Source organism: Lactobacillus sp. WILCCON 0149 (genome assembly GCF_057197965.1).
The window spans coordinates 1,265,336-1,496,021 of the sequence record NZ_JBUBHO010000001.1 but is presented as its reverse complement, the minus strand read 5'-3'; the positions used below and the strand labels follow the sequence as shown (position 1 = coordinate 1,496,021).

The following is a 230,686-nucleotide window of genomic DNA, read 5'->3' as shown; positions in this document are numbered from 1 at the left end:
CTTTGATGTCTTTTATCCACTGGAGTACGAGGCTGACCTCTCCAAGCCGGTTGGCCAGCGCTTGACCAAGCTGAAGCTCAAGGGCCAGGATATTCAAGATGACCAGGTCTACCACCTGGCCGTCAACAACTACCGGGCTAACGGGGGCGGCTTCTACCCTGAATACAGCTTGGACAAGATCGAATTTTCCTTGGATAAGGACTATGTCCAGATGTTCAGCGAATACTTGACTCAAGGGGATGTCAAGGTCGACACGAAGAAGTACTACCGCTTCTATTAGTAACGAATAGCGAAGAAAAAGGCCGCCAGGCCTTTTTTTCATGGCCTTGTGGCATAATTAAATAATAGCAGCTAAGGAGGTGGAGTATGCCAGGAGAAAACGTGCGCGTCCAAGGAAAAGTGGTCAAGAGCCACTTGACATCATTTGTTTCGGCCGAAGAATTGCGGCAGGTGCAGGCAGCAGAAGAATTAGCCGGCCTGCCGGTTCACCAGAAGCCCTATGCTTTCGTGACCTTGAAAGATTGGCAGCTGGTCTGCGGCCATTTAGAAGCGAATTTACCTGGAGCAGTCGCTTCTTTTGAGGCGGCCGAAGGGGTCCTGCCCTGGCTGGCCAAAGAAGAAAGCGGCAAGCTCAAGCAGATTTTTGGCCAGGAAGTCCCGGCCGAGCAAGTGGTGACCTTGACTCTCAGCCAGGTCGAGAAAAAAGGCAATTGGCAATTGCAGCTGGACGGGGTCATCATGGCTGCGAAAAAGCCAAATGAGGAAAAAACAGATAATACAGAAGAAAAAGAAGTTAAAGAAGTAATAGTAGCAAAAGAAAAGACTAAGTCTTTTTCTGGTCAAATGGTCGATGCCCAAGTCAAATTAGGCGGGCAGACTTTGCCCCTGCATGACTACCAGCTCTACAGCATGAACTTTATTATGGAGCATCCTTACTGCGGGATTTTCTTGGATATCGGCCTGGGCAAGACTTTGACTACTCTGGCTGCCCTGGCCAAATTACGCGAAGAGGGGATGAAGGGGCACATCTTGGTGATCGCGCCAAAGACCGTGGCCAAGTCAACCTGGCAAGATGAGATTGACAAGTGGGACTTGCCTTTTAAGACCCAGTCTTTTTTAACTGATAAAAAAGGCCGCCAGCTGACCCCAGCCGACCGGCAGGCCCTCTACGAAGACGCCGCGGCTAAAGCCGCCAAGGGCGACTGGCAGCTGTATTTTGCCAGCCGGGACCTGGTCAGCAAGTTGGTTGACCTGGGCCCTTGGCTTTTTAAAAATGTAGTCATCGACGAGTCCCAGTCTTTCAAGTCGCCGGCTTCCCAGCGCTTCAAGGCCTTAAAGAGCGTGCGGAGGCGGATTCAGCGCTTGATTGAGCTGACCGGGACTCCGGCGCCTAATTCCCTCCAGGACTTGTGGTCGCAAATTTATCTCTTGGACCAAGGAAAAAGGCTGGGCAAAAGCATCACGGCCTACCGGCAGCAGTACTTTGAGCCGACCCTGCTGGTCAACAATCATCCGGTCAAGTGGCGGCTTTTGCCAGGCAGTGAGGAAAAAATCTACCAGGCCATCGACGATATCGTCATCTCCATGAAAAATACCAGGCTGAAATTGCCAGAACTGACAGAGAGCCTGGATTGGGTGGAAATGCCCCCAAAGGCCAAAAAGAGCTACCAGCAGCTGAAGAAAGAACAGGTCCTGGACTTGCCTGGCCAGGAGATTACCGCCGATAACGCGGCCGTTTTGGCTGGCCGCTTGCGGCAATTAGCCAGCGGGGCCATCTATGAAGAAGACGGGGTGCATTACCAGGAGATTTTTGCCGGGAAACTGGAAAGGTGTTTCTACTTAACGGCAAATACGGCCACGCCCAGCCTGGTGGCCTATTATTTCAAGTCTGATGCTGCCCGCCTTTTAGCCTTTTACCAGAAAAACGGGGTCAAGGCAGAAATTTTTGACGGCTCTGCCGGCATGATCCGCCGCTGGAACAAGGGCAAGATCCCGGTCATGCTGGTCCAGCCGGCCAGTGCCGGAGCGGGCCTTAACCTGCAAGAGGGGGGCCACACCTTGATTTGGTTTACCCTGCCCTGGAGCCTGGAGCAGTACCAGCAGATGAACGGCCGTCTTTACCGGCAGGGACAGAAAAAGCCGGTCATCATTCACCATCTTTTGACGAAGGGAACGATTGACCGGCATGTTTTAGCCAGTTTGAAAAAGAAGGACCTCTCTCAGCAGGCCTTGCTGGCCGCGGTCCGGCGGACGGTTAACTAGTCGTCCGGGCTGTATTTTTTGAAAAAGAAGCTCTCAATCCAGGCCGGATCCTGCTTCAGCCGGAGGTAGCTGCCCAGACTGAAGATGAGGCTGCCGGCAAGGTCGGCGATCAAGTCACCCATGGTATCCATCAAGGCTGCCCGGCCGGCCAAGTCCCGGCCCGCTGACATGTAGCGCTGCAGGTTCATGTTAAAAAGGCCGTCACAGGTGAATTCATAGCATTCCCAAAGGACCCCGCACAAGACGGCGAAGGCTACCCCATACAGGCATAAAAAGCCGGCAGGCAGCTTTTCCTTGAACTTGAAGCAGCCCAGGATGGCCCAGGCTAATCCAAAGAGCAGGGCCCCGCTGATTAAGTGGAGGAACTTGTCCCAGTAAGGGATGTAGTAGAAGTGGTAGGCATCCCCCAGGTAAATGGCGCAATAGATGAAGGCCAGGAAGAAAAAGTACAAAAAAGAGGGCAGGTAAAAGCGCAGCCACTTGCTTAACAGGGCCGGCAGGAGTACCAAAACCAGGCCAGCCCCGGTCTCAAGGACCAGGAGCAGACTGCCGGACTTGCCTTCTGCTAATTGCCAGGCAGCGGTAAGCAGGGAAATGGCCATTGAGAGGGCAACGAAGACAAAAGAAAACTTGAGCGGCAAACTTTGCTTGTGCATTGGAAGCGACACCTCACTAAACATGAACAGGAATTTTTATTATTTTGCCTATATTTTAGCAGATATGCTTATGCCTGCGGCAGAATCTGCTGACTGAGTTACAATAAAAGCAGCAGGCAAAGCAAGAAATAAGATTGGAGGAAAAAAGATGGATTTAGCAGAAATTCAAAGACAGGCCAAGCAGGCCGTCAGTGAAATCGTCGAGGCATCCGGAATCAAGGCCGGCCAGTTTTTCGTGGTTGGCTGCTCTTCAAGCGAGGTTTTAGGCGAAGCAATCGGCACCAATACCAGCACTGACGTTGCTGAAGCCCTTTACCAGGGGATTAATGAAGTTTTGGCGGAAAAGGGGATCTACATGGCAGCCCAGTGCTGCGAGCACTTAAACCGGGCCCTGGTCGTCAGCCGGGAAGCAATGGAAAAGTATGACTTGGAGCAGGTTAACGCTATTCCCCAGCCAAACCATGCCGGCGGGGCCTTCGCGACCGTCGCCTATCAAAAGTTGCCCAACGCGGTACTGGTAGAAGACATTGACGCCCGGGGGGAAGCCGGGATCGATATCGGTGGTACCTTGATCGGGATGCACCTGCACCCGGTGGTAGTTCCCTTGAGGATCTCCCTAGATAAGATCGGGGAGGCCAACATCATCTGTGCTCGCCGCCGGCCAAAGTATGTCGGCGGCCAGCGGGCCATCTATGATGAGTCTTTGATGTAAAAAGTATGTTTAAGTTTTTGTAAAAATAATAGATGATTTGCTATTGGTACTTAACTTTTGATAGCAAAAACTTGCGGATGTTGATAAAATAAAATTACGTTGTTATTAATTAACGCATTAAGAAGCAAGGTGGCAGTTCATGAAGAAGTATCAACTAATCGCAGACACAATTAAGCAGCGGATTATCGACGGTGTTTATCCCCAGCAAAGTTTTTTGCCTAAGCAGGAAGAACTGGCTGAGGAGTTTTCGGTTAGCAAGATCACGATCAAGAGTGCTTTGGACTTGCTTGAGCGGGAAGGCTTCGTTTATAAGGAATCAGGCTTGGGGACTCTGGTCTTGTCCAACTTGACCTTGCTGGGTCAACACGACTCACCGGTCAATTCCTTTGCCGGCCTGTCATCTGAAGTTGGCAATGACCGGATCAGCAGCAAGATCTTGAAGTTCGAAGTCTGCTTCCCCTCGGCTGACTTATGTGAGAAATTGAATCTGGACGAGAATGATCCGGTTTATGACATTGTTCGTCTGCGCCTTTTGGATGGGGAACCGCTGGTGATTGAGCATACCAACATGCCGGTCAGCCAAGTGCCGGCCTTGTCCAAAAAAATTCTGGAGGGGTCGATCTACTCTTACCTGCACAAGAAGCTGCATATCAAATTCGGCGGGGTCTTCCGCCGGGTCCGGGCTGATTTGCCGGATGAATATGACCTGCAGTACCTTGGCGCCAGCGAAAACACGCCGATTTTGGAAATTGAGCAGATCATTTGGACTAATACAGGGGTCAACATCGAATATTCCCGGTCAAGAAACCTCTACAACAAGCGGTCTTACATCATGGTTGAAACCAATCATTAATAATCTGGACATAAAGCCAGGTGGAATTTTCCACCTGGCTTTTCTTTTTGCTTATTAATGGGTAAGTAAAGTCTAACAAAAAATAAAACATATTTTTTAAATAGACTAGACATAATCTATCTTTGGCACTATACTATTCTTTGTAAGCGATAACACATGTCCGTAAAGAGAAGTTCTAGGAGGTAATTAGAATGGCTGAAAAAACGATTATGCTGTGCTGCTCAGCAGGGATGAGTACCAGTATGCTGGTTAAGAAGATGCAAGAAGCTGCCAAGAAGGACGGCTTGGACTACGAAATCTTTGCTTGTCCAGCAGCTGAAGCTGATTCAAACTTGGAAAACAAGAACATCTCCTGCATCTTGCTTGGGCCGCAAGTCCGCTACATGCTGGCTGACTTCCAAAAGAAGGTTGAAGGCACCGATGTTCCGGTCGATGTCATTGACATGGCTGCTTACGGCATGATGGACGGAGAAAAGGTTGTTCAACAAGCTACTAAGGTAATGAGCAAGTAATGAGCTTTTGCGTTTGTAAATCGAGGAAAAAGTGATGAGTACAGAAACTACAAAGCAGGGTGGATTCAGTGCTTTTGTCAATCAAAAGATTCTGCCACCAATCATGAAGTTTGTTAACACGAAGGCTGTTAAGGCCATCCAAGACGGGATGGTCTACTCGCTGCCATTTATCATTATTGGGTCGATCTTCTTGATCATGTCCAACTTCCCAATTCCGGCAGTTTCCCAGGCCTTGTCAGACAGCGGCTGGTCAGCCTTCTTTAGCCAGGCTTACACGGCCAGTTTCGGGATGATTTCCGTTTGGTCAGTTGTCGGGATTGCCTATGTCTATGTCAAGAATGAAAAAGTTGAGCCTCTTCCGGCTGCTTTGACTGCCCTGTCAGCCTTCCTGCTTTTGCAATTCATGCAGGTTGACAGCCCACTGAAGGCCGCTGAAGCCAGCGGCATCAGCAACGCGGCCGGCAAGGTCGTAATGTCCGGCTCAGCCGTTACGCAAAACATCGACAAATTGCCGCATGCTTTGCAGACTTTCCTGGCTTCACCAGTCACCAATGTTTTGAACATTACCTGGTTTGGCGGCCAAGGGATGGTTGCTGCTATCATCATCGGCCTTTTGGTCGGCTGGAGCTACAGTGCCATGATGAAGAAGGGCTGGAAGATCAAGCTGCCAGAACAAGTGCCATCCAGCGTTTCCAAGCAGTTCTCAGCCATGATTCCAGCCGGTGTTGACTTGACTGCCTGCATGCTGCTGTTTGCCGCCTTCAAGACTTTTGGCAACACTGACATGCTGCAATGGATCTACCAAGTTCTGGAAATGCCGATGCAGGGTCTGTCTGACTCATGGGGCGGGGCCATCGTTATCGGCCTGGCCGTACCATTCTTCTGGTTCTTCGGCGTCCACGGCGGTTTGATCGTCGGTTCAGTCGCCGGCGCCTTCCTTCTGCCAAACACGGCAGCCAACGCTGCTTTGTACCACGCCGGGAAATTGTCAGTTGCCCAAGGGGCTCACGTTATTACTAACGAATTCTACAACAACTTCATCAACTTGACTGGTTCAGGTATTACGATCGGTTTGGTTGTCTTCACGGTTTGGTTCGCCAAGTCCCAGCAGATGAAGGCAATTGGTAAGATCGAACTCGTACCGTCAATCTTCAACATCAACGAACCATTCCTGTTCGGTTTGCCACTGGTTATGAACCCATTCCTGGCCGTGCCATTCTTCTGCGTGCCGCTGATCGTCAGCCTGTCAACTTATGGCTTGATCCGTTACGGCATCCTGCCACCGCTTAACGGTGTTGCGGCTCCATGGACCACGCCAGCCGTTCTGTCTGGTTTCTTCATTGGTGGCTGGAAGATCGCCATCTGGCAGTTCTGTGTTCTGGTAATCTCAACTTTGGTTTACTTCCCATTTGCCAAGCGTTACGACCAAGTTTTGCTGAAGCGGGAACAAGAAAACGCGGCTGCTGAAGCTGCTGGCAAAAACTAATGACAAAGCTTTTTAGGGGGAATTGTTTTGACTGCGCGTACGATGCCAAAGGGCTTTTTCTGGGGAAATTCCGTCTCAAGCATGCAGACGGAAGGGGCCTGGAATATTGATGGAAAAAGTTTATCGGTCTATGACCTCCGGCCTGCTACTGACAAGACGGCAGACTGGCATGATGCGATTGATGAATATCACCGCTATGACGAAGACCTGGACCTGCTTAGGGAAATGAACATGAACATGTACCGGATCCAGATTTCCTGGTCACGGGTGATCAAAGATGGTGACGGAGAGGTCAATCCTGCAGGTTTGGCGTACTATGACCGCCTGGTGGACGGGATGCGCCAGCGGGGCATTGAGCCAATGATCTGTCTGTACCACTTTGACATGCCAGCCAAGCTGGCCAAAGAAGAAAACGGCTTTATGTCCAGAAAGGTGACTGACGCCTTTGTCTCATACGGGCAAAAGATGCTGGACCACTTTGCCGACCGGGTCAAGTACTGGATCGTCTTTAACGAGCACAATCTCTACTTTACTGATGAAGTCTTCAACATTGCCGGCTACGACCATGGTGAAAAGAGCCTGGACGACATGTATCAGATTTTCCATCACACCATGCTGGCTCATGCCCGCTTGAGCAAGTACGCCCATGACAAGTACCCAGAGATTAAGTTCGGTGGTATGATTGCCTATACGCCGGTTTATCCGGCAACGTCCAAGCCAATTGACGTTTATCTGGCGCGCAAGTCAAATGAGTTCTTGAACGAGAACTTGAACAAGCTTTATACGACTGGCAAGTACTCTACTGAAGTTCTGGCCTGGATTGAAAATCACGGGATTCAAGCTGATTTTCAAGCAGGGGACGCGGAAGTGTTAGCCGGAATTCATACCGACTTCTTGTCCTTCAGCTACTACCGGTCCACTACCTTGGACGGCGACAAGGTTCCGGCGGCTGAAGCGCCAAACCGCTACCTAAACTGGGGCTTTGAACACAACCGTTTTTTGCCGGAAACTGATTTTGGCTGGGATATCGACCCCTTGGGCTTCCGCAATATCATCACCCATACTTACAATGCTTATCATTTGCCGGTCTTCCCGATCGAAAACGGAATCGGCTGCCGGGAAGAATGGGATGGCAAAGGGGAGATCCAGGATGACTACCGGATCGCCTACCACCGCTCCCACATCAAGGCCATGGAAGAGGCCATGTTTGAAGACGGGGCCAAGGTCTTGGGCTATCTGGGCTGGGGCTTGATCGACATTCCAAGCTCCCATGCCGACATGGAAAAACGCTACGGGGCGGTTTACGTCAACCGCGGCAACCACGACCTGCGCGACATGAAGCGGGTGCCGAAGAAGTCCTTCTACTGGTTCAAAAAAGTTTTCGCAAGCAATGGGGGTGATCTCTCCTAAAGCATAATTTGCAGAAGCACAGTTTATTTTTTCCTACTACAAGACTTTTACTAAAAACTTTTACTAAATATATTTCTACTTCTCAAAAACAAATACCCACTGAAGAATTCTCCATCTTCAGTGGGTATTTCTTTGTTTATCAGCTTAATTTGCTTTTTAGCCTAATTCCTGGTTCCGCTTAAGAGCCGCGTTAACTGCGCTGATAGCCGCGTAGCGGAAGCCGTTTTTTTCCAGTTCAACGACGCCGGCGATGGTTGAGCCGCCTGGTGAAGTTACGGCGTCTCTGAGCTGGGCCGGGTGCTGGCCACTTTCCAGGACCATCTGGGCTGAGCCCAAAACAGTCTGGGCGGCCATTTCGATGGCTTGGGACCGGGAGAGGCCGTTTTGCACGCCAGCGTCGCCTAAGGCTTCAATAAACTGGTAGACGAAGGCCGGGCCGCAGCCCGCCACTGCCGTAGCAGCATCCATCAAATTTTCTGAAATTTCCACGACCTTGCCGGAGTAAGTCATTAAGTCTTTGAAGACTTCTTTGGCCTTGCTGCTCTGGCTGCTGTAGCTGGTCATACCCTGGCCAATGGCTACTGGGGTGTTAGGCATCATTCTGACCAGGTCGTGACCGGGCAGAAGCTTGGTCAAAGTTTCCAGGCTGACCCCGGTTGCCATGGAGATCCAGATGTTGCCGTTATTGCTGCCTTCGCCGATTTCCTTGATGGTGCTTGCCACTTGGTATGGCTTAACGCCTAAAAAGACCACGTCGCTTTCAGCAGCAACAGCCGCATTGTCCAGCAACTGGCCGCCGATTTCCGCCTGCAGCTTGCCGGCTTTTTCCGGATTGTGATTGCTCAAAAGCAGGCTGACGTCATCACACTTGGCAACTGCTCTGGCGATCGCGCTCCCCATGTTGCCTAAACCGATAAATCCAACTTTCATGTGTTTTTCTCCTTGCTATTCTCTGACTTGTCCCTGGCCGCGGATAATGTACTTGTAGCTGTTAAGCTCGTTTAAGCCCATTGGCCCGCGGGCATGCATCTTCTGAGTTGAAATGCCCAGTTCGCAGCCCAGGCCGAATTCGCCCCCGTCAGTAAAGCGGGTTGAAGCGTTGACATAAACGGCAGCTGAGTCGACGGCTTGCGTGAAGCGGTCAGCGGCTGCTTGGTCTTCAGTCACGATGGCTTCGCTGTGGTGGGTTGAGTGCTTGGCGATGTGGTCAATAGCTTCTTCAACTCCGTCCACGACCTTGATGGCCATGATGTAGTCCAAAAATTCAGTGTCAAAGTCGTCTGGGCCGGCTGCTTTAGCCTCTGGCAAAAATTCTTTAGCTCTTTCATCAGCCCGCATCTCAACTTTGCCAGCAAAAACTTCAGCTAAACGCGGCAGGAAGTCAGCGGCAACTTCCTGGTCAACCAGGCAGACTTCAGCAGCGTTGCAGACAGATGGCCGGCTCATCTTGGCATTGGCCGTGATCTTGACTGCCTCGGCTAAATTGGCTGCCTTATTGACGTAGATGTGGCAGATCCCGGTCCCGGTTTCAATTACCGGCACCTTGGCGTTGTCAACAACTGCTCTGATCAAGCCCTTGCCCCCGCGCGGGATCAAGAGGTCGATCTTGCCCCGGGCAGTCATCATTTCGCTGGAAGACTGCCGGCTGGTGTCTTGCACCAGTTCAATCACCTTTGGGGAAATCTTGCTTTTGGCCAAGCCGGCCTTTAAGGCCTGCATGATGGCGTTAGCGGAATTGAAGGCTTCCTTGCCGGAACGCAAAAGGGCGGCATTGCCGGACTTAAGGGCCAGGGCAGCCACGTCAGAAGTGACGTTTGGCCGGCTTTCATAGATCATCCCGATCAAGCCAAAAGGCACGGACCGCTTCTCGATCTTGAGCCCGTTGTCAGCCGTGTGCTCGCTTAAAAGGCGGCCGACTGGGTCCGGCAGGTCGATCAAGGCCCGGATGCCGCTGGCCATGCCAGCCAGGCGGTCTGGGTTAAGGCGGAGCCGGTCCAGCATGACGTCTGGAATCTGCCCCTTGTCCTTTTCCAGGTCAAGTTCATTGGCCGCCAGGATGTCTGCTTCATGGTCCAGTAGGCTGTCAGCCATCAAGGCCAAAGCCTCGTTCTTGTCGGCGGTAGTTGCCAGGTTGACAGCCTCCTTGTTTGCCAGCAGGCTGTCCATCAGTTGCTGAGTTGAGCTTTCAGTCATATTTTTTCTTTTTCCTTTCTCAAATCAAAGGGTAGTAACCCAGTCGTCGCGGTGGATGAAGATGCCTTCGGGGTGGTTTTGCTCCAGAATTTCTTCCAGGACTGGCCGGGAGAATCTGGCCTTGCCCTTGCCGATCAGCTTTTTGCTCTTCAAACTGTAGACTTCCACGATGTCATTTTTCTTAAAATTGCCCTGGATCTGCTTGATCCCGGAAATCAGCAGGCTGGAGCCTTCCCTGGCCATGGCGTGAACGGCCCCGTGGTCGATGTAGACTCGGGCTTTGGCCGGGGCGTAGAAGGCCAGCCACTGCTTCTTTTGGTTAAAGGCATTTTCGTTGGCCGTAAAAAGGGTCCCTTGGTTCTTTTGGTGAACGGCGTCAACCAGGGCAGTAGAATCTGCCGAACAAATGAAGACCGGAACGCCGGACTTGGTGGCCATGTCAGCGGCCTTGATCTTGGTGGCCATGCCGCCGGTCCCGTTGCTGGACCCGGCCCCGCCGGCCATTGCAAAAATCCGCGGGGTAATTTCGTCGATGACCGGGATTGGCCGGGCATCGGGGTTCTTTCTGGGGTTGTCGCTGTAAAGACCAGGCACGTCGGTCAAAAGGACCAGGAGGTCAGCCTTCAGCAAAGAGGCAACTTGCGCTGAAAGGGTGTCGTTATCGCCGACTTTCAGTTCATCGATAGCGATGGTGTCATTTTCGTTGATGATGGGGATGACCCGCCGGTTCAAAAGGACGTTCAAGGCTGTCTGGGCATTTTGGTAGCGGCGCTGGTCAGCGAAGTCGTCCTGGGTTAAGAGAATCTGGGCGGAAACCACTCCCTGCACTAAAAGGCTGCGGGTGTATTCCTCGATCAAGAGCCCCTGGCCAACAGCGGCCGCGGCCTGCTTGTCGGCAACCTTCCTGGGTCGTTTGTCAAAGCCGAGCCGGCGGAAGCCCGCCGCGATGGATCCTGAAGTTACCAGAACCAGCTTGTAGTCGGCCTGGTGCAGCTGGGCCAGCTGCCGGGTAATTCTTTTGATCTTCTCTGGATCCAAGTCGCCAGCCGGACTGGTCAGCGAGGAGGTCCCTACTTTAAAAACGATCAGGTTATCTTTCATTGTCAACTTCCTTAATAAATTTAGACTAGGTAAATCATACCATCTTTTGCCCGCGGATAGAAAAAATAGCCAAAAAAAGGCTAGCCAGTTCGGCTAGCCTGTGGTCATCTGTTTTATTTGCTGAACGCGGAGTCGTCCTTGTATGACTTGGCTGTGATCTTTGGAATAGTCAAAGAGAACAGCAGGCCAAATACGGCACCGACGATCAACAAGGTAACAGGGTTATACGTGCTCTGGGTCAGAGGGGCTCCGATGAAGCCGATGATGAAGGTAAAAATCATCCCCCAGACGATGCAAACAATGTAACGTCCCATAGTATCTTCCTTCTTTCGCTCTGCATTTTACCAGAATCGGCGAGCAAATTCAATTGGTGAAAAGGCGACTTTGCTATAATTGAAATAACAAGGAAAAAGTGAAAGGCGGGGCGAGCAAGGTGAACATAGCAGCATTGCAGACGATTTCAGCCAATACGATTCTGGCCAGCCCGATGAAAACGGCTGACCTGGTCAAGGGGGCAAAAGAGCGGGGCTATAGCGCCGTAGCACTGACGGACATCAACGTGACTTACGGTCTGGCTGATTTTTATGAGGAAGCATTAAAGGCGGGGATCAAGCCTCTTTTGGGTCTGCAGGGCCGCTTTAAGGGGATCGAGCTGGAAGAAGCAGAATATGACCTGGTCTTTTTGGCCCAAAGTCAAAAGGGCTACCAGTCCTTGATGCGCCTGTCCAGCTTTTTGAACATTGCGTCTGGCGACCTTACTGGATCAGCCCCTGGCTTAGCCGATCTGCCGGACTTGTCTGATTTAACCGTGATCGTGCCTGCCGGGCCGACCAGTGAATTGCGCCAGCTTAATAAACTGGGTAATAGCGGGGAGGAATATGTTAAAAAGCTCCTGGCCTTTTTGCCAAAAGCCTTGCCCGTATACTTAGGCGTTTACCCGGCTGAATCCGCGGCTGCTTATGATGCTTATGTCAAAAAGCTGGCAGAATCAACCGCTTTGCCCATAACGGTTGTTGAAGACGTCCGCTATTTAGACCCGGGCGACCAGTTCCTCTGCAAGGTGCTGCAGGCCATCAAGGAAAGACGGGTCCTGGATGAGCATGAACTGACCTTGATGGCGGAAGGGCAGGGGTCACATTGGCTTAGGCCCGCGGCTACCTTGGCAGCTGCCTGCCGGGAAATGGGCCTGGAAGAAGCCTTGGCAAACAGCGGCAAGATTGCTGAGTGCTGCCAGGCCAAGATTCCCTTTAAAGAGCCCCAGCTGCCGGTCTTTCCGCAAGAAACAGGTCTTTCTTCAGACCAGTATTTGGAAAAGCTGGCTTTCGCCGGCCTGGAAAAATTAAAGCTCAGACAGGGGATCTACCAGTCCCGCTTGCAAAAAGAGTTGGCCGTCATCAAGCAGATGGGCTTTGCCGACTACTTTTTGATCGTCGGCGACATCGTCAATTACTGCAGAAAAAAGGGTGCCCTGGTCGGCCCTGGCCGGGGGTCAGCTGCCGGCTCTTTGGTCGCCTACGCCTTAGGCATCACCCAAATTGACCCTTTGAAATACGACCTGCTTTTTGAACGCTTCTTAAACCCGGCCCGGGCCAACATGCCCGATATTGACCTGGACTTTACCACGAGCGGGCGGAAGCTGGCCTTTGCATACGTGCAGGCTAAATACGGTGCTAAAGCCCGCTTTGGCCAAGGATCTGACCTGGTGGCCCGAATTTTGGCCTTGACGACCATGAAGGCTAAAAGCGTCCTTGACCGGACCGGCCAGGTCTTTGGCCTGACCCTGCCGGCTATCGCCCACCTCAAGCAGGCGATGGGACCAGCTAAAACTTTGGAAGAGGCCGGCCAGCAGGCTGCTTTTAAAGGCATAACTAACGCCAGTCCCTTGACCCGCCTCCTTTATCAAACCGCCAAAAGGCTGGAAGGCCTGCCGGAAGACACGGGCACCCACGCCCCTGGCTTAGTGATCAGTGAGGAGCCCCTGTCCAGGCAGATCGGTCTCATGACCGGGAAAGAAGCGCCTTTATGGACGGTTGAGCAGACCAAAAAGTATGTTGAAAAGTACGGCCTCCTTAAGATCGACTTTCTGACCCTGGACAATCTGGAGCTTTTGGAAGGCGTTTTGGCGGAAATCAAAAAGACCAGCGGTTCCCTGGACTTGACCCGGCTGCCTCTGGATGATCCGGATACTTTGGCCCTTTTTGCCCGTGGGGAGACCCAGCAGATCTTCCAGTTTAATTCCAGCGGGATGCAGGAGGTCTTGCGGAAAATTCAGCCCCGGACTTTTGACGACTTGTCCGTAGCCGTGGCCCTTTACCGGCCGGGCCCAATCGCCAGCATCCCCTTGTATGTTGCCCGGAAAAACGGGACCAGTCCGGTTCAGTATCCCGATCCCAGCTTAAAAGAAGTCCTGGGGCCAACCTACGGCGTCTTCGTCTACCAGGAGCAGGTCATGCAGACAGCCCGGATTTTCGCCGGCTTCAGCCTGGCTGAGGCTGACGTCTTCCGAAACGCGATTTCCAAAAAGCAGGCTGGCCTTTTGGCTGAAGAAAAAGGCAAGTTTATCGCCGGGGCAATGAAAAATGGGCACAGCCGGCAAGCCGCCGAAGCGGTCTATGCCTTAATCGAGCCCTTTGCTAACTACGGCTTCAACCACTCCCACGCCGTGGCCTATGCCCTTTTGGCTTACTGGCAGGCCTTCTTGTCCGTCCACTTCCCAAGAGAGTTCTATTTGGAAAAAATCCGGGCTAGCCGGGGTAAGGAAAAAGGGGCCATCATCCGCCAGGCCAGAAAGGCCGGCGTTGAAGTCCTGGGCCCGGACATCAACTTGAGCCAGGAAGAAGCCCGCCTGTTTGAAGGCCGGATCTACCTGGGCTTAAAGGACATTATGGCTATCACGCCAACTTTTTTGGACCAGCTCTTAAAGATAAAGCGGCCAGTAACCAGCTTCCCGGCTTTTCTGCGGCAATTGGATGCCAAGGAGTTAAAAGAAAGGCAGCTGATTCCCTTGATTGAAGCCGGACTTTTTGACCAGATCAGCCCCAACCGGGCAAGCCTTCTGGTCAACTGCGGCAACATGCTCAATACCGCCCGCCTGTCGCAAAAGAGCCTGGTCTTGCAGGACTTTCTGGCCGCCAAAGAAGAAAACGTGCCGATGCCTACGGCAGCTGAAAAGGCGGCCATGGAAGAGCGGGCCATGGGCTTTGCGATAACGGCAACGCCTTTGGAAATTGCCGGCAAGGCCTTGGCCAAGCGCTACGGGGCCAAGACCTTTGCTGCTTTTGCCTTAAACGAGACCGGGCAGGTCCTTGCCCAATTCGTCAAGAAAAACGACTGGCGGGTCAAGCGGGGGGCGCGGGCTGGCGAACTAGGCAGCAACGCTGTTTTTAGCGACGGGCAGACCAGTGAAAAGGTGACGATTTTTACCAGCCAGTACCGCCGCTTTGCCCAAATGCTGAAAGAAGACGCGGTCTATCTTTTGCAGATTGACAAAAAAGAAGACCAGGAGGATGGCCGGGGCTACCAGCTGATCTTGCGGGACCTCCGCCTTCTGGACTTAAAACAGATCGAGCAAGTCGAAGAAGTCAAGCCGGTCACGGTCAAGCCAAAAGAACTGGCCCTTGAGCGCTATTTTGACCAGCACTATCAGACCAAGCGCCTGGGCGACTTCCGGGTCAAAGAAAGGGGCACGGCCCTGGGCAAGCTGTTAGCTGTCCGCTACCAAGAAGACAAGCGGGGGCGGAAGATGGCGACTTTGATCTTGGCCGATTCTTCCGGCCGCTACAGGTGCTGGCTTTTTGCCGGGGAACTGGCAAATTTAAACTTGAATTTGCAGGTGGGTGACTATTACCTGCTCAAGTTAGAAGCTTTAGGCCAAAGAGAGAGCCTGGACTTTAAAATTTATGGCCTCAAGCAGGTCAATTTGCGCTGAAAATGACTTGACCAATTTGCTTTTTTGAAAAAAATCTGTCCTAGTGAAAAAAATAATAAACGCCAGGCTGGGATTTGTAAGCCCTAACAGGTCGAAATGAGAAATAAATCGAATTTAAACCAGATTTTACAAGACTTTATGCGGGAAAAATGTTATGATTTATGTGATGTGAGATATTACACAATTTAAATCATGATGAGGTGAATTCATGAAACGGATTGGTATTTTGACTAGTGGTGGCGACGCCCCTGGCATGAATGCAGCCGTAAGAGCCGTAACCAGAGTCGCGATCGCGAACGGTTTGGAAGTTTTCGGCATCAGATACGGTTTTGCAGGTTTGGTTGCGGGCGACATTTTCCCATTGGAAAGTGAAGACGTAGCCCACTTGATCAATGTTTCCGGTACCTTCCTCTACTCTGCGCGTTATCCTGAATTCGCAGAAGAAGAAGGGCAACTGGCTGGTATTGCTCAATTGAAGAAGCATGGCATCGATGCTGTCGTCGTTATCGGTGGGGATGGTTCCTACCACGGCGCCCTGCAATTGACTCGCCACGGCTTCAACTCAATTGGTCTGCCAGGCACGATCGACAACGACATCCCTTACACGGATGCCACGATCGGCTATGACACGGCCTGCATGACGGCAATGGACGCGATCGACAAGATCCGTGACACTGCTTCCAGTCACCACCGGGTCTTCATTGTTAACGTAATGGGCCGCAACTGCGGTGACATCGCCATGCGCGTCGGCGTAGCCTGCGGTGCGGACGCGATCGTCATTCCTGAAAGACCATATGATGTCGAAGAAATCGCCAACCGCTTGAAGCAAGCTCAGGAAAGCGGCAAGGACCACGGTTTGGTAGTCGTTGCCGAAGGCGTGATGACTGCTGACCAATTCATGGCTGAACTGAAGAAGTATGGTGACTTCGACGTTCGGGCCAACGTTTTGGGCCACATGCAGCGGGGCGGCACGCCAACTGTTTCTGACCGGGTGCTGGCTTCCAAGCTGGGCAGCGAAGCCGTTCACCTTCTTTTGGAAGGCAAGGGCGGCCTGGCTGTCGGTATTGAAAACGGCAAGGTTACTTCACACGACATCCTTGATTTATTTGATGAGTCTCACAAGGGTGACTATGACTTGTTAAAGCTCAACGCAGATTTATCAAGATAGTTGTTTTTATAGTTTTTGATTTAGGGAGATTTTTTCAAGATGAAAAAAACGAAGATTGTTAGTACTTTAGGACCAGCTTCAAACGATATTGAAACTATTACCAAGTTAGCCGAAGCAGGCGCAAACGTATTCCGTTTCAACTTCTCACACGGTGACCACGAAGAACACTTGGCAAGAATGAACATGGTTCGTGAAGTTGAAAAGAAGACTGGCAAGCTTTTGGGCATCGCTTTGGACACCAAGGGTGCCGAAATCAGAACCACTGACCAAGAAGGCGGCAAGTTCACTATCAACACTGGTGACGAAATCCGTATCTCAATGGACGCAAGCAAGGCCGGCAACAAGGACATGATCCACGTTACTTACCCAGGCCTGTTTGACGACACTCACGTTGGCGGCACTGTATTGATCGACGACGGTGCTGTTGGCTTGACTATCAAGGCCAAGGACGAAGAAAAGCGCGAATTGGTTTGTGAAGCTCAAAACACTGGTGTCATCGGCTCAAAGAAGGGTGTTAACGCTCCAGGTGTTGAAATCCGCCTCCCAGGGATTACTGAAAAGGACACTGACGACATCCGCTTTGGTTTGAAGCACGGTATTAACTTCATCTTTGCTTCATTTGTACGTAAGGCTCAAGACGTTCTTGACATCCGCGCACTTTGCGAAGAAGCTAACGCACCATACGTTAAGATCTTCCCAAAGATTGAATCACAAGAAGGTATCGACAACATCGACGAAATCTTGCAAGTTTCAGATGGTTTGATGGTTGCCCGTGGTGACATGGGTGTTGAAATCCCATTCATCAACGTGCCATTCGTACAAAAGACTTTGATCAAGAAGTGCAACGCTTTGGGCAAGCCAGTTATCACTGCTACTCAAATGCTGGACTCAATGCAAGAAAACCCACGTCCAACCCGTGCCGAAGTAACTGACGTTGCCAACGCCGTTCTTGACGGTACTGACGCAACCATGCTGTCAGGTGAATCAGCAAACGGTTTGTACCCAGTACAAGCAGTTCAAGCTATGCACGACATCGACGTTCGGACTGAAAAGCAAATGGACACCCGGAACACTCTGGCTCTGCAACGCTTTGAAGAATACAAGGGTTCAAACGTTACTGAAGCTATCGGTGAATCAGTTGTCCGGACTGCTCAAGAACTGGGCGTTAAGACTATCATCACTGCTACTAGCTCCGGCTACTCAGCTCGTATGATCTCCAAGTACCGTCCAGACGCAACCATCGTTGCCTTGACCTTCGACGAAAAGATCCAACACTCATTGGGTATCGTATGGGGCGTTGAACCAGTTTTGGCAAAGCAACCTTCAAACACTGACGAAATGTTCGAAGAAGCTGCCCGCGTAGCCAAGGAACACGGCTTTGTTAAGGATGGCGACCTGGTAATCATCGTTGCCGGCGTACCATTCGGCCAATCAGGTACTACTAACTTGATGAAGCTGCAAATCATCGGTAACCAACTTGCTCAAGGTTTGGGCGTAGGCACTGGCTCAGTTATCGGCAAGGCTGTTGTTGCTAACAGCGCTGAAGAAGCCAACGCTAAGGTTCACGAAGGTGACATCCTGGTAGCTAAGACTACTGACAAGGACTACATGCCAGCTATCAAGAAGGCCAGCGGTATGATCGTTGAAGCTTCTGGCTTGACCAGCCACGCAGCTGTTGTCGGCGTATCACTTGGCATTCCAGTTGTTGTCGGCGCTGCTGACGCAACTTCAAAGATCGCTGACGGCTCAACTTTGACTGTTGACGCTCGTCGCGGCGCAATTTACCAAGGTGAAGTTTCAAACCTGTAATCTAGGATTGCAAGTCTGACAACCACAGAAGAAAAGAGCTCAATCAAACGATTGAGCTCTTTTTCTTTGCTTGATTATTTCTTTTAAGCCGCCGCGTCGTCTTCACCCAAGATGATCTTTAAGGTGTCGTGAACGATCTTGTCCTTGGCCAGCTGGGCCTGGTCATCGTCTTGGTCGCGGAAGTCGTTGATCATTTCCGCGGCGATGCCTTGGTTTTTGATGACCCAGATTTTGTTGGCCATGATGGTGGCTTCCCGGACGTCGTGGGTAACAAGTACCGTGGTGATGCCTTCTTCCTTGCAGACCTGCAGGATAAGTTCTTGCATCTTGCTTCTGGTCAAGGCATCAAGGGCACCGAGTGGTTCATCCAAAAGCAGGAGCTGGGGAGAGGACAGGAGGGCTCTGGCCAAGGCTGCCCTTTGTCTCTGCCCCCCGGACAGGGTAGCCGGGTAGGCGTCAGCGTATTCTTCCAGCCCCACCCGGGCTAAAAGGCGCTTTGCCTTGTCCGGGTCATTGCCGGTCATGAGCAGGTTGCCCAGAACCGTCTTCCAGGGCAGCAGGCGGTCATCTTGGAACATGACCCGGGCTTGCTGGTTAAGGCCGGACAACTTTTGCCTATTCATGGTAATTTCCCCGCCTGTCGGCTCTTCCAGGCCAGCGATCAGGCGCAGGAGGGTGGACTTGCCGCCCCCACTCATCCCGACCAGGGCGATAAATTCGCCTTTAGAGATGCCTAAGTTGACGTTTTTCAAAATTTCCTTGCCGCCATATGACTGTTGCAGGTTGCTGATTTCGAGAAAAGGCATTTTTTAACCTCCTATTGGGCTGACCGGCTGTTTTGCCAGTCAAGCAAGATGACTTCAAAGTTGTGGGCGATAAAGTTGGACAGTTCCCCCAGCAAGGCATATAAGACGATGCAGAGGTAGATGGTGGTCACGTCCATGTATTGCTGGGCATTGGTTGACATGTAGCCGATGCCGGAGTCAGCTGAGACCGTTTCGGCTACGATCAAGGCTACCCACATGGTCCCTAGGGCGTAGCGGACCCCGATCAAGATGGTTGGCAAAGCACCAGGGAAAATGATGTCTTTGAACATCTGCCACTTGGAAAGCTGGTAGGCCTGGCCCATTTCCAAAAGGTCCGGGTCAATTGAGCTGATGCCATGGTAGGTATTGATGTACATTGGGAAGAGGCAAGCCAAGGAAATCAAGGTGATTTTTGACCCTTCATCGATTCCCATGATCAAGATAATGAGGGGAATAAGAGCCATATTAGGGATGGTTCTGAGCATTTGGATGCTGGTGTCAAAAGTCTGCCGGAAGACTTTTGAAGTTCCGGAACAAATTCCTAAGATAAAACCGGCTCCGCCCCCGATCAAAAAGCCCATGCTTGCCCGGTAGAGGCTGATACTGATGTTCTTTTGCAAGGTTCCGCTTTGCCAGTCCTTGACCGCGGTTGCCAGGACGGCAGATGGGGCCGGGAGAAATTCTGACTGGATCCATTTCAGCTGCACGCTGATCTGCCAGAAGCAGATGATGATGACGGGCAAGGCCCAGGGGAGCAGGTCCTTTTTCCAGTTAAAAGCTGCTTTCTTTTGCATGTTTGGCCTCTTTCTTACTTAATGCTGATGACGTACTTGCTGATCTTCGGGTCGGTCTTGATGACGCCGGCCTTGTAGAAGGTGTCAGCCATGGACTGGGATTCCTTGATAGCCGTTTGGGTGACGGCGCCGAAGTCGTATGATCGGCGGGAGATCATCTTTTTAACGACGGATTCCTTAAGCCCCAGGGCCTTGACCAGGATCTTGGTCAGCTTGGCTTGGTGTTTGTTGGCCCAAGTCATGTCTTGGCTGAGGTACTTGATCAAAAGCTGACTGACTGCCTGGTTCTTCTTGGCAAACTTTTGCGTTGACATGATGTAGCTGCGGTTGTTGTAAGAAACGTCTTCCCCGGTGTAAAGAAGGGTTGACCCGCTGGCTTCCAGCTGGGAGGTAGTTGGGTCCCAGGCCACGATGGCGCTGACCTTGCCCTTGGAGTAGGCAATAGAAGCTGCGCTGGTTTCCAGGTTGACCAACTGAACATCGCTGGTCTTTAAGCCGTACTTGGACAAAAGGGCCCGGATAAAGTATTCAGAAGCCGTGGACTTGGTGTAGGCAATCTTTTTGCCCTTTAAGTCAGCAATCGTCTTGATGCCGGATGACTTTTTGACCAAAAGGCCGGTCCCCTTGGCCTTGGTCCCGCCAGTGGCGATGTAGGCCAGTTTGCTGCCAGCCGCCAGAGCCGTAACCGGCGGAGTGTCCCCGCAGCGGGCGTAGTCGATTGAGCCTGAGGCCAGGGCCTGGACTTCTTCAGCCCCGGAGGAGAATTCCTTGAAGACCACATTGTAGCCTTGCTTCTTCATCTTTTTCTTTAAAGCCCCGCGGGCTTTGGAAATGGCGATTTCGTCACCGGACAGGTAGCCGATCTTGATCGTGGTCAATTTCGCGCTGGAAGATTTGTTGAGCCCGACTTGGGAATAAATGACCACGCTGGCCCAGAGGGCCAGCAAGACGGCGAGGAAAATTTTTCTGGCTAAGTGCTTGTGCTTTTTCATAAAAAACTAGGCTCCTTTTCTTTCTAGCTCTGCCAGTTCCGCGGCAAGTTCCGGCCGCTTGATCTTCCCGGTTGGGTTAAGCGGGAACTGGTCAACGAAAAAGATTTTGCTTGGGCGGCGGTAGGCGGCCAGGTTCTTTTGGCAGTAGCGGGAAATTTCTTCCCGGGCTTCTTCACTTGAAACGCCGGCCTTTGAATCTAAAACGATGGCGGCAGTGACCGCTTCACCGTAAAGCTCATCTGGAGTTGGAACAACGGCGACGGCTTTGACGAAAGTCAGTTCAGAGATGACGTTTTCGACGATGATTGGGCTGACTTTTTCGCCGCCCCGGTTGATCAAGTGCTTGATTCGCCCGTCCAGCCAAAGGTAGCCGTCTTGGTCAAAGTAGCCCAGGTCCCCGGTATGGAACCAGCCATTTTGGAAGTCCTTTTGGCTGCCGGACAGGTAATGAGTAATGACGTGGTCGCCTTTGATGCAGATCTCGCCTTTAATTCCTTTTTCCTTGCTATATTCGTGGTATTTGCCATCGGCAAAAATTGCCATGTCAGTGTGATAAGGCTTGCCCGATGACCCGATCTTGATGGCATCAAGCGGGTTCAAAGTGCACTGCGAGCATGATTCGGTCATCCCGTAGCCTTCTAGGATCGGCACATGGTAAGTTTCAATGAACTGCTTGTGCCGGGAAACAGGCAGCATGGCGCTGGCGCAGCGGATAAAGCGGAGGCGGTTTTGCGGATGCTCTTTATAGGCGGCCAAGGCTTTTTCGTTCTTGAGCAGAATCATGACAATGGTTGGCACGACTGAGGACCAGGAGGCGTCAGCTTCTTCAACCCAGTTCCAGAAGCGGCTGGCCGAGAATTTCGGCGCGATGGCGATTCGTCCTCCAGCCAAAAGGCTGCTGGTTGTCAGAATCATCTGGGCGTTCATATGAAACATGGGCATGACGACCAAAACCGTGTCGTCCGCGGTTAAGCGGTGGCTGTCCTTGTCATATTGGGCAGCGTTTCTCATCATGGCATGGGTCAAGCCGACCTGCTTAGGCTTGCCGGTGGTGCCGGAAGTGTTTAAGATCAAGCCAAGGGAGTCTTCGCTCGGCAGGCAAGACCGGCCGGCTGGCAGGTCTGTTTTATAAAAGAAGGCAAGATCCGGCTTGGTCTTTAAATTCAAGATCTGTTTTGCAAAAGCTGGCAAGTTGATTTCTGCCGCCAGCTCAGCGTCAAGCAAGAGGGCCGGGTAGTCCAGGTCGCTTAAAAGGCGGAGGATTTCCGGGGCCGGAGTTGAAGCTGAGACGGGGTGGGGGGTGATCCCCATCCGCCACATGGCCTGGTTGATGGGAATATAGACTGGGCTGTTGGCCAGGCAGAGCAGGACCCGGTCGCCAGCGGCCAAGTTCACAGTCTTAAAAGCTTCTTTTAACAAGGCCACGTCATCTTCGATGTCCTGGCCGGTAAACCATAAGTGCCGGCTGAGGTCCATTAGGATTTCCCTGTTTTGGTTCTGGGCGATTTTTTCTTGCAAGTCATCAGTTAAGCGTGTCATGAGATTTCTCCCTTCTTAAAAAGTGCCAGCAGCTTGCGGCCGTTTGGCCGGCCGATCAAGCGGCCGAATGGCGGAGTCAGGTATAAAAAGTCGGCGATCAGCCAGGAGATGGCCAGGCAGACCGCGTAGCCAAGTGGGAATAAGGCTAGCAAGACCCACTGGTTCAGCTGAACCAGGCTCAACAGCCAGGCCAGGAAGGTGATTGAAATTGAGTGGACCAGGTAAACGCCAAAGGAAATGGCGCTAGACCGGTCAACCCAGCTGACAAAGGCCGGTTTGGTCTGTTGCCACTGGTCTCTTTTCTCTGCATAGAGCAGGCAGAGGGTGAAGATGGTGGCGATCATGCAGACCGCGTAGATCATTAAGTATGGCTGGTGAATCAAGTTGGCTGAGTGCTGGCTGAGCTGCAGAACCTGGACGTTGAACTGGTAAAGGACCAGGGTTCCGGCCGCGGCAAGCGCGGTTGTTATGAAGACCAGCTTCTTTTTCCGCAAAAGCCACTTGGTTAAAGCTTCGTAGTTGATCCAGGCCCAGCCGCCTAAAATGAAGTAGAACTGGTAGAACAGAATGTTGTTGCCGTAGTACTTGAAGAGGTAGGGCCAGGAATCATGATTAACCTGCGGGTAGTAGTACTTGGCCCAGATGACCAGGCAAAGCTGGAGTGCCGCGCTGAGCGCCAGGAGCAGGTTGAGCTGCTTTTTAAATAATGCAAAAAGCTTGAGCACCAGCGGGAAGATCAAGTAGAGCTGGAACATCAAGAAGATGTAGTAAAAGTAGAACTGGTTGCCTTTGCTGATAGCTTCCAGCCAGCCGGTCAGCCACTTGTTCCAGCTGAAAGAGCCGCTGGTCAGCAAGAGGAAGGCTAAAAAGAGGCCGTTCCAGAAGAGGTAGGGAATACCGCTGCCGATATAGCGTTTTTTCCAAAAAGTCGGCCAGTTCTGCTTTTCCGGCTTGCCCCAGTAGCCTAAAAAGAGAACTAGGCCGGTGATGAACATAAAGCCAAAGCGAGGAAAGTGCAAAATCAAGTGAGTTGATACTAAAAAGCGGCCGGCAGGGGTCGCCCTGTTGCCTAGTGCCTCTGCAAAAGTGCTGGCCACGTGGTTGAGCACGACGCCAAACATAAAGAAGCAGCGCATCAGGTCAACTTCGTAAAGGTGTTTTTTCTTAGACATGTAAGCCTCCTTATTTATTGCTTACCTAGATTAATTAAAGAACTTGGCCAAAACTTGCTTTAAAATAGAAAAAACTATGCGTGAATTGAAAAAAATCAGCGACTGGGCAGAAAAACTATTGCTATTTGCTTTATTTTCTTTCTTTGTTCCCGTATACTAGCATTAGAATTATGTAAAGTTGGAGGCAGAACATGCTTGGAGAAATCCGGACCGGTAAAATTACTGACAGCAACGCTGAAGCCTATTTCGTGCAGATTGACGGCTTAACGTTCAAATTGAAGAAAGAAGAAATCACCCAGGAAGAGCCGCCCAAAATTGGCGGCGAAATCACGGGCTTTATTTATGATAATCAAAAACATGAACGGGAAATGACCCAGTTCTTGCCCTTTGCTCAGGCTGACCAATACGGCTGGGCTACGGTTACCAGGGTTCAGCGGGGCCTGGGGGTCTTTTTGGACATCGGCTTGCCTGATAAGGATATAGTTATGTCACTGGACGACCTGCCGCTTGACCCGGCCCGCTGGCCGCAAAAAGACGACCGCCTTTTGGTAAGGCTGGAAACTGATGACAAGGACCGGATCTGGGCCAAGGCAGCTGACGAAAATGTCTTTGACCAGATCGCCGTCCGCTTCCCAAATAACCTGGTCAACAAGAACCTGCTTGCCCGGGTTTACTCCAGCAAGTCCCTGGGCTGCTTTGTCTTGACCAATGACTACTATTTGGGCTTCATCCACGAATCCCAAATGCAGCAGCCGCTGCGGCTTGGCGAAGAGGTCAAGGCCCGGGTGATCGGGGTCAGCCAGTACGGCCGCTTAAACATGAGCGTTTTGCCCCGGGCTTTTGAAGAAATTGACGATGACGCGGCCATGATCATGATGTCTTTGCGCCGTAAAGCTGATAAGACCCTGCCCTTTAGTGACAAGAGTGATGCCCAGGCAATTAAGGATTACTTTGGCATCTCTAAGTCAGCCTTCAAGCGGGCCTTAGGCAACTTGATCAAGCGGGGGCTGGTCAGCCAGGACAAGGAAGCCGGCACGATCAAGTTGGTCAAGGATGAGGCGGATGAATAAGCTCGCTGAACAGATTGACGATTACCTGCGCTACAGCCAGATTGAACGGGGACTCAGCCCGAATACGATCGCGGCCTACCAGCAGGATTTACAGGAATTTTTAGCTTACGTCAGAGAAGAGCAGATGACAGACTGGCCGCTGGAAGCCGTGGAAATTGATGCTTTTTTGGCTAAAGAGCGGGACTTGGGCAAGGCCAACAGCTCTATCAGCAGGCTGGTGTCGACCTTGCGCCGCTTTTACCAGTGGCTGGTCCGCCAGCAGCTGATTGCCCTAGACCCCATGAGCCAGATCGATGCTCCCAAGCGGGAGAAGCGGATGCCCCTGGCTTTGACTGAGGCAGAAGTAAACCGGCTTTTAGAGCAGCCAGATGTAACAACGGATTTGGGCCTGCGGGACCGGGCACTTTTGGAACTGCTTTACGCGACGGGGATGCGGGTCAGCGAAGCAGTTAACTTAAAACTGGCCGACGTCCATGCCGACTTGCAATTGATCAAGGTTTTGGGCAAAGGAAGCAAGGAACGCTTGATTCCGGTAAGTGACCTGGCTTTGGACTGGATCAAGCGCTACCTGCCCGTCAGAGACCAGCAGCTGCTAAAAGCCGGCAAGAGCAGTGACTGCCTGTTTTTAAACAGCCGGGGCGGGCAATTGACCCGGCAGGCCGTCTGGCAGAAAATCAAGAAGTACTGCCAGCAGGCGGGGATAGCTAAAGACGTGACCCCGCACACCCTCCGCCACAGCTTCGCGACCCATTTGCTGGAACATGGGGCGGATTTGCGGGTAGTCCAGGAAATCCTGGGCCATACCGACATTTCAACGACCCAGATCTATACCAATCTGACCCAGAAGCATATCCTGGACGTTTACCAAAAGACCCATCCCCGGATTTAGAGGTGATTATATGCTAGTACCATATAAAAAAGATTATGAAAAAGTTGCCATGGGCCTCTTGTCCTATCTGCCAGATTTCAAGAACCTGCAGAATTTGAAGGAAGAAATGCAGCTGTATGCTGAAGATCCGGCCCACCAGCTCTACCTTTACCGGGACGAGGACCAGAATATCGTCGGCCTGGCTGGCTGCGAGGCCGGGGCCGGCTGCCTGGTCTTGCGCTATTTATCACTGGCGCCGGGCTTCCGCGATGATGAACATTTTTCAAAAATCATGCGGGAACTGGCCCAGGAAGCTGGCAAGCAGAAAGTTATGACGGTCCCGGAATATACCTATTTAATGAAGTACTTGAACAATGATGAATGAAGGCATGACCATTGAGCTGCCGAATTTTGAAGGCCCCCTGGACCTTTTGCTCCACCTGATTCGGTCGCAGGAATTAGACATCTATGACATCCCGATTGCCCGGATTACCCAGCAGTACCTGGACTATCTGCAGCAGATGCAGAAGCTGAACCTGCAGCTGGCAGGGGAATATTTCGTAATGGCGGCAACCTTGCTTAGGATCAAGTCCCAGTATCTGTTGCCGAAAAACGACTTCGTTGAAACAGAAGAAGAATTTACTGACCCCCGGGAGGAACTGGTTGAGCAATTGGTTCAGTATTCCGTCTTCAAAAAGATTTCAGCCTACTTTAAGGTCAGAAATGATGAAGTGCCGGTCCTGGCCGCCAAAGAGCCCAGCGTGGCTGAAGGAGCCAAGGTTCAGCCTTTGCCATTAGGGCAAATCAGCCAGCAGGATTTGACAGCCAGCTTTATTTTGGCCATGCGCCGTTTTAAGAAAAGAAATGACCATGCCCAGGTTACCTTGACCGGCCGGCCAATCCAGGAAATGATTGCCTGGCTGAAGGAAGTTTTAGCGAAAAATGGCCGGGCCAGCTTTTTTGCCTTGACTGACCAGGTGGAAAACCTGGCGGACTTGGTTGGCCTCTTTTTGGCCATTTTGGAACTGGCCAAGGACCAGTACTTGAAAGTTAGGCAAAAGCGCCGCTTCGGCGACTTGGAAATAGAAAGAAGCAAGCATGACGAGTAAAATAGCCCAGCTGGAAGCCCTCCTTTATGTGGCTGGCGACAGCGGGATCAAGAAAGAGCAGCTGCGGGACTTGCTGCAGGTAGCAGACCCGGAAATAGAGCGCCTGGCTAAAAGACTGCAGGAAAAATTAGTCAGCGATCCCGACAGCGGCCTGCAGCTTTTGGAAATCAACGACGAATACAAGCTGACGACCAGCGGGGAGGTCAGCGACCTGGTGGAAGCATATTTCAACAAGGACCTGACCAAGAACATCAGCCAGTCAGCCTTGGAAATTCTGGCGATCGTAGCCTACCGGCAGCCAATTACCAGAATTGAGATCGACGAAATCCGGGGGGTTAATTCCTCTGGTGCCCTGCAAACCCTTGTCTGGCGAGGGCTGGTCAAAGCCCAGGGAGTCAAGGACGCCCCGGGCCACCCCAAGCTGTACGTGACGACCGATTACTTCCTCCAGTACTTTGGCTACAAGTCCCTGGCGGATCTGCCGGTAATTGAGAATTTTGAAGACAGCAGCTTTGATGCCGACGGCCAGGTAGACCTGTTTGCCGAGAACGGCACGGCTGATGAAGCATTGCAAAAGATGGAGGATTTATAATGGCGCAAGAACGTTTGCAAAAAGTGATCGCCCAGGCGGGGATCGCTTCCAGAAGAGAAGCAGAAAGAATGATCCTGGCCGGCCGGGTCAGGGTCGACGGGCAAGTAGTGACCAAGCTGGGAACCAAGGTCAGCTCAATTGAACAAGTAGTTGTTGACAACCAGCCGATCGAAAGGGAAAGCCACCACACTTATCTTTTTTATAAGCCGCGCGGCGTGATTTCCGCGGTGAAGGACGACAAGGGCCGCAAGACCGTGGCTGACTACTTTAGCGACCTGCCATACCGGCTCTACCCAGTTGGCCGCTTGGACTATGACACTTCAGGCCTGCTTTTGATGACCAACGACGGGGAACTGGCCAACCTGCTCATGCACCCGAGAAACGAAGTCGACAAGGTCTACGTGGCTAAGATCAAGGGCATTTTGCAGCCAGATGAAATCAGGGCCTTGAAGAAGGGGGTCCAGATTGGCCGCTACAAGACCAAGCCGGCCCAGGTCAAGGTTTTGAAGACCAATCCCCGGGCCCAGACCCAGATCGTCCAGCTGACGATCCACGAAGGCCACTACCACCAGGTCAAGGAAATGTTTAAAGCTGTTAACCACCTGGTTGACAAATTGTCCAGAGAGCGGTATGCTTTTCTTGACTTGCAAGGCCTTACATCCGGACAGTACCGGGAATTAAACCACAAAGAGGTTGACAGGCTCAAGCAGGTGGATTAGAATATAGTTGTAAAGTTAAATAATACAAGTTGTCTTCGGGGCAGGGTGAAAATCCCGACCGGCGGTGCAAGTCCGCGAGCCATGCAAATGGTTGAATGCTGTAAAGCTACCGATAGTTATAGTCTAGATGGAAGAAGGCAGACGCTGGAATAATAAGCATGCTTACTAAGAAAGGTCTGTTGCTCTTCAAGGCAACGGACTTTTTTAATGGAGGTATGTTAATATGGAAGCTGCTAACAAACGGACAGCTAAATCAGTCAGCAACTGGCTCGCTTATGCCATGATCGGGGCTATTGCCTTCGTGGTGATGAAGTTTGAATTCCCGGTTATGCCAGGCGTCAGCTTTTTGAAGATGGACTTCTCCGACGTCATCGTGGTCATCACTACCTTTATCTTCGGCATTGGCGGCGGGGTGGCCGTGGCCGCGATCAAGTGCCTTTTGTCCTTGATCTTTGCCGGTTTTGCCCTGCCGTCATTGGTCGGTGAACTGGCTGCCTTTTTGGCCTCAATGGCCTTTGCCCTGCCATTTTACTTCCTGGCTGGATCAGTCAAGGAAGAGGACAGAAAGAGCCTGAAGGGTTACCTGCTGCCAGCCTTGGGCCTGCTTTTAGGAGTCTTGTCTTTGACGGTGGTCATGGCTTTGACCAACCAGTTCCTGCTTACTCCGGTTTACGCCTACACTTCAGTGCCGCAGGCAGCGGGGATGCACATGAACTACGCTCAGCTGCTTACTTTTACTGAACAGACTTACCTGGGCAAGATGCTGCACATTCCAAGCATGTCCAGCTACATTATGGGCATCATCGTTCCATTCAACTTGATCAAGGGGGCCATCAACTCAGTTGTGGTCTACATCCTTTTTGAATCAGTCTTAAAGACCATCAAGCCATTCGTGATCAAGCACTTCAGCGTTTCCAGCAAGTACTAATTTGAAAATACAAGTGAATCTTTTGATGAGGCTTTCCTTAGGGAAAGTCTTTTCTTTTCGATTAGGCAGGTGATTTATGGTAGAATGAAAGCTTAAAGGGGGAAGCTAGATGGATCAAAATGCCCAAAAGCCCTTGTCACGTCTGGCCCGCCAGCAAGCGGTCAGAGAAGAGCGCAAGAACAAGCAGGCGCCGTGGTGGACGGCCCTCTTGATCGTGGTTATGATAGCCCTGGCGGTTTTGCCGCTAGTTACCAGTCAAAGCAGCGATTATGCCGTCCCGCAAACTAGGAAAGAGCAGACCAAGCCCAAGCGGGCTGCCAAACAGTCCAGCAAGAAGAAGGCTACTCCAGAGGTCAAGACTTACGTGGTCAAGTCTGGCGACAGTTGGGCCGCGATCGCCCAGAAGTACGGCATAAGCGCTGAAGAGCTGGCTGAGCAGAATGGTCTTGATACCAGCTCAACCCTGGCGGTTGGTCAGAAACTGAAGATCAAGCAAGCCAAATAGCTGAATTTATTGGAAAGGATTGAAGCGATGTGAGTCGCTTCATTTTGATGTTATGCAAGTAGCAATTGATGGACCTGCTTCAGCAGGTAAGAGCACGGTGGCCAAGATCGTGGCCAATAAGCTGTCATTCGTTTATATTGACACGGGTGCGATGTACCGGGCATGTACTTTTATTGCCCGCAAGCACGGCCTGGATTACGGGGATGAGGCCGGGATCTTAAAGGCGATCGACGAAGATGGCATTGTTTTAGAGCCAGGTGAAAAGGGCCAGAAGGTTCTGGTAGCCGGTGAAGACGTGTCTTTGGAAATCCGGACTCCGGAAATCACGGCCAATGTCTCCCAGGTATCAGCCCTGCCAGGGGTCAGAAGCAAGATGGTTGACCTGCAAAGAAAACTCGCTGGGTCAACCAATGTGATCATGGATGGCCGCGATATCGGGACCACGGTCTTACCTAAGGCTGAAGTCAAAATCTTCTTAGTTGCCAGTGCCCGGTCCAGAGCGGAAAGACGGCTTTTGGACTGGCAGCAGAAGGGGATTGAGGCCAAGCAGACGGTTGAAGAAATCGAAGCTGACATTGCCAAGCGGGACTACCTTGACTCCCACCGTGAAGTTTCACCTTTGAAGAAGGCAGCGGATGCAATCGAAATCGATTCAACTAATTTAACGATTGACCAGGTTGTTGACGCTATCTTGGCCGAAATTGCTAAAAAAACAAATACCAGCAAGTAAAGTCAAAAAAAGTCTGGTAAAATAGTAGCAAATTCATCTATTTTTCGGTAAAATAGAGAACGAATAAACAGGGAGGCATTTTGTATTTATGTCAGAAAACAATCAATTTTTAGATGCTCTTGCTCAAATGCAAGAAGTTAAGGTGGGCGACATCGTTGACGTTAACGTTTTGAGCGTTGAAGATGGCCAAATTAACGTTGGTGTTCAAGGCGCCGGCGTTGAAGGTGTAATCACTCGCCGTGATTTCACCAACGACCGTAGTGTCAACTTGCGTGACGAAGTTAAGCCAGGTGATACCTTCAAGGCTTACGTAGTTCGTCGTGCAGGCGGTGACAAGGAAAACGGTGAATTTTTCTTCTCAGTAACCCGCGTTAAGGAACGCGAAGCTTACGACAAGCTGCAAAAGGACTTCGAAGAAGGCAAGACTATCGAAGGTAAGGTTACTTCATCAGTTCGCGGTGGTTTGCTCGTTGATGTCGGCACCCGCGGCTTCTTGCCAGCAAGCTTGATCTCAAACCGTTTCGTTTCAGACCTTAAGCCATACATCGGCAAGACCATCAAGGTTAAGATTACTGAAATCGACCCGGCTAAGAACCGTCTGATCCTTTCCCACAAGGAATTGATCGAAGAAGAACGCGAACAAGCCTTTGAAAACGTTGCTTCACAACTGGTTGTCGGCGACGTAGTTGAAGGCCGGGTATCACGTTTGACCAACTTTGGTGCATTCGTTGATATCGGCGGCGTTGACGGTTTGGTACACATCTCCGAAATTTCATACAAGCACGTTGACAAGCCAAGCGACGTCTTGAAGGTTGGCCAAGATGTTAAGGTTAAGGTTATTGGCATCGACAATGACCGTCACCGTATCTCCCTGTCAATCAAGCAAACTGAACCATCTCCATTCGAACAAGCAACTTCAAGCTTGAACGAAGGCGATGTAATCGAAGGCGAAGTTAAGTCTTTGACCAACTTCGGTGCCTTTGTTGAAGTTGCTGACGGCATCCAAGGCTTGGTACACGTTTCAGAAATTTCCAACAAGCACGTTGACAAGCCAAGCGATGTCCTGACTGTAGGTCAAAAGGTCAAGGTTAAGGTTCTTAACATTGACCCAAGTGAAAGAAGAATCTCCCTGTCAATTAAGCAAGCTGATCCAGAGAACGCTTCTTCATCAAACGACAGACCTCGCGCACGTCGTTCATCAAACAACGACGCAGTTGCTCGCAAGTACATGAACAACGACGACAACGGCTTCTCACTTGGTGACATGATCGGTGACCAACTTAAGAACCGTTAATCAGCACTAAAAAGACCGACCGCTGGTCGGTCTTTTTGTTTGACAAGAATCAATAGAAAGCAAAAGAGGTGAAAAGATGCCATTACCAATTGTTGCCATCGTAGGGCAACCAAACGTAGGCAAGTCAACCCTGTTCAACCGGATCATCAATGAGCGGGTGGCGATCGTGGAAGACCGGCCAGGCGTGACCCGGGACCGGAACTATGCCCGGGCCAGCTGGATGGGCCACCAGTTCAGCATTATCGATACCGGAGGCATTACCTGGGAAGACAGCACGATTGACGAAGAAATCCGGGCCCAGGCAGAAATTGCCATTGAAGAGGCTGACGTTATCGTCATGCTGGCTGACGCCAGCCAGGGCGTGACCAGCCTGGATGAGCGGATTGCCCACCTGCTCTACCGGGCCGACAAGCCAGTTCTTTTGGCTGTCAACAAGGCCGACAACCCTGAGCAGCGGACTGATATCTATGACTTCTACAGTCTGGGCTTAGGTGACCCGATTCCTGTTTCCGGAGCGCACGGCACCGGGATCGGTGACCTTTTGGACGAAGTAGTCAAGAACTTCCCAGCTGATGCCGAAAAGACAGAAGAAGGGGTTATCTCCTTCAGCGTGATCGGCCGGCCAAACGTGGGCAAGTCATCCATCGTCAACCGCCTCTTGGGCGAGGAACGGGTGATTGTGGCCAACGAAGAAGGGACTACCCGTGACGCCATCGACACGCCGTTCGTCAAGGACGGGACCAAGTTCCGGGTCGTTGACACGGCCGGGATCAGACGGCGGGGCAAGGTCTACGAAAAGACTGAAAAGTACTCTGTCATGCGGGCCATGAGTGCTATGGAGCGTTCAGATGTGGCTATCCTGGTTTTGGACGCAAGCACCGGTATCAGAGAGCAGGACAAGCACGTGGCCGGCTACGCCCATGAAGCGGGCTTGGGGATGATTATCGCCGTTAACAAGTGGGACCTGCCAAAGAAGGACTCTTCATCCGGCAAGGACTTTGAAGCGGTGATTAGGGAAGAATTCTCTTACCTGGACTATGCCCCAATTGTCTTTGTCTCAGCCAAGACCGGCAAGAACATCGACCAATTGCCGAAGATGGTTAAGGAAGTCTACGAGAACAAGAACCAGCGGATCCAGTCCAGCGTCTTAAACGACCTGCTGCTGGAAGCCAGCCGTTTGGTGCCTGCCCCAATGGTCAAGGGCAAGCGGCTCCGGGTCTACTACATGACCCAGGTCAAGACCAATCCGCCGACCTTCGTCGTTTTCTGCAACGATCCGGAACTGATGCACTTCTCCTACCAGCGCTTCTTGATCAACCAGCTGCGGGAGAATTTCGACTTCACCGGGACTCCGATCAAGATCTTGCCGCGCAAGCGGAAGTAAGACCCGGCTTTTCTTTTTCAATTTGTGACATTCTCTTGAAAAAGTGCTAAGCCGCGGGCTAAAAGCCTTGTAGGGACAACGTTCTTGTGATATTTTAGAGAACAGGGAATTAATTGAATGCAGCAAGCGCTCAGTGTCCCTCATTTCTGCAAGAGAAATGAAGTGATTAGACGCGAGTCTAATTTATAGGAGGTGAATTCCACATGGCAAATAAGGCAGAATTAGTTTCAGAAGTAGCTGCTAAGACTAAGTTGACTAAGAAGGACGTTTCAGAAGCTGTTGACGCAGTTTTCGAAGCTATCCAAGAAGACTTGGCTAAGGGCGAAAAGGTGCAACTGATCGGCTTCGGCACTTTCGAAGTTCGTGACCGTGCAGCTCGCAAGGGCCGCAACCCACAAACCGGTGCTGAAATCGAAATTCCAGCAAGCAAGGTTCCTGCATTTAAGCCAGGTAAGGCTCTTAAGGACGCTGTTAAGTAATTGACGCGCTTTAAAATAAAGAAACGCCGGGTTTTCCTGGCGTTTTTTGTTTGGGCAAAAAAACTTTTTTAGCTGACTAGTTACGGTACAATAGTAAGCAGAAAGTGAGGACAAAGATGACATATTCTGAACAATTGTTGGACGCAATTCAAGGCCACCGCTTCAGCGAGAGCCGTGCCCTTCTAAAGCAGGCCCTGGAAAACGATGATCCGGAGATTCTGGCGTCTCTGGCGGAAAATTTGACTGACCTGGGCTTTACCGATCTGGCCAAGGAAGTCTACCGCAGCTTGATCGCGGAATTTCCAGATGAAGACCTCTTCAAGGTCTACCTGGCGGAAATCCTCCTCAATGACGGGGCGGAGGACGACGGTTTGACCCTGCTTTACAATGTGCCGGCTGATTCAGATGCCTATCTGGAAAGCCTCCTGGTCCAGGCTGACTACTACCAAAGTGAGGGCTTGATCGAAACGGCCCGGGCCAAGATGGAGCAGGCAAGAAAGCTGGCTCCGGATGAAGACGCCATTACTTTTGGCTTGGCGGAACTGGACTACATGAGCGACTTAAACGACCAGGCCCTGCCTCTTTACCAGGACTTGCGGCAAAGACAAACCATGTTTGGGGAAGTCAACCTCAACCAGCGGGTCTTCCAGACCCTGGCCAAATTGGGCCGGTATGAAGAAGCGGCAGCTTTTATCAATGACCATAAGGAAGACCTCCTGGATATCGACGCCAAGTACCAGGCTGGGGTGATCATGGAAGAAGCAGGCCAATTTGACAAGGCGGTTGCCTTCCTTGACGATGTCATCAAGCAAAGTCCTGACTACGTCAACGCTTATCCTTTCCTGGCCAAGGCCTACCAGGAAGAAGATAACCCGGAAGAAGCCCTCTTTGCCGCTCAGACGGGCCTGGGCTACAATGAGCTGGATGAAGAGCTTTACCAGATCGGGGCCCAGGCAGCCGCTAAATTAGGCAAGACAGAGGATGCTGAAGACCTCTTGAAGCGGGGGCTTTCGGTCAACCCGGATAATTCCAGCCTCCGGCTGCTCCTAAGCGACCTCTACCTGGCCCAGGGGCGGGCAGAAGACTCCCTGGTCTTGTTTACCTCCTTGGCTGACAGCGACCTGGAGCCCCAGGCCCACTGGAACATGGCCCGGTCCTACCAGGAAATGGAAAAATATGACCAGGCCCTGCAGGAATACCTTTTGGCCTACCAGAGCCTGCAAGGCAGTCCTGACTTTTTGCGGGGGATGATTTCCTTTGCCCAGGAGAGCGCCCAAGGCGATCTGGCCCGGCAGCTTCTGGAAAAATACTTGAAGCTTGTGCCAGATGACCAGGAAATGCAGGAACTTTACGAACAGCTGAGAAATTAGAATTTTGGATAATGACCAGGGATTGCTGGTCATTTTTCTTTTTTAATATTTTCTAGCCTTTTAGCGGTAAGGAGAGAAAAGCGGTAAAATAAAAAGACAGACCATTGAACATTTTGGAGGTATGACATTTGCAATTCAGCTTTAACAAAAAGCGTGACCGGACTGTCTACTGGAAGTACTCAGTCTTCTTTCTTTTCTTGGCGGCCTGTGTTTTTGGCCCTTACTTGCTCACGGGCCACAGCCTGATCTGGAACACAGACGCGGCCAACCAGCACCTGCCCTTGCTGGTCAAGTACCGGGAATACGTGCTCAGCTTCCTGCGCCATTTAAGCCAGGGACCGGCCGAGTGGTCTTGGACTATGGGCCTGGGCAGTGACCTGTTCTCGGTCTTTTCTTACTATACGATCGGGGACATCTTTGCCTACCTGGCCCTCTTGTTTCCGACCAGCCACCTGGTCTTTGCCTACCAGCTGATCCTGCTTTTGCGCCTTTACTGCGTAGGCTTGGCCTTTGTCTATTTTGCCCGCCATTTTGACTTTAAAGACGGCGTAATACTGATTGGCAGCGGGGTCTACATGGTCAATGCCTACCTGATTTACGCGGCCCTGGCCCAGCCAATGTTTACCACGACCTTTATTCTTTTTCCCTTGATCGTGGTCCAGCTGGAGCGGCTCTTGCAGGGAGGAAGCGCCTGGCCTTTATTCGGTGTCTTTGTTTGGATGCTGGTCAGCAACTATTACCTGGCCTTTGTTCTGGGCCTGGGGGCAATCATCTATCTGCTTTTGCGCTGGGGCCTGGCTTATTGGAAAAAGATTCCTTTTTGGTCAACGATTAAGAAGCTCTTTTTTGCCAGTTCAGGAGCAGTTCTTTTGTCAGCCGGTCTGCTTTTGCCGGAACTTTTAGGAGTAATCAACTCCACCAGGACCGGGTCGCAGTTTGCCAACGGCTTGACCTTTTATCCGGCTTACTATTACTTGCTTTTGCCCAAGGAACTGATTGACGGGGACAACTGGAAGTTGATGTTCTGGTCAGCCCTGGGCCTGGCCAGCATCATTTTGCCGGCTCTGGTTTATCTTTTCGCCAATTGGCGCAAGTATAAGACGGTTGCTGCTTCACTTGTCTTAGGGGCGGTCATGCTCTTGATCCCGGCAGTTGGGGCAGTCTTTAACGGGGGGATGTCAGCTTCAAACCGCTGGACCCTGCTTTTATACCTGCCTTTTGCCTTCAGCGTAATGGTCTTTGTCAAGGCAGTCAGCAAGCAGGCGGTCAGCCAAAAGGAAATGCGGCTGATTTTCACCGTCAGCGGGATCTACCTGGCTTATCTGGTCGCCATGTCCTTTTTGGAAAATGACTACAAGCTCTTCTTGCCAGTTATTTTCCTCTTGCTTAGTTTAGGAGCGGTTTATCTGGTCAACGAAGGACGGGCATTAAAGCGGTCGTTATTGCTTATTGTAGCAGCTAATTTAGCCTTTAATGCCCTGTACGCGGCCTTGCCTTATAACGGGAACTTCGCGGGCAATATGCTGGCCAGGGGCGAGTATGAGCAGATCGCTGAAAACCGCTACGGCGGCATGAACCAGCTTTTGCCGGCCGGCTTTTACCGGGTCAACACTGTCTCAAACAACCAGTTTGTCAGCCAGAAAAAGCTCTTTAACGACTTGACCAGCGGCCTGGCCAACGTGTCATCTTACTATTCAATCCAGAACCAGTACCTGGGCCAGTTTTCAACTGACCTGGGCAACCTGCAGTATGACAACAACATTCCCTTTCACCAGCTGGATGACCGGACGATTTTGAACAATTTCCTGGGCGTCCGCTATATTTTTAACCAAAAATACTCAGTAAATGGCAATAAGGTGCCTGGGACCTATGATCTGATTGCCTCTGGTGAGGAGAAAAAGGACCAAAATCAAGAGACTGTCTACCAGGCCCAGCTGTATAAGACGACAGAGGCCTTTCCGCTGCTTTGGTTGAGCAATAAGGCAATTAGCCCCAGCCGCTACCAAAAGCTCTCAGCGAGCCAAAAAGAGCGGGCTCTGGCCAGCGGAGTGGTGGTCAAGGACTCCGGCCTCAGAGCAGCTAAATTGATCGGGGTCAAGACTATCAAGGCTAGCCTGCTTGCTGCCAATGGCAAGAAGCTGAGCAAGAATAAACTGACTTATACGGACTCTGATGTCAGTTACAAGCTGAAGCTGCATCTGTCAGATAAAGAAAAGGCGAAACTGGGCAAAAGCGAGCTCCATGTCGAAATCAGCCAGATTTCCTACCAGCCCTTTACTTTAAGCCAGCAGCTGGATTTGGAGCTGAAGAAGGCCAAGCAGGAGGCAGACTTGACTGGCCAGACCTTTAACGAGCGGGCGACCCGCTACAAGTACTGGCGCTACCACCTTCTGGCCGGGTCGCCAGATCCCAGCTACAAGCTGACGGTGACGGGGAAGAAGACCAGTGAGACCATCGTGCAGAGAAGCCAGGACATGACTTCTTTTTACCGCCTGGTCGACAGCGCGGTCATGAACATGGGGACTTATCAGACCCTGCCAAGCAGTCTGACTTTCCAGCCGTCAAAACTGGGGACCTACCACTTTAAGATCAAAGTTGTGGCAATTCCTTTGAATCAAGAATACACAAAAGAAGTGCACCAGATTCAAAAGCAGGGGGTCAAGCAGCTGAAACTCGCGCAGAACCAGCTGACTGGGCTCTTCACCAGCAAGAAAGCCGGTATCGTTACCTCGACCATCCCGTATTCAAGCGGCTGGACAGCCACGGTAGACGGCAAGGCTGTCAAGGTCCTCAAAACCAATACGGCCTTTGTCGGCTTTGAGATGCCGGCTGGCAAGCACCGGGTCCGCCTGGTCTACCGGACGCCGGGATTGAGAAGCGGGCTTTTAATTTCGACTTTGACGGCTTTAGCAATTTTAGTCTATGCCGCGGTCAGTCACAGAGAATGGCTGCAGGAATTAATGGCTGAGCAGAATAAGAAAAGAGAAATGAAAAAAGAAGCATAGTTAGAAATAGTTGAATGACAATAAAAAAGGCGAGCCGGCTGGCTCGTCTTTTTGTCTGTTTATTTCCAAAATTGCTGCTCTTATTCCTTGATCAGCTTACGGGCAATCAAGTCTTCCTTCATCAGCTTGGTCATGACCTGGGCAACTTCCTTGGCCCGGTCGTTGGAATCCATGTGGATGGTCAAACCGTTGTCAGACTGGATCAAAGTGCGTGGCAGTTCAACCTGGTTGTACTTGAGGTCTGGGTCCAGGTCAGGCAGCATGTATTCCAAAGTTGCCGTCCAGCCCAAACCGCCGACTGCCATCTGCAGGGCGACTTCGTAGTCGTTGACCTTGATGCTCTTGTTGACAGAGAGGTTCTGGTCTTCAAGCAAGTGGTCAACCGTCTTTTGGAAGCCGGAGTCATCGCTCAAGGAAACCATCTTTTCCTCACTGAGGTCCATCAAAAGCTGCTGGCTGAACGGAACATCCCGCTTGCCTTCTTGGTAAAGCTTGCTGGTTTCAGGGATGATCAGGAAGATCCGCGGCTGGAAGAGGAAGAAGTTCTTCAGGTTTTCCCCCCGCAGAAGCGGACCTAAGTAAATGTCAACCATCCGGTTGTCGATCAAGCGCTTGGCTGAGTTGATGGAGAAGGTCTTGATCAGTTCAAAGCGGGTGGTTTCAAATTGCTTCTGCAAAACAGGGATAATCTTCCCGCTTTCGCCTGGGGCCCAGATTGGGGAGAAACCAATCTTGATATAGGACTGTTCTTCTTCAGTGAAGCGGCGAAGGTCCTGTTCGATCTTCATCTGGTCGCTGTGCAGCTTGGCCAAGCCGTCGCAAAGGGTCCGGCCGGCTTCGGTCAGTTCGATTGGCAGGGTTCTTCTTTCCAGCAGAACGACATTGTATTTCTTTTCTGCCTTGCTCAGAACCTGGCTCACGTATGGCTGGCTAAGGAAAAGCTTCTTAGCGATATCGCTGACCGTCTGGCAGTCTTCAGCAGTTGTCAAGATTTGGTAAAGTACGTCTTGTTTCATCTTAATGCTCTCTTTTAAGTGAATGAATTTACAAAATTAATTTTACAATACGATTATTATAGCGCCTTTTTCCTATTAGTCAACGCCAATCATGCTTACTCAATTTTGACATAATATTCGGCGAAATTCAAATAATTACCGCTGATTTTTTGGCTAAATGCGACTTTTCCGTTCAAGAAAGAGGAATGAAAGCGGTATAGGAATTATAAATCATATATTTCCGAACTTATGTTGACGGTTTTTAGCAGGAAATTTTTGCGAAAAAGTTCAAAAATTGCTAAAAATCCATTTAAAAAATGCTAAAAACTTGCTAAAAACTAAAATTTTCGCAAAAATAGGAGCTGAGACTTATTGATGAGGAAAAAGACATGAACTTTCAACACTTGGAATACTTCAACGAGCTGGCTGAGACCCAGTATATGGCCCAGGCGGCGGAAAAACTGGGGATCTCACAGCCAACCTTGAGCTACGCGGTCAAGAAACTGGAAGAGGAACTGGGCGTCCCTCTTTTTGAAAGAGAAGGCCGCAACATCCGCTTGACCGTCTACGGCAAGGTCTTCAAAGAGTACAGTGAAGCCGGAGTCCAGCAGATCAAGGAAGGCCGGCGGCAATTAGCCGAGATGGCTTTGGGCGAAAGCGGCAAGCTGTCAATCGGGGTCGCCGAAATCGTTGCCCACCAGTTCATTACAGATGTGATCAAGGAATACCGGCAGGTCAATCCGGAATACCGGGTCGATTTCAACTTGAAGCGAGACGTGACCGGTAAGCTTTTGGACATGCTGCAAAGCGGGGAATTGGACTTGGCAATTGTTACCACCCGGCCAGGAGAAAAGATCGCCGGCTTTGACTTAGTGCCAATGATGCACAGAAAGCTAGAGCTGCTTTTACCGGCTGGCCATGAATTGGCCAAGCAGAAGTCAGTCAGCTTGAAGCAGATTGAGAACTATCCCTACCTGGCTTTTGGGGAAGAACACGCCTTAGCAGGGATTATCGCTGATGTTTTTGCCAAAAACGACATTCATCCCCAAATCAGCAGCGTAACTGATGACGTGCGGACCTTGGTTGACTTGGTAACCATTGGCGAAGGGGTGGCCCTTTTGCCTAAGTCCAAGTATCATGAGGCGGCTGGTGCGGTCACCGTTCCAGTGACGGAAGATACATCGTATACCATCAGCCTGGCCAGCCGAAACTTGGCCCAAGAGCCGAAGGTGGCCCAGAAGATGGCCACTTTTATCGTGGAATTTTGCCAAGGACATGATTTAACGCGTGCTTAATTCACTAGCGGCCTGGTCATACTTGTCTTTGGCGCGGCTGACCTGCTTTTTGTATTGGGCCAGGGTTAAGCCGTTGATGCTGACGACGGCGTTGTAGTAGGCCAGTTCAGTCTTTTGGACAGCTTGGTAGCTGGCATATTTGACTTTGGCATTTTTATACTGATACTGCTTGAGCAAGGCCAGAAGGTCGGCCTGCTTGAGCAGTTTTTTCTTGCTCTTTGCCAGCTTGCTCTTTTCGTCCTTAAAGGCCTGGCTGACGGCTTTAGACGGGGAGACAGGACTTTTCTTGCTCTTGCCCTTTTTCTTTTGCTGATTTGCCTTTAAGGCATCCTGCCAGGCAGTAGTTACGCTGGAGGCAGCTTCATCAATGCTTTTGGCGATACCAGTGCTGTTTTGCCGGAACTTTTCCCCGGTTTGCTGGTAATTCTTTTGCTTAAGGGCGATGGCTGCCTGCCTTTTCTCCTGGATTACGATTTGCTTGTGCCGGGCGCCAAAGCCGATCAGCATGATGAACAAGGCGCCGACCATGAAGAAGTCGCAGACAAAGCGCAGGCGCGGCTGGCTGGTGATGAGGCCAAAGAGCCAGATCAAGGCAAAGAGAATGAAGATCCCGCAGCCAATCCAGCCCAGGATAAAGTATTGGGAGATGGTCATTATTTTTCCTCTTTTCAACTATTTTCTCTTTTCATGATAAACTATTTTTTCCCGCCCGGCTTTCTTTTGGCAAAAATCCGCAGATTCTTGCCAGCAAAGCGGGTAAACGCTGCCGAAAACGGGCCGGATAGTGCTATAATCTTGTTAAAGGTCTGCAATATGGCAGGCAAAAAGTCATGAATGGGAAATAAGACAGATGGCAAGGATTATTGATACTCAGCGAAAGTTACTGATCCAGCACGGCTTGCTGGAAGACATCAAGGAAGCAGGAGAGGAATACGGGACTTTGACGGCCGCCCTGGCTGCTCCTGACTGGACCCTGCTGGACCGGGAAGTTACCGGGTTATTTGAGCAGGCAGACCTTTGCCTGCTTTTTGGGGATGAGGAAGTTCCCGAACTCGCCGCGGCAAGCGAACTGTCCCGTCTCTTTCCGCTTTTAGCCGGCGACTGTCCAGACTTAAAGGAAAAACTGGCTGCCGGCAAGTTGGCTGTTAAATTTTTACCAGAGAAAGAGAGCAGCTTTTTCTTGCTGACTGGGAAAGACAAGTACCGTTTCTACTGGGGGCAGGGGGCAACTTATGCCTTAAGCAGCGGGGAAAAGACCGGGGACGACTGGGCCATGGTCCAGCAGCTGGTCAAAGAGCTGATGGCCAAGGCCAGTGATATTTTAAACAGGGAGATCTACCAGGGCTATCTGGACCAAGAAGAAGACAAGCGGTCCCAGTACCTGCTGGAAGTCAGCGGCTTGGCAGACAAAATGGCGACAGCGCCTTTAAAGGACTTTAAAGAAGCAACCCGGCTGGGGCAATTGGCCCAAAGCCAGGCAGGCGTGTCCTTTAAGAAGACGGCCAAGCTTCTGCGCTTTAAGAGCGGGATTGACAAGCAGGATTTGACTGGCAAAAAGATCCTGGCTGACGAGGAATTAAGCAAGCGCCTCAGCCAGATTGTCTTTGGCGAGGGCAACGAAAATGGCGAAGCCATTGTTTTGCCAGATGAGAAGGCCCACTACCCGCGCCCGCTTTACCTGCAAGACCCGGTAACCGGGACGATTTTGGAGAAGCCGGCAATTGACTCCTACCAAGAAGAGCCAGTGGCCGTCCAGAAGCCGACCCGGCAGGACGTGTCAGCGATTTTTGACATTATCCGCTTCTACCGGGACCGCAAGCAGGACAATGAATCCCAGGCCGCCTTCTCCTTCTTGATGTATGTCCTGGAAAGTGGCAGCATCTGGAAGATCCGCCAGGCGATCGATGAGCGAAACGGGATCGTGGAAGATGTCCCGATCGTGGCCGGCCTGGTCGGGCAGGGGGAAACCGGCAAGTCGACCCTGCTTAAGATTGCCTCCAACTTGACCATCGGCAACACCAAGGAAATCGTCCAGGCCAGTTCAGAAGACAAGCTCTTCGGGATGACGGCAGCCGTCAGAAAGAAGCTGCTGGCCGGCAAGAGTTTGAGCAAGCAGGACCGGGTCAGCGCCTACAGCTCCAACCCTAAGGTCATCAACAAAAATATCTGGAGCTTTACCGACCACTACATGGATGAAGACCAGGTCATCACTCCGATCTGCATTGATGACCCGGAAGTGTCCCTCTTTTCTTCCAGCGCAGCTCAGAGCTTTTTGAAAAAGCGGAGCAACCGGCATGGCGAGAAACTGGCGGTGGAACCGGTAGCCATTTTCAGCATGAACAGCAAGGGCAAGGACATCGAGCTTTTGACTGAAGTTGGCCGGCGGGGCTACGTGATCAGCCAGGGCAACCAGTTCCGCAAGAAGACGGACGCGGATATTCACTTTTTTGAATATCTGGATGGCAATACCGACAACCATGGTCACTGGCTGAACAACACCCTCTTTCTTTACCTGACCCGGCAGATCGACCGCTGGCTGGATGAGATGGACGACGAGGACTACTTGCAGCTCAAGCGGGACTTCCTCTACCCAGTCAAGCACGCCTTCTGGCAGCTGGTTGAGGAATACGGCCTAGTCAACACGGAAACCAAGCACTACTTCAACATGAAGAACTACAATATCGTTGAAGACCTCGGCCGGCGGAACTGGAGCATTCTTTTGCACGATGAGGCAACTTTGCGGGAAATCACCTTTACCCGGGACAATCCGGAATGCATGATTCCTGCCCGAGTCTTCCCTAACAAGGGGGCTGACATCAACCGCTACTTTGCCTACCTGCCGGCTTCAGCCGAGATCTGCAAGACTTTTGACAGCCAGGGGCTGACGGTGAAGATGGCCAATATGGATCTGTGGCAAGGAAACCACTTGCTGGTCGAGCGCTATGAGAAGGAGACCGGGATCGCGGCTGAGCGCTTTGAAATGGAAAAGGCCAGAGCTGCCGCGGAAGTCCAGGGGCAGAGAATGGGGGAAAATATCGCTCCATACCTCAAGAAGAACGCGGAAATGATGGACCGGATGATGAAGGTCACCGAGCAAAATGCCCAGCTTTTGGCGGAAAAAGAAGCCCAGGCTGAAAAGCAGCAGCAGGCGGAAGCTGAGAAGAAGGAGCAGGCCGACCAGATCCAGAAATTGCAAGATGAACTGGCCCAGGCCAAGGAGGCAGCTGAAGCCGCCAAGAGCGAGGAAAAGAAGCCGCGGGGTTTCTTCGACCGCTTTTTCAAGTAATTTTTTAGAAAGAAGAATAAGATGACCGACACGCAAAGCATGATTGCCGTACAAGAAAAAGACAATACCGTTTCCAGCCTGGTCTTGGACCATGACGGGGACTTGGAAATTGCCGGCCGGATTCTGGAGGAAAACTACCAGGACTATGAGCAAGTTTTGGCTCTGGTCAATTTGGGCGATTTAAAGAGCCTGGGAAAGACGGCGGCGACCAGCCGGGCTTACTACCGGGACGAGCATGAAGACCAATTGGTCTTGGAAAATTACGCGGACACGGAAGTTTTTGACCGGGCAACTGAAGAGCAAGGGGACTACCTGGCTTGCTGCTTCTTGTATTGCAAGTATGAAGGCGACTTCCAGTGGCTGGTCAGAGATTTTTCCACGGGCGACAAGCGCTTTAAGCCGCTGAAGGAAGCCCTGGCTTAAGAAAAGAGGGACGGCAATGACGGACTTGGCCCAGCTGGGCGGGGATGAACTAAAGCAGATTTTGGACGAGAAGCGGAGAAGCCGCTGGCAGATCGTTTTTGGGGCCCTCTTGACCGACACGGCGGCCGAAAACGCGGCAGTTCCCAGAAAAGAGATGCCAACCTTGATCAAGCTGAAGGCCTACCAGACCAAGCTGATCCGCCAGTATGACGAGGACATCAAGCTCCTGCAGGAGGAATTTGCTGACCGGGGCCAGGAAGTGCCAAGGCAGGCTTTAATTTGGAAGAAAAATTACTTTTTCCCTCTGGCGCCGACTCCCCTTGACCACTGCCTCAGCTTGGAAGAATGGAGCGAGCAGACCGGTCTGCCATTGGCAGCCCTGGCTCACAGCCTGGTCTTCATGGGGGTTAAAGAGCGGGCCTACAATCTGCGGGCCAGCGCCCTCTATGACCCGGCTGACCTGGCCTTTTTAAAGAAAGTAGCGCCCGGCAGTCTGGCGGCTAAAGGCTTGACCAAGGCGGCCTGGGTGAAATTGACCGGGGTCAGTCTGGTAAGACTGGACAAGTGGCTGGGCTCAGACAATACGGGCGACTGGCTGGCCTGGGATCTGGCCTTGACCGCCAAGGAAAATTTAAAATAGCATGCAAAAAGGCTAGAAGCGGAAATGCTTCTAGCCTTTTAATTTAAGCCAGTTCGTGCATAGCCGGCAATTTGTCTGTTTCCAGCCAGTCAAAGAAGTCCTGGCTGGCGGCGGACATGGTGTGTTCTTTAATGGCCGTACCGTAGCTGATTTCATTTTTGCCGGAAAGAGGAACGACTGTTAAGTCCTTGATCTGCTCAGGCAAAAGGAAGTTGGGCAGGATGCCGATGCCTAGACCCGCCCGGATGCTGAGCATGGCGGCATTGATGGAGTTGGCGGAAGTTACCTTGAGGTGGGGAAGCTCCTGCCAGAGGATTTTTTGCAAAGAATACTGGCCAGGGGTGCAAATATTGTCATTTAAGAAAATAACTCTTTGGCTGTTCAAGTCACTGTGCTTGACCGACCCGCGAGTAGCAAAATCATAGTCTTTTTGGAAAACAGCGCAGTACTTGCCAGTCAAAAGCGGCTTGAACTTGATCTTGGCGCCAGAACCCAAGGAGTCCTGGTTTAAGAAAATGATGTCCAAGGCGCCTTCGTTTAAAAGGCCAACCAGGTCCCGGTAATTGTGGCTTTCGATTTCAAACTGGACCTTTGGGTTAGCAGCCTGGTAGGCCCCGATGCTTTTGGCCAGGGCAAAGATCTCGTAAGGGGAGTTGCTGATGCCAACCGTGATCTTGTCCTTAAATTGCGCATTTAAGCTTTCCAGCTGTCTTAAAGCCTCCACGTAATTGTGGTGAACAGGGCGGATGTCTTCATAAAAGGCCTTGCCGACCGGGGTCAAGGAGACCTTCTTTCTGGTCCGGTAGAAAAGGTCGGCCCCGATATAGCGCTCCATCGAAGAAATAGTTTGGGAGACTGCCGACTGGGAGACCCCCATGTTCATGGCTGTCCCGGAGAAGCTCAAGGTTTCAGCCAGGTTGATAAAAATTGCCAAGTGTTCTGTGTTCATTGTTTTCTTTCCAGCTCCTTACTTTGCGACAGGGTGGGTGGCCGGCAGCCCTCGCTCTTTGACCCAGGCGATAAAGTCGGCGGCCGGTGATTTCCGGTCCTTTAAAGTGACCAAGCCGATTTCGTCAGTAACTTCTTTTTCCAAGGGGAAAAGCTCCAGCTGGTCGTCGCTGGGGTCAACGACAAAGTCGGCGCAGATGCCGATGCCCAGGCCGGCGGAAATCATCTGGGTGTAGTCAGCCATGTTGTTTGCCACGGCATAGTCCAGGCTGGCCAGCTCCCGGCTTAAAGCATTCTGCAGGGAATTCTGCTTGGGCAGGCACCAGCTGTTGTCAAGGAAGATCAAGCGCTCTTTGGACAAGTCCTTCAAAGTAACAGGTGAATTGCCAATATAGCCGTAGCTCTTGCTGCAGACGGCGTAAAAGCGGCCTTCTAGCAGCTTGTCGTAAGTAAGGGTGACGCCGGAGTCGATTGATTCGGGTCTGGTCAAGATTACGTCGCAAAAGCCCTGCTTTAAGCGGGCGACCATAGTCCGGTGGTCGTAATTTTCCAAGAAGATCTTGACCTCAGGCCTAACCTTCCTGTATTCCTGGATCAACTCGCCAATGACATAGCGGTCATAGCCGGACCCGGCAAATCCGATGGTGAGCATGGTATTGACTGACTGGGCTACTTCCCGGGCGTGGGTGACGGCCTTGTTGAACTGGGTGATGACCGGCTGCATCCCCTGGTAAAAGAGCTCACCGGCCGGGGTTAAATTGACTTCTTTGCGGCTGCGGTAGAAGAGCTTGACATTTAGATAGCGCTCTAATGAAGAAATTGACTGGGAAACAGCCGACTGGGTAATATTCATGTTTTGGGCAGTCCGCGAGAAATTCAAGCTTTCCGCCAAATCAAGGAAAATTTTGATTTTATCGGTATTCATGGATAGTATTAGTCTTTCTGATTAATTTTGCTAGTTCGCTTTATGAGCACAGAATACCCCATTATTTAGCTCAAGTCAAAGAATCAGCAAAAAAATTGATTAATTATTTCAAAAATATAATCAATTCTGGACAAAGGCGATAAGGGCGGGCTTTTGCATGAAAACAGCAAGCGCTTCATGTAGATTTTTGCAGAAAAATTCAAAAAAGTTTGTAAAAAGGTCTTGCATAATATGAGAGACCTGTTAGAATTAATTTCAACAAGTTAAGCGAAGGAAGTAGTACCTGCTCCCCTGACTCTTCAAGCGAGTTTCGTAGTTGAGAGGAAACAGAGCCAGCGCGGGGAACGCAGCCGGGAATATGACCGAGAAGAGGCCATCGTTTGATTCGCGTTAAGAATCAAGAGGGTCCAGCCGGATTTGGCTGGGAATTAAAGGTGGTACCGCGAGCAAGTCGTCCTTTTGCAATTAGCAAAAGGGCGGTTTTTTTTGCTAGAAAAGGTGATAAAAATGAGGCGCATTAACGAATCAGATTAAAAGCAAGTTAGAATTTTACAGGAGAGAATATTAATGAACATCGACAAGAGCAAGATCAAGAAAATCGTATTGGCATACAGCGGCGGCTTGGACACTTCCGTAATCATTCCCTGGCTGAAGGAAAACTACAACAATCCGGAAATCATCGCGGTTTCCGCCAACGTCGGCCAGGGCGATGAACTGGAAGGGCTGGAAGAAAAGGCCAAGAACTCCGGGGCAGCTAAATTGGTTGTGGCCAACTTGGAAGAAGAGTATGTCAACGATTATCTGCTGCCATGTCTGAAGGCAGACGCCAAGTACGAAGGCTACCTGCTGGGGACGGCCAACGCCCGTCCTTTGATCGCCAAGGCTTTGGCGGAAGTAGCCATTAAGGAAGGGGCCGACGCGATTGCCCACGGGGCAACCGGGAAGGGCAACGACCAGGTGCGTTTTGAATTAGGGATCAAGCACTTTGCCCCGGACATGCCGATCATTGCTCCTTGGCGGGAATGGGACCTGGTCTCAAGAGAAGATGAAATCGACTACGCCGCCGCTCACCATGTTCCTTTGCGGATCAGCAAGGAAACCAACTATTCTAAGGACAAGAACCTCTGGCACTTAAGCCATGAAGGGCTGGACCTGGAAGACCCAAGTCTTGAGCCAACTTATGAAAAGCCGGGCTTTTTGGAAATGGGCGTGTCACCGCTTGACGCCCCGGACAAGCCAACTTACCTGCAGCTGGACTTTGAAAAAGGCGTGCCGGTTGCCTTAGACGGGCAGGAAATGCCCTTGATGGAAATGCTGGAGAAGCTGAACAAGGTCGGCGGAGAAAATGGGATTGGCCTTTTGGACTTGGTTGAAAACCGTTTGGTTGGGATGAAGTCAAGAGGGGTCTATGAAACTCCAGGCGGCAGCATTCTTTACTTTGCCCATGAATACCTGGAAACCATCACCCTGGACAAGCAGGTTCAGCACAAGAAGTCAGAACTGGCTATTACTTACGGGGAACTGGTTTATGACGGGCAATGGTTCACTCCATTAAGAGAAGCACTGGCTGCTTTTGTCGACAAGACCCAGGAGTGCGTGACCGGGACGGTCAAATTGAAGCTCTACAAGGGCAATATCATCAAGGCCGGGGTAACTTCGCCAAACAGCCTTTATTCAACTGAGCTGGCAACTTTTGACGAATCCGACTACGACCAGGCGGAAGCTGCAGGCTTTATCAACCTCTTCGGTCTGCCAATCCAGGTGCAAGCAAAGCTGGACGCTAAGAAGAAGTAAGACGGGACAAGTTTTTTAGATTAGGTGATTGTGATATGAAAAAGATGTGGGCCGGCAGAACTTCCGGTAAGACTGACCAGATCGCGGACGACTTCAACTCATCGATCCGTTTTGACCAAAGAATGTATCCAGAAGATATTGCCGGCTCCATTGCCCATGCCAAGATGCTGGCCAAGCAGGGGATTATTCCTAAAGAAGAAAGTGAGAAAATCATTGCCGGCTTGGAGGGCATCTTAGCTGACTTAAATAGCGGCAAGCTGGAAATTGACCCGGCCGCTGAAGACATTCATATGTTTATTGAAGAAACCCTGACTGACCGGATTGGCCAGGACGGGAAGATGCTGCACACGGCCCGGTCAAGAAACGATCAGGTAGCCTTGGATATCCGCTTGTACATGCGGGAAGAAAACGGGCAGATCAAGCAGCTCTTAAAAGACTTGGTAGCGGCTCTTTGCGACCAGGCGGAAAAGTACAAGGCTAGCCTCATGCCTGGCTACACCCACCTGCAGCGGGCCCAGCCGGTCACTTTTGGTCACCAGCTGATGGCTTATGCCTACATGTTTATGCGGGATCTGGACCGATTGGGGCAGATGGAAGAGCGGATGAACTATTCGCCAATCGGCAGCTGCGCTTTGGCCGGGACGACTTACCCGATCGACCGGGTTTATGAGGCGGAACTTTTGGGCTTTAAGGCTCCGGTAGCCAATAGTTTAGATGGGGTAAGTGACCGAGACCACGTGGTTGAAGACTTAAGCGACCTGGCGCTGGTGATGATGCACCTGTCCCGCTTAAGTGAAGAGCTGATCTTGTGGTCATCTTGGGAATTCCACTTTGTCCGCCTGGCGGATGCTTATACGACTGGCTCTTCCATCATGCCGCAGAAGAAAAATCCTGACATGGCCGAACTGGCCCGGGGGAAGACCGGCCGGGTCTACGGGGATTTGATGGCAATTTTGACGACCTTGAAGGGACTGCCCCTGGCCTATAACAAGGACATGCAGGAAGACAAGGAGGCCTTGTTTGACGCCATCGACAATGTTGAGCTGTGTCTGGAGACTTTTATTCCGATGATTAAGACCCTGGAGGCTAATGAGAAGGCCATGCACCAGGCGGCGCAGAAGGGCTTTATCAACGCGACGGACTTGGCGGACTATCTGACCAAGAAGGGGATGCCGTTTAGAGATGCCTACCATATTTCCGGACAATTGGTGGCCTTGTGCATTGACCAGGACACGGTACTGGAAGACTTGCCTCTTGCAACTTACAAGGGCTATAGCGACTTGTTTGATGAAGACTTGTACCAGGCAATTGACCTGCATAACTGCCTGGCTAAGCGGACTTCTTTGGGCGGACCGACGCCGGATTCAGTCCAAAAGCAGGTTGATGAGGTCAGAGGCAAGCTGGCCGAAGAAAATTAGGATTAATCGCTTTTAAGCCAGGACAGGGTTGTCCTGGCTTTTTGGCATCTTCTGCTTTGAAAATGGCGTCTTTTGCTCTTCTAACTTTTGCCTTGGCCGGCTATACTAGGTGTATCATTAAACGAACTAGGAAGGTAAAAACAATGAACCACTTTATTTTGGACGGCCGCTATGAGGACTTATTGGAACATTACGGGATTGACGTGGCCGCGGCTTTAAAGAAGGCGGACTTGCCGGAAATTTTGTTTAAGAAAAAGCACCCGGCCATGACGGAAACGGAATACTACGGTTTTATGGGAGCAGTCGGGGATATGGCGAGAGATCCGTATTTGCCGGTCAAGATTGCCAGCGCCAGTCAGATTGAATCCTTCTCTCCGCCGATTTTCGCGGCTTATTGCAGCAGAAACGGGCAGGTTTTCATCAAGCGCTTAGCCCAATATAAGAAATTAATCGGGCCGATGACTTTTAATGTGACGGAAGACGAAAATAATCTGGCAATTGAACTGAAGACCAGTAAAGAAGAGTACAAGTTGCCGGAATTCGTAATTTTGTCAGAATTTGCCTTCTTGGTCGCTATGCTGCGGCGGGCCAGCCAGGAGGAGATCAATCCGGTTGAAGTAGAGCTGGCGATTCCCTTGCCAGAAAATGAGGGGGTCAAGGAATTTTTTGCCTGCCCGATTAAGGAAGAGGCAGAAAACAAGATTACTTTTGCCAAGCAGGATTTGGAGCTGCCGTTTATTTCTTACAACCAGGCCATGTGGGACTACTTTGAACCAGAGATGAACAAGCGTCTGGCGGCTTTGACGGTGGACGACTCAGTCAGCGCCCAGGTGAGAAGCGCTTTGACGGAACTTTTGCCAAGCGGGGAGTTCACGATTGACGACGTGGCGAAAAAATTGGGCTATTCCAAGCGGACCTTGCAAAGAAAATTGAGCGCGGAGAAAACGAATTTTCAAAAACAATTAAATTCAACCAGGGAAATTCTGGCCCTGCACTACCTGCGCAATACTGACATGACGACTAATGACATTGCCTACCTTTTGGGCTACCAGGAACTGAATTCCTTCCTGCGGGCTTTTACCATTTGGAAGGGCGTCAGCGTCAGCGAATACAGAAAGCAGATCGCGGAAGAAGAAAATTAGAACAGACGCAAAAGGCGGACCAGGCGGTAAGGCTTGATCCGCTTTTTTAGGTAGAGGAAGTGGACAGGGAAATGGTATAATTTGGAGGAAGTAAGCGCATAATTAGGAGGTAATGGAATGGCTAGAGTAAGCGAAGCGCAAAAGAGAGCAAATAAGAAGTGGGATGAGGCAAACAAGGAGCGGAAGGCCTATATTACTAAGCGGTCAGCGGCGAAAAACTTTATTTTGAAGCTGGCAACCGCGGAAGATTTGGAGCTCATGGAAGAATATATTGTTGAGCGCAGAAAGATGCTTGAGGAGTAAGGGGAATTTAAAGTAGGAAGGAGATAGGGCATATGAAATTGATCGTTTATAAATTATCTGGTGAAATTGACTATGAAGGTGAGTTCATAATCAATAGAACCCCGCTTGGCCAAAAAGTGAGGGTGACCACGAGCGATGGAGAAGTGTATGTCGGTTTCTGGAATACTCCGGCTTTGCATGGAGAGCTACCGGATGTGATTGAAGTTCTTCGATATGACTTGGATGAGTCTACGGCAACGCTGAGAAGCAATAATGATACTATTGATTCTGTGCCGTTAGATAAAATTGTCAAGATAGAGGCTATTTTGTACAGCAACCCTCGTTGGGGTGTCAGACCCACGAACAAGTTTGTTGGGGGCGACGGGCGGCCTCTTTAAGTTAGCGGAAGGAATGTGGTGATGTTAGGATGAAGGAAGAGCCATGGGATACTGAGTAGGATGATAAAGATGAGAAATCTGGTTGTGAATGGATATTGTTTATTGTCCTCGTAGTGGCATGTTTTTGGTTTATGAAGTGGTTCTTTGACCGCTACGGGGACTTAATACTCGGGTTAATAGTACTTGCTATATGGGGCTTTTTCGATATAATACATTCGATATTTAAGAAGCTGTTTTGAATGTTGAAGAGCTAAAAAGCCGCTTAGAGACCTTCTAAGCGACTTTTTACATGGAAAACTAAATGAAAAATGTGGACGTTACTTTGAATTATCCTCATCAAGTTCAATCAGATCGTCAAGAACTTGTCCTGGCGTTTTGCCTAGGGCTTTAGCGACTGCGCTGATGACTTTGACGGTTTGTCCGGACAAGGGTTTAGTATCTTTAACGGCGTTGGCTAAGGTTGTATTAGCAATCCCAGTTTGTTTAGCTACTTGGTAGCGAGTGACGTTATTTTGATCGAGATATTCTTGCAGTGCATTCATTTGATTTATTCCTTCTTGTCAGTATTTGTTATTCAACAGTTTCTGTGGCACGTTTTTTAATTTCTGCGGCTTCCTTATGTAAAAAGACCAGATATATATCGTGGGTAATCCAGAGGATTACGAAGGCAGCCTCCACTCCCACATTCTAAGAATATAATAACGCTGGAGTTATTATTTCGCGAGAGAAAAAATTGGGTGTAGAGGATTATTGCTAAGATTAGCGTGCTCTTTGTTAGGGGAAAATGAAAATAAGGATAACCGTTTAAAAAATGATGTGTTATAGTCATAATAAGAGATAAATAAAAATACGAAAGGAGGGAGATATGATTAAGGGTGAACTATTCAAGTAACCTGCTTGGATGGCACTGACTGTAATCATAGCAGATGTGTACATGAACATTGATGTAGTTGCAGCAATAATTTTTGCAATCCTTGGTATCAGCTGGTTGTACTACTACGCGCGCTTGAAGCGGGCAGAAAAAGTCAGCAGGAAGCTGGAAGAACAATTAAGGCAGAGGGATGCAGGAAACCAGGTTGCTAGAAATCTTTGAGCGGAACAGGGTTGTGTAAGATTTTTTCTCTAAAAAATGGTTAGATGTTTTGTAGAAAGTATTGGCAGGTTTACTATGACAAGCAAAGAAGAAAAATATAAAAAGATTACCAAGATCGCTGTCGTCGTGGGTGCAATCTTATGGATAATCGACGGAGTACTTTGGCTCTGTTTCGACTAAGCAAGGCTGGGGTGAATGAAATGCCAAGAGCCTTTAAGAGAAAGGTATCCCTTTTATTCTCCGTGTTGGCAATTATCATTAACATTTTGACGTGGGTGGTAAAATAATATGACATCGGAAGCACAAGCCAGGGCTAACGCCAAGTGGAAAGAGAAAAATAAAGATAGGCAGCGCATCTATCGGTACAGATCCCAAGCCCGAAAGTTCATTAGGGACCTGGCAGATAAGGATGACTTGCTAGAACTTCAGCAGATGCTTGAAGAGCGGCTGAAAGAATTGTAATGCCAGTTATTTTTGATTTACATCACGTCTCCTTTTAGCGACCAAAGTCAATCCCTTAACTTAATGACATTGGTCAATATCGACGACTAATGTTCGGTGAGACGTTAGCATGAAAAGAAAAAAGTGGGAATAGATGAGTTGTGCTATCATTTCTCCAATTTAGCTTATCTGGAAAACAATCAACAAGCTATTTTAAAAAGTCAGCTCGCGAAAGCTTGGCAAGTGTACAGATTAAAAAAGGGCAGTGAGCGTGTGTACTCACTGCCTTATTAATTAATCTTGCTGGTCGAGTTCAATCAAGTCATCTAAAACCGCGCCAGGTGTTTTGCCCAAGGCTTTAGCGACTACGCTGATGACTTTGACGGTTTGGCCAGACAAGGGTTTGCTGTCGGCGGTTGCGTGAGATAAGGTCATTTGCGAAAGTCCAGAAATTTTGGAGACTTGATACTTTGTGACATTGTTTTGATCCAGATATTTTTGTAAGACGTTCATTTTTTGGCCCTTCAAAATAACAAAAGCCACCAAGAAAACGTTCACGGTGGCTTCATACTGATTATCCTATTAAGGAGAGTACAGGATTTGAACCTGCGCACCAATTCAACATTGGTTCGGCGGATTTCGAGTCCGCTGCATTACCGCTCTGCCAACTCTCCAGAACATTTATTATTATACTGTAAAGTTAAGCAAAGTAAAAGAGCAGGGAAAGAAATTCGCGGAAAAATCAGGTATACACGAGAAACAGAAATGAGGTGATTAACATGGATGATGATAAAAAAGATCAAATTAAGTCATTCGTTGAATTTGTACTTTTCGTTGTTATAGTTTTTGCCTTCGGGTGCTGGCTCACCTCGATCTTTATAGATCATTTTGGCTATATTATCATTGGTGGCATCGTTTGCGGGATACTTGTTATCGGTGACCTATTTAGCCACTTTCTTTAATATAGCAAAGTAAATTCCTTATTCAAGCGTTGGCTATACTAGATGGTGCTGTCCTTTGGGCACTGTTGAAGCGTATTCCCCACGTAAGTAAAGGGGGAAACTGACGAGAGGTAGTCTCTAATGAAAAAGTATCTACATGAACATCGTGGGGATATTATTGCATGGATTGTTACAGTTATTTGTGTTTCCATTTTTGTTTATAAATTTGGCTGGATAATTAAGAATGCTGTTTTAGCCTTTTTTATTTTGGCTTTGATCATAGCTCTCTCAATTTTGGACCTTTTTTTCATGATATATTGCTCTCAAGTCTAGATAATAGATATCCCCACCTATGCCGGGATGATCATAAGTTTCCCTTAAAGCACAAGCAAATTTCAAGGATCTTTGGTAGAGTAGAAGTAATAGAGAAGGAGTGGTGAAATGAGCATCTACGGAAAGTACGCCGACTATCTTCCACAGATCCTGGATTCTGTTTTGCAGCAAATCCAAGGCATCGGTCAGGAATATAGTGCAAAACACGGCCAAAAACTATACGAGCACTTGGAGGGCCGCGTCAAAGGCGAAGAAAGCATGACACAAAAGTGCGAGAGAAAAGGTTTGCCGCTGACGCCAGAGTCTGCATTGATCGAAAATAGAGATTCGATCGGCCTCAGAATCGTCTGCAACTTTATTGATGATATCTACACTTGCATTGAATTACTGAAGAAGCAGGACAACTTCAAGATTATTAATGAAAAAGACTACATTACCGATGCAAAGCCAAACGGCTACCGGTCATACCACCTGATCATGGAAGTAGTCACTCCCTTTGAAGATGTCCACGGCAATAAGCCTGGCACCTACTACGTTGAAATCCAGCTGCGGACAATTGCCATGGACACCTGGGCCAGTCTTGAACACGAAATGAAGTACAAGCATGACATCAAGAATCCTGAACGCATCAGCAAGGAACTCAAGCGGGTTGCTGACGAACTGGCATCTTGCGATGTAAGCATGCAAACAATCCGCCAACTGATCAAGGAAGGGTAACTATGAAAATTCTTTTAGCTGAAGACGAAGCACAATTGAACAGAGTTTTGACGGTCGCCATGCAAAAAAGCGGCTATGATGTCGACTCAGTTTTTAACGGCCAGGAAGCCGTCGATGCTGTCAAAAAGCATCCCTACGACGTCATCATCATGGACATCATGATGCCCGTCAAAAATGGCCTGGACGCAGTCAAGGAAATCCGCGCTACTGGCGACAAGACCTACATTATGATGCTGACCGCTAAGTCTGAAATTGACGACAAGGTAACTGGCTTGGATGTTGGTGCTGACGACTACTTGACTAAACCATTCTCCTTGAAGGAACTGCTGGCCCGCCTGCGGTCAAAAGAGCGCCGAAGCGAGGACTACAACAGCACTCAAGAACTGAATTACGACAACCTCAAACTTGACCTTAACTCCCAAGAACTGTCCAGCAACAACTCCATCAGCCTGTCCAAGCAGGAAACTGGTTTGATGCGCTACTTCTTGCTCAACCCTGGCAAGGCCATCAGCACTGAAGAGCTGTTCAATCACGTTTGGAAAAACGAAGATGAAAGCGAAGATGTAGTTTGGGTATACGTCTCCTTCCTTCGGTCCAAGCTGGCCTCAATCGGGGCCAATGTCCAGATTTCCGGCGAAAAGGGCGGGGACTTCTGCCTTGAGAGGGCTTGAACATGATTAAAAAGGTTAGGCGCCGCTTCATGTGGGTAGCCACTCTTTCACTTTTCTTAGTCATGATCGTTTCCTTTGCCAGTTTGATTGGCATCAGCATCTTTGAATCAAGCCATGAAGCTGATCAGGTTTTGTCTATCATTGTCAAAAACAACGGACGGCTGGATGTGGTACAGGCCAAAAAGAAACTGGGTGACCAGTACAACCGGGAAGGGATGTTCAAGTACCGCTATTTCACGGCTAACGTCAATACGAAAAAACAGACTTTGACCGTAATTGACGCGGATCATATTATTGGCAATTCGATTGACTCAGTTTCAAATCGAAAGAATCAAATTGCCAGGCGCTTGAAGTCAGGCCAGCTGAAAGGGACGGTCCGTACTAAAGGGCTGCGTTTCCGCTATTTGGCCAAAAAAATCTCCGCCAATAAATACTATATCTGTTTCATTGACATGAGCCCGCTGATGCAGTCAGCCCTATTGCTGGTGAGATATGCCTTGATCTTCACCTTCGGCGGGATTTTGGTTTTTGTTGTTGTTATGGCGCTTTTAGCCGATCGGGCGATTGAGCCAATCAAGGATGCTTACGATCGGCAACGGCGCTTTATCACCAATGCCGGGCACGAACTGAAGACGCCATTGGCTGTAATTAGTGCTAACGCTGAAATGGAAGAACTGCTTGGCAACGATGATGAATGGAATGAAAGCACCAAAGAACAGGTGGTGCGGATGACCGGACTAATCAACCAGCTGATCACTCTGACCAGAATGAGTGAGCCGGAAGAACTTGTTTTGTCAAAGGTCAACTTTTCAGAGATTGCCAAGGAATCAGCGGATTCGTTTAAGTCGGTCTTGGCTAAAGACAATAAGAAATATGTCATCAGCATTGATCCAGACCTTTATGTCAATGCTGAGCAACGCAGCCTGCTGGAACTGGTCAATATTTTGATCGATAACGCCCAGAAGTATTGCGATCCTAAAGGCGAGGTCATGGTTATTCTGGCTAAGAGCCGGCTTAACCAAAACGCGGTTTTAACGGTCACCAATTCATATAAGAATGGGGCTGGGATCGACACCAACCGCTTCTTTGAACGATTTTACCGGGAAGACGAATCCCATCATTATGACGGGAAGCAGAAAAATGGTTTTGGGATTGGCTTGTCCATGGCCCAAGACCTGGTTTCGGCCTTTGGCGGCAAAATTAATGCCAGCTGGTCGGATGGCGTGATGAACTTCACGGTAACTTTCAAACGGGTTCACTAAAAGCACTCCCTCGCGGAGTGCTTTTTTGCTGCAGTGTTTTTTGGGCTAAATTTCGAATTAGTTAGGAAAGAGGTTGTAGTTAATAGTATAATTTGAATGTAACCGCTATGTTAAGATGCGAGAGAATGAGAAAAAGAGGGGAAAAGGAAAAATGGCTAAGCCAAAAGATTATACGATCGGCCTTGATATTGGTACTAATTCGGTTGGCTGGGTTGTAACTGATGACCAAAACAATATTCTGCGAATTAAGGGTAAGAAAGCAATCGGTGCTCGTTTATTTGCAGAAGGAAATGTGGCAGCAGAAAGAAGAGGCTATAGAACGACTAGACGTCGGCTTTCAAGAAGAAGATGGCGGATTAAGCTGTTGGAAGAGCTCTTTGATGAAGAAATTGCCAAGGTAGACCCGAGTTTTTTCGCAAGATTGCACGAATCTTGGATTTCACCTAAAGACAAGAGAAAGCGCTACTCAGCAATTGTCTTTCCAAGTCCAGAAGAAGACAAAAAGTTCCATGAGGCATACCCGACGATTTATCATTTGCGCGATAAGTTGATGAAGGATGATCAGAAACATGACATCCGGGAAATCTACATTGCCGTACACCAAATGATCAAAGCTCGTGGTAATTTCTTGCACGATGAATCCGTAGAAACTTATCGCTCAGGGATGAGTTCATTGGGTGGTCGAAGCGAAAGAACCATTTTGAGCGTTCAAACTCTTGAAGAGCTGAATGAACTCTTTGCTGAAAATGAAGGCACCGAGGAAGTCGAATTGAATGTTGCTTCAGCTGAGCAAATTAATGAGATCCTCACTGGTGGCCATTTGAATTTGGATAGTCAAAAGGAGATTGCCGACCTCTTGTTGCCAAGCAGCTTCCCAAGTTTCGATGACAAAGCGAAGGAAAAGCAGGTCAAGAAGCTGATCAAAAATGTGGCAACGAATATTTCTAAAGCATGGTTGGGATATAAGTCAGACTTCTCAACTATTCTGAATATTTCCAATGTTGACAAGGATAAAAAGAAGACATTTGCTTTTGCTTTACAAGGCGGGGATGAAGAGGACAAAGTACAAGAATTGGAATCTCTGTTAGAGCAGAGTCAAACTGATATTGTGGATCGCCTTATTGTAATTCGGCATGCTATTGTTCTGAGTGAGATTGTTCCAGTTGGAATGACCCTGTCTGAAGCGATGATCGATAAGTATGATCAGCATAAAGAAGACTTAATTACTTTAAAGGCAGTTATTCGGAATATCAAGGACAAAAAGAATGCTGCCAAATTGCAAGCAATTTATGACTTGTATGTCAACAACCGCCATGCGGATTTGGCAAAAGCAATGAAGTTGACTGGAATTAAGAAGAGAAGCGAACTGCTTGATCCTGAGGAACTCAAGAAAGCAATTTCCAGTTTGTTGGATGACTCCCCAGAGGCTGTTGAGATTAAGCAAAGACTCGAAGAAAAGACCTTTTTGCCTTTGCAAAGATCAAACAACAATGGTGTAATTCCAAACCAGCTTCATCAAGTAGAACTTGATGAGATTATCAAGAAGCAGAGCAAGTACTACCCATTCTTGGCTGAGAAGAACCTAGATGAATCAGAAGAAGCCCTAAAGAAGGCACCAACCAAGTTGGATGCATTGTTGACTTTCCGCGTACCGTACTATGTGGGGCCGATGATTACCAAAGAAGAGCAGGAAGCACAGGACGGCCACAGCTTTGCTTGGATGGTTCGTAGAGATCCTCAAGACCATGAGGCGATTACTCCGTGGAACTTCGAGAAAAAAGTTGATAAGATGGCTTCTGCTACTCAGTTTATTAAGCGTATGACAACAAAGGATACGTATTTACTCGGTGAAGACGTTATGCCAGCATCCAGCTTGAAGTACCAGTTGTTTACGGTCTTGAATGAGCTGAACAATATAAAGGTTAATGGTAAGAAGCTGACTAGTGAGGAAAAAGAACAAGTAATTGAAGGCTTGTTCAAGAAGCATAAGACTGTAAAAAAGAGCAACTTCCTCAAATATTGGCAAGCAAGGCATATAGGTATTGACGTCACTGTAGACGGCCTTTCTGATCCAGAGAAATTTAACTCGACACTGTCAACTTACATCGATTTTAAGAAGATCTTCGGTGATGAGCTTAATGACGCAAATCGGCAAAATGATTTTGAAAAGATCATTGAGTATTCAACGATTTTTGAAGACCGTAAGATTCTTGAAGACAAGTTACGGGCTGATTTTGCTTGGCTGAACGAAGAACAGATTAAGCAACTTTGCCGTCTGCGCTTGCAAGGCTGGGGCCATTTGTCTGACAAATTGTTGACTCGTTTAACAGATGGGGATGGTCAGAACGTTCTTGAACGTCTTTGGAATAGCAATGATAATTTTGGTCAAATTGTCAGTGATCCATACATCAAGGCCAAGATTGAACAAGAAAACCAGAAGCTGTTGCGTGAGGGCCAGTCTGATGATGCAGTAGAAAGTATTTTGGATGATGCATATACATCTCCACAGAATAAGAAGGCTATCCGTCAAGTAATGCGCGTTGTTCATGATATTGTTAAAGCGTGTGACGGCAACGTACCATCGAAGTTTGCCATCGAATTTGCTCGCTCGCAAGAGGATGATCCAAAGAGAACTACTGCAAGAGTAAATCAAATGCAGAAGGTCTACGATCAAATTAGTGATGAAGTGGTCAGCCAGGGTGTTAGAGAGCAGCTTAGTGGGATGAAGTCACTTAAAGACCGCTACTACCTGTACTTTATGCAGGGCGGTAGGGATGCATATACTGGTGAGAGATTGAACATCGACCGGTTGTCAGATTACGACATTGACCACATTATGCCGCAGTCTTTCGTTAAAGATGATTCCTTAGACAACCGAGTTTTGGTCGCGAGAGCAGTAAACAATCAAAAGTCTGATAATGTTCCAGCAAAACTCTTTGGAAATAATGTAGTGCTTGATTTAGGAATTACCGTCAGAGAAATGTGGGGTAGATGGCAAAAGCTCGGTATGATTACCAAGAGAAAATTGAATAATCTTCTTACTGATCCGAAAGTTCTTAGTGAATATCGGGCTCAAGGCTTTATTCGTCGTCAATTGGTTGAAACCAGTCAGGTTATTAAACTGACGGCGACTATTTTGCAAAGTGAGTATCCAGACAGTAAGATTATTGAAGTTCCAGCGAAATACAACTCTATTGTCCGTAAGCAATTTGATTTGTATAAGAGTCGTGAAGTTAACGACTACCACCACGCTATTGATGCCTACTTAAGTACGATTGTTGGTAATTATCTCTACCAAGTTTATCCAAACTTGCGCAGAATGTTCGTCTACGGTGAGTTTAAGAAGTTTAGTTCTAATGCTGAAGAATCAGCCCATGATGTGGCTAGACGCGTTAAGTCAATGAACTTCTTGGATGATTTGCTTCGTGGTACGCATGGCGACAATATTTACTGCAGAAGTACTGGTGAAATTGTATTCAACAGGAACGATATTATCTCTAAGCTTAAGCAAGCATACTCTTTTAAGCAGATGCTGGTAACGCAGGAGGTCTTTACTAGAAAATCAGCCTTGTTTGATCAAACGGTTTACCCGTCACCAGAAAGAGACTCGAAGAAACGGTCTGGTTTAATTCCTAGAAAGAAAGGAATGGATACTGAGATCTACGGTGGGTACAGTGGTAATAAGGATGCCTACTTTGTCTTGGCAGAGGCTGTAAAAGACAAGGGGCATGCGCTGCAGATCGTCGGTGTTCCGATTCGCGCGTTAAACACTCTGAAGAATTCAACAAATTATTCTGAAAAGCTGTTAGAAATTATTAAGCCGCAGGTAATGTTTAACAAAAAGAACGGGAAACCTAAAAAAGGTGTTAACGGTGTCAGAATCTTAATGGACAATATTCCGTATCGCCAACCCGTTTTGGAAGGCGGAGCGCTGTATATGTTAGGGAGCTCTACTTATAAGTACAGCCTTAAGCAGATTACTCTGAGTCAAGAGTCAATGAAATATATTCTTGACTACATTGATGATCCTAGTTTCAATAAACATGTGATGGTAAATATTGATCACCAGGATGAAAAGAAGTGCTTGCTGTCAGTATATGATGAAATTTTGGATAAGATGGATAAGTATCTGTCATTATTTGACATTAATGGCTTCCGCAAGAAGCTTCATGACGGTAGAGAGAAGTTTGTCAGAATGTCTGCTGAAAATGAAGCAGAAGTAGTCAAGGATGTCTTGCGAGGTCTTCACGCAAATTCTGAGATGACAAAGCCGTCTGGATTAGGGTTAACTACTGCCTTGGGCTTTATGCAAGCACCAGATGGAATTAAGATTTCAGATGATGCTGTATTCATTTATCAATCACCAACTGGATTATTTGAAAGAAGAGTCAAGGCCTCTGATTTACTGAAATAGGAAACTGAGGAAAATGAAACAGGGAGCTACGCGGTTGGTGTAACTCCCTGTTTTGTTGCATAAAAAAAGCCCGCAATACGCGGGACAAATGTATAAACTCCGCTCCGAAGAGCTTTGCTTGATTTTAAATCAGGTTGTCTATTCAATAAGGTCTAACGTCGGGAGCTACCCGACAAGTTCATTATAGCATTTAGGTAAAAATAATCAAGGAGATAATTATGGGATGGAGAAATGTGATCATTACACAGCACTCTAAACTATCGTATTCTTCTAATATGATGGTCGTTCATACAAGAGATGGGATCAACCAGATTCCGGTAAGTGACATCAACATGCTGGTAGTATTAACAACACAAGCAGTTATTACTAGTGCTTTAATTGCAGAATTGGCAAAAAAGCAGACGAAGGTAATTTTCGTTGATGAAAAACAAGAGCCAATTTGTGAGACAGAAAATTACTATTCGACTAATTGCCATCCTGAAAAGCTGATAAAGCAGTTTAATTGGGACGAAGACAGAAAACAGATTCTTTGGACTAAAATTGTGGCAGCGAAGATTCAGAACCAAATGAACGTGTTGCGGATTTATGGCTTGCCAACAGACGAAATCGAGAAAGATTTTCTGGAATTGGAACTAAATGATGCATCCAACCGAGAAGCTACCACAGCTAGAAAGTATTTCACGGAATTATTTGGTAAAGACTTCAAGCGTAGGGAAGATTCAAATGCCTTAAATGCGGCTCTTAATTATGGATACTCCATTTTGTTGTCAGCAGTTAACCGCAAGATTACTATGGATGGTAATCGGACATATATGGGCGTACACCATTCATCGGAACACAATCCTTTTAACCTTGGATCAGATTTAATGGAACCTTTTAGGCCGTTTGTTGACTACTGGCTTTATGACCACAAAAATATAAAGGAATTCACACCTGATATCAAGTATGGTTTGGTGGAACTGTTAAGTCTTAGGATTATCTACAATGGTGATCGAATGATTTTAGGAAATGCGATCAATCAGTATGTGCATGACTGTTTGAGATATTTAGATGGAAATCTCTTTGAGATGGATATTGAGCTGGGGGTTGACTATGAGGTACCAAATGATGCGATTGATGATAATGTTTGATCTTCCGGTTGATACAGCGGTAGACAGAAAGCAATATCGGCAGTTTAGGAAGAACTTAATTAATGAAGGGTTCGTGATGATTCAATATTCTGTTTACGTAAGAGTGTGTGCTTCAAAAAAGGCAGCAGAACTCTTGGAAAAGAGAATAAGAGGATATGTTCCAGAGTATGGTGTTATTCAAAGCTTAATGCTGACAGAAAAGCAATATAACGACATGCATTTTCTGTTGGGTGAGCCAGTGAAGGACATAAGAAATACTTCAGACAGGACGGTAATCTTATGATTATTACGTACAAGGCACACAAATCTTTTGAGATCGAGAACGGAAAGGCTAACGTCATTGCAACGTCAAGTCCAATTGCCTACTGTAACTTGATCGAAGGGATGCAAGAAAAGAATGAGTTACTGTGCGCAGTGAATGAAGATTATGATGCTATTCCGTTGAGCAAGGCAGTGGACTGGCTTGGAGATCCATTAATCAGTGAATCATTGCTTCAAAGGTATATGACCAAATTAACTAGCTATGTTGTTGATGAGCTAAGCTCGGATGGCAGAAACAGAATCATTACTCTCTATCGTGATCTACTAAATGCTGTTCAAGACGAGCTGTTTATGGAAGATTTGCCGCTTGAAATAAGCTTTGACACAGACCTGAAGAAACTCTTCAAATTTGGTGGTCTACACTTCAACAAGACACTCACTCGCGATCCATATGGTATAATCGAGACAGTACTTAGGATACATGACAGGTTAGATCTTAAGTCTACTGTTGTTTTTAGTAATGTAGCTCATTACTTAGATGCAGAACAGTTTGAAGAAATTTCTAAGCTGTGCTTAGAGCTAAAAAAGTCTATCATTTTTATCGAGTTTTGTAGCCATAAGGATCAGGTTGTATATGGTGATGCAAAATTCAATTATATTGATGAAGACCTTGTTGATTGGTACTAGCCTTCTATTAAAGCCGTATTAAAAAATAACTGTTTTAGAAGGTTGTCTATTCAATAAGGTTTAACCCTCATCTGCACATTGTTCGTTAAACTCATCTGTTTTAGAAGGTTGTCTATTCAATAAGGTTTAACCCCCGTAAGAGATCAAACTGTTACGGGAGCTAGTTTTAGAAGGTTGTCTATTCAATAAGGTTTAACCCCAGTTAAGATTTTTAAGTCACACGATCAGGGTTTTAGAAGGTTGTCTATTCAATAAGGTTTAACCCAGAAAGTTGATTACGGCGTCAGTTGCTTCGGTTTTAGAAGGTTGTCTATTCAATAAGGTTTAACCCACAAGTACTGCTTGTTCGGCTCCATTCCTTGTTTTAGAAGGTTGTCTATTCAATAAGGTTTAACCCCCAATTCAATCAGCTTCGGCAGCATTTCCGGGTTTTAGAAGGTTGTCTATTCAATAAGGTTTAACCCTCCTTGTGCCTGATGCACCACTCTACGCGGGTTTTAGAAGGTTGTCTATTCAATAAGGTTTAACCCGCGATAATTGCAACAGGACTAAGACGATCGGTTTTAGAAGGTTGTCTATTCAATAAGGTTTAACCCAAAGTATCGCGCCATGCTTTCACAGCTTGCGTTTTAGAAGGTTGTCTATTCAATAAGGTTTAACCCGCCATCTAATTGAACAATACTTTGGCAAAGGTTTTAGAAGGTTGTCTATTCAATAAGGTTTAACCCTAACCTGGTTTTAGAAGGTTGTCTATTCAATAAGGTTTAACCCCCATCAACCCGGTTTGTGAGTTGTTCCCGTGTTTTAGAAGGTTGTCTATTCAATAAGGTTTAACCCTTAAGATCTACGACTTCATCAGTGGCTTTCGTTTTAGAAGGTTGTCTATTCAATAAGGTTTAACCCCTGCACTAGGCACTACCGGCAATTGATCAGGTTTTAGAAGGTTGTCTATTCAATAAGGTTTAACCCTGTGAAAGAGTACTGGTCAACATTGAAGCAGTTTTAGAAGGTTGTCTATTCAATAAGGTTTAACCCCTTCACAGTGTGATACTTCTGGATGTGATAGTTTTAGAAGGTTGTCTATTCAATAAGGTTTAACCCCGATGATGTTTAACAGTGTTCTAAAGAGCTGTTTTAGAAGGTTGTGTCTATTCAATAAGGTTTAACCCAAGGCCGCCCAGCGGGGCGAATCCGGGGGCGTTTTAGAAGGTTGTCTATTCAATAAGGTTTAACCCTTAGTCCTTTCTTATCAAATCAATGTAAACAGTTTTAGAAGGTTGTCTATTCAATAAGGTTTAACCCTGAGCGAAGACGAGAAGCAGGCTTACAAGTGTTTTAGAAGGTTGTCTATTCAATAAGGTTTAACCCATCGACGGATCCGCCATAATCAGCAGAGAAGTTTTAGAAGGTTGTCTATTCAATAAGGTTTAACCCAAGCCTATGTAGACCATGGGACAGAGTACTGTTTTAGAAGGTTGTCTATTCAATAAGGTTTAACCCGAATACTTGAGGTTGTACAGCACAGACGACGTTTTAGAAGGTTGTCTATTCAATAAGGTTTAACCCTAATGGACTTTGAAGGCCTAAGATGACCTAGTTTTAGAAGGTTGTCTATTCAATAAGGTTTAACCCGCGCTGGCATGCTGTCAGTTGGTCAAATAGGTTTTAGAAGGTTGTCTATTCAATAAGGTTTAACCGCTACTTGGATGCGTGGATTGAAATAGTTTTATAGTGTTGTTTATTCAATAATGTCTAATTTTCCCAACGTATGTTGGGGTGGCCATCATAATGGCCTAATACTAAGACGACGATTCTACTCATTCCACGCAAGTGAGGGTGATCGTTTTAAAAGGTTGTCTATTCAATAAGGGATAAAAGTGCTTTTCATGATTGAGAAGCACTTTTTCCTTTTGAACACAACAACTTAAAAAAGCGCTAAATCAAGCGCTTCACCAAGCAAGCCGAAAAATATTATAGTAAAATATACTGGTTATATAAAAGCTGAGCCAAACTCAGCATCCCCAAAACAAAACTTAGTTGAGGAGAAAAAATACATGCAAGATATTTATATTGTCGCGGCCAAGCGAACTCCATTTGGCCGTTACCACAAGCAATTGGCTGACTTTTCCGCCATCGACCTGGGCCAAATCGCCCTGCGCGGCGCCTTGAGAGAAGCGGGGCTTGACGCCGAAGCCCTGGACGCCCTCTTCATGGGCAATGTCCTGTCTTCTGGCCTGGGCCAAAACATGGCCCGGCAAATCGCCTTAAACGCCGGGATGCGGCAGGACTCTGTCGCCGTGTCCATCAACGAAGTCTGCGGCTCCAGCCTCAAGGCTGCCCGCCTGGCTGAAGCCCAAATGTTAATCGGTGACCTGGGCCTGGTTGCTGTCGGCGGCAGCGAAAGCATGACCAACGCCCCAAAGGAAATCATGTTCAGCGATGGTCTCGTTGACTCCTTCTCAGGCAAATCCATGGGCATCACTGCCGAAAACGTGGCTAAGCGCGACCACATCAGCCGCCAAGACGCTGACGCCTTCAGCCTGTCATCTCACCAAAAAGCCGTCAAGGCACAAGCAGAAGGGCTTTTTGCCGACGAAATCATTCAAATTGAAGATCTCAAGCAAGATGAAAACGTCCGCCCGGATACCAGCCTGGAAGCCCTGGCAGGCCTGAAGCCGGCCTTCTCAGAAGACGGGACGGTCACTGCTGGCAACGCCTCCCCAATCTCCGATGGGGCCAGCATGATCATCCTGGCTACTTCCGAAAAAGTTGCTGAATACCAGCTGACGCCTTTAGCCAAGCTGGGCGCTTACGCCGAAGTTGGCTATGATCCGGAATTCATGGGCTACGGTCCATACTACGCTATCCGCAAGCTGCTTAACGAAACTGGCCGGCAGGTAGCCGACTACGACTTCTTTGAAATCAACGAAGCCTTTGCCGCTACGACTTTGGCTGTTGCCCGCGACTTGGAAATTCCTTTGGACAAGGTCAACAAGCAGGGCGGGGCGATCGCTTTGGGTCACCCGCTCGGCGCTTCCGGCACCCGGCTGCTGGCTACTTCTGCCCGCCAGCTGCAAAGAGACGGCCAGCGCGCTATCGCCAGCCTCTGCATCGGGGGCGGCCTGGCCATCGCTTTTGAAATTGAGAAGGCATAAAATGAAATTCTATCAGTTGCCGCCCGAAGAGAGGCGGCAGTTTTTGCAAGATGCCGGGGTTTCCTTAGAAGCCATCCCCGCCGCTGACTTATCCCGCCTGGATGAGATGAGCGAGAACGTGGTTGGTGAGGTCAAGTTCCCCTTGAGCTGTTTGACCGGCGCCCTGGTCAATGGCAAAAAATGGCGGATCCCTATGACGACTGAAGAAGCCTCCGTCGTCGCCGCCGCCAACCACGGCATGTCCGTTTTTGCTAAAGCTGGCGGCGTAAAAGCAAACAGCCGTCGCGACGGCATCTACGGACAAATCGTCTTAGAAGTCACGGAAGCTTTTTCCCTGGCTGACTTTAAAGAGGAGTTTCAGGCCTATATTAAGGAAGCCAACAAGGAATTTGCCAGCTTGATCCGGCACGGGGGCGGCTTAAAAGAATTAACCGCCCGCCAGGAAGCTGACTTGGTCTACCTCCTGGCCCTGGTTGACCCAGCTGAAGCCATGGGGGCCAATAAGACCAACGCCATCCTGGAATTCCTGGCCCAGAAAATGCTGGCCTTTCCTGGCGTTGAAGCTAAGCTCTTCGCCATCCTGTCCAACTATCCCAGCCAGCTGACTACTGCTAAGGTGGCGATTCCTGTTAGTCTCCTCAGCAAAAAAGGAGATCCGGAAGAGGGCAGGGAGGTTGCTAAAAAGATGGCTCTGCTTGCTAAAATCGGGAGTAGCGATCCTTACCGGGCCGTAACCAACAACAAGGGGATCATGAATGGGGTGGACGCTGTCATGCTGGCAACCGGCAATGACTACCGGGCAGTTGAAGCAGCAAGTCATGCTTATGCTGCTAGAAGCGGCCAGTACCAAAGCCTCAGCTCCTGGAAACTGGAAGACGATATGCTTCTTGGCGAAGTCACCCTGCCCCTGGCCTTAGGGGTCGTCGGCGGCTCCATTTCATCGCGGCCTGATATTAGACAAAGCTATGCCATTTTAGGTAAAATAAAAGCAGCTGAATTGGCAGAACTGACCGCGGCCGTGGCCCTGGCCAACAACTTCGCGGCTTTGAATGCCATCTCCACCAAGGGGATCCAGGCTGGCCACATGCGCCTGCAGAGCCGCAACGTGGTTCAGACCCTGCCGGCAGCGCCTGAAGAAAAAGCAGCTGTTTATCAAATGATGATTAGCCAGGGAAAGTATGGCGAAACAGCAGCCAAGAATTTTTTGAAAGAATTGCGAGGACAATAATTAATGGACATCGGTATTGATCAGATAGGTTTTTATACTCCTAACAAGTTTGTGGACATGGTTGACCTGGCCAACGCCAGAAACCAAGATCCCAACAAATTTTTGATCGGCATCGGCCAGGACCGGATGGCGGTCGCTGACAAGACCCAGGATGCAGTTTCCATGGGGATCAACGCGACGGCTGAATACCTTGACCAGGTTGATCTGGAGCAATTAGGCTTATTGATCTTTGCGACCGAAAGCGGGATTGACCAGTCAAAGTCAGCCTCCCTCTTTGTCAAGGAAGCACTTAACCTGCCAGCCCGGATCAGAACTTTTGAAATCAAGGAAGCCTGCTTTGCCTTGACCGCCAGCTTGCAGGTTGCCCGCGACTACGTCCGGGCCCACCCGCACCACTCTGCCATGATTATCGGCAGCGACATCGCCCGCTATGGCCTGGCTACGGCTGGTGAAGTTACCCAGGGCGCCGGGGCCATCAGCATGCTGATCAAGGAAAATCCGGCAATTATTGCCCTGGAAGACGGGCACACTTCCCACTCTGAAAACATCAATGACTTCTGGCGGCCAAACAACATGGCCACTGCCGTGGTCGACGGCCACTACAGCCGCGATGTCTACCTGGACTTCTTCAAGAGCACCTTCAAGCCTTTCCTTGCAGAAAAGCAGCTGCAAGTCTCTGATTTTGCCGGCATCTGCTACCACCTGCCTTATACCAAGATGGGTTACAAGGCTCACAAGATTGCCATTGAAGGCCAGGATGACGAAACCGTCAAGCGCCTCAGCGACAACTTCCAGCTGTCAGCCAAGTACAGCCGGCAGGTCGGCAACATCTACACGGCCAGCCTGTACATGTCTGTCTTGAGCCTGCTGGAAAACGGGGACCTTGAAGCCGGTGACCGAATCGGCTTCTTCTCTTACGGATCTGGCGCCATGGCTGAATTCTTCAGCGGCAAGGTGGTCGAAGGCTACCAAAAGCGCCTGCGCCCAGCCCTGCACGCCCGCATGCTCAAGGAAAGAATCCGCCTTGGCGTTGGCCAATACGAAGACATCTTCACCGAAGGCTTGGAAAACCTGCCGGAAAATGTCGAATTTACCAGCGACGCCAACCACGGCACCTGGTATTTGGCCGGACAAGAAGGCTACGTCCGCCAATACAAGCAAAAGTAAATATGAAGCTAACCGTCTCAGCTTGCTGGGACGGTTTTTCTCAGCAAAAATATTCTTTTTGGCAAGCGCTTTAATAGGGGAGGGCGGGAAATAGCAGTCTCTTTTTATGCTAAAATGAAAAAGTTGAGAAATGCAAAGAAAAATGAAAGAAGGCAAACACGGTCAACATGAAAACCGAAAGTACTGAGCAAGAGTACCAACACCACCTCTCTCACCACCACCACATGCGGGTGCAGTGGGAAGAATTCTTCCAAAGCGATGACGAAACTAAGATCAAGGATGCAACTTTGATTGAAAAGGGATCGATCATCTCCCGGGTCGGCTTGATGATGCTGAGCTGCGGGACTGGGGCCTGGCGGGTCCGGGACGCCATGGACACCCTGGCCAGAACCCTGGACTTGACCTGCAGCGCTGACATCGGTCTGATCTCCATTGTCTGCACCTACTTCGACGTTGACAACCAGTCATACTCCCAAAGCCTGGCCCTGCCAACCACCGGGGTCAACATGGCCAAGCTGAATGAATTGGAGAAATTCGTCCGCCAGTTTGAAGCAGCCAGCGGTGACTTCGAAATCAAAACAGTTCGCCGGCGCTTAGGGGAAATCGAGCATATCAAAGGACGCTATCCTCTTTGGGGATCCAGCCTGGCCGCGGCACTAGCCTGTGGCGGCTTTATTTTCCTCTTGGGCGGGGGGATCCCTGAAATCATCTGCTCCTTCATCGGGGCGGGCCTGGGCCAGTTTGCCCGGGGCAGCTTAGGCAAAAAGAGGATCACGGTCGCGGCTACGACCGCGGTTGGGGTAGCAGCAGCTTGCTTGTCCTACTACCTGGCCTTCATGCTGGGCCACTTGCTCTTTAATGTGGACATGATCCACATGCGCGGCTACATCGGGGCTATGCTCTTTGTTATTCCAGGTTTTCCCTTTATTACTTCCGGTTTGGACATTGCCAAGCTGGACATGCGGTCTGGCCTTGAGCGCCTGGCTTATGCCATCTTCATTATCTTGATCGCGACTGGTACCGGCTGGATGATGGCCACGGCTTTGCAGATCAAGCCTGGCGACCTGCCGGCCTTGGGCCTTTCCCGGCCTCTTCTGGCAGCTTGCCGCCTTTTAGCCAGCTTCTGCGGGGTCTTCGGCTTCTCCTTGATGTTCAACTCCCACCGGCGGATGGCCGCCGCGGCCGGGGTTGTGGGGGCGATTGCCAATACCATGCGCTTGTCCCTGGTTGACTTTGCCCATTTTCCGGCTCCCTTGGCCGCCTTTTTAGCAGCCCTGCTGGCTGGCCTCTTGGCCGGCTATGTCCGGGAAAAGGTCGGCTACCCGCGGATTGCTTTGACCGTGCCTTCCATCGTCATCATGGTGCCAGGCCTTTACATGTACCGGGGGATCTTCCTCTTGGCCTTGACCAATGTTGGGGCCGGGGCTACCTGGATGACGGAAGCCCTCATGCTGGTTTTGTCTTTGCCAGCCGGCCTTTTGACCGCCAGAATCTTGACCGACAAGAAGTGGCGCCGGGTCGATTAAAAAATTGAAAGAAAAAGAAACAGCTTTTGCCTAACGAAAAGTAGGACAAAAGCTGTTTTTTAGTCTTATTCCTGCAGGTCAGCCACCGTGGCTTTGACCAGTTTCTGCAAGTCAAGCGGGTTGACCATGACGCTGCGGCCGACTTCACCGCTGGACACCCAGATCCCGTCTTCTTTTAAGACGCTCTCATCCAAAAAGATCGGGAACTTCTTGCTGTGGTAGATGCCAATTGGCGTGTTGGCCCCATGCACATAGCCAGTGGTCTTTTCCAGCTGCTTGAGGGGGATCATTTCACACTTCTTGTTGCCGGAAGCCTTGGCGATCTTTTTAAGGTCCAAGTGGCCGCTTAAAGGCACAACGCCGACGATCGGGCCGGTCTTGTTGCCATTTACCGCCAGGGTCTTGTAAACCGGGTGGCCGTCTAAAATGGGGCTGCCGACACTGACTTGGGCAACTCCGTGGTCTTCAGTAATTTCACTGATATGCTGCTGATAGGCAATTTTTTGCTGGTCAAGAATCTTTTCAACCAGGGTCTTGTCTAATTTATCTTTATTCTTTTTCTTTTTTGACATTGTTATCACCGCTTTCCATGATACCATTTTAAGAGAAGAAGCTAAAGAAAGAAGACGAAATCATGAAATTACTTGAGATCAAGATCGAAAGCAGCTACGACGTCGAAGACGCCTTGGCTTATTTTGCCACGGAAGACTTAAAGGCCTTGGGGACGGAAGCCCGGCGCAGAAGCGACTTTGAACAAGCCGGCTGGCTGCACGACTCAACGGTCGTTGACATGGACGACATCCCCAACCTGCCTGATGAACTGGAATTCATCGCCTACTTTGATGAAGAAACTGACCCGGAAGAAACGGTTAAGCGTTTCAAGGAAAAACTGGCTGAACTGGCAGGCTACGGCTTAAAGACCGCCCCAGGCGAAATCTCCGTTGACTACGTGGCCGACCAGGACTGGAACACTGTTTGGCAAAAGTACTACCACGTCATCAACCTCTCCCGCCACCTGGCTATCGTGCCGGAATGGGAAGACTACCAGCCAGCCTTTAAGGACCAGGAAATCATCCGCCTGGATCCAGGCCTGGCCTTCGGGACTGGCAACCACCAGACGACTCAATTAGCCATGCTGGGCATTGAACGGGCCATGGTCAAGCCTTTGACAGTGGCAGACGTGGGGACTGGGTCCGGCATTTTGGCGATTGCTGCTCACAAACTGGGGGCTAAGAGCGTTTTGGCCACTGACATTTCTGATGAGTCAATGACGGCGGCTGAAGAAAACGCAGCCTTGAACGGCATCCACGACATCGCCCTGCAAAAGACCAGCTTGCTGGCTGACGTTGATGGCAAGTTTGACTTGATCGTGGCCAACATTTTGGCTGAAATCCTCCTGGACCTGATCCCTCAGCTGGACAGCCACTTAAACGAAGAAGGTCAGGTCATCTTCTCCGGGATTGACTACCTGCAGCTGCCAAAAATTGAGCAGGCCCTGGCAGAGAATTCCTTCCAAATCGACCTCAAGATGCGGGCAGGCCGCTGGATTGGCCTGGCAATTTCCCGCAAGCATGACTAACTCTTTCAGTATTTAAGGAAAAATGCGCTAAAATAAAAGCAAAAGAAACTCTCATTTTTTAATAAGTAAGCCCGGTCAAGCGCTAAGGCTTGTTTTGTGGGAACTTTTTGCGCTAAAATAACAGGTACTGATTAATTAAAAGTTAGAAACTGGTGATCAAAGATGTCAAAGTATGTTGAAATGACTCACGAGCAGGTTATGGCCGCCTGCAAGAAATACATGACGGCTGACCAATTGGCCTTTGTCGAAAGTGCTTATCAATTCGCGGCCCGGGCCCATGAGGGACAAACCAGAGCCTCCGGCCAGCCTTACATTGTCCACCCGACCCAGGTAGCAGGAACCCTGGCCAATTTGGGCCTGGACCCTGACACGGTAGCTGCCGGCTTTTTACATGACACGGTTGAAGACACCGCGGTCACCAATGACGATATCAAGGAAAAGTTTGGCGCTGACGTGGCTTTCATCGTTGACGGGGTCACCAAGTTAAACAAGTACGAGTACAAGTCTCACAAGGAATTCTTGGCGGAAAACCACCGCAAGATGCTGATCGCCATGGCTAAGGACCTCCGGGTTATCCTGGTCAAGCTGGCTGACCGCCTGCACAACATGCACACCTTGGAGCACCTGCGTCCGGACAAGCAGCGCCGCATTGCCGCTGAAACCCTGGACATCTATGCACCACTAGCCGACCGGCTGGGGATCGGGACCATCAAGTGGGAACTGGAAGACATGTCCTTCCACTACATGAATCCGGAAGAGTACTACAAGATCGTTTCCATGATGGACGCCAAGAGAAGCGAACGGGAAGGCTACATCAAGGATGCCATCGACTACTTGCGGGGGACTCTTGATTCCTTGGGCATCAAGTACGACATCAGCGGCCGGCCGAAGCACATCTATTCCATCTATAAAAAGATGGTCAACAAGCACAAGGACTTCAACGAGATCTACGACTTACTGGCTGTCCGGGTGATCGTGCCGACGGTCAAGGACTGCTACGCGGTCTTAGGGGCAGTTCATACCAAGTGGAAGCCAATGCCTGGCCGCTTTAAGGACTACATTGCCATGCCTAAGGCTAACGGCTACCAGTCCCTGCACACGACCATCATTGGCCCTGGCGGCAAGCCTTTGGAAATCCAGATCAGAACTGAAGAAATGCACGAGGTTGCCGAATATGGTGTTGCGGCCCACTGGGCCTACAAGCGGGGCAACTTCCAAGGCGTTGATGAAAAAGACGGCGGGGCTCTGGACATTGGCCGGGAAATCCTGGAGTTGCAAAAGGACTCCAGCGACGCTGACGAGTTCATGGAAGCCGTTCATTCGGATATTTTTGCCGACAAGGTCTACGTCTTTACGCCTAAGGGCGAAGTCTACGAACTGCCTAAAGGGTCAGTCACCCTGGACTTTGCCTACGCCATCCACACCCAAGTCGGTGACCATGCCATCGGGGCCAAGGTTAACGACAAGCTGGTTCCTTTGGACTACAAGCTGAAGAACGGTGACGTGGTTGACATCTTGACCCAAAGCAATGCCCGGCCATCAAGAGACTGGGCGGAAATGGTCAAGACCTCCCGGGCCAAGAACAAGATCCGCCGCTACTTCAGAGACATTGACCGGGAAGAAAGCGTGGCCCGGGGCAAGAGTGAATTGACCGACCTGCTTAAGGAAAACGGCTTGAGTGCCAAGGACTACTTAGACAAGAGCCATATCGACGAGGTTCTGGACCACTTCAGCTTTAAGACCGATGAAGACATGTACGCGGCTATCGGCTTTGGCAACATGTCAGCTTTGTCCATCTACAACCGCTTGACGGCCGACTTGCGCCGGCAGCAGGAAGAAGAAAAGCAGAAGCAGTTTGAAGCCCAGATCATGTCCGCTGGCCAGCAAGCCGCTGCTTCCAGCGTGGTTAAAAAGCCCGCTCCACAAAAAGACGACGCCAAGTCCAAGGTCAAGGGCAAAAAGCCGGACAGCTTAGTCCGCGTCCAGGGCCTGGAAGACCTGGACTTGCACTTTGCCAAGTGCTGCAACCCGGTTCCAGGCGACCCGATCGTCGGTTATGTCACCAAGGGCCGGGGGGTCACTGTCCACCGGGCTGACTGCCGGAACGTAGTTAGCGCTGACCCGGCTGCTCAAGGGCGGATGATCGATGTTGAATGGAACAATATTGATGAAGGCAAGCAGGCCAGCTTCAACGCTAACTTTGAGCTTTTTGGCTACAACCGCCAGAAGCTGCTCGGTGACGTCATCAACCGCTTGAATGCTTTGACCAAGAACATCACCAATGTTTCAGCCAGCGTCAATGAAGAAAATATTGCCCACTTCTACATCACGGTTGAAGTCAAGAATGCCGCCCAACTGAATGACATCATGGCCAAGCTGCGGGACATTCCAGACGTTTACGACACCAAGCGGACGGACAACTAGGCTAGAAGCAGGGAGATTTTTAGAAAAAATGCGCGTAGTAATTCAAAGAGTCAACCATGCCGCCGTCAGAATCGACGGCAAGACTGTCGGCCAGATTCAAAAGGGCCTGCTTTTATTAGTTGGCCTGGCTGAAGGCGACGGGGAAGAGCAGGTAGTCAAGGCCGCCGACAAGATCGCCAAAATGCGGATCTTCGAAGATGAAGCCGGCAAGACCAACCTGGGCATCAAGGATGTCGGCGGACAGATCTTGTCCGTCAGCCAGTTTACCCTCCTGGCCGATACCAAGAAGGGCAACCGGCCAAGTTTTGTTCACGCCATGCGGCCGCCTAAGTCCAGCCAGCTCTGGGAAGACTTTAACCAAGAACTGGAAGAGCGGGGCCTGACCGTGGAAACCGGGGAATTCGGCGCCGACATGAAGGTCGAACTGGAAAATGACGGTCCTTTCACGATCGTCTTGGACCTGCCAGCAGAATAATCTGTAAAAAAACGCTTTCTAACTTGATTAGGAAGACAAAACAGGATAAACTTAATGAGAATTATCAATGACAAAGAATGAAGATAGCCCGGCCATTTTAGAGACTGCCCGTTTGGTGAAAGAGCAGATGGCTGCTAGCTGTGACCCTTTAGCAGATAATGGTTCGTTTCGTCAGCGTTAATGACAGCAAGCAAAAGGTGGTACCGTGCTGTTTTCAAGCGCCCTTGATTAAATTCAAGGGCGCTTTTTATTATCTTAGTCAAAACAAGGAAACAAAGGTGAAATTATGAGAGTTCAAAGACCAAAAGGTACAGTCGACATTCTCCCGGAAACGTCCGGCCAGTGGGAAAAGGTGGAGCAAACCGCCCGTGACCTCTTCAAGCGGGCCAACTACCATGAAATCAGAACGCCAAGTTTTGAAAACTACGAACTCTTTTCCCGGTCATCTGGTGAAACCAGTGACGTGGTTGAAAAGGAAATGTACGATTTTGAAGACAAGGGCGGCCGCCACATTGCCCTTCGGCCAGAAGGCACGGCTGGGGTAGTGCGGGCTTATGTCGAAAACAAGATCTATGGCCCTGACTATGTCAAGCCTTTCAACGTCTACTACATTGCCCCAATGTACCGGTATGAACGTCCGCAAGCCGGCCGGCAAAGAGAATTCCACCAAATCGGGGTGGAAAGCTTCGGCTCAAACGGCTACCTGGCTGACGTTGAAACCATCCTCTTGGGCCATGACCTCCTGGCTGAACTGGGGGTTAAGAACTACGAGCTGCACATCAACACTTTAGGTGACAGCGAGGTCCGCCAGGCCTACCACGATGCCCTGGTTGAATACTTCACTCCGGTTAAGGACCAGCTTTCAGAAGACTCCCAAAGACGGCTGGGCAAGAACCCGCTCCGGATCCTGGACTCCAAGGCTGAAGAAGACCAGCAGTTTTTGCCGGAAGCGCCAAAGATCCGGGACTACTTGGACGATGAATCAAAGGAAAACTTCAACAAGATCCTCTCCAGCTTGGACAAGCTGGGCGTTAAGTACGTCATCGACGACGACCTGGTCCGGGGCCTGGACTACTACACCGGCGTGATCTTTGAATTTATGGTTGATGACAAGTCCCTGTGGTCCAGCCCGTCTACTGTTCTGGGCGGGGGCCGCTACAACCACCTGGTTGAAGAATTTTCCGGCCCGGAAACCCCAGCTGTCGGCTTCGGGATTGGGGAAGAAAGACTGATGCTGGTTCTCTCCAAGCAAAATCCGGAAATGTTTGAAGACCAGGGGATCGACTTCTTCATCACCAATATCGGCGAAGGCACCGACATCAAGGCCGTGGAAGTTGCCCGCCAGCTTCGCTCCCTTGGCTTCAGCGCTCAATACGACGTTGACCAGAAGAAGCTCAAGGCCCAGTTCAGAAAGGCTGACCGGGTCGGAGCTCGCTACGTCGTAACCCTGGGGGCCAAGGAGCTGGCTGAAGGGAAATTAACCGTCAAGCGCTTGAGCGACGGGGAACAGTTCAGTCTGGAATTTACTGACTTGGAAGACAAGGCAGACCTGCTTTCCAAGATCGAAAAATAGGAGATTTTTAGCAAAATGATGCAAATGGAAAAAAGAACTGATTATTGTGGCAACATTACCAGCCAGTACCTGGACCAAGACGTCCTTCTTTACGGCTGGGTGCAAAGAGTCCGGAACCTGGGCCAGCTGATCTTCATCGACCTGCGCGACCGGGAAGGGATTGTCCAAGTCGTTGTCAACCATGATTCTGGCAAAGAGTTGATGGACGTGGCATCTTCCTTGGGCCAGGAATACGTGGTCGAAGTCAAGGGTCACGTTAACGAACGTTCCAGCAAGAACCCGGACATGAAGACTGGTGACGTGGAAGTCATTGCCAGCGAAATCACGGTCTTGAACAAGGCCAAGACTCCGCCATTTGAAATCAAGGATGACCTGGTAGCCAGCGAACAGACCCGGTTGAAGTACCGCTACCTGGACCTGCGCCGGCCAACTTTGCAAAACGCCTTGATCATGCGGGCCCAGATCATGACCGCTACCAACGCTTACCTGTCAGGCCAAGGCTTCATCAACATTGAAACTCCAGACCTGGGCAAGTCAACGCCGGAAGGCGCCCGGGACTACCTGGTTCCTTCCCGGGTTTACCCAGGTTCCTTCTACGCCTTGCCGCAGTCACCGCAAATCTTCAAGCAGCTCTTGATGGGGGCCGGCTTTGACAAGTACTACCAAATCGCCCGCTGCTTCAGAGATGAAGACTTGCGTGGGGACCGGCAACCGGAATTCACCCAGATCGACCTGGAAACTTCCTTCATGGATGAAGAAGGCGTTCAAGAAGTAACTGAAGGCCTCCTGGCTAAGGTTATGAAGGACGTGAAGGGAATCGACTTAAAGCTGCCGCTGCCGCGGATCACTTGGCAGGAATCCATGGACAAGTACGGCTGTGACAAGCCAGATACCCGTTACGGCATGCTGATCCACGACTTGGGTTCTGTCTTTGCCAAGTCCGGCTTCAAGGTCTTTACTTCCGCCTTGGAAAACGGCGGCTTTGTCCGCGGGATCGCGGTCAAGGGCGGGGCTAAGTTCTACTCCCGCAAGAAGATCGAAGCCATGCAGGACTACATCAAGCGTTACCACGCCAAGGGCCTGGCCTGGGTCAAGTATGAAGACGGCGACTTCTCCGGTCCTGTTTCCCGCTTCTTAAGTGACGAAGAAAAGGCCGGCTTGGTTGAAGAATTCGGTCTGGAAGGCGGGGAACTCCTCCTCTTCATCGCTGACCAATGGAAGGTCTGCTGCGACTCCCTGGACTACCTGCGCCGGCAAACCGCCAAGGAAACAGGCATCATTCCAAAGGACACTTACAAGTACCTCTGGGTTGTCGACTGGCCGCTGTTTGAATACGACGAAGGCGACCAGCGCTGGATCGCTGCCCACCACCCATTCACCATGCCCGATGACAAGGGAATTGAGCTCCTGGAAACCGATCCGCACAAGGCTCACGCCCGCAGCTACGACATCGTTTTGAACGGCTACGAACTGGGCGGCGGCTCCATCCGGATCCACAAGCGGGACATCCAGGAAAAGATGTTCAAGGCCCTGGGCTTTACTAAGGAACGGGCTTACGAACAATTCGGCTTCTTGATGGACGCCCTGGACATGGGCTTCCCGCCGCACGCCGGCCTGGCCATCGGCTTGGACCGCTTCGCCATGCTTTTGGCAGGCAAGGACAACATCCGTGATGTCATTGCCTTCCCGAAGAACGCCAGCGCCAGCGAACCAATGATGCACGCTCCAGCTCCAGTTGCCGACCAGCAGTTGACTGACTTGGGCATCGAAGTAGCTGAAGCAGCCAAGGAAGGCGTTGAAAAGTACGAAGCTTCCCTGGAAGCTGAAGCTGCGGAAGATGTCAAGTCTCACGAAGAATAAAGAAAAAGCTGAAAAAGCGTAAAAAAATAGTTCAAGATCATTTAGGATCTTGAACTATTTTTCTTTGCCAAACTTTTAATTATCGCTGTCGTTATTGACATTTTCTTCTGGCAGGTCTTCAGTCGTGTTGACGTCATCGTCAGCCGTGGACTTGCTGGTGGTTGTGCTGCTCTTCTTGGTCGTGTAGCTTGAAGAGCCGGTTGAACCAGTTGACCTGGACGTGGAGCTCTTGGAGCTGCTTGGGCTGGAGTAGCTGTAGCTATAAGTTGAGTTGCTGTAGGCAGAGCCCCAAGTAGTGGAGCTGGAGCCATTTGAGCTCTTAGTCGACTTCTTCTTGCTGGACTTAGCCTGGCTGGAGTAGCTGTAGCTTGAGCTGGATGAGTCGTCGCTTGAAGAACTTGAAGAGTCGCTTGATGACTCACTGGATGATGATTGACTCACGTCTTCTGAAGAGCTTGAAGAACTGGATGATTTCTTCTTGCTCTTCTTGCTCTTGCTTTTTGCCTTGCTTGATGATTTGGATTCTTCATCTTCTTTGTCGGCCTTGGCCTTGGTCTTTTCCGCCTTGCTGTAGACCTTGTAAGTCTTGCTGCTGCCAGCGGACTCGCTGCTCTTATCGGCCTGGCTTTGGTGATAAAAGACAGCCGCTCCGACTAAGGCGAGCTCAGCGGCAAGGATGCCGGCCAGCATTGGTTTGCGCATTGTATTTCCTCCCAACACAATTTGGTCTATTAGACCACGGTAGTAACTACAGTATACCACGCCTTACGGATGTAAGCATAAGAAAGCCTTGTTTTGCATAAATAAATGCTGAAATTTTTCGCGTTGCCAAGCAATTGCTGCTTGAATTATAATAATTTTAAGAAAAAATATTCTCAAATTGTGTCAGCCAGCCTTGCTTGTCTGAACAATGAAAAAGTGAAAGGGAGAAAAAGATGAAACGGAAGTATTTATGGGGCCTGGCCTTGTTTTTGGCCGGCTTTGCGGCCCTCTTTTTACCAGAAAAAGTTTTTGCCGATTATGACCTAACCAAGATGGATGTCACGGCAGTCGTCAATTCTGACGGGTCCTTGTCGATGACCCGGAAGATCGTCTATGACTTCGACGATTCAGCCAATGGGGTCTACTATACCCAGAACTTGGCCAGCGGACAGAAGGTCAGCGGGCAGAGCGTCGAGGTTAAGGACCTGGCCAGCGGGAAGACGGTCAAGCCGGCCTTGAACAACCAGGCTGACGGCGGCAATGTCTACCACTTCAGTAAAGATGGCAATTCCTACAAGTTCAAGGTCTACCACCATGTCGAAGAGGGGAAGGTACAGGTGGTCTACCGCTACAAAATTTCCAGGGCGGTTGACACTTATGATGACGCTTCTGAACTAAATTTCAAGATTGTCGGGGACGGCTGGGATAAAGAGATTTCCAATGTTTCTGCCGCGGTTCGCTTCAAAGGCAAAAATCTGTCCTTCTTGAAGGGCTGGGCCCATGTCAATGCCAATGGTCATTTGACCGTTGACAAGGAAAAGGGCCTGGTCAAGGCAGAAGTAGCCACTTTGCCGGAAAATACTTTTTTGGAGCTGCATCTGCTTTTCCCAAACAGTTTAGTCAGCCAAAATAAAAAGCGGCATTCCGGGGAAATCGCGGCCAAGGTCGTGGACCAGGAAAAAGCGCTGGCTGAAGAAACGGCTGCTAAAAAGTCCCGCCACAATGTTTATGAATTGATCGGCCTGGCCCTTTTTGCCATCTCGCCGCTGCTCTATCTGCCAGTCTTTATCAAGAGCAGAAAGTCGGGCAGCCCGGTCAAGGCCAAAAAAGAAATTGGCCACAATTTTGAAATTCCAAGTTTCAGCCCGACTGCGGCCCAGATCCTGGTGACCAAAAAAGATCCAGACGGCAAGGCCTTGGCAGCCGAAATTGCCCTCCGGGCCGGCCGGGGCGAAATTACTATTGATCCAGGCAAGAAGGGAAAGAACTTCACTTATACCAAGACCAGCAAGTATAAAGGCGACCTGCCGCTTTTAAACAGAATTTTCAAAAAGGTCGGCAATGGACAAAGCTTTAGCAACAAGGACTTGAAACAATATGGCGACAGCAAGGGGATTACTTCTAGCTACAAGAACTGGCAAGAGGACAGCCAAAAGGCCTTGATTAAAGAAGGCTACATCGACCAGAAATTGCAGGACAGAGAGGAGATGTTGTCGTTATACACCATAGCTGTAATGATTCTTTCAGTCGCGGCTATTCTCGTCAGCTTCTTCTTGTATGATAAATATTTCCTGTGGCTCTTTCCAGTTGCTGTCTGGATCTTGGCTGCCTTTGCAGTTGCCTTGTTGCGTCTGCACCACTTCTCATCTTTGACAAAAAAGGGGGCAGAAGCTACTGAACAGGCTATGGGATTTGAAGCCATGCTGGATGATATCGGCCAGTTTAAGCTGCGCGATATTGGGGAACTGACTCTCTGGGAGCAGGTTATGCCTTACGCCATTGCCTTTGGCCTGGCCAAGAAGGTCCTCAAGCAGCTGAAGCTGGAATTCCCAGAAGAAATCGAGGCTGATCCTTACTGGACCTACTACTATGCCGGCAGTAGCTACGGGGCTTTTGCATCCAGCTTTGACGAGGCAATTTCTTCTTCAGCTGGCTCTGGCGGCAACTTCTCGGCCTCCAGCGCCTCCAGCGGCGGCTTTGGGGGCGGCAGCGGCGGCGGTGCCTTCTGATTTGTTTTTCCCGGTGAAAAAGTTTACAATAGATAAAATAATTTTTCCGGAGATTAATAGTTAGGGAAGACACTATGGAAGCCAGTTTATGGAACAGATTTAAAAACAATACTCATTTGCGGCGGGCAACGGTCTTGCTCATGATCATTCTGGCCCTGTACTGCGTGCGGGCAATGATGAACACGATCCTGCTCACCTTTATCTTCACCTACTTGATTGTGCACCTGGTCAAGTTCGTGCAGGGGAAATTCAAGCATGTTTCTGACAAATTGATTGTCGCTTTGACCTATCTCTTGATCGTCGTCCTGCTTTACTTTGCCCTGCGCTACTATGTCCCGGTTTTGGTCAAGCAGGTGACCAAGATGACCAAGTCGGTGATTGATTTTTACCAGACCAATGACGTGGGCTGGCTGATGAGTCAGCTGCACAAGTATGTTTCTGAAAAAACAATCTCCAATCAGGTCAAGAGCAGCCTGACCGCGCTGACGGCGGCATTAAAGGGCTTTGGCTCAGTAGCCATGTCCTTTGTCATGGCCCTGGTCTTGAGCTTCTTTTACACGATTGAACTTAAGGAGATGGATAATTTCAGCAAGTCCTTTCTGAAGTCAGATCTCTTTGGCTGGCTCTTTGAAGACATTGCCTACTTTGGCCGCAAGTTCACCAATACTTTTGGGGTGGTTCTGGAAGCCCAGTTTTTGATTGCCATCTGCAATACGGTCTTGACGATTATTTGCCTGGCCATTATGAAAATGCCGCAGATTTTTGCCCTGGGCCTCATGGTCTTCATCTGCAGTCTGGTCCCGGTGGCCGGGGTGATCATTTCCCTGATTCCTCTGTCTTTGGTGGCCTATACGGTCGGGGGGATGCAGGACGTGATCTATATTTTGATCATGATTGCCGTCCTGCACACTTTGGAAACCTATATTTTGAACCCGAAATTCATGTCCAGCAAGACGGAATTGCCGATTTTCTACACCTTTGTGGTCCTGCTCTTTGGCGAGCACTTCTTCGGCACCTGGGGCTTGATCGTCAGCGTTCCAATCTTTACTTTCTTTTTGGATATTTTGGGTGTCAAAAACATCAACAGCAAGCAGGAGAAGCTGCAGGAGGCCAGAAAACGGCTGGAGAACAAGCGGCTGGAAAAATAGCATAATTTTTTTAAAAGAGAATAAATTAGTCAACAGACTCGGAGCAGCAGCTCCGGGTCTGTTGTTTTTTCTTGGGGATTTCTTAAAAGAAAAAGCTATACATGGGCCAATAAAGTAAAAAATAAAAAGTTTTTTGCTATCTAAAAACCCTTATGAATACTAGCTTTATAAGGGATTTGTAGACTATACAATACGTGAACAGTATTGACTTTTCTTAAGTCAGGACTATACTTTATACATGTCAACAAAATTATAGTTTTGAGATGGAAAGAGGCCTGCCTTGACTTACGCCAGAATTGCAAAAAGCAGCCGTTACCTGCCCGAATTCACGGTCAGCAACGACGACCTAAGCCAGATCATGGAAACCAGCGATGACTGGATCAAGAGCCGGACTGGGATTTCCAGCCGCCGGATCAGCCAAGGGGAAAATACCTCTGACCTGGCCATCCAGGTGGCTAAGCAGCTCTTGGTCGGCGAAGACCCGGCAGAAGTTGACCTGATCATCGTCGCGACCATGTCCCCCGATGCCTACACCCCGGCCACCGCGGCCCTGGTTCAAGCAGCGGTTGGGGCAGAAAACGCGGCCTGCTTTGACCTGTCGGCTGCCTGTTCAGGCTTTGTCTATGCTTTGGACGTGGCTGAAAAAATGCTGACGCGGCCTGGCGGGATGGCCCTGGTGATCGGGGCGGAAACCCTGTCCAAGCTGGTTGACTGGCAGGACCGGACAACGGCTGTCCTTTTCGGAGATGGGGCCGGCGGGGTCCTGGTCAAAAAGGACGCTCTTGAGCCGCGCTTTTTGGCTAGCCAATTGAGAAGTTACGGCCACTTGGCCAAGTACCTGTCAGCTGGCCAGACCAGTTTGCAGCCCTTCCCTGGTCCGGTAACGAGCCTGGCTCCCTTCAAGATGGAGGGGCGGGAGGTTTACAAGTTCGCCACCCACAAGGTGCCGGAAGTAATCAACGCTTGTTTAGCAGAAGCTGGCGTGGATTTAGCAGAAGTTGACCTTTTCCTCTTGCACCAGGCCAATTACCGGATCATCAAGCAGGTGGCCAAAAGGCTGGGCTTGCCGGAGGAAAAATTCCCCTGCAACATTGCCGAATACGGCAATACCTCAGCAGCCAGTGAAGCCATTCTCTTGGCTGAGCTGCTTGCAGAAGGGAAGGCGAAGGCGGGCGACCTGGTTGTCTTGGCTGGTTTTGGCGGGGGCTTAACCGCCGCCGCCCAGCTGGTCAAACTATAAGAGCATTTGTTTATTCACTTGTTTGAGATTAGTTGATTTAAATTTTAAGTTTTATTTTTTAAAAAAGGAGCAGACACATGTCAGAAGCAGAAATTTTTGAAAAGGTAAAGAAGATCGCCGTTGAAGAACTGGACGTTGAAGCAGACCAAGTAACCATGGAAGCCAACATCAAGGATGACCTGGAAGCTGACAGCCTGGACTTGTTCGAAATCGTCAACGAACTGGAAGACGAATACGACATCGAACTGGATGCTGATGAAAATACCAAGACGGTTGCTGACGTGGTGGCTTTGGTGCAAAAGCAGCTGGCAGAAAAGGACTAACGGGAACAGACCATGAAATTCGGAATTCTCTTTGCTGGCCAAGGGGCCCAGCAGGCCGGGATGGGCCTGGACTTTCTGAGCGACCCCCTGTTTAAAGAAACGATTGACCAGGCCAGTCAGGCATGCGGCTTGGACTTGCCGGAAATCTGGAAAAATGACCGCGGCCAGCTGGATGAAACCAGATATGTGCAGCCGGCTTTAGTCGCCTTTGAATACGGGATCTGGCGCATGCTTACCCGGGACTTGGACCTGCCTATTTGCGGCCTGGCCGGCCTCTCCTTAGGCGAATACGGGGCGCTCTTAGCCAGCGGCTTTTTAAGCTGGCCGGCAGGACTGGCCCTGGTCGCTGACCGGGGCGAATACATGCAGCTTGATTCAGAAAAGACGGCCAGCGGGATGCTGGCTTTGACCAAGCCAGATATTCCAGGCCTGGAAGACTTTTTGCAGAAAAAGCAAGCTGCCGGCCAAGCTGTTTACCTGGCCAACTACAATTCACCCAAGCAGGTCGTTGTTGCCGGAGAAAAGCAGCTTCTGCCAGAGCTTGGGGCAGAAATCGCTGACCTTAAGCTGGCCAAAAGAGCAATTCCCTTGGATGTTGCCGGAGCTTTCCACACTCCGCTTTACCAGGCAGCCAGCCGAAAAATGGGCCAGCGGCTGGAGGGTGAGACTTTCAATGCTGGTACTTACCCAGTCATCAGCAATACCACTAGCCAGCCTTTTGTCAAAGAAGACTTGGCCAAAATCCTGGAAGTTCAGTTGATGGCGCCAACTCATTTTGCCGCCTGCGTCAAAGGTTTGCTGGACTTAGGCATGACGGCCAGCCTGGAAATCGGGCCAGGCCATGCCCTGTCAGCTTTTGCCAAGCAGGCGGACAAGGGCCTGAAGACCTGGCAGATCGGGAGTCTGGATGAATACCAGCAGTTTGTAGAGGAGGGGCAGAATGGATTTACAAAATAAACGGGTCCTGGTGACCGGGTCAACGCAAGGGATCGGGGCAGCTGTTGCTTTAGCTTTTGCTAAAAAGGGCTGCCAGCTTTTCTTAAACGGCCGGCGGCCGGAATTGCCGGAGGAAATTGCTGACCAGCTGGAAAAAATCGGGGCAGACTACCAGTACTTTTCTGCTGACGTCAGCGACGAAGGCGCGGTCAAGCAGCTTTTTAAAGAAATCGGCGACATCGATATCGTGGTTAACAACGCCGGCATCACCCGCGACCAGATTATGATCGGGATGAAGCTGGTCGACTTTGACCAGGTGCTCAAGGTCAACTTGCGGTCAACTTTTATGGTGACCCAGAAGGCCTTGAAGAAAATGCTGAAAAAGCGGTCCGGAGCCATTATCAATATGGCCAGCATCGTTGGCCTGCACGGCAATGCCGGCCAGGCAAATTACGCGGCGTCTAAAGCCGGCGTGATTGCCTTGACCCAAACCGCGGCAAAAGAAGCTGCCGGGCGGGGCGTCCGCGTGAACGCGATCGCGCCGGGGATGATTGCCAGCCAGATGACTGCTGTCTTGCCAGATGAGGTCAAAGAGCAGGCGCTTAGCCAGATCCCTTTGGCCCGCTTCGGCAAGGCGGAAGAAGTTGCCCAGGCGGCAGTCTTTTTGGCGGAAAACGACTATGTTACCGGCCAGACCCTGGTCGTTGACGGGGGAATGACCATTTAAGGAGAAGATATGCGAGTAGTAGTTACAGGCATGGGGGCAGTCAGCCCGAACGGCAATGGCTGCCAGGCTTTTGTTGAAAATACTTTAAATGGCGTGGTCGGCATCAAGCCGATCAAGAAGTTTGATGCCAGTGAGACCGGCATCAGCGTGGCCGGGGAAATCGATGATTTTGACGTCAGCCAGGTCGTCGGCAAGAAAAACGGCAAGCGGATGGACCTGTATTCCCAATACGCCATCCAGGCCTGCCAGGAAGCCTACGATATGGCTGGCCTCACTCCGGAAGCAGTGAAGGCGGAAGAGATGGGCGTGATTTTTGGCTCAGGGATCGGGGGCCTGACCACGATTGAAGAACAGGTCATCAAGATGCATGACAAGGGGCCAAAGCGGATTTCACCTTTCTTCATCCCGATGGCTATCGCCAACATGGCAGCCGGCAACATTTCCATCCGCTTCAATGCCAAAAATATCTCGACTTCCATCGTCACGGCTTGCGCCAGCGGGACCAACTCCATCGGGGAAGCCTACCGGCAGATCAAGGAAGGCCGGGCTGAGGTTATGATTACCGGGGCCAGTGAAGCCAGCGTCAATGAAACGGCGATCTCCGGCTTTGCGGCTTTAACCGCCCTGTCAACCAGCACTGATCCCTTAGAGGCATCTTTGCCTTTTGACCAAAACCGGCACGGCTTTGTCTTAGGCGAAGGGGCCGGGGCCTTGATCCTGGAAAGCCTGGACCATGCCCAAAAGCGGGGCGCCAAGATTTTGGCTGAAGTAGTCGGCTACGGGGCGACCAGCGATGCCTACCACATCACCAGTCCTGATCCAAATGGCGAGGGAGCGGCCAGAGCCATGCGGCTGGCAGTTGAAGAAGCTGGCATCAAGCCGGACCAAGTCGGCTACATCAATGCCCACGGGACGGCGACTAAGGCCAACGACAGCGGGGAAGCCAAGGCGATTCATGAAGTTTTTGGCGACCAGGTCCTGGTTTCCTCAACCAAGGGGATGACCGGCCACCTCTTAGGGGCCGCGGGAGCAGTTGAAGCCGTCATCACCTGCGCCAGCCTGCAAAAAGGAATTTTGCCGGCTAATGTCGGCTGCTTTGACCAGGACCCGGAATGCCCGGTCAAGCTGGTTAAAGCGGGCGAGCAGGAACAAGACGTTGAGTTTGCCTTGAGCAATTCCTTCGGCTTTGGCGGTCACAATGCCGTGTTAGCTTTTAGAAAGTGGGCTTGATTTTGGAAATAACAGATGTAGAAAGACTGCTGGACAAGTTTGAAAAGTCCAGCATCCGGGAAATGAAGCTGAGCTTGGATAATGCGGAACTTTTTCTGAGCAAAAATGAGTACATGCAAAAGACAGAAGCAGAAACGGTTTTGCCAGCCAAAAAAGCTGAAAGTCCTGCTCCTGCGCCAATTGAAAAAGTTGAAGCGGCAGAAATTGTTCAAAGAGAAATAGCTGAATCTGGCCATGCCATCAAGTCGCCCCTAGTCGGGACGATTTACCTGCAGCCTGCCCCGGACAAGCCAGCTTTTGTCAAAGCGGGCGACCAGGTCAAGGCCGGCCAAACTGTCTGCATCGTGGAAGCCATGAAAATGATGACGGAAATCAAGAGCGATGTTTCCGGCACTGTCAAGGAAGTCTGCGTGGAAAATGAAGATTTGGTCGAATGCGAGCAAACGCTCTTTTTGATTGAGGAGGCCTAGCATGACAGTTTTGGATTCCAGCCAAATTCAAGAGATCATCCCCCACCGCTATCCCATGCTCTTGATCGACAAGGTCATTGATCTGGTCCCTGGCGAAAGGGCGGTGGCCATCCGCAACGTGACAATTAATGAGGCGGTTTTCCAGGGACATTTCCCGGGAAATCCTGTCCTGCCCGGGGTCTTGCTCGTGGAATCCCTGGCCCAAACCGGGGCGGTGGCGCTCTTGAGCGATGACCGCTTCAAGGGGCAGACCGCATATTTTGGCGGCATCAAAAATGCCAAGTTCCGCCAGATGGTCAAGCCGGGCGACCAGGTCAAGCTGGAAGTGACTTTGGAAAAGGTCAAGGGCCATATCGGCCTGGGGCAGGGCATTGCCTGGGTCGATGGGAAAAAGGCCTGCACGGCGGAATTGACCTTCATGATTTCAGGTGAGAAAAATGTTTGACAAAGTTTTGGTCGCCAACCGGGGCGAAGCCGCGGTCCGCATCATCCGGACCCTTAAGGAAATGGGCATCAAGTCCGTCGCTATCTATTCAGTAGCTGACCGAGACAGCCTCCACGTCCAGCTGGCTGATGAAGCAGTCTGCGTGGGCGGAAGCCGCCCCAGCGACTCCTACTTGAACATCAAAAACATCATTTCCGCGGCCACCGGGACCGGGGCCCAGGCCATCCACCCGGGCTATGGCTTTTTGTCAGAGAGCGCGGAATTTGCCAGCCTCTGCGCGGCCTGCGGCTTGACTTTTATCGGGCCAAAGGCGGAAACCATCGACCAGATGGGCAACAAGGAACATGCCCGCCAGCTGATGATCAAGCACAAGGTGCCGGTTACCCCAGGCAGCCGGGACTTTATCAAGTCGCCAGAAGAAGGCAAAAAGGTTGCTGAAGAAGTCGGTTATCCGGTCTTGCTGAAGGCCGCAGCCGGCGGAGGCGGCAAGGGGATCCGGCAGGTCAAGGAGCCTGGTGAAATGGCTGATGCTTTTGACCTGGCTCAAAACGAAGCTCGGCTGGATTTTGGCAATGACCAGATGTATCTGGAAAAGGTCTTGACCAAGGTCAAGCACATCGAGGTCCAGGTTATCCGGGACAGGTTTGGCAACTGCGTTTACTTCCCGGAAAGAGACTGCAGCCTGCAGCGGCGCAAGCAAAAGGTGATTGAGGAGAGCCCTTGTGAGCTGATCAGTAAAGCTGAGCGGGAAAAGCTGGGGCAGATCGCTGTCCGGGCTGCTGAAGCAGCTGATTATTTGAATACGGGGACGATTGAATTTTTGATGGACCAGGACCATAATTTCTACTTTATGGAAATGAACACCCGCCTGCAGGTTGAACACACAGTGACGGAAATGGTTACCGGGGTTGACCTGGTCAAGGCCCAGATCCTGGTCGCGGCTGGGGAAGAATTGCCTTTTAAGCAGGAAGACTTGAGCTTTGAGGGCCACGCTATCGAATGCCGGATCAACGCTGAAGATTCCAGCAGGGATTTCATGCCGTCAACCGGCCAGGTGGACTACCTCTTTTTGCCGGTCGGCAACCCAGGCATGCGGATCGATTCCGCTCTTTACCAGGGCATGGTGGTTTCGCCATTTTACGATTCCATGCTGGCTAAAATTATTGCCTTAGGCAGCAGCCGGCAAGAAGCCGTTGCCCGGATGCGGCGGCTTTTAAAGGAGCTGGTGATCCGGGGGGTCAAGACCAACCAGGACTTTCACCTGGCCATTCTGGACGATCCTGAATTTAAGCAGGGGACTTTTACCAATACTTATTTGGAGAGGGAATTTTTGCCCCGCTGGAAGGAACAGGTAGACAAGCATGAGGCTGTTTAAAAAAAGAAACACGATCTCTGAGCGGCACGTCAAGGCCAATAAAAGGGCGGAAGACTTAGTGCCGAGTGGTTTGATGCAGCGGTGCCCAAATTGCGGACTGGAATTTTTCGCCAGCCGCCTGGACAAGTACAAGACCTGCCCGGACTGCGACTACGGCTTCCGCTTGACCGCTAAAGAGCGTCTGGCCTGGCTCTGCGAGGAAAGTGAAGAGTGGTTTGGGGACATTAAGCCCAGCGACCCCCTGCATTTTCCAAGTTATGAGGCAAAAGTTGCCAGCGGAAAGAAAAAGACCGGCTTAAATGAAGCGGTTTGGACCGGTTTAGCTAGCATTGGCGGACAAAAGACAGCCCTGGCCATCATGGATCCCTTTTTTATCATGGGCTCTTTGGGCCAGATGACCGGGGAAAAACTGACCCGGCTCATTGAAGCAGCTACCGAGAAAAAGCTGCCGGTAGTAGTCTTCACGGCCAGTGGCGGGGCCCGGATGCAAGAAGGGATCTACTCTTTGATGCAGATGGCTAAAGTGGTTAACGCCGTTAACCGGCATAAGGCAGCGGGCCTTTTATACCTGGTCGTTTTGACAGATCCGACTACCGGCGGGGTGACGGCCAGCTTTGCCAGTGAAGGCGACATTACTTTGGCTGAAGCCCACGCCATGGTGGCCTTTGCCGGCCGCCGGGTGATTGAGCAGACCATTCATGAGAAGCTGCCAAAAGATGCCCAGCGGGCAGAAACTGTTTTAAAGCACGGCTTTATCGACCGGATCGTTTTGCGGCAGGAAGAAAAAGAGACCCTGGCCTGGCTGTTAAAGTACGGAGGGATGCAGGATGACTGATGCAATGGAAACGGTCCGGGCAGCCCGGGCCAGCGACAAATTGTCGGCCCACTATCTGCGAAGTCACTTGTTCAGCGACTTTATTGAGCTGCACGGTGACCGGCAGGGGGCAGATGACCCGGCTATCGTGGGCGGGATCGGCCTTTTTGCCGGTCAGCCGGTGACGGTGATCACAACCAGCCGGGGGCATAAGCTGGAAGAACGCCTGGCCAAGCACTTTGGCCAGCCGGAACCAGCCGGCTACCGGAAAGCTGCCCGCTTGGTCAAAGACGCGGCCCGCTTTAAGCGGCCGGTGCTCTTTTTTATCGATACCGCCGGGGCTTTTCCCGGCAAAGAAGCTGAATATGCCGGCCAAGGGCAGGCGATTGCCCAGTGTCTGACAGATATTGGTCAGGCCGAAACGCCGATCATCAGCGTGATTTTCGGTGAAGGCGGGTCTGGCGGGGCTTTGGCCTTGGCCTGCGGGGATGAGGTCTGGATGCTGGAAAAGTCCATGTATTCGGTCCTGTCTCCTGAAGGCTTTGCCTCCATCCTGTGGAAGGACGCGGGCCGGGCGGCTGAAGCAGCTGAGCTCTTGGGCCTAACGCCGAAATCCCTCTTAAAGGGGCAGGTGATCGAAGGCGTGATCAAGCAAGAGGGCAGCAAGGATGCCCAATGCCGGGAAATTGCCCGGGTCTTAGAAGAAGAATTAGCAAAATTGCAAAAGCTGCCGGTCAGCAGTTTGCTCAACCGGCGCTATGAACGTTTCAGAAAGTTTTAGGTGAAGAAGATGGCAGGAATTTTAGCTGGAAAAAAGTTTTTGGTAATGGGCGTGGCCAACAAGCGGTCCATTGCCTGGGGCTGCGCTGAGCAGATCAAGGCCCAGGGCGGGGAAGTGGTCTATAGCTACCAAAATGACCGCCTGGAAAAGAGCCTGCTCAAGCTGGGGATAGCGGCAGACAAATTGGTTGAATGCGATGTGGCCAGCGATGAGAGCATTGACGCGGCTTTTGACCAAGTGAAAGAAAAGTTTGGCCAGATCGACGGCTTGGTCCACGCGGTGGCTTTTGCCCCGAAAAACGAACTGGAAGGGTCCATCCTTAATTCCAGCCGGGAGGGCTACCTGACTGCTCAAAACATTTCCAGCTATTCCTTGATTGCCGTGGCCAAGGCCGCCCAGGAAAAGGAACTTTTGGCCCCTAAAGCTTCAATCGTTACCTTGACCTTTATCGGATCGGAAAGAGCCATTACCAACTACAATACGATGGGGATTGCCAAGGCGGCTTTGGAAAGTTCCGTCCGCTACCTGGCCCGGGACCTGGGCAAGACTGGCAGCCGGGTCAACGCGATTTCTGCTGGGGCCATGAAGACTTTGGCCGTAACGGGGATTGGCGGGCACAAGGAACTCTTGGAACAGTCCCGGTCCTTGACGGTTGACGGGGTCAATGTGAGCCTGGAAGAACTGGGCAACTGCTGTGCCTTCTTGCTCAGCGACCTGTCCAGCGGCCTGACTGGCGACATCATCTATGTTGACAAGGGCGTTCACCTGTCCTAGGAGGCAGTGATGGAGATATACAGCTATCCAGTCTTGCCTTCTACGCAGGATTTAGCCAAGGAGCTGCTCAAAAAGAAAAAGCCGCCTTTTGCCGTTAGTGCAATTGAACAGACGAAAGGCTATGGCAAACAGGGGCGAGTCTTTTATTCGCCTAAAAATGGCCTTTATCTGTCAGTTTGTCTGGAAAAGCAAGAGAATCCCTTGCTGACCCTGGCGGTGGGGACGGCAGCAGCCGATTTTTTACGGGCCAGGTATGGACTGGAAATCGGCCTTAAGTGGCCCAATGATCTCTATTTCCAGGAGAAAAAAGTTGGCGGCATTCTGACTGAGCAGGTGGCAGGCGGGATAGTAGTCGGTCTGGGCCTTAACTTGGGCTCGGAACTTCCGGCCAATCTGCCCCAGGCCGGCCGCCTCTTGGCCGCGGGGGATTTTGATCCGCTTTTGGCAGATGATTTGGCCTGTGTCATTTGCCGGGCAGGCCGCCGGCAGGATTTTCTGCCTCGCTACCGGGAATTGAGCATCTTGCCTGGCCGGGTGGTTACTTTGAAAATCGCTGGGCGGACCATCTCCGGCATTTGCGCCGGCTTTGACGACCAGGGCCGGCTCTTGCTGGAAAAAAGCGGAAAGGTCAGTGCCTGGTCCAGCGGGGAAGTAATTAAGACAAGTTTTTTGTAAAAAGCCCTTCCCTTTTCCGAAAACTTTTGCTATTATAAATATTGTCATCGGAAAGCCCACTTGGCGGAATTGGCAGACGCGCAGCGTTCAGGTCGCTGTTCTGGCAACAGAGTGAAGGTTCGACTCCTTTAGTGGGCATGACTTAAGCAAGCAGGAATGCTTGCTTTTTTGTTTTCTGTTTTCCTTTTCAATTTGTACTTTATCTTTTATTCCTTACTTCTACTCCATACTTTCTATCTCTATTTTATTTTTTAGGTCCAAAAAGAGCTCCCGGTATTCGGGAGCTCTTTTGCTTTAGTTAAAGTTCTGGGCTTTTTTGGCGACCAGCTTGTTTTTCTGGAAGGTAACGTAGAAGTTGGCTTGCCCGTCGCTCTTGAGGCCACTGGTGTAGAGCCAGAGGACCACGTCAGAATTGGAATAGTCAGATTCTGAGTAGCCGTTAGGCTTGCCGACAATGGCTTCGACTTCTTCTTGGGTCATCCCCTTCTTGAGAGACTTGTAGTCTTTTGGCGTAATCTTTTTGGACCGGTTGACTACAAGGCCGGAAATCTGCTTGGCGATCGCCACCCCGTTGGCGAATTCAACGGCCAGGTTGGAGCCGGCACTGCCGTTTTGGACCCCTTCCCAAGTGTAAATGGTGGCCTTCAGCTTGCTGGTGTTGGCCTTGCTCTTGGCGTCAGCTTCCCGGCCCAGGAGGTCAGTTACCTGGCTGGGGGTGGACCCGGTCTTTTCAACCACCTTGATCTTCTTGTAATTAGTGAGATTGATCTTGTTGCTGGTCTGCTTGACTACATTGGAACTGGAAATTGAGCTCGCTGCCTTCTTGGCGCTTTCGCTGTCAGTCGTGGTCTTTTTGCTGGAGCAGGCAGTTAGAGCCAGGGCAGCAAAGGCAATCAAGAGAACTTTCTTTTTCATGACACCCTCCGTCTTTTCGTTCTTGGATTTTCATCCCTTTTATTTTAGACAGTAAAGGCTCCCTTGTCCACGCCGGCAAATAATTCTTAAACAGATTAAATAGGACTTTTGATAACCCAAAAGAAATAAATCTATTTTAAACAAAAATGATATTACCCTTGTTAGCGCTGTATACATAATACAATATGGATTAGAATAATATATAGAAGTGCGATTAACTAATAAGAATGACTGAAGCGATTGCAATTTTTTCAAAAAATAAAATGGGGGATTGAAAAATGCGCAAGGAAGCAAGGAAAAAGACCAAGAGAAAGCTGGACAAGACCGGCTGGGGAATCGTAACCATCGTTATTGCTATAGCAGTGGTCTTAGCCGGCTGGCTGACCTACCGGGCCGTGCAAGTAGCCCGCCTCAGTCGGCAGGTGGACGTGAAAGTTGACGGCACAAAAGAGCTGAAGAGCGGGAAGGCTTCAGCCAAGCTGCTGGCAAAATATGAGGCGGCTCAGCCCGCTGACCTTCTTACCAGCCAAACTGCCGCGAAGAAGCGGTCCGCTGTTTTGGTCTTTGCCGGTTTAACCGACAGCCAGGAAACAAATGAAAAAATTCTGGATTACCTCAAAAAAGCTGGTGTTTCGGCCGCTTTTGCCCTGCCAGCCGCCCGGGCCCGGGAAAACGACGTGATGATCAAAGACCTGGTAAAAAGCCGCCAGCAGCTGATCGGCAGTGGCATTATGGGAACAGAAGGCAGCCAGGCAGCCGAAGTCTTGCTGCCCAAACTGCAACTGGCCAAAAAGAGTCTGGAAGCTGAAAGCAGGCAAGAGATCAAGCTGCTCTATTTGCCTGGCAAAGCTGACTACTTGGCCAAGGCGGCTGCTACTTGCGGCTACGAGGCCCTGGTTTGCCCGGAAAATTCTGACTTGCTTGACCGGCAGACTTTTACCAAGGAAAGTCAAGTCAAGAACTATGTCCAGCAATTGTCCGGCCAGCGGATCATCGTGGTCAACCTGGCCGGCTTAAAGGGGCCTGTCCACCAGGAGCCAGCTGTCAAGGTCGCTAAACCGGCCCTGGACAAGCAGGCCCAGCTGGCTGACCAGCAGAAGAAAAGCAAGAAGGAGCTGGAAATCGACCAGGTCGTCCGCCTGCTTTTGCAAGACTTAAAAGAAGAAAAAATTCCCTGCCAGCCTTTAAGCAGCCTCAAGCCGGTTAAGTCCTCCAGCTATATCAAGGCCCAGCTGGCTGACGATGACCAGCAAGCCACGCTTTACCGCTATTCTTTGACCAATAAGAAAAAAGTGGCCTTAGTGATTGGGCCGCTGCATCAGGAGAGCAGCTACCGGAAGTTTAAAAAAGTATTGGTTAAAGCAGGAATCCCGGCAACTTTTTTAAGCGATGAAAAAACGCAAGATGCATTGATTAAGCAGATCAAGGAAGCCGGCTATGACCTGCAGCTGGCCAGCCAGACTGCTTTAACAAATAATTGGACGGCTTATCAGACTTTGAAAAATGGGCAAGAGCGACTCGCGAAAACTTCCAAGCCAGCAGCTTATGTTTTGAAAAAGAGCGACGAAAGCAGCGCCGTCAGACGGGCCTGCTGGCAGACCGACCTCACTCCGGTTGCTCAAAATTCAGCTAAAGAGCTGAAACCCGGCCGCTATATCTTTTTCAAGGCAGGGGAAGCAGGCAAAATGGCAGCTTTTGCCAAGCAGGGCAAGAAGGCTGGCTACTCTTTCACGACCCTGGCCAGCTTAGTCAAAAATCCTGCTATCAAGGCCCTCAGCCAGCAGGAAATAGCTAAAATGCGCAAGGAGAACCAAGGGCAAAAAGATCAGCCGCTTACGCAAGTGCTGACGACTGAGCCGGCCCTGTCTTTGCTTTTGACCAATCTCAGCCACTCAGCGGTTGATCAGGAAGTGGGGCAAATCGTCAAGGACCGGGGCGGGTCAGCGACTTTCGCGGCTTCTTTTGGTGAGCTCCAAGATGAAAGCTTGACTATTGAGCAGCTTTTAAAAGAGGGGCATGAATTGGCCCTGGTTTACCAGGAGAGCAAGGCTTTTCCAGCTACTTTCAAGGGAGCCAGCCAGTACTTGCACAATTGCCTCGAATATTGCCAATGGCGCTTTAATTACCAGCCAAAATTAGTGGTCGTTTCCGGCAAAAAGTCCAAGGCCGGAGTCTTAGAAGCTATCAAGGCCGCAAAGCTGACGGCCATTGCCCCCAAGCAGGCCTTGATCAAGGCTAAGAGTCAGGACAGCACTTTTTCCAGCCTGGCTAAAAACCGGCAGGAAGTTGCCAAGCTCCGTTTTAACCGGGGGGCAATTGAAGGAATCAACCTGGGCTATTATGAGGCGGACCAGGTCCGGCAAAAGGGTGAGAAAACCGTCATGGGGCAGATGGTGCAAGACCTGCTTAAAGACAAGTTGGATGCCATTGCCTATCATCCCCGGGGCAAAAAGATAGAAGCTGCCAGCCGCTACAAATTGAAAACGGTCAGCCAGCTTAAGGCTTCTAAAGCCTGCTACAGCTTTAACGACAAAAAGAGCAAGTTGGTAGAAGCCGGCAAGCGGAATTTGACCAAGCTCAAGCCTTATTGGCGGGAGTTTGCTTATCTGGAGCAGCATTATGTTGGCAGCAATTTCGTCACCTCCCCGGTCAAGATGCCGGGCTTTGACTACTGGGAAACTAACCGCCTGGATCAAGTTGGCCGTTTGACAAACGACCGCGTTATCTTTTTGACTTTTGACGACTGGGGTAGCGACGAATCCATCAATAAGATCCTGTATGTGTTGAAAAAGCATCATGTCAAGGCAACCTTCTTCGTCTTGACCGAAAACGTGGACAAAAATCCCAACTTGCTGCGGGCAATCGCGGCTGATGGTCATGAAATCGCCAGCCACTCCAACTCGCACTGGCCCCTGGCAACCAGTAATAACGGGGCTTATCATAACCTAACTGTTAAGGAGACCGCGGCCATGCGCAAAGACCTGGCTCAGTCTTACCAGAAACTGAACAAGTATGCCGGTAACGTCCAAGTTGCCGGGAAAAAGGCCCTGTCCCTGGACTTCCGGCCGCCAACTCTGGAAGTTTCCAAAAAGGGCCTGGAGGCGGTCTTTGACGTGGGCTTCCAGTACGCGGTTTCCGGCGACGTTTCAACCAATGACTATGAGCAGACCAGCTTCCAGAAGTACTTGCATGACCTGAAATACGGGTCGGGCAAGGATGACAATGACTACCAGGTGACAAACGGCAGCGTGATCGTCATGCACATGCTGGAAAATGCCAAGTATACCGCCCAGGTTTTGGACATCATGATTCCCATCTGGAAAAAAGCGGGCTACAGCTTTGCCCGGGTTGACCAGTATACGGCAGCTTATTCCCGGCAAAGAGCGAAGGAAAGCAATTAGAGAAAAGAGAGGGACTTGGAATAATGAGGATTTTTGACAAACTGACCAAAGGACAGGGCAAGCTCTGCGTGGTGGGCCTGGGTTACGTCGGCCTGCCGCTGGCGGTGGAATTTGCCAAAAAAGTGCCGGTGATCGGCTTTGACATTAATGAGGATAAGCTTATGGCTTACCGGAAGGGGGCAGACCCGACCCATTCAATGGGCGACGTCAGCCAAAGCGGGATCGACTTTACCAGCGATGAAAAGCGGATCAAAGAAGCCGATTTTGTGATCATCGCGGTCCCAACCCCGGTTTACGAGGACAATGAGCCCGACCTCCGTCCTTTAAAGGGGGCCAGTCAAGCAGTTGGCCGAAATTTGCAAAAAGGAGCAGTCGTTGTTTATGAATCAACTGTGTATCCGGGCATGACGGAAGACTTTTGCGGGCCGATTTTGGAAAAAGCCAGCGGCATGAAAATTTGTCAAGATTTTAAAATCGCCTATTCGCCGGAAAGAATCAACCCTGGTGACCGCCAGCACCACCTGACCAATATCAAAAAGATCGTTTCCGGCATGGACCAGGAGACCTGCCAAACGGTCAAGGAAGTCTATGACCTGGTCATCGAAGAGACGGTGCCGGTTTCCTCAATTAAGGCAGCGGAAGCTATCAAGGTGACGGAAAACAGCCAAAGAGATGTCAATATTGCCTTTATGAATGAATGCACGGCGATTTTTGACAAATTGGGCCTGGATACCCAGGAAGTCCTCAAGGGGATGAACAGCAAGTGGAATGCCCTGGGCTTTCAGCCGGGCCTGGTCGGCGGCCACTGCATTGGGGTGGACCCCTACTATTTGATCCAGCAGGCAGAAAGATATAATGCCGATGCCAGTCTCCTGCGGATGAGCCGGGAGATCAACAACCGGGTGGCGGGCTTTTTGGTCGAAAAAACCATCAAATTGCTGGCCTTGACTGGCCGGCCGGTCAAGGGAGCCCGGGTTGGCCTTCTGGGGATCACTTTTAAAGAAAACGTAGCTGACGCCAGAAACAGTAAGGCAGCTGATATCGTCAAGGGCTTGGAAGAATACGGAGTCCAGGTTTTGGTGGCAGATCCGCATGCAAGTCCCCGGGACATCAAGCAAAAGTATGGGATCGATTTGACGGATATGAGCGAGATGAAGGATTTGGACGGTCTGGTCATTGCCGTGGCTCATGACGAGTTTAAAAAGCTGGATCTGAATAGTTTTTACAAAAAAGAGCTGGCAAATAAGGACCGGGTCCTGGTTGACGTCAAGGGCCTGTATCCTGCTGAAGAAGAAGAGGCGCTGGGGCTGACTTACTGGCGCCTGTAAGGAATTGGGGTGAGCAAGATGGCTAAGGGCCAAGAAAAAGAGGAGGAAGTCCTCTTAAAAGAAAAAAGCGACCGGCGTCTATTGCCGCACGTTCCTGACCCCCTGGGCCAGCGGACCAATCTTGACCGCCGGGGCAAGTATACTAATGATGAAGACTTGACGACCCTGATAAAAGAACATGCCTTAGGGGTCCGCTATATCAGCCGTTTCCCAGTTAAAGTCAAGGCGGAGAGCAAGGGCCGGCCTTTTAAGGTGACCGGGGAGTGCCGGGATATTTCGGATACGGGGATGCTTCTGGCGGTAGAAGACGACTATGACCTCTTAAAAGAGGCGAAAAACGTCCACCTCAACTTCAAGGTCCCGGCCGGCAGCATGCCGGAAGGCCACGAAATGCGCTTTAGGATCAGCGGGCAAGTCGTCCGCGGCGTCGACTCCAGCCAGGCAGTGGGGATTGAATTTTCCCAGACCCTGCCCAGCTACATGGACCGGCATAAGGACCGCTATTTATTGCTTTGCGCGGCAATCCTCCTGGCTTTTGTCAGCCTTTGCGTGGTTTTGATGCGGGCAGAATCAGTCATCTACTTCAAATACAACGCGATCTTGTACAGCTATTCCTTGATCGCGGCTGCTTTTTTGCTGACTCGTTACCTTTTTGGCAGCCTCTACCGGCCGGTCCCGATCAATCCCGACTTTACCCCCTCGGTGACGATCGTGATTCCTTGTTTTAATGAAGAAAAATGGATTCAGCGGACGATTTTGTCCTGCCTGGACCAGGCCTATCCGGTCGACAAGCTGAAGGTCTATGTCGTTGACGACTGTTCAAGTGACCAGTCAGTGGCTAAAATTCATGAGCTGCTAGAGAGGCTGAACGACAAGGAAGGGGACCGTTACCGGGTAAATGACCGGGTGAAGCTTTTCGTCCAGGAGAAAAACGCTGGCAAAAGGGCGGCCCTGGTCCGGGGGGTGGAGCAGACTGACACTGACCTGGTCATGTTTGTCGACTCTGACTCCTTTTTAGAACCAGATGCCGTCCGCAATATAGTCCAGCCCTTTCAGGACCCGAAGATGGGCGGCTGCGCGGGCAGATGTGACGTGGCTAATACTTACACCAATGCCTTGACCGAAATGCAGTCGGTCCGCTACTACATTGCCTTCCGGATCATGAAGGCAGCTGAAGGAGTCTTTGACTCGGTAACCTGCTTGAGTGGTCCTTTGTCCTGCTACCGGCGCGAACTCGTGATGAAGTACAAGGACCGCTGGATCAACCAGCGCTTCTTGGGCCACAAGGCTACTTTTGGCGATGACCGGGCCATGACCAACTTTATTCTTAACCACCACCGCTGCTGCTACCAGGATACGGCTGTCTGCTCGACGATCGTTCCCCGCGAGCACCGGGTCTTTTTAAAGCAGCAGATGCGCTGGAAGCGGTCCTGGCTGAGAGAATCTTTGATGGCCGGCCGTTTTATGTGGCGCAAGGAGCCTTACGCGGCCATCAACTTCTATATTGGCTTGATCGTGCCGATCATGGCCCCGGTCGTGGTGGTTTATAACTTGATTTACGTGCCATTGACCCAGCATATTTTCCCGCGGACATTTTTGGTCGGCCTTCTATTGATGAGCTTGATGATGTCTTTTGCCCAGCTCTTCTTGAGAAAGAGCACGACCTGGACCTTTGGCTTCCTCTTCTGCATTTATTACGAGCTGGTCTTGCTCTGGCAGATGCCGATTGCCTGGGTTACCTTCTGGAAGTCGACTTGGGGGACCCGGCAGACGCCAAGTGATGTGGCGGCTGAGAAGAAAAAGGACCAGCGGAAGCTAAAGCGGCAAGCGAAGATGGAGGGTGGTGCAAATGAAAAAGAATAAGCGCCGGCCCTGGCTGCAGACCAAGAAGGATGTGGTCAAATTAGTCAGATCAATTTTGGAATGGATCAGCTTGATTGTTTTAGCGGTCATGGTGGTCAAGGCCCTTTTCGTTTTCAAAAGCTACCAGCCCTATAGCAAAAATGATCCTGAAGTTGTTGACGGGCAGGACCATGGCTTTATTTCCCTGGCCTACTTTGGGGTTGACCGGGAAGGCAGCGACAGCTTGATTTCCTTAAAAAGACTGGAAGAAGAGCTGACAGCTTTAAAGCGGCTGGGATATGTGACAATCAGCCAAAAAGACGTGGAAGACTATTATTACCGGGGCAAGCCCCTGCCTAAAAAAGCCCTTTTTCTCTTGTTTGAAGACGGGAGAAAGGATACGGTTCTTTTTACGGAAAAATTGCTGGAAAAATTGAACTACAAGGCGACGATTTTAACCTACGCGGAAAAGTTTCAGCGTGATGACCAGAAATTCATCTCCGCCAAGGACTTGCAGAAGCTGCAAAAAGAAGGCTTCTGGGAACTGGGGACCAACGGCTACCGCCTGTCTTATATCAACTGTTATGACCGCTATCACCGTTTTTTGGGCCAGCTGGACTCAAGGGAGTTTGTCGAGATCAACCAGTATATCGGCCGGAATTACAACCACTATCTGATGGACTATATCAGAGACAAGGACGGGATGCCGGTAGAGACAACCAAAGAGATGCGTAAGCGGATCAAGCGTGACTACCAGCTGATGGACCGGATTTATAAAGAGCAGGTGGGAGAAGTGCCGGATCTTTACTGCATCATGCACTCCAATACCAGCCGCTACGGGGATAACGCCAATGTTTCAAGCGCCAACGCGGCCAGTCTGGAAAAAATGTTCAAGCTGAACGTCAACCGGGAAGGCTTTTCCTATAATACCCGGAAGTCCTCGCCCTATGACCTGACGCGTCTTGAGCCCCAAGCCTGGTGGTATACCAACCACCTTTTGATGCGGATTAAAGACGACCTGCCAGCCAAAGAGCAGAAGCGGATCAAGTTCGTCAAGGGCAGCCAGCGCCGCTATAAGAAGTGGCAGCTTGTCAAGGGAGCGGCGGAATTCAAGCAGAATTTGATTGCCTTGACTTCAGAATCGGAAAGCAACGGTCTTTTGACTTTGAAAAAGGCAAAAATTGGTGACTGCAAGCTGAACTGCGAATTTTTGGGCAACAAGATCGGTCAGCAGACGGTCTATTTGAAAACCCAGGGGACAGCTTCAGGCAAGCACAATTTTTCCAGCTACCTGTCACTGTCTTTAGAAAACAATATTCTCTACCTGCGGCAAAAGCAGGACGGGGAAATCAAGACCCTGTACAAGGTTGACATGTTCAAGCTGGAGGATGATAAACCGGTTTCCGTGCCCGAAGACAAGCGGGCAGCTTTAAGCTCAGAACTGAATGTCCGCGGCCGCTTTGCCCAAAACAGCACCACGGCTTCTTTATACAAGCTCAAGGCTTTTAAAAAGAAGCGGCAGAAGGCCAAGAGCGTTAAAGAGGGGGCGAAAGAGTACGTGCCGGAAATCCAGATCCAGGATCCAGGTGACGTCAAAGCTGAACTGATTGTTAAGGGGAGCAGCCTGACTTTAACGGTTAATGGCAAAAAGCTCTGCCAGCGGCAGATCAAGGCGCAGGCAGCCGGCGGGGTAGCTTTGGAAAGTGCTTTTGGTGGCTTTGGCCAAAGCCAGCGCAACATCGCGGATGATGTTTATGACGGGGCCTTCAAGGACCTTGTCATCACCAGCCCGGACGGGGAAAAGGTCTATTACGACAACCGCCTGCACGGCTGGGAACTGGTCTCAGATAAGTGGAATCTCTTCTGGAATAAGGTGGTTGACTGGTTCATTGTCAATTTGTAAGAAAAAGCTCAATCCTGCATAACTGCAAGGATTGAGCTTTTTTCTTTTGTGGCTTCTACTCGCCGCTATTCCCGTAAAGAATATTTCTGACTAGAGAAATATTTGATTTATATCAAAAAAAGCGTTTACATAAGTCGAAGAAAAGAATATAATGATTTACAGGAATTAAGTGCTTTCATGCAAAAGAATAAGAGGTAACATAATGTACAAGGAATCATTTGCCGCAGCTGCGGGCGCGGCACAAAAGAAATTTAACCTGCTCAAGAATAATCCAGCTGGCTATGTCCTACTTTCCGTTTTGGCAGGGATGTACATCGGCTTTGGGATCCTGCTGGCTTTTACGGTTGGGGGACAATTAGGGACAAGCCCCTTTGCCAACTTGATCAAGGGGTTGATCTTCGGGGTTGCCTTGAGTCTGGTGGTAATTCCCGGGGCTGAGCTTTTTACTGGCAACAACTTTGTAATGAGTGCCGGTCTGCTGGAAAAGAAGGTCAAGCTGAGCCAGGCGGCTCTCTTGTGGCTGCTTTGCTGGCTGGGCAACCTGCTGGGGGCTGGCATCTTGGCTTGGATGTTTGTCAAGTCTGGCTTGGATTTGCCAGTTACGGCAACTGTCTTTACCAAGGCGGCAGCCGCTAAAATGGCAGCGCCAGCTGGCCAGCTTTTCTTGCGGGGTATTCTCTGTAACATCTTGGTCTGCCTGGCTGTTTGGTCAGGTTTCCAGACCAAGAGCGACTCAGCTAAGCTGATCATGATCTTCTGGTGCCTTTTAGCCTTCTTTTCAACTGGCTTTGAACACAGCGTGGCCAATATGACGACTTTCATCGTTGCCTTGCTGGCTCCAGTGCAAGGGGCAGGCGCCATTTCAGCTGGCGGCATGTTCTACAACCTGCTCTGGGTAACCCTGGGCAACATGGTTGGCGGTATCGTCTTCGTGGCCTTGCCATACTGGCTGGCTGCCAAGGACAAGCAATAATAACTGAAAACTCCTTTTACAAAAACAAGTCCTGCTTGATGAACTCAAACAGGACTTGTTTTGGTGTATTACAGATGACTAAAATTTTAGAAAATCTAGGGAAGGAATTTTTAATACATGCTGATCAGCAGCTGCTTGATTTCAGCCATGCTTGGCTGGCGCGGGTTCTGTACCGTGCACTGGTCATCGTAGACCCGGTCGATCATGGCTGGCAAGGCAGCGTCGAAGGCTTCCTTGCTGACCCCGTTGGCTGACAGGGAGGGCTGAATGTCGCAGGCCTTCATCAGTTCCCGGATCCGCTTGCAAAGAGAATCAACCAGTTCAGCGTCATTCTTGCCTGGCAGGCCTAAGCTGCGGGCGATATCAGCGTAGTCTTTTTGGGCCCGGTAAACTTCATATCTTGGGTATGGGGTCCGCTTGACATTGCCGCTGGCTCCGTTGAACTTGATGACCGGCAGCATGGAAATCGAGATGCAGAGGCCATGCGGGAAACCAAAGGCCCCGCCCAGCTTGTGGGCGATAGAGTGGTTAAGGCCTAAGAAGGCGTTGGCAAAAGCCATCCCGGCTAAGGTTGCTGCGTAGTGCATGTTTTCCCGGGCTTTTTCGCCTTCATAAGTCGGGTGCTTTGGATCATACTTGTAAGAAGCTTCCAGGTTGTTCATGATCAGCTGGATGGCTTTGAGCGACCATGGCCGGGTGAAGTCGCTGGCGGCAACAGAGACGTAGCTTTCCAAAGAGTGGGAGAGGCAGTCAAAGCCGGAGAAAGCCACGGTATGCTTTGGCACGGTCATGACAAAGGCCGGGTCAACGATGGCGACTTGCGGGGTCAGTTCGTAGTCAGTCAGCGGGTACTTGACATGCTGCTTGTCGTCGGTAATGACGGCATATGGGGTGACTTCTGATCCGGTCCCTGAAGTGGTTGGGATGCAGATCAAGCTGGTCCGGGTCTCATGCTTGAACTTGACGATCCGCTTTCTGATGTCGACGAATTTTTGCTGCAGTTCCTTAAAGAGCTCGCTCACATTGTCATAGTTGTCCAGCCAGCCTTCTTCTTGGTCCAGGCTGTATTCGTAGATGTAGCGGGCAATCTTGGAGACGTCCAGGGCACTGCCGCCGCCGATGGCGATAATGGTGTCGGGCTCAAACTTCTTCATCTGCTTGGCAATCTTGATCGCTTGACTCAGCGGCGGGTCAGGCAATACTTCACTGTAGATTGCCGTGTCGACGTGATTATCTCTTAAGGCTAATTGCTCATATATCTTGTCAACGAAGTGGAACTTGACCATGCCTGGGTCTGCGACGATAAAGGCCCGGTTGATTTCCTGCTCATTTTCATCTGAGAGGTAGGTAATGGAGTCTTTTTCGTAAAAAATCTTCCCTGGCAGGCGGATCCATTGCGGCCGGTTGCGCCGCTTGGCAATGGTCTTGATGTTCAAAAGGTCGCTGGTCGACAGGTTGTGAGACAGGGAGTTCTTCCCCCATGACCCAGTCCCCAAGGTCAAGCTAGGCCGCAGGGCATCAGTGTAAATGTCACCGATCCCGCCTAAGGCATCTGGCTGGTTAACCAGGACTCTGGAAGCTTGGACTGCCTTGCCGTATTCATCGATGAATGGGTCGTCTTGGGAGCCAATTTGAATGGCTGCATTGTGGCCGGCACCTTGGTAGTCGAGCAGGGCTTTGACGATTTTGATCCCGTCTTCCCGGTCCTTGGCTTTGTAAACTGACAGAAGCGGGGAGAGCTTTTCGGATGAAAGCTTTTCGCCAATGTTCTTTGGATCCAGTTCAAAGAGGATGACATCCTTGCCTTCAGGCAGGGTGATGCCGGCGTGTTCGCAGATCCAGCGGGCGCTCATCCCGGCAACCGGACCATTGACCCCATGCTTGTCATTGAAGACGAAGTCGGCCAGCTTTTGGTAGTCCTTCTTTGGAAGCAGGTAGGCACCTTTGTCCTGCATCATTTGCAGCCACTTATCGTAGATTGGTGCTTCAACTACGGCTGAGTTTTCAGTCGCGCAAACCATGCTGTTGTCAAAGCGTTTGGATAAAAGGATGTCTTCAACAGCCCGGTCCAAAAAGGCGGTGTGGTCAACGTAAACAGCACCATTACCGGCACCGACCCCCATTGACGGATTGCCAGACTGCAGCGCTGCGTGCACCATGCCGGGACCACCAGTTGCCAAAATAGAAGCGATCTTTGGGTTGCGGATCAAGGCGGTGGTGTTTTCCAGGCTGGCCTTGTCGATCCACTGAATGATGTTCTTTGGGGCACCAGCCTTTACTGCCGCGTCATACAAGATCTGGGCAGCATGGATTGAACATTTCTGCGCCTTTGGGTGGAAGGAGAAGATGATCGCGTTTCTGGTCTTTAGGGCTACCAAAATCTTGAACATGGTCGTTGAAGTTGGGTTGGTGGTTGGCACGATCCCGGCTAAAACGCCTAGAGGAGCAGCAACTTTGATATAGCCTTCAACCTGGTTTCTTTCGATAATGCCAACGGTCTTGTCGTGTTTGATTGAGTTGTAGACATTTTCGGTAGCGAAGCGGTTCTTGGTATCCTTATCTTCTACCACGCCGCGGCCGGTTTCATCTACTGCCTCGTGAGCAAGCTCAAGGGAGGCTTCACTGCCGGCCAGAGCCATGGCAGCCACGATCTTGTCAACTTGCTCCTGGCTGTAAGTCGAGTAGGCTTCTTCAGCAACCAGGGCTTTGTTAACTAATTCACCGGTATAACGCTTGGCTTCTTCCATTTTTTCTTCTGCAGACAATTCCTTGCCTGTTTCAACAGCGGTCTGTGTTTTCTTTACATCAACCATTTTTTCTCTCCATAAAAACTACTACATTTTTTCTGAGGTTCTGCTTTTCTTGTGAACCTTTTCACCTAACATGATAGTCTCTTTGTTTTCTTTGTCAAGGCAAAAAAGGCTATAAATTTCAATAAATTCGAGTTATATAAATGCTTACATCTATGTCGGAGTAGAATGCTGAAAGCGCAGAAAAAAGCAAAAATAGTGAATAACATCACTTTTGCAAGCTGGGCTAGACCTAGAAAATAGATGATAAATAAACAGCAAGGCAAGAATGGATTAGCGAAGAGTAGGAATGAAAATAGAGAAAAATTAGCAGAAAATTGAAAATAAAGATTGACGAAATTAACAAATGGGGGTAAAGTAGTAAATGTCTTCAAGCAAAACGCGAAGCGCTTTCTTAATGAAAAGCAATTGAAGACAATAAATATCAAAAACTTGTTGACAAGAATCAAACAAGCGAGTAAGATATAAAACGTTGCGTCGCTTGACGCAAGTTGGTACTTTGAAAACTGAACAAAGTTTCGCAGTGTGCGGGTCAAACATTGTTTGATCCAAACAAATAAGCGAAGTCAATTCGCAAGCAAATAATCTGGAGCAGATTAAAAAGAGCTCAATTTTCAAATTGAGAGTTTGATCCTGGCTCAGGACGAACGCTGGCGGCGTGCCTAATACATGCAAGTCGAGCGAGCTGAATTCAAAGATTCCTTCGGGATGATTTGTTGGACGCTAGCGGCGGATGGGTGAGTAACACGTGGGCAATCTGCCCTAAAGACTGGGATACCACTTGGAAACAGGTGCTAATACCGGATAACAACATGAATCGCATGATTCAAGTTTGAAAGGCGGCGCAAGCTGTCACTTTAGGATGAGCCCGCGGCGCATTAGCTAGTTGGTGGGGTAAAGGCCTACCAAGGCAATGATGCGTAGCCGAGTTGAGAGACTGATCGGCCACATTGGGACTGAGACACGGCCCAAACTCCTACGGGAGGCAGCAGTAGGGAATCTTCCACAATGGACGCAAGTCTGATGGAGCAACGCCGCGTGAGTGAAGAAGGTTTTCGGATCGTAAAGCTCTGTTGTTGGTGAAGAAGGATAGAGGCAGTAACTGGTCTTTATTTGACGGTAATCAACCAGAAAGTCACGGCTAACTACGTGCCAGCAGCCGCGGTAATACGTAGGTGGCAAGCGTTGTCCGGATTTATTGGGCGTAAAGCGAGCGCAGGCGGAATGATAAGTCTGATGTGAAAGCCCACGGCTCAACCGTGGAACTGCATCGGAAACTGTCATTCTTGAGTGCAGAAGAGGAGAGTGGAACTCCATGTGTAGCGGTGGAATGCGTAGATATATGGAAGAACACCAGTGGCGAAGGCGGCTCTCTGGTCTGCAACTGACGCTGAGGCTCGAAAGCATGGGTAGCGAACAGGATTAGATACCCTGGTAGTCCATGCCGTAAACGATGAGCGCTAGGTGTTGGGGACTTTCCGGTTCTCAGTGCCGCAGCAAACGCATTAAGCGCTCCGCCTGGGGAGTACGACCGCAAGGTTGAAACTCAAAGGAATTGACGGGGGCCCGCACAAGCGGTGGAGCATGTGGTTTAATTCGAAGCAACGCGAAGAACCTTACCAGGTCTTGACATCCTGTGACAAACTTAGAGATAAGTCTTTCCCTTCGGGGACACAGAGACAGGTGGTGCATGGCTGTCGTCAGCTCGTGTCGTGAGATGTTGGGTTAAGTCCCGCAACGAGCGCAACCCTTGTCTTTAGTTGCCATCATTAAGTTGGGCACTCTAGAGAGACTGCCGGTGACAAACCGGAGGAAGGTGGGGATGACGTCAAGTCATCATGCCCCTTATGACCTGGGCTACACACGTGCTACAATGGGCAGTACAACGAGAAGCGAACCCGCGAGGGCAAGCGGATCTCTTAAAGCTGTTCTCAGTTCGGACTGCAGGCTGCAACTCGCCTGCACGAAGCTGGAATCGCTAGTAATCGCGGATCAGCACGCCGCGGTGAATACGTTCCCGGGCCTTGTACACACCGCCCGTCACACCATGGAAGTCTGCAATGCCCAAAGTCGGTGGGATAACCATTTAGGAGTCAGCCGCCTAAGGCAGGGCAGATGACTGGGGTGAAGTCGTAACAAGGTAGCCGTAGGAGAACCTGCGGCTGGATCACCTCCTTTCTAAGGAAAGACACACAATCAGAGAGTGGGAACACTAATAGACGATTGTGAGTTACGGAAGCACACTGCAAAGAAACTTTGTTCAGTTTTGAGAGTACCAACAATAAGAACTTGGGCCTGTAGCTCAGCTGGTTAGAGCGCACGCTTGATAAGCGTGAGGTCGATGGTTCAAGTCCATCCAGGCCCATTGAAATGGAAAGAAAAGTCTTTACATTTCGGCCAAGATGGAGTAACATCTTAAAAGTTGATATTTACGGGGGCATAGCTCAGCTGGGAGAGCACCTGCTTTGCAAGCAGGAGGTCATCGGTTCGATCCCGTTTGCCTCCATTGGCCACAAGGCCAAGTTTGTACGTTGAAAACTGAATATCTTAATTCCAAGAAAAAACCGAGAATCATTGAGATCAATGAAAACATTGCAAAGCGACCGAGAGAGTTCGAAAGAACTGACTTGCAAGGTCAAGTGAAGAAGGGCGCACGGTGAATGCCTTGGCACTGGAAGCCGATGAAGGACGCGACTAACCGCGAAAGTCTTCGGGGAGCCGTAAGTAGGCTTTGATCCGGAGGTCTCCGAATGGGGGAACCCAGCATGTGCAGACATGCTATTCTTGTGTGAATACATAGCACAAGAAAGGAACACGCAGTGAACTGAAACATCTAAGTAGCTGCAGGAAGAGAAAGAAATATCGATTTCCCAAGTAGCGGCGAGCGAACAGGAAAGAGCCCAAACCGGCAGATTTATCTGCCGGGGTTGTAGGACTGAGACATGGCACTTCAGAGGATAGCAGAAGCGTTTGGGAAGACGCGCCAGAGAGGGTGAGAGCCCCGTAAGCGAAATCCAAAGAAGGCCTATCAGTATCCTGAGTAGGGCGGGACACGTGAAATCCCGTTTGAATCCGCGAGGACCATCTCGCAAGGCTAAATACTAACCAGTGACCGATAGTGAACCAGTACCGTGAGGGAAAGGTGAAAAGAACCCCGGGAGGGGAGTGAAAGAGAACCTGAAACCGTGTGCCTACAAGTAGTCAAAGCCCGTTAACGGGTAATGGCGTGCCTTTTGTAGAATGAACCGGCGAGTTGCGTTAGTCAGCAAGGTTAAGTCAGAAAAGACGGAGCCGCAGCGAAAGCGAGTCTGAAGAGGGCGAGCAGTTGGCTGACGCAGACCCGAAACCAAGTGACCTACCCATGACCAGGTTGAAGGCGCGGTAAAACGCGCTGGAGGACCGAACCCACGTAAGTTGAAAATTGCGGGGATGAGTTGTGGGTAGCGGTGAAATTCCAAACGAACTTGGAGATAGCTGGTTCTCTCCGAAATAGCTTTAGGGCTAGCCTCGCAAAGAGGATGCTGGAGGTAGAGCTCTGTTTGGACTAGGGGCCCGTCAAGGGTTACTGAATTCAGATAAACTGCGAATTCCAGACATTTATGTGCGGGAGTCAGACTGCGAGTGATAAGATCCGTAGTCGAAAGGGAAACAGCCCAGATCACCAGTTAAGGTCCCAAAATTCATGCTAAGTGGAAAAGGATGTGGAGTTGCGCAGACAACTAGGACGTTGGCTCAGAAGCAGCCATCATTCAAAGAGTGCGTAATAGCTCACTAGTCGAGTGACGCCGCGCCGAAAATTTACCGGGGCTAAGCATGATACCGAAACTGTGGATGTGCATTATGCACGTGGTAGGAGAGCGTTCTAGCGGCGGTGAAGCATGACCGAGAGGACATGTGGAGCTTCTAGAAGTGAGAATGCCGGTATGAGTAACGAAAGACAGGTGAGAATCCTGTCCGCCGCAAGACTAAGGTTTCCTGGGGCAGGCTCGTCCGCCCAGGGTAAGTCGGGACCTAAGGCGAGGCCGAGAGGCGTAGTCGATGGACAACAGGTTGAGATTCCTGTACTGCACCGAATCGTTATGAGCGATGGAGGGACGCAGGAGGCTAGCAGCGCGTGGTGCTGGATACCACGTTCAAGCGTCAAGTCTGAGAGCGAGTCAAATGCTTGCTTTCATAAGGACAAGGCGTGATGAGGAGCGAAATTAAAGTAGCGAAGGCTGCGACGTCACACTGCCGAGAAAAGCTTCTAGCCAGAGACGGTGCACCCGTACCGCAAACCGACACAGGTAGTCGAGGAGAGTATCCTCAGGTGAGCGAGAGAACTCTCGTTAAGGAACTCGGCAAAATGGCCCCGTAACTTCGGGAGAAGGGGCGCTGGTCGCAAGATCAGCCGCAGTGAAAAGGCCCAAGCAACTGTTTATCAAAAACACAGGCATCTGCAAAATCGTAAGATGAAGTATAGGTGCTGACACCTGCCCGGTGCTGGAAGGTTAAGAGGAGAGCTTAGCGCAAGCGAAGGTTTGAATTGAAGCCCCAGTAAACGGCGGCCGTAACTATAACGGTCCTAAGGTAGCGAAATTCCTTGTCGGGTAAGTTCCGACCTGCACGAAAGGTGTAATGATTTGGGCACTGTCTCAACGAGAGACTCGGTGAAATTATAATACCCGTGAAGATGCGGGTTACCCGCGACAGGACGGAAAGACCCCATGGAGCTTTACTGCAGTTTAATATTGGGTATCTGTCAAGCATGTACAGGATAGGTAGGAGCCGGAGAAGATAGGACGCCAGTCTTATCTGAGGCGCTGTTGGGATACTACCCTTGCTTGACGGATGCTCTAACTCAGGTCTGTGATCCAGGCCGAGGACAGTGTTTGACGGGCAGTTTGACTGGGGCGGTCGCCTCCTAAAGTGTAACGGAGGCGCCCAAAGGTTCCCTCAGAATGGTTGGAAATCATTCGCAGAGTGTAAAGGTAAAAGGGAGCTTGACTGCGAGAGAGACAACTCGAGCAGGTACGAAAGTAGGGCTTAGTGATCTGGTGGTACCGCATGGAAGGGCCATCACTCAACGGATAAAAGCTACCCTGGGGATAACAGGCTTATCTCCCCCAAGAGTTCACATCGACGGGGAGGTTTGGCACCTCGATGTCGGCTCGTCGCATCCTGGGGCTGAAGTCGGTCCCAAGGGTTGGGCTGTTCGCCCATTAAAGCGGCACGCGAGCTGGGTTCAGAACGTCGTGAGACAGTTCGGTCCCTATCCGTCGTGGGCGCAGGAAATTTGAGAGGAGCTGTCCTTAGTACGAGAGGACCGGGATGGACGCACCGCTGGTGTACCAGTTGTCTTGCCAAAGGCATCGCTGGGTAGCTATGTGCGGACGGGATAAGCGCTGAAAGCATCTAAGTGCGAAGCCCCCCTCAAGATGAGATTTCCCATTTCTTCAAGAAAGTAAGACACCTCAGAGACGATGAGGTAGATAGGCCGGGAGTGGAAGAAGCGTGAGCTTTGGAGCGGACCGGTACTAATCAGTCGAGGACTTGACCAAAAGAGCGAAGCAATGAAGGTTTTGACTTGGAAGAGATATTCAGTTTTGAGCGTGCAAGCTCAAAGAGAGTGCGGTGGCAATGGCAAGAAGGATACACCTGTTCCCATGCCGAACACAGCAGTTAAGCTTCTTAACGCCGAAAGTAGTTGGTGGGAAACTGCCTGCGAGGATAGGAAGCTGCCGCGCGAGACAAGAGTCAGACGGAAGTCTGGCTCTTTTTGTTTTCTATAGTAAAATAGGTGAGAGTGTAGAGATTAAGTACACTGGTAAAAGCACGAAGAAAGATATAAAGACATGGACAGAATTGACAGAGAAAATAATCTGATCAGAGTTAAGGCATTTGATGATCCCAGACTGAAGCTGTTTACGGACTACAATGAAGCCCAACTCTTTCACTACTATGAGCCAGAAGCTGGTATTTTCATCGCTGAGAGTCCCAAAGTAATCGAACGGGCAATTAGGGCTGGCTATGAGCCAATCGCCATGCTGGTGGAGGAAAAGGCCTTAGAACGTGATTTGGCAGACTTTGACCGGGAGCTGGCCGCTAACCACGATCACTTGCCTGATTTTCCGATCTTTATTGCCAAATCAGAGCTTTTGCGCCAGCTGCCAGGCTATAATCTGCTTCGCGGCGCCATCTGTGCTTTTAGAAGAAAAAAGCGGCCAAGTCTGGTTGAATTTGCCGCTGCCTTGCCCAAGCATGCCAGAGTTGGGGTCTTAGAGAGCGTCGTTAATCCGACCAATGTCGGGGCCATTTTCCGCTCAGCCGCCGCTCTAGGCATGGATGGGGTCTTGATCACGACAGACTCTAGTGATCCTTTATACCGGAGAAGTGGCCGGGTCAGCATGGGGACGGTCTTTCAAGTACCTTGGACTTATCTGGATCAAACCCTTTGGCGGGAAAAGGGCGTGGCCAGCTTGCAGGAATTGGGCTTTAAGACCGCGGCTATGGCTTTAAGAGACAATACGGTTGACATTGACGACCCGGTCTTAAAAGAAGCAGACCGTCTGGCTGTAATTCTGGGTTCTGAAGGACCAGGCTTATTGCCGCAAACGATCGCTGAGAGCGACTATACGATCAAGATTCCGATGGCTGAAGGGGTGGACTCTTTAAATGTTGCTGCTGCTAGTGCTTTAGCCTTTTGGGAAGTCAAAAAAGGACTGGATTAGCTTCCAGTCCTTTTTGTTTTTATTTTATTTTTCTTTTTTCCTTATTCACCACTGGCCCCGTAGTTGCTGAGAACCCGGGCACTTGGATCCATAACTCCTTCCAGGCTCTTCCAGCTTCTGTTTGGCATCCAGTAGTCCTTGATCCAGTCAGCCTTGCCAGGGTAGAATTCTTCAAAAATATCCCGGTAAAGAAGAGATTCCTTGGTAAATGGAGTCCGGTATGGGTACTTTTCGCCGGCTTTTGCCAGGTCTTCATCGCTGTACTTGCTTTCAGCGTATTCCTTAAGGTCATCTACCATGGAGTGGCCCACGGCGTCGCTGAAGGCTGCTTTTTCCCGCATAAGGATGTCGCGGGGCAGCCAGTCGCCTTCTTCAAAGGCCTTCCGGAGCAAGTACTTGCCCTTGTGGTAGTGGTTCATCTTGAGATCTGGGTCAACACTCATGACATAGTCGACGAATTCCCGGTCAGCGAAGGGTACTCTGCCTTCCAAGGAGTTGGCAGAAATGCAGCGGTCAGCCCGCAGCACGTCGTACATATAGAGCTCTCTAAGGCGCTTGGCTGCTTCTTTTTGGAATTCTTCCGGGCTTGGAGCGAAGTCAGTGTACTTGTAGCCAAAAAGCTCATCAGAGCATTCACCAGTCAAGATGACCTTCAAGTCAGTCGTTTCGTGGATCTTCTTGCAAAGAATGTACATACCGATTGAAGCCCGGATGGTGGTAATGTCCCAAGTTTCCAAAGTGTAGATGACTTCTCTTAAAACGCCCAGCACATCTTCTCTGGTCATAATGAATTCCGTGTGGTCAGTCCCCAGGTAGTCAGCCACTTCCCGGGCATATTTAAGGTCGATCGGGTTTTGGTCCATCCCAATGGCAAAAGTTCTGATCTTGGTGTCAGGCTGCAGGCGGGCAGCGATAGAGCAGACGAGGGAGGAGTCAAGCCCTCCTGAAAGGAGGTAGCCGACTGGGGCGTCTGAGGCCAGGCGCTGGTCAACTGATTCAACCAACAGGTCATGAATCTTGTGAGTCGCGGCCTCAAAATCATCAGTGCTCATCTTCGGCGTAAGGTCTGGCTCATGGTAGGCGACGATCTTTTCCCCATCATAGTAGTGGCCAGGCAGGAAGGGGTGAATCTCGCTGCAGAGGTCAAGCAGGTTCTTGCCAGTTGAAGCGAAAGCGATCTTGCCTTCTTTTTTGGTAATGCCATAAAACATGGGCCGGATGCCGATGATGTCTCTAGCCGCGTAAATTGTCTTTGAGAGGTGGTCATAAAGGACGAAGGCAAATTCCCCATCCAGCATTTTAACCATCGTCTCGATCCCGTATTTGCGGTAGAGGGGGATCAGAACCTCGCAGTCGCTGCTGGAAGTAAATTCGTAGTCAGTTTCCAGGTTCTTTTTCAGTTCCGGGTAGTTGTAGATTTCCCCGTTGCAGACCAGGGTGCAGTCCAGGGTTTCAAAAGGCTGCATCCCGCTTTCCGTCAAGTCCATGATGGCCAGGCGGTTGAAACCGAAAGTTATGTCTCTTTCATCAAAGACCCTGGTCATGTCCGGCCCCCGGTCCTGGCACTTGACCAGGGCTTCGTCGAAGGTCTTCAAGTCAAATTCTTTGGAGTCGATAGCTAAAAATCCGCACATGTTTGCTGCCTCTTTCTAAGCAAAAAATAATTTAAGCAAGTAAAAATTGCTGTTTAACGAAAAAAGGGTCGCCAAGCAAAGAAAAAGCCCTTCGCTCCCCAGTCAGGGACGAAAGGCTTTGTTCCGCGGTACCACCCAAATTGCTCTGTCAATAGAGCCAGCTTCTTGAGCACAGTTATGCTCATCCGGCGGTAACGGACCAGAACCGGCCAAGTCTACTGGGCAGAAGCCTTTCGGTTGGCAGCTGAAAAAGTGTTATTCAAGGAGGGCAGAGCCTGCTGAATTTCCACTGTCATCAGCTCACTGGAGGTTGCCCGCCTTTACTCGTCTTTTTATGGCTTGCTTTTTTAATTAAGATCTATTGTAAAACAAATGAGAGAAAAATCAAGTCTGAATTAAAATAATTTTAAAAAGATAAGTGAGAAAGGCCTTGCAAGAAAGATTTTGATTTTTTCTCCGAAAAGTGTTGACATTTTCCCTAAGCCCTGTAGAATATTAATTGTTGCGTCGCCGAGATGCAAAAGAAAATTCCGCCTTAGCTCAGTTGGTAGAGCGCTTGACTGTTAATCAGGATGTCGTCAGTTCGAGTCTGACAGGCGGAGTATCGGGAAGTGGCTCAGTTTGGTAGAGCACCTGGTTTGGGACCAGGGGGTCGCAGGTTCAAATCCTGTCTTCCCGATCAAGAGATATACGCGGAAGTAGTTCAGTGGTAGAACATCACCTTGCCATGGTGGGGGTCGCGGGTTCGAATCCCGTCTTCCGCTTAGCATCAAGCGATGCTTAATTGAATAATGCACCCATAGCGCAACTGGATAGAGTGTCTGACTACGAATCAGAAGGTTGTAGGTTCAAGTCCTACTGGGTGCATCGGAGGATTAGCTCAGCTGGGAGAGCATCTGCCTTACAAGCAGAGGGTCACAGGTTCGAGCCCTGTATCCTCCATCTGGCCCGTTGGTCAAGTGGTTAAGACACCGCCCTTTCACGGCGGTAACATGAGTTCAAATCTCGTACGGGTCATTGCCGGAAGGCAAGAATTGAATATTTTCTATCCATCATCTGGAGGATTACCCAAGTGGCTTAAGGGGACGGTTTTGAAAACCGTTAGACGGGGCGACTCGTGCGTGGGTTCAAATCCCACATCCTCCTTTTTATTATCGCGGGATGGAGCAGTCTGGTAGCTCGTCGGGCTCATAACCCGAAGGTCGTTGGTTCAAATCCAGCTCCCGCAATATGGTCCATTGGAGCAGTGGTTTATCTCGCCTCCCTGTCACGGAGGAGATCGCGGGTTCAAATCCCGCATGGACCGTTTGATGGCTCGGTAGCTCAGTTGGTAGAGCAATGGATTGAAGCTCCATGTGTCGGCGGTTCGATTCCGTCCCGCGCCATTGAAAATGGAGGAATAGCGAAGTGGCTAAACGCGGCGGTCTGTAAAACCGCTCTCTCTGAGTTCGGTGGTTCGAATCCACTTTCCTCCATAATAGGGATATAGTTTAAAGGTAGAACTACGGTCTCCAAAACCGTCGGTGTGGGTTCAATTCCTACTATCCCTGTTAAGAAAATATGGCGGTATTGGTGAAGTGGTTAACACACTGGTTTGTGGATCCAGCATACGTGGGTTCGATTCCCACATACCGCCCTAGCCGAAGGGCAGAAAAGAATAATCGTGGCGGTGTAGCCAAGTGGTAAGGCAGAGGTCTGCAAAACCTTAATCGTCGGTTCGACTCCGATCCCCGCCTTAGGCTTAACGGCCAAGTAGAATAGCATGGCGGTGTGGCGGAATTGGCAGACGCGTCAGACTCAAAATCTGGTGTCCATTACGGACGTATCGGTTCGACCCCGATCACCGCTATAATTTGGAGCGACTCTGAGGAGGCGCTCTTTTTTTGCTTTCATTTGCAAGAAAGTTATGAAAGAAACTGCTTTTTATCCTCTTTTTGCCAAAAGGGCTTGCATAAAGCTGAAAGTGTGTTAGTATAGTAAGCATATTAGGAAGAACGATTTTTATTTAGAAAGGAGCAAATAGCATGACTCAAGCTGGTATCAATACTTGCAGGCTTGGCGGTGTCGTTGGTAAGGCGAGCCGACCTTTGTCATGTTTTTGCTCTTAAGCAAAATTCTTGAAAAATCTTCAAGCAGCACGGCTGTGAGATTTTTTCTGTTCGCGCCAATGGCATCGTTAACTGGAAACTGTTAATTGTTTATGCGAGGTATTGGAATTGAACAAGGGAAAATCTTTATTGGCTGGTGCTGCTGTTTTGTTTTCTGGGGCGTTTTTGACGGCCTGCGGGCAAAGCAAGGGAGCAAGTGAAAAGCAGGTGCTGAACTGGATGACTTCAGCGGAAATCATTACTATGGACCCATCTAAGGCAACTGACACGACTTCTTTCACTCAGATGGAAAACACCATGGAGGGCCTGTATCAGTTAGGCAAAAACAACCAGGTCAAAAATGCCCTGGCGACTAAGGCAGTTCAAAGCAAGGACGGGCTGACCTGGACTTTTGCTTTGCGTAAAAACGGCAAGTGGTCAAACGGGCAGGCGGTTACCGCTAAAGACTTCGTCTACTCCTGGCAGCGGACGGTTAATCCAAAAACCGCGTCCCAATACAGCTATATCTTCTCCGGCATCAAGAACGCTGACGCGATCGTGGCAGGGAAGAAGTCGCCGGCCAGCCTTGGCGTAAAGGCTATTGGCAACTACAAGCTGCAGGTCAAATTGGAGCACAAACTGCCATATTTCAAGCTCTTGATGGCCTTCCCGGTCTTTTTCCCGGAAAACCAAAGCGCTGTTGAAAAATATGGCAGCAAGTATGGCACTTCTTCCAAGACCACTGTTTTCAATGGGCCATTCATTCAAAAAGGCTGGACTGGGGCCAACCTGTCCTGGAAGATGGTCAAGAACAAGAACTATTGGAACAAATCGGCCGTCAAACTGTCTCAGATTAACTTCACGGTTGAAAAGTCACCGTCGACTGCCTACAACCTTTACCAGGATGGCAAGCTGGACACGGCCATTTTGAGCGCCCAGGCGGCTAAAAACCTGCAAAAGCAGGCCGGCTACGTGATCAGAAAGAACAACGGCACGACCTACATGCAGTTCAATACCAAACTGGCTAAATTTAAGAGCACCAAGCTCCGTCAGGCAGTGTCCATGGCGCTTGATCGGCAGGCCCTGGCTAAGACCCTGGGCGGCGGCTTTACCGGTGCGACGACCTTTACCGCGGCTGATATGACCAAGGTAGACGGGCAGGACTTTACCCAGCTGGCCCAGGATAAGACGACCAAGCAAATCACCAGCTACCACAAAAAAGCCGCTCAGACGGCCTTTAAAGCGGCTCTCAAGGACTTGAAGCTGAAGAAGTTATCCTTCACCTTGCTGACGGCTGATGACGACAGCTCAAAGGCAATTGGCGAATACATCCAAAGTGCTTTGGAAACGGCTTTTGGCAAACAGATTTCCGTCAAGGTGCAGAGCTTGCCGACCAAGTCCCAGTTTGCCAAGATGGACAGCGGCAATTTTGAAGCCTGCGTGAGCGGCTGGAATGCTGACTTTGCCGACCCAATTTCATTTTTGGACTGCATGACTTCGACCAACAGCTACAATTCCGGCAAGTGGTCAAACAAGCAGTATGACCAGCTGATCGCTAAGTCAAAGACTGTTTCTTCATCCAAGCAGCGGATGCAGCTTTTGGCCAAGGCGGAAAATATCTTGATGACCGACCAAGGGGTAACGCCGCTGGTTCAATCCGGCAGTGCCTGGATGCTGAATAGCAAGGTCAAGGGGCTGATCTACAACGGCAGCTACTACTTCGAATTCGCTTATTTGCAGTAAAGGAACAGGTAGAACGATTGCCAAAAAGGCTTGCTTTTGTTAAACTGAGGTCAGAAATAAAAGACTTTTGCAAACAGGGGGAGCAAAAAATGAAGGACTCAAATTCATTCGTTTATAATGTTTGGCTGATCATTCTGTTGGTTGCGGCTTATGTTTGGCCGATCTTCGGGATAGTGCCGGCTATTTATCTCTTTATCAAGCGAAAGGACGAACAGTTAAATCAAATGCAAGGCTGGATTACTCTGGCCTTGATCTGGCAAATCGTCCTCTGGCTGCTTTTGATCTTGGCCGTGGTTTGCTTTGTCGCTGTTGCTGCCGGCTCTGGTAAATAGTAATTGAAAAATAAACATGTAAAAACCGCTAGTCACGCGACTAGCGGTTTTGTCTTGCCTATAAATAAGCTGCCATTTTCTTGTAAAGGTCATCTAGAGGAACTGGTGGGCTGAAAAGGAAACCTTGGGCTAGATCACAGCCGGCTTCTTTAAGAAAGTCGAATTGCTCCTGGGTTTCAACCCCTTCACAAACGGTTTTGATGCCTAATTCTTTAGCCATCCGGCAGATGTTGGCAACGATTGTTTTGGACCGGTCGTCGAACTTCCGGAGGAAGACCATGTCGATCTTGATGACGTCGAAATTATAATCTTTGAGGACGTTTAAGCTGGAATAGCCACTGCCAAAGTCATCCATCCAGACTTGATAGCCCAAGTCGTGGAAGCGCTGGACGGCTTCAACCATAGCCTGGCTGCCATTAAGGGCACTTTCGGTAATTTCGATGTGCACTTGACTGCGGCTGAGTCCATATTCGGCGACCGTCTGCTCAATTTTTTGGTAAATATCGCAGGCTTCTAAGTCTGTTCTAGAAATGTTGAAGCTGATCGGGAAAATCTCTCTTCCTTCTTCCATTAACTTCTGAGTATCCCGGCCATAGCCTTCCAAAACATGGCAGTCGACCTTGTAGACTATCTGGTTTGCTTCCAGGGCCGGAATAAACTTGTCTGGTGAAAGAAAGCCGTAAGCCGGGTCAATCCAGCGCGACAGCGCTTCGCATTCGGCCAATTTCATGGTCCTAATGTCAATCAAGGGCTGATAGTAAATCTTGAGCCAGTTGTCCTGGCAGGCTTGATCGATATTTTCCAAAACATGAACCCGGATTTCATCGGCTTTGGCCAATTCATCATTATAGACACCGATTACATCTGTTGTATCTTTGACAGAGTTTAAGGCGCTGCCTGCTTGGTCGAGAACATGAACCAGGTCGGTAGTGCGCTGGCGGCGCAGAAGCTTGCTGCTTGGCGTAAAAGGCGCCAGGCCAACCTTAAAAAGGAGTGTCTCACCTCTGCTTCCAGTAGCAATATCTTGGGCAATAGAGAGGAATTTTTTCTCTTCATCTCCGACGATTACGCCGATAAAGTGGCTGCCGCCGCTGCGAACGATAGCAGTTTCAGGAAAATTTTCTTTTAACTTGCGATGAACCTGCTTGAGCAGGTTGGTCCCGGCCTGGTAGCCGTTAGCCAGGTTGTAGTCATGCAAATTGACCAGGGAACTGTAAAAAATGAACAAATCTTTGTTTTGGGGCAGCTGCTTGATAATATCGTCAGAATGTTCCAAAAAGTAGTAAAGATTCTTGGAACCAGTTAAGGGATCATCGCTGTATTTTTGCAGGTAGTTTTCATAGCGTGTAATGCTGAAAATATTATACTTCATGAACACGATGTACATGATGCAGGAAATCAGGGCTAAAATGCTGACCACGTAGCCGATGGGGGTGGGCATTGCCGAGTTGCTGCCGTCAAGAAACATGCGGGGAAATTCAGCCTGGGCAACAACCAGGACCATGCAAAGCAGGGTAGACCAGAAAAAACGGCTGTCTTCAGTGATTACGGTATGTTCCTGGCTGATGTAGAGAATTTCCTTTCTAAAGAGGAAGTACAGGCCAAGAGTTAAAAGAATGGTGAAGAAGTCCCATTGCCAATCTTGATTGGCCAGAAGAGAGGATATTTCGGCGGCAATGACAAATTGACAGTAGGTGAAGAGGGCCACGGAAGCCTTCTTATTTATCAAGCGTTGATAAAGGGCAATGACCAAAAGCAAGGTCAAAAGGATGAGGCTGGTTGCCAAAAAGAAGTCGCTCAAAGCATTGAAACTAAGTATGGGACTCAATTTTTGGTAGAGCCAGACGGTCATGATCATGGACGTGTTTAATGACAGAAGGAAGGCTCCAAGACTTTTGCCAATCCGTTTAGGGATGGTTTCTTCTTTAAAAAATAACTGATCACTAATCAAGGCAATTAAAAAAGCTTGCAGGAGAAAAGTGTGATTGCGGGAATAGAAGGCTGAAAACCAGGCTAGCATGTGTTTTTCCTCAAATAATATCTTTATTAACAGAACTGTTTACATATAGATTTTAACATATATTTCTGTCCAAAGTGGATGGCAAATTGGCCTTTTTTAGTAAAGTTAAATTCGTGTAAAGGCGGCCGGAAAAGGGATGTAAGCGCTGCTATTTCGCAGTGTAAAAAATAAGTTAATTAAGCAAAATAAACTGAAAAAGTTAAGTGGGGCCTTGCGAAAGCTTTGAAATTTTGTTAAGAAACTGCCGTGGCTTTAGATAAATTAAGTATTTTACATTGATTTAACAATCATCACTGAATGCATTTAACTTGCCTCCATTAAGATTGAATCAGTAAGAATTCAAGGAGGAATAAACATGTCACGCAAAAAAACCAAAGTCGCTATTGTTGCGCTTGTTTTGCTGGCAATCGTCACCGGCTGCGTAATCGGCAGCTCCAAAGCTGATACCAAGGGAGTTTCCGGGACAGTCAACATCGCCGGGTCATCCGCCCTTCTGCCTTTAGCGCAGAGCGCGGCCAAGACTTTCATGGACCAGAACCCGGACAGTGTCATCAACACTAACGGGGGTGGGTCCGGCCAGGGGCTGCAGCAAGTTTCTGACGGTACCATCGACATCGGGGACTCAGACTTGTTCGCTGAAGAAAAGCTGGATAAGAAGTCAGCCAGCAAGCTGGTTGACCACCAGGTGGCCATTACCGCGATTGCCCCAATCATTAACAAGGATGCTGGGGTCAAGAACTTGACCACTGAACAGCTGATCAAGGTCTTCACTGGCAAGGTAACCAACTGGAAGCAGGTCGGCGGCAATGACTGCCAGATCGTTCTGGTTTCAAGACCATCTTCATCAGGTACCCGGGCAACTTTCGAGCAATACGCTTTAAAGAAGCACGCCAGCCAGTCCAACCAGTCTCTGGAAACTGACGACTCAGGTACTTTGATTCAAATGATCCAAAGCGTTCAAGGCTCAATTGGCTACGTGTCCCTGTCATACCTGACTGGTGACCCGCAAGTTGGCATCGTATCAATTGACGGCATCAAGCCGACGCTGAAGAACGTTTACAACGGCAAGTACACTGTCTGGAGCTATGAACACATGTACACTAAGGGCCAGCCAAAGGGTGCTGCCAAGGCATTCTTGAAGCAGATGCTCAGCAAGGAATATGGTAAAAAGATCGAAGCCATGGGCTATGGCTTAGCATCCAAGCTGACGGCTGCCGCTAAAGCCACCCGTACAAAGTAAGAAGGAGAAATAAGGCATTATGGACAAAGTAGTTCAAAAAGCAATTGCCAGCGATAAGCGCTGGCGCGCGGTCTACATCGCCTGTGGTCTCTTGATCGTTGCTTTGACTCTTCTGATGGGGGCCTTCCTGCTCTACCAAGGCAGCCAGACCTTCCTCAAGGCTCATCACAGCGTTTGGGAGTTCCTGTTTACCAGTGATTGGGCACCACTTGACAAGACCGGCATGTTCGGGGGCAAAGTCGGGGCTGCTATTTACATCGTTGGTTCCCTGGAAACCTGCTTGCTGGGCTTGATCATCTGCCTGCCATTTGCTATCGGCTCAGCCGTTTACATGACCGAAATCTCACCGAAAATCGGTGAAAGATTCTTCCGTCCAGCTACTGAAATCTACGTCAGCATCCCATCCGTTGTTTATGGTTGGTTTGGCCTGACCAAGCTGGTTCCTTTGATCAGAAACATCTTCCACCCGAAGATGGGCGGTTTCTCAGTCCTGGCAGCCTCAATCGTCTTAGCCATCATGATCTTCCCAACGATCACTACTGTGGCCGCTGACGCCATCAAGGCGGTGCCAAACAGCTACAGAGAAGGGGCATACGGTTTGGGTGCCACCCGCTGGCAAGTCATCGGCAAGGTTGTTTTGCCAGCCGCTTCTGGCGGTATCTTAACCGGGATCATCCTGGGTCTGGCCCGGGCAATCGGTGAAGCTTTAGCCGTAGCCATGGTTATCGGTAAGACCCGATCATTTGCAACGAGTCTTTTGTCACCAACCAGCAACTTGACCAGTGCAATCGCCGCCGACATGGGTAACACGGCCCAGGGCGGGGAATACAACTTAGCTCTGTGGTCAATGGCCCTCTTGCTCTTCATCATCTCAATCGTTTTGATCGTCTTGATTCACAAGCTTGGCAATGGAAAGAAGGAAAAATAAATATGAGCCGTGCTAAAAGAAAAGATCGGCTGATGACGGGATTTTTCTACGCCATCGGCTGGATTATGCTGGCTTTCCTGCTCTACTTGACCCTTTCAATCATCTTTGACGGCTTGAAAGGCTTCCAGTGGGACTTCCTGGGAGCGGCCGGGAACGGGATCTTCAACCAGTTCTTCAACACTATTTACTTAGTTTTCCTCTCACTGTTATTCTCAGTGCCGATCGGCATCGGGGCCGGGGTCTACCTGGCTGAATACGCCAAGGAAGGCAAGTTCTTGACAATGTTTGAAATCAGTATTGAATCATTGTCATCCCTGCCATCCATTGTTATCGGTTTGTTTGGCTACCTGGCTTTCATTATGTGGACCGGGATGTCTTGGAACATCCTGGCAGGTGCCTTGACGATCTCAATTCTTTCTATTCCTCTGATAACTACTGAAACCAATAACGCCATCCGGTCTTTGCCGGTGGAATACAAGGAAGGTTCCCTGGGCTTGGGCGCGACCAAGTCCGAAACCATCCGCAAGGTCTTGATTCCAGCGGCCATGCCGCAGATCTTGACCGGGGTAATCATGGCTGCCGGCCGTGGGTTCGGTGAAGCCGCTGCCCTTCTGTACACTTCCGGCCAGTCAACTTACATCAACTGGCAGAACTTCTGGAAGGTTACCTCACCAACTTCACCGCTGAACCCGTTCAGAAGTGGTGAAACCCTGTCTCTGCACATCTGGGTCATGAGAACTGAAGGGGCCTTGAACCCGTCAGCTACCCAGATCGCCAACTTTACTTCAGCAGTTCTGGTCGTTTTGGCCCTGCTCTTCACTTTGGTTACGCGCCGCATTTCAGACAAGATGCGCAAGCGCAATAACGGAGGAAATTAATGATGGAAGACAAAATTACAATCGAAAATCTGAACCTTTACTACGGCGATTTCCACGCCTTGCATGACGTCAACATGCACATTCAAAAGAATGAAATTACTGCCTTCATCGGCCCGTCAGGCTGCGGGAAGTCAACTCTTTTGCGGTCACTCAACAGAATGAATGACCTGGTTGAAGGCTGCCGCATCGATGGTTCAGTTAAGCTGGATGGCACTGACATCTACAATGGTGACCTGGACGTGACCGTCCTGCGGCAAAGAGTCGGCATGGTCTTCCAGAGACCAAACCCGTTCCCGATGAGCGTTTACGATAACGTTGCCTACGGTCCGCGGATCCACGGGATTACTGACAAGAAGGAACTGGACGAAATCGTTGAAACTTCTTTGAAGCAGGCAGCTATTTGGGACGACCTGAAGGACCGGCTGAAGAAGTCAGCCCTGGGTCTGTCCGGTGGTCAGCAGCAAAGACTCTGCATCGCCCGGGCCCTGGCTGTCAAGCCAGAAGTATTGTTGATGGACGAACCGACCAGTGCTCTGGACCCGATCTCAACCTCTAAAATTGAAGAATTGGCCTTGGAACTGAAGAAGAACTACACGATCGTCATCGTTACGCACAACATGCAACAAGCTGTACGTATCTCTGACAAGACTGGCTTCTTCCTCTTGGGTGACCTGGTTGAATTCGGTGAAACTGACCAGCTCTTCTCCATGCCTAAGGATGAAAGAACTGAAAGATACATCACCGGTCGGTTCGGTTAAGGCTAGAGGAGGCCAAAAATGAGAACGAGATTTGATAGAGAATTGGACCACTTGCAAGAAGCGATGGAAGAAATCGGCCAGCTTTGCAAGGAAACCATTTCTGAATCAACTGATACTCTGTTTACCGGCAACTACCATGAAGCAGAGGACACGATCAACCTGCACCACCGCATCCACAAGAGTGAGCGTGATATTGAAGACACCTGCCTGCGCCTTTTGATGGAGCAGCAGCCGGTTGCCACCGACCTGCGGGTGATCAGCGCATCTTTAAAGGCAGTTTATGACTTGGAAAGAATCGGTGAAATCGGCGCGGACATCGCTGACCTGGTACTTAATGAGCACCTTTCAGTGGCCAACGACATGCTGAACTTGAAGAGCATGTCCCAAATCGCTACTGGCATGGTCAACGACGCGGTAACTGCTTTGGCTACGAAAAATGATGAATTGGCCAAGGCGGTTATCAGCCGCGATGACCAAGTCGACGAAAGCTTTGACAAAGCGAAGGCATTTTTGATCGATAACTTCAACAAGGATGGCAACCCGGAATATTTGATCAATTTGATGATGGTCGCTAAGTACTTTGAAAAAATCGGCGATCACGCCGTCAATATTGCTAAATGGTCCTTATTTGTAACTACCGGCAAGGCTGGCAGATAAGTCCATGAAATTCCCCTTACCACTCTTGTGAATGATTATGGTTGTCAACTATAATTAAGTTTAAGAAAGGTTAAGGGGATTTTTTATGACTGAAATTTGGTGCGTAGAAGACGACGAAAGCATCCGCGAAATCGAAATGTACACGCTGGAATCAATGAACTTCAAGGTCCGCGGCTTTGAAGATGGACAATCTTTTTTCAAGGCCCTGGACAATAACCGGCCTGATTTGGTGATTTTGGACTTGATGCTGCCTGATGAAGACGGCAGTGAAATCCTCCACCAGATCAGATCTACTTCCGCGACCGAAGACTTGCCGGTCATCATTGCCAGTGCTAAGACGGCTGAATATGACAAGGTCAAGAACCTGGACTCTGGGGCAGATGACTACTTAACCAAGCCCTTCGGGATGATGGAAATGGTTTCCCGGGTCAAGGCCGTCTTGCGGCGGACCAACCACAAGAAGGAGGACAAGATCGAGAAAGACGGGATCAAGATTCTCTTGAAACGGCATGAAGTTTTCGAAAACGGCCACCAAGTCGATTTAACTTTGAAAGAATATGGACTCTTGAAGCTCTTGATCACTCATCCGGGAACCGTCTTTTCTCGGGAAGAAATCATGGATCAGATCTGGGAGACTGGTTTTTACGGTGAAACGCGCACGGTTGACGTTCACGTGAGAACCTTGAGACAAAAGCTGGGTGAGGCTGGTAAGCATATCGAAACAGTGCGCGGGGTCGGTTATCGCTACCATGAAGCAGACTAATGTTTAAGAAGATATTTCGAGCAAGTTTTTTGCTGACTTCCCTGGTTCTCTTCTTTGCTGTCTTGTTGAGCGCTATTGTCTTGAGCATTGACTTTGACCATAATGAGATGGCAGCCCTGGCTTCTCAGGCTGACCTGGCGGCCAGCGGGGTAAATACCAGCGGCAAGAAGTATCTCAAGAGCCTTAAAGGAGAGAACTACCGGATTACTTGGATAAATTCCAAGGGCAAGGTTCTCTACGACAATGAAGAGAATCCAAAGAAGATGGGCAACCATGCCCACCGCGAGGAAGTCGCTGAAGCAATGAAAAATGGCACGGGGACAAGTGAACGCTACAGCACTACTTTGTCAACCGTGACCATGTACTACGCGGAGCGGCTCAAAAACGGCGGGGTCATCCGGGTGGCAATCACCAGAAACTCCTTCTGGCGAATGCTGCTCCGGCTCTTGTCGCCACTTTTGCTGATCATGCTCTTGGCTGTTTTGGTTTCCTGGTTCCTGGCTAAGACAATCTCACAGTCGATTGTCAAGCCGCTGAATGAGATGGATTTGGACAAACCGCTGGAAAGCAAGGCCTATGATGAAATTAAGCCGCTTTTGACCCGGCTGGACAGCCAAAACAAGCAGATTGCTGATCAAATGGAACAGCTGCACCATCGGGAGAAGGAATTTAAGACAGTGACTGATGCCATGCAAGAGGGCTTGATCTTGATTGACCTGGAAGACAAGATCCTTCTATCTAATCCAGCTGTCGTTTCGCTTTTGGGTTTGCACGACAGCGATCCATTGCCAGCTGACGTCAAGGAGATTATTGATCAAAACAGCCGCTTGGCCCATGCTGAGGGAATTGTTGAAAGAAATGGCCGCAACATTCAGATCAGCGCCAGTCCGATTACCAGTCGCAAGATTTTGAAGGGGACTTCAATCTTGGTGGTTGACGTGACGGAAGAGTACCATGAAGAGCAGGTCCGGCGGGAATTCACGGCTAACGTGTCGCATGAACTGAAGACGCCTCTGCAGTCGATCATGGGATCAGCAGAGCTTTTGGAAAACCATTTGGTCAAAGAAGAGGACCGGGATGGCTTTTACAAGAAGATCCACGAATCTTCAGCCCAGCTCTTGACCTTGATTGACGACATTATCCGTTTGTCCCACCTGGATGAAAACCAGCGCTTTGAAGAAATCAAGCTTAATTTGAAGAGTCCGGTGACGGAGGCTTTGGAAGCCCTGCAGGGGTCAGCTGACCGGCACGGAATCAAGCTGGAAACTGACTTGAGCGACTGCATGATTTTTGCCAACTTCCGCTTGGTTTATGAAATTGCCTACAACTTGATTGACAACAGCATCCGCTACAACAAGGAAAAGGGCAAGACCAAGGTCACGGTTAAGAAGCACCGGGGCCAGGCAATCCTGCAGGTGGCAGATACTGGGATTGGGATTCCCCAAGAAGCCCAGAGCCGGATTTTTGAACGCTTTTACCGGGTGGATAAGAGCCACAGCCGCAAGACTGGGGGGACGGGCCTGGGCCTGTCGATCGTCAAGCACGCCGTTCAGCAGTGCCACGGGACCATCCGCCTGGAAAGTGAGTTAGGCAAGGGGTCAACCTTTACGGTTATTTTCCCGGCTATGCCAGCGGAAGCAGAAGAAAATAGCAAATAAAGCAGAATGACAGAAGAAAACCAGTTCACTGTAAGCAGTGGACTGGTTTTTACTGTATGTTTAAAAAATAAGTTTAGTTGTCGAAGTGGAATTGCAGGTCCTTTTGCAGCTTGTAGCTGGTCAATTCCTTACTGTCCAGGTCAGTCTTGTGCATGTCTACGGCGTGGACATCCGGGTTGCCATAGGTGGTGTAGTAGTAGATCCCTTTTTCCTGGTTCATGCAGGATGAGTAGATGGTGTATTCATATTCGCCTGGGGTAACTTCACACAGGCCCTTGACTTGTTCAACTGAACCCAGGATCTTGAAGAATTGGTTGACTGAGCTGGCTTCATCCTTGTCGCAGAGACTGTTGTACTTGGTGAAGACGCAGCGGACGAAGCGGGACTTGCTGGATAGGTCGCCTGGCAGGCCTAAACCGCTCATGCCGCGGGAGTATTCAGTGAGTTCAACGCCGTCAGCAAACTTGTGGTCCAGACGGTGAGCTGAAAGGGCGTAGTAGTCGTTCAAGGCGAACTTCATAATCGGGAATGGTGGGTTGTTGGTCATGACGCCGACTGGGTTGTCGTAAACGTGTAGGCCGTCTTCCATTGATTCAACCACGATGCAGGCGTCCTTGTCGGCGATCATCCAGTGCAGGGTACTGGTTGGGAAGTCTTTTGAAAAGTCTTCGGCAGAGATGCTGATGTTCTTCAAGGCTTCCTTGGCTTCAGCCACGCTCTTGCAGGTCCCCAGAATGTATGGGACGAATTCAAAGGAAGTAATGTTGTCTTTGCCTTCCTGGTCAGGGAAGTAGTAGGCATTGCCCGCGAAGTTCAAGCCGGCCATGCCCAGCCCTTCTTCGTTGACGGCGTCATAGTAAAGCGGGTAGTCGCCGACAACTGTTGCCATCCCGATAATGGCATAGTGGCTGTCCAGGTCCGGTACTTTCCGCATTGGGAAAACATAATTTCTTGGAGTGATGGTGACTGTTTCATTGTAAGAAAAGTCCAGGTCCAAATTACGGCCAAAGTAGTGGTCGTCAGTTGCGAAAGTAATTGCTGTACACATGATATAAATACCTCCTGTTAACGTTATTGTAGAACTTTTTACCGGAAAAGGAAAGTAAAATTACTTAAATTTTAGTAGAGATAAATATAATAAAGCGAATAAAAAATAGGGCAATAATCCTTAGAATTAGAATATTAGCAAAACTGTTTAAAAAAGTGCTTGCTCGCCCTGCGCAAGTTATGGTAGTATACAAGTCAAATAAATGATCGAAAAGGAGGCGAAAGCGGTGCGTCTGTAATCTTGCATTTTCCATAGGCAACCATCATGATTCAAGCAGCTTTATTTGCTGCGCGGTCAAGGGGGTTACTATGCACTTTTGCAAGATTGACGCTGCTTTTGCCGCGGAGAGTCTGTCCATTGCAGGGGTGCAGACTCTCTTTTTTCTTTTCGAGGTATAAATTATGACAAGTATTCAGATCAAGCATCTTTCCTACACTTATCCCAGCCAGGCAGAAGCGATTTTTAGTGATTTGTCGCTGGATTTAGACTCTAGCTGGAAGCTGGCCCTGGTTGGCCGGAACGGCCGGGGCAAAACGACCTTTCTCCGTCTTTTGGCCGGGCAATTGGGAGACCGGCGAGCAGTCAAGTCTCCTTTAACCTTTACTTACTATCCCCGCTTTTTGCCAAAAGATGAAGCGGCCTACTTCAGCTTGATGGACGAAGCAGGTTTTGAGCTCTGGCGCTTGGAAAAAGAAATGAACCGGCTGAACTTAGAGCCAGAACTTCTCTACCAGCCCTTTGGCCTTCTTAGCGGGGGAGAGCAGAGCAAGCTGCTTTTGGCCCTGGCCTTCAGCCAAGATGGCGTCTTTCCCTTGCTGGATGAACCGACCAACCACTTAGACAGCGCCAGCCGGCGAGAAGTAGCTGAATACCTGAAAAAATCCAAGACCGGCTATATCGTGGTCAGCCACGACCGGACTTTTTTAGAAGAAGTCAGCGACCATGTCCTGGCCCTGGAGAACGGGGAAATTCACCTTTACCAGGATGACTTTGCCGGCTACCAAGTGACCAAAAAGCAGCGAGACCAGACCAATCAAGAGAAAGACCAGCAGCTGCGCCGGGAGATCAAGAGCCTGGAGAAGAGCCGCAAACAGCTGGCGGCCAATGCACAAAAAGCTGAGAGCAGCATCCATGCTAAGGGAAAAATCAAGCCGGACCGCAGGGCAGAATTGAGCGACAAGGGATTTTTGAGCAAGCGAGCCGCCAAAGTAATGAAGCGGTCGAAAAATGTGGCCCGCCGGCAGGAAAAAGAGGAGGCAGCTAAGCAGGGACTTTTGTCCAATATTGAAGAAGCACCGGCATTAAACTTGAATTTTAAGCCCAATTACCACCAGACCATCTTTACCGGGCGCGATCTAAGCTTAGAGATTGCCGGTCGGACCTTGTTTAAGGGACTGAATATGGAATTATCCAGCCGGGGCATCGTGGCTTTGACCGGGCCAAATGGCAGCGGCAAGACCAGTTTTTTCTCCTGGCTTTTAGGGAAAGAAGATTTGGCCTGCCAAGGGGATTGGGATTTGCAGACGGGGCTTAAAATCAGCTACCTGCCCCAAGACCTGTCAAGTTACCGGGGCCGACTGGAAGCTTTTGCCAAAGAACATGACTTGAATTATGAGAACTTTTTAAACCAGCTGAAAAAATTAGGCCTGGAGCGGGAGGCATTTAAACAAAAGATTGAGGAGATGAGCCAGGGGCAGAAGAAGCGGGTGGCCCTAGCCAAGTCCTTAACTGAAGAAGCCAGCCTCTATCTTTGGGATGAGCCGGCCAACTATTTGGACCTTTTCAACCAGGATCAGCTGATTGACCTGCTGAAAAAAGAGCGGCCAGCCATGCTTTTGGTCGACCACGACCAGGCCTTTATCGACGCGGTAGCAGAGCAAAAGGTTAGCTTGCAGGCAGTTTTATAGCTTGCAAAAAAAGTCCTTCTGCCCTAAAATTTACATTAATTTAATAAGAGCCTTTTACTTGATTTTACTTCCTTAGTTTATTCTGTTAACTAAAGGGGGCGGAAAAGCATGACACGGTACGTTTTATGCAAACCGGACAAGCCCAAGCTGACTTATTGGAGCATCATTGCTTTTATTGTACTTGGCATCATCGCCACGGCATATTTGGGGCTGACGGCATAGCTTACTCATTGATAAACTCTTCTCAAAAATACAACTGCGCTAAAAAGCCACGGCATTTTCTGCCGTGGCTTTCGTCTTGTAATATCTATGTAACAAAGGATTGCTAAAATTATTTCCAGAGGTCACTGACAAAGTAGCACAGGGCTGCCCAGGCAACCAAGGGCAGGTAGTGGCCATAGTCGTCTCTGCCTTCTTTTAAAAGGCGGCGGGCTTCTTCCTTGTCAACCAATTTGAAATCGCCAAAGACTTCAGTCCCTTCCGCGCCCTTGTGGTTAAGCGCGGACAAGTCATCGACATGGATAACAACCTTGACGATAGCGTTGCTTTCATCGCTAAAGCCGGAAGCCGTGAAGACCAAGGGGTTGATGACTTCAACCGTGTCATTTTCGCCGACGCTTAAACCAGTTTCTTCCTTGATCTCGCGGATCATGGCTGTTTTGACTGGGTCGGGGCTGGCCAAGTCAGCCGGGTCAATCAAGCCTGCCGGCACGCCGAGCAGGTAGCTGCCAGCTGGATACCGGTACTCATAAAAGAGCAGGAGCTTGTCTTCCTGGCCCGCTTCTTTGACGATGACGTAGGCGCAAGCCGCGTCGGGCAGGGCGCTGCCAAGCTCTGGGTCCTGCTTGAAGGCAAAGAGCTGGTCAGGATTTCTTCTGGAAGCGTCATAGTAGTGGACCCCGTTTTCATAAGCCAGGTCGTAAAGCTTGACGTATTTGGTAGCGGCCAGAGTCTTACTCTGGTCACGGGAAATTTTTGGTTCTTGCATAAAAGTGTCAGTCCTCCTTATATCACTTTTATTTTACTCCAGGGAAAAAGCTGGAGAGCTTTTTTGCAGAAATTTAACGGTAAGAATGGAGCAGCCATGAGGAAAATCAGCAAATTTTTGAGTATTGTGGCCCTGGGCCTGTTAGTCGGGGGATGCAGCCAGGGACAAAAGGCCAAGCAGACTAAGAGCAAAACTGAGACAAAGACCAGTCAGACTAGTAAGAAGGCGACCGGGACTTTGGCGAAACTCAGCCAGGGCCGGGATTTGTTTGCCTGGACGGTCTACTGGGACGTAGACAAGCCTTGGCAGACCATTCAAAAAGAAAGCCAGAATATCGACGCGGTCGGGACCTTCGCGGCTTTTTACGATGAAAACAAGAACTACGAGCTTTTTTTAGCAGATGGCAGCAAGAAGCTGGACAAGGAAATGCGGACTACGGCCAAGACCAGCAAGATCAAGCGTTACATGACCGTGGTTAATGACACCCGGACGGCAGACAAGAGCACCGACCTCTTGGAGACCCTCCTGTCCAGCAAGTCAAAGGCGGACGAGCATGCTAAAGAAGTCGTGGCTCTGGCCAAAAAGTACAATTTTACCGGGGTAGAAATCGACTATGAGCAGATCAGGGACAATCTCAGCCTGTGGAAGAAGTTTTTAGTCTTTGAAAAAGCCCTCTACGCCCGGACTAAAAAGGCGAGCCTGGACTTGCGGATCGTGCTTGAGCCATCAACGCCGGTAAGCAAGATCAACTTCCCTAAGGGACCGGAATATGTCGTGATGTGCTACAACCTTTATGGCTACGGGACGAATCCAGGACCCAAGGCTGACTACAAGTTCTTGAAGAAGACGGTCAAGGACTTCTCCAGCTTAGGCAATATTTCTTATGCCTTGTCAAATGGGGGCTTTGACTTTAACGGGGATGAAGTGACTTCCGTGACAGGCCCTGAAGCTCTGCAAATTAAAAAGAAATACAAGGCCAAGGCCGTCCGCGATAAAAACAGCGGCGCCCTCTACTTCAAATATGGCAGTCATACCGTCTGGTATGCGGATCAAACGACCCTGCAGCTGTGGGCCAAGACACTGGACAAGGCCAGCGGGAAAAAGGTCGGCATCAGCATTTGGCGGATGGAATAAACCAATATAGGAAAGAAAAAACTAGCTGAAAAATCAGCTAGTTTTTTCTATCTTCTTGCTCTTCTTTCGTCGATAGTTTTTGCAGGTATTCCCGTAAAAGCTGCAGACCGCCCACCGGGGTGCAGAAAGCCGGGTCTTTGGCCAAAGACTTTTTCCAGACTTCATCCAGATCAAACCAAGAGGCAGCGGAAACTTCTTCTTCCTGCAAGTGTAATTTCTTTTCGTCAACAGGCTTAGAGTAGACATGCACAAAGGAGACTTCCCGGTTCTTGAATTCGGCATGGTGAAAGACCTCGTCATAGCAGTTGTGAAAGGTGCCGATGAAGGTAAAGTCAGCGGCCTGGCTCTTGATGCCCAGTTCTTCTGCCAGCTCTCTGATGATGGTCTCCAGGGGTTCGTCTCCGGCATCGATGTGGCCAGCTGAAGAGGTGTCAAAGCAGCCTGGGTAGGAGTCCTTATTGGCTGATCTTTTCTGCAAAAGGACCTGCCACTTGCCGTCTTTTTGCCGGATGATCCAAACAGAGGCGCAGCGGTGCCAGGCCCCAATCCGGTGGGCTTTATTCCGTTCAATGGTCTGCCCGGTTGGCCGGCCCTCTTTATCCACAATATCAAGAATTTCCATAGTTTACCTCGAGTTTTCAACGCTTTTAGGGCGATTTTACCAGCAAAAAGTCTTTTTGTCATGGCCTCGTGAAACAAAAATGCCACTTTAACCGGTTACAAGCAAAAGAGAAGAAATCCCGTAATACCAAGCTTTTTCTTTTAAAAACTGGACAAAAATCATTTTTGCACCAAGGCTGTTAAAAGAATAAATTTAACGATGAAACTAGTTATACCAAGCTTTTTATGGCCTTTAAAAAAGAAAGGCTAAAAAATCGCGACAGCGTGAAACGGTAAAAGTGGAAAAAGTCAAATATTGACTAAAAAAGCAAGGCAAAAGAATTTCCCTTGCCTTGCTTCTTTGCAGCAGTTGTAAAGTGTTAACTGTTTAGTAGACCAGGAGGCCGATTCCCAGGAAGATCAGACAGATCACGAACTGGATGACCAGTTGCTTCCATATGAACTTAAACCAGCGGTCAAAACTGATGTTGACCATGGCCAGGGACATCAAGATCAGGCCAACTGGTGCGATTAAGCCGATATAGCCCTGTCCCCAGTTGTAGGCATCGATCACGCTGGCCCGGTCGACACCGACGATGTTGGCCAGCGGCGCCATAATTGGCATGGACAGCACAGCTAAACCAGATGATGACTGGATGAAGAAGCCGAGGACGATGTAGATCAAGAAGAGGACCCAGACGAAGGCCAGCTTGTTCATGCCAGTGATCTGCTTGCTGAAGAAGTACATGATCGTGTCGCTGGTGTGGCTTTCATCCATCACGATGGAGACAGCCCGGGCCAAACCGACCGTCAAGGCAACCCCTAAAAGGTCTGCCGCACCGCTGACAAAGCTTTCCATGAAGCGGTGCTCGCTTAAGCCGGAAACCAGGAAAAGCAGGTAGGAAACGGCCAGGAAGACGACCGCGATCTCAGTAAAGTACCAGCCCTGGCTCTGCACGCCCCAGATCATGACCAAAAAGCCGGCCACGAAGGTGAGCAAAGTTAATTTTTGCCGCCAGGTGAAGTCGCCCTTGTCAGCCCGTGAGTCAAAAGCAAGGTACTTCTTCTTGTTTTCCTCGTATTGGTCGTAGACTAAGGACTTGCTTGGATCCTTGCGGACTTTTTCCGCATAGATGATGGTGTAGAGCATCCCGGCCCCCAGGGAAACCAGGAGCATGACGATTCTCAAAGGCAGGGCCCGAGCGAAGTTGACCCCAGCCGTGTTTGAAGCAATAACGGTTGAGAAGGGGTTGATGGTTGAACCTAAAGTCCCCAAAGTCGTGCCCAGGAAGATGGTGGCGACCACGGTCATCGTGTCATAGCCAGCCTCCAAGAAGACCGGGATCAGCATCGGGTAGAAGGCCATGGTTTCTTCAGCCAGACCAAAAGTGGTCCCGCCCAGGGCGATCAAGCCCATAACGATGACGATCAAGAGGATCTGCTTGCCCTTGATATGTTCAGACAAGGCCTGCATCCCAGAATTAATGGCCCCATTGGCGTAGACAACCCCGATAATCCCACCGAGGATCAAGATAAAGGTGATAATGTCGATTGAATCGGCAATCCCTTGCACCTGGGAAGTCAAAAACTGGACGACAGCTTCCCGGAAATTAGGCTTTTTGACATTGACTCTTTCGTAAGAGTCTGGAATAGCCACCGGTTTGTAGATAGTGCCGTCGATTAATTTTTTAGCATCGATCTTGACCTTGTAGCGGTCAAGAGTCTTCTGCGTTGCTGGCTCATGCTTGACCTTGCCAGAAGGCATGGTGATGGCAAAATCCTTGGCCGACTGGTCATAAGAGACCGTGGCATAGTTGCCGGCCGGTATGAAAAAGGTTAAAAGCTGGACGAGCACCAAAACGATAATGATGACCGAATAAGCGGTCGGAAATTCATGCTTGCGTTTCTTGCTCCCACTGCGGTGAAAAAGCATCAAAATCATCCTCCTTGTTTGCTTTTGCTTTCCTTACACAATTAATTGTAAGAAAGTGGGGATGATTTTGCAAACGCTTTCGTATAAAGTTAAGCTTGATTTTACCTGCCTTTAAGAGGATTTTTAGGTTAAAAAGCGGGAAAAGCAAACTAAAAGTTATAGTGCCGGGCCTAAGAAGAAGTTAGGTAAATGAGAGTGAGATGAAGCGCATACATAATATTTACGATATTTTTGTCAATGCGGCGGTTTATTTTAACGTAAGCAATTCCGGCTTGAGCCCAAGCAACTGGCTGAGCTGCCAGGTCTTGGCCGGCAAAAGGCCCAGCCGGTCCAACATTTCCTGGTCGCTAAAGAGCTGGTGAACTGGTCCATGGTAGATCAAGCGGCCCTGGCTCATTGCGTAGACCTCCTGGCTTTCTTCAGCCAGCCAGTCCATGTCGTGGGTGATCATGATCACGGTTTTGCCCCGGGCCACCCTTTTTTGGATTAACTGGGTGACCAGGCAGCGGCCGGGATAATCCAGGCTCATCAAGGGCTCGTCTAACAGGCAGACCTCTGGGTCAAGGACCAGGGCGCTGGCGATGGTCAATAATTTTTTCCCGGAAAGAGAGAGGTCATATGGATTCAAGTCCCGGAATTCAGCCAGACCAAATTCTTTAAGGGTGGCTTCAGTACGGCTGGCAATTTCAGCTTCCGGCAATTTAGCCTGCCTCATGGACCAAGCCAGCTCTTTTTCCACGCTGGAGTTGAACAGCTGGTCATTTGGGTCTTGAAAGGCATAGGCAATCTTGCTCAAGCGGCCGGAAGCAAGGTAATCCGCTAAAACTTGGCCATCAGCGGAAATAGCCTTGCCAGCTGGCAAGAGGTCAGCTAAAAGCTTCAAAAGGGTGGATTTGCCAGACCCGTTCTGGCCAACCAGGCAGATCAAGCCGGGAGAAAAAGTCAGCTCCGGGATGTCCAGGACAAAATTCGACTCTGGGTAAGTGTAATGAAGGTTTTCAATTTTAATTTGCATTTTCGGCAGCTTTCTTAAGTTCACTGGCATTGACAGGATAGTAACCATTCAGCGTGAGGTCCAGCTTTTTTGCCATTTTCCAGGCAAGCGGCTTGTCGATTTCCGGGTCATCCAGCTGGTTGAAGACTTTCTGGGGAGAGTCCGCCAAAAGCAGGCGGCCGTCTTGTAAGACCCAGATTTGGTCACAGAGGGCGGCCAAGTCGTCAAGCTCACTGGAGACGATCAAGAAAGGACAGGAGAGTTTTGCCAGCCAGCTGAAAAAGTGCAGGCGGCCCAAAGGGTCCATCTGGCTGGTCGGGTCGTCGAGCAAAAGCAGGTCGGGCTCAGTAACCAGGGCGGTAGCGATCGCCACCCGCTGGGTTTGCCCGCCAGAGAGCTGGTTTGGCGACTGGCCCAGCAGATTGGTCAAGTCCAGCTGGTCAGCAGCCCGCTTAACGTCCGCGTCAATTTCTTCATCGCTCTTGCCCAGGTTGAGCAGGGAGAAGGCTAATTCGTCATAAACCGTGTCAGAAAGGCCAGAGAGCTGGCTGGCCGGGTCTTGCAGAAGCAGGGCGATTTCGTGCTGGCCTTTCCAAGTTTTCAAGTCTTCGCCGTTTACCCGGACTGAACCGGAAATCTTGGCGGGAATCATTTGGCCGGCAATTCCGGCTAAGAGGGCCAAAAGGCTGCTTTTGCCGGCATGGCTGGGTCCGATAATGCCGATGCGCTGGCCGCGGCTTTCGGCAGTGATCTTTTCTAATGCTAGTTTGTCAAAGCCCAGGTAGCGGAGGCTGAGCTCGTTGATGGTTAGTTGAAAATTATCAGACATGCTTTCACTCCTAAAAGTAGCAGGCAACTGGCAATGAGCAGGCGGTGGCAGAACTTGTCTTTCCAGTATTCATCTTTCAGACTGGCTGGCCGCCTTTTTGGGCTGGCATAGCCCCGCAGCTGCAGGGCAATTGACCGGCTCATGGCCTGCTGGAAACTCTTGACGATCAAGGGCAACAGGACAGGAAAGAGATTTTTGATCCTGGAGAGCAGGGACTTGGCCGGAGCAATCCCCCGGGCCTTCTGGGCCAGCTGGATCTTGTGCAGGTTTTGCTGCATCTGCGGCAGGATATAGCAGACTGACATAAGGACATAGACCTGCTGGTAGGACAAACCGGAGTTTTCCAAATAGCGGGCGTTCTCTGAAATGGTCGTCGTCTGGATGAAAAAGCTGCTGGAGAAGATGATGATTAAAATCCGGCAGGCTAAGAGAGCCGCGTGGTCAAGTCCTTCCTGGTAAAAAGTCACAGAAGCGATGGCAAAAGCCGCGGTATGGTTCTGCGGCCAAAAGAGCCCCTGGATCAAAAGCATGGTCAAGATGAGGAAGAGGCTGAAGGCGCACATTCCCCAGAGTGCATGGAAATTTTTGGTCAAAAGGGCCAGGATGAAGCTGGCAGCGAGGATGATAATAGCACTAGGCAGATTGCCGGCAGCAAAAGCAGCGAGCGTAAAGAGCAGAATCAAGAGCAACTTGCTGATAGGGTCAATGGCTGCCTGCCAGGCGGGCAAAGCCAGGTCTTCCGCGTTATTTTTCATTCTTCAGTCCCCTTGAAGAAGTAGACCAGGCGCTTTGGCAGCTGCTTGTAGATCAAAAAGGCCAGGTAACTAACGACCGTCTTGTCCAGAAGGTCAAGGACGAATTCATCAAGAAAAGACGCGATCCAGATGTTGACGTGCTTGGCAACCAGGGAGGCAAAAAGGGCATCCCCCCAGGCAATCCCAGTTTGCCCGCTCCAGAAGATGACGTTGAGCGGGGTAGAGATCAAGGCTGAAACCAGGGCAATGATAATAGCCGCCGGCAAGACAGTAACTGGCCGCTTGAAGAAGCCCCGCTGGTTCAGCCAGGCAACTGCGAGGCCGATCCCGATGCTGGTCAAAGCGTAAACAGTAGAAATAGGCGACAAAGTCAAACCGTAGATGACATTGTTGATAAAGCCGCTGATGGCCCCGGCGACAGGACCAGCCAGCATGCTGGCCAGGAAAGTACCCAGTGATCCCAGCCAGACCGGCAATTTAAGTCCTTCAGCAAAGGCCTTGGCGACATAGTTGATCCCAACGGCGGCCGGAATCAGGGTCATGGCGTGGGCGGAAAGCTTGAAGGACCAGAAGCTGGCCTTGTTTTTAGAATTGATTTCTTTAGAATCCATTTTGCAACCTCGTGAAAAATATATACAAAAAGAAAGTGACATAAAAACAGGCGATCGTCGAACCACTCATAAAAGTAAAGGTAACCTATACTTTTATGAAAATGATTTACTGCAAGCTTACCACCAGATCCTGGCAAGGACAAGGGATTATTAAAAAAAGATTTTTGCAAGCCTTTTTGCTGAGATATTTTTTATAACGTTTATTAAAATGATAATTTTTGTATTATAGGTAAACTATGTTTATTTAAGTAAAGAAAGGAGAGCATTGGCTGATTTTACGGAAATGCTGTTTTTCTTCTTTAATAAATATCATTCTTATTTTATAATGAATGTAAGCGCACGAAATCCCAAAAACCGGGTAGCGGAAAGACAGGAGCAGGTAGCATGGAAGAAATCAAATTTTCAGACCAGCAGAGGAAAGACTATGAAAATCTGCCAACAGGGATGGCAATTTATCAAATTATTGATGGCAAAATCAAAACCTTGCTGGTTACCGATGAATTGTGCAGAATGCTGAGGGTTGACCGCGACTTTTTAGTGGCCAGTCTTGACAAGAGCATGTTTGGTTTTGTCCACCCAGACGACATCGGCCGGATGGCATATTTTGGCAAGCAGTTCGCGGCACACTCAGATGAGAAATACGACGTCTTTTTCCGCTGGAAGACGCCAAACATGGAGGATTACCACATCTTTCACTCTGTGGCCAACCATGTGATGGTCGACGGCGTTCCTTTAGGTTTCTTTTTTTATACGGACGCGGAAGAATCTGGCAAGAACAACCAGATTCTGGACACCCACTACCAGAAGTATGCCAATGACCAGATGTATCAAGACCGCTTGACTAATCTGCCAAACCGCCGTTTTATGGAAATTTTTGGCATGGAAGAAGTGGCCAAGCTCCGTTTGACTAAGGAAGATCCAGTCTGCGTCAGTCTTAACATTGCCGGCATGAGCGTCTACAACAACCTTTATGGCCTGAAAAAGGGTGACCAGCTCTTGAAAGAACTGGCTGAGCTTTTGGTAAGCAAGATCACAGAGGGCCATGTCTATTACAACCGGGATGACCATTTCTTGATTTTGACGACTGCTGCCGGCATTGACGAAAAAATTAAGGAAATCCATGAAAAATTTATTAGCCTGGCCAAAAACGAGGCCGTGGACCTGCAATTTGGCCTTTATGACATTCAAGACGAAGATCAGAATATCATGACGATCACTCACCGGGCCAACCAGGCCATGAAGGAAATCGGCCATGACCGGCGCTTTTACGTAAAGAAGTATAATCCGACCGTTGAAGAGGAAGACTTGGAAGAAAGCTACTTTTTGGACAACTTCAGCCGGGCCATGGATGAAGGCTGGCTGACACCCTACTTTCAGCCAATTTGCTCGGCAAAAGACGGAAAAACTGCTTCTTATGAAGCCTTGGCCCGCTGGCAGGATCCGGAAAAGGGCTTGGTTTCACCTGCCGCCTTTATCCCGGTGATTGAAAAGCACCACCTTACTTATTACCTGGACATGTACATGCTCTGGGAAGTGGTTGCCAAATTGCGGCAGTGGAAAAAGCGTGGCCTGGACCTCAAGCCAGTGTCTGTCAATCTTGCTCACGAAGACTTTGAAATGCCCAATATGGTTGAAAAGATCAACAATCTGGTTACTGGAGCAGGCCTGGATCGGTCTTTGATCAAGATTGAAATTACCGAGCGGGACCTGTCGACCAACACTGTCCGGTTAAAAGAGCAGATCAAGCAGCTGCGCGCTTATGGTTTTGAGGTTTGGATGGACGACTTTGGCAGCGGCTACTCATCTTTGAATGCATTAAATGACTACAGCTTTGACCTGGTCAAGATCGACATGGTCTTTGTCCGCCACCTTGATGACGGGCCTTTAAACCGGCTTTTGATTCCGGAAATCGCTAAAGTAGCCCACCTGTTGGGGATGAAGGTGCTGGCTGAAGGGGTGGAAACGGAAGAGCAGAGAGACTTTTTGCAAGAAGCTGGCTGCGACTTGCTCCAAGGCTTCCTCTTCAGCAAACCGGTCAAATTGGATGAAAACCAGCAGGTTGTTTCGGAATAATTGTCAGCGAGTAGAAAATAATGTGATGTGATGAAGATGAAAGAGAAGGGAAACAGGAGAAAAGTTCATGGCCTTAGCTGGCAATTAGCCAATGAAAAAGAGGCAGTGTATGCTGATTATCTTGATTCTGAAGCTTTTCAAAAAGAGGTTGCCGACAATAATATCACTATGGGGATTGCTGTCTCCAGCTTGATCACGGTCATTGGTTTTTTAGGCATGTTTGGCCTTAATTCTTATTATGCCAATATTTCGGCTTTTCCCATGATCCCGAGCGAGTGGGTTTATCTCCTGTTGATCTTGTCTAATTTGCCCCACCTGCTTTTTTTGATCTGGCTAAATAAACACCGGCAGCCAGCAGAAGAAGAAATCAGAATAATATTTGCGAATTTTGCAATCAACGCTCTTTTGTCTGGCTTTACCCTGTACAGCACGCAAGAGGGGAGCAGCTACTTTTTTGAGCTGGTCTTGATGATGATGGTCATCTGCGTTCTGCCATATTATAAAAAAGGCCGCGGCATTGCCTTGGTGGCATTGAGTCTTCTGTCAACTTTGTCAGTTATTTCTATAAATCATGTCCAGGTCGCCTCGCAGGATGCTTATGACTTGTTTCTCTTTTACTTTATTTGCCAATCCTGTATTATTTTGCGCCGACATTGGTTTCGGCAGGCATCCTGGTACAACTACATCTTGCACCGGGCAAATGGATCACTCTTTGTCAGCAGCCGGACGGATGAATTGACTGGTCTATATAACCGGCTTGCCTTGCGGGAAGATTTTCCAAATTATCTCAAGCAAGAGATTGGCGTGGCCATGATCGACCTGGATGACTTTAAACGTTTCAATGACAATTACGGTCATGCATATGGGGACCTGGTTTTGACTAGACTTGGTCGCTACTTGCAAAAAGACTGGATGAACTCGCACCTGCGGAGCTACCGCTATGGCGGCGACGAGGTTTTAATTATCGCGTCGGGCATGGAAGATGGCGCTTTTGTCAAAAAATTGCAGATTTTTCAAAAAGAATATGCTAAACTAAACCGGCAGTTAAAAGAGCCAGCCACCTTGAGCATCGGCTATGCTACCGGTAGAATCGATGATGAAGAAGAGCTGCGGGCAATAATCAAGCTGGCTGACGACTATCTATACCAGGCCAAGGACCAAGGCAAGAACCAGATTGTTGGCGAAAAGCAGAAATGAGGCATTATGTACAGCTACATCCCGAAAGAACAAATCAAGATTTACCGCTATTTGACCGTTGACGCGGTCAACGCCGCCCTGGCGGATTTGCGCCAGGAGGGCATCAGCCTGGAACTGGAGAGCACGGTCGGAACTGCTGGCAACTTCGTGACCCAAAACGACGGGGTGGTGGACCTGGATTACCAGTTAAAGCTGGTAAAGTCAGCTGAAGAAGATCCAGCACTTTTGCTCAGTAAAGTCAGCGAGGGCTTAATGGCGGGCCTGGCGGATAAATTTGAAGCAGGCCGGGAAAACAGCCAGGCTTTGACCTTTCTGCACCGGGCCAAGAAGAGCGGCAAGGTCAACTTCAAGTTAGACTTGACCGTCATCAAGGAAGAAGACGGGGATGAATACCGCTTGGTTAAAACTGATGGGGGCAAGTGGAGCGAAGCCTTTAACAGCCGTTTTTTGACCATCCAGGAAGAGACGATCAAGGACTGGGACCAGTGGGAAGACCTGCGCGGTGAATATCTCCGCTTGAAAAATGAAGATCCTTCTGCTTTGTCAGTCGACCTCTACCGGCAGGCAGTCAACAATATTTATGGCTAAAAGCAAGAATTATCGGCAGGCGACAGCCTGCTTTTTTAGTTGAAAATCTTTGAATTCTTGCAAAAGAAATGGAATAATAAGGGAAGAATCAATAGAGAGAATTAATTTACGGAAAGCATTTTACATGGAAAATAAGCAAGAAATCAAATTAATCGCGACCGACATGGATGGCACTTTGGTCAATGACGCCAAAGAAGTGCCAGCGTCTTTTGCCCCCTGGGTTTTGAATCACCCCGACCAGCAGATGGTGATCGCCAGCGGCCGGCCATATTACACCAATGAAGAGCTTTTCAAGGACATTAAGGATCACTTGATCTTCATTGGCGATAATGGCGGTTTGATCTACCAGCAGGGCAAGGTCTTGGCCAAAGCTGGCATTACGGCTGAAGAAGCTGAATTTTGCCTTGATCTTTTTGAAAAAGAGCCTTTAGCCAATCCGATTCTTTGCGGGGCCAGCCAGGCTATTTGCCGCGACCCGGAAGGAGACCGGAACTTTTTAAAGCAGCTGGATACCTACTATATCAAGCGGCGGTATGTCGAGGATCTGCCGGCTGAAGTAAACAGTGACGAAATCATCAAGTTTACAGCCTATATTGAAGGCGGGGCAGCAGAAAGAATCTACCGGCAATTGCCGGAAATGCCGGGCAACTTGAGCGCGGTTTTGGCCGGGCCGGAATGGATTGACATTGTCAACAAGGACGCCAATAAGGGGGCAGCGATGAAGAAGATCGCAGATTTAAAGGGAATCAAGAAAGAAGAGACCCTGGCTTTTGGCGACTACTTAAACGACTTGACCATGTTAGAGGCAGCCGGAACCAGCTATGCTATGGTCAATGCTCACCCGGACCTTAAAAAGATTGCTGACCATATTGCTCCAAGCAACAACGATGAAGGAGTAATGCAAATTCTGCGAAAATTGTTTGATTAATTGGTGGCAGCTGCCTTTTGGCGGCTGTTTTGCTTTACATTGTGCATGATCCAGGTATACTTGATAGTTAGGTACCGAATATTAATTTCTTGATTATTTTTTGCAGAAAGGACAAGCAGGATGGCAGAAGAAGAACTCAATGAAGAATTGTTTCACCGGAGCATGCGTTTGCAGCGGCAACTGGCCCAAATGGGGATGCGGTATGAGAAGCTGCATGGCGGCGTCCGGGGGCAGAACCGGACTTTGGCCCTGCTCAGCAAGAATGAAGGGATGAAGCAGGCAGAACTGGCCCGCTTTGCCCGAGTAAGGCCGTCCTCAATCAGTGAAGTCGTTGACCGCCTGGAGCGGCACGGCTTGATCGAACGGCGCAGGGATAACAGCGACCACCGGGTTTTCCGCCTCTACTTGACTGGAAAGGGCCGAGAACAAAATGAGCGCAACCACTCCAGCTGGCTGGGCTTTGTGGGCGATTTGATGAGCCCCTTAAGCGAAGGCGAAAAGGCCGAATACCTGAACATCTTGAAGAAGCTGGACAAACAGGCATTATTCTTGGAAGAACGCATGGAAGAAAATGCCAAAAAAGAGGGTGAAAACCATGCTTAAAATTGCTAGAAAAACATTGACTTGCTGGGCGACTTGCCTGGCAAGTCTTTTTTTATTAGTACAAGTTGCATGTGATTTGTACCTGCCGACGGTGACGGCTGACCTGGTTGACAAGGGGATCATTGGCAAGAACCTGCCTTATATCTGGCAAACCGGAGGCAAGATGCTTTTGGTGTCCGCCTTGGGCCTGCTGGCTGCTTTTGGCAACATCTATTTTGCCTCCCACCAGGCCATGCAGGTCGGCCAGCGTCTCCGAGCCATGCTCTTTGCCAAGGTACTGACTTTCTCTGATGAAGAGATCAGCCGCTTTGGCCAGTCCTCTTTAATTACCAGAACGACCAATGACGTCGTCCAGGTTCAGATGACTTTTATGCAGCTCTTGCGGATGCTGCTCCAGTCCCCGATCATGCTGGTGGCTGGGACCGTTTTGGCTTATCTTCAGCAGCCCCGCCTGGCAAAAGTTTTCGCCATTTCTTTGCCAATTTTGGCGGCCATCATTTTCTTGCTCATGCATTTTGCCATGCCCTTGTTTAAGAGCATCCAGCAAAAGACCGACCGGATCAACTTGATCTTCAGAGAAGGCTTGACAGGGGTCCGGGTCATCCGGGCCTTCAGGCAGGACCAGCGCGAGCAGGACCGCTTTGCCGCGGCTAATCTGGACTATACCAAGGTCGGCATCAAGGCCTACACAATCATTTCTTTCATGCAACCAGCCGTAACCCTAGTGCTGAGCTTGACCAACGTGGGGATCATTTTTCTGGGCGGCCGCTTGATTAGCGGCAGGGTCATGGAAGTCGGCAGTCTTTTGACTTTTTTGACTTATGCTACCCAGATTCTGATGAGTTTCATGATGCTGTCCATGCTGTTTATCGTGATTCCGCGGGCTTCTGTATCAGCCAAAAGAATCAATGAAGTACTGGACGCGAAAAATCAGCTGCAGGACCCAGCAGAGCCGGCACCCCTCCCAAAAGGTCCGGCAGAGCTGGAATTTGACCGGGTCTCCTTCCGCTATGCCGGAGCTGAAGAAGCAGCTTTGGAAGGAATTAATTTTAAAGTCAAGGCTGGCCAGACCCTGGCTTTGATCGGGGGAACCGGGTCGGGTAAGTCGACCCTGGTCAATTTGATTCCCCGCCTTTTGGACGTGGAAAAAGGCGCGGTCAAACTTGCCGGAGTTAAGGTGACTGACTTGAAACAGGCTGATTTGCACAAGCTGGTCTCCTTGACCCAGCAAAAAGCCGTGCTTTTTAAAGGGACAGTCCGGTCAAACCTGCTGTTTGGCAAGGGGGATGCCAGTGAGGAAGAGATGTGGCAGGCCTTGGAAATTGCCCAAGCAGCAGACTTTGTCAAAGAAAACGGGGGCCTGGACAGCACGGTCGAAGCCGGCGGGGCCAACTTCTCCGGCGGCCAACGGCAAAGACTGGCCATCGCGCGGACCATCATCAAAGATGCCGATGTATATATTTTCGACGACTCATTTTCTGCCCTTGACTTTAAGACTGACGCGGCCCTTAGAAAGGCCCTGGCGGCTGATCCGAAGATGCGGCAGGCCATTACCGTCATCGTGGCCCAGCGGGTCTCTACGGTGGCGTCTGCTGACCAGATTCTGGTCTTAGACAGCGGCCGGGTAGTCGGCCAGGGCAAGCATGAAGAATTGAAGCGGACCTGCCCGAACTACCAGCAGATTGTCGCTTCCCAGTTCCAGAAAGGAGTGGATTAGGGATGCATCACGGTCATAAAGGAAAAATTGACAAGGCTGAGCACTTTTGGCCGACCAGCCGCCGGCTTTTGGCATATCTGCGCCCTTGGCGCTTTGGCGTGGGCTTGTCAATAGTGTTTGCCATTATTGCCACGGTTTTCTCGATTTTTGCCCCGAAAGTCCTGGGCCAGGCCACGACCTTGATCTATCAAGGGGTGATGAAAGGCTATGCTCAAGAGAAGGCCGGCCAGCATTTGACCAGCCTGCCAATCGACTTTGCCGGCGTCTTTAAGATCGGGCTTTGGGTAATCGGTCTTTACCTGATCTCCAGCGTCTTCAATTTTGCCGAGCAGATCATCATGACCCGGATTTCCCAGCAGGTCGTCTGCCATCTGCGGGCTGATTTTAAAGAAAAAATGCGCCATGTCCCGGTATCCTACTACGATACCCACTCCAAAGGGGACCTAATGAGCCGGATGGTCAATGACATGGACAATATTTCCGGCACTCTTCAGCAGACCTTGATCCAGCTGATTACCAGCGCCATTACCCTGGTCGGAACCCTGGCCGTCATGTTCACGATCTCCTGGAAGCTGACTTTAGTGGCTCTTTTGACCGTTCCAGTCTCCGTTTTGATCACGGGTACGATTGCCCCTAAGGCCCAGAAGCTGTTTGGCCGCCAGCAAGAGCAGCTGGGCAAGATCAACGGGCAGGTAGAAGAAATCTATGCCGGGGTAGGCATTGTCCGCGTTTTTGGCCAGGAAGAAAATGAAGAGGAGACTTTTGCTGACCATAATGACGCCTACTTTGATGCTTCCTGGAAGGCAGAATTTCTTTCCATCATGATTTTCCCCTTGATGAACTTTGTCAAAAATGTCGGTTATCTCTTGATTGCCGTTTTTGGGGTTATCGATGTCATCAAGGGGGCCATCAGCCTGGGCAATGTCCAGGCCTTCCTCCAGTATTCCAACCAGTTCTCCCAGCCCTTGACCCAGCTGGCCAACATGTCCAACACGATCCAGCAGACCATTGCCTCAGCGGAAAGAATTTTTGCCGTTCTGGATGCTGAAAACATGGATGAAACAGTCCACCCGGCAGCTGAACTGGCGACAGATGCCAAACTGACTTTTAAAGACGTGTCATTCAGCTATACTGACGCGCCTTTGATTGAAAACTTCAGCCTGGAAGTGCCAAAAGGGCAGATGGTGGCTATCGTCGGGCCAACCGGTGCCGGCAAGACCACGATCATCAACCTTCTGGAGCGCTTTTATGACGTAAAGGGCGGGCAAATCTACTTAGACGGCCGGGAAACCAGGTCAATGAGCCGGGAAGAGCTTCGCGGCCATATCGCCATGGTTTTGCAGGATACCTGGCTTTTTACCGGGACGATTTTTGACAATATCAAGTACGGCAGAGAAGCTGCCAGTGATGAGGAAGTTTACCGGGCTGCCCGCCTGGCCAGGGCCGACAGCTTCATCCGCCAATTGCCGGATGGCTACCAGACTCTGTTAAACGAAGAAGGGTCCAATATTTCCCAGGGGCAAAGGCAGCTCTTGACGATTGCCCGGGCCTTTCTGGCCGATCCGGAAATTTTGATCCTGGATGAAGCAACCAGCTCGGTTGACACCCGGACTGAAAGTTTGATCCAGAAGGCCATGGCAGACCTCAAGCAGGAAAGAACCAGTTTCGTGATCGCCCACCGCCTGTCAACGATCCAGGATGCCGACAAGATCATCGTGATCAACCACGGCCAGATCGTCGAAAGTGGCAACCACCAAAGCCTTTTGGCCAAGGGCGGCTTTTACGCTGACCTTTACCAGAGCCAGTTTTTAGGCCAGGAAATCTGAAAAAAGCCATGATTCAACTGAATCATGGCTTTTGCTTTAGCAATATTTAAAAAATGCCCCTTTGCATTTTGAACATGTGTTCCGTATAATAGGATTGGTTCAAAAATTACTTCTGCTTTTTGTCCTTGCCTTGCTTTTGCTTGATGTGATAGTAAAGGCCAAAGGGGACAAGGTTTTCATTTCCGGCGGCAATCCTCTTGATGTTGGCCCGGTGGCTCCACCAGATGAGGACAACCAGGACCCCTGACATGATGGTCAGGAAAGTGTCATGGAAGAAGAAGCTGGAAATAAAAATCAAGACTACTGAAATCAAGCTGCTCAAGGACACCATGCTGGTGATTAAGAGCAAGGGGATGAAGAAGCAGGCGCAGAGGCCGAAGAACTGGACATTGTAGCCCAGGAGGAAACCGGCTGTAGTGGCCACGGCCTTGCCCCCTTTAAACTTGAGGAAGATTGAGAAGGCGTGGCCGAAAATGGCTGCTGCCCCGAAAATCAAGCACAAGTGGTGGTCGCCCAAGTGAAAAATCCGGGGCAGGCAGGTAGCCAGGGTCCCCTTGAAGAAGTCGACCAGGAAGACCAGGGTGCCGGCCTTGGGGCCCAGAACCCGGAAGGTGTTGGTGGTCCCAATATTGTGTGACCCATAGTCCCGGATATCCTTGTGGTAAAAGAGCTTGCCGACTAAAACACCGGTCGGAAAAGAACCAATTAAGTATGCTAAAATTAAAAGTAATGCAAATTTTATTGCAAACATCAAATCAACTCCGTTTATCTTGTACCTGCTATTTTAACAAATAACGGACTGAATTGATACGAAGTTATTAATCTAAAGCTTGGAGATGTTTTATTTTGCCAAAGAACACCTATGATGATTCTTCAATTCAAATTCTGCACGGGCTGGAAGCAGTCCGCAAGCGGCCAGGGATGTACATCGGGTCAACCGACATCCACGGCTTGAACCAGCTGGTCTATGAAATTGTCGACAACTCCGTCGATGAAGCCATGGCCGGTTTTGGTCAGGAAATCAACGTGACCATTCACGAGGACAATTCCGTGACCGTGCAGGACTTTGGCCGGGGGATGCCGACAGGGATGCATGCCTCAGGCCGACCAACCATTGAAGTCATCCTTACTGTCCTGCATGCCGGCGGCAAGTTCACGGAGCAGAACTACAAGACCTCCGGCGGTCTGCACGGGGTCGGTTCTTCCGTTGTCAACGCCCTGTCCAGCTACATGAAGGTGCACGTGGTGCGTGACGGCAAGGCCTACGAGGAAGAATTCCAAAATGGCGGCCACCCAATCGGCACCCTGCGCTGCCTGGGGGCGACCAAGGAAAAGACGGGGACTACGATCACTTTCAAGCCGGACCCGATGATTTTTTCAACGACTAAGTATAATTACGAGACCATCCAGGAAAGAATCCGGGAATCTGCCTTCCTGCTCAAGGGAGTCAAGTTCACTCTGACCGACGAGCGCACGCCCAACCACCACGACGTCTTCCAGTATGACGACGGGATTGAAAGCTTTGTTGCCTACCTCAACGAAGGCAAGGGAACGATCGGCAAGGTCTTCTACTTTGAAGGCAGCCAGGATGGGATGGAAATCGAATTTGCCGGCCAGTACAGTGACTCATACTCAGAGAACTTCGTTTCCTTTGTCAACAATGTCCGGACCGCGGACGGCGGCTCTCATGAAGTTGGGGCCAGAAGTGGCTTTACTCGGGCCTTTAACGACTATGCCAAGAAGCAGGGCCTTTTGGGCAAGAAGGACAAGAACCTGGAAGGGTCCGACTACCGGGAAGGGCTCAGCGCCGTTTTAAGCGTCAAGATCCCGGAAGAATTGTTGGAATTTGAAGGGCAGACCAAGGGCAAGCTGGGGACTCCCCAGGCCAGAAGCGCGGTCGACAGCATCGTGTACGAGAAATTGTCCTATTACCTGCTGGAAAATGGTGAATGGGCCCAGGACTTGGTTAAGAAGGCCCAAAGGGCCCGGGATGCCAGAGAAGCGGCTAAGAAGGCCAGAGACGAGTCCAGAAACGGAAAGAAGCGGCACAAGAAGGAAGTCCTGTCCGGGAAATTAACACCGGCCCAGTCCAGAAACCCTAAGAAAAACGAGCTTTTCCTGGTCGAAGGGGACTCAGCCGGCGGCAGTGCCAAGCAAGGCCGAGACCGGCGTTTCCAGGCCATCCTGCCTTTGCGGGGGAAGGTCTTGAACACCCAGCGGGCCAAGCTAGCTGACATTTTTAAGAACGAAGAAATAAACACGATGATCCACACGATCGGGGCCGGGGTCGGGACCGAATTCAAGGTCGAAGACTCCAACTACGACAAGATCATCATCATGACTGACGCCGACGACGACGGGGCTCACATCCAGATCCTGCTTTTGACCTTCTTCTACCGCTACATGCGGCCGATGATTGAAGCAGGCAAGGTCTATATCGCCCTGCCGCCGCTTTACCGGATCAGCAAGAAGCAGACCAACCTTTACGCTTGGACTGATGAAGAGCGCGACGAGGATGAAAAGAAGGTTGGCAAGGGTTATGCCCTGCAGCGCTTCAAGGGGCTGGGGGAAATGAACGCCGACCAGCTCTGGGAGACGACCATGAATCCGGAAAGCCGGATGCTGATCAGGGTCAGAATCGACGATGCCCAATTGGCTGAGCGCCGGGTGACCACCTTGATGGGGGACCAGGCTTCCGCCAGAAGAAAGTGGATTGAGGAAAACGTCAAGTTCCGCCTGGGCGATGAAGAGTCGATCTTAGACAAGGTAAATGATTAGGGGGAAGCAATTTATGCCAGAAACTCACGAGCGAATTCGTGAAATGCCTTTGGAACAGGTCATGGGCGAACGCTTTGGCCGTTATTCCAAATATATTATTCAAGAACGGGCCCTGCCGGACATCCGCGACGGGCTCAAGCCGGTGCAAAGGCGGATTCTTTACGCCATGTACCGTGACGGCAACACGGCTGACAAGCCTTTTAAGAAGGCAGCCAAGGCTGTCGGTAACATCATGGGTAACTACCACCCGCACGGCGACAGCTCCATCTACGGGGCCCTGGTCTTCCTGTCTCAAGACTGGAAGATGAGAGAGCCTTTGATTGAAATGCACGGCAACAATGGGTCAATGGACGGCGACAGTCCTGCCGCCATGCGTTACACCGAATCCCGCTTGTCTAAAATTTCCAATGTCTTGCTGGAAGACATTGACAAGGAAACCGTGCCAATGGTGCTCAACTTCGACGACACCGCTTATGAACCAACGGTTTTGCCGGCTCGCTTTCCTAATCTTCTGGTCAATGGCTCAACTGGGATTTCCTCTGGTTACGCTACGGAAATTCCGCCCCACAACTTGGGCGAGGTTTTAGACGCGACTATCCACCTTCTTAAGCACCCAGATGCCAGCCTGGAAGATTTGATGACTTTTGTTAAAGGGCCAGACTTCCCGACTGGTGGGATTGTCATGGGCAAAAAGGGCTTGCGGGATGCTTACAAGACAGGTAAAGGCCGGATCCAGGTCCGCGCGAAGACCCATATCGAAGAGATCCGGGGCCACCGCCAGCAGATCGTGGTGACGGAAATTCCTTACCTGGTCAACAAGGCCCAGCTGGTCAAGAAGATCGACGAAATCCGAGTCAGCCGGGAACTGGACGGGATCAGCGAAGTCAGAGACGAAACGGACCGTCACGGTCTCTCCATCGTTATCGAGCTTAAGAAGGACGCTGACGCCCAGAACATCCTCAACTACCTTTTGAAGAATACTGACTTGCAGGTTTCCTACAACTTCAACATGGTGGCCATTGACCACATGACTCCGGTTCAAGTTGGCCTTAAGCGGATTCTGGCTGCCTACCTGGAACACGAAGAAGAAGTTGTAACCAAGCGGACTCAGTTTGACTTGAAGAAGGCCTCAGACCGGCTGGAAATCATCCAGGGCCTGATCAAGGCCATGAGCATCTTGGACCAGGTGATCAAGGTCATCCGGGCTTCCAAGAACAAGTCTGACGCCAAGAAGAACCTGGTAGCCGAATTTGCCTTCACTGACCGCCAGGCCGAAGCTATTGTCTCCTTGCAGCTTTACCGCTTGACCAACACTGACGTTTTGGCCCTGCAAGCTGAAGAAAAGGAACTGACAGGCAAGATCGCGGCTTACGAAAAGATTTTGGCTGACCCGAAAGTTTTGCAAAAGGAAATCATCAAGGAACTCCGGGCAGTCAAGAAGGAATTCGGTTCAGACCGGCTGAGCGAAATCAGCGATGAAACTGCCAGAGTTGAAGTCGATGAAAAGGCCTTGATCACTGAAGAATCTGTCCGGGTCTTGATCAGCCGCGACGGCTACATCAAGCGGTCATCTTTGCGGTCCTTCCAGTCAACTGAAGCTGGCGACAATGGCTTGCCGGAAACTGACCGGGTGGTTTATGAAGGGACCCTGTCGACTTTGACCAACCTTTACCTCTTCACCAACCACGGCAATTTGATCTACCGGCCAGTTCATGAACTGGTTGAAAGCAAGTGGAAGGATGTCGGCCAGCACCTGTCCCAGGAACTGGGCCTGGCGGCTGACGAAAGCATCATCCAGGTCTTTGCCTTGGATCATTTGGATGATCCGGACCTCTCCTTCTTGCTGGCCACAAACGACGGCTATATCAAGCAGGTGGCCCTGGCTGACCTGCAGCCAACCAGAACTTACAAGTCCCGGGCAATCATGGCCATGAAGATGAAGGGGGAGGATTCCCGCGTTATCACTGTGGACCTGGTCAAGACAAGTGAAAAGCGGGAAATTACCCTCTTTACCAACCAGGCCTTTGCCCTGAAGTATGATATTGACGAAGTCCCGCAAGTCGGGGCTCGAGCAGCTGGGGTCAAGTCAATTAACTTGAAGGAAGACGACTATGTCGTTGCCTGTCTGGTGACTGACCCGCAATTTGAAGACCTGCTCAAGGTGGGTCTGGTAACCCAAAGAGGGGCCTTCAAGCAAATGCCGCTGAACTTGATCGGCAAGACCAGCCGGGCCAAGCGGGGAGTTCTGGTTCTGCGGAATTTGAAGACCAAGCCGCACCGGATCGTGGCCTTGAAGGCTTACGGGCAAAACCATGAGCTTATCTTGATCACCTCCAGCCTGCGTAAGCAGGTCATCCGGACCAGCGACCACCCAGTTGGTGACCGGCAGAGCAATGGCTCCTTTGTCATTGATGTCAGGACAGATGGGGAAGCCAAGGAGCTGCTCATGGGCCGGCCTTTGCCGGACAAGGCCAAGGATGTCAGCCGCTTGTTCTAAAAAAGCAAAAAAGATTGCGAAAAGATCGCGAAAAGATTGAACAAAGCGCTGATTTTCTAGTAGACTTAATTAGAGAGAATTAATTTTAGCTAAAACTAGAAGGGAAAATTCCAAGATGGAAAAAGAACTGATTTTTGGTCACAGAAACCCAGATACTGACGCGATCGGCACGGCGATTGCCTACTCATACTTCCAGAACCAACATGGCTACAACACTGAAGCTGTTGCTTTGGGTGAAGCCAACGACGAAACTTCTTTTGCCTTGAAGAAGTTCGGCTTTGAAGCACCACGCGTGGTCAAGACTGTCGCAAACGAAGTCAAGGCCATCATGCTGGTTGACCACAACGAACCACAACAAAGCGTTGAAGACCGGGATCAAGTCAAGGTTACCCACGTAATTGACCACCACCGGATCAGCAACTTCGCGACGATCGACCCCTTGTTCTACCGGGCTGAACCAGTTGGCTGCACTTCCACTGTTTTGTGGGAAATGTTCAAGGAACAAAATATGGAAATTCCAGCCAACATTGCTGGTATCATGCTGAGTGCCATTATTTCCGACACCTTGCTCTTGAAGTCACCAACCACTACTGACATCGACAAGCACGCAGTTGAAGACCTGGCTAAGATTGCCGGCGTTGACTACAAGGAATACGGCCTGGAATTGCTTAAGGCTGGTACCAACATTGCTGCCAAGTCAGTTGAAGAACTGATCGACTTGGACGCCAAGAGCTTCGAACTGGGCTCAAAGACTGCCCGGATCGCCCAAGTCAACGTTGTTGATGTCCCAGAAGCCTTGGAACGCAAGGATGCCTTCCTGGCAGCCATGGAAAAGGATGCCAAGGAAAATGGCTACGACCTGTTCATGCTGGTAATTACCAACGTTTTGGACTCAGACTCAGAAGTTCTCTTCATCGGGGACGACGAAAGCAAGTCAGTCTTTGCCAAGGCCTTCGGCAAGGAACTGGTTGACTCAGAAGCCCACCTGCCAGGCGTCGTTTCCCGGAAGAAGCAAATCGTTCCGCCATTGACCCGGGCATTTGAAGCTTAATTAGTAAAGTAGCAATAAGCGAAAATAGAAACTAAAAGAATCCAGTGTAAACTGGATTCTTTTTTTGCTACATTTTTAACATCCTACTTGTTACTACAATATATCTCTTTTAATAAAAGCGCGGCTCTGCCGCGCCAATAAAAATACTGTTAACAAATAAATCCTGAGGGAGAATTTGTCAACAGTTATTTCTTTAGTTCTTTCTTTGTTGCTTTATTTGCCAGAATACTGCTTAAGCTGGTCAAACTGATTTTTCAGTTCCAAGTCCAAGTAATACGGTTGCTTGACTGGCAAGCTGTCTTGCCCATATAAGGCAAAAAGGTAGGCGAGTTCTTCCTTCCAGCGGCCGATTTCTTCATCCAGTCCGTCAGCTCCCTCATTTAAAAGGGTGTGGAGGAAGTGGTTGGCTACGCCCACAAATCTGCCGCCCAGGGCCAGGCCCTTGAAGACGTCCAGCGGGTTTCTGACTCCGCCAGAGACGATCAGCTGCTTGGTCAAAGGCGCCGCCAAAAGGGCAGCCAGGGCCGTTGGCAGGCCGCAGTCGTTCAAATACGCCATGGGGTGGGGATTGCGGTAATTTTCAATTTGGGCAAAATTGGTGCCGCCAGCTCCTCCAATATCAAACCAAGTAAAGCCAGCTGACTGCAATTTTTGCAGGCTGACTGGATCCAGGCCACTGCCGACTTCTTTGACGATGACGGGCACACCAGCTGCTTCTTTAATCTCCAGCATCCGGTCCAGCCAGACAAAGTCGCGGTCACCTTCAGGCATGGGAATCTCCTGGGCCACGTTAAGGTGGATCTGCAGGGCATCTGCTTGCAGATCCTTGACGATCTTGGCGGCCGCTTTAGCTGGGGTCAAGGGATTGACGTTGGCAAATAATAGGCCGTCTGGATTGGCTTCTTTAGCCACATAGAAGGATTCCAGCTGGTCTTCTTCCTTGGTCAAGATGCTGGCCGAACCTAAGGCCAGGGCAATTTGCTGCTTATTGGCAATTTCACCCAGCTGCCGGTTGATCTGCCTGGATTTTTCCGACCCGCCAGTCATCGCGTTGATGAAGAAGGGGGCAGACAGTTCTTTGCCAAACCAGGTCGTCTTAATCGCGTTCAGCTTTACCTTGCTTTCTGGCAGGGCCGGGCGGAGCAGGTGAACCTGGTCAAAGGAATTCGTTTTTTGGGCATTAAAAAACATCTGTGTCAAAGCCAGATGTTCTTCTTTTCTTATAGATCTTTGTGACATCGCAATGCTCTTAGTAAGTTAATTCAGATTGGTGAATGTGAAATTCCAGGGGCAGGATGTTGTTCTTGACCCAGTCCTTGCGGAGGCGGTCAATATCGGTGTCCTTGTTGACGATGACGATGCCGCAGTCGCCGTTGCCCGCGCCGCTGGTCTTGGCTGCGCCGCCATACTTGTTGGCGATTTCGATCAGCTCGGTCAAGCGGGGAATTTCGATGGCAATATTGTTGATAGCGGCAAAATGCTGCAGCAAGCGGCGGTTGATGCCAATCTGCTTTTGAATCAAAGCAATGTTTGCTTCTTCAAAGCCGCGGATCATCTTCAAAACGCACTTGCGCGAGTCTGCCAAAAACTTGGCATATTCAGTCCGCAGATTGTTCTTGTTGGCGTTGGTCTTGTCAACCAGGCGGGAGGTTGAAGCCGGCTGCTGGCTCCAGCCAATCAAGAGCTCCATGCCCTTTGGCGGAACCAATTGCTGGATCTTCAGACCTGGCCAGGCTTCACCGACCACTGTTGACAGGGACTTGCTTGCCAGTTCTTCTTTCAGCCAAAGCTTGTTGAAGGTCTGGTAGGCAATCCAGCCCCCGTAAACGCTGGCCGCGATGTCGCCGGCACTGCCGTTGCCCTGGACTGAGTAGTGGGAAATGGTGGAGAGTTTGTAAATCAAATCCTTACTTGCCTGGACACCGTAAAAGCGCAGGATTGCCTTAACTGTCGCGACCGTTACCGCGGCTGAAGAACCCAGGCCATACTTCTTGCCATCTGCTGAATCCAGGTCAGAGTTGACGTACAAGTCGTAAACGCCCATCTTGACCTTTTGTTCCAAGCAGTATCTTTCGGTAAAAGAAATTGCTGACAGAATGTATTCAAAAGGATTGTCCCGGTTGTCGATCACCATCTTTGACCCCCGTCTGACCCAGTGAATTGAATCTTGGGAGTATTGCTTGGAGTGAATCAAACCAGTATCGCTGCTGCTTGGCTTGATTGAGACCCTGACGTACTGGTCAAGGGCGACCAGAATGGCTGGACAATCTTGTTCCAAAACAGCGTATTCCCCGGCAATGTAAAGCTTGCCTGGTGCTTTTTCAGTAATCAAAAAAACTCTTCCTCTTATTCTTTTAATTTTTTCTTTTATTTTATGCCTTTAGACATTATAGCCAATTAAATAAGCTTTAGTCCAACAGAGTGACTCCTGGACCAAAACCTGCCTCAATAATCTTAACACGATCAAAGGAGGACTCAAAGTGATTAATAATATCTTTAGAATTTTTTCCCTGGCAGAGGACCTTGACATTCGGGCCGGCATCAATGGTGTAGTAGCATTCCAGCCCTTGCTGGCGCAGGTCCTGAACCAGCTTGATAGCCTTGATGGTATTAGGCTCAAAATAGGTGAAGCCAGGGACAGCAGTGAAAGTCAAAGCATGCATCTCACTGGCATTTAATTCAGCCAGAGAACCCAATTTGCTAAAGTCAGCCTGCTTGATTGCTTCTTCCATCTCGGCGATTTCATTGTCGTTTCTGTCCAGCCAAAGTTGATAGAAAGGTGAGCTCTTGCTCATTTCCATTCCCTTGGTTGAAGAAATTTTCTTCTCCTGGTCGTTGATTTCAACGGCTAAAAGACGGAGGTCCATGTCAGGCGCTTCATCCAGCGGGTAAGCATAAGAAGTTTCATCGCTGTCGCCTTTTTGCCAGACGGAAAAGCCGCCAAAAACGGATCTTGAAGCCGAGCCAGACCCCATCCGGGCCATTCTGGACAGTTCCCGTCTGTCAACGCCTAACTGGTAATGGTCGGCAAAAGCCGCCGCCATGGCCGCGAAAGCTGAGCTGGAAGAGGCCAGGCCAGCCGCGGTTGGTACCTGGTTGACTGATTCAACCGCCAAATTTCCCTTGACCCCAAAGCGGTCTTGCATAGCCCGGAGGTAGGCGAAAACGCGGTCAGCAGCTGGGCCCGAAACGGCTTGGCCGTTCAATTTAAAGGACATTTGCTCGCTGTCTGAGATTTTGGTGTCGCTGTAGAAAGCATCCAGGGTCATGGACAGACTGGACATGAGCGGCAGGCGCAATTTGGCGTCCTTCTTGCCCCAGTACTTGATCAAGGCGATATTGGTATGGGCGCGGGCAGTTTTACTCATCTTTTTTCATTCCTTTACTGTGCAATTCTGTTTTTCAATAACTTTTTGCCAAAAATCAAATTTCTTCAATCCAGTAGTCACTGATTTCAGCCTGGCAGGCTTGGGCAAGCTTTTCGCAAGCACCGGCATCCTTGCAAAGAGCGATGACGATCCCGCCCAGACCCCCGCCGGACAATTTGCAGCCTAAGGCCCCGCCTTTTTGGGCGATCTGGCAGATCCGGTCGATCTTGGCCGTCGACAAATTAAAGGAGGCTAAAAGCTCCTGGGCCTGATTAAAATATTTACCAACGCTTTCTGGGTCTTGAAGAAGCCAGGCAGCTTTGACTTCGTCAGCCAGTTGCCCCAACTGCCGCATTCTTGCTTGCGCGTCCGGGGACTCATTTAAAAGCTTGGCGACCATGGTGACGGCTTCTCTGGTATTGCCCAAATCGCCCGTGTCCATGATCAAGAGGCTGGCGCCTAATTTCGAGGAGAGCTTTTTAACGCCCTGTTGCTTATTAAAAAAGACCAGGTAATCGGAATTAACCGTGGCCGCGTCCAAGCCAGAGGCCTTGCCATGGTTGATCGTTTCTGCCTGGTTGGTGATGTCCATAACTTCGCTTTCACTCAGCTCAAGGCCCAGGTATTGGCTCAAGGCGACGGTAGTGCCATAGGCAACCGTGGCTGAGGAGCCAAGCCCGCGCTCCATGGGAATTTCCCCGGTATAGGTAAGTTTGATCTGGGGACTTTTCCCGCTTCTGGCAAAAAGTTCCTTGACGACATACTTAAGGCCGTTATAGTCGTCCGGCGCGTCAAAAAAAGGACCCTGATAGAGCTTGGTATCCATCCAGACCGGACCGGCATAATCACTGACAGTCGTCTTGATGTGGAGAGCCTGAATCGGCATGGCCAGGGCGTCATAGCCGTAAACAACGGAATGCTCGCCGATCAAAATTACTTTTCCATGAGCAGTACAAGAAGTCTGCAAAAAGAATCACCTCAATAAACAATTTCGCTAGTTCGCTTAACGTTTGCTTAGAATCAATGGCAATCAGTTCCCAAAAAGGAAAGAGATTGATAAAATTTAGATTGATCGATCAGTCAACAAAGGAGTGGAAGCAATGATCAAAATTTTAACCGGCAGACAGTCCGATCCCCTGCAAACTGAAATCATCGGCCGGGCTGCCCGAAATTATCTGGCTCAGCCTGGCAAAGATACTTTTATTATTGTTCCAAACCATATCAAGTTTAACACAGAAGTTGCCGCAATAGGCAAAGTCGCCCAACTTCAAGGGCGGAAAGAGACCAGCGTTAAGCACCTGCACGTCCTGTCCTTCTCCCGCCTGGCCTGGTTTTTCTTTAAAAAAGCTGACCTGCTCATGCCAGAAAGCCTGGATGACGCGGCCGCGACCATGATTTTGGAGCAGATCATCAACAAGCGCAGGGATGAACTCTTGCTTTTTAAAAACACCCACGCCAATTCTGGCATGATCAAGCAAGTCTACAGCACGATCCTGCAGGTTCATACCGGCCAGCTGGACCTGGCCAGCCTTCTAGAGCGGGCAGCTGACCCGGCAGTATCCTTGGACCTGGACAATGAAACCAGAGATAAGCTGCATGACCTGGACTTGATCTACCAGGATTTTTTGCAAGTTGTCAGCGACAAGCACTTTGCCACCAAGGATGAACTGAATATCCAGCTGAACCAGCTTCTGGCCAGCCAGCCAGACCTGGTCAGCCAGGCCAGCTTCTATGTGACTGATTTCTCCCATTTTTCCATTCAAGAAAAAATGACCATGCAGCTGCTGGCGGCTTTTGCCAGCGACATGACTTTTGCCTTCAAGACCGCTGACGGCAGCCTGCTCGAACCCGTGGCAGGCGAATACGACTACGTGGTCCAGAAGACCATCCGGGACTTGACTGGCTATTTCTCTGCTCATGATTTTGCTTGGGAAAGTGAAAAAATCACCAGCCAAAGCAGCCCGGCAGAAAGTTTAAACAGGGCCTGGCAGGGGGAAAGCGTGCCGGACTTAAACAACCTCCAGCTGGTCAAGGCGGATTCCCGCTACGCCGAAGCCTATTTCGTGGCCCGGACCATCTATGACGAGGTGGCCTTAAAAGGCTGCCAGTACCGGGACTTTTTGGTCCTGGCTCCGAACCTGCAAGAGTATGAAACTTACCTGGCCCCGATCTTGCGGCAAAACCAGATTCCCTTCTTTGATGACTTGCAGCAGCAAATGAAGTACCACCCTTTGGTGATTTTGCTGGAAAATTTAGGCAAGCTTCTCCAGCAGCCAGGCGATACGCCAGCTCTTTTGAGCCTCATGAAGACCCGCCTCTTGATCCCGGCTTGGTATTTAGCAGGGGATGAAGAAGCTGGGGAAGCCGCGTATTTACGCGATGTCGACCAGCTGGAAAATTTTGCCTTAGCCCACGGGATCAAGTACAGCCTTTGGCAAAAGCCCCTCAAGGACTTCACCAAGGCCCAGGTGATTGCCCTGGACCAAGAGCAATATCAAAAGCGCCTGGAGCGTTTGGATAAGCTGCGGGACTTTTTTGTCAGCAAGATCTCCCGCCTTTCCAGCCAGCTGAAAAATGAAAAAGACAGCATGACCGCCGTTAAGCTCTTCTTTGACTTCTTGGTCAAAAACGGGGTCAGTGCCCGCCTGGAAGCTTGGCGCTTAAAAGCCAGCGAGAGCGGGGACTTGCAGCAGGCCCAGCAGCCGGAACAGTGCTGGAATCTGCTTTTGTCCCTGCTCAAAGACTACCTTTTGGTCAACCCGGAAAACTTTGCCTGGGCTGACTTCTTCAAGATGCTGACGGCGGCCTTTTCCCAGGCCAATTTCGCGACGATTCCAGCCAGCCTGGACGCTGTCACTTTGTCAGAATACGGGATGGTGCAGACCAGTGGCTACAAGCAGGTCTTCATCATCGGGGCAGCCAATGGCAGCCTGCCGCAAATCAGTGACCAGCCCAACTTTTTGACCACGGAAAACCTGGCCAGTTTGGCTGACTTTTTTGCTGAAGACGCCTACCTAGAAGATGCCCAGCAGCTCCGCAACTTGGACCAGGAATACCAATTTGGCAATGCTTTAGCCCTGGCCTCTGACCGGGTCTACATTTCCTATCCGGTAATCAATTCCAATAACGACTTGCTGGATCCTTCTATTTATTACAAGCGTCTGTTGAAGATGGTTAACGGCCGGGAATACCGGCAAAGGGACCTGCCAGACAACAGCGAAAAAGACCGGACCGAATTTGCCCGTCAGCTTTTGCTCTTTTTGACCAGTCCCAAGGCCAGCTTGGGCTATTTGGCCTATGCAGAGGAAAATTCCGCCCAAAGTCCGCTGGTGACCAAATTAGTCAAACTCAGCCGGCAGTATGAAGAAGAAAAGGCAGAAGAAATCGCGGAAGGGATGGCTTACGACAACAATCCGCAAGACATCTCAGAGGACCTGGCTGAGCGCCTGTACGGCAAAGACCTTTTGTCATCGGTCTCCCAGCTGGAAAGCTACTACCAGAATTCCTTTGAATACTTCCTTAACTATGGCCTGCGCCTGCGGCCCCGGGCAGAAAACGAGCTGAACGCCATCCAGTCCGGCAACTACTTCCACCGGACTTTTGAGCTTTTGCTCAAGGAAATGCAAAAGAAAAATATCGAAATTGACAAGCTCAGCGAGCTGGACCTGGAGCTTTTGCTCAAGCAGGTCAGAAGCGAGATCCTGCAAGAACCCCTTTACCAGCAGTTCTTGCGCGATCCCTTTAATGAATATCTCTTCAAGGCCTTTGACAAGACGACCAGCAAGGTGGCCCAGAACTACCGGAGAAAGCAGCAGGAGAACAAAATGCGGGCTACATACGGGGAACTGGCCTTTGGCCCGGCGGAAAAATTGGCCGGCCTGGTCCTGCCCTTGAAGAAGTTTGCCGGCCAGCGGAAGATCAGCCTCCGGGGCAAGATTGACCGGGTCGACCTCTTTAACGGGGACCAGCACGTTTTAGGGCAACTGATTGACTACAAGTCTTCTGACCACAGCTTCAACCTGGCCCGTTTTGCCGGCGGGGTGGATTTGCAGATGATTGCCTACCTGGATGTCTTGGAAAAGAACCGGGACCTCCTGGCTGGCGGGCGGCAGTTTGACCTTCTTGGTGCCTTTTATCAGTATGTCACCCGGAAGCTGAATTCCGTCAACTCTTCATCAAATGGGGCCTTGTTTGACAGCAAGCTGCAGCTGAAAGAGAACCTTTTGGGCGGGGAAGACAAGCTGAAACTGTCCGGGGTCTTTGTCAGCGAGCCAGCCTGGTACCAGGAAGTCGACCAAGTCCTGGAGAAAAAGTCAGCCAGTCCGGTTTACCGGGGCCTTAAGCTGAATAAGAGCGGCACTTTTGGCAAAAAAGACAACTTCTTCAGCCAGGACGAAATGAGGGAGCTGCTGGAGTATGTCGAAGCCTTGATTGAAGACGCGGCCAGCGAAATCTTGAGCGGGCAGATCGCCTTGAATCCCTTCCGGCAGGGGACCAGCACTGGTCTGACATATAGTGACTACAAGGACATCTTCTACTTTGACCAGCAGCTGCCGACCAACTCTTACCGGGACCTGCCAAGCCTGAAAAAGGCTGAGCTGCTGGCCTTGATTGAAAAAAGGCTGGGGCAGGGTATATAGAAAGGAAAAAGTATGGCTGTAAAATACACACCAGACCAGGCCAGCGCTATCGAAAGCCGGGGCCAGGATCTTTTGGTCTCGGCTTCTGCCGGCTCAGGCAAAACCAGCGTTTTGGTTGAAAGGGTCATCCGGGAAATTATGGAAGACCACTTGGAAGTTGACCAGCTCTTGGTCATCACCTTTACCCGGGCCGCGGCCAGTGAAATGAAGCAGCGGATCAAGCAGCGACTGCAAGAGCGCCTGCAAGTGGAAACAGACAGCAGCCAGGCCGACTTTTTGCGCCGGCAGCTGGCCCAGATTGATACCGCGATCATTTCCACGATTGACTCCTTCTGTTTGGATGTCATCCGCCGCTTCTACTTCGTGATTGATATCGACCCGGACTTCAGCATTTTAACTGACGCGACCCAGATTGAGCTGTTAAAGGAAAGAGCTCTTCGGGATGTCGAAAACGGCTACCTACAAAATGAAGACCAGAAGAAAAAAGACCGCTTCAGGGCCTTTTACGATGCGTTTGCCGGCGACAGCAACGCGGACGCGGCCAGAGAGCTTTTGCTTGATTTGTATCAGTATGCCATGGCCCGGCCCAACTACCGGGACTGGCTGCAAAAATTGCCTGCCTCTTACCAGCTGGAGACCAGCGACGTCGTCGACAGCCCCTTGTGGCAGGAGAAGATCAAGCCTTACCTGGAAGAAGAATTTTCCAACCTGGCTGACAAGCTGACGGCTTTGATGGCCGAAGCAGACTTTGACCATGAAAAGTTTGTCAAATACCAGCCACCTTTTAGGGCTTTCGCCGCCAGCTTATCCAGCTACCGGGAAAGCCTGGCTACAGATGATCCCTTTGACCGGCAAAGAGACCTGCTGGCCAGCTGCCGGTTTGACGGGACCTTGCGGACTAACAAGGACATCGCCGACTTTGTCGAGGAGGCAAAGGAGGTTAAAGAAGCTGGCAAGCAGCTGGTCTTCAATGTCTACACCAGTTTTTACGCAAATAGCAATGCTGACCAGCAGGCCCTTTTGGCCAAGGGGGCTGAAATCGTGAAGACAGCAGCTGAAGTCGAGCTGGCCTTTATCGATCGCTTCAATGAGTTAAAGCGGAATGACCGGGTTCTGGACTTCAGCGACATGGAGCAATTAGCCTATGAAATCCTGACCCAGGACAGTTCAAATTCCGACTTGGCCCGGGCTTACTACCAAAACCGCTTCAAGGAAATCATGGTCGATGAATACCAGGACACCAACGCCTTGCAGGACGGTTTGATCCAGCGGCTGAAAAAAGACGGGAAGAACAACCTCTTTATGGTTGGGGACGTCAAGCAGTCAATTTACGGCTTCCGCCAGGCGGAGCCCAGTCTCTTTATTGCCAAGTATGACGAATATGGCCAGGAAAATTCGGCAGGCAAGAAGCGGATTATTTTTGCCGAAAACTTCCGCTCCAGCCAGCCGGTCACCCAGGCCGTCAACTTGATCTTTGACAGCCTCTTGACCAAGGACTTTGGCGGGATTGACTACAAAAACGAAGGGCAGCTGAAATTCGCGGCCGGTTATGATCCAAACGCTGCCTTGCCAACAGAAACAGAAGTCCTCTACCAAGAAGATTCTTCTGCTTCAGAAGATGACGGGGAATTGGACCAGGGCGATTTGGCCATGGTGATCAGCCGGATCCAAAAGTTGCTTAACGACCAGACGCCAATTTTTGACCCAAAGACCGGACAGACCCGGCCGATCAGCTATGGAGACATTGCCATTTTGACCCGGTCCAAGACCAGCAACCTGGACATCAAGCAGGAATTTGACCGTTACGGGATCCCGCTTTTTGTCATGGATGTCCAGAACTACTTTCAGACCTTTGAATTGACGGTCATCATGTCCTACTTGAAGATCATCGACAATCCGGACCAGGACATTCCCCTGGTGGCGGTTTTGCGGTCTCCGATCTTCAACTTCTCTAGTTCTGATTTGGCGGAAATCCGCCTGGTCAACAAGAGCATCAGCTTCTACGCGGCTTTAAGAACATATGCTAAAAAAGATACTGATCTGGCTGCCCGCTGCCGGGACTTTTTGGACCAATTGCAAGATTTGCGGGACTTTGCCTTGAGCCACCGGATTTCAGAACTGCTCTGGACCATTTATGAGCGGACCAGCTTTTTGGAAATCGTGACCGCCATGACCAACGGCCAGCAGCGCCGGCTCAATTTGACCGCCCTGTATGAAAGAGCTAGCGCCTACGAAAGCTCGGGCTTCAAAGACCTCTACCAGTTCATCAACTTTATCGCCAGAATGCGGAAGAACCAGAAGGACCTGGCCCAACCGATCTTGAGCGAAAATGCTGACAATTCAGTCAAGCTGATGACCATTCACGCCTCAAAGGGGCTGGAATTCCCGGTCGTCTTTGTCCTGGGCTTGGAGCACCGCTACAACTATCAGCAAGACATCACCGGCAACTACGTTTTAGATGCCAGCGGGCTGGGTTTGTCCTTTGCCTACCCATTTGATGAAGCGGAATACCGAGCAGATACTTTGGTCAATGCCTGGCTGAAGATCGCCAAAAAGCAGAAGCTGCTGGAAGAAGAAGCCCGCCTGCTTTACGTGGCCTTGACCCGGGCCAAGCAGAAGCTGATCCTGGCGGCAAATATCAAGCTTCCGGCCAAAACTGACCTGGCAGGCCTGGAAGAGAAGTGGGCCAAGGAAATTTCAGCTGGCCGCCTGCCCCTTTTGGACAAGATGAAGGTGGCCAAGCCCCTGGACTTTTTAGCCCCGGCCTTAGCCCACGCCAAGCAAGTGAAGCGGCTGGGAGAAAAAGCCGTCAGTGACTTGGCAGTTGGCCAGGAAGACAGTCTGGTCTTTGTTCACTTTGACCCAAAGAAAGACCAGGCCCAGCTGCCGGCAAATGAAGCGGCAGCTGCCGGCGGGGAAGACTTGACTGAAGAGGAAGAAGCCGTCTTTGAGCAGGCGGAAAAACTCTATGCCTTCAGCCAAGGCGGCTATCCCTACTTGGATGCCAGCCGGACGACGGCCTACCAGGCGGTGTCTGAAATCAAGAAGGCTTTTGGCGACCCGATCGAAGACGAACTGGCCGACTCCCATATTTCAGAACTGCAGTCAGCCAACCGCTATTTGCAGCCGATCGATACTGAGCCAGACTTCCTCTTCCAAAACACGGTCAGCTCAGCTGAACTGGGGACGGCCAGCCACTTGGTCTTGCAGTACTATGACTATGCCAAAGGCGACAGGGATGCAATTGACAGCTGCATTGCCGGCCTGGTTGAAAAGGGCCGGCTGAGCCCAACTTTGGCCAGCAAGTTGGATCGGGAAGCCTTGTCTTGGTTCGTCAAGAGCGACTTTGCCAAGGACTTTTACCAGCACCCCGACCGCCTTTACCGGGAAGAAAATTTTGCCACCATCTTGTCACCGAAGACTTTATTTAAGGATTTCAGCGATTTTCCAGGAGAAATTTTGGTTCATGGGACAATCGATGGCTATTATGAAGCAGAGAATGGTATCATTTTATTTGACTACAAGACTGACCACGTTAACCCGCGTAAGCAGGATGAAGCAATCCAGAAGCTGAAAGAGAAGTACCAGGGCCAGCTGCGCCTCTATGAAAGAGCCTTGAACGAATCAGGCCAGCTGCCTGTTTTGAAAAAGTACCTGGTGCTTTTGAGCTGCCGGGAAATTGTTGAAGTTGATTAGAAGTTTTTAGGAGTGAAAGGAGCGGAAAATGGCGGATTTTTTTGCCGGCGAAACCTTCGCGGTCGTTGACTTGGAAACGACCGGGACGCGCAAGGAGGAGGGGGACCGGATCATTCAGTTTGGCTGCGCCTTGGTCAAAAATGGCGAAGTGGTCAAGACCTATTCCTTTATGATGAACCCCCACCGGGAAATTCCACTAGCCGTGACCAATCTGACCGGGATTGACCAGAAGATGGTGGCCGGCCAGGCTGATTTCAAGCACTATGCCCCGAAGATCCGCGAGATTTTGCAGGATACGGTTTTTGTGGCCCATAATGTCAATTTCGACTTTCCCTTCTTGAACTATGAACTGACCAATGCCGGCTTTGAAGCCTTGACCTGCAAGGCGGTTGATACGGTTGAACTGGCCAAGATCGCTTTTCCGACCCTGCCTTCATACAAATTGCGGGATTTGACGGCCAGCCTGGAGATTAAGCACGCCAATCCCCACAAGGCCGATTCTGATGCTTACGGGACAGCTGTTTTGCTCATCAAGATCATCGATAAGCTGGCCTCCTTGCCCCAGGCGACTTTGAATGTCCTGGGCTCTTTGGCCGGGGGGTTAATCCGGGACACGGGCGATGTGATCAAGGAGATTGCCGACCAGTCCCGGCAAAGCAAGCGCAAGCTGCCTAAAGACAAGATCCAGGTCCGCAACCTGGTCTTGAAGAGGCAGGAAATTCCCGCGGTTGAACATGGGGTAAACGGGCATTTCCCAGTTAAAGACGCTGACAAGCGCAAGCTTTTTAAAGGCAAGATCAATTACCGGCAAGCTCAAGTGGACTTGATCGACCGCCTGCACGACTTTGTCGAAGAAGAAGGGCAAAGAGTCATGCTGGCTGAGGCCCCAAACGGGACAGGGAAGACTTTTGCCTACCTTTTCGCCTATGCCTACCAGCTTTACTCTGGCAAAAAACTGGTCATTGCCACGCCGACCAAGGTTCTCCAGCAGCAGCTCTTAGATCAGGAAATTCCCCAGCTCCTGCGGGTTACGGGCCTGGGCTTGAACGCGGAAATGGTCAAGTCCAGCAGCCACTACTTGGATTTGGACGGTTTTGCCCAGACCCTTTACCAGAATTCACCAAATAAGGCGACCTTGCTCCTGCAGATGCAGATCCTGGTCTGGCTGACGGAAACGACGACGGGGGACATGGATGAATTGCAGCTGACCAGCCAGCAGCTGCCTATCTTTAACCAGCTCAAGCACCCCGGGGATGCCCGGGTGGCCAGCCAGTTCGCCAGCGTTGACTTTTGGAACCTGGCCCGCCGCCGGCAGGAGCAGGCCAACATTCTGGTGACTAACCACGCTTACTTGGTCAACCACTACATGGACTCCATCTGGGGGCAGAACCCTTACCTGGTAATTGACGAAGCCCACCGCTTCAGCGAAAACTTGCAGACGGCCCGGACGGACTCACTTCGCCTGGAAGCGATCTGGGGCAGCATCAGCCACCTGCGCAATCTGCTTTATTTTACGGACAACAACCTGCTTAGGCAAAGTGAGGAAAATGTCCAGCTGCAGTTCATGCTGGATCTCTTGGACCAGGAGAGCCTGGACCTGATTCACAGCCTAAATCGGATGCAAAAGTATCTCTACCAGCACAAGGGGCAGGCAATCAGCCAGGTGGTTTTGCCCAACAAGAGCCTGCAGCTCACTATCCAGGGCCAGGATCTCTTCCCGGAGAACTCCCAGTTTAAGCCCCAGCTCAGACAGTTCCAGCAGCAATTGGAACAGGTCCGGATCCATACCAATCAGATCCGCTACTTGCTGGAGCAGGAAAAAGACCGCTTTTTGACAGATGAAGAATCCATGCTGGAAGAATTGAACGACCAGGTTGACTTGCTGGAATTCTACACGGAAAAGAGTTACCAGCTGGCTGACCTCCTGAACCAGCCGCTCTTAGATCATTTGGGCTTTGTGGTCAACGTGACCAATCCCGAAGATGCTCTCAGCAGCAACCTTCACTGGCTCAGCCTGGACAGTTCTGAAGAATTGCATAAAATTTACGACCGCTTTGACCATATCAGCATGATCAGTGCGACAATAACTAATGACGGCAATTTTGCCTTTGCCAAGCAGGTCCTGGCCCTGCCAAATTTGGGCGTCTCCTGCTACAAGGGCAAGGCCAGCTTCCCAATGGCTGACCACTTAGAGATCCTGGCCATGGGGGAAGGACAGCCGGAACCAGACAGTCCGCGTTTTTTGGAAGAATTGAAAAATATCCTGACCAAGGACTTAAGCGGGCAAAAGCATATTTTGTGTCTGTTTACCAACCTGGACTTGATCAAGCAGCTCTATTTTGAACTGCTGAATGATCCCCGGGTTAAGGACTATGAGCTTTTGGCCCAGGGCTTGACCGGGTCAAACGAGCGGATCACCCGTCGTTTCGTTATCGCGGAAAGGTCAATTTTGCTGGGGGCGGACAGCTTCTGGGAAGGGGTGGACTTCCACAATTGCGGGATTGACCTGGTCATCGCCACACGCCTGCCATTTGAATCGCCGGACCTGCCGGAGGTTAGCCTTAGGCAGCATTACCTGGCCCAAAGAGGCTGGGATGTCTTTCAAGAGGATTCTTTGCCCCGGGCGATTCTCCGCCTGCGGCAGGGATGCGGCCGCTTGATCCGGGGCGAGGATGATTACGGGCAGTTTTTGATCCTGGATCCCCGGATCTGGACCAAGAGCTATGGCCCGGCCTTCCGGTCCAGCCTGCCGGCTCCGGTGCAGAAGGTCAAAGCAAGTGAATTAAAAAATAAGTTAAAGTTCGAGAGGTAAAATGCTTAACGAAAGAGTCAAAAATGTTCTGCAATATCTGGCCTGGCTGGTCTTTTTCCTGTTTTTGCTTTACGCGGGAACGGTAGCCGTCGTAGCTAAGGCCGCCAAGCCTTACAGCCAGCACAAGGAGAAAGTCGCCAAGCTGGTCAAGCAGACTTCTATGAAGCAGATTGACAAGTACTACCACCTGAACCGCGGTGTCAGTTCCTATTCAGCCAGCGGGAAAACCAGCAAGGGCAAGGCAGCCTACTTCATCTATCTGCCTGGCAGCCACAAGGCCTACTATTATTCAGCTAATGATGGCGTTAGCGAAAGCACGGTCAAAGCCAGCTTCCAGAAGTCATATCCGAAGAAGACCATCAAGGAAGTCAACCTGGGCTGGTATCAAAAGCAAGCCGTCTGGGAAGTCACGGCAGTCAACAGCGATGGCAGCTACTGCTATGCCATTTACAAGTTTAAAGACGGCAAGCTCCTGTCTCTGGTCGATAAGTTATAGAAGAGCGGGCAAAAATCTGCTATCATGGATAGAGTTAATAAAATAAGGTGGAATAAAAAAGAATGACAGAATTGATTTCAATCAGAGAATCAGCCAAGCACGTTGACGAAGAAGTCAGAATGCATGTCTGGCTGACTGACAAGCGGTCCAGCGGGAAGATCGTCTTCCTGCAATTAAGAGACGGCACGGCCTTCTTCCAAGGCGTTGTCCGCAAGAACAATGTCAGCGAGGAAGTTTTTGAAGCAGCTAAGGGCCTGCGCCAGGAAGCTTCCTTCTACATCACTGGGACCATCCATGAAGACGCCCGGTCCCACTTTGGCTACGAAATCCAGATCAGCGACCTGGAAGTTGTTTCCAACAACGAAGGCTACCCGATCACCAACAAGGAACACGGGATCGACTTCCTTTTGGACCACCGTCACCTCTGGCTGAGAAGCCGGCGGCCATTTGCCATCATGCAGATCAGAAACCGGATCTTCAAGGCCACGGTCGACTTCTTTGAAAACGAAGGCTTCGTGAAGTTTGACGCGCCGCTTTTGATGCACTCAGCACCAGAAGGAACCACGGAACTCTTCCACATTGACTACTTCGACCACGATGCTTACCTGTCACAATCCGGCCAGCTTTACGGGGAAGTCGGGGCAGAAGCCTTCGGCAAGATCTTTACCTTTGGGCCAACCTTCCGGGCTGAAGCTTCCAAGACCCGCCGGCACCTGACTGAATTCTGGATGATGGAGCCGGAAATGGCCTGGATGCACCAAGATGAATCCCTGGACCTGCAGGAGCGCTTCCTGTCTTATGTGGTTGGCCAGGTACTGGAACACTGTGAATACGAATTAAGCATCCTGGGCCGGGACCTGGACAAGCTGCGCCCAGCTGCTGAAGGCAACTACACCCGCCTGTCCTACGATGACGCGGTTAAGATGCTGCAAGAAGCCGGTAAGGACTTCAAGTGGGGAGACGACTTCGGCGCGCCAGACGAAGCCTTCCTGTCAGAACAATTCGACCGGCCATTCTTCATCGTCAACTACCCGGTGGCCATCAAGCCATTCTACATGAAGAAGAACCCGGAAAACCCATTGACATACCTCTGTGCCGACGTGGAAGCGCCAGAAGGCTACGGGGAAATCATGGGCGGGTCAGAACGTGAAGCTGACTACGACACCTTGAAGGCGCAAATCGAAGAAGCAGGCCTCAACCTGGATGACTACTCCTGGTACCTGGACCTCAGAAAGTACGGCAGCGTGCCGCACTCAGGCTTTGGGATGGGCTTTGAACGGGTTATCGCCTGGATCTGCAAGCTGGACCACGTTCGTGAAGCTATTCCATTCCCAAGAATGATCAACAGAATGCAGCCATAAGCGCATTAGTTGTTTTTTAACAAGTATAAAAGCTAAAATAAAAGAGTGAGTTAACTCACTCTTTTATTTTTTGTGAAAGAACGTGAGAAAATGCCAAGTTACAATTTTTACCGGCAGCTGGGAGTGACCAGCATCAGCAACGGCTTGATTGCCTACTATGCCCGCTTAGGCCTAACTGAAGCCGAACTGGTCCTGGTCTTGCAGCTGGAAGCTTTTTTTCAAAGGGGAAATTACTTCCCCAGCAATGAAAAAATTGCGGCCAACACCAATTTCAGCGTCAGCGACGTCACTCTCTTGATCCAGAGCCTGCTGGACAAGGGCTGCCTGTCACTGAGGCAGGCAAAGGACGCCAGCGGGAAGATCAGCAGCCGTTACAGCCTGGATGAGCTCTATGACAAGCTGGACCAGTATCTAGACCAGCATGTCCAGGTCAAGGACATGAATGGGGAAGTTTTAGAAGAAGCTAAGGACAGCTTGAACAACGACCCAATGAGTGACCTGGCCCGGGAGTTTGAGATTGAATTTGGCCGCTACTTGACCCCGATTGAGCGGGAAGAAATCCAGGACTGGCTGAATTTGGATCACTATGCCCCGGAGATAATCAAGCTGGCTCTTCGGGAAGCAGTCTTGTCCCGGGCTATGAGCTTCAAGTACGTTGACCGGATTTTGCTGAATTGGCAGAGAATGAATTTAAAGACCGCAAGCGAGGTCCAGCAGTACTTGGAAAGAAATCGTTAGTAAGTTTACGGAGGATTTTGATGGGAAAAGACGAAAAGCTCTTGAGTGATGAAGAAGCAAGAAGCGTTTTACAGCGGATCGATGCCATGTTCCCGGAGGCTAAAGGGGAGCTGAACTGGGACAACCGTTTCCAGCTGATCTGCGCTGTCCTGCTCAGCGCCCAGACGACAGATAAGATGGTCAACAAGGTGACCCCGCAGCTCTTCGCGGATTTTCCGACCCCGGAAGCCATGGCGGCGGCCAGCCAGGAGGAAATCGAGGCAGATATTTCCCGGCTTGGCCTCTATCATTCTAAAGCCAAGCACCTCAAGGAAATGTCCCAGACCCTGGTTGATGAATACGGCGGCCAGGTACCGGGCAAGAAGGAGGACCTGGTCAAATTAGCCGGGGTCGGCAACAAGACGGCCAATGTCGTTTTGGCTGAAGGCTGGGGGATTCCGGCCATCGCGGTCGACACCCATGTGTCCCGGATTGCCAAGAAGTTCAAGATCGTGCCGGAGAAGGCAACTCCTTTGCAGGTGGAGAAGCGGCTGGAAGAGCTGCTGCCAAAAGATGAGTGGATCCATACCCACCATGCCATGATTTTCTTTGGCCGCTACAAGATGCCCGCCCGGGCCAAGAACCCGGATCCCTACAGCTACCTGGAATAAGCTAAGAAAAAAGAATAACTTTTTGCAGGGGATAGTCATGATAAAATTGATTGCCTTGACACGATTGAAAAAGAAGTTTTGGGCATGTAAAAGGCCGCCGGAGAAGGCGGTCTTTTTTATATATATTATGCTAAAACATGCTTGATGAAAGCATCCAGTTCCTTTAAAACAGCTGGAGAGGTGAATTCACCGCCGCCGTGGTCAGCACCCTTGATCAAGATATAGGAGGCTTCTTTGCCGCACTCCTTTAATTTCAAGTAGAGGTCGGTGCTGCCGGCTGTGTTGACTGTTCGGTCTTTTGTGCCATGAATGATCAAAACTGGCGGAATATCGGTACCTTTGCTGATATTGCACTCAACTGACAATTTCCGGCGCAGGTCTGCCTGCTCTCTTAAGTCAACCCGGCCCATTTCCATCCCTTCAGGACTGTCAGCCTGCAGGTGGTTGATGGTTGTCGGGTTGCTGTCTTCCCGCATGACGGAGACAGAGCCGTAAAAGTCGACTACACCACTTACTTTGGTATTTACATCAGGGTAGAGATTGTCTTCGCCTTCCGGGAAAAAGCTGGCGTAAACGGCAGTGTGGCCGCCAGAAGAATTGCCCGCTAAAATAACCCGCTTTGGGTCGCCCTGGTATTCGGGCCCGTGCAGCTTCATGAAACGAACGGCGTTTTGGGCATCCAGAATCGGCTTGGGGAAGGAAGCCACGTCGCTGCCTCTGTATTCGACAACCGCGACGACATAGCCGAGAGCGGCAATTTTTGCCATCTGGGGCAGGTCCCGGTAAACATCTTGTTTCATCCAGGCAGAGCCTTGCACGTAAACAAAGATCGGGTAAGTCAGACCATTTGGGTGATTCCGCGTGGATGGTTCCAAGATCTGCAAGCTTAGTTTCTGCCCGCCATAATCAGCGTATTTAACGTTTGGGTGGTAGAGGACTCTGACTTCATCGCCTGTGCTGTCGATATATTTTACGTCAGGCAAGTCGGTTTGGTATTCCGGAAAATCCGCGTAAGACCATTTTTTTATTTCCATAATTTTTTCTCCTTTTCACATGCTAATTCAATTGTAGGGCAGGAAAAAGGATTATTCCAGGCAAAAAGTCAGCGTTTTCAATAGAAATTACAATACACCAAAAACACCGGCAGAGATTAAACTGACGGTGTTTTCGCGTTTATAGATTCAGTAAAAATTACCGGTTGACGATGCTTCTTGGCCGACCGCCCTTGGCGATGGTCAATTGGTCGCTGAGGCAGATCTGCACCATGTTGCGGATGGAAGTTTCCGTGTAGAAGGCTGAGTGAGGAGTGATGACGACGTTTGGCATTTTGGCCAGGGTCTTGTAGTCTTCTGGAATTTCGCTGTCCTTAAGGTCCTTGTGGCCGAAGTAGCTGGATTCCCCAGCCAAGGTGTCCAGGCCGGCACCAGCGATTTCACCATCTTGCAAAGCCTTGATCAAGGCTTCAGTGTCGACTAATTCACCCCGGGCACAGTTGATCAAGTAGGCAGACTTCTTCATTTCCTTCAGTTGCTTTTCGCCGATCATGTTTTCAGTTGATGGGAAGAGTGGGGTGTGGAGGGAGACAATGTCAGCTTCCTTTAAAACCGTGTCAAAGTCGGTGTAGGTCAAAAATGGTTCAAATTCCGGGTTATAAGCCACGTCATAGGCAATAACCTTGGCCCCCATGGCTGAGAAAATTTCCGCTACAGCGCTGCCGATGTGGCCGACCCCGATCAAGCCGACAGTCAAGTTGTAGATTTCATTGCTGATCAAGTTGCTTGGCCAGGTGAAGTCATGGTCATGGTCCATTTGGTAGCGGAAGATCCCGATCTTGCGCAGAAGGTACATGGCCTGGGTAACCGTCATTTCAGCGATGGCCCGCGGGGAGTAGACTGGGACGTTAGTCACCAGTAAGTTGTACTTCTTGGTCCAGTCAAAGTTGATGGTGTTGAAGCCGACGATTCTGAGGCCGATGCACTTGACCCCGTATTCGCTCAATTTTTGGTAAACAACTTCTTCGTCAACCGGGCCCAGGGGCTTGATGGAAACGCTGCTGCAGCCTTCAGCTAAATCAACAGTCGCGCTGGTCAAGGCCTGGTCAGTCGTCTTGACTTCAACATCGTTCTTCTTAGCCCAGTCTTCAATGTAAGGCACTTCGATCGGGCTGACGTTATACATGGCAATTTTAGTCATAAAAAACTCCTTTGTTACTTCAGCTTTTGCTTTTTACTACTTATATTCTACCGCAAATGCTGGTCAAACCAGGCAGTAATTTCCTGCAAGCGGCGGATCCGGTGTTTTGGCTGCCCGCTTCTGGAAAGCTCGTGGTTTTCGCCTTTAAAGAGGCACATTCTGCTTTCTACCCCGTAGTAGAGCAGGGCCCGAAACATTTGCATCCCTTCCGGCAAAGGACATCTGTAGTCTTCCAATGAGTGAATGAACAAGGTCGGCGTGGTAACCTTTTTAGCGTATTTCAAAGGAGACTGCTGCCAGGCGTAGTCCAGCTTTTCATCTAGATCCTTAGCATCAATGGAGTAAAGGTCTTCCCAAGGACCCACGTCAGACATAAAGGCATCGCTCAACCAATTAGACATGGACCGCTGGCTGGCGGCAGCCTTGAAGCGGTTAGTATGGCCGATCACCCAGTTGGTCATGTAGCCCCCGTAAGAGCCGCCGGTAATACCCAGGCGGCTTTCATCAATTTGCGGGATTTGAGCTAAAACTGCATCGGTGAATTTCATCAAATCATCGTAGTCTTCCCGGCCCCAGTGCCCCCGCATGTTGGCGTAATCGTTGCCCTGGCCGTCGGAGCCGTAGATGTTGGCAAAGAAGACAAAGTAGCCCTTGCCTGACCAGACCTGCATTTCATGGAAAAATGGCGTCCCGTAGACGGTCTTTGGCCCGCCGTGAACGTCGAGAATAGCCGGATATTTTTGCTTTTCATCAAAGTCTTTCGGGTAAAGAACCCAGCCGTGCTGGGTATTGCCAGCATAATTCTGGTAGTCAACTTGAACAGCAGAAGCGACATAGCGGTCCTTTAAGGCAGCTTCGTTATAGCTGGAGTGCTTGGTCAGCTGTCCGTCTTTAAAGCTGTAAAGCTGCTGGGTCTCGTTGGCATTTGGACCGGTGAACCAGCAAGTGCCATCTTCCGTAAAGTCAAAGAATTCGATTGAGGGGAATTCAAAGACTGGAGTAATTTTTTCACCGTTAAAGCACTCCAAGACCGTGTGGTCGACCTTGGTAGTAGTGAAGTAAAGGCAGTCGTCAAAGACTTGACTGGTTCGCACGTCTAACAGGCAGAGGTCGGTGTCAACGCAGTCGCCCCAGCAGTCTTCCCAAGCCGCGGTTAAGGCTAATTCTTGCTTTTCTGAGTCATACTTGTAAAACTGGGGATTTTCTTCAGTGCCGTAGCGCTTTTCATCAGTGGCCACCAGGTAGAGCTGGCCCTTTAAGACGCAAATGGCAAAAATTGACCATTCTTCTTTTGGCAAAAGCTGGCGATACTCCAAGCTCTTTAAGTCTATCTGGTAGAGGGCGGACTTGCGGGCCTTGGACTTGGTGTAAGAGTCCCCGGTGAAGTAGAGGACAGAGCCGCTCACATAATGAAGGTCAAAGTTGAAATATGGGTCGTCTTTTAAGAGCTCAGTCAGTTCATTTTGGGCCGGGTCAAAAATGAAGAGGCGGTCGCGGAACTTGGAAATAATGCCATCGCCGTTGAAGTAGGCAGGGAATTCGTCTAAGACCACATAATCTTTTTCATCCGGATCCTGCTTCTTTTCCGCTTCGCGCAGGTCAACCCGCCGGCTTAAGAGCAAGCGGCCGTCTTCTAGGACCTTTTCGACCACGAAATCTTCTCCCTCTAAAGCAGCGATTTCCCTTGCTTCACCGCCAGTCAAAGAGAGCTGGTAGATAAAAGTCTTGCCTTTTTCCTTTCTTCGGTTACCGGCAAAGCAGACCGTGTTTTCATCAAGAAAGACGAAGTCCTTTTCCTGGCCAAAGGAGCTAAGGGGAGCAACTTGCCCGTCTTTCAAGGTCTCTAAGGTGTAGAGATACTTGTCTTTTTTGCAGGCATCTGGCAGTCCTTTGACCCAGACCAGGTTCTGCCCCTTGGCCTTGAGCTTGCCCAGGTTGGCATAGTGCAAAAAGTCTTCAATTTGAATTGCTTCCATAATTTCCTCTTTTCTATTTTTGTAAGTATTGTTGACAGTTATTCTTGTTTTTATCCTGTTGCCATATATTTTAGCAGATAAAAAAGCCGGAATACCTGCTTTTTTACAGCAAGTATTCCAGCTATATTAGTCATCAGCCTTTTCAAATTGCGAGTTATAAAGGCTAGCATAGAAGCCGCCCTTGGCCAGGAGCTCCTCGTGGTTACCAGTCTCCATAATGTCACCGTGGTTGATAACCAGGATCAGGTCAGCATCCCGGATAGTAGACAGGCGGTGGGCGATAACGAAGCTGGTCCGGCCTTCCATCAGCTTGTCCATGGCAGCCTGGACCTTGAGTTCAGTTCTGGTGTCAACACTGGACGTTGCTTCGTCCAGAATCAAAAGCGGGGCATCCTTGATCATGGCTCGGGCAATGGTAATCAGTTGCTTTTGCCCGGCTGACAGGTCGTCGGCCTTGATCGGGGTATCATAGCCAATCTGGTCAACCAGGTCGCTGAGGCCAGTTGCCCGGCAGACTTCATCCAAGCGTTCATCACTTACTCCAGTTTGGTTGTAGACCAGGTTTTCTCTCAGAGTCCCGTTAAAAAGCCAGGTGTCTTGCAAGACCATGCCAAAGAGCTGGTGGACGTTTTCTCTGGTAATATCTTTGGTAGAGACGCCGTCGATCTTGATTGAGCCGGAATTGATCTCATAAAAGCGCATCAGCAAGTTGACGATAGTGGTCTTGCCGGCGCCGGTTGGCCCAACCAGGGCAACTTTTTCACCAGGAGCAACTTCAGCGGTGAAGTCGTGGACGATAACCTGCTCTGGGTAGTTGTAGCCAAAGACCACATGCCGGAAGCTGACCTGGCCTTTAACGTGATCCAGATGCTTTTTGCCTTCTTCTTTTGGCATTTCTTCTTCGTCCAAAAAGTCGAAGACCCGGCGGGAAGCGGCCAGCAGCATTTCTAAACTCGAAGCCATTTGCCCCAGGTTTTGCAAGGGCTCTGAGAAAAGGCGGATGTAGATCATGAAGGCCACGATGGTCCCGAAGCCGATCTGCCCTTGGTGGGCGGCGATGGCACCGACGATGCAGACAACCACGTAAGCAGCGTTGCCGGCAAACTGCATGATTGGATTCATGGAGCCGGAAAGAGCATTGGATTTCCAAGCATATTCATAAAGCTGGTCATTGACCTGGTCAAATTCCTGGCCAAGCTGCTTTTCTCCATTGTAGGCCTTGACAATTGCCAAGCCAGTGTAGCTTTCCTCAACTTTCCCGTTTAAAGCGCCCAGCGTTTGCTGCTGGCTGTTGTAGTAGCGCTGTGATGAGGAAATGAGGCCGGTGGAGAAGATGAAGCCCAGGAGGGCGGTAATCATCCCGGCCAGGGCCATGATCCAGTTGGTCATGAGCATCATGACGATGGAACCGACCAGCATGGCCAAAGAGGAGACCAGGTTGGAAATACTCTGGTTCATCATTTGCCCAATGGTGTCAACGTCGTTGGTTACCCGGCTCAAGGTGTCGCCGGTTGTGTGGCCGTCAAAATATTTTAGGGGGATGCGGTTGATTTTTGCGGAAATATCTTGCCGCATCTGCTTGGTCATAGTCTGCGTAATCGTGGACATGGTCCAGGCTTGATAAAGGTTGCAGAGGCCGGCAATGAAATAGATTATTATCAAGAAAGTACCAATTGAGCCAATTTTCTTCATGTTCATCGGGCCGGTCAAGCCTGCGGAGATCAAGTTGGTGACTTCTGACAGCTTGCTTGGTCCCCAGACGTTCAAAAGGGCACCAATAACCGCGACGATGATGGAAAGAATCAAGCCGAGCCGGTAGCGGCCCAGGTAGGCGATAAACTCTTTAGCGGTCTTCAGGTTGGAGGCAAAACCTGTATTTTTCTTACTCATGGCTCATTTCCTCCTTTGACAATTGTGAAGAGACGATTTCCTGGTAGCTTGGACAATTCTTGAGCAGGTCGTCGTGCTTGCCCAAGCCAACGGCCTTGCCGTGTTCCAGGACCAAAATCTGATCAGCGTCTCTGATAGTGCTGACTCTTTGAGCAACGATAACTTTAGTAGTGTTTTTTAGCTTTTTGCCTAAAGCTTCCCGCAAAAGCCGGTCGGTTTGGAAGTCAAGAGCGGAAAAACTGTCGTCAAAAAGCATGATTTCTGGCTTGCGGGCAACAGCTCTGGCAATAGAAAGCCGCTGCTTTTGCCCACCAGACACATTGCTGCCGCCTTGGGCGATCGGGGCGTCAGTTTTTCCAGGCATCTGGTCAACGAATTCACTGGCCTGGGCGGTTTCAATCGCCTGGTCAAGCTCTTCCGCGCTTTTGACCCGGTCGGCCTGGCCAAAGCTGATATTGGACTTGACTGTTCCTTTAAACAAAATGGCCTTCTGGGTCGCGTAACCGATCCGGTCCCGGAGGCTGGTCCGCTTGTAGGACTTGATGTCCTGGCCATCGACCAAAATCTGTCCTTTAGTTGGGTCATAAAAGCGGACGATCAAGTTCAGCAGGGTAGTCTTGCCCGACCCGGTGCTGCCGATAATGGCAAAAGTTGAACCAGGCTCGACCTTAAAAGAGAGATTCTTCAGCACTTCACCGCTAGTGCCAGGATATTTGAAGGAAACATTTTTGAATTCGATAGAGCCTGCCGGACCTTGACTGGCAGTTTCAGTTCCGTCAGCCATTGAGTCAGGAGTATCTAGAACCTCGCTGACTCTTTGGGCGGAAACGGATGCCCGGGGCCAGAGAAAGACGATCATGGACAGCATCATAAAACTCATGACAATCTGCATGGCATAACTGGAGAAGACGACCATGTCGGAAAAAATCCCCAGCTTTTGCCCGCTAGAAGCGCTGGTGATCAGGGATGCACCTAAAAGATAGATAACCAGGGGCAAAAATGAATTGATGAACTGAACGGAGGGGTTGAAGATGCTCATGACGTGGAAGGCGGTCATGTTGTTGTCGGTCAGTTCGTTGTTAGCCCGGGCAAACTTGTCTTGCTGGTATTTTTCCGCATTGTAGGCCCGGACGACTCTGATCCCGGACAGTTGTTCTCTGGTGACTCGGTTCAGGTTGTCGTTTAAGGACTGGATCTTTTTAAAGCGGGGCATGGCAACTGTCAAGCCGATGGCAAGTACAACCGTGATCAGCAAGAGGGCCAGTGCCGTTGCCGCGGTCCATTGCCAGGCCTTGTTCAAGATTTTAACGATCGCCCAAGTGGCCATGATCGGTGACATGAACATAAATGACATCCCCATGCCAATAAAGTTCTGAATCTGCGTGATATCGTTGGTTGTGCGGTTGATAAGAGAGTCACTTGAGAAGCGGTCGACATCCTGCATGGCCATGTGGATAGTCTTTTGGTACATTTCATGGCGCAAGCTTTTAGCCAGGCCAGCCGAGACAAGGGCGGCCAGGTAGTTGGCCAGAATCATGCCGATCCCAGCCCCAACAGCGCAGGCCAACATCCAGGCCCCCTGGACCAAAATATCGCCCATTTGGGCCTTGGGCGTTTCAACCAGCTTGGTAATGGCTGACATATAGTCCGGCATCTTTAGGCTGAGCCAGACGGTCATAATGATGGCTAAAAAGCAGACTGCGGTTTGGGCAGCTTCCCGCGGAGTCAGATAATGCAGTGCTTTCTTCATCTTTTCCTCCTTAACGAAAATCGAAATAACGATACCTAGCTATTAATTTAGGCATTATTTGGCTTGATAAATCGACTTGTAAGCCTGGACCAAAAGAGAGTGGAGAATTCCTTGCTCTGTCTCAGTCATTCCGCTTAAAAGGCGGTCTCTGGTTTCAATCATGTTCTGTTTGGCTTTGCCTTCGACTTCCAGGCCTTTGTCAGTGATCCGGGCCTGCTTGCTTCTGCGGTCCTGGGGATCCTCAACCAGCTGGATCATCCCTTTTTCTTCCAGGCGCTTGACCAAGCCGGCTACCGTTGACTGGGCGATGTGGAGCTGCTTTTCAAGCAGTTTAAGAGGCAGCTGCCGCTTGCCAGCCAGTGAAAATTGCCGCAAGATTGCTGCTTGAGATGGGGTGACGTCCAGCTTTTTCATGTGCTGGGTCATCTGCCGGCTGATTTCATCGTGGATCATCTTGATTTGGAAGGGGATGTCCGCGTCTTCAATTTTTGGTTGGCCAAATTCTTTCAAAATAAAAACCTCCTTTTCAATGATTCACTGTCTATTCTATTTGTTTCACTTCTGAAAATAAATAGCTAGGTATCGAATTTTTAAAGAGAAAAAATAAAGTATGGTCAAAAAACATAGCCTTAAGAAGACAAGAGCAAAGAAAAAGGCCTGCCAGACTCTGTCTGGCAGACCTGAGGCTTAATTGCCTTGTTTATTGTCAGTATTATTGTTGTCCTGCTTGTTTTCTTCAGCCTTCGGGGCTTCGCTGCTCTGGCTGGACGAAACAGCAGAGCTGGAGGAAACCGAGCTTGAACTTGCTGAGCTGGATGAAGATGAGGATTTTGAACTTACTGAAGAACTTGAACTGGACTTAGAAGAGCTGGAACTGGAGCTGGACTTGACGCTGGAAGTTACAGTTGAGCTGGAACTTGTAGTAGAACTCGTGCTTGAGCTGACATAGTCGGCATCAGTCGGTGAATGCCCCTTAACGAAGAGTTCCCAAGTATATGACTGGCCAGGGGAGGCCACTTCGTCTTCAGTATTCTTGACGATCCGCTTCTTAACGACCGTTGATGGCATTTCCCAGTCGGTGCTGTCTTCGTCAGCCATCAAGTAAGACATCATATACTTGTAAATCAGCTGGGCCGAATACTGGCCGACCCCGGAAATCGTCCCGTCCTTTAAGTTGTCATAGCCTGTCCAGATCCCAATCGAGTACTGTTTGGTGTAGCCAACAAACCAGGAGTCCTTTGGCGTTGAGCTGTAGCTTGGGTACTTAACTAGCTCTGAGTCGGAGTACTTAACCGTACCAGTCTTGCCGGCCTCGTAGATCCCGCTGACCTTGGCCGTGGTCCCGGTCCCGCTGGTGAAGACGCCCTTGAGCATGTCAGTGATCATGTAGGCGGTTGACTTCTTCATGACCCGCTTGCCAGTAGAGTTGTATTTGCGCACTTGCCCGTCAGCCGTTTCGATCTTGGAGACGAACTGCGGCTTGCGGTAGACGCCCATTGTCGCAAAGGCTCCGTAAGCAGCCGCCATCTGTAAGCTGGAGGCGTCAGCCCCGATCGCTGTTGACAAACCAGCGTTGGCAGAGACGTTGACGCCCAGTTTTCTGGCAAAAAGTGATGCTCGAGAAATCCCAACTTCATTCAAGGCTCTGACGGCTGGCACGTTTCTGGACTGAACCAGGGCGTAGCGCATGCTCATTGACCCTTGGTAAGTGTTGTCCCAGTCATAAAGCTGGATGTTGGTACCTGGGTAAGTGTACTTGGTATCCTGAAGGATATGGCTGGTTCCCCAGTTGAGATATTCAATTGCCGGACCGTAGTCTAAGACTGGCTTGATCGTTGACCCGGTCGACCGGCCGGTTTGGACTGCCCGGTCAAGTCCCAGCTGGACCGATGGCAATTTTCGGCCCCCAAGGATGGCGATGACGTGGCCGTTCTTCGGGTTGACGACCGTGGCCCCGATCTGCATCTTCTTACTGGTGAAAGCAACGCTGCCGCTGTTGGCCAGGGAGTAGAGCTTGTTTTGGGCAGCCTGGTTGATGTTGATGGTAATCTTCAGGTTGTCGTTATATGGGTCATAGCCGTCAGCCTGTACTTCAGCAATTGCTTCCTTGATGTAGGCGTCGTCGACCTTGCGCAGCTTGGATTCAGTGCTGGTCGTGTGCTTCTTCAGACCCTTCTGCACGTCTTCAGCCTTGGCAGCCAGGTACTGCTTTTTGGTGATTTTCTTATTGTCGTACATGGCCTTTAAGACCAGGTCCCGCCGGTACTTAGCCTTCTTTGGGTATAAGTAAGGGTTGTAGGCCACCGGGGCGTTAGGCATCCCGGCCAAAAGGGCCAGCTGGGCCAGGTCCAGCTGCTTGAGGGACTTGCCATAGTAGTAGTTGGCTGCCGTCCCCATCCCATAGGTCCCGTAGTTCATGTAGACCTTGTTGATGTAGAATTCCAGGATCTGGTCCTTGCTGTATTCTCTTTCAACCTTCATGGCCAGCCAGGCTTCCTGGGCCTTTCTGGACAGGGTCCGTTGGGAGCTGGCGGTTGAGAAGCAGGTCAATTTGACCAGCTGCTGGGTGATGGTTGACCCGCCGGCCACGGTGCTGGAGCTCTTGACGTTGGTCAAGAAGGAAGACACAATCCGGAAGGGGTCGATCCCCAAGCTTTCAGAATAGAAGCGCTTGTCTTCAATGGAGACGACCGCGTCTTTCAAGGTCTGGGGGATATCCGAATCTTTAGCATAAACCCGGGTTTGTGAACCCAGTGACATTAAAAATTTGCCATCGGTAGTGTAAAAACTTGATGTGCCGCCGCTTTGCAGCTTGGCGGTGCTGATGCTCGGCGCGTCTTTGGCATAATAGGCGAAGACGCCGACGCCGGAGATGATCAGCAAGAAAAAGAGCAGAAAAAGCCATTTGATTACCCGCAGAACGGGCCGGGCCTTCTTGGCGCCGTCATTGGCATGCAGGCGCGCCATCCGCGTGTTCTTTTGCTCTGGACTATTTGTTGCCATGTTCTTGTTTCCTATCCGCAATGATCCGGTCGACCGCCTCTAAATAAGGCAGGGCAGGCCGGAATCCGCTTTTAATTTCAAAGGAGTTAGCTTCGATTTCAGCAAGAGTCATAGAACTCTTGCCGGCAGCCTTCCAGTTTTGCCAAGCTTGAATCAAAAAAGATGCCGGGGTAACGAAGTAGCGCTCCAAACTCATGAAACCGATAAGGGCAAAACAGATGCCCTCTTGGTCCAGGCACTGCTGCAGGTGCAGGATTTGGTGGTCATGAAAGTTCTTTAAAGGAAAAGAAGTTTTGTTGCGCGTCTCCTTGGCTTCAAAATCAAGGTAGTAGCCCTGATAAACGCCATTGTAGTCAGTCGTTGAGGCCTGTCGGAAGTAGGCCTCGCGGATGACGGCCCGCGATCTTTTCGGGTAGTCGACCTTGACGATCTGGATCGGGGTCGGTTTCTTGTGGACGACCGCGATGCCCGCGTCGAGGTAGTACTGGTTTGATTCGTTGATCTGCTGCTCCAGGGTCATCCCGCGGTCGGAAAAGCTGGCCTTCTTAAGCAGGGCCTTTTCTCCTTGCCGCTGGGCTGCCCTTAAGGGGATGACAGATCCAGTTGGGTATTTAACCATAAAGTTCACTCCTGGAAGTCATTATAACAATAAAAACTTGAGAAACCTAATCAGATTATTTTTGCGCTAGCGCTAAAGCTCGATCATCCTTGCTTTTTCGGTTAATGTTACAATGTTTTTAAAGACCTGGCAAAGCAAAAGAATTAAGGAGGAAATTTGCATGCAGCGAATTTGGATCAGCGGCTATCGCAGCTATGAACTGGGAACTTTTGGCGACAAGGATCCAAAAATCACGGTGATCAAATACGCCATTAAGCAGTACCTGACTAATCTGCTGGAAGAAGGACAGCTGGACTGGGTCATCACCGGCGCTAACCTGGGCGTTGAGCAGTGGAGCGCGGAAGTAGCGCTGGATTTGCGGCAGGAATACAACTTGCGGGTTGCGGTGATGCTGCCTTACTTGGACTTTGGCAGTCGCTGGAGCGAAAACAACCAGCTGAAGCTGCAGAATTTAAAAAATCTAGCTGACTTCTGGTCCGCGACTTCAAAAGGATCTTACCAGGGTGCCCGCCAGCTTAGGGACTACCAGCAGTTCATGTTCCAGCATACCGACCGGGCCCTTTTGGTCTATGACCCGGAATACCCAGGCAAGAGCAAATATGACTACGAGATGATTGAAAAATACCTGCAAAAGCGCGATGACTACCAGCTGGACCTGCTCGATTATTATGACTTGGAGCAGGCCGCCCGGGAATATGAAGAAAATCAAAGAGAATGGTAAATTTTAACTCTTTCTTTCTTTTTTATGGAGTCGCTTTTTGATAAAATGACTTTAGTATAAAGGAGTCAAGAGTTAATGGCAGATTTAAACGATATTAAGCTGTCCGCGCAGGACATTTTAAAGAAGCAGTTCAGAAGCAAGGTCAAGGGCTATGATCCGGATGAGGTTGATTCTTACCTGGACCAAATCATTTCCGACTATGAGACCTTCCAGGACATCATTGAAGACCTATACGGGCGGATTGGTGAACTGCAGGGGCAAGTGATCGACGCTGAGAAGCAGGTCAAGCAGGAAGAAAAGGCCGTCAAGGAAATCCCGGCAGCCGTACCGGCATCAGCGACTACTGAAAGCAAGGAAGAAGACGTCAAGACCTACGTGCCGAGCTCACAAAGGCAGCGGACCGACTTCGCCTTGGATAGCAGCAGTACTAGCGGCGAAATTTCAACTAACATGGCAATCATTCAAAGACTTTCAACTCTGGAGCGGAAGGTCTACAATCTGGAACAAAGAGTTTACGGAATTCAGGACTTACAAAAGTAAGAAAGTTTGCTATAATAGTAATGTTGCAAATTTTGAGCAGTCGCGGCCGGCCTTGAGCCGGCTGAGGAAAGTCCACGCACGCACGGGCTGCGATGCCCGTAGTGATCGTATTCAGCCCAATAAGCTGGAGGAGGCCTTGAGCCTCACGGCAGAGAAAGCGCTAAAGCCTGGCCATGCGTGAATATCTTGAAAGTGCCACAGTGACGGAGCAAGCCGGGAAACCGGCTTGGTGGAACGAGGTAAACCCTGCGAGCGTGTAACCCAAAATTTGGTAGGGGCGTCTCAACTTAGGCAAATGAACCAAAAGTTGGACTACATCATGTAGAGATAGATGGCTGCTGAAACCAGCCGCGGCCGGCGGTTGGTGGAACAGAACGTGGCTTATAGAAATTTGCAAGGCAGAGAGTTGGACTTCGTTTGAAGCCCAACTTTTTCTTTTTTAAGGAAAAAGCCTGCAAAGATAAAAACAAGATAAAGATCAGAATAAAATTCAGAAGTAAAAGAACGGAGACAGCGATGGAAGAATACCAATTATACGCGACCATGGGGGCTGGTTTTGAAAGCGTCGTGGCCAAGGAACTGCAGTCCTTGGGTTATGAAACGACGACCGAAAACGGCCGGGTCTTTTTTAAAGGGGGCCAGAAAGACATCGTCAGATGCAACCTGTGGCTGAGAACCGCTGACCGGGTCAAGATCCTGTTAAAGGAATTCACGGCAAGAGACTTCTCAACCCTGTATGACGAAACTTACGCTTTTGACTGGGCCATGCTTTTGCCAGTCGACGCGGCTTTCCCGGTCAAGGGGCGCAGCGTCCGCTCAAAGCTCCACTCTGAGCCGGACGTGCAGTCAATTGTGAAAAAAGCGATCGTTGACAAGATGGCAGCCCAGTACCACCGCCGGGGCAAGCTGCCGGAAAGCGGCAGCCTTTACCAGCTGGACGTGCACATTTACAAGGATACTGTCCGCCTGTCACTGGATACGACTGGGGAAAGTCTTTTCAAGCGGGGTTACCGGATTGAACACGGTGGCGCGCCTTTAAAGGAAAACTTCGCGGCGTCTTTGATCAAGCTGACCCCATATGATGGGACCCACCCGTTTATCGACCCAATGTGCGGGTCAGGGACCCTGCCAATTGAAGCAGCCTTGATCGCCCGCAATATTGCTCCAGGCACTTGGCGGAAGTTTGCCTTTGATGACTTTGACTGGTTTGATCCTAGCCTGCATGAAGAGCTGCTGGAAGAAGCTAAGAGCCAGGTTAAACCGGCTGAGGCGCCGATCTGGGCCAGTGACATTGACCAGTCAATTCTTGAAGTGGCCAAGCTGAATGCCCACAATGCCGGGGTTTTGCAGGATATCCGCTTCAAGCAGGTCGCGGTCAAGGACTTTACCACCGACCTGGAAAACGGCGTCATCGTTTCCAACCCACCATACGGCAAGCGTTTGAAAGACAAGCAGGGGGTGGAAGAACTATACCGGCAAATGGGGGAAGTCCTGCGGCCACTTACTTCTTTCAGCCAGTACTATCTGACGGCGGACCCGGATTTTGAAAAGTGCTTTGGACAAAAGGCCAGCAAGAAGCGCAAGCTCTACAATGGTAACCTCCGGGTTGACTACTACCAGTTCTGGGCTAAGCGCAAGTAATGAAAAAGAGACAAGCTGATGAAGACGATCACGGATAGTGAACAGCCAAACTTCTGGCTGATCTCAGACCCGCACTTAATTGCGGATGACCTGCATGATTTTGGCAGCCGGTTTCTAGAGATGCGCCGGACTAGTGCCGGCAAGGATATTGCCTACCAGGACCTGGCCCTAAGGGCTTTTGTCAGAAAAGTCCTGCAGGCAAAGCCAGCCGCCTTGGTTATCACCGGGGACTTGACCTTTAACGGGGCCAAGCGGTCGGCAGAAAGGCTGAGGGAGATTTTTGCCCCCCTAAAAGAAGCTGGCATTGCTTTGCTGGTCATTCCTGGCAACCATGACATATATGACGGCTGGGCCAGGAGTTTTGCCGGCAGCGAGGAAAGACGGGTGGAGCAGGTTTCACCGGCTGACTGGAAGAAAATTTTTTCCGCCAGCTATGACTTAGCCGCAAGCCAGGACCCAGGCTCTTTATCATATTCAGTCAACTTAAACCGGCACTGGCGGCTACTTCTGCTTGATTCCAACCTTTATAGCCAGCAGTTTTCCTATACCCATCCAATGACCAGCGGGGCCATTGATGATGGGGAAAGAAGCTGGCTGAGCCAGGAATTGGACGAGGCTGAAAGTAATGGTCAAGATGTCCTCTTTTTCATGCACCACAACCTCTACAGTCATAATTCAGTGGTTCATGACGGCTTTAAACTGAATAATGCCGGTGAAATTATCCAGCTGCTCAGTCAGTATCCGGTCCGCTGCGCCTTTTCCGGCCATATTCATGCCCAGCACATTATGTCCGGCTGGGTACCGGTTCCCGAGGTGGTCTCATCCTGTTTCGCGGAAAGTGACCAGGGCTATGGGATAGTTGAGCTGACTGATAATTCTCTTAGCTACCAGCGGCAGTCTTTTGACATTGACAATTTTTTGACGGCTGAAGAAAAAGCTTTTGCTCCCTTCAATGATTTTCACGCTTATCTGAAGGAAGTTTTTGACCAAAGCAATGACCTGCTCATCCGCCAGCACTTTCTGAAAGGGGCGGCAGACGACCTGCCGGAAGCAGCCAGCCTGCTCAAAAAGATGCACTGGGACTTTTTTACCGGACAAAGCTATAAGAGCCAAGAAGAAATCGCGGCAATTTACCGGTCAAGCGCTTACCGAACTTTGCTGGCGGCCATGCCTAGCATGAAAAGTTATATCAGCTCCCTTTACGAGAGCACTCAGTCAAGCCAAAAGTTGGATTTGGCCTGGTGAAAAGCCGATCGTTTTTTAGACAAATTCGATTTAAGCCTTAATTATAACTTGATTACCGAATATTAAAAACAACAGTTAAAAATATTTTTCGTATTTCTCGGTATTTCCCTGCTTTTTTGCTATAATCTAGATATCTAGTGACAAGGAGTTTTTCATGAAAAAACATTTGATCTTTTTAGGAGACCTTGGCGTTATTTATTACAGCTGGCTCTTGCTGGTGCTTTTTTTGACTGTGATCTTTTGTCTGGAAGGCAGCCAGTTCATCAACCCGCCGACTGTGATAACCGGCATCATCTTCTTGCTCCTGCTTGTTTTTACATGGAAAAAGTCCTACATTTCTTTTGACGGCCAGACGCGCTTGCGCTTGCCATACCGGAAGGAGTTCGTCCTGGAGGAAAAACCAGAATTGGTGACTAGTTGGCGTGGCTTTGAAGTCTACCGGGCGCGGGTTTCCAAGCATCAAAGCATTGATTATCTTGTTTTTAAGAGAAAGCGTGACAGAAATGGTTAAATCAGATATCGAAATTGCGCAAGAAGCAGAAGAATTGCCTATTACTGACGTTGCGGCCAAGCTGGGCTTGACCAGCCAAGACCTTGAACCATACGGCTATGACAAGGCCAAGGTCAACTGGCAGGCAATCAAGCGCAGTGAAGAAAACGGCCACCTGGGCAAGCTGATCTTGGTGACTTCAATTTCACCAACTCCAGCCGGGGAAGGCAAGTCCACGATGACGATCGGGATCGGGGATGCCATCAACAACCAATTGGGCAAGAAGACGGTGATCGCCTTAAGAGAGCCATCCATGGGCCCGGTCTTCGGGATGAAGGGCGGGGCTGCCGGCGGCGGCTACGCGCAAGTCATTCCTATGGAAGACATCAACCTCCACTTTACTGGCGACATGCATGCCTTGACTTCAGCCATCGACAACCTGTCAGCTTTGGTTGACAACTACATCTACCAAGGCAACGAATTGGGCCTGGACCCGGAAAAGATCGTCATCAAGCGCGGCCTGGACGTCAACGACCGGACCTTGAGAAAGGTAACGATCGGCCAAGGTTCCAAGTTCAACGGGGTAGAGCGTCCGGCCAGCTTCCAGCTGACTGTGGGCCACGAACTGATGGCCATTCTCTGCCTGTCCAAGAACATCGCGGACTTGAAGGAAAGAATCGGCAAGATCCTGGTTGGCTACACTTACGAGGATGAGCCAATCTTCGTCAAGGACATGGGCTTCCAAGGCGCTATCGCCGCCCTTTTGTCAACTGCCCTGAAGCCAAACCTGGTTCAAACTTTGGAACACACCCCAGCCTTCGTGCACGGCGGGCCTTTCGCCAACATTGCCCATGGCAACAACTCCATCCTTTCAACCAACCTGGCTCTGCACCTCAGCGACTACGTTTTAAGTGAAGCCGGCTTCGGTTCAGACCTTGGCGGGCAAAAGTTCCTGGACTTCGTTTCAACCAAGCTGGAAAAGAAGCCAGATGCCGCCGTTGTCGTTGCTACTGTCCGTGCTTTGAAGTACCAGGCAGAAAAGTCAACCGACCACTTGAAGGAAGAAAACCTGGACTCACTGAAGGAAGGCTTCGCTAACCTGGACCGGCACATGAACAATGTCCGTTCATACCAGATCCCGGTTTTGGTTGTCATCAACAAGTTCCCAACTGATACTGAAGCAGAACTTGACCTGCTCAAGTCATTGATTGAAGAACAAGGCTTCCCATGCGAAATCGTGACTGCCCATGACGAAGGCTCCAAGGGGGCTAAGGCAGCGGCTGAAAAGATCGTTGAACTGGCAGATAAGAGCGACTACGAAATCAAGCGCAGCTACGACATGGATGACGACCTGGAAAGCAAGATTGAAAAGGTAGCCAAGCGGATCTACCACGCTGCTGACGTGGAATACACCGACAAGGCCAAAGAACAGCTGGCCAAGCTGAAGAAGATGGGCAAGGACAAGCTGCCAGTCATCATTGCCAAGACCCAGTACAGCTTTACCGACAATGCCAAGGAATTAGGGGCTCCTACTGACTTTACTTTGCATGTCAAGGGCTTGAGCCTCCGCAACGGGGCCGGCTTCGTGGTCGTTTCAACTGGTCACATCCTGGACATGCCAGGCCTGCCAAAGCACCCGGCTGCCTTGGATATTGATGTGGACGAAACCGGCAAGATCAGCGGTTTGTTCTAGAAAAGAGGATTATGCAGATAGTTGGATTAGTGATCGCTGCCTTGATCGCGGCAGCTGATCAAGCTTTGAAGTATTATATTGTCACAAATTACCGTTTGGGCGAAGTCCACGACGTGATGCCGGGCCTTTTCTCCTTTACCTATATTCAGAATAATGGGGCGGCCTGGAACATTTTGTCCGGGAAGATGTGGTTCTTCTATGTAGTCAGCGCTGTCGCTATTGCCGTAGTGCTGTATTACTACTTCAACAAGAAGTACAGCCACTGGATGTTCAAGTCGGGCCTGGTTTTGGTATTGGGCGGGATCATCGGCAACTTGATTGACCGCCTGCATTTGAAGTATGTCATCGACATGATTCAGCTGGACTTTGTGCAGTTCAATATCTTCAACCTGGCTGATGCCGCCATTACCGTTGGCGTGATTTTAATCTTCAGCTATCTGTTATTCATTGAAAGGGAGGACTAGGATGAACCGTGAGTATGAACTGACCGTGCAAGAAAGCGGCCAGCGGCTGGACAAGTATCTGGCAGAAGAAATGGCTGATTTGTCCAGAAGCCGGATCAAGGAACTGGTCCAGGCCGGCGAAGTCCTGGTCAATGGCAAAAAGAGCAAAGTTTCATATAAAGTGCAGAAAGGTGACCTGATTCAGGTCACCGTTTTGCCGTTAGAGCCCTTGGCGCTTGAAGCGGAAAATATCCCCCTGGACATTGTCTATGAAGATGAAGACGTCATCGTGGTCAACAAGCCCCAGGGGATGGTGGTTCACCCGGCCGCCGGCCACCCTAGCCACACCTTGGTCAACGCCTTGCTTTACCACACCAGGGACCTGGCAGATAGCCCGGAAGGCTTCAGACCCGGGATCGTTCACCGGATCGACAAGGACACGTCAGGCCTCTTGATGGTGGCCAAAAACGCTGCTGCTAGAGAATCACTGGAAAAGCAGCTGGCGGCCAAGTCCAACAAGCGCCAGTACCTGGCCATCGTTCATGGCAATTTTGCTGAAGAAGAGGGGACAATTGATGCCCCGATCGGCCGCAATCCTAAGGACCGCAAGCAGATGGCCGTCGTTGAAAAGGGCAAGAGCGCGGTGACCCACTTCAAGGTCTTAGAACAATACCAGGGCTACAGCCTGGTTGAATGCCAGCTGGAAACCGGCCGGACCCACCAGATCCGGGTTCACATGGCCTATATCGGTCACCCTTTGGCCGGCGACCCCTTGTATGGGCCAAGAAAGACTCTGCCTGGCAAGGGTCAGTTCTTGCATGCCATGACCCTGGGCTTTGAGCAGCCAAGGACCGGGGAGTGGCTGGAATTTTCCGTCCAGCCGCCGGAAATTTTCCAGAAAACAGTTGAAGAATTGCGGCAAAAGCGGGTGAAATAAAATGAAACGCTACCTTATTCTTGAAGATGGCAGCTCTTATGCCGGTGACGGCATCGGGGCGATGGTTACCTCGACGGGGGAACTGGCCATCCAGACCAGCAACTACGGCTACCAGGAAGTTTTGACCGATCCGTCAAACGCGGGCAAGATCATCGTTTTTACCACCCCGATGATCGGCAGCAACGGGATCAACGCCGTTGACTATGAAAGCATTCAGCCCAGTGTCCGCGGCGTTATCGCTAACGACATTGCCTTGAATATCACCGACAATGACAGCTTCCAGTCTTTGGGCGACTTTTTGAAAGAAAAAAAAGTGCCGGCAATTTTTAACGTTGATACCCGGGCCTTGGTCAGGAAATTGCAAAACCTGGGCCCCTTAAAAGCGTCGATCATGGATACAAATGATGCCCATGCCTTTGATCAGATCAGAGCCCTGGTGTTGCCGAAAAACAAGAGCTCTTTGGTTTCAACCAAGAACGCCTATGCCGCGCCTAATGTCGGCAAGACCATTGCCATTATCGACCTGGGCCTTAAGCACTCCATGCTGCGGGAACTTTCGTTAAGACAGGTTAACGCCAATGTCTTGCCATATAACGCGACTGTCCGCGACATCAAGAGCCTGCGGCCGGACGGGATCATCATTTCCAACGGCCCCAGCCAGGCCAAAGAAGTTTTGCCATATTTGCGGCAGATTTTAGATGAATATCTGGGCAAGCTGCCGATCTTGGGGATTGGTTTGGGCTTTTTGGCCATTTCGGCTTACCTGGACCTCAGCCTGGTTGACCTGCCTCAGTACCAGAACGGGACCAATTTCCCGGTGATCGGGCAGAGCAGCGGGCAGATCTGGCAGACGGCCATGAATATTGGCCAGCTGGTTTTGCCTGATGACACGGCCATGACCTTCAATGAAGAGTATTTCGACCTGCACAATGAGCTTTTGGCCGGCTTCAGCAATGACAAGCTGCAGCTCTTGGCAGTGGCTTTCAACCCGGAAGGAGCGCCGGGGACGGAAGATGCCCAGGTGATTTTTGACGACTTTTTGAAACTGGTGAAATAATGCCACGCGAAAATGATTTAAACAAAATCTTGATTATCGGTGCCGGCTCAGCCCTGGTGGGCAATGTGGCCAACACGGACCTTTTGACTAAGAGCGCCATTGAGGCCCTTTTGGAAGAAAACATCCAGGTGGTCCTGGTCAACCCCAATCCGGCCAGCGTATCGACGGACCCCTTGCCGGGCTTGACCGTGTACCTGGAGCCGATGACTTTGGACTTCTTGAAGCGGATCCTCCGGATGGAAGAGCCCGACGCGATCATGACCGCTTTCGGTTCTTTGATGGCCCTGGACGTGACCAAAAAGCTGCAGGCTGACGGGATTCTGCACCAGATGGGGATCCGGCTGTTGACGATTAATGAGAAGGCAATCTCCATGGCCAATCCGCAGAAGCGGACCCGCTTTTTGGAAGCCAATCATTTGCCAGTCGGGCAGACCTGGTTTTTAGACGGCCTGGGCTTAAAATACGACGAGCACCTGCAAGAGCAGCTGGAAAACAAGCTCTCTTTCCCGATTCTTCTGACCAAGAAATACTACTTTGAGCGCGATGACCACATCTCCTTCAAGAGCAGCCGGGATTTAGCCCAGTACCTGCGCCAGGAGAGCCAGGACAAGGACTTCCACCCAGCCAGCTACCGGATGACGGAAGACTTGTCTAATTGTGAAGAGGTCATCCTGGACCTGCTCCGTGATGAGGACGGCAATCTCTGCTTTGTCGGGGCAACTGGGTCTTTGGAACCGGTCGGGATCGACTCAGGCGACTCGGTCTTGATCAAGCCGCTTTTGACCATGAACAATGACCAGATCCAGGTCTTGCGGGCGGAAGCTGGCAAAATCGCGGACAAGCTGCAGCTGGTCGGCTTTTTGAGCGTCCATTTTGCCATCAGCCACCGAGATATGGACATGGTCTACAAGCTCCTGGCTGTTAAGCCTCGCTTGACCAGAACAGCGGTCTTGGACCAAAAGACCAGCCTGTATTCAATTGGTTATGTTTTGGCCAAGCTGGCGATCGGGATGCGGCTGAATGAAGTCACTGACCCGGCGACCGGCCTGTGCGCGGCTATTGAACCTGTCTCTGACACGGTCAGCATCAAGATTCCTTACTGGTCCTTCGCCAAAACTGGCTATAACCACTACCAGCTGGGCAAGCACACTCAGTCAACTGGGGAAGCGGTCGGGATCGGGCGGAATTTTGAAAGTGCCTTTTTCAAGGCCTTGATTTCCAGCAATGACCTGGAAGTTTTGTGGACCGCTTTTATCAACGAACGGAAGAAGAGCGACGAGGTAATCTTAGATGACCTCCGCCACCCCAATGAAATGCACCTGGTCCAGCTGCTGGCTGCCCTTAGCCAGGGGATCGACTACCAGGCCATAAGCAGCGTCTTCAACATTCATCCAGTCTACTACCAGAAGCTACGCTACCTGGTCAAGATCGGCAGGGACATCGCCCACGCGGATGAATTAGACCATGACCTTCTGTTAAAGGCCAAGATCCGGGGCTTCTCCAGCGACCTTTTGGCCAAATTGACCAAGATGGACGTCCATGACATTTTCCCTTTGCTCAATGAAAAAGATGTCCGGCCGTCATTCTCAGCAATTGATGACAGCGCCGGGGTCTACCAGCCGAAAGTCAAGGTTTACTACCAGAGTTACGGGGTCGAAAGCGAATTGGAATTTGCCAAGGATCCAAAGAAGAAAAAGGTCCTTTTGCTGGGGATGCCGCCTTTCCAGGTCTCGGTAACCAGTGAGTTTGACTACATGCTCTACCATGCCCTGGCGGCCTTGAAAAAAGAGGGCTATGAGACGGTCCTTTTGTCCAACAACGCTGAATCAGCCTCGATGGACTACCACCTGGCAGACCGGGTCTATTTTGAGCCGATCAACCTGGACAGCATTATCACCATCTGCGAAGAAGAGGGGATCACTGACGTGGTCACCCAGTTCTCCGGCAAGCAGGTGTCAGCTTTGCGGTTGCCATTGATGAGCCATGGTCTGAAGATTTTTGGCCAGCACGATATCGACCGGCTTTTACCAATCAGCCATTTAGATACGGGGAAGATTTCTGACGTCAAACGGGTGCCTTATTTAGCAACAAGCGACTACCAAGCTGTTTTGGCCTTTGTGGCCCAGGTGGGCTACCCGGTTTTGGTCGGGGGCTACCACCAAAAGAGCAAGCAAAAGTCGGCCGTAGTCTATGACCAGCCGGCCCTGGAGAAATACTTCCGGGAAAACCAGGTTGATGACTACACGATTTCCCAGTTTATCTCGGGGATGAAGTATGAGATTACAGCCATCACGGACGGGGAAGACGTGACTATTCCAGGAATCGTCGAGCACCTGGAACAGTCGGGGTCGCACGCTTCAGACTCAATCGCTGTTTTTGGCCCCCAGTATTTAAGCAAGAAACATGCCGAAAAGCTGAAAGAGGAAACGGTCAAGCTGATCCGCAGCTTCAAGATCCGGGGGATCTTCAACCTCCACTTTTTGATCAAGGGCAGCGAGATCTACCTGCTCCAGATCAAGACCTATGCTGGTCACAACCTGGCCTTTTTGTCCAAGTCCATGAACAAGGACCTGGTCGAATACGCGGTCAAGGTCTTAGCAGGCAGAAAGATCGCTGATTTAGGCTATCCGAATGAAGTCTGGCCAGTTGACGAATTCATCCACGTGAAGATGCCGGTCTTCTCCTACCTAAATTACAGCTCAGACAATACTTTTGACTCCAGGATGAAGTCTTCTGACGCTGTGATGGGCAGAGACAGCCTTTTGTCCAAAGCCCTTTACAAGGGCTATGAAGCCAGCGACCTGCATATACCGAGCTATGGGACGATCTTCTTCTCAGTCAGTGATGAAGAAAAGCAGGAAGTGGCCAACCTGGCCAAGCGCTTTGCCCGCCTGGGCTTTAAGATCACGGCCACGGAAGGGACGGCTAACATTCTGGCTGAAGCGGGGATTACCACTGGGGTTATCGCCAAGATCCAGGAAGGGTCGAGAAACCTTTTGGAAAGAATCCGGACCCACCGGATCGTAATGGTGGTCAATGTCGTCAATTTGTCAGACTCGGCAGTGGAAGACTCAATCAAGATCAAGGACCAGGCTCTGAATACCCATATTCCGGTTTTCTCCAGCCTGGAGACAGTCCAGCTGATTCTGGATGTGCTGGAATCGCTGGCTTTGACTACCCAGCCAATTTAAAAGATGCTATACTCAAACCATAAGTTTTTAATCTAAATCAAATTTATTTTATATTTTTATCCTAACGAGGATATAATCGCAAGCAGGAGGGCAAGCGATGAGAGCAATTTTGACAACCGTCGGCCAGGACAAGACCGGGATTATTGCCGGCGTAAGCAGCTTTTTGGCAGAAAAAGACATCAACATTCTGGACCTGTCCCAGACGATCATGAACGGCTACTTCACCATGATGATGGTCGTTGACGTCAGCGATGAGGCTGACTTCTCCGCCTTGAGCGCGGAACTCAAGGAACTGGGCAAGAAACTGGGCGTGGAAATCAACATCCGGAACGAAAAGATGTACGCGGCCATGCACGAACTGAGCGGAGGTCTTGAATAATGGACTTGCGGCGGATTATGGAAACGGTCAATATGATCGACAACGAGAACCTGGACCTGCGGACAACGACTATGGGGATCTCGCTTTTGGATTGTATTGATTCAGACAGTGACCGGGCTTGCCAGAAGATCTACGACAAGATCACGACTAAGGCAGAAAACTTGGTCAAGGTAGCCAAAGAACTGGAAACTGAATACGGGATTCCGATTGCCAACAAGCGGATCACGGTTACGCCAATTTCTTTGATCGCGGCAGCTTCTGGTGACAGCGACTACGTTAAGTACGCGGTTACTCTGGACAAGGCAGCTAAGGCGGTCGGCGTTGACTTGATCGGTGGCTTCTCAGCTTTGGTGCACAAGGGTTACCAAAATGGCGACCGGGTTTTGATCAAGTCAATTCCCCAAGCTTTGAAGGAAACTGAAAGAGTCTGCTCCAGTGTCAATGTCGGCTCAACCAGAAGCGGGATCAACATGGATGCCGTCAAGGAAATGGGTCAGATCGTAATTGAAAACGAAAAGATCGACCCGCTGAACAATGGCAACCTGGTCATCTTCTGCAACGCGGTTGAAGACAACCCGTTTATGGCCGGGGGCTTCCACGGGGTCGGCGAAAGCGACGTGGCTTTGAATGTCGGCGTTTCCGGCCCTGGCGTGGTTAAGACGGCCCTGGAAAAGGTCAAGGGCGAATCCATGGACGTGGTAGCTGAAACGATCAAGCAGACGGCCTTCAAGGTTACCAGAATGGGCCAATTGGTCGGCCAGGAAGCTTCCAAGCGTTTAGGCGTTGACTTCGGGATCGTGGACCTGTCTTTGGCGCCAACTCCAGCCCAAGGCGACTCAGTAGCCAACATTTTGGAAGAAATCGGTCTGGAAAGCGTGGGGACCCACGGGACCACGGCAGCTTTAGCCATGTTGAACGACGCCGTCAAGAAGGGCGGTATCATGGCCTGCAGCCATGTCGGCGGTCTGTCAGGTGCCTTCATTCCGGAATCAGAAGACGCGGGGATGATCGCGGCGGCTGAAAAGGGGATTTTGACGGTCGACAAATTGGAAGCCATGACCGCTGTCTGCTCAGTCGGTCTGGACATGATTGCCGTGCCTGGCGATACGCCAGCTGAAACGATCAGTGCCATGATTGCTGACGAAGCAGCCATTGGGATGATCAACAACAAGACCACGGCTGTCCGGGTAATTCCAGTACCGGGCAAGGATGTCGGTGATTCAATTGAATTTGGCGGCCTCTTCGGCTATGCCCCAATTATGCCTGTTCACAAGGAATCCAGCGCGGCGATGATCAACCGCGGCGGACGGATTCCAGCCCCAGTGCACAGCTTCAAGAACTAATCATTTTTTAGCAGAAAAATATAAAAAAGAACCGTACTACCAAAATTGATATGATATGACCCCCGAAATTAGGACACTAATTTCGGGGGTTATTTTCATGACTAAATACAGTAAAGAGATCAAACTTGCTATCTACCACGAATGGGTAGACGATCACAGAAGAGGCACCTACCTTAGCCGAAAATATGGGATGGGGCGTGGAGGAATCCAGTATTTGGTAGACTTGATCCAAAAGCATGGCGAAGATATTCTGGATCGTCCTCAACAGAAATATACTGCTGATTTCAAGCTTGCTGCCATTGATAGAGTTCTGCTAGGCGGTGAAGCACTTAGCCAGGTTTCTCTAGACTTAGGACTTACAAATACAGGAATTCTTGCAAATTGGCTTCGCTCTTTCAAAGAAAACGGGTATACTGTCATTACCAAGAAGAAAGGTAGACCACCAAAGAATGCCCAAAAGCAAGGACAAACAACGGATCAAAGAGCTGGAAGAGCAGGTAAAGAGGCTTACAGTCGAGCTTGCATACATAAAAAAATTGGAGGCCTTAATTCAAGAACGGAAGAGCCAAGAAAAGAAGAATTAGCTCGTGCAATCACTGAATTAAGGCAAGAATTGCGGCTTAGCGTTAAGTACATTATCGACGTTATCAATGCCAACCCTGGATTGCCTCATATCTCAAGAAGTAACTACTACTACCAAATCCATAAGCCTGATAAGGATTCTGGTAACCAGAAGCTGATGGATAGAATCAAAGAGATCTTTCTTGAACACAGCCGACGCTATGGGTACCGGCGAATTTACGGACAGCTTCGCCGGGAAGGCTATGAGATCAACCATAAGAAGGTGCAGAGGCTCATGCAAAAGATGGGCTTATTCGCCATCGCAATCCGCAAGAAACGTAAATACAGCAGCTATTACGGCGTTCAAGGCAAGATCAAGCCAGACTTAATCAAGCGCAATTTTTACGCAATTATTCCGGACAGACATTGGTTTACCGACGTGACTGAATTCCATCTTAAAGATCAAAAGCTCTACCTTTCTCCAATTATCGATGGTTGTACCCAAGAAATCATCTCCTACAACATTTCTAGGCACCCAGACCTTAAGCAAGTGATGACTATGCTAGATGACGCATTTGAGAAGCACCCGGCTCTTAACGGGCTTATTTTCCACTCAGACCGTGGCTGGCAATATCAGCACCAAGCATATCAAGCGGCTCTGGCTAACAGAGGGATCGATCAGAGCATGTCCAGGTTGGGTAATTCTCTTGATGACGGCTTAATGGAGGGCTTCTTCGGCATTCTTAAGCGGGAGATGTTCTACGGCCAAGAACATAAATACAAGGACTTAAATGAGCTTGAACAAGCTATTCACAAATACATCGATTACTACAACAACGTAAGAATCAAGACAGGACGAAAAAACATGACCCCGATTGAATATCGGAATCATGTTTTAACAACCTTAACGGCGTAATACTAAATTGTCCCAATTTTGGGGGTCACATCAATAATACGGTTCTTTTTTGCATCTTAGTCAATCCGCTTAGCTAAAATTTCATCAGCTTCCGGGGTAACTTCAATGGACTTCTGCCCGGTGTAGATAACGAAGCCAGGCTTGGCCCCGTTAGGTTTCTTGATCCGCTTGACCTGGATGTAGTCAACCGGCACGTGGGCGGAATTTTTGGCCTTAGAGAAGTAGGCAGCGATCTCGGCGCTTTCCTGGATGTCGCTGTCACTTGGCTGGCTGTCGGTTAAGATGACGTGGGAGCCAGGGATGTTCTTAACGTGGAACCAATAGTGGTTCTTGTCAGCCTTCTTCAAGGTCAGCCAGTCGTTTTGCAGGTTATTCTTGCCGACTAAAACAGTTTTGCCGGAGCTGAGCTTGAACTTGTTCAAGCTCTTTTCAGTCAGCTTAGGCTTGCGGCGTTTCTTCTGTTCAGCTCTAAGATAACCTTGATTGATCAGCTCTTCCTTGATGGCTTCGACGTCTTCTGGGTCAGCGTTGTCGATTTCCGTTTGGACGGAGTCAAGATAGCGGAGGTTTTCTTCCGTAATCTCGATCTGCTCGGTCACGTGCTTGATGGAATCCCGCATCTTCTTGTAGCGTTTGAAGTACTTCTGGGCATTGCGCTGAGGGGAGAGGGCAGGATCAAGCTTGATGGTCATGGGCTGGTTGCCTTCATAGTAGTTTGGCAGGTCGATTTTTTCCATGCCGGGTTTGACTTGGCTTAAGTAGGCCGTCAAGAGTTCCCCGGAGACTCTGAGGTTTTCGGAGTTTTCAGCGTTGTCCAGTTGCTTTTCCAGCTTCTTAAGCTTCTTTTGGAGCTTTTTGGTCTCATTAGTAACGACCTTGGTCACTTGCTGGGACCGCTGCTTGACCCAGTCCCGGTTGGCCTGGTAGGCGTAAAATTCATCTAAGGCTTCATTGAGATTGCTGGAGGAGCTTTCCTTGGTCATATCCAAATGATATGGCAGGTAAGGGTAGATCCGGCGCTTGTGCTTTGGCGTCAAGAGGACGTAGGCCTTAGGGGAGGAAAACTGGTTGTAGAAGGTCTTAAGAGAAGAGAAGGTGTAGTCGTCTTCCAGGTAGCCGGTAAGTTCTTGCCGGTCATCGCCGTCTAAACCATCCATTTGCTTGGCCAGGTCAGCTGGATTTGGGTAGTCTTTTTTCAAAGAAGAAAATTCAGATTCAGTTAAAGTAAATCCGTTGATGCCGGGAGTCAGCGGGGGCAGTTCGTACTTGGCCTTAGGCAAGAGCAGGCGGGCCCGGTTTTCGTCGGGGTTGATCCGCTTGAGCAAGTCGATGATCTTGCCGCTTTGCTTGTCGTAGAGGATGACGTTGCTGTGCCGGCCCATCAGTTCAACGGAGAGGACCAGCTGCATTTCATCACCGAGTTCGTTGCGGTTGCTGAAGGAAAAGTTGACGATCCGGCTGAGGCCAACCTGGCTGATTTCCTGGAGGACTGACCCTTCCAGGTATTTACGCAGGACCATGACGAAGAGAGGAGCCACGTTAGGGTTGGAGAAGGACTCCTTGCTCAGGTAGAGGCGGGGATATTCAGGATTAGCAGAAATTAAAAGCTGCTTGTTTTTGCGGTCCTTTCTGAAGACCAGGACCAAGTCGTTGTTAAAAGGCTGGTAGATCTTGTGTAAGCGGCCAGCAGTAATCTCATCTTGTAATTCATTAAGCAGGCTATGAATAAATAAGCCGTCAAAAGCCATTGAGCACACCTCATTCGTAAATTGAAAATCGTTCAGTTAATTATTTTAACATAAAGTGGTGGGGTTATCGGATATCATGATTGCTAGTTAAGCAGTTATTCTATACGCAAACAGGCATGATCAAGATTCTTCTAGTTTAGCTGGGGCAAGTATGCTATAATTTTCATGTTAAAACGTTAAATACGGAAGGTTAAATATGAAGATCGCATTAGTTACCGACAGTACGGCCAATTTGTCCGCGGCCGAAATTGAAAAGTATAATATCAAGGTCATTCCGATTCCGATTTACATCGATGGCAAGGAATACTTGGAAGGCATCAACATCACTTCTGAAGAACTTTTTGAATCGCAGCGGAATGGCTCCGGCTTCCCGACCACTTCCCAGCCGAAGATGGGGGACCTCATCACTACTTTTGACAAGTTCAGGGATGAGGGTTACGAGGCGATCATCTACCTTTGCCTCTCCAGCGGGATTTCAGGTTCCTACAGCACCTTGATGGGAATCGCGCAAAGCAACCCGGACTACCACCTGTACCCGTTTGACTCACAAATTACTGTCCGCCTGCAGGGCTACCAAGTTCTGGCAGCAGCCAAGATGATCGAAAAGGGCAGCTACAGTCCAGAAGAAATCATCGCCAAGCTGGCTGAAATCCGGTCAACCATCGACGAACTTTTTATTGTTGATGACTTGAACAACTTGAGCCGGGGCGGCCGGTTGAGCAACGCCAGCGCCTTTATCGGATCGCTTTTGAATATCAAGCCTTTGCTGACTTTTGACGAGAACGCCAAGATCGTGGCTTATGACAAGGTACGGTCAATGAAGCGGGCGGTTAAAAAGATCGAGCAAGAATCCCTGGAAAAGATCAGATCTTTGGACATCCCAGAAGACAAGCTGCGGATCTTGATCATCCAGTCAAACGATGCTGCCCAAGCTGAAGAAGTCATGAACTACTTCAAAGCTGAAGTGCCAAATGCCGTCTTTGAAATGGACGAATTCAGCCCGGTTATCGCGACTTACCTGGGCGAAAAATCACTCGGCATTACTTGGATGATTGACGTTGAACAGATGGAATTCTAGTTTTTAGAACTCAGAATTTGCCGTGTTCAGTGAAAGAAAAAGGAAATTTGGAAAATGAGGATCAAAAAATGGGCCGTTGTGGCCCTTTTTTGCGGCGTATTTTTGACGGGCTGCAGCAAGCAGACCGCGTCAAAAGAAACTAGCAATAATTCAAGCAAGACCAGTAAGGTAAGCAAGCCTAGCGCTAAAAAGGCCAGCAAGGCTTCGTCAAGTTCAGCTAAAGCAGTAAAACTTGACGCGGCAAAACTGACTCCGCAGGAAAGCGGCAGCTTGATTACGCTTTACTGTGCTGACCGCTTTGGCGGGGAATGGGCTAATTTGCTTCAAGCAGGGCAGAATAGCTCTTTGACCATTACCCTGCACAAGACCAGCGACTATGAATTTAAGCAGCCGGGCAGCGGCTATGCTTATGAAGCCGCGGTATCTGGGCAAACAGGGACGACCTACTATACTCTCAGTGGAAGCACTTTTTACTTCTATCAAGGAGTAAAAGTAGCGGGCAGCGGCAGCTTTTTGGGCCAGGCCACTAAGCAGGAAATGGCTGACTATATCGGTAAAAAGGATCAGCTGGCTGAATTTAAGCAGCTGGCAAAGAAGGTCCAAATCGTCGACAAGTCTGGTCAAACTCAGCGCTTGTCTGATGGCCGGAGTGGCTACTTTACCATCCCTGCAGAAATGCAGGGGACCTGGTATTCTGTAAGCAGTGATGACGATGAGACAACACATGAAAAATACGTTTTTGGCCAGAGTACAATTTTTACTCAAGACGACAAGTATAACAATAAGGGGCACACTACTACCCTGTACACTCGGGCAGCTAATTATAAAGCACCAGATTATCCATCCGAAGAACAAATAAAAAAGGCAGAAGGCTGGGGCTTGCCGAAAATAATTCAGTATAAGGGAATTAACTATCTAAACGTAATGGGCTGGTATCAAGGCGCCGGTGATGGTGAATATTTCGCAGTGCACACTGAAAATATTGACGGAAATGATGTCCAAGTTTTGATATGTGCAGGCGGTGCTGGCATCTGGGTCGATAGAATTGCTTACCGCAGCCAGGCCATGGCTGAAAAGATGCAGGATCAACGATTTGATGATTTGAATTACTCTGATTCGGACAATTAAACATAACCGAAAATTAAAGCAAAACAGCGCCAGCAGGGAAATCTGCTGACGCTGTTATTTTCATCTGACTATTTTTCAACCCGGGCCTTGATTTTGCTGCGCGGGGTCCAATTAAGGGCAATGACGGCAAAAATGATCATCACAGATGCCGCGTAATCCATCATCTGCGGCTGAAAGTGAAAGACAATGATGGAGCCAATCATGGAGGCCATCGGTTCAAAGGCATCCATAAATGCGACCGTCATCCCCGAAATATGGCCTAAAGCATGGTTTTGCCAAAGGGTCGGGATAATAGTTCCCATAATGATGACGACTGACAAGTTGATATAGACAGTCGGTGAACTCGGTAGGCTGGGCCAGACTGGATGAATCGCCGTCAAAATCAAACCTGAGATAAGCAGGCCCCAGCCAGTAACCGAAATAGTCGACTGCCTGGTCACCAGGGCTTGTGGAAGCAAGCTGTTGGCCGCTGCCCCAATTGCTGACATGATACCAAAAAGCAGGGTGAGAGGCGCGATCCTAAGGTCGTGAATGTTGCCATGCGTTGATAAGAGAAAGACACCGCCAAAAGCCAGCAAGCTGGCCGCGACGTCAATCGGCCGCAAAGTTTCCTGCTTGGTCAAAGTCAGATAGGCCAAGACGAAGAAGGGACCGATAAACTGAATAACTGTCGCGATAGCCGCGTTAGCTTGAGCCACTACCAAAAAGAAGCAGTACTGGAAGGGCAAAACGCCGATAACGGCATAAGCCAGAAGCTGGACCGCGCTCTTTTTGTCTTTCCACACCTGCCAGGGATGCTTGCCGGTCAGCTGGGCTACAGTTAAAAGGATTACGCCTGAGCAGACCTGCCGCATTTGCGTTACCCAAATTGGCGTGATGCGGGGGTCAAAATTAAAGAGGCCCTTGGCAAAAAGACCGGAAATGCCCCATAGAATGCAGGCCGCGGCTGCCAGTCCTGCCCACTTGCTATTTGCTTTCATTTTTTACTTTCTTACTTTCTCTCTACTTCATAGCTGCCATTACTATTTTCTTATTTTTCAGAAAACAACCTTGTCCATTTTAACACACTGCTGGCAGGATCTTTTAACAAAGTCAAAAAAATACCCTGGAAATTGCAATAATCAACTTCCAGGGTTCATGTTAAAGGTAAATTCAGAGAATCAAAAGCTTAAAATTCAGTTATTTCTTACCTGCTTATTACTTGTGGGTCAGGAATCTGACACGAGTGACAGCAGGGATCTTTTCCAGGTTGGCTACCACCTCGTCTTGGGTAGCCTGGTCGATCTCATCAATGTCGATCATGGTGTAGGCGTACTTGTCCTTGGCCTTGTTGACCAGGTTTTCAATGTTGATGCCCTGGCCAGCAAGGTAAGTAGAAATTTGCCCGATCATGTTTGGAATGTTCTTGTGGATCAAAGTAATCCGGTGGTCGCTTTCAAACGGAGCTGACACGTTTGGCAGATTGACTGAATTAGTGATGTTCCCCGTTTCCAAAAAGTCAATGGTTTCCTTGGCCGCCATCCGGGCACAGTTGATTTCCGCTTCAATCGTTGATCCGCCGATGTGGGGCATGATCACGATGTCGTCGTTGTGCAAAATCGTGGCATCGCTGAAGTCGGTGTAGTACTTGCCCAAGCGGTGTTCTGCCAAGGCTTCAACGACAGCCTTGTTGTCGACAATCCCCAGGCGGGCGAAGTTGAGCAAGATAGTATTTGACTTCATCTGCGCGATCTTGGCGTCAGCGATCAAGCCAGTCGTCTCTTCGTTTTTTGGCACGTGGACAGTGACAAAGTCCGCGTCCTTAACAGCGTCAGCGATGCTGGTGGCCCGCTTGATATGGTCTGACAAACGCCATGCGGCTTCAACAGTCAAGTATGGGTCGTAGCCGACAACCTTCATCCCCAAGTTAAGGCAGGCATTAGCTACCAGTGAGCCGATGTGGCCCAAACCGATTACGGCTACCGTCTTGCCTAACAGCTCAGTCCCGTTGAAGCTGGTCTTTTCCTTTTCCGTCCGCAGGGTGATGTCCGCGCCCGGCTTGGCGTTAGCTGACCAGTTGGCGGCAGCCACGATGTTCCGGCTGGCGATGATCATAGATGCCAGAACCAGTTCCTTAACGGCATTGGCATTGCCGCCTGGAGTGTTGAAGACCACAGTCCCGTTTTCCAGGGCCTTGTCTAAAGGCACGTTGTTGTAGCCGGCCCCGCAGCGGGCGATTGCCTTCAAATTCTTCGGGAATTCGTGGTCATGGAGGTCAACTGATCTGATCAAGTAGGCATCTGGATTGTTAGTTTGGTTGATCCGGTAGTTGTCGCCGAATTCGGCTAAGCCTTCTTTTGCAATGGCATTGTAAGTTTTAATTTGGTACATGGGGAATCCTTTCAAAAAATTAGTGCTTGGCGTCAAAATCCTTAATAAAGTCGCAGAGGGCCTTTACCCCTTCCAGCGGCATGGCGTTATAGATGCTTGCCCGCATCCCGCCAACTAAGCGGTGGCCCTTCAGGTTAAGGAGCTGGTGGGCACTTGCCTCTTTGACAAATTCCGCGTCCAGGTCCGGGTCACCGCTGACAAAAGGCACGTTCATGATTGACCGGCTGTCTGGATCAACCTTGCTCTTAAAATTCTTGGACTCAGCCAGGCAGTCATAAAGGAGCTTGGCTTTTTCCTGGTTGATGGCTTCAATGCCGGCCACGCCGCCTTTCTCCTTGAGCCACTTAAGGGCCAGGCCAGCCACGTAAATCTGGAAGACTGGCGGGGTGTTCAAGGCTGATTCTTTCTTGGCTTCAGTAGCGAAGTCGAAGAACCCTGGCAGGTCATCGTGCTTAACCAAAAGGTCCTTTCTGATGACTAAAACGGTCAAGCCGGCAGGAGCCAGGTTCTTTTGCGCTCCGGCATAGATGACAGCGAACTTGCTGAAGTCGTATTCCTGGCCCAGGAAATTGGATGAAGCGTCGGCTACCAAGGGGATGTCGGTTTTAGGAATCTGGTCGTCTCTGTAGGCCGTCCCCATGATGGTGTTGTTGGTGGTAATGTGGAGGTAGTCGTAGTCTTTGTCAAATTCAGTCGGAATTTTAGGAACAGCCGTGTAATTGTTGTCCTTGGCACTAGCTACGATATCAACAGTGAGGCCTGGCACCTTAGCCGCGTCTTCAGCCGCTCTTTGGGCCCAGTGGCCGCTGTCCACGACCGCGATCCGGTGGTACTTGCGGGCCAGGTTCAAAGGAATCGTGGTGAACTGCTGGGTTGCCCCGCCGGTCAAGAAGAGGACATCGTATTCTGCCGGGTCCAGCTTCATGAGTTCCAGAAGGTCAGCCTTGGTTTCCGCGTAGAGATCCTTATAAAGAGCTGACCGGTGGGAGATTTCCATGACGCTCATGCCGCTGTGGGCATAATCTGGCAAGTCGCGTTTGATTTGGGCAATGACTTCGACCGGCAGCATGGCTGGACCAGCCGCGAAGTTGTAGCATGTCATAAGTTAAGAATTCCTTTCTGAAAAAACAAAGGGCACCCGCTTTGCGTGAGTGCCCTTTGCCATGAGATGTTATGTTGGAGTTGTTGTTTCGGCCTCACTGTTTTAAACTGTGCTGAAGGCCATCACAAATTGCAGCCTTCTTAAGTGGAAGAAGACTGGGAGGAGGAAAAAAGTCTGTTTTGCATTTGATTGCTTTGTAAAGTAAACATTTTTTCGCTCCTTTCGTGTGATTAATTTTATTATAAGGCGAAAATTAGAAATGTCAACAAAATTTTAATTTTGGTATAATATTTTTTAGCAAAGAAAAAAGTCTACAAACAATGGAGGAAGCGCATGACCACATTCTACTTTATCCGGCACGGACAGACCTTTGCCAATAAGGCAGGCCTCAAGCAGGGGACCATCAATACCCCCAACACCTACTTGACCGACCTGGGCAAGGAGCAGGCACAAAAACTGGCTGACCAGTTTGATATCAGCAATTTTGACCGCCTTTTCGTCTCACCCCTGGTCAGAACCAAGCAAACAGCGGAAATTCTGAACCAAAAGGCTGGCCTGCCGGTTGAAACAGACGACCGCTTGCTGGAGATTTCTTACGGGGACTGGGACGGGCAAAAGAACAGCGAATTGATGGCTGAATACCCGAATTGCTTTTCTCCCTTGGTTAATGACGTGACGGAAGACTACGTGCAAGTTGCGCCAAAGGCGGAAAGCTTTGCCCACGTGGAGATGCGGACGGCAGAATTCGTGGAGGAGATCAGCAAGAAGTATCCAGAAGACAAGATCGTGGTGGTGACCCACGGCTTCACGGTCAGATCTTTTGCCATTAACGCTACTGGCGGCCAGGGTCTGCAGATTCTGGAACCAGACAACTGCTCCGTGACTAAAATTCTGGTTGATCCACTCAGTCAAAAGCAGCACCTGGTCTACTACAATCGGACAGTAACTGGCTTTTAGCAATATTTTTCAGATATAGAGATTGAGAGATATAAAAAACGGAACCACTTGGTTCCGTTTTTGTCTTAATCGACAGATTTTAAGGCGTCCAGCATGTTGACGGACTTGATCTTCTTGTGCATGACCAGGGCGACTAAAGCCGTGATCACGGCTGGAATTAAGGCTGAATAGATGAAGTTGCTTGCCAGCATAGTCGGGTCAAACATGGCGTTGTCTGGCGGCAGGCTGTTGATAATGAAGCTGTGCAGGCCAATCCCAACCAGGTAGCCGCAGAGGATGCCGATAATGGAGAGAATGATCGTTTCCCGGTAGATGTAGAGGGTGGTTTCCTTGTCAAAGAAGCCGAGCACCTTGATGGTCGACAGTTCTCTGATTCTTTCTTCAACATTGATGTTAGACAGGTTGTAAATAACGACCAGAGCCAGGAGGGTGGCCATGCCGATCAAGATGATCATGACCTTGTTCAAGCTGCCCATGATGTTATCAATGGTTTCCTTGTTGCTCGTGTTTTGGTTGATCCCCTTGATTGCTCCAGTCTTCATCAGCTTTCTGGAGTACTTGGAAAGAGACTGGCCTTTTTTCAAAGTAATCAGCTGGGCATTAGCCGTGGCTTTTTCACCAAAAGCCTGCTTGTAGGCAGATTTGCTCATGAAGACATAGTGGCCGATGTACATCTCGCAGATCCCGGTCACCTTGATCTTATGGTAGTCGCCGTCACTATCCTTCAATTTGATGTAGCTGCCGACTTTGGCATTAAGCAGCTTGGCCAGTTTTTCAGAAATAACCGCGCCGCTGCCCTTTAAAGTCAGCTTTTGTCCGCTTGCCCGGTTATTTAAGCTGATGTAGCCGGATAAAGATTGCCCGGAAGTAGGCACGACTAAAGAGATAGACTGGTCTGTATCGTCGCTTCCGGCCTTTTTGGTCAATTCCTCAAAGTGAACAGAAGTGTGCTTTTTTACAGAAGAGCTGGCCAAAGCAGAATCCAGCTTATCTTTTTGCTTGTTAGTCAAAGCAGTCTTTTTAACCGCGATCAGGTCGTAAGTGATGATCCGGCTGTATTCAATCTCGCTGATCCCGTTTAAGGAGTCCTGGATCCCAAAGCCCATGACCAAGAGCCCGCAGCAGCCCGCCACACCGAAGATGGTCATGAAGGCACGGCTCTTGTAGCGGAAGAGGTTACGCATGGTAACCTTGTAGTTGAAGCTCATTCGTTTCCAAAGGGGGGTGAAGCGTTCCAAAAGGATCCGCGACCCGTTTTTCGGTGGCTTTGGCAAAAGAAGAGAGGCGGGTTTTTCAGCCAGGTCCCGTCTTAAGACGATTAAGGCGGCGCCAGTGGTGCAGGCCAGGGCGATGACAATTGTTACAAGCAAGATCTGCCAGTTGAAGAGGAGCTGGCAATTGCTGATGGTGGAGTTGGCGGCGTAGGCCTCAAAGATCATCTTCGGCAAGAAGGTGTAGCCGCCCGCTGCCCCGATGCCAACGCCAAGCAGGCTGGCTGAAGCTGAGAAGAGGACGAACTTGAGTGCCGCGTCCCGGTTGGAGTAGCCCAGGGCCTTGAAAGTCCCGATGCTGATTCTTTCTTCTTCGACAAAGCGGGTCATGGTGGTTAAAGAAACCAGAGCCGCGATGGCAAAGAGGAGGACCGGGAAGACATTGGCCAAGATGTCAACTCTTTCAGAGTTGGATTGAAAGACCGCGTAGCCAGGGTTGCTGGACCGGTCACTTACCGTGTAAACAACCTTGCCAGTTTGCTTTAAGCTTTGCTTGGCTTCTGTTAACTGCTTTTCCTGCTTAGCCAGTTGACTTGCTTGTTTGGTCAGTTTCTTTTCTTGCTGCTTGACCAAGGCTTGGCCGGCGGCAGGAAGGGCGGCAGCTTGCGTTTTCAGCTGCTTCTGGGCTGCCAGAAGTTTCTTCTTGGCAGAAGATAATTTGTCTTCCTGTTCTTGTAATTTGTTTTTTGAGCTGCTGTAGCGCTTCTTGCCATGCTTCTTCAGCTCCTTTTTCAGCTGCTCCTGCTTATCCGCAACGTAATTGCGGTACTTGCTGGAGTAGGCATACATGCTTGCCGTTTTCTTGTAGCGAATGCGGGCGATGGCATAAGGGGTGTTTTGCTTAAAAGCACTTTTGGCAACTTCAGCCACTCCGTCCAGCTGCCCGTCGCCTACCGTAGTTTGGCCGATATTAGTCCGGTCGATGCTTTCACTGGACCTGATAAAACCAGTGATTTTGAATTTCTTTTCTTTCAAATTGCCCGGCGTTTTCAAGCTGATCGTCTGGCCCAGCTTGTATTTGCCTTTCAGCAGGTAGCTGAGGGCAATTTCATTGTTCTTCTTGGGATGCCGGCCGCTGACTAACTGGCTGGCTGAGACTTTAGAACTGATTGAATAGATTCTGAGGTCAGTATTTTTACCGGAAACCCGGCTGTCTTGCAGGTAGCCAAAAGCTGCCTCTTTGACTCCGGACTGATTTTTGATAATTTTCCGGTCGGTCTTGTCCAGGCCATAGTTTGACATGACGGAAACGTCGGCTAATTCATATTTGTCAAAAAAGCTGGTCGCGGTCTGCCGCATGTCGGGGCCTGTCATTTTCAAGCCAATGAGGGCAAAGGCGCTGACGGCCATTAAGAGCAGGATGGCGATCCAGCGGCCAAAAGAGTGAGTAATGGCCTGGCCGGCATCTTTCCAAAGCATTTTCTTTTTCATGATGATCACCACTCAATCGAGGAAATATCGGCCGGGTGGTCATTTCTTTCCTGTTTGACGATCTGGCCGTCGTGGATGTGCAGGACCTGGTTGCCGATCGGGGCCAGGGCAGAGTTGTGGGTGACGATCACGACCGTTGACCCGTGGACCGTGCTCATTTCCTGCAGGATCTTAAGGACCTGCTTGCCGGTGTGGTAGTCAAGGGCACCGGTTGGCTCATCGCAGAGCAAGAGCGCCGGCTTTTTGGCAACTGCCCGGGCAATGGCCACCCGCTGCTGCTCACCGCCGGAGAGTTGGGCCGGGAAGTTGTTGACTCTTTTTTCCAGGCCAACGGCAGTCAAGGCTTCGACCGGATCCATGGCGTCCTTGACGATTTCAGAAGCCAGTTCGACATTTTCCTTGGCCGTTAAATTTGGAATCAGGTTGTAGAACTGGAAGACGAAGCCGATGTTGGTCCGCCGGTAGGCAGTCAGCTGCTTGGCATTGTAATTGGCGATATTTTGCCCGTTGACGATGACGTCACCGCTGGTGTTGGTGTCCATCCCGCCAAGGATGTTGAGCAAGGTCGACTTGCCGGCCCCGGAGCTGCCCAGGATGATGACCAGCTCGCCTTTTTCGATTGCAAAATTGATGTCCCGGTTGGCGTAAACCGTCGTGTCACCGGACTGATAGGTTTTCGTGTTATGCTTCACTTCAATGAGTGCCATAATGTCCTCCTTTTTCTGATGTGTCTGACTAGCAGTTTACACAAAAATCAGCTAAAATTAATGAGCAAAAATAAACAATCTGTTGATTTAAGGATTTTTTCTTTTGGAGGTTTCAATTGCCAAAAAAGAGCAGAAAAACGGCCAGCAAGGCCAAGATCCGCCAGGCCTTGATTGACTTGGTGCCAGTCAGCGGTTTTCAGCAGCTGACCATCAGCCAGCTCTGCCAAAAAGCCGGGATCAACCGTGGGACTTTCTACTTGAACTATCTGGATAAGGAAGACCTGCTCCGGCAGACGGAGGCTGACTTTTTTGCCGGCATTCAAGAGCTGCTGAAAGAAAGCGATAGCGGGGAAGGCGCAGAGCTTTTTTCAACAGAGAGCATCCTGCGCCTGCTGGATTATATTAAAGAGAATGAAGACCTGGTCACGGTCTTTTTTAAAAGTGATCTGGTCCAGCGGACAGAGTACCGGCTGCAGGAAGTCATGGCTGATGTTTTCGCTAAACGCCGGGCCAACCTGGCCCACCCGGCCATCAAGCAGCCCTATGCCAGCCGCTTGGTTTTTGGTGGCCTGGCCACGATCTTTACCTTGTGGGTGCAGCGGGGGATGCAGGAGAGCCCGGAAGAAATCAGCCAGATTCTGGACCGCTACCGGCGCCTTTCACCAGAAGAAATCATCAAATAAAAAGCGCGAGCAGGCAGTTTGCCCTCTCGCGCTTTGTTAGTTCAGCTTTCGCCGGTTAAATTTCGTTGATCCCGATCCGGTCCATCTTCTGGTCGCGGATGGTCAATTCTTCTTCAGTTTCCCCGACGCCGACCCCGCAGATCGGCAAAAAGCCAGTTGGCAGGTCAAGCTTGACGACTGTTTCCGGGTGAGCAGCCAGAGCAGCTGCCGCGCCAAAGAGGTAGCAGGCCCCCAGGCCCTTGTTTTCAGCGGCCAGAACCATGTTGTGGGCAATAATGCCGGCACTGGCATAGGCCATTTCATCCCGCTCTTTTGCGGAAACAAGGATCAAGGTTGGTACCCCGTACAAGGGATGGGATTCCAAGTCGCCGAACATCATGGCGGCTTCCTGGTCGATCTCCTTCAAAATCTTCGGGTCAGAAATGACCGTCAGCTGGTAATTTTCGTATAAGCCGCGGGCAACTGGCGCCAGTTCAGCTGCTTCAATGATCTTCTTTACCTGCTTCTTGCCAGCAGGCTTGCCCGAATAAGTCCGGACGGATTTGCGTGTTTTCAACAATTTCGTAAACTTCATGGATGAATTCCTCCTGTCAGTCTAACAAAACACATGTCTGTCGATTCCTTAGGTAGATTATACCGCAAACACGTGCGAAAGCGGTTGAAAATAGTTTTAAACTTTGCCTTTTAAAAAATTACCTGCTTTTTTGTTAAAAAGGCTTGACTTGCCTGGCAAAAGTCTTTATAGTTAAGGAAACATATGAATGACCTTTAAATTTAGTCCCGTGAGGCTAAGAAGGCAGCTCAAATTTCAGACATAAACAAAGATTTCTTGGCAAACATTCGGATTGGCAAGAAGGCCGGGGAGAAAGCTTCCCGGGCAGTTTAAGCAGACTTTGAGAGACCATTTTAGACACGGAGACTGAGTGTTTAAAATGGTCTTTTTGCTTAAGTTATTTTCGAAAGGATGCCAAATCATCATGACCACTGTTACCGAAAACCAAGTCGTTGTCGCAACTGAAGACAAGCAAGATAACTTGCTTCGCCTGCCATACTTTGTCAGTGTTGAACAATTGAGCGCCGATGACGTATTGCACCTGCTGCAAAGAGCCCAATACTTCAAGAACGGCGGGGAAGTACCAGCCTTGAGCCGGCCAATCTTCTGCACCAACATGTTCTTTGAAAACTCAACCCGGACTCACACCAGCTTTGAAGTTGCTGAAAGGCGGCTGGGCCTTACGGTTATCCCATTTGACCCATCCCACTCTTCAGTCAACAAGGGGGAAAACCTCTATGACACTGAACTGACTATGGCTTCCCTGGGCATCGAACTCAGCGTCATCAGACACCCGGAAAACGCCTACTACAACGAAATCATCCACCCAAAGGAAGGCCAGCACCTGCAAATGGGCTTGGTCAACGCTGGTGACGGCTCCGGCCAGCACCCATCCCAAAGCATGCTGGACATGATGACCATCTACAACGAATTCGGCCACTTCGACGGCTTGAAGATCATGATCGTGGGCGACTTGACCAACTCCCGGGTTGCCCGGTCAAACATGGAAATCTTGAACACCCTGGGCGCTGAAGTCTACTTCTCAGGTCCAGAATACTGGTACGACGCTGAAGAATTCAGCAAGTACGGCACTTATGTCAAGAATATTGACGATGAAATTCCAGAACTTGACGTCTTGATGCTGCTCAGAGTTCAGCACGAACGCCACAACGGGGAAGAAGCCAAGACTGAACAGCTTTTTGACGCCAAGGACTACAACGCTGCTTATGGCTTAAACCAACGCCGCTACGACATGCTTAAGGATGACGCCATCATCATGCACCCGGGTCCAATCAACCGCGGGGTTGAATGGGACGGCGACCTGGTTGAAGCACCTAAGTCACGCTACGCTGTGCAAATGCACAACGGGGTCTTTGTCAGAATGGCCATGATCGAAGCCGTTTTGCGCGGCCGCAAGTTGGGAGGCCTTGAATAATGGCCATTTTGCTGAAAAACGGTCTGGTTTACCAAGAAGGCGAATTCACCAAAGAAGACGTCTTGCTTTCCGGCAGCAAGATCCAGGCGGTCGGTCTGGACTTGCCGGAAGAGGGTGCTGAAGTCTACGACTTAAAGGGCAAACTTTTGACAGCTGGTCTGGTGGACATCCACGAACACTACAGAGAACCTGGCTTTACCTACAAGGAAACCATCAAGACCGGGTCTGAAGCAGCAGCCCGGGGCGGTTTCACCACGGTCTGCACCATGCCAAATGTTGACCCGGTGCCAGATAACCTGGAAACTTTTGAAAAGCAAGTTGCTTTAAACGAAGCCAACAGCTGCGTGCACTTGAAGCAATACGGGGCTATTACCAAAGATCTGACCAGTGACGAAGTCGTTGACATGGCTGCCTTGAAAGAAGCAGGAGCTTTTGCCTTCAGCAATGATGGCCATGGCATCCAGCAAGCCGGTACCATGTACGAAGCAATGCAAGAAGCAGCCAAGGTTGGCCTGGCCATCTGCGAGCACATTCAAGATGACTCCCTTTACCATCACGGGGTGATGAATGCCGGCAAGAAGGCTGAAGAACTCGGACTGCCAGGCATCCTGGGGGTCAGTGAATCAGCCCAGCTGGCCAGAGACCTGGTTTTGGCCCAAGCTACCGGCGTTCACTACCACGCCTGCCACGTTTCCACCAAGGAGAGCGTGGAACTGATCCGGATCGCCAAGGAATACGGGATCAACGTCACCGCTGAAGCTGCTCCTCACCACCTGCTTTTGAGCGAAGAGGAGATCGACGGCAACAACGGCTACTACAAGATGAACCCGCCTCTGCGGTCAAAGGAAGACCAGTTTGCCTTGATTGAAGGGATGCTGGACGGGACGATCGACTTGATCGCGACCGACCACGCCCCGCACAGCCGGGAAGAAAAGGCCGGCGATATGCGGAAGGCCGCCTTCGGGATCATCGGCAACGAAACGGCTTTTGCCTGCCTGTACACCAAGTTTGTCAAGAGCGGACAGATGGATCTGAGTCTGCTTCTAGATCTGATGAGCTACCAGCCAGCCAAGCTCTTTGGCCTTGACGCTGGTGTCCTGGCTCCGGGCAAGGAAGCTGACCTGGCCGTCTTTGACCTGGATCACGCCGAAAAGATTGCCGAGGAAGACTACCTGTCCAAGGGGGTCAACACTCCTTTCACCGGCCAGGAAGTCTACGGCATGACTGCCTTGACTTTTGTCAGCGGCAAGCTGGTTTACAAGAACAAGCACCTGGCTGACTAAAAATAAAATTTTTACCATAGAAGAAAATAACTAGCAAAAGACGAAAATAAGTCCTTCTCTAATCAGAGGAGGACTTGTTTTGTTTGGCGCTGGCATTGAGGGCGGCCCGCTGTTCTCTTTGGTCAACGTGGGTGTAGAGGTCAGTGGCTGAGGTACCTTTTTGCCCCAGCTGCTGGGCCACCATGACCTGGTCTTTGGTCGCTTGGTAGAGTTCAGAAGCAACCGTGTGGCGGAGTTTGTGGGGGGTGAGGGGGTGGCCAAAGGCGGCTGAATACTTGCCAACCATTTTCTCAATGGCATTGGTCGTCATCCGCCGGCATTCCTGGTGGTAGCTGGTTAAGAAAAAGGCCTTGTTATTGTTTGGGGCCTGGTAGCGGTCAGCCCGGATTGCCAGGTACTTTTTCAGGTAGGGCAGGGTCCAGTCAGCAACCGGCACTGAGTCTCTTTGCCCGCCTTTCCGGGTGACGTCTAAAGTTGCCTCTTTTAAGTTGAGGTCTTTCATGTCAACGCCGGCGCATTCAGAAACCCGGATCCCGGTGCCTAAGATCAAGGCGATAACGGCCATGTCCCGTTCCTTGTTTTGCTTAAAAGAGGAAAGAGCGCGCCCACTGCAGAGACCAGCAAATTTTTGGTCTAAAAAGTCCATGAACTGGTATTTTAAGTCGCCAGTATACATATGGGCTTCCAGGGCATGGGCCCGGTAGTTCAAGGTGCTTGTATAAGGAAGCGAGTTGATCTTGAGCATGACATTGCGGTCAAAATAAGGCCCGCCATTGTTGCTGTCAGCCGTGATCGTCAGGTACTTGTATAAGGATCTGAGGGCGTTGAGGGACCGGTTGACGGTTGTCGGGGAGTTGAGGTGGCCCTGCTTGTTCTTGCTGTGCTCCAGCTTGTCCAAGTAGAGCATGACGTCGCTGCGGCTCAATTTTTCCAGGTCGCTTGGCTTAACTTGGCTGGGACTTTCGGCCTGGGTTAAATTTTCAGAGATCAGCCAGGAGAAAAAGCGGCGGATTTCGGTCAGGTACTGGTAGCTGGTGGTCAGAGAGTGGCGGGTTTCCAGCTGGTATTCCTTGACGAAGTCCGGCATCTGGGCCATTTCCCGGTCGATGAGGGAGAGGTATTTCTTGGTTTCCATAGGGCTCCTTATTCTTTATCCAAAACTCTTTTCATTTAATTATACTGATAATCCAGCGAGAAGCGCTAAAATAGAGCTGAATATTGAAAAAATGAAAGGGGCAGAAAAATGCTCAAGTTTATTACAGCCAGCGACAGTTTCAAGGAAAGCCTGTCAGCCAAAGCGGCCTGCCAGGCTATAGCCGAGGGGATCAAGCGGGTCTTTCCAGATGCCGAAGTAGTCCAGGTTCCCATGGCGGATGGCGGGGAAGGAACGGTAGATGCAATATTGTCCTGTGTACCTGGTGAAAAAGTTGCAAAGGAGGTTACCGGCCCAGACGGCAAAAGGGTCTTGGCCAGCTACGGACTGATCAATGACGGAAAATGCGCGGTGATCGAGACAGCCGCGGCCAGTGGCCTGGGCCTGGTTGAGAAAAAGGACCGGAATCCAATGACGGCGACCACTTTTGGGACCGGGGAGCTGGTGCTTGACGCGTTAAAGCGGGGCGTCAAAAAGGTTATCGTGGGCTTGGGCGGCAGCGCGACTAATGACGGCGGAGCTGGTCTGGCCCAGGCTTTGGGGGTCAAGTTTTTAGATAAAAATGGCAAAGACTTGCCCTTTGGCGGAGGAAGTTTAGGGGAGCTAGCCAAAATTGATGCCAGCGGCTTGGATCTCCGCTTAAAAGAAGCAGAGATTATCCTGGCCAGCGACGTGACCAATCCTTTGACTGGACCAAACGGAGCTTCGGCGGTATTCGGCCCGCAAAAAGGAGCTGACAAGGAGATGGTCCAAAAGCTTGATGCTAATCTCCACCATTACGCGGCTGTGATCAAGGAGCAAGTTGGGAAAGATATTGAAAATTTGCCAGGCAGCGGGGCAGCCGGCGGCCTTGGCGCAGGCTTTTTGGCCTTCAGCAAGTGCCAGATGAAAGCCGGTGCCCAGATTGTGATTGAGGAAAGCCATTTAGCTGAAAAGATGCGGGATGCTGACTACGTCTTTACTGGTGAAGGCGGAATTGATTTCCAGACCAAGTTTGGCAAGACTCCATATGCCGTGGCCCAGGTTGCCAAGAAGTTTGGCATCCCCGTCTTTGCTTTGGCCGGCCAGGTCGGAGACGGAATTGACAGCTTGTATGATGCTGGCTTTACGGCAATTTTTGGCATCCTGCCTGGTGTCTGCAGCTTGCCGGAAGCTCTGGCTGGCGGAGGGAAAAATTTAGCCCGGACCAGTGAAAATGTAGCCCGGGTGATCAAGGCCGCAAAAACAAATTTACAGTAAAGGCTTACTGTTAAGGGAAAAGAGCATTTTTTGCCCTTTTCCCCAATTTTTTTCGCATATGCCCTGTCATTTTTTCAAAAGATTGCGATAATAAGAATAGACGTGGAATGCGAATTCAAAAATGAAAGGGTATAAAAAGATGAAAGAATACTATTTAGACTATCGTGAGCAAGTACAGAACATCCTAGATGCTTTGGATGACAGCAGTACTTCCCTGCGCTTGGGAGCAGTCGCGATTGAAAACCTCCTGGCCCTGGCCAGAGTCGATCTTGATGATGATAATGAGGAAGACGAAGCAAGCGATGAGGAAGATTATTCTGATGATTCAGACGCCATCGAAGAGGCGGACAGCGGCGGGGACTTAGCAGAAGCAGAGGACAGAAAGCAAGTCAAGATTATCCGCCATGAAGAGCCAACAGCCAGCATCCCTTACCAAATCAGTGCTGGCCACAAGCTCTGCCGCTTCTCCCGGGCGCTGAAAGGCGGGAGTTTTTATACCGAACAAGGGGACCTGGTCAGCGAGATCAATGAGCTGTCTGTCAAAAATCTGAATGTTGAAAATGGCGACCTGGTTGAACTGGACCCGAGCTGCCAGCCGCCCCGGGTGGTTCGGATCGTGGAAGCAGGCAATTTGCCGTCTAATATCGCGACTTTGTCATATGGGGTCGTGGAAAGAGATGCCGCTGGCGACTTGTACGTCAGCCACAGCGCCATGGGCGAGAGATTAAGCGATTGCGCGGGCATTGACCGCTATGAGGTGCCGGCGATCATTGATGCCGGGCAAACCGAGACAGGATTTGTCCATGAAGGCGACATCGTCGATTTAGCCTGGTATAAGAACAGCCCCAGCAACATGATCGTCCGTTGGGTCAGCCAGACTAAGGGAAAAGCAGGTCCAAAGAAGGAAAAACCGGCTGAAAAGAAGGCCAAGAGCGAAAAAGAAGACAAGGACAAAGATGAGAGCGTATCGACCTTGAATTTTGACCTGCATGGCCGCAGCGTGGCGGTGGTCATCGGTAATGAGCTCCGCAGCCAGGAGATTCAAAAGATGGTTGGTGAGCACCACGGACGCTGCAAGGTGATTGATGCCTTTAAGTTTTCTGATACGGAATCTTTTTACAAGCACGCGCTGAAGCGGGCTGACGTAACGGTCATGGTGCAGAACTTGAACAAGCACTCAACCAGCAAGGCCCTGCGCAAGTATGCCAAGCGGCTGGCAATCGCGGATTCGGCGGGCCTGTCTTCAATTGAGCGGGCGATCTACCGCGCCATGCACGGCTTGCCGGCTTATGAGACTTCCACTCAGCCGATCGCGTATCCGGTCAAGGAGCTGGCTCTTAGTTAATTTTTAGAAAGGTTGGCGGTAAAGATGGCATTTTCGGATAAAGATAAATTCGTTGAGATGGATAAAATTGGCGCGACCTGGCTGGACCGGGGGGCGGTAGCCTACCGGCAGGGGGACTATGAACTAGCCCTTGAGTGCTATAAGAAGGCAGCTGACTACGGCAATTCCCAGGCCATGTGCAATTTAGGCTACATCTATGCCTTTGGCCGGGTTGGTGAAGCCGACCAGGAGCAGGCTTTTTACTACTTTACGCAAGCGTCTTTGGCTGGCAATCCAAATGCCTTCTATAAGCTGGGGGATGCTTTCCGTTTTGGCAATTTTGTAAAGAGAAACGACCAGATTGCCTTTCAGTATTACAGCATGGCGGAAAGCGTCTTGCAGGAAGGCGACGAAGACTTGATTGCTGAGATTGACTACCGCCTGGCCCTGTGCTATGCCAGAGGCTGGGGGACAGAGCAACGCTGGGACCTGGCCTTGAAGTATATCAATGAGGCCCAGCTTTACGCCTACCGGAACAAGCAGCATGGCGAGTACAACTGGCAAAAGACCAGCCAGCGGATCAACAAGCTGCATGATGAGATAGTAGAAGAGATGTTTTCTTAATTTTTTTGAGGCAGCTGCCTGGGGAAAGCTGGGCAGAAGCATCCGCTGAGAGCAAGAAGGTTGACAGGCCGCGCCGGCTTGGGTTACCTTTAACTTGTATTTAGGGGATAGAGCACAAGTTGGGGGAATTATCATGTTTACGATATCTTTTTTGATCTTACTGATATTTTTAACTATTGTGGCCGTGCCGGTGGCGATCGCCGCTTTTTTGCTCAAGGTATCTTTTAAGATCCTGGGCTGGCTGATCGGTATCTGCTTTACTTTGGCCCTGCTGATTAGTTTGCTTTTGATTGGCGTAATGTAGGGGAACGCTTCCTGGAAATCCGGGAGGCGTTTTTTTATGAAAAATGGAGATGGCAATGAAAGTTTGGATGAGGGTTAGGCGCGACAAGGAAATGAATCTTGATGTGCCGCACAGTATTAATATCGCTACAGCGATGTATGGTTTCCGGGAATTAGGCGCGGAGATCGTGCCATATCACTTTATAGACGAAATTGAGGAAAAAATTTGCCCAGAGGACATAGTGCTAGACTATATCGAGCAATGCCAATGGATCTTTAAAAAATTCGGTCATCCAACTTATATGGACTGCTATCCGGAAAGATTGAAGCCATTGTTAAAGAGAAAGATTTGGCGGGATACGATAAACAGTTTTTCCAGCGATGAGAAAAAGTGGTCGGCAGGCTACTTTATCAAGCCGGTTAAGGATAAGGCTTTTACCGGGAAAATCATCCGAAATACAGCCGATTTAATCGGCTGCGGCAATTCAATGGAAGACTACGAGATCTTGGTAAGCGAGCCAATAGACATTCTTGCCGAATGGCGCTGCTTCATCATGTATGACCGGATTATTGACGTTCGGCCATACGGCTCGGTATCGGACCTTAATTACCAGGGTTATCGTTATCACTATGACGTAGAATTTTTGGATGAGCTAATGACAGAATTCAGAAAGTGGCCAGACCGTCCAGCTGCCTGCAGCGTCGATATTTGCTACTGCAAAGACGGACAGAGCAGGATGGTTGAAGCAAATGACGCATACGCGCTGGGATGCTACGGCCTGCCAAGCTTGCTCTACGCAAAGTTCATTTCCGCGAGATGGAGCCAAATTTTTGAGCGGGAAGACGAATACCATTTTTGACAGATTCTGACGAAGAAAGTAAATTGCTTTTTGCTTTGGTTGCTTAGCCTGCGCGTTTGCGCGGGCTTTTCCTTTCCGAAAAAGCAGGACTTTGCGGGATTTCTTGAAAGTGCTTAAATTAACTTGCTGAGAAAAAATCTTGTGGTTGCTATATGAGCAAAGGAAAAATATAATATGGAAAATACTAATTACCAAGGGATGAGCAATGACGAAGTGTTTTGCACGGTCTTCAAGAATGATGAAACTGCCATGTGGGTGCTCCAGGCTCTTTTCCCAGACGTGAAAATGTCTCAGGTGCTGCTGAACACGGCAGGATGTGAGCAAGATCAGGTTAATGGCCCGCTTGCCCAAGTTGTTGTGCTGGATGAAGATGAGAAGAAGCACTTTTACTCGTTGCGGATGGCAAAAGAAAGCGACAATCTTGGCCTCCTTGGCCGTTATTGCACGTCTAAGATGGACATGACGATGTTCAGACTGATCGGTGAAGATTACTTCGATGAAGATTGCGGAGCGGTAATCTTGTGCGGCTTTAATCCATATGGCAGCAAGGCGGTAAAGGTTGTTCACCAATTCCGTAGCACTAAATACCCTGATCTTATTTTGCCTGGCCAATGCCCTGTGATCATCATTAACGGAAAGGGAGAAGAGGAAGGTGAAACAAGTGACATGAAGTCTCTTACTCATGTGATTTGCGGTGACTACAGTCTGGATGAGCCTCTTGCCGTATTCTTGAAGGAGAAGATCGTCGCGGCTAACAAAAAGCTGAATTTGGTGAAATAGGTATTTTTGAAAAAATATGCGCTCAATTGCACCGCTCAATGTAATCTAAGATGGTAAAATATGGCTTAGATACTATTTTTGAGGCGGGAAAGCATGCGGCAAAGACATTACTCACATATAAGGATCAGTGCTTCAAGGATGAATGAACTGGAAGATGCAAAAAAGGCCCTGCTTCTGGAAGACGTAAATGTCGGTGAATTAGCTAATATAACAGGCATACCATATCAGACTATCCGGAACATGCGTCATAAACCTGAACTCTTGGAAAGGGCTTCATGGACCAGGGTGGAAACCTTGGCTCAGCTCTACGATGATCTGCTGACTAATAAGCTGGTAATTGTCCAAGGGATGTTCAGACAAGGCATACCTGGCTATAATGAGCAAGAAGATGGTGATACAGAACGGCATAAGTTCTGGTATGAGGAAGATTTAAGCAACAGCTACAGCGTGGTGACTATCGGAATCGATGAAGCTTATTTTGAATGGTCCGCTAGCGTGTCAACCGAAGAAGCGTCACAAGCAGATGCTGAAAAGTACAACAATGGCAGACCAGCAGTTATCAAGACGCTGAGGATGATTCCCTTTTTAAACAAGGTGGCCAACTACTACTACGGTTTAGATATAAATGAGCAGGACCCGGACTCAGTAAAGCTGCTCAAAGACAGACTGGCAGATGACTTTGGCCGGGGCTTTGCTGATAAAGTAATGGGAATCAATGAAATGTTGAACAAGATCACCGAAAAAATGCAGCGGGAAGAGTTCCCGGAATAGACGAAAGAGACTGGCAATTAATTTTGTCAGTCTTTTTTCTGCTGAAAAGGGAATAACTTTATCCTGGATTTAAAAAAAAAGTTTTTGGCAAAAAATGATATGAAAATTAAAAGAGATCTTTACATTCTAATTTGTCTTAGTATAATAAAACTATCTCAAAAAACAAAAGTGAAGGATGGAAGTCAATAATGAAAGTAAAATTGAGATAGTCAAATTCATGGTGAAGCGGGTCTTTTCAACCGATCGATTGTGCCGCGACTTTTAAAGAAAGCAGCAGATCAATCAAAAGAAAAGGACTAAATCACATGAAAAAGAAGAACTATATTCCCATGGTAATTACTAGTGTCGTTGTGGCTACTCTTAGCGCTTGCGGAAGCAGCAGCGCCAGCAGCAAGACGACTTACCAAAAGTCGATCAGCTGGATGACCACGTCAGAAATTGAAACTATGGATCCCAACACCACTGTGGATACAGCCAGTGGTGAGCAAGAGACTAATACATTTGAAGGCCTTTTCCGCCTTGGGAAAAATGGCAAGGTTAAGCCAGGGATAGCCAAAACAGCGGCGGTATCTAAAGATGGCTTGACTTGGACATTTACTCTTCGGAAGAATGCTTACTGGTCAAATGGTGAAAAGGTTACAGCCCAAGACTTTGTCTATTCCTGGCAAAGGGCGGTCAATCCAAAGACTGGCGCCGGAAATACGACAGAGTACCAGGTGATCAAGAACGCGGTCGCCATCACTGAAGGCAAGAAGTCAGCGTCAAGTCTGGGGGTAAAAGCCGTTGGCAAATATAAGCTCGTTGTCAAGCTGGTTCACCCGGTGCCTTATTTCAAGACAACCGTTGCTAGCGGGATGTACCCGGTCAGCAAGACTGCCGTTGAAAAGTTCGGTAAAAAGTACGGCACTGCTTCGAAATATCAGTACTATGACGGACCTTTTGTTCAAAAGGGCTGGACTGGTTCAAACCTGACCTGGAAACTGGTCAAGAACAAGTACTACTGGGACAAGCAAGCTGTTAAGCTGCAAACCGTCAACTACAATGTTGAGAAAACGGCGTCAACTGATTACAACCTCTATCAGAGCAAAAAGCTCGACGCGGCTCTGCTTGATACTTCCGCGGCAAGCCAGCTAAAGAAGAGTGCCGGCTATACTGTGCGTGACCAGGACAACACCTACTACCTGAACTACAACATCAAGAAGGTGACCATCTTCAAGAACGCCGACCTGCGGCGGGCAATTTCCATCGCTATCAACCGCCAGGCCCTGGTCAATACAGAAGGCAGCTACAATAAGACTGCCCAGACCATGAGCTCAGCCAGCATGGCAATTGGCGGACAGAATTTTGCCAAATACGTTGTAAGCCAGACTGACGCGGCTAAATACAGCAAGTACTCCAAGAAGCAAGCGCAAAAATATTTTGCCGCAGCTCTGAAGAAGCTGGGCAAAAAGTCTATCGCCTTCACGATCATGGGTGATGACGATGATATGAGCAAAAAGGCGGTCGAGTACCTGCAAAGTGCTTTAAAGGCGGCTTTTGGCAACAAGATTAACGTTTCCGTGAAGAGCCTGCCAAAGACTAACCGGATCAGTCACTTAATGAATGGGACTTATGAGCTTTGCTTCATGAGTCTGACGACTGACGCGGCAGATCCTTACGAATTCCTAAAGTACATGCACAGCGGCCAGACTTACAACTTTGGCTCCTGGAACAATTCTGCTTACGACAAGATTGTTGATGCTTCAAACAGTGCTTCCAGTGATAAAAAGCGGCTGCAGGAGCTGGCCAAGGCTGAAGAAATTCTGGCAAAAGAGCAGGGGATTACGCCGCTCTTCCACTTAAGCCAGGCCTGGATGATCAGACCAAATGTTCATGGCGTAGTCTTTACTGGTTCAGCCAATGACTTCAAGAATGCTTACGCTGCGAGTGAAAGCAAATAAGATAATAAAATAATGAGGTGCTTCGGTGCCTTTTTCTTTTAAATCGAATCTGGCAAAAAAGAAAATAAACTTTTTTGAAAAAGTCTTGAAAATTAATCTAAATCTAGTAACATGGGTAGTATCTTAAAAGAAAATGAAAGAGAGGCATCCAAAAGATGACAGGTAAAGGCAAAATTTAGTTCAATCTTGAGAGCAAATTCTATTTCTTTGATTGCAACAGCTTCAGCGCGAATTATTGCCCCTTTGGGCAAGTAAAATATTTTTTCCGCGCGTAAACCGAGTAGCAAAAGCAACAAAGAAAGAGAAGAAGATCATGAACAAATTGCATAAATTATTAGTCGTAGCGTCATTAACCTTAACTGCTGGTGCTTTGTCAGCCTGCAGCTCATCCTCAGCTTCCAAAGCTAAACTGAAGTCCCAGCTTAACTGGATGACTACCTCAGAGATCGAAACAATGGATCCGTCCAAGGTGGTGGATACCACTGGCGGGGAACAACTCAACAATGTAATGGAAGGCCTGTACAACCTGGACGCAAATTCCAAGCTGACTCCGGGCGTTGCTAAGTCCTCAAAAGTTTCAAAAGACGGCTTGACCTGGACCTTCTACTTGCGCAAGAACGCGCGCTGGTCAAATGGTGATCAGGTAACCGCGGCGGACTTTGTTTATGCCTGGCAGCGGACTCTGGATCCTAAGACTGCTTCCCAGCAAGGGAACCTGTATGATGGGATCAAGAATGCTGATGCGGTAGTGGCTGGCAAGAAAAAGCCAAGTTCATTGGGGGTCAAGGCTGTTGGCAAGTACAAGCTGGTTGTCAGTTTGGAACACAAGCTGCCATACATGAAGTATCTGGTAGCCAGCGGACTTTTCCCGCAAAACCGGAAAGCTGTAGAAAAATACGGCAAAAAGTACGGCACAGCTTCTAAGTACATGGTTTACAATGGGGCTTTCAAGCAGACTGGCTGGACGGGTTCAAACTTGAGCTGGAAACTGGTCAAGAATCCCTACTACTGGAACAAGAAGTCAGTCAAGCTGCAGACAGTTTCCTACAGCGTGCAGAAGACGCAGTCAACGGACCTCAACCTTTATCAAAGCGGCAAGCTCGATGCGGCACTGCTCAGCAGCCAGGCGGCCAAGGCTATGAAGACCAACAAGGCTTACACGGTTCGCCGGCAAGGGAACACTCAATACCTGACTTACAACGTATCTAAGTACAAGTTCCTGCAAAACGTGTGGGTAAGACGGGCCCTTTCAATGGCTGTTAACCGGCAAGCTTTGGTAAAGACGGTTGGCGGCGAAAACACTGTTGCCAAGACATTCTCCGCGCCAACAGTAGTTGCCAGCGGGCAAAAGTTTGCGGCTTACGTTGAAAAGCGCAATCCAAACAATGTCTACATGACTTACGACAAAAAGAAGGCTGCCGCATACCTGGCAAAAGGCTTGAAGCAACTGGGCATGAAGAAGCTCAGCTTCACCTTGACTGGCGATGACGACGATACTTCCAAGCAAACGACTGAATACCTGCAAAGCTGCTTTAAGGCCGCTTTTGGCGACAAAGTTGACGTTTCAGTATCAAATCTGCCAAAGACCACGCGGGTCAGCCGGATGCTTAACGGCCAATACCAAGTCACTTTAACCGGCTTGACCGGTGACTTCCCGGATCCTTACAACTTCTTGAAATACATGCTGACGGGCCAAAGCTACAACTTCGGCAAGTGGTCAAGCAAGGCTTACGACCAAGCCGTAAACAAGTCACAAACCGCGACTGGCGCAAAGCGGCTCAGCTACCTCTTGCAAGCAGAGGAAGTTTTGACCAACCAGCAAGCTTTATCACCACTCTACCACATGGGCCAGGCCTGGCTTGTCCGGTCAACGGTTCACGACGTTGTCTTTAACGGCGGTTCTTACTGGTTTGCCCACGCTTACGTTTATGAGAAATAAACAGTTAACTAGATTGATTTTCAAAAACTGAACGATTAATGGCAGCAGAGAGTATAGAAAGAAGAGACTTCTTATGACCAAGACGACTTTTGTTAACTGTAATTTATTTGTTGGGACTGAAGATGAGGTAAAGGAAAATGCCTGGTTTACCGTTGATGACGCGACTGGGAAAATTACTGAGCTCGGTCAAGGCGAGGTAAAAGCCGCTGACAAGACGGTAGATCTTGATGGCCAATACGTGATGTCTGGTTTGATCAATGCCCACACTCACATTGGTATGGATCCTTATGCCAAGCGGGCATATCCAGAAACTGAAACCAGTACGACCGTGGCAGCTTTGGAGAATCTGCGGTCAGGCCTGCAAGGCGGGGTGACTTACCTGCGCAGCTGCGCGGTTGGCTTTGACGTTGATATCAAGTTGAAGCGGGAAAGAGCGCAGCATCCTTTTGAAGGGCCGGGGATCATGCCATGTGGCCGGGCAATTTCAGTAATTGGCGGTCATGGGGATGCCAGAAATGGCGAAAACAACGAATTTGAGTCATCCTGGCTGGTTAACGGGCCGGACGAAATGCGTAAGGCGGTCCGGACGCAATTTAAGCTAGGGGCAGAAAACATCAAGTTGATGGCTACAGGCGGGATCATGTCGACGACTGACCAAGTTGATGATACGGAATTGACTTTTGAAGAAATCAAAACGGCAGTTGAGGAAGCCCATTCCAAACACATGACGATTTGTGCCCACGCTCAAGGAGCGCAAGGGATTCACTATTGTGTTGAAGCAGGCGTTGATTCAGTAGAACACGGTTTCTACGTGACTGACGAAGATATTGAGACCATGAAGGAGAAGGGGATCTTCCTTTCACCAACTTTGATTGCTGGTTACCAGGTTGCCAATCTACCAGATGACACGCCGGATTTGACCCTGTTCTCAATTCAAAAGATGCGGAATGCTTTGGATGACTTTTACACTCATGTTGGCCGGGCGATCAAGGCCGGAGTGAAATTGGCTTTGGGGACTGATGCAGGTACTCCAGCCAACCCACTGAATCAGACTTGGAAAGAACTGGTTGAACTTACCAGAGCCGGGGCAAGCAATTATCAAGCTTTGCGGGCCGCCGGCCTGGGCAGTGCTGAACTGCTGAAGATCGACCAGGAATACGGCTCACTTGAGGTCGGCAAGTATGCTGACTTCCTTGTGTTGAAGGATAATCCACTGCAAGATGTGGCAGCGGTAGGTCAAAGCGATAAGCAAGTATACCAACACGGACAAAGAAAGTTTTAGTGAACGTAACTCTAGACAGTTTTCTGTCTAGAGTTTTTATTTTTTTGGAAAAGAAACTGGCGTTCGGGAAAATATGGTGGTAGAATAAGGACAGAAACAGAACGTGCGTACGGCTTAGGGATGAGATGCAGGAGGTAATTGATAAGTGCCTCAGAGACTAAGGAGAGAGTAGTATGGCTGTTGCAAATAAGATATTGTACTTTTTTTGGTACAAAAATAGATGGATATGCTATAATTTGGTGCAAAACAGGCAAGTTGATGTGAAAAAATGAATGAGTTAAAGTCCTTATGTTTTAGAAATGGAGGTGAAGAAGTTGGATGAGCAAGGGTACGTAATCGTCGACAAAGAAACAGGTTTATATTTCGCGAGGAACTGTTCTGAAAGATATACTGTCAACCTTTGGCAAGCGTCTAAGTACCAAGAGAAAAAATACGCCCAAAGAATGCTGGATATGATAAAGAAGAGTCCGGCTGCCTATAAAACCGCAAAACCTGAGAATCTGACCTTGCAGCTCTGTAATCTCAAAGGATTGAAAGAAAAGACGCCGGAAGAGCTACTGTCAAGGGAGCAGGAAGAAGAACTTCAATCATTCATGCAAGAGATCGGCCGGGGCACGGCATATGACAAGATTAGTGATTTTTGCAAGAATCCCTTGTTTATTGAGCCTTTGAGAAATCTGCTGCTGGAAAAGATCAAGCATGACACGGATGTCACCATCGATTTGCTTCACGTCATCGAGCTGACGCCGTACAGTCAAGACTTAAGCGCGAAACTGGTAAAGTTCGAGCGAAATCAAAGACTTGATCGGCGCAAGTACAAGGATGCCTTGAATCTGCTGGAGCTGCTTTATCCTAAAGGAGCGGTGACGACAACAGAAGAGAGGATGCGGCAGTATGTGAAACGGGTCGTTAAAATTCAGACTGAACGCCGGGTGTATGTTGTCAGAACGCAAGAAGTCAGTGAATCTTTTTACGGCCTTTTCAAAGAAGAGGGCGGAATGATGTATTTGGCAATGCGCAGGCCGCTTCCAAGCAAAGCTGCTGGGTTAAACTGGTTAACAGAAACAAGGAGAAAAGTCTCCCAACTGTTGTAGCTGGGAGAAATTAAGTTAAGGGGTTATTAAAGTTGGTACTTTCAATAGTACAAGCAATAGATGAAGCTAGAAAATTTTAGGGGGTAAAACGATGAAGTCAGAAGAAGAAATCGCCAAAGTCGAATTGGACGCGGGGCTTAAGGAAGTTGATGACGGTGACAAGAATGAAGCCTTGGCCAAGCTTGCGTTCATCTTTCGCCTGGAATTGATGGAGAAGAACAATCTGAACCTTACTGAGCAAGAGGGGACGCAGTTAGGGATGGTTTTGACTACGATCATGATGGACATGACGGAGCATGGCCGCCTCACGCAAGATCAACTTGTCCAAGAATGCAAGAACATTTTGCTGCAGAAGAACAGGAGAATCATGGCAGAAGGCGATGGCCGGCTTGCACCAGGGCAATTGCAGGAACTTTTAGCCGCGAATAATATGAGTGAAGAAGAGTTTGCGGCAAGAGAATTTGAAATGGAAATAAGCAAGTTTCCTCGTGACATGGATCCAGTGATTTTGGCAACGTATGCTTTTGCCAGAATGAAGAAGCTCATGGAAGAAGAGTTTCCGAGCTTTGAAGATGACGATTATGCACACATGGCCTCGGTACAGATTACTGTTTTGGCAGATATGCTGCAGAGCGGGATTTTGAGTTACAACGATCTGTATCAAGAGACGTTGGAAGTAATCGAACAACTGCTTGGATAGGAAGAAGGAAAAACAATGATATTGATGGACAGTCTGGATGAACTGTATGAGATTGTTGACAAGACAACTAAAGAGGATGAGCTGGTCAACGACTTCACTAGAGTACGGGTTGACGTTGCTCAAGCGAGGAATAAGCTGCATTTGCTCCACGCTTTGATGGAATCGAGGAATTTGTCTGAAGAAGAGGCGATGAAGGCATTGGGATACGCGCCAGCTTCGGTAGAAAGATGCAAACAGGCAGTTGCTGATTTAGGGCAGTTAAAGGAAACGGATGATAAATTTAGCGATAAGAAGTTGAGCAACGAAGACATGGTTTCTGTTTTGAATTCAATCATGACCATGGGCGGAGGGGATGACTTGCAAGAAGCCATTGAAGAACTCACTAATGAAGATCCAAATGGCAGCACAAGCATGAATGAAGTATTTACCCAACATACAGCAAAGAGAATTGCCAAAGCAAAGGCAGCGCAAAATAAGCATGCAGTTGAGTATCTGATGCAGTCTATGAATCTCGACAAGTATCAAGCAGAAACAGCATTGGGACTGGATGCTGAATAAGCTGATTTGCTGCTAGTCTTTTATATTTTGCAGATACTCGTTAAGTTGCTGCTGATCCCGGAGGACAACTACTTTGCTGGGATACTTTTTCTGGACTCGGACATAGCGGTCTTGGATATTTTTTGACCGGCCGTCCCAAAGAATCCACTTGATAAACTCAAAATCCAATTTTTCATCGCAGCCTACTGTCATATCAGGCCGGGTCTTTCCTTTGTAGTTACGATAGCGGTTGATGCAGCGAAGCAGGCAATCTTTTCTACTGAATAAGAGTTGGATAATGATGTCCGCTTCAATGATTCTGCGTTCATAGCTGAGTTTGTTGTAGTTTCCATCAATGACCCAGCCGCTAGGATTATCGTTAAGAAAAGTTTGGACGATCTTGCCTTGTTCTTCCGTTGATCTCGTTTTCCAGTTTGGCAAAAATTGGACGCTATCCAAGTGAAGAATGGGAACTTGGTACAATTCACCTAACTTGCGGGATAGAGTTGACTTGCCAGAGCCACTGTAACCCATTACTGCGATCTTCATGATGTGTTCCTTTCGGTATTCTTTTGACGTTATCAATATTATATCAAGTCAGCTACACAGTAGATAAATTATACCCATGGATCATCAAACTTTCTTTAGTTTCTTTGATGATTTGTATAGAACTAGAAACTAGTGGAGCAATGCGAATGTATTGGGTCTATGGTGCCGAACAAGAAGTCCATAACAATTGAACCTCACCCGGAAGATAAGAAAAGTGGTGCATATTCTCGAATTCCACTATCAGACCTACCTATGGTCTCACGGTAGATGAGATCCAAAGAAAGATTGATCAAGTGGTTTCTGTTGGTACTAAGTCGGAAGTTGAATACAAAGTTACTCCTTATAAAACGATTCAGAAGTATGATCCTAATCTGCCAAAGGGGACTACGATAGTTACAGGCGGGGAAAATGGCTCAACTAAGAGTATCACGCCATACTATTTAGATGAAAAAACGGTTTTGACTGCTGAAAAGTATTCATTTTATCCAATGCTAAATAGCAACGTTTCTTACCAATTCTTGATATAATATCTATATCGAAAGATTGGAAGGAAGAAACGATGAGCGAATACATGTCCATATCAAAAGCAGCTGAGTACCTTAACGTTGCCAAGTCAACTCTCCGCAATTGGGAAGCTGAGGGATTGATTACACCGCTTAGAACCGCCTCCAATCAACGTCGCTACACTAAAGAAATGCTAGATGAAGTTCTGCAAGGAAATGTGACGGCATCTAAGCCTAAGAAGCTACTGACCATCGGCTATTGCCGGGTTTCTTCTGGTCATCAAAAAGAAGGCCTCCAAAGGCAGAAGGATGTAGTGTCTAGATATTGCGAAGTCAATGGCTATCAGTTTAAGATCATTCAAGACGTTGGATCAGGTCTCAACTATAAGAAAAAGGGCCTAACCGAGTTGATCAACATGATCTGTAAGAAACAGTGTGAACGAGTCGTGGTAAATTACCAAGACCGACTTGTTCGTTTTGGCTTTGAAATGATTGAGACGATCTGCCAGGCAAACGACGTAGAGCTAGTTGTCATCAATCAGACAGACAACGTTGATCCTAATTCAGAACTTGTAGAAGATGTTTTATCTATAATCACTGTTTTCTCAGCTAAGCTGTATGGAAAGAGGTCGCGTCAGAATGCAAGAGTCATCCAAGAAAGCCAAAAGCTCTTCAATCAAGCAGACAGTGACAAAGACTCAGCCCAAGACAGTTAGAGTCTACTCCAAAAAGTTAAGCGATGAAAAATTTGCCAGAATGTCCGACTTCTTTGAAAGATTGATATGACCCCCGAAATTAGGACACTAATTTCGGGGGTTATTTTCATGACTAAATACACTAAAGAAATCAAACTCGCTATTTACCACGAATGGGTAGACGATCATAGAAGAGGCACCTACCTCAGCCGAAAATATGGGATGGAGCGCGGAGGAATCCAATATTTGGTAGACTTGATCCAAAAGCATGGCGAAGACATTTTGGATCGCCCACAACAGAAATATACTGCTGATTTCAAGCTTGCTGCCATTGATAGAGTTCTGCTAGGTGGTGAAGCTCTTAGGCAGGTTTCCTTAGACTTAGGGCTTACAAATACAGGAATTCTTGCAAATTGGCTTCGCTCTTTCAAAGAAAACGGGTATACTGTCATTACCAAGAAGAAAGGTAGACCACCCAAGAATGCCCAAAAGCAAGGACAAACAACGGATCAAAGAGCTGGAAGAGCAGGTAAAGAGGCTTACAGTCGAGCTTGCATACATAAAAAAATTGGAGGCCTTAATTCAAGAACGGAAGAGCCAAGAAAAGAAGAATTAGCTCGTGCAATCACTGAATTAAGGCAAGAATTGCGGCTTAGCGTTAAGTACATTATCGACGTTATCAATGCCAACCCTGGATTGCCTCATATCTCAAGAAGTAACTACTACTACCAAATCCATAAGCCTGATAAGGATTCTGGTAACCAGAAGCTGATGGATAGAATCAAAGAGATCTTTCTTGAACACAGCCGACGCTATGGGTACCGGCGAATTTACGGACAGCTTCGCCGGGAAGGCTATGAGATCAACCATAAGAAGGTGCAGAGGCTCATGCAAAAGATGGGCTTATTCGCCATCGCAATCCGCAAGAAACGTAAATACAGCAGCTATTACGGCGTTCAAGGCAAGATCAAGCCAGACTTAATCAAGCGCAATTTTTACGCAATTATTCCGGACAGACATTGGTTTACCGACGTGACTGAATTCCATCTTAAAGATCAAAAGCTCTACCTTTCTCCAATTATCGATGGTTGTACCCAAGAAATCATCTCCTACAACATTTCTAGGCACCCAGACCTTAAGCAAGTGATGACTATGCTAGATGACGCATTTGAGAAGCACCCGGCTCTTAACGGGCTTATTTTCCACTCAGACCGTGGCTGGCAATATCAGCACCAAGCATATCAAGCGGCTCTGGCTAACAGAGGGATCGATCAGAGCATGTCCAGGTTGGGTAATTCTCTTGATGACGGCTTAATGGAGGGCTTCTTCGGCATTCTTAAGCGGGAGATGTTCTACGGCCAAGAACATAAATACAAGGACTTAAATGAGCTTGAACAAGCTATTCACAAATACATCGATTACTACAACAACGTAAGAATCAAGACAGGACGAAAAAACATGACCCCGATTGAATATCGGAATCATGTTTTAACAACCTTAACGGCGTAATACTAAATTGTCCCAATTTTGGGGGTCACATCAGATACGGCAGATGTCGGCATTTCTTTTTGAACCGCTACTGCGGCATCAAGTCGATGCTTGCGGTTAATAGCTGGCAGGCCCTGCGCAACCAAGTTCGCAAGTGGGACAAACCGGTTAAAGGCGCAAAAGGAAAGCTGGAAACAGTCTACAACTTTCAGACCAAGCACTGGGTAGGCGCTCTCCGTGAAGCATGCGCCAACATAAAAAGTATGTGGTCGAATCTGGCTAACCGCTTGAAGAAAGTGATCCAAGGAAATGAAAATCTTTCTGCAGATCAGCGCCACCTTTTGTTCTTTATCTTGAAATTTAAAAGTGCATGGCAAGCCGTTCTTCTTCACAAGCCAATTGAGCTGCCGGAAGAATATGCCGAAGCTTTAACTGAAATAGAAGCTAAGCTGACGGATAAGCAAATCAAGCAAGCATACAGCTACTTACACCGAATTACTTACCGCTACCACTACCGGGCACGCAAGTCGGGCAAGCTTGGCTCTAGCATGAAGTGTGACTTGAATTGGGCATTTGAAGGAAATACTTTTTCATTCAGTTCAGATGTGCCTAGAAA

At 49.8% G+C, this 230,686-nt stretch carries 187 protein-coding genes, 19 tRNA genes, 3 rRNA genes, 1 other RNA gene, 1 pseudogene, 2 CRISPR repeat arrays and 1 riboswitch (2 of these 214 cut by a window edge); of the genes and pseudogenes, 158 read left to right on the top strand and 53 right to left on the bottom strand.

Features of this window, described 5'->3' with window-relative positions; translation table 11 throughout:
• Positions 1-280 carry the end of a bifunctional metallophosphatase/5'-nucleotidase gene (locus tag ACYVUV_RS06870; RefSeq protein ID WP_439774848.1) on the top strand. It extends 1,286 nt beyond the left edge of the window, so 280 of the gene's 1,566 nt are visible here — the last part of the coding sequence; its start codon lies beyond the left edge, outside the window; its stop codon occupies positions 278-280.
• An 86-nt stretch (positions 281-366) separates the two neighbouring features.
• Entirely contained in the window at positions 367-2,262 is a 1,896-nt protein-coding gene (locus tag ACYVUV_RS06865) for an SNF2-related protein (RefSeq protein ID WP_439774849.1), read from the top strand.
• Here the strand turns inward: ACYVUV_RS06865 and ACYVUV_RS06860 are convergent.
• Positions 2,259-2,918 (bottom strand): DUF2238 domain-containing protein, encoded by a 660-nt coding sequence (locus tag ACYVUV_RS06860; RefSeq protein WP_439774850.1) that lies wholly within the window; start codon positions 2,916-2,918, stop codon positions 2,259-2,261. The genes ACYVUV_RS06865 and ACYVUV_RS06860 overlap by 4 nt on opposite strands.
• 148 nt (positions 2,919-3,066) lie before the next feature.
• Between ACYVUV_RS06860 and ACYVUV_RS06855 the strand changes: the two genes are divergently transcribed.
• The 5 genes from ACYVUV_RS06855 to ACYVUV_RS06835 all read left to right on the top strand — a co-directional run bounded on the left by ACYVUV_RS06855 (position 3,067) and on the right by ACYVUV_RS06835 (position 7,891).
• A complete protein-coding gene (locus ACYVUV_RS06855) occupies positions 3,067-3,630 on the top strand; it encodes a TIGR01440 family protein (RefSeq protein WP_439774851.1) in 564 nt (187 codons plus the stop codon).
• 139 nt (positions 3,631-3,769) lie between these two features.
• Entirely contained in the window at positions 3,770-4,483 is a 714-nt protein-coding gene (locus tag ACYVUV_RS06850; RefSeq protein WP_439774852.1) for a GntR family transcriptional regulator, read from the top strand.
• A 191-nt stretch (positions 4,484-4,674) separates the two neighbouring features.
• Complete coding sequence (locus ACYVUV_RS06845) at positions 4,675-4,995, top strand: PTS sugar transporter subunit IIB (RefSeq protein WP_484499220.1); 321 nt, start codon at positions 4,675-4,677, stop codon at positions 4,993-4,995.
• A 34-nt stretch (positions 4,996-5,029) separates the two neighbouring features.
• Entirely contained in the window at positions 5,030-6,481 is a 1,452-nt protein-coding gene (locus ACYVUV_RS06840; RefSeq protein WP_484499219.1) for a PTS sugar transporter subunit IIC, read from the top strand.
• A 42-nt stretch (positions 6,482-6,523) separates the two neighbouring features.
• The gene (locus ACYVUV_RS06835) at positions 6,524-7,891 is read left to right on the top strand and encodes a glycoside hydrolase family 1 protein (RefSeq protein WP_439775814.1); all 1,368 of its coding nucleotides are present in this window, start codon (positions 6,524-6,526) and stop codon (positions 7,889-7,891) included.
• A 156-nt stretch (positions 7,892-8,047) separates the two neighbouring features.
• Here the strand turns inward: ACYVUV_RS06835 and proC are convergent, their stop codons facing one another.
• The 4 genes from proC to ACYVUV_RS06815 all read right to left on the bottom strand — a co-directional run bounded on the left by proC (position 8,048) and on the right by ACYVUV_RS06815 (position 11,499).
• The gene (gene proC, locus ACYVUV_RS06830) at positions 8,048-8,821 is read right to left on the bottom strand and encodes a pyrroline-5-carboxylate reductase (RefSeq protein ID WP_439775811.1); all 774 of its coding nucleotides are present in this window, start codon (positions 8,819-8,821) and stop codon (positions 8,048-8,050) included.
• 15 nt (positions 8,822-8,836) lie between these two features.
• The gene (locus ACYVUV_RS06825) at positions 8,837-10,084 is read right to left on the bottom strand and encodes a glutamate-5-semialdehyde dehydrogenase (protein ID WP_439775812.1); all 1,248 of its coding nucleotides are present in this window, start codon (positions 10,082-10,084) and stop codon (positions 8,837-8,839) included.
• A gap of 24 nt (positions 10,085-10,108) precedes the next feature.
• On the bottom strand, positions 10,109-11,185 hold the full coding sequence (proB, locus tag ACYVUV_RS06820) for a glutamate 5-kinase (RefSeq protein WP_439775813.1): 1,077 nt from the start codon (positions 11,183-11,185) through the stop codon (positions 10,109-10,111).
• Between the two features lie 113 nt (positions 11,186-11,298).
• Positions 11,299-11,499 carry a YjzD family protein gene (locus tag ACYVUV_RS06815; protein ID WP_270448977.1) on the bottom strand — a complete coding sequence of 67 codons (201 nt, stop codon included), beginning with the start codon at positions 11,497-11,499 and terminating at the stop codon, positions 11,299-11,301.
• 119 nt (positions 11,500-11,618) lie between these two features.
• Here ACYVUV_RS06815 and dnaE point away from each other — a divergent pair, with 119 nt between their 5' ends.
• The 3 genes from dnaE to pyk all read left to right on the top strand — a co-directional run bounded on the left by dnaE (position 11,619) and on the right by pyk (position 18,090).
• A complete protein-coding gene (dnaE, locus tag ACYVUV_RS06810) occupies positions 11,619-15,113 on the top strand; it encodes a DNA polymerase III subunit alpha (RefSeq protein WP_484499218.1) in 3,495 nt (1,164 codons plus the stop codon).
• Between the two features lie 208 nt (positions 15,114-15,321).
• A complete protein-coding gene (gene pfkA / locus ACYVUV_RS06805; protein WP_439776048.1) occupies positions 15,322-16,281 on the top strand; it encodes a 6-phosphofructokinase in 960 nt (319 codons plus the stop codon).
• A gap of 39 nt (positions 16,282-16,320) precedes the next feature.
• A complete protein-coding gene (pyk, locus tag ACYVUV_RS06800) occupies positions 16,321-18,090 on the top strand; it encodes a pyruvate kinase (protein ID WP_439776047.1) in 1,770 nt (589 codons plus the stop codon).
• 343 nt (positions 18,091-18,433) lie between these two features.
• Here pyk and ACYVUV_RS06795 read toward each other — a convergent pair.
• From ACYVUV_RS06795 to ACYVUV_RS06775, 5 genes and pseudogenes are all read right to left on the bottom strand, one after another.
• Positions 18,434-18,788, bottom strand: a pseudogene (locus tag ACYVUV_RS06795) (ATP-binding cassette domain-containing protein); the annotation flags it as partial.
• A 119-nt stretch (positions 18,789-18,907) separates the two neighbouring features.
• Positions 18,908-19,690 carry an ABC transporter permease subunit gene (locus ACYVUV_RS06790; RefSeq protein WP_439776046.1) on the bottom strand — a complete coding sequence of 261 codons (783 nt, stop codon included), beginning with the start codon at positions 19,688-19,690 and terminating at the stop codon, positions 18,908-18,910.
• A 14-nt stretch (positions 19,691-19,704) separates the two neighbouring features.
• The gene (locus tag ACYVUV_RS06785) at positions 19,705-20,682 is read right to left on the bottom strand and encodes an aliphatic sulfonate ABC transporter substrate-binding protein (RefSeq protein WP_439776045.1); all 978 of its coding nucleotides are present in this window, start codon (positions 20,680-20,682) and stop codon (positions 19,705-19,707) included.
• 6 nt (positions 20,683-20,688) lie between these two features.
• Positions 20,689-22,221 (bottom strand): AMP-binding protein, encoded by a 1,533-nt coding sequence (locus ACYVUV_RS06780; protein ID WP_484499217.1) that lies wholly within the window; start codon positions 22,219-22,221, stop codon positions 20,689-20,691.
• Positions 22,218-23,393 (bottom strand): acyltransferase, encoded by a 1,176-nt coding sequence (locus ACYVUV_RS06775; protein WP_439776043.1) that lies wholly within the window; start codon positions 23,391-23,393, stop codon positions 22,218-22,220. Before ACYVUV_RS06775 ends, ACYVUV_RS06780 begins: the two co-directional genes overlap by 4 nt.
• Before the next feature lie 191 nt (positions 23,394-23,584).
• Here ACYVUV_RS06775 and ACYVUV_RS06770 point away from each other — a divergent pair, with 191 nt between their 5' ends.
• From ACYVUV_RS06770 to ACYVUV_RS06705, 14 genes are all read left to right on the top strand, one after another.
• Positions 23,585-24,463, top strand: coding sequence for a CvfB family protein (locus ACYVUV_RS06770; protein WP_439776042.1), 879 nt, complete (start codon positions 23,585-23,587; stop codon positions 24,461-24,463).
• Entirely contained in the window at positions 24,456-25,352 is an 897-nt protein-coding gene (gene xerD / locus ACYVUV_RS06765; RefSeq protein ID WP_439776041.1) for a site-specific tyrosine recombinase XerD, read from the top strand. The genes ACYVUV_RS06770 and xerD overlap by 8 nt, the downstream gene beginning before the upstream one ends.
• Before the next feature lie 10 nt (positions 25,353-25,362).
• A complete protein-coding gene (locus ACYVUV_RS06760; RefSeq protein ID WP_439776040.1) occupies positions 25,363-25,716 on the top strand; it encodes a reductase in 354 nt (117 codons plus the stop codon).
• Positions 25,706-26,440 carry a segregation and condensation protein A gene (locus ACYVUV_RS06755; protein ID WP_439776039.1) on the top strand — a complete coding sequence of 245 codons (735 nt, stop codon included), beginning with the start codon at positions 25,706-25,708 and terminating at the stop codon, positions 26,438-26,440. The genes ACYVUV_RS06760 and ACYVUV_RS06755 overlap by 11 nt, the downstream gene beginning before the upstream one ends.
• The gene (gene scpB, locus ACYVUV_RS06750) at positions 26,430-27,032 is read left to right on the top strand and encodes an SMC-Scp complex subunit ScpB (protein WP_439776038.1); all 603 of its coding nucleotides are present in this window, start codon (positions 26,430-26,432) and stop codon (positions 27,030-27,032) included. Before ACYVUV_RS06755 ends, scpB begins: the two co-directional genes overlap by 11 nt.
• The gene (locus ACYVUV_RS06745) at positions 27,032-27,751 is read left to right on the top strand and encodes a pseudouridine synthase (protein WP_439776037.1); all 720 of its coding nucleotides are present in this window, start codon (positions 27,032-27,034) and stop codon (positions 27,749-27,751) included. The genes scpB and ACYVUV_RS06745 overlap by 1 nt, the downstream gene beginning before the upstream one ends.
• Positions 27,752-27,778: 27 nt before the next feature.
• A riboswitch (FMN riboswitch) is annotated at positions 27,779-27,894 on the top strand.
• A gap of 80 nt (positions 27,895-27,974) precedes the next feature.
• Positions 27,975-28,679 carry an ECF transporter S component gene (locus tag ACYVUV_RS06740; protein WP_439776036.1) on the top strand — a complete coding sequence of 235 codons (705 nt, stop codon included), beginning with the start codon at positions 27,975-27,977 and terminating at the stop codon, positions 28,677-28,679.
• 109 nt (positions 28,680-28,788) lie between these two features.
• Complete coding sequence (locus ACYVUV_RS06735; protein WP_439776035.1) at positions 28,789-29,184, top strand: LysM peptidoglycan-binding domain-containing protein; 396 nt, start codon at positions 28,789-28,791, stop codon at positions 29,182-29,184.
• 52 nt (positions 29,185-29,236) lie between these two features.
• On the top strand, positions 29,237-29,914 hold the full coding sequence (gene cmk, locus ACYVUV_RS06730; protein WP_439776034.1) for a (d)CMP kinase: 678 nt from the start codon (positions 29,237-29,239) through the stop codon (positions 29,912-29,914).
• Between the two features lie 88 nt (positions 29,915-30,002).
• Positions 30,003-31,208, top strand: a complete 1,206-nt coding sequence (gene rpsA / locus ACYVUV_RS06725; protein WP_439776033.1) for a 30S ribosomal protein S1 — start codon at positions 30,003-30,005, stop codon at positions 31,206-31,208.
• A gap of 76 nt (positions 31,209-31,284) precedes the next feature.
• Complete coding sequence (gene der, locus ACYVUV_RS06720; RefSeq protein ID WP_439776032.1) at positions 31,285-32,592, top strand: ribosome biogenesis GTPase Der; 1,308 nt, start codon at positions 31,285-31,287, stop codon at positions 32,590-32,592.
• Between the two features lie 203 nt (positions 32,593-32,795).
• Positions 32,796-33,071 (top strand): HU family DNA-binding protein, encoded by a 276-nt coding sequence (locus tag ACYVUV_RS06715; RefSeq protein WP_002877566.1) that lies wholly within the window; start codon positions 32,796-32,798, stop codon positions 33,069-33,071.
• A gap of 116 nt (positions 33,072-33,187) precedes the next feature.
• Positions 33,188-34,441, top strand: coding sequence for a tetratricopeptide repeat protein (locus ACYVUV_RS06710; protein WP_439776031.1), 1,254 nt, complete (start codon positions 33,188-33,190; stop codon positions 34,439-34,441).
• Between the two features lie 128 nt (positions 34,442-34,569).
• Positions 34,570-37,446, top strand: coding sequence for a YfhO family protein (locus ACYVUV_RS06705; protein WP_484499216.1), 2,877 nt, complete (start codon positions 34,570-34,572; stop codon positions 37,444-37,446).
• Positions 37,447-37,526: 80 nt separating this feature from the next.
• Here ACYVUV_RS06705 and ACYVUV_RS06700 read toward each other — a convergent pair whose 3' ends face one another.
• The gene (locus ACYVUV_RS06700) at positions 37,527-38,462 is read right to left on the bottom strand and encodes a LysR substrate-binding domain-containing protein (RefSeq protein ID WP_484499215.1); all 936 of its coding nucleotides are present in this window, start codon (positions 38,460-38,462) and stop codon (positions 37,527-37,529) included.
• A gap of 368 nt (positions 38,463-38,830) precedes the next feature.
• Here ACYVUV_RS06700 and ACYVUV_RS06695 point away from each other — a divergent pair, with 368 nt between their 5' ends.
• Entirely contained in the window at positions 38,831-39,736 is a 906-nt protein-coding gene (locus ACYVUV_RS06695; protein WP_439775678.1) for a LysR family transcriptional regulator, read from the top strand.
• Here ACYVUV_RS06695 and ACYVUV_RS06690 read toward each other — a convergent pair.
• Positions 39,722-40,390 carry a hypothetical protein gene (locus ACYVUV_RS06690; RefSeq protein WP_439775679.1) on the bottom strand — a complete coding sequence of 223 codons (669 nt, stop codon included), beginning with the start codon at positions 40,388-40,390 and terminating at the stop codon, positions 39,722-39,724. The two genes, ACYVUV_RS06695 and ACYVUV_RS06690, sit on opposite strands and share 15 nt — an antisense overlap.
• A 196-nt stretch (positions 40,391-40,586) precedes the next feature.
• Between ACYVUV_RS06690 and ACYVUV_RS06685 the strand changes: the two genes are divergently transcribed.
• From ACYVUV_RS06685 to ACYVUV_RS06675, 3 genes are read left to right on the top strand one after another with little or no spacing between them, the layout of a single operon-like run.
• Positions 40,587-43,022, top strand: coding sequence for a hypothetical protein (locus ACYVUV_RS06685; protein ID WP_484499214.1), 2,436 nt, complete (start codon positions 40,587-40,589; stop codon positions 43,020-43,022).
• 21 nt (positions 43,023-43,043) lie between these two features.
• Positions 43,044-43,445, top strand: coding sequence for a hypothetical protein (locus ACYVUV_RS06680; RefSeq protein ID WP_439775681.1), 402 nt, complete (start codon positions 43,044-43,046; stop codon positions 43,443-43,445).
• A 16-nt stretch (positions 43,446-43,461) separates the two neighbouring features.
• Positions 43,462-44,085, top strand: coding sequence for a hypothetical protein (locus ACYVUV_RS06675; protein WP_439775682.1), 624 nt, complete (start codon positions 43,462-43,464; stop codon positions 44,083-44,085).
• A gap of 43 nt (positions 44,086-44,128) precedes the next feature.
• Here ACYVUV_RS06675 and ACYVUV_RS06670 read toward each other — a convergent pair whose 3' ends face one another.
• Positions 44,129-45,034, bottom strand: coding sequence for a LysR family transcriptional regulator (locus ACYVUV_RS06670; RefSeq protein WP_439775683.1), 906 nt, complete (start codon positions 45,032-45,034; stop codon positions 44,129-44,131).
• An 18-nt stretch (positions 45,035-45,052) separates the two neighbouring features.
• Positions 45,053-45,958, bottom strand: a complete 906-nt coding sequence (locus ACYVUV_RS06665; RefSeq protein ID WP_484499213.1) for a LysR family transcriptional regulator — start codon at positions 45,956-45,958, stop codon at positions 45,053-45,055.
• 567 nt (positions 45,959-46,525) lie between these two features.
• Here ACYVUV_RS06665 and ACYVUV_RS06660 point away from each other — a divergent pair.
• The 5 genes from ACYVUV_RS06660 (at position 46,526) to ACYVUV_RS06640 (ending at position 50,992) form a co-directional block, all read left to right on the top strand.
• Complete coding sequence (locus ACYVUV_RS06660) at positions 46,526-47,752, top strand: argininosuccinate synthase (protein ID WP_439774916.1); 1,227 nt, start codon at positions 46,526-46,528, stop codon at positions 47,750-47,752.
• Positions 47,753-47,787: 35 nt separating this feature from the next.
• On the top strand, positions 47,788-49,170 hold the full coding sequence (gene argH, locus ACYVUV_RS06655) for an argininosuccinate lyase (protein ID WP_484499212.1): 1,383 nt from the start codon (positions 47,788-47,790) through the stop codon (positions 49,168-49,170).
• A 143-nt stretch (positions 49,171-49,313) separates the two neighbouring features.
• Positions 49,314-50,312 (top strand): AraC family transcriptional regulator, encoded by a 999-nt coding sequence (locus ACYVUV_RS06650; protein WP_484499211.1) that lies wholly within the window; start codon positions 49,314-49,316, stop codon positions 50,310-50,312.
• 117 nt (positions 50,313-50,429) lie between these two features.
• Entirely contained in the window at positions 50,430-50,615 is a 186-nt protein-coding gene (locus tag ACYVUV_RS06645) for a hypothetical protein (protein ID WP_484499210.1), read from the top strand.
• 32 nt (positions 50,616-50,647) lie between these two features.
• On the top strand, positions 50,648-50,992 hold the full coding sequence (locus ACYVUV_RS06640) for a hypothetical protein (protein WP_484499209.1): 345 nt from the start codon (positions 50,648-50,650) through the stop codon (positions 50,990-50,992).
• A 317-nt stretch (positions 50,993-51,309) separates the two neighbouring features.
• Here ACYVUV_RS06640 and ACYVUV_RS06635 read toward each other — a convergent pair whose 3' ends face one another.
• Positions 51,310-51,534 (bottom strand): helix-turn-helix domain-containing protein, encoded by a 225-nt coding sequence (locus ACYVUV_RS06635; protein WP_484499208.1) that lies wholly within the window; start codon positions 51,532-51,534, stop codon positions 51,310-51,312.
• A 392-nt stretch (positions 51,535-51,926) separates the two neighbouring features.
• Here ACYVUV_RS06635 and ACYVUV_RS06630 point away from each other — a divergent pair, with 392 nt between their 5' ends.
• Both ACYVUV_RS06630 and ACYVUV_RS06625 read left to right on the top strand, forming a co-directional pair.
• Positions 51,927-52,085 (top strand): hypothetical protein, encoded by a 159-nt coding sequence (locus ACYVUV_RS06630; RefSeq protein WP_484499207.1) that lies wholly within the window; start codon positions 51,927-51,929, stop codon positions 52,083-52,085.
• A 288-nt stretch (positions 52,086-52,373) separates the two neighbouring features.
• Positions 52,374-52,547, top strand: coding sequence for a hypothetical protein (locus tag ACYVUV_RS06625; protein WP_484499206.1), 174 nt, complete (start codon positions 52,374-52,376; stop codon positions 52,545-52,547).
• Between the two features lie 273 nt (positions 52,548-52,820).
• Here the strand turns inward: ACYVUV_RS06625 and ACYVUV_RS06620 are convergent, their stop codons facing one another.
• On the bottom strand, positions 52,821-53,039 hold the full coding sequence (locus tag ACYVUV_RS06620) for a hypothetical protein (protein WP_484499205.1): 219 nt from the start codon (positions 53,037-53,039) through the stop codon (positions 52,821-52,823).
• A 72-nt stretch (positions 53,040-53,111) separates the two neighbouring features.
• Positions 53,112-53,200 (bottom strand) — tRNA-Ser (locus tag ACYVUV_RS06615).
• A gap of 105 nt (positions 53,201-53,305) precedes the next feature.
• Between ACYVUV_RS06615 and ACYVUV_RS06610 the strand changes: the two genes are divergently transcribed.
• The 12 genes from ACYVUV_RS06610 (at position 53,306) to ACYVUV_RS06555 (ending at position 70,018) form a co-directional block, all read left to right on the top strand.
• The gene (locus tag ACYVUV_RS06610; RefSeq protein WP_484499204.1) at positions 53,306-53,488 is read left to right on the top strand and encodes a hypothetical protein; all 183 of its coding nucleotides are present in this window, start codon (positions 53,306-53,308) and stop codon (positions 53,486-53,488) included.
• A gap of 420 nt (positions 53,489-53,908) precedes the next feature.
• Positions 53,909-54,517: a GTP pyrophosphokinase gene (locus ACYVUV_RS06605; protein WP_484499203.1), complete on the top strand. Its 609-nt coding sequence runs from the start codon at positions 53,909-53,911 to the stop codon at positions 54,515-54,517.
• Positions 54,518-54,519: 2 nt separating this feature from the next.
• The gene (locus tag ACYVUV_RS06600) at positions 54,520-55,188 is read left to right on the top strand and encodes a response regulator transcription factor (RefSeq protein WP_484499202.1); all 669 of its coding nucleotides are present in this window, start codon (positions 54,520-54,522) and stop codon (positions 55,186-55,188) included.
• A gap of 2 nt (positions 55,189-55,190) precedes the next feature.
• A complete protein-coding gene (locus ACYVUV_RS06595; protein WP_484499201.1) occupies positions 55,191-56,450 on the top strand; it encodes a sensor histidine kinase in 1,260 nt (419 codons plus the stop codon).
• A 151-nt stretch (positions 56,451-56,601) separates the two neighbouring features.
• A complete protein-coding gene (cas9, locus tag ACYVUV_RS06590) occupies positions 56,602-60,864 on the top strand; it encodes a type II CRISPR RNA-guided endonuclease Cas9 (protein ID WP_484499200.1) in 4,263 nt (1,420 codons plus the stop codon).
• A 218-nt stretch (positions 60,865-61,082) separates the two neighbouring features.
• Positions 61,083-61,994: a type II CRISPR-associated endonuclease Cas1 gene (gene cas1 / locus ACYVUV_RS06585; protein ID WP_484499199.1), complete on the top strand. Its 912-nt coding sequence runs from the start codon at positions 61,083-61,085 to the stop codon at positions 61,992-61,994.
• Positions 61,972-62,277, top strand: coding sequence for a CRISPR-associated endonuclease Cas2 (gene cas2 / locus ACYVUV_RS06580; RefSeq protein ID WP_035162685.1), 306 nt, complete (start codon positions 61,972-61,974; stop codon positions 62,275-62,277). Before cas1 ends, cas2 begins: the two co-directional genes overlap by 23 nt.
• Entirely contained in the window at positions 62,274-62,942 is a 669-nt protein-coding gene (csn2, locus tag ACYVUV_RS06575; RefSeq protein WP_484499198.1) for a type II-A CRISPR-associated protein Csn2, read from the top strand. Before cas2 ends, csn2 begins: the two co-directional genes overlap by 4 nt.
• Positions 62,943-62,973: 31 nt before the next feature.
• Positions 62,974-64,043: a CRISPR direct-repeat array (repeat unit 36 nt; unit sequence GTTTTAGAAGGTTGTCTATTCAATAAGGTTTAACCC).
• Positions 64,044-64,140: 97 nt separating this feature from the next.
• Positions 64,141-64,640: a CRISPR direct-repeat array (repeat unit 36 nt; unit sequence GTTTTAGAAGGTTGTCTATTCAATAAGGTTTAACCC).
• A gap of 356 nt (positions 64,641-64,996) precedes the next feature.
• Positions 64,997-66,097 (top strand): thiolase family protein, encoded by a 1,101-nt coding sequence (locus tag ACYVUV_RS06570; RefSeq protein ID WP_439774904.1) that lies wholly within the window; start codon positions 64,997-64,999, stop codon positions 66,095-66,097.
• Between the two features lies 1 nt (position 66,098).
• Entirely contained in the window at positions 66,099-67,325 is a 1,227-nt protein-coding gene (locus tag ACYVUV_RS06565; protein WP_439774903.1) for a hydroxymethylglutaryl-CoA reductase, degradative, read from the top strand.
• Between the two features lie 3 nt (positions 67,326-67,328).
• The gene (locus ACYVUV_RS06560; protein ID WP_439774902.1) at positions 67,329-68,492 is read left to right on the top strand and encodes a hydroxymethylglutaryl-CoA synthase; all 1,164 of its coding nucleotides are present in this window, start codon (positions 67,329-67,331) and stop codon (positions 68,490-68,492) included.
• 167 nt (positions 68,493-68,659) lie between these two features.
• On the top strand, positions 68,660-70,018 hold the full coding sequence (locus ACYVUV_RS06555; RefSeq protein ID WP_439774901.1) for a threonine/serine exporter family protein: 1,359 nt from the start codon (positions 68,660-68,662) through the stop codon (positions 70,016-70,018).
• Positions 70,019-70,083: 65 nt separating this feature from the next.
• Here the strand turns inward: ACYVUV_RS06555 and ACYVUV_RS06550 are convergent, their stop codons facing one another.
• A complete protein-coding gene (locus ACYVUV_RS06550) occupies positions 70,084-70,590 on the bottom strand; it encodes an aminoacyl-tRNA deacylase (protein ID WP_439774900.1) in 507 nt (168 codons plus the stop codon).
• Between the two features lie 62 nt (positions 70,591-70,652).
• Between ACYVUV_RS06550 and prmA the strand changes: the two genes are divergently transcribed.
• From prmA to aspS, 5 genes are all read left to right on the top strand, one after another.
• Positions 70,653-71,597: a 50S ribosomal protein L11 methyltransferase gene (prmA, locus tag ACYVUV_RS06545; RefSeq protein ID WP_439774899.1), complete on the top strand. Its 945-nt coding sequence runs from the start codon at positions 70,653-70,655 to the stop codon at positions 71,595-71,597.
• A gap of 162 nt (positions 71,598-71,759) precedes the next feature.
• Positions 71,760-74,021 (top strand): RelA/SpoT family protein, encoded by a 2,262-nt coding sequence (locus ACYVUV_RS06540; RefSeq protein ID WP_439774898.1) that lies wholly within the window; start codon positions 71,760-71,762, stop codon positions 74,019-74,021.
• Positions 74,022-74,049: 28 nt separating this feature from the next.
• Positions 74,050-74,496 carry a D-aminoacyl-tRNA deacylase gene (gene dtd / locus ACYVUV_RS06535; protein ID WP_484499197.1) on the top strand — a complete coding sequence of 149 codons (447 nt, stop codon included), beginning with the start codon at positions 74,050-74,052 and terminating at the stop codon, positions 74,494-74,496.
• Positions 74,497-74,782: 286 nt separating this feature from the next.
• A complete protein-coding gene (gene hisS / locus ACYVUV_RS06530; protein ID WP_439774896.1) occupies positions 74,783-76,069 on the top strand; it encodes a histidine--tRNA ligase in 1,287 nt (428 codons plus the stop codon).
• 15 nt (positions 76,070-76,084) lie between these two features.
• On the top strand, positions 76,085-77,929 hold the full coding sequence (gene aspS, locus ACYVUV_RS06525) for an aspartate--tRNA ligase (RefSeq protein ID WP_484499196.1): 1,845 nt from the start codon (positions 76,085-76,087) through the stop codon (positions 77,927-77,929).
• A gap of 75 nt (positions 77,930-78,004) precedes the next feature.
• Here the strand turns inward: aspS and ACYVUV_RS06520 are convergent, their stop codons facing one another.
• Positions 78,005-78,631 (bottom strand): hypothetical protein, encoded by a 627-nt coding sequence (locus ACYVUV_RS06520; protein ID WP_439776050.1) that lies wholly within the window; start codon positions 78,629-78,631, stop codon positions 78,005-78,007.
• 233 nt (positions 78,632-78,864) lie between these two features.
• Between ACYVUV_RS06520 and ACYVUV_RS06515 the strand changes: the two genes are divergently transcribed.
• From ACYVUV_RS06515 to ACYVUV_RS06445, 15 genes are all read left to right on the top strand, one after another.
• Entirely contained in the window at positions 78,865-80,640 is a 1,776-nt protein-coding gene (locus tag ACYVUV_RS06515) for a DUF2207 family protein (RefSeq protein WP_439776051.1), read from the top strand.
• Between the two features lie 74 nt (positions 80,641-80,714).
• Positions 80,715-81,788, top strand: coding sequence for an AI-2E family transporter (locus ACYVUV_RS06510; RefSeq protein WP_439776052.1), 1,074 nt, complete (start codon positions 80,715-80,717; stop codon positions 81,786-81,788).
• A gap of 280 nt (positions 81,789-82,068) precedes the next feature.
• Entirely contained in the window at positions 82,069-83,028 is a 960-nt protein-coding gene (locus tag ACYVUV_RS06505; protein ID WP_439774826.1) for a beta-ketoacyl-ACP synthase III, read from the top strand.
• A 77-nt stretch (positions 83,029-83,105) separates the two neighbouring features.
• Positions 83,106-83,351, top strand: a complete 246-nt coding sequence (locus ACYVUV_RS06500; protein ID WP_439774813.1) for an acyl carrier protein — start codon at positions 83,106-83,108, stop codon at positions 83,349-83,351.
• A 12-nt stretch (positions 83,352-83,363) separates the two neighbouring features.
• Positions 83,364-84,308, top strand: coding sequence for an ACP S-malonyltransferase (locus tag ACYVUV_RS06495; protein WP_439774814.1), 945 nt, complete (start codon positions 83,364-83,366; stop codon positions 84,306-84,308).
• Positions 84,292-85,014, top strand: coding sequence for a 3-oxoacyl-ACP reductase family protein (locus ACYVUV_RS06490; RefSeq protein ID WP_439774815.1), 723 nt, complete (start codon positions 84,292-84,294; stop codon positions 85,012-85,014). The genes ACYVUV_RS06495 and ACYVUV_RS06490 overlap by 17 nt, the downstream gene beginning before the upstream one ends.
• 9 nt (positions 85,015-85,023) lie before the next feature.
• A complete protein-coding gene (fabF, locus tag ACYVUV_RS06485; protein ID WP_439774816.1) occupies positions 85,024-86,244 on the top strand; it encodes a beta-ketoacyl-ACP synthase II in 1,221 nt (406 codons plus the stop codon).
• 2 nt (positions 86,245-86,246) lie between these two features.
• On the top strand, positions 86,247-86,714 hold the full coding sequence (gene accB / locus ACYVUV_RS06480) for an acetyl-CoA carboxylase biotin carboxyl carrier protein (RefSeq protein ID WP_484499195.1): 468 nt from the start codon (positions 86,247-86,249) through the stop codon (positions 86,712-86,714).
• Between the two features lies 1 nt (position 86,715).
• Entirely contained in the window at positions 86,716-87,159 is a 444-nt protein-coding gene (fabZ, locus tag ACYVUV_RS06475) for a 3-hydroxyacyl-ACP dehydratase FabZ (RefSeq protein WP_439774818.1), read from the top strand.
• Positions 87,152-88,534, top strand: a complete 1,383-nt coding sequence (gene accC / locus ACYVUV_RS06470; protein WP_484499194.1) for an acetyl-CoA carboxylase biotin carboxylase subunit — start codon at positions 87,152-87,154, stop codon at positions 88,532-88,534. The genes fabZ and accC overlap by 8 nt, the downstream gene beginning before the upstream one ends.
• On the top strand, positions 88,521-89,369 hold the full coding sequence (locus tag ACYVUV_RS06465; protein WP_439774820.1) for an acetyl-CoA carboxylase carboxyltransferase subunit beta: 849 nt from the start codon (positions 88,521-88,523) through the stop codon (positions 89,367-89,369). Before accC ends, ACYVUV_RS06465 begins: the two co-directional genes overlap by 14 nt.
• Complete coding sequence (gene accA, locus ACYVUV_RS06460; RefSeq protein WP_439774821.1) at positions 89,362-90,129, top strand: carboxyltransferase subunit alpha; 768 nt, start codon at positions 89,362-89,364, stop codon at positions 90,127-90,129. Before ACYVUV_RS06465 ends, accA begins: the two co-directional genes overlap by 8 nt.
• A 9-nt stretch (positions 90,130-90,138) precedes the next feature.
• Positions 90,139-90,903, top strand: coding sequence for an enoyl-ACP reductase FabI (fabI, locus tag ACYVUV_RS06455; RefSeq protein WP_439774822.1), 765 nt, complete (start codon positions 90,139-90,141; stop codon positions 90,901-90,903).
• Between the two features lie 9 nt (positions 90,904-90,912).
• On the top strand, positions 90,913-91,578 hold the full coding sequence (locus ACYVUV_RS06450; protein WP_439774823.1) for a biotin--[acetyl-CoA-carboxylase] ligase: 666 nt from the start codon (positions 90,913-90,915) through the stop codon (positions 91,576-91,578).
• 54 nt (positions 91,579-91,632) lie between these two features.
• Positions 91,633-91,716, top strand: a tRNA-Leu gene (locus ACYVUV_RS06445).
• A gap of 156 nt (positions 91,717-91,872) precedes the next feature.
• On the opposite strand, the gene ACYVUV_RS06440 is transcribed toward ACYVUV_RS06445, so the two are convergent.
• Positions 91,873-92,493 (bottom strand): DUF3862 domain-containing protein, encoded by a 621-nt coding sequence (locus ACYVUV_RS06440; RefSeq protein WP_439774824.1) that lies wholly within the window; start codon positions 92,491-92,493, stop codon positions 91,873-91,875.
• A gap of 278 nt (positions 92,494-92,771) precedes the next feature.
• Between ACYVUV_RS06440 and ACYVUV_RS06435 the strand changes: the two genes are divergently transcribed.
• The 5 genes from ACYVUV_RS06435 to ACYVUV_RS06415 all read left to right on the top strand — a co-directional run bounded on the left by ACYVUV_RS06435 (position 92,772) and on the right by ACYVUV_RS06415 (position 101,940).
• Entirely contained in the window at positions 92,772-95,894 is a 3,123-nt protein-coding gene (locus ACYVUV_RS06435) for a polysaccharide deacetylase family protein (RefSeq protein ID WP_484499193.1), read from the top strand.
• A gap of 23 nt (positions 95,895-95,917) precedes the next feature.
• The gene (locus ACYVUV_RS06430) at positions 95,918-97,222 is read left to right on the top strand and encodes a nucleotide sugar dehydrogenase (RefSeq protein WP_484499192.1); all 1,305 of its coding nucleotides are present in this window, start codon (positions 95,918-95,920) and stop codon (positions 97,220-97,222) included.
• Positions 97,223-97,240: 18 nt separating this feature from the next.
• Positions 97,241-99,085, top strand: a complete 1,845-nt coding sequence (locus ACYVUV_RS06425) for a glycosyltransferase (RefSeq protein WP_439775493.1) — start codon at positions 97,241-97,243, stop codon at positions 99,083-99,085.
• A complete protein-coding gene (locus tag ACYVUV_RS06420) occupies positions 99,072-100,967 on the top strand; it encodes a hypothetical protein (RefSeq protein WP_439775494.1) in 1,896 nt (631 codons plus the stop codon). Before ACYVUV_RS06425 ends, ACYVUV_RS06420 begins: the two co-directional genes overlap by 14 nt.
• Before the next feature lie 202 nt (positions 100,968-101,169).
• Entirely contained in the window at positions 101,170-101,940 is a 771-nt protein-coding gene (locus tag ACYVUV_RS06415) for a formate/nitrite transporter family protein (RefSeq protein ID WP_439775495.1), read from the top strand.
• Positions 101,941-102,050: 110 nt separating this feature from the next.
• On the opposite strand, the gene adhE is transcribed toward ACYVUV_RS06415, so the two are convergent.
• Positions 102,051-104,753, bottom strand: coding sequence for a bifunctional acetaldehyde-CoA/alcohol dehydrogenase (gene adhE / locus ACYVUV_RS06410; protein WP_484499191.1), 2,703 nt, complete (start codon positions 104,751-104,753; stop codon positions 102,051-102,053).
• Between the two features lie 612 nt (positions 104,754-105,365).
• Between adhE and ACYVUV_RS06405 the strand changes: the two genes are divergently transcribed.
• The 6 genes from ACYVUV_RS06405 (at position 105,366) to ACYVUV_RS06380 (ending at position 111,460) form a co-directional block, all read left to right on the top strand.
• Positions 105,366-106,928, top strand: a 16S ribosomal RNA gene (locus tag ACYVUV_RS06405).
• A 113-nt stretch (positions 106,929-107,041) separates the two neighbouring features.
• Positions 107,042-107,115 (top strand) — tRNA-Ile (locus ACYVUV_RS06400).
• Positions 107,116-107,183: 68 nt separating this feature from the next.
• Positions 107,184-107,256 (top strand) — tRNA-Ala (locus tag ACYVUV_RS06395).
• Positions 107,257-107,383: 127 nt separating this feature from the next.
• Positions 107,384-110,290: ribosomal RNA gene (locus ACYVUV_RS06390) — 23S ribosomal RNA — on the top strand.
• Positions 110,291-110,359: 69 nt separating this feature from the next.
• Positions 110,360-110,476 (top strand): 5S ribosomal RNA (rrf, locus tag ACYVUV_RS06385).
• Together the 16S, 23S and 5S rRNA genes with 2 tRNA genes alongside form the textbook arrangement of a ribosomal RNA operon.
• 108 nt (positions 110,477-110,584) lie before the next feature.
• Positions 110,585-111,460: a TrmH family RNA methyltransferase gene (locus ACYVUV_RS06380; RefSeq protein WP_484499190.1), complete on the top strand. Its 876-nt coding sequence runs from the start codon at positions 110,585-110,587 to the stop codon at positions 111,458-111,460.
• Positions 111,461-111,501: 41 nt separating this feature from the next.
• Here ACYVUV_RS06380 and asnB read toward each other — a convergent pair whose 3' ends face one another.
• The gene (gene asnB / locus ACYVUV_RS06375) at positions 111,502-113,094 is read right to left on the bottom strand and encodes an asparagine synthase B (protein WP_439775571.1); all 1,593 of its coding nucleotides are present in this window, start codon (positions 113,092-113,094) and stop codon (positions 111,502-111,504) included.
• A 529-nt stretch (positions 113,095-113,623) separates the two neighbouring features.
• Here asnB and ACYVUV_RS06370 point away from each other — a divergent pair.
• The 17 genes from ACYVUV_RS06370 to ACYVUV_RS06290 all read left to right on the top strand — a co-directional run bounded on the left by ACYVUV_RS06370 (position 113,624) and on the right by ACYVUV_RS06290 (position 117,256).
• A tRNA-Asn gene (locus ACYVUV_RS06370) sits at positions 113,624-113,696 on the top strand.
• 3 nt (positions 113,697-113,699) lie between these two features.
• Positions 113,700-113,773, top strand: a tRNA-Pro gene (locus ACYVUV_RS06365).
• Positions 113,774-113,786: 13 nt separating this feature from the next.
• Positions 113,787-113,858: transfer RNA gene (locus tag ACYVUV_RS06360), tRNA-Gly, on the top strand.
• A 29-nt stretch (positions 113,859-113,887) separates the two neighbouring features.
• Positions 113,888-113,961 (top strand) — tRNA-Arg (locus ACYVUV_RS06355).
• A gap of 2 nt (positions 113,962-113,963) precedes the next feature.
• Positions 113,964-114,036: transfer RNA gene (locus ACYVUV_RS06350), tRNA-Val, on the top strand.
• 3 nt (positions 114,037-114,039) lie between these two features.
• Positions 114,040-114,111 (top strand) — tRNA-Glu (locus tag ACYVUV_RS06345).
• 41 nt (positions 114,112-114,152) lie between these two features.
• Positions 114,153-114,240 (top strand) — tRNA-Ser (locus ACYVUV_RS06340).
• 9 nt (positions 114,241-114,249) lie between these two features.
• A tRNA-Met gene (locus ACYVUV_RS06335) sits at positions 114,250-114,323 on the top strand.
• Positions 114,324-114,326: 3 nt separating this feature from the next.
• Positions 114,327-114,400 (top strand) — tRNA-Asp (locus ACYVUV_RS06330).
• Positions 114,401-114,406: 6 nt separating this feature from the next.
• Positions 114,407-114,479 (top strand) — tRNA-Phe (locus ACYVUV_RS06325).
• An 8-nt stretch (positions 114,480-114,487) separates the two neighbouring features.
• Positions 114,488-114,569 (top strand) — tRNA-Tyr (locus tag ACYVUV_RS06320).
• A 4-nt stretch (positions 114,570-114,573) separates the two neighbouring features.
• Positions 114,574-114,644 (top strand) — tRNA-Trp (locus ACYVUV_RS06315).
• Between the two features lie 13 nt (positions 114,645-114,657).
• A tRNA-His gene (locus tag ACYVUV_RS06310) sits at positions 114,658-114,730 on the top strand.
• 29 nt (positions 114,731-114,759) lie between these two features.
• Positions 114,760-114,830: transfer RNA gene (locus ACYVUV_RS06305), tRNA-Cys, on the top strand.
• Between the two features lie 28 nt (positions 114,831-114,858).
• Positions 114,859-114,943: transfer RNA gene (locus ACYVUV_RS06300), tRNA-Leu, on the top strand.
• 361 nt (positions 114,944-115,304) lie between these two features.
• Positions 115,305-116,924, top strand: a complete 1,620-nt coding sequence (locus ACYVUV_RS06295; RefSeq protein ID WP_439775924.1) for a peptide ABC transporter substrate-binding protein — start codon at positions 115,305-115,307, stop codon at positions 116,922-116,924.
• Positions 116,925-117,013: 89 nt separating this feature from the next.
• Complete coding sequence (locus tag ACYVUV_RS06290) at positions 117,014-117,256, top strand: hypothetical protein (RefSeq protein WP_439775923.1); 243 nt, start codon at positions 117,014-117,016, stop codon at positions 117,254-117,256.
• A gap of 58 nt (positions 117,257-117,314) precedes the next feature.
• Here the strand turns inward: ACYVUV_RS06290 and ACYVUV_RS06285 are convergent, their stop codons facing one another.
• A complete protein-coding gene (locus ACYVUV_RS06285) occupies positions 117,315-119,276 on the bottom strand; it encodes an EAL domain-containing protein (RefSeq protein ID WP_439775922.1) in 1,962 nt (653 codons plus the stop codon).
• Between the two features lie 355 nt (positions 119,277-119,631).
• Between ACYVUV_RS06285 and ACYVUV_RS06280 the strand changes: the two genes are divergently transcribed.
• The 7 genes from ACYVUV_RS06280 (at position 119,632) to ACYVUV_RS06250 (ending at position 126,158) form a co-directional block, all read left to right on the top strand.
• Positions 119,632-120,516: a phosphate ABC transporter substrate-binding protein gene (locus ACYVUV_RS06280; RefSeq protein ID WP_439775921.1), complete on the top strand. Its 885-nt coding sequence runs from the start codon at positions 119,632-119,634 to the stop codon at positions 120,514-120,516.
• Positions 120,517-120,535: 19 nt separating this feature from the next.
• Positions 120,536-121,444 (top strand): phosphate ABC transporter permease subunit PstC, encoded by a 909-nt coding sequence (pstC, locus tag ACYVUV_RS06275; protein ID WP_439775920.1) that lies wholly within the window; start codon positions 120,536-120,538, stop codon positions 121,442-121,444.
• A gap of 2 nt (positions 121,445-121,446) precedes the next feature.
• Positions 121,447-122,322 carry a phosphate ABC transporter permease PstA gene (gene pstA / locus ACYVUV_RS06270; protein WP_439775919.1) on the top strand — a complete coding sequence of 292 codons (876 nt, stop codon included), beginning with the start codon at positions 121,447-121,449 and terminating at the stop codon, positions 122,320-122,322.
• Positions 122,322-123,080, top strand: a complete 759-nt coding sequence (pstB, locus tag ACYVUV_RS06265; protein WP_439775918.1) for a phosphate ABC transporter ATP-binding protein PstB — start codon at positions 122,322-122,324, stop codon at positions 123,078-123,080. The genes pstA and pstB overlap by 1 nt, the downstream gene beginning before the upstream one ends.
• An 18-nt stretch (positions 123,081-123,098) precedes the next feature.
• Positions 123,099-123,737 (top strand): phosphate signaling complex protein PhoU, encoded by a 639-nt coding sequence (gene phoU, locus ACYVUV_RS06260; protein ID WP_439775917.1) that lies wholly within the window; start codon positions 123,099-123,101, stop codon positions 123,735-123,737.
• An 85-nt stretch (positions 123,738-123,822) separates the two neighbouring features.
• A complete protein-coding gene (locus tag ACYVUV_RS06255) occupies positions 123,823-124,500 on the top strand; it encodes a response regulator transcription factor (RefSeq protein WP_439775916.1) in 678 nt (225 codons plus the stop codon).
• A complete protein-coding gene (locus ACYVUV_RS06250) occupies positions 124,500-126,158 on the top strand; it encodes a sensor histidine kinase (protein ID WP_484499189.1) in 1,659 nt (552 codons plus the stop codon). Before ACYVUV_RS06255 ends, ACYVUV_RS06250 begins: the two co-directional genes overlap by 1 nt.
• A gap of 73 nt (positions 126,159-126,231) precedes the next feature.
• Here the strand turns inward: ACYVUV_RS06250 and bsh are convergent, their stop codons facing one another.
• Positions 126,232-127,206, bottom strand: a complete 975-nt coding sequence (bsh, locus tag ACYVUV_RS06245; RefSeq protein ID WP_439775914.1) for a choloylglycine hydrolase — start codon at positions 127,204-127,206, stop codon at positions 126,232-126,234.
• A gap of 401 nt (positions 127,207-127,607) precedes the next feature.
• Between bsh and abc-f the strand changes: the two genes are divergently transcribed.
• Positions 127,608-129,113, top strand: coding sequence for a ribosomal protection-like ABC-F family protein (abc-f, locus tag ACYVUV_RS06240; protein ID WP_439775913.1), 1,506 nt, complete (start codon positions 127,608-127,610; stop codon positions 129,111-129,113).
• Positions 129,114-129,444: 331 nt separating this feature from the next.
• Here abc-f and ACYVUV_RS06235 read toward each other — a convergent pair whose 3' ends face one another.
• Positions 129,445-130,101: an NUDIX hydrolase gene (locus ACYVUV_RS06235; RefSeq protein ID WP_439775912.1), complete on the bottom strand. Its 657-nt coding sequence runs from the start codon at positions 130,099-130,101 to the stop codon at positions 129,445-129,447.
• 63 nt (positions 130,102-130,164) lie between these two features.
• Between ACYVUV_RS06235 and ACYVUV_RS06230 the strand changes: the two genes are divergently transcribed.
• On the top strand, positions 130,165-131,235 hold the full coding sequence (locus tag ACYVUV_RS06230) for a glycoside hydrolase family 18 protein (protein WP_439775911.1): 1,071 nt from the start codon (positions 130,165-130,167) through the stop codon (positions 131,233-131,235).
• A gap of 37 nt (positions 131,236-131,272) precedes the next feature.
• On the opposite strand, the gene ACYVUV_RS06225 is transcribed toward ACYVUV_RS06230, so the two are convergent.
• The 6 genes from ACYVUV_RS06225 to ACYVUV_RS06200 all read right to left on the bottom strand — a co-directional run bounded on the left by ACYVUV_RS06225 (position 131,273) and on the right by ACYVUV_RS06200 (position 136,957).
• The gene (locus ACYVUV_RS06225; protein WP_439775910.1) at positions 131,273-131,857 is read right to left on the bottom strand and encodes an NUDIX hydrolase; all 585 of its coding nucleotides are present in this window, start codon (positions 131,855-131,857) and stop codon (positions 131,273-131,275) included.
• 366 nt (positions 131,858-132,223) lie between these two features.
• On the bottom strand, positions 132,224-133,768 hold the full coding sequence (locus ACYVUV_RS06220) for a YfcC family protein (protein ID WP_439775909.1): 1,545 nt from the start codon (positions 133,766-133,768) through the stop codon (positions 132,224-132,226).
• A gap of 247 nt (positions 133,769-134,015) precedes the next feature.
• Positions 134,016-134,783 carry an energy-coupling factor ABC transporter ATP-binding protein gene (locus tag ACYVUV_RS06215; protein WP_439775908.1) on the bottom strand — a complete coding sequence of 256 codons (768 nt, stop codon included), beginning with the start codon at positions 134,781-134,783 and terminating at the stop codon, positions 134,016-134,018.
• Positions 134,773-135,591, bottom strand: a complete 819-nt coding sequence (locus ACYVUV_RS06210; protein WP_439775907.1) for an energy-coupling factor ABC transporter ATP-binding protein — start codon at positions 135,589-135,591, stop codon at positions 134,773-134,775. Before ACYVUV_RS06210 ends, ACYVUV_RS06215 begins: the two co-directional genes overlap by 11 nt.
• On the bottom strand, positions 135,570-136,346 hold the full coding sequence (locus ACYVUV_RS06205; protein WP_439775906.1) for an energy-coupling factor transporter transmembrane component T: 777 nt from the start codon (positions 136,344-136,346) through the stop codon (positions 135,570-135,572). The genes ACYVUV_RS06210 and ACYVUV_RS06205 overlap by 22 nt, the downstream gene beginning before the upstream one ends.
• Complete coding sequence (locus tag ACYVUV_RS06200) at positions 136,343-136,957, bottom strand: ECF transporter S component (protein WP_439775905.1); 615 nt, start codon at positions 136,955-136,957, stop codon at positions 136,343-136,345. Before ACYVUV_RS06200 ends, ACYVUV_RS06205 begins: the two co-directional genes overlap by 4 nt.
• 384 nt (positions 136,958-137,341) lie before the next feature.
• Here ACYVUV_RS06200 and ACYVUV_RS06195 point away from each other — a divergent pair, with 384 nt between their 5' ends.
• From ACYVUV_RS06195 to ACYVUV_RS06165, 7 genes are all read left to right on the top strand, one after another.
• On the top strand, positions 137,342-139,030 hold the full coding sequence (locus ACYVUV_RS06195; RefSeq protein WP_439775904.1) for an EAL domain-containing protein: 1,689 nt from the start codon (positions 137,342-137,344) through the stop codon (positions 139,028-139,030).
• 30 nt (positions 139,031-139,060) lie between these two features.
• Positions 139,061-140,227: a diguanylate cyclase gene (locus tag ACYVUV_RS06190; RefSeq protein WP_484499188.1), complete on the top strand. Its 1,167-nt coding sequence runs from the start codon at positions 139,061-139,063 to the stop codon at positions 140,225-140,227.
• A gap of 6 nt (positions 140,228-140,233) precedes the next feature.
• Positions 140,234-140,815: a hypothetical protein gene (locus tag ACYVUV_RS06185; RefSeq protein ID WP_439775732.1), complete on the top strand. Its 582-nt coding sequence runs from the start codon at positions 140,234-140,236 to the stop codon at positions 140,813-140,815.
• Between the two features lie 124 nt (positions 140,816-140,939).
• On the top strand, positions 140,940-141,743 hold the full coding sequence (locus tag ACYVUV_RS06180; RefSeq protein ID WP_439775733.1) for an HAD family hydrolase: 804 nt from the start codon (positions 140,940-140,942) through the stop codon (positions 141,741-141,743).
• 120 nt (positions 141,744-141,863) lie between these two features.
• Positions 141,864-142,346, top strand: coding sequence for a MarR family winged helix-turn-helix transcriptional regulator (locus ACYVUV_RS06175; RefSeq protein ID WP_439775868.1), 483 nt, complete (start codon positions 141,864-141,866; stop codon positions 142,344-142,346).
• A complete protein-coding gene (locus ACYVUV_RS06170) occupies positions 142,339-144,063 on the top strand; it encodes an ABC transporter ATP-binding protein (RefSeq protein ID WP_439775867.1) in 1,725 nt (574 codons plus the stop codon). The genes ACYVUV_RS06175 and ACYVUV_RS06170 overlap by 8 nt, the downstream gene beginning before the upstream one ends.
• Positions 144,064-144,065: 2 nt before the next feature.
• Positions 144,066-145,889 (top strand): ABC transporter ATP-binding protein, encoded by a 1,824-nt coding sequence (locus ACYVUV_RS06165; protein WP_439775866.1) that lies wholly within the window; start codon positions 144,066-144,068, stop codon positions 145,887-145,889.
• 106 nt (positions 145,890-145,995) lie between these two features.
• Here ACYVUV_RS06165 and plsY read toward each other — a convergent pair whose 3' ends face one another.
• The gene (plsY, locus tag ACYVUV_RS06160) at positions 145,996-146,640 is read right to left on the bottom strand and encodes a glycerol-3-phosphate 1-O-acyltransferase PlsY (protein WP_439775865.1); all 645 of its coding nucleotides are present in this window, start codon (positions 146,638-146,640) and stop codon (positions 145,996-145,998) included.
• Between the two features lie 92 nt (positions 146,641-146,732).
• On the opposite strand from plsY, the gene parE reads away from it, so the two are divergent.
• The 3 genes from parE (at position 146,733) to ACYVUV_RS06145 (ending at position 152,215) form a co-directional block, all read left to right on the top strand.
• The gene (gene parE, locus ACYVUV_RS06155; protein ID WP_439775869.1) at positions 146,733-148,667 is read left to right on the top strand and encodes a DNA topoisomerase IV subunit B; all 1,935 of its coding nucleotides are present in this window, start codon (positions 146,733-146,735) and stop codon (positions 148,665-148,667) included.
• A 13-nt stretch (positions 148,668-148,680) separates the two neighbouring features.
• The gene (parC, locus tag ACYVUV_RS06150; protein WP_439775864.1) at positions 148,681-151,164 is read left to right on the top strand and encodes a DNA topoisomerase IV subunit A; all 2,484 of its coding nucleotides are present in this window, start codon (positions 148,681-148,683) and stop codon (positions 151,162-151,164) included.
• A 115-nt stretch (positions 151,165-151,279) separates the two neighbouring features.
• A complete protein-coding gene (locus ACYVUV_RS06145) occupies positions 151,280-152,215 on the top strand; it encodes a manganese-dependent inorganic pyrophosphatase (protein ID WP_439775863.1) in 936 nt (311 codons plus the stop codon).
• Positions 152,216-152,428: 213 nt separating this feature from the next.
• Here the strand turns inward: ACYVUV_RS06145 and fni are convergent, their stop codons facing one another.
• The 4 genes from fni to mvk all read right to left on the bottom strand — a co-directional run bounded on the left by fni (position 152,429) and on the right by mvk (position 156,550).
• The gene (gene fni, locus ACYVUV_RS06140) at positions 152,429-153,454 is read right to left on the bottom strand and encodes a type 2 isopentenyl-diphosphate Delta-isomerase (RefSeq protein ID WP_484499187.1); all 1,026 of its coding nucleotides are present in this window, start codon (positions 153,452-153,454) and stop codon (positions 152,429-152,431) included.
• Between the two features lie 10 nt (positions 153,455-153,464).
• The gene (locus ACYVUV_RS06135; RefSeq protein ID WP_439775861.1) at positions 153,465-154,547 is read right to left on the bottom strand and encodes a phosphomevalonate kinase; all 1,083 of its coding nucleotides are present in this window, start codon (positions 154,545-154,547) and stop codon (positions 153,465-153,467) included.
• A 76-nt stretch (positions 154,548-154,623) separates the two neighbouring features.
• Complete coding sequence (gene mvaD / locus ACYVUV_RS06130) at positions 154,624-155,583, bottom strand: diphosphomevalonate decarboxylase (protein WP_439775860.1); 960 nt, start codon at positions 155,581-155,583, stop codon at positions 154,624-154,626.
• Positions 155,584-155,638: 55 nt separating this feature from the next.
• Complete coding sequence (mvk, locus tag ACYVUV_RS06125) at positions 155,639-156,550, bottom strand: mevalonate kinase (RefSeq protein WP_484499186.1); 912 nt, start codon at positions 156,548-156,550, stop codon at positions 155,639-155,641.
• A 133-nt stretch (positions 156,551-156,683) separates the two neighbouring features.
• Between mvk and ACYVUV_RS06120 the strand changes: the two genes are divergently transcribed.
• The 7 genes from ACYVUV_RS06120 to nth all read left to right on the top strand — a co-directional run bounded on the left by ACYVUV_RS06120 (position 156,684) and on the right by nth (position 169,976).
• Positions 156,684-160,223 (top strand): PD-(D/E)XK nuclease family protein, encoded by a 3,540-nt coding sequence (locus tag ACYVUV_RS06120; RefSeq protein ID WP_439775858.1) that lies wholly within the window; start codon positions 156,684-156,686, stop codon positions 160,221-160,223.
• Positions 160,224-160,235: 12 nt separating this feature from the next.
• Entirely contained in the window at positions 160,236-163,919 is a 3,684-nt protein-coding gene (gene addA / locus ACYVUV_RS06115) for a helicase-exonuclease AddAB subunit AddA (protein WP_439775857.1), read from the top strand.
• A 28-nt stretch (positions 163,920-163,947) separates the two neighbouring features.
• Complete coding sequence (locus tag ACYVUV_RS06110) at positions 163,948-166,731, top strand: helicase C-terminal domain-containing protein (protein ID WP_439775856.1); 2,784 nt, start codon at positions 163,948-163,950, stop codon at positions 166,729-166,731.
• A 1-nt stretch (position 166,732) separates the two neighbouring features.
• The gene (locus ACYVUV_RS06105) at positions 166,733-167,227 is read left to right on the top strand and encodes a hypothetical protein (RefSeq protein WP_439775855.1); all 495 of its coding nucleotides are present in this window, start codon (positions 166,733-166,735) and stop codon (positions 167,225-167,227) included.
• Between the two features lie 62 nt (positions 167,228-167,289).
• A complete protein-coding gene (gene asnS, locus ACYVUV_RS06100; RefSeq protein WP_484499122.1) occupies positions 167,290-168,588 on the top strand; it encodes an asparagine--tRNA ligase in 1,299 nt (432 codons plus the stop codon).
• 90 nt (positions 168,589-168,678) lie between these two features.
• Positions 168,679-169,326, top strand: coding sequence for a DnaD domain-containing protein (locus tag ACYVUV_RS06095; protein ID WP_439775179.1), 648 nt, complete (start codon positions 168,679-168,681; stop codon positions 169,324-169,326).
• A gap of 20 nt (positions 169,327-169,346) precedes the next feature.
• A complete protein-coding gene (gene nth / locus ACYVUV_RS06090) occupies positions 169,347-169,976 on the top strand; it encodes an endonuclease III (protein ID WP_439775178.1) in 630 nt (209 codons plus the stop codon).
• A gap of 125 nt (positions 169,977-170,101) precedes the next feature.
• Here nth and ACYVUV_RS06085 read toward each other — a convergent pair whose 3' ends face one another.
• The 8 genes from ACYVUV_RS06085 to recU all read right to left on the bottom strand — a co-directional run bounded on the left by ACYVUV_RS06085 (position 170,102) and on the right by recU (position 181,407).
• Positions 170,102-171,010 carry an alpha/beta hydrolase fold domain-containing protein gene (locus tag ACYVUV_RS06085; protein ID WP_439775177.1) on the bottom strand — a complete coding sequence of 303 codons (909 nt, stop codon included), beginning with the start codon at positions 171,008-171,010 and terminating at the stop codon, positions 170,102-170,104.
• A gap of 157 nt (positions 171,011-171,167) precedes the next feature.
• Positions 171,168-172,169, bottom strand: coding sequence for a D-2-hydroxyacid dehydrogenase (locus ACYVUV_RS06080; RefSeq protein ID WP_439775176.1), 1,002 nt, complete (start codon positions 172,167-172,169; stop codon positions 171,168-171,170).
• A gap of 47 nt (positions 172,170-172,216) precedes the next feature.
• Positions 172,217-174,145 (bottom strand): alpha/beta hydrolase family protein, encoded by a 1,929-nt coding sequence (locus tag ACYVUV_RS06075; RefSeq protein ID WP_439775175.1) that lies wholly within the window; start codon positions 174,143-174,145, stop codon positions 172,217-172,219.
• Positions 174,146-174,271: 126 nt separating this feature from the next.
• On the bottom strand, positions 174,272-176,035 hold the full coding sequence (locus ACYVUV_RS06070; protein WP_439775174.1) for an ABC transporter ATP-binding protein: 1,764 nt from the start codon (positions 176,033-176,035) through the stop codon (positions 174,272-174,274).
• On the bottom strand, positions 176,028-177,785 hold the full coding sequence (locus tag ACYVUV_RS06065) for an ABC transporter ATP-binding protein (RefSeq protein ID WP_439775173.1): 1,758 nt from the start codon (positions 177,783-177,785) through the stop codon (positions 176,028-176,030). The genes ACYVUV_RS06070 and ACYVUV_RS06065 overlap by 8 nt, the downstream gene beginning before the upstream one ends.
• 54 nt (positions 177,786-177,839) lie before the next feature.
• Positions 177,840-178,295 (bottom strand): MarR family winged helix-turn-helix transcriptional regulator, encoded by a 456-nt coding sequence (locus tag ACYVUV_RS06060; protein ID WP_439775172.1) that lies wholly within the window; start codon positions 178,293-178,295, stop codon positions 177,840-177,842.
• Between the two features lie 177 nt (positions 178,296-178,472).
• Entirely contained in the window at positions 178,473-180,788 is a 2,316-nt protein-coding gene (locus ACYVUV_RS06055) for a transglycosylase domain-containing protein (RefSeq protein ID WP_439776334.1), read from the bottom strand.
• Positions 180,775-181,407 carry a Holliday junction resolvase RecU gene (gene recU / locus ACYVUV_RS06050; protein WP_439776335.1) on the bottom strand — a complete coding sequence of 211 codons (633 nt, stop codon included), beginning with the start codon at positions 181,405-181,407 and terminating at the stop codon, positions 180,775-180,777. The genes ACYVUV_RS06055 and recU overlap by 14 nt, the downstream gene beginning before the upstream one ends.
• A gap of 160 nt (positions 181,408-181,567) precedes the next feature.
• On the opposite strand from recU, the gene ACYVUV_RS06045 reads away from it, so the two are divergent.
• From ACYVUV_RS06045 to ACYVUV_RS05980, 14 genes are all read left to right on the top strand, one after another.
• Positions 181,568-182,128, top strand: coding sequence for an SLOG family protein (locus tag ACYVUV_RS06045; RefSeq protein ID WP_439776336.1), 561 nt, complete (start codon positions 181,568-181,570; stop codon positions 182,126-182,128).
• A 75-nt stretch (positions 182,129-182,203) separates the two neighbouring features.
• Entirely contained in the window at positions 182,204-182,668 is a 465-nt protein-coding gene (locus ACYVUV_RS06040) for a DivIVA domain-containing protein (RefSeq protein WP_439776337.1), read from the top strand.
• Between the two features lie 28 nt (positions 182,669-182,696).
• Positions 182,697-183,057: RNase P RNA component class B (rnpB, locus tag ACYVUV_RS06035), an RNA gene on the top strand.
• Between the two features lie 127 nt (positions 183,058-183,184).
• Positions 183,185-184,309 (top strand): THUMP domain-containing class I SAM-dependent RNA methyltransferase, encoded by a 1,125-nt coding sequence (locus ACYVUV_RS06030; protein WP_484499185.1) that lies wholly within the window; start codon positions 183,185-183,187, stop codon positions 184,307-184,309.
• Positions 184,310-184,327: 18 nt separating this feature from the next.
• Positions 184,328-185,554 carry a metallophosphoesterase family protein gene (locus ACYVUV_RS06025; RefSeq protein ID WP_439775067.1) on the top strand — a complete coding sequence of 409 codons (1,227 nt, stop codon included), beginning with the start codon at positions 184,328-184,330 and terminating at the stop codon, positions 185,552-185,554.
• 154 nt (positions 185,555-185,708) lie between these two features.
• Positions 185,709-186,065 carry a hypothetical protein gene (locus tag ACYVUV_RS06020; RefSeq protein WP_439775066.1) on the top strand — a complete coding sequence of 119 codons (357 nt, stop codon included), beginning with the start codon at positions 185,709-185,711 and terminating at the stop codon, positions 186,063-186,065.
• A complete protein-coding gene (locus ACYVUV_RS06015) occupies positions 186,058-187,737 on the top strand; it encodes a formate--tetrahydrofolate ligase (protein WP_439775065.1) in 1,680 nt (559 codons plus the stop codon). The genes ACYVUV_RS06020 and ACYVUV_RS06015 overlap by 8 nt, the downstream gene beginning before the upstream one ends.
• A gap of 11 nt (positions 187,738-187,748) precedes the next feature.
• Positions 187,749-188,201 (top strand): signal peptidase II, encoded by a 453-nt coding sequence (gene lspA / locus ACYVUV_RS06010; RefSeq protein WP_050952378.1) that lies wholly within the window; start codon positions 187,749-187,751, stop codon positions 188,199-188,201.
• 1 nt (position 188,202) lies between these two features.
• A complete protein-coding gene (locus ACYVUV_RS06005) occupies positions 188,203-189,117 on the top strand; it encodes an RluA family pseudouridine synthase (protein WP_439775064.1) in 915 nt (304 codons plus the stop codon).
• A gap of 1 nt (position 189,118) precedes the next feature.
• A complete protein-coding gene (locus tag ACYVUV_RS06000; RefSeq protein WP_439775063.1) occupies positions 189,119-190,174 on the top strand; it encodes a carbamoyl phosphate synthase small subunit in 1,056 nt (351 codons plus the stop codon).
• A complete protein-coding gene (gene carB / locus ACYVUV_RS05995) occupies positions 190,174-193,365 on the top strand; it encodes a carbamoyl-phosphate synthase large subunit (RefSeq protein ID WP_439775062.1) in 3,192 nt (1,063 codons plus the stop codon). The genes ACYVUV_RS06000 and carB overlap by 1 nt, the downstream gene beginning before the upstream one ends.
• Before the next feature lie 97 nt (positions 193,366-193,462).
• A complete protein-coding gene (locus ACYVUV_RS05990) occupies positions 193,463-193,744 on the top strand; it encodes an ACT domain-containing protein (RefSeq protein WP_439775061.1) in 282 nt (93 codons plus the stop codon).
• Complete coding sequence (locus ACYVUV_RS05985; RefSeq protein ID WP_484499184.1) at positions 193,744-195,087, top strand: DUF711 family protein; 1,344 nt, start codon at positions 193,744-193,746, stop codon at positions 195,085-195,087. The genes ACYVUV_RS05990 and ACYVUV_RS05985 overlap by 1 nt, the downstream gene beginning before the upstream one ends.
• A 97-nt stretch (positions 195,088-195,184) precedes the next feature.
• A complete protein-coding gene (locus ACYVUV_RS05980) occupies positions 195,185-196,564 on the top strand; it encodes an IS3-like element ISL6 family transposase (protein ID WP_484499183.1) in 1,380 nt (459 codons plus the stop codon).
• A gap of 56 nt (positions 196,565-196,620) precedes the next feature.
• On the opposite strand, the gene ACYVUV_RS05975 is transcribed toward ACYVUV_RS05980, so the two are convergent.
• Positions 196,621-198,312: an Rqc2 family fibronectin-binding protein gene (locus ACYVUV_RS05975; RefSeq protein ID WP_484499182.1), complete on the bottom strand. Its 1,692-nt coding sequence runs from the start codon at positions 198,310-198,312 to the stop codon at positions 196,621-196,623.
• 196 nt (positions 198,313-198,508) lie between these two features.
• Between ACYVUV_RS05975 and ACYVUV_RS05970 the strand changes: the two genes are divergently transcribed.
• Both ACYVUV_RS05970 and ACYVUV_RS05965 read left to right on the top strand, forming a co-directional pair.
• Positions 198,509-199,390 carry a DegV family protein gene (locus tag ACYVUV_RS05970; protein WP_439774682.1) on the top strand — a complete coding sequence of 294 codons (882 nt, stop codon included), beginning with the start codon at positions 198,509-198,511 and terminating at the stop codon, positions 199,388-199,390.
• Between the two features lie 54 nt (positions 199,391-199,444).
• Positions 199,445-200,518 carry a hypothetical protein gene (locus ACYVUV_RS05965; RefSeq protein ID WP_484499181.1) on the top strand — a complete coding sequence of 358 codons (1,074 nt, stop codon included), beginning with the start codon at positions 199,445-199,447 and terminating at the stop codon, positions 200,516-200,518.
• 68 nt (positions 200,519-200,586) lie between these two features.
• Here the strand turns inward: ACYVUV_RS05965 and ACYVUV_RS05960 are convergent, their stop codons facing one another.
• From ACYVUV_RS05960 to serC, 3 genes are all read right to left on the bottom strand, one after another.
• On the bottom strand, positions 200,587-201,498 hold the full coding sequence (locus tag ACYVUV_RS05960; RefSeq protein ID WP_439774680.1) for an EamA family transporter: 912 nt from the start codon (positions 201,496-201,498) through the stop codon (positions 200,587-200,589).
• A 217-nt stretch (positions 201,499-201,715) separates the two neighbouring features.
• Positions 201,716-202,888, bottom strand: a complete 1,173-nt coding sequence (locus ACYVUV_RS05955) for a phosphoglycerate dehydrogenase (RefSeq protein WP_484499180.1) — start codon at positions 202,886-202,888, stop codon at positions 201,716-201,718.
• A gap of 19 nt (positions 202,889-202,907) precedes the next feature.
• The gene (serC, locus tag ACYVUV_RS05950; RefSeq protein WP_439776168.1) at positions 202,908-203,990 is read right to left on the bottom strand and encodes a 3-phosphoserine/phosphohydroxythreonine transaminase; all 1,083 of its coding nucleotides are present in this window, start codon (positions 203,988-203,990) and stop codon (positions 202,908-202,910) included.
• Between the two features lie 333 nt (positions 203,991-204,323).
• On the opposite strand from serC, the gene ACYVUV_RS05945 reads away from it, so the two are divergent.
• Positions 204,324-204,947, top strand: coding sequence for a histidine phosphatase family protein (locus ACYVUV_RS05945; RefSeq protein ID WP_439776169.1), 624 nt, complete (start codon positions 204,324-204,326; stop codon positions 204,945-204,947).
• Between the two features lie 65 nt (positions 204,948-205,012).
• Here the strand turns inward: ACYVUV_RS05945 and ACYVUV_RS05940 are convergent, their stop codons facing one another.
• Both ACYVUV_RS05940 and ACYVUV_RS05935 read right to left on the bottom strand, forming a co-directional pair.
• Complete coding sequence (locus tag ACYVUV_RS05940; protein WP_439776170.1) at positions 205,013-207,649, bottom strand: FtsX-like permease family protein; 2,637 nt, start codon at positions 207,647-207,649, stop codon at positions 205,013-205,015.
• Between the two features lie 5 nt (positions 207,650-207,654).
• Complete coding sequence (locus tag ACYVUV_RS05935) at positions 207,655-208,356, bottom strand: ABC transporter ATP-binding protein (protein WP_439776171.1); 702 nt, start codon at positions 208,354-208,356, stop codon at positions 207,655-207,657.
• Positions 208,357-208,472: 116 nt separating this feature from the next.
• On the opposite strand from ACYVUV_RS05935, the gene ACYVUV_RS05930 reads away from it, so the two are divergent.
• Positions 208,473-209,039 carry a TetR/AcrR family transcriptional regulator gene (locus ACYVUV_RS05930; RefSeq protein ID WP_439776172.1) on the top strand — a complete coding sequence of 189 codons (567 nt, stop codon included), beginning with the start codon at positions 208,473-208,475 and terminating at the stop codon, positions 209,037-209,039.
• Positions 209,040-209,094: 55 nt separating this feature from the next.
• Here the strand turns inward: ACYVUV_RS05930 and ACYVUV_RS05925 are convergent, their stop codons facing one another.
• Positions 209,095-209,613 (bottom strand): nitroreductase family protein, encoded by a 519-nt coding sequence (locus tag ACYVUV_RS05925; protein WP_439776173.1) that lies wholly within the window; start codon positions 209,611-209,613, stop codon positions 209,095-209,097.
• 403 nt (positions 209,614-210,016) lie between these two features.
• Between ACYVUV_RS05925 and ACYVUV_RS05920 the strand changes: the two genes are divergently transcribed.
• Both ACYVUV_RS05920 and ACYVUV_RS05915 read left to right on the top strand, forming a co-directional pair.
• Positions 210,017-211,027, top strand: coding sequence for an aspartate carbamoyltransferase catalytic subunit (locus ACYVUV_RS05920; RefSeq protein ID WP_439776174.1), 1,011 nt, complete (start codon positions 210,017-210,019; stop codon positions 211,025-211,027).
• Entirely contained in the window at positions 211,027-212,310 is a 1,284-nt protein-coding gene (locus tag ACYVUV_RS05915; RefSeq protein WP_439776175.1) for a dihydroorotase, read from the top strand. Before ACYVUV_RS05920 ends, ACYVUV_RS05915 begins: the two co-directional genes overlap by 1 nt.
• A 58-nt stretch (positions 212,311-212,368) precedes the next feature.
• Here ACYVUV_RS05915 and xerS read toward each other — a convergent pair whose 3' ends face one another.
• A complete protein-coding gene (gene xerS / locus ACYVUV_RS05910) occupies positions 212,369-213,445 on the bottom strand; it encodes a tyrosine recombinase XerS (protein WP_484499179.1) in 1,077 nt (358 codons plus the stop codon).
• A 108-nt stretch (positions 213,446-213,553) separates the two neighbouring features.
• On the opposite strand from xerS, the gene ACYVUV_RS05905 reads away from it, so the two are divergent.
• The 13 genes from ACYVUV_RS05905 (at position 213,554) to ACYVUV_RS05845 (ending at position 226,856) form a co-directional block, all read left to right on the top strand.
• Positions 213,554-214,702 (top strand): glycerate kinase family protein, encoded by a 1,149-nt coding sequence (locus ACYVUV_RS05905; protein ID WP_439776177.1) that lies wholly within the window; start codon positions 213,554-213,556, stop codon positions 214,700-214,702.
• Positions 214,703-214,841: 139 nt separating this feature from the next.
• Positions 214,842-216,047 (top strand): DUF2325 domain-containing protein, encoded by a 1,206-nt coding sequence (locus tag ACYVUV_RS05900; RefSeq protein ID WP_484499178.1) that lies wholly within the window; start codon positions 214,842-214,844, stop codon positions 216,045-216,047.
• A gap of 24 nt (positions 216,048-216,071) precedes the next feature.
• On the top strand, positions 216,072-216,650 hold the full coding sequence (locus ACYVUV_RS05895) for a tetratricopeptide repeat protein (RefSeq protein ID WP_439776179.1): 579 nt from the start codon (positions 216,072-216,074) through the stop codon (positions 216,648-216,650).
• A gap of 133 nt (positions 216,651-216,783) precedes the next feature.
• On the top strand, positions 216,784-216,954 hold the full coding sequence (locus ACYVUV_RS05890; protein WP_439776180.1) for a hypothetical protein: 171 nt from the start codon (positions 216,784-216,786) through the stop codon (positions 216,952-216,954).
• Between the two features lie 55 nt (positions 216,955-217,009).
• On the top strand, positions 217,010-217,792 hold the full coding sequence (locus ACYVUV_RS05885) for an ATP-grasp domain-containing protein (protein WP_439776181.1): 783 nt from the start codon (positions 217,010-217,012) through the stop codon (positions 217,790-217,792).
• Positions 217,793-217,966: 174 nt separating this feature from the next.
• Complete coding sequence (locus ACYVUV_RS05880; protein ID WP_439776182.1) at positions 217,967-218,572, top strand: BRCT domain-containing protein; 606 nt, start codon at positions 217,967-217,969, stop codon at positions 218,570-218,572.
• 138 nt (positions 218,573-218,710) lie between these two features.
• Positions 218,711-219,343 (top strand): hypothetical protein, encoded by a 633-nt coding sequence (locus ACYVUV_RS05875; RefSeq protein WP_439776183.1) that lies wholly within the window; start codon positions 218,711-218,713, stop codon positions 219,341-219,343.
• 305 nt (positions 219,344-219,648) lie between these two features.
• Positions 219,649-221,283: a peptide ABC transporter substrate-binding protein gene (locus tag ACYVUV_RS05870; RefSeq protein WP_439776184.1), complete on the top strand. Its 1,635-nt coding sequence runs from the start codon at positions 219,649-219,651 to the stop codon at positions 221,281-221,283.
• 313 nt (positions 221,284-221,596) lie between these two features.
• Positions 221,597-223,222: a peptide ABC transporter substrate-binding protein gene (locus ACYVUV_RS05865; protein WP_439776185.1), complete on the top strand. Its 1,626-nt coding sequence runs from the start codon at positions 221,597-221,599 to the stop codon at positions 223,220-223,222.
• Positions 223,223-223,295: 73 nt separating this feature from the next.
• Entirely contained in the window at positions 223,296-224,504 is a 1,209-nt protein-coding gene (locus ACYVUV_RS05860) for a metal-dependent hydrolase family protein (protein WP_484499177.1), read from the top strand.
• A 314-nt stretch (positions 224,505-224,818) separates the two neighbouring features.
• Complete coding sequence (locus ACYVUV_RS05855; RefSeq protein WP_484499176.1) at positions 224,819-225,598, top strand: hypothetical protein; 780 nt, start codon at positions 224,819-224,821, stop codon at positions 225,596-225,598.
• Between the two features lie 91 nt (positions 225,599-225,689).
• Positions 225,690-226,298, top strand: a complete 609-nt coding sequence (locus tag ACYVUV_RS05850) for a hypothetical protein (protein ID WP_484499175.1) — start codon at positions 225,690-225,692, stop codon at positions 226,296-226,298.
• A 15-nt stretch (positions 226,299-226,313) separates the two neighbouring features.
• Positions 226,314-226,856: a hypothetical protein gene (locus ACYVUV_RS05845; protein ID WP_484499174.1), complete on the top strand. Its 543-nt coding sequence runs from the start codon at positions 226,314-226,316 to the stop codon at positions 226,854-226,856.
• Between the two features lie 12 nt (positions 226,857-226,868).
• Here ACYVUV_RS05845 and ACYVUV_RS05840 read toward each other — a convergent pair whose 3' ends face one another.
• The gene (locus ACYVUV_RS05840; protein ID WP_484499173.1) at positions 226,869-227,384 is read right to left on the bottom strand and encodes a DNA topology modulation protein; all 516 of its coding nucleotides are present in this window, start codon (positions 227,382-227,384) and stop codon (positions 226,869-226,871) included.
• Positions 227,385-227,677: 293 nt separating this feature from the next.
• Here ACYVUV_RS05840 and ACYVUV_RS05835 point away from each other — a divergent pair, with 293 nt between their 5' ends.
• From ACYVUV_RS05835 to ACYVUV_RS05820, 4 genes are all read left to right on the top strand, one after another.
• On the top strand, positions 227,678-227,911 hold the full coding sequence (locus ACYVUV_RS05835) for a G5 domain-containing protein (RefSeq protein ID WP_484499172.1): 234 nt from the start codon (positions 227,678-227,680) through the stop codon (positions 227,909-227,911).
• A 32-nt stretch (positions 227,912-227,943) separates the two neighbouring features.
• Positions 227,944-228,603 (top strand): IS607 family transposase, encoded by a 660-nt coding sequence (locus tag ACYVUV_RS05830; RefSeq protein WP_484499171.1) that lies wholly within the window; start codon positions 227,944-227,946, stop codon positions 228,601-228,603.
• Between the two features lie 108 nt (positions 228,604-228,711).
• Positions 228,712-230,091: an IS3 family transposase gene (locus tag ACYVUV_RS05825; protein WP_484498894.1), complete on the top strand. Its 1,380-nt coding sequence runs from the start codon at positions 228,712-228,714 to the stop codon at positions 230,089-230,091.
• On the top strand, positions 230,091-230,686 hold the start of the coding sequence (locus ACYVUV_RS05820; RefSeq protein ID WP_484499372.1) for an RNA-guided endonuclease TnpB family protein. It continues 901 nt past the right edge of the window; the window shows 596 of its 1,497 coding nt (coding positions 1-596); its start codon is at positions 230,091-230,093; its stop codon lies off the right edge, out of view. The genes ACYVUV_RS05825 and ACYVUV_RS05820 overlap by 1 nt, the downstream gene beginning before the upstream one ends.

Coding starts and splice junctions, on each gene's coding strand:
- ACYVUV_RS06865 (WP_439774849.1), top strand. CDS start 367: ATGCCAGGAGAAAACGTGCGCGTCCAAGGAAAAGTGGTCAAGAGCCAC.
- ACYVUV_RS06860 (WP_439774850.1), bottom strand. CDS start 2,918: ATGCACAAGCAAAGTTTGCCGCTCAAGTTTTCTTTTGTCTTCGTTGCC.
- ACYVUV_RS06855 (WP_439774851.1), top strand. CDS start 3,067: ATGGATTTAGCAGAAATTCAAAGACAGGCCAAGCAGGCCGTCAGTGAA.
- ACYVUV_RS06850 (WP_439774852.1), top strand. CDS start 3,770: ATGAAGAAGTATCAACTAATCGCAGACACAATTAAGCAGCGGATTATC.
- ACYVUV_RS06845 (WP_484499220.1), top strand. CDS start 4,675: ATGGCTGAAAAAACGATTATGCTGTGCTGCTCAGCAGGGATGAGTACC.
- ACYVUV_RS06840 (WP_484499219.1), top strand. CDS start 5,030: ATGAGTACAGAAACTACAAAGCAGGGTGGATTCAGTGCTTTTGTCAAT.
- ACYVUV_RS06835 (WP_439775814.1), top strand. CDS start 6,524: ATGCCAAAGGGCTTTTTCTGGGGAAATTCCGTCTCAAGCATGCAGACG.
- proC (WP_439775811.1), bottom strand. CDS start 8,821: ATGAAAGTTGGATTTATCGGTTTAGGCAACATGGGGAGCGCGATCGCC.
- ACYVUV_RS06825 (WP_439775812.1), bottom strand. CDS start 10,084: ATGACTGAAAGCTCAACTCAGCAACTGATGGACAGCCTGCTGGCAAAC.
- proB (WP_439775813.1), bottom strand. CDS start 11,185: ATGAAAGATAACCTGATCGTTTTTAAAGTAGGGACCTCCTCGCTGACC.
- ACYVUV_RS06815 (WP_270448977.1), bottom strand. CDS start 11,499: ATGGGACGTTACATTGTTTGCATCGTCTGGGGGATGATTTTTACCTTC.
- pfkA (WP_439776048.1), top strand. CDS start 15,322: ATGAAACGGATTGGTATTTTGACTAGTGGTGGCGACGCCCCTGGCATG.
- pyk (WP_439776047.1), top strand. CDS start 16,321: ATGAAAAAAACGAAGATTGTTAGTACTTTAGGACCAGCTTCAAACGAT.
- ACYVUV_RS06790 (WP_439776046.1), bottom strand. CDS start 19,690: ATGCAAAAGAAAGCAGCTTTTAACTGGAAAAAGGACCTGCTCCCCTGG.
- ACYVUV_RS06785 (WP_439776045.1), bottom strand. CDS start 20,682: ATGAAAAAGCACAAGCACTTAGCCAGAAAAATTTTCCTCGCCGTCTTG.
- ACYVUV_RS06780 (WP_484499217.1), bottom strand. CDS start 22,221: ATGACACGCTTAACTGATGACTTGCAAGAAAAAATCGCCCAGAACCAA.
- ACYVUV_RS06775 (WP_439776043.1), bottom strand. CDS start 23,393: ATGTCTAAGAAAAAACACCTTTACGAAGTTGACCTGATGCGCTGCTTC.
- ACYVUV_RS06770 (WP_439776042.1), top strand. CDS start 23,585: ATGCTTGGAGAAATCCGGACCGGTAAAATTACTGACAGCAACGCTGAA.
- xerD (WP_439776041.1), top strand. CDS start 24,456: ATGAATAAGCTCGCTGAACAGATTGACGATTACCTGCGCTACAGCCAG.
- ACYVUV_RS06760 (WP_439776040.1), top strand. CDS start 25,363: ATGCTAGTACCATATAAAAAAGATTATGAAAAAGTTGCCATGGGCCTC.
- ACYVUV_RS06755 (WP_439776039.1), top strand. CDS start 25,706: ATGATGAATGAAGGCATGACCATTGAGCTGCCGAATTTTGAAGGCCCC.
- scpB (WP_439776038.1), top strand. CDS start 26,430: ATGACGAGTAAAATAGCCCAGCTGGAAGCCCTCCTTTATGTGGCTGGC.
- ACYVUV_RS06745 (WP_439776037.1), top strand. CDS start 27,032: ATGGCGCAAGAACGTTTGCAAAAAGTGATCGCCCAGGCGGGGATCGCT.
- ACYVUV_RS06740 (WP_439776036.1), top strand. CDS start 27,975: ATGGAAGCTGCTAACAAACGGACAGCTAAATCAGTCAGCAACTGGCTC.
- ACYVUV_RS06735 (WP_439776035.1), top strand. CDS start 28,789: ATGGATCAAAATGCCCAAAAGCCCTTGTCACGTCTGGCCCGCCAGCAA.
- cmk (WP_439776034.1), top strand. CDS start 29,237: ATGCAAGTAGCAATTGATGGACCTGCTTCAGCAGGTAAGAGCACGGTG.
- rpsA (WP_439776033.1), top strand. CDS start 30,003: ATGTCAGAAAACAATCAATTTTTAGATGCTCTTGCTCAAATGCAAGAA.
- der (WP_439776032.1), top strand. CDS start 31,285: ATGCCATTACCAATTGTTGCCATCGTAGGGCAACCAAACGTAGGCAAG.
- ACYVUV_RS06715 (WP_002877566.1), top strand. CDS start 32,796: ATGGCAAATAAGGCAGAATTAGTTTCAGAAGTAGCTGCTAAGACTAAG.
- ACYVUV_RS06710 (WP_439776031.1), top strand. CDS start 33,188: ATGACATATTCTGAACAATTGTTGGACGCAATTCAAGGCCACCGCTTC.
- ACYVUV_RS06700 (WP_484499215.1), bottom strand. CDS start 38,462: ATGAAACAAGACGTACTTTACCAAATCTTGACAACTGCTGAAGACTGC.
- ACYVUV_RS06695 (WP_439775678.1), top strand. CDS start 38,831: ATGAACTTTCAACACTTGGAATACTTCAACGAGCTGGCTGAGACCCAG.
- ACYVUV_RS06690 (WP_439775679.1), bottom strand. CDS start 40,390: ATGACCATCTCCCAATACTTTATCCTGGGCTGGATTGGCTGCGGGATC.
- ACYVUV_RS06685 (WP_484499214.1), top strand. CDS start 40,587: ATGGCAAGGATTATTGATACTCAGCGAAAGTTACTGATCCAGCACGGC.
- ACYVUV_RS06680 (WP_439775681.1), top strand. CDS start 43,044: ATGACCGACACGCAAAGCATGATTGCCGTACAAGAAAAAGACAATACC.
- ACYVUV_RS06675 (WP_439775682.1), top strand. CDS start 43,462: ATGACGGACTTGGCCCAGCTGGGCGGGGATGAACTAAAGCAGATTTTG.
- ACYVUV_RS06670 (WP_439775683.1), bottom strand. CDS start 45,034: ATGAACACAGAACACTTGGCAATTTTTATCAACCTGGCTGAAACCTTG.
- ACYVUV_RS06665 (WP_484499213.1), bottom strand. CDS start 45,958: ATGAATACCGATAAAATCAAAATTTTCCTTGATTTGGCGGAAAGCTTG.
- ACYVUV_RS06660 (WP_439774916.1), top strand. CDS start 46,526: ATGAACATCGACAAGAGCAAGATCAAGAAAATCGTATTGGCATACAGC.
- argH (WP_484499212.1), top strand. CDS start 47,788: ATGAAAAAGATGTGGGCCGGCAGAACTTCCGGTAAGACTGACCAGATC.
- ACYVUV_RS06650 (WP_484499211.1), top strand. CDS start 49,314: ATGAACCACTTTATTTTGGACGGCCGCTATGAGGACTTATTGGAACAT.
- ACYVUV_RS06645 (WP_484499210.1), top strand. CDS start 50,430: ATGGCTAGAGTAAGCGAAGCGCAAAAGAGAGCAAATAAGAAGTGGGAT.
- ACYVUV_RS06640 (WP_484499209.1), top strand. CDS start 50,648: ATGAAATTGATCGTTTATAAATTATCTGGTGAAATTGACTATGAAGGT.
- ACYVUV_RS06635 (WP_484499208.1), bottom strand. CDS start 51,534: ATGAATGCACTGCAAGAATATCTCGATCAAAATAACGTCACTCGCTAC.
- ACYVUV_RS06630 (WP_484499207.1), top strand. CDS start 51,927: ATGAACATTGATGTAGTTGCAGCAATAATTTTTGCAATCCTTGGTATC.
- ACYVUV_RS06625 (WP_484499206.1), top strand. CDS start 52,374: ATGACATCGGAAGCACAAGCCAGGGCTAACGCCAAGTGGAAAGAGAAA.
- ACYVUV_RS06620 (WP_484499205.1), bottom strand. CDS start 53,039: ATGAACGTCTTACAAAAATATCTGGATCAAAACAATGTCACAAAGTAT.
- ACYVUV_RS06610 (WP_484499204.1), top strand. CDS start 53,306: ATGGATGATGATAAAAAAGATCAAATTAAGTCATTCGTTGAATTTGTA.
- ACYVUV_RS06605 (WP_484499203.1), top strand. CDS start 53,909: ATGAGCATCTACGGAAAGTACGCCGACTATCTTCCACAGATCCTGGAT.
- ACYVUV_RS06600 (WP_484499202.1), top strand. CDS start 54,520: ATGAAAATTCTTTTAGCTGAAGACGAAGCACAATTGAACAGAGTTTTG.
- ACYVUV_RS06595 (WP_484499201.1), top strand. CDS start 55,191: ATGATTAAAAAGGTTAGGCGCCGCTTCATGTGGGTAGCCACTCTTTCA.
- cas9 (WP_484499200.1), top strand. CDS start 56,602: ATGGCTAAGCCAAAAGATTATACGATCGGCCTTGATATTGGTACTAAT.
- cas1 (WP_484499199.1), top strand. CDS start 61,083: ATGGGATGGAGAAATGTGATCATTACACAGCACTCTAAACTATCGTAT.
- cas2 (WP_035162685.1), top strand. CDS start 61,972: ATGCGATTGATGATAATGTTTGATCTTCCGGTTGATACAGCGGTAGAC.
- csn2 (WP_484499198.1), top strand. CDS start 62,274: ATGATTATTACGTACAAGGCACACAAATCTTTTGAGATCGAGAACGGA.
- ACYVUV_RS06570 (WP_439774904.1), top strand. CDS start 64,997: ATGCAAGATATTTATATTGTCGCGGCCAAGCGAACTCCATTTGGCCGT.
- ACYVUV_RS06565 (WP_439774903.1), top strand. CDS start 66,099: ATGAAATTCTATCAGTTGCCGCCCGAAGAGAGGCGGCAGTTTTTGCAA.
- ACYVUV_RS06560 (WP_439774902.1), top strand. CDS start 67,329: ATGGACATCGGTATTGATCAGATAGGTTTTTATACTCCTAACAAGTTT.
- ACYVUV_RS06555 (WP_439774901.1), top strand. CDS start 68,660: ATGAAAACCGAAAGTACTGAGCAAGAGTACCAACACCACCTCTCTCAC.
- ACYVUV_RS06550 (WP_439774900.1), bottom strand. CDS start 70,590: ATGTCAAAAAAGAAAAAGAATAAAGATAAATTAGACAAGACCCTGGTT.
- prmA (WP_439774899.1), top strand. CDS start 70,653: ATGAAATTACTTGAGATCAAGATCGAAAGCAGCTACGACGTCGAAGAC.
- ACYVUV_RS06540 (WP_439774898.1), top strand. CDS start 71,760: ATGTCAAAGTATGTTGAAATGACTCACGAGCAGGTTATGGCCGCCTGC.
- dtd (WP_484499197.1), top strand. CDS start 74,050: ATGCGCGTAGTAATTCAAAGAGTCAACCATGCCGCCGTCAGAATCGAC.
- hisS (WP_439774896.1), top strand. CDS start 74,783: ATGAGAGTTCAAAGACCAAAAGGTACAGTCGACATTCTCCCGGAAACG.
- aspS (WP_484499196.1), top strand. CDS start 76,085: ATGATGCAAATGGAAAAAAGAACTGATTATTGTGGCAACATTACCAGC.
- ACYVUV_RS06520 (WP_439776050.1), bottom strand. CDS start 78,631: ATGCGCAAACCAATGCTGGCCGGCATCCTTGCCGCTGAGCTCGCCTTA.
- ACYVUV_RS06515 (WP_439776051.1), top strand. CDS start 78,865: ATGAAACGGAAGTATTTATGGGGCCTGGCCTTGTTTTTGGCCGGCTTT.
- ACYVUV_RS06510 (WP_439776052.1), top strand. CDS start 80,715: ATGGAAGCCAGTTTATGGAACAGATTTAAAAACAATACTCATTTGCGG.
- ACYVUV_RS06500 (WP_439774813.1), top strand. CDS start 83,106: ATGTCAGAAGCAGAAATTTTTGAAAAGGTAAAGAAGATCGCCGTTGAA.
- ACYVUV_RS06495 (WP_439774814.1), top strand. CDS start 83,364: ATGAAATTCGGAATTCTCTTTGCTGGCCAAGGGGCCCAGCAGGCCGGG.
- ACYVUV_RS06490 (WP_439774815.1), top strand. CDS start 84,292: ATGGATTTACAAAATAAACGGGTCCTGGTGACCGGGTCAACGCAAGGG.
- fabF (WP_439774816.1), top strand. CDS start 85,024: ATGCGAGTAGTAGTTACAGGCATGGGGGCAGTCAGCCCGAACGGCAAT.
- fabZ (WP_439774818.1), top strand. CDS start 86,716: ATGACAGTTTTGGATTCCAGCCAAATTCAAGAGATCATCCCCCACCGC.
- accC (WP_484499194.1), top strand. CDS start 87,152: ATGTTTGACAAAGTTTTGGTCGCCAACCGGGGCGAAGCCGCGGTCCGC.
- ACYVUV_RS06465 (WP_439774820.1), top strand. CDS start 88,521: ATGAGGCTGTTTAAAAAAAGAAACACGATCTCTGAGCGGCACGTCAAG.
- accA (WP_439774821.1), top strand. CDS start 89,362: ATGACTGATGCAATGGAAACGGTCCGGGCAGCCCGGGCCAGCGACAAA.
- fabI (WP_439774822.1), top strand. CDS start 90,139: ATGGCAGGAATTTTAGCTGGAAAAAAGTTTTTGGTAATGGGCGTGGCC.
- ACYVUV_RS06450 (WP_439774823.1), top strand. CDS start 90,913: ATGGAGATATACAGCTATCCAGTCTTGCCTTCTACGCAGGATTTAGCC.
- ACYVUV_RS06440 (WP_439774824.1), bottom strand. CDS start 92,493: ATGAAAAAGAAAGTTCTCTTGATTGCCTTTGCTGCCCTGGCTCTAACT.
- ACYVUV_RS06435 (WP_484499193.1), top strand. CDS start 92,772: ATGCGCAAGGAAGCAAGGAAAAAGACCAAGAGAAAGCTGGACAAGACC.
- ACYVUV_RS06430 (WP_484499192.1), top strand. CDS start 95,918: ATGAGGATTTTTGACAAACTGACCAAAGGACAGGGCAAGCTCTGCGTG.
- ACYVUV_RS06425 (WP_439775493.1), top strand. CDS start 97,241: ATGGCTAAGGGCCAAGAAAAAGAGGAGGAAGTCCTCTTAAAAGAAAAA.
- ACYVUV_RS06420 (WP_439775494.1), top strand. CDS start 99,072: ATGAAAAAGAATAAGCGCCGGCCCTGGCTGCAGACCAAGAAGGATGTG.
- ACYVUV_RS06415 (WP_439775495.1), top strand. CDS start 101,170: ATGTACAAGGAATCATTTGCCGCAGCTGCGGGCGCGGCACAAAAGAAA.
- adhE (WP_484499191.1), bottom strand. CDS start 104,753: ATGGTTGATGTAAAGAAAACACAGACCGCTGTTGAAACAGGCAAGGAA.
- ACYVUV_RS06380 (WP_484499190.1), top strand. CDS start 110,585: ATGGACAGAATTGACAGAGAAAATAATCTGATCAGAGTTAAGGCATTT.
- asnB (WP_439775571.1), bottom strand. CDS start 113,094: ATGTGCGGATTTTTAGCTATCGACTCCAAAGAATTTGACTTGAAGACC.
- ACYVUV_RS06290 (WP_439775923.1), top strand. CDS start 117,014: ATGAAGGACTCAAATTCATTCGTTTATAATGTTTGGCTGATCATTCTG.
- ACYVUV_RS06285 (WP_439775922.1), bottom strand. CDS start 119,276: ATGCTAGCCTGGTTTTCAGCCTTCTATTCCCGCAATCACACTTTTCTC.
- ACYVUV_RS06280 (WP_439775921.1), top strand. CDS start 119,632: ATGTCACGCAAAAAAACCAAAGTCGCTATTGTTGCGCTTGTTTTGCTG.
- pstC (WP_439775920.1), top strand. CDS start 120,536: ATGGACAAAGTAGTTCAAAAAGCAATTGCCAGCGATAAGCGCTGGCGC.
- pstA (WP_439775919.1), top strand. CDS start 121,447: ATGAGCCGTGCTAAAAGAAAAGATCGGCTGATGACGGGATTTTTCTAC.
- pstB (WP_439775918.1), top strand. CDS start 122,322: ATGATGGAAGACAAAATTACAATCGAAAATCTGAACCTTTACTACGGC.
- phoU (WP_439775917.1), top strand. CDS start 123,099: ATGAGAACGAGATTTGATAGAGAATTGGACCACTTGCAAGAAGCGATG.
- ACYVUV_RS06255 (WP_439775916.1), top strand. CDS start 123,823: ATGACTGAAATTTGGTGCGTAGAAGACGACGAAAGCATCCGCGAAATC.
- ACYVUV_RS06250 (WP_484499189.1), top strand. CDS start 124,500: ATGTTTAAGAAGATATTTCGAGCAAGTTTTTTGCTGACTTCCCTGGTT.
- bsh (WP_439775914.1), bottom strand. CDS start 127,206: ATGTGTACAGCAATTACTTTCGCAACTGACGACCACTACTTTGGCCGT.
- abc-f (WP_439775913.1), top strand. CDS start 127,608: ATGACAAGTATTCAGATCAAGCATCTTTCCTACACTTATCCCAGCCAG.
- ACYVUV_RS06235 (WP_439775912.1), bottom strand. CDS start 130,101: ATGCAAGAACCAAAAATTTCCCGTGACCAGAGTAAGACTCTGGCCGCT.
- ACYVUV_RS06225 (WP_439775910.1), bottom strand. CDS start 131,857: ATGGAAATTCTTGATATTGTGGATAAAGAGGGCCGGCCAACCGGGCAG.
- ACYVUV_RS06220 (WP_439775909.1), bottom strand. CDS start 133,768: ATGCTTTTTCACCGCAGTGGGAGCAAGAAACGCAAGCATGAATTTCCG.
- ACYVUV_RS06215 (WP_439775908.1), bottom strand. CDS start 134,783: ATGCAAATTAAAATTGAAAACCTTCATTACACTTACCCAGAGTCGAAT.
- ACYVUV_RS06210 (WP_439775907.1), bottom strand. CDS start 135,591: ATGTCTGATAATTTTCAACTAACCATCAACGAGCTCAGCCTCCGCTAC.
- ACYVUV_RS06205 (WP_439775906.1), bottom strand. CDS start 136,346: ATGAAAAATAACGCGGAAGACCTGGCTTTGCCCGCCTGGCAGGCAGCC.
- ACYVUV_RS06200 (WP_439775905.1), bottom strand. CDS start 136,957: ATGGATTCTAAAGAAATCAATTCTAAAAACAAGGCCAGCTTCTGGTCC.
- ACYVUV_RS06195 (WP_439775904.1), top strand. CDS start 137,342: ATGGAAGAAATCAAATTTTCAGACCAGCAGAGGAAAGACTATGAAAAT.
- ACYVUV_RS06190 (WP_484499188.1), top strand. CDS start 139,061: ATGAAGATGAAAGAGAAGGGAAACAGGAGAAAAGTTCATGGCCTTAGC.
- ACYVUV_RS06185 (WP_439775732.1), top strand. CDS start 140,234: ATGTACAGCTACATCCCGAAAGAACAAATCAAGATTTACCGCTATTTG.
- ACYVUV_RS06180 (WP_439775733.1), top strand. CDS start 140,940: ATGGAAAATAAGCAAGAAATCAAATTAATCGCGACCGACATGGATGGC.
- ACYVUV_RS06175 (WP_439775868.1), top strand. CDS start 141,864: ATGGCAGAAGAAGAACTCAATGAAGAATTGTTTCACCGGAGCATGCGT.
- ACYVUV_RS06170 (WP_439775867.1), top strand. CDS start 142,339: ATGCTTAAAATTGCTAGAAAAACATTGACTTGCTGGGCGACTTGCCTG.
- ACYVUV_RS06165 (WP_439775866.1), top strand. CDS start 144,066: ATGCATCACGGTCATAAAGGAAAAATTGACAAGGCTGAGCACTTTTGG.
- plsY (WP_439775865.1), bottom strand. CDS start 146,640: ATGTTTGCAATAAAATTTGCATTACTTTTAATTTTAGCATACTTAATT.
- parC (WP_439775864.1), top strand. CDS start 148,681: ATGCCAGAAACTCACGAGCGAATTCGTGAAATGCCTTTGGAACAGGTC.
- ACYVUV_RS06145 (WP_439775863.1), top strand. CDS start 151,280: ATGGAAAAAGAACTGATTTTTGGTCACAGAAACCCAGATACTGACGCG.
- fni (WP_484499187.1), bottom strand. CDS start 153,454: ATGTCACAAAGATCTATAAGAAAAGAAGAACATCTGGCTTTGACACAG.
- mvaD (WP_439775860.1), bottom strand. CDS start 155,583: ATGAGTAAAACTGCCCGCGCCCATACCAATATCGCCTTGATCAAGTAC.
- ACYVUV_RS06120 (WP_439775858.1), top strand. CDS start 156,684: ATGATCAAAATTTTAACCGGCAGACAGTCCGATCCCCTGCAAACTGAA.
- addA (WP_439775857.1), top strand. CDS start 160,236: ATGGCTGTAAAATACACACCAGACCAGGCCAGCGCTATCGAAAGCCGG.
- ACYVUV_RS06110 (WP_439775856.1), top strand. CDS start 163,948: ATGGCGGATTTTTTTGCCGGCGAAACCTTCGCGGTCGTTGACTTGGAA.
- ACYVUV_RS06105 (WP_439775855.1), top strand. CDS start 166,733: ATGCTTAACGAAAGAGTCAAAAATGTTCTGCAATATCTGGCCTGGCTG.
- asnS (WP_484499122.1), top strand. CDS start 167,290: ATGACAGAATTGATTTCAATCAGAGAATCAGCCAAGCACGTTGACGAA.
- ACYVUV_RS06095 (WP_439775179.1), top strand. CDS start 168,679: ATGCCAAGTTACAATTTTTACCGGCAGCTGGGAGTGACCAGCATCAGC.
- nth (WP_439775178.1), top strand. CDS start 169,347: ATGGGAAAAGACGAAAAGCTCTTGAGTGATGAAGAAGCAAGAAGCGTT.
- ACYVUV_RS06085 (WP_439775177.1), bottom strand. CDS start 171,010: ATGGAAATAAAAAAATGGTCTTACGCGGATTTTCCGGAATACCAAACC.
- ACYVUV_RS06080 (WP_439775176.1), bottom strand. CDS start 172,169: ATGACTAAAATTGCCATGTATAACGTCAGCCCGATCGAAGTGCCTTAC.
- ACYVUV_RS06075 (WP_439775175.1), bottom strand. CDS start 174,145: ATGGAAGCAATTCAAATTGAAGACTTTTTGCACTATGCCAACCTGGGC.
- ACYVUV_RS06070 (WP_439775174.1), bottom strand. CDS start 176,035: ATGAGTAAGAAAAATACAGGTTTTGCCTCCAACCTGAAGACCGCTAAA.
- ACYVUV_RS06065 (WP_439775173.1), bottom strand. CDS start 177,785: ATGAAGAAAGCACTGCATTATCTGACTCCGCGGGAAGCTGCCCAAACC.
- ACYVUV_RS06055 (WP_439776334.1), bottom strand. CDS start 180,788: ATGGCAACAAATAGTCCAGAGCAAAAGAACACGCGGATGGCGCGCCTG.
- recU (WP_439776335.1), bottom strand. CDS start 181,407: ATGGTTAAATACCCAACTGGATCTGTCATCCCCTTAAGGGCAGCCCAG.
- ACYVUV_RS06045 (WP_439776336.1), top strand. CDS start 181,568: ATGCAGCGAATTTGGATCAGCGGCTATCGCAGCTATGAACTGGGAACT.
- ACYVUV_RS06040 (WP_439776337.1), top strand. CDS start 182,204: ATGGCAGATTTAAACGATATTAAGCTGTCCGCGCAGGACATTTTAAAG.
- ACYVUV_RS06030 (WP_484499185.1), top strand. CDS start 183,185: ATGGAAGAATACCAATTATACGCGACCATGGGGGCTGGTTTTGAAAGC.
- ACYVUV_RS06025 (WP_439775067.1), top strand. CDS start 184,328: ATGAAGACGATCACGGATAGTGAACAGCCAAACTTCTGGCTGATCTCA.
- ACYVUV_RS06020 (WP_439775066.1), top strand. CDS start 185,709: ATGAAAAAACATTTGATCTTTTTAGGAGACCTTGGCGTTATTTATTAC.
- ACYVUV_RS06015 (WP_439775065.1), top strand. CDS start 186,058: ATGGTTAAATCAGATATCGAAATTGCGCAAGAAGCAGAAGAATTGCCT.
- lspA (WP_050952378.1), top strand. CDS start 187,749: ATGCAGATAGTTGGATTAGTGATCGCTGCCTTGATCGCGGCAGCTGAT.
- ACYVUV_RS06005 (WP_439775064.1), top strand. CDS start 188,203: ATGAACCGTGAGTATGAACTGACCGTGCAAGAAAGCGGCCAGCGGCTG.
- ACYVUV_RS06000 (WP_439775063.1), top strand. CDS start 189,119: ATGAAACGCTACCTTATTCTTGAAGATGGCAGCTCTTATGCCGGTGAC.
- carB (WP_439775062.1), top strand. CDS start 190,174: ATGCCACGCGAAAATGATTTAAACAAAATCTTGATTATCGGTGCCGGC.
- ACYVUV_RS05990 (WP_439775061.1), top strand. CDS start 193,463: ATGAGAGCAATTTTGACAACCGTCGGCCAGGACAAGACCGGGATTATT.
- ACYVUV_RS05985 (WP_484499184.1), top strand. CDS start 193,744: ATGGACTTGCGGCGGATTATGGAAACGGTCAATATGATCGACAACGAG.
- ACYVUV_RS05980 (WP_484499183.1), top strand. CDS start 195,185: ATGACTAAATACAGTAAAGAGATCAAACTTGCTATCTACCACGAATGG.
- ACYVUV_RS05975 (WP_484499182.1), bottom strand. CDS start 198,312: ATGGCTTTTGACGGCTTATTTATTCATAGCCTGCTTAATGAATTACAA.
- ACYVUV_RS05970 (WP_439774682.1), top strand. CDS start 198,509: ATGAAGATCGCATTAGTTACCGACAGTACGGCCAATTTGTCCGCGGCC.
- ACYVUV_RS05965 (WP_484499181.1), top strand. CDS start 199,445: ATGAGGATCAAAAAATGGGCCGTTGTGGCCCTTTTTTGCGGCGTATTT.
- ACYVUV_RS05960 (WP_439774680.1), bottom strand. CDS start 201,498: ATGAAAGCAAATAGCAAGTGGGCAGGACTGGCAGCCGCGGCCTGCATT.
- ACYVUV_RS05955 (WP_484499180.1), bottom strand. CDS start 202,888: ATGTACCAAATTAAAACTTACAATGCCATTGCAAAAGAAGGCTTAGCC.
- serC (WP_439776168.1), bottom strand. CDS start 203,990: ATGACATGCTACAACTTCGCGGCTGGTCCAGCCATGCTGCCGGTCGAA.
- ACYVUV_RS05945 (WP_439776169.1), top strand. CDS start 204,324: ATGACCACATTCTACTTTATCCGGCACGGACAGACCTTTGCCAATAAG.
- ACYVUV_RS05940 (WP_439776170.1), bottom strand. CDS start 207,649: ATGAAAAAGAAAATGCTTTGGAAAGATGCCGGCCAGGCCATTACTCAC.
- ACYVUV_RS05935 (WP_439776171.1), bottom strand. CDS start 208,356: ATGGCACTCATTGAAGTGAAGCATAACACGAAAACCTATCAGTCCGGT.
- ACYVUV_RS05925 (WP_439776173.1), bottom strand. CDS start 209,613: ATGAAGTTTACGAAATTGTTGAAAACACGCAAATCCGTCCGGACTTAT.
- ACYVUV_RS05920 (WP_439776174.1), top strand. CDS start 210,017: ATGACCACTGTTACCGAAAACCAAGTCGTTGTCGCAACTGAAGACAAG.
- ACYVUV_RS05915 (WP_439776175.1), top strand. CDS start 211,027: ATGGCCATTTTGCTGAAAAACGGTCTGGTTTACCAAGAAGGCGAATTC.
- xerS (WP_484499179.1), bottom strand. CDS start 213,445: ATGGAAACCAAGAAATACCTCTCCCTCATCGACCGGGAAATGGCCCAG.
- ACYVUV_RS05905 (WP_439776177.1), top strand. CDS start 213,554: ATGCTCAAGTTTATTACAGCCAGCGACAGTTTCAAGGAAAGCCTGTCA.
- ACYVUV_RS05900 (WP_484499178.1), top strand. CDS start 214,842: ATGAAAGAATACTATTTAGACTATCGTGAGCAAGTACAGAACATCCTA.
- ACYVUV_RS05895 (WP_439776179.1), top strand. CDS start 216,072: ATGGCATTTTCGGATAAAGATAAATTCGTTGAGATGGATAAAATTGGC.
- ACYVUV_RS05890 (WP_439776180.1), top strand. CDS start 216,784: ATGTTTACGATATCTTTTTTGATCTTACTGATATTTTTAACTATTGTG.
- ACYVUV_RS05885 (WP_439776181.1), top strand. CDS start 217,010: ATGAAAGTTTGGATGAGGGTTAGGCGCGACAAGGAAATGAATCTTGAT.
- ACYVUV_RS05880 (WP_439776182.1), top strand. CDS start 217,967: ATGGAAAATACTAATTACCAAGGGATGAGCAATGACGAAGTGTTTTGC.
- ACYVUV_RS05875 (WP_439776183.1), top strand. CDS start 218,711: ATGAATGAACTGGAAGATGCAAAAAAGGCCCTGCTTCTGGAAGACGTA.
- ACYVUV_RS05870 (WP_439776184.1), top strand. CDS start 219,649: ATGAAAAAGAAGAACTATATTCCCATGGTAATTACTAGTGTCGTTGTG.
- ACYVUV_RS05865 (WP_439776185.1), top strand. CDS start 221,597: ATGAACAAATTGCATAAATTATTAGTCGTAGCGTCATTAACCTTAACT.
- ACYVUV_RS05860 (WP_484499177.1), top strand. CDS start 223,296: ATGACCAAGACGACTTTTGTTAACTGTAATTTATTTGTTGGGACTGAA.
- ACYVUV_RS05850 (WP_484499175.1), top strand. CDS start 225,690: ATGAAGTCAGAAGAAGAAATCGCCAAAGTCGAATTGGACGCGGGGCTT.
- ACYVUV_RS05845 (WP_484499174.1), top strand. CDS start 226,314: ATGATATTGATGGACAGTCTGGATGAACTGTATGAGATTGTTGACAAG.
- ACYVUV_RS05840 (WP_484499173.1), bottom strand. CDS start 227,384: ATGAAGATCGCAGTAATGGGTTACAGTGGCTCTGGCAAGTCAACTCTA.
- ACYVUV_RS05830 (WP_484499171.1), top strand. CDS start 227,944: ATGAGCGAATACATGTCCATATCAAAAGCAGCTGAGTACCTTAACGTT.
- ACYVUV_RS05825 (WP_484498894.1), top strand. CDS start 228,712: ATGACTAAATACACTAAAGAAATCAAACTCGCTATTTACCACGAATGG.